Genomic DNA, 230,686 nt, shown 5'->3' with positions numbered 1-230,686 from the left:
GGCAGAGTCAGAGCCCCCTCGGGCCAGCCCTTCTAATACTCCGCAATTCTCTGCAAACCTCCTCATCCTTCCTCAATTCTCCTTGCTGCTCAACAGCTTGGGCGATTCCTGCCGTATCGTTGGCTGCGCAAGTGTGGGCACAGCTACCCATTCGAACTCACCTCTCCTCGGCGCAAATGAGGAACAGGTGAGGAACGGCGAGCGGCGCTGTGCACGTACCAGGGATTGCCCACGGACGGGCCAGCAAGGAGTACTCACGGATGAAATTCGCGTTCAACAAGTCTGCAATCGAGGCCCTGAAGCCCGAGGCGAAGCGTCGTTGGTATGGCGACACCAAGGTGCGCGGGCTGATGCTCGCCGTGCATCCGACTGGTCGCAAGCAGTTCTACCTGAACCGGCGGATCGGCCGGGGCATGGAGAAGATCGCGCTCGGCCCGTTTCCCGACCTCGCGGTCGACGCCGCTCGACGCAAGGCCGAACAGCTGAATTCGCAGATCGCCGAAGGGGAAAACCCGGCCGAGTCCGCCCGCAGCGAACGCAGCTGCGAGACCCTGGCCGGAGCGTTCGAGCTCTACTACGAGCGCCATGCGCGGAGAAAGAAGCGGTCCCACGAGGGCGACCGGTCGCTCTGGCGGCTCTATCTGTCGAAGCTCGGAAGCAAGCGTCTCAATGAGATTCGGCGCCGCGACATCGCCGACCTGCATGCGGAAATCGGACAGGACCACCCCGCCGTGGCCAACCGGGTACTGAACCTCGCCTCGTCAGTTTTTGGGCGTCTCTATGAATGGGATATCTGGACCGGTCCGAATCCCTGCAAGGGCGTCCGCCGCAACCGGGAGCGGCCGCGCGACCGGTACCTGCGCGGCGCCGAATTGCGTCGATTCCTAGCCGCCCTCGACGCGGAGCCATGCGACACGACGCGCGACCTGATGCTGATCGCGTTGCTCACGGGCGCCCGCCAGGGCAACGTGCTGTCGATGCGCTGGGAAGAGCTCGATCTCGATGAGGCGGAGTGGATCATCCCGGCGCACAAACACAAGGGCGGCGATGCGCAGATCCTGCCGCTGGCACCCGAAGCAGTCGTCATCCTGCGTCACCGCTTCGCAACGACGACATCCCCCTGGGTTTTCCCCGCCCTTCGCGCCGACAGCGACAGCGGTCATTACCGCGGCATACCGAATGCGTGGAAGCGCATCCTGCTGCGAACCGAAGCCATCGGCCTGGCCGAACTGATCGCCGAGCGCCGCAATGTCACGGTCGACTCGGTCAAGGAGGAGATCTGGCAACTCGTCGCCACGAGTCGCAGCAAGCATGCGATGAAGCGAAGTCATCAATCTGCGACCGATGCGGTCATGGTCGAACTGCGCGAGGAAGTGCGGCAACTCGGCCTTGACCCAGCCATGGTCGCTGTTCGGGACCTCCGCATGCACGATCTGCGCCGCACGCTGGCCAGCTGGCAAATGAAAACCGGCGCCACGCTATACGTCGCATCGCAGTCACTGGGCCACAAGGACCTGAAGACGACGACCGGATACGCACGCCTGGACTCAACGGCGATTCGGGAAGCGATGCATCGGGCTGGCGCGGCCATGCTGGCGCTTCGCGGGCCTGGCTGAAGTCCGTTCGAAGCCGTTTGGATGCCAGAATGGAATCGTTCGCGCTCCCGCCAGACAGTTGCTCCCACTGGTTCGCGGTTTCCGCAAGAGGGTTAGAGTCTTGACTGAAGAACAGACGATCAGGCTCATCGGACTCGAAGCAGCCTCTCAGCAAGCAGATTTCTGATGTCTGAACTCAACTCCCTCGACACCGCCGTTCCGCTACGCCTCAAGGTCCGTTATCCGCCATGAACCCCATCGTCACGCTCAGTCAGAAGCAGCTGCTCGACTTCCTGCTCAACGTCGCGCCCGTTCGGCCGGTATTTGTGTGGGGTGCGCCGGGCATCGGCAAGAGTGCGCTGGTGCAGAACTTCGCTGATTCGGTCGGACTTCCCTGCGTGTCCTTGCTGGGCAGCCAGCTCGCGCCGGAAGACCTGATCGGCGTGCCGCAGATTATCGATGGCGTGAGTCGCTTCTGTCCGCCCGCGCAGATTGCTCGCACGACGCCGTACTGCCTGTTCCTCGACGAGCTCAACGCCTGCTCGCAGGAAGTACAGAAGGCGTTCTACAGCCTGATCCACGAACGGCGCATCGGCGAGTACAGCCTGCCCGCTGGCTCGGTCGTCATCGGCGCCGGTAACCGCGCTCAAGACGCCGCGATCGTCCGGCCGATGTCCTCGGCCCTGCTCAACCGGATGGTGCACGTTCACCTGCGCGCGGCCTACGCCGACTGGGAAGAATGGGCGCATGGCGCCGGTCTGCACGCACTGGTCCTCGACTACCTGCACGCCCGGCCGGATCACCTCTGGAACCAGCCGCCCAAGCACGAGGAGCCGTTCTCCACACCGCGCTCCTGGCACATGCTCAGCGACGCTCTGTCCAGCTACGGCGAATCCATGACTGCCGCCATCGTCGAGACGCTTGCCTACGCCACGCTGTCACCGGCGCACGCCCAGTCCTTCAAGAGCTTCTACAAGCAGCGCAATTCGCAGTATCGGCTGGAGGCCATCCTCTCCGGCAGCGTGCAGTGGCCGCACGCGCCGGAGGATCGCGACCTGCTGTATTTCCTGGCGCAGGGTCTGCGCGGCCGGCTGCTGACCGAACTGCCGCAACTCAAGGAAGAGATCAACAGCGAAGCCCGCGACCTGGCCCACAATGCCAAGGCGCGATTGAAGTCGCTGGCGACCATCAGCCTGGAAATCGCCCAAGTGGTGGTTGCCCGCGAAGAAGGCCTCGCGCTGCCCGATTGGTTCATGGTCGAGGTAGTGCGCGACCTGCCGCGACTGATCGAACGCAAGGTGTAGGCACGTGAGTCCGAAAAAACAGGATCCGGCCCGAGAATCGGTCGAAGCCGGTTTCAAGGAACTGCAGAGGCACCCGTTGCTCGGCATGCTCGCGGCAAGACTCAACCTGCGTCGCCCCAAGGAGATGAATCCGGTGCCTGACGACGGCTGGGCGATGGTCTCCGCAGACGGCGTGATCTACGCGCACGCCCGCCGGCGTGCCGAGCCGGCGGAGTGGTTGTATGTGTTCGCGCACGCGGCCTTGCACCTTGCTTTCGATCACTTTCGTCGCTCCGCGCGATCGCGACTGTGGAATGCTGCCTGCGATTGCGTGGTCACCCGGTTCTTGCTTGATTTGAAGTTGGGAACGCCAATCAGCCACCCACCGCAGGACGAACTGCATGCATGGGATGAGGACCGTTGGTTTCGCGCCTTCGACGAGCAGGGCATCCCGGACTGGGCGCTGGAGCTCTCAATCGCCGGCGCCCACCATGACGACATGCTCAGTCGCGACGGCGAGGCATCGCATCGATGGATTCAACGCACTGAGTGGGCAAAACTGTTCAGTGCCGGCATGTTCGCAGCTGTCGATGATGCGTTGATGCGCGCCTCGGGCGTGGCCAGCACCGAAGTGGCGGCGAAGAAGACTGCTGCCCAGCGCGCGCGCGCCTGGTTCATCGATCACTATCCCCTGCTCGGTGCGCTCGCCGCAGGGTTCGATCTGATCGAAGACACCGCGCAGTGCCATCGGCTGGACATCGGCATTGCGGCGATCAGCGACTCCGAACGCCGCATCTACCTCAATCCCGGCGCCGGATTGAACGAACTCGAGACGCGGTTCGTCATTGCGCATGAGCTGCTGCACGCCGGGCTGCGACACACCGTGCGCTGCGGCGGCCGCGACTTTTTCCTGTGGAACGCCGCCTGCGACTTCGTGATCAATGGTTGGCTGATCGAGATGGCCGTCGGCATGGCCCCGGCTCGTGGCCTGTTGCACGACCCGGCGCTCAAGGGTCAGTCCGCCGAGACGATCTACGACGTGATCAGTCGGGATCTGCGCAGTCGCCGCAAGCTGGCTACGCTGCGAGGTGAGGGCGCGGCGGACATGCTGGATGCGCCGGGCCATGCCGCCAACAGCCATTCCACGGATCTCGACAGCTTCTGCCGTCGTGCCCTGCTCACCGGGCTTGAACTCCACGTCAGTGGACAGCGCGGACTGCTTCCGGCCGGATTGATCGAAGAGGTTCGGGCGTTGGCTCAGCCGCCGATACCGTGGGACGTCGCACTGGCACAGTGGTTCGACGCCTGGTTCGCGCCGCTCGAGCGCAGCCGAAGTTACGCACGCATCTCCCGCCGCCAAAGCGCCACGCCCGACATCCCGCGGCCACGCTACGCGCTCGATGAGGCGCTTCTCGCCGGCCGCACGTTCGGCGTCGTACTCGACAGCTCAGGCTCGATGGAGCGCGCTGATCTCGCCCGCGGGCTGGGCGCGATCGCCGCCTACGCACTCAGCCGCGAGGTACCGATGGTGCGCCTCGTCTGCTGCGACGCGGCCGCGCACGACGAAGGCTATCTGCCAGTGGAAGCCATCGCCGGCGTGATCAAGATTCGCGGGCGCGGCGGCACCGTGCTGCAGCCGGGCATCGATCTGCTGCAAGGCACACCGGACTTCCCGAAATCAGCACCGATACTGATCATCACGGATGGCTTCTGCGAGTCTCGGCTCACGATCGCGCGTGAGCATGCGTTCTTGCTGACGCGTGTCGGTCGACTGCCATTTCTGCCGCGCGGGCCGGTATTCCGGACGAGTTGATTGCGGATGGGGCGCAAGGGTGCGCGAGCCAAGACGATGATCAAACCGCCCCCCATCACAGACCCAATTCAGCGCCGCGCGCGCGCAACCACTCCTTGCGACTCCGGTACTCCGGCAGCACCTTGTCGACTTCATTCCAGAACGCGACGGAATGGTCACGATGACGCGAATGGCAAAGCTCGTGAACGACGATGTAGTCGATGATCGTCGGCGGCGCCATCAAGCACTTCCAATGAAAGTGCAGGTCGCCGTTTGGAAGGCAGGATGCCCAGCGATAGCCGAGGTCCTTGATTTTCAGACCACCTGGTTGCACGCCAACCTTCGGGGCAAAATAAGCAATGCGCGCCTTCAGGCGTGACATGCCCTTCTCCGTGTAAAACGCCTCGAACGCGCTCTGCGCCGCATCGAAACCCTCTTCTTCTGCAATATCTCGCCGCAAGCAGAATCGTCCGTCCTTGAGCTTGATCGGCTCACTCTGCCCGTCCACCAACAGCAGTCGGTAGCGGTTGCCCAGATAGAGGAAGGACTCGCCGCTCACCCATTCGCGGGTGACACGCGTTGCATTCAGATCGCGCCATTCCGCGAGATTGCGGTAGATCCACATCCGCTTGCTCAATACGGTTTCGTCCACCTGTTCGGGTGTCATCCGCAGGGGCGGGCGAACGCTGATCACGCCATCCCGCTCGATGACAATATCCGTGGTCAGTCGCTCGGCACCGGGCAACAGCTGGTAGGTGATGTCACGCACGTGTCGCAGTTGCATTCACGCACCTCCACTCTTGTCGGACACGATGGCTTTCGTCAACGCATCGTGCCGGTTCTTCGCAAGATTCATGATCTCGACCGCAACGCGCTCGCGGTTCTGTTTCAACACCTCGATTCCGGTCTTTGACATTTCAGTCTTGAGCAATCCACGCACCCGCTTCTGTTTGTCGGGGTCGCTCCAGAAATCGATGCTCACCACCGAGTCCTGGAGGATCTCGACGGTGCGTTCCATCAAGGCCTTGAATCCCGGCCTGTCTGCGTCCGCCAATTCGTTCGCCGGGATTCCAACCGCCAGAACGTGCTCAAAGAACGTCGTCGCTTCCTTGCTCATGCCCGCTTCGCCGGCCCTTCGCCCTGCGAGGGCTTCGGACCGAAGCCCGGACAGCCGTTCCGCCAGCAGATCCCAATCGTCGTGATGCTTCTCAATGAGCGCATCCACTTTCTCCGACAGCCGCTTGTAGAACGCCGGATCCTCGTCGTGATGCACTGTGCAGTGCTTGCGGATGGCATGTTCCATCTCGCTGGCCTTGGCTTCGTTGTTCTTTCCGGCATGTGCGGCCAACTTGTCCAGAAAATCGTCGGCCAGCAATTCCACAGGCGGCACCTTGGGATTGATCCCCAGGCTGATCAGATGGGCGTTGATCAGTGCCTTCACCTTTTCCCCGGCGCTGCCGAGGTTCATGCTCTCGTCCTTGTAGCGCTCCTTGCACACTTGCAGGATGTAGCCGAAACGTTTTGCCGGCACCCGATACGGCTGGGCCGAGCTGTGCGGCAGGATGATGTCGAGGCTCATCAGGAACTTCTTGAAGTACACCTCGAAGTCCGCACGCTTCTTGTCATCTTTCAGCGCCTTAACGGCCGCATGCACGACAGCAGCATCGGCATCCAGATTGGGCAGTTCGCCATTCACGAACGCCTTGATGTGCTTGACGCCCAGAGCATCGAAATGCTGCAACAGACGCACGTACCGCTCGTCCAGCACCGGCAGCTCGGAGGAGATGTTTTTCATGCCGTCATTCAGTTCCTGCAACTCGTCGCTGGCGGCGTAAAGCGTCAGCGCATCGGTCAGGTGATTGGCCAGACCGATGTAATCGATGACGTAGCCGCGCTGCTTGCCTTTCTTGACGCGGTTGGTACGGGCGATGGCCTGCAGCAACGTGTGCTCACGCAATTTCTTGTCGATGTACATCACCTGTTCGATGGGCGCATCGAAGCCCGTCAGCAGCATGTCGCACACGATCAGGAACGCGATCCCGGTGTAGGCCTTGTCCGGGTCGTCCAGATCAAAGCTGCGGCAGAAATTCGCCATCGCATTCGTGCGCTGCGCCTGTTTTCTGGCGTGAGTAATGAACGCGGCCTCGTTGGCTCCGTCGCTGGACACGACAACGCTGGTCTTCAGGAAGCTCAGTCGCCGGATCAGCGCCGCATCTGGCGCGGCCTGCGCTTCTTCCCTGGCGATGCGTTCGGTCAGCGCCGCTTCAATGCCAACTTGATAGCGAATACAGGCCAGCCTGGAGTGGCACACCACTTGTGCCTTGAAGCCATTGGGCAGAATGTTGTCGACGTAGTGCGTCACCAGATCGCGGGCAATGGCATTGATGCGGTTCTCGGCCTCCAGAATATCGCCTGTGGCGCCGTACTTCTTCTTGATCGCCAACAGTTCTTCGTCGCTGCGGTCCTTGAACAGATCCTCAAATGCCGTGTCGAAGGCGTGTTTCTCGCTGAGGGCGCTGTCCGCGGTCTTACCCTCGTAGAGGATTTGCAGCGTGGCGCCATCGTTCACCGCATCCAGCAGCTTGTAGGTGTCGATGTACTCGCCGAAGCGCTTGTGGGTTTTCTTCTCGCCGTGACGCTCGGTGATCAAGGGCGTGCCGGTGAAGGCGACGCGGGCCGCATTGGGAAAGGCCTCGAACAGGTTGTCGCCGAGGTCCGAGCTTTGCGTGCGGTGCGCCTCGTCGATCATCAGGATGATGCGCGGCGACGCATTCACCATCCCAAGGTCTTGCCCGAAGGCATGGCCTGGTAGGTGCCCAGCGCTTCGGCCACGGTGTTGGTCAGCGTCTGCCGGTGTTCCTGGAACTTGTGCACCATGACCATGCTGACATCCGAGCTGTCGGTGGCGAGATGCGCGCGCAGTCCCTGGCGGCTCTCAATCACATTCACGTGCCCACCGATCAGCGTGGCGGTTTCACCGAGCTGTTCCTCCAGATCCTGGCGGTCATTGACCAGCACGATCTTGTAGTCATTGAGCGCACGACTGGCGCGAATCATCCGAGCCAGAAACACCATGGTCAGCGACTTGCCCGAGCCCTGCGTGTGCCACACCACGCCGCTGCGCGCCATGGCCGCGCCCCCTTCGCGAAGCCGCTGCACGATCTTGCTGGCGGCGCGGAACTGCTGGTATCGGCATACGGCTTTCACACGCGGCCCGCCGTCGGTGTCCATGAACACGGCGCTGGTGCGCAGAATCTGCAGCAGGTTGGGCTTGGTCAGCATGCCGGCAATCAACTGCTGCTGGGCGTTCAATCCGTCACGCGCAGCATCGTCCTTCGGGTACAGCGTCTTCCATGCGTAGTAGTGCTCGTCGCCCGAGGTGATGGTGCCGTAGTCGGCCTCGAGCCCGCTGCTGCGAATCAGCAGTAGGTTGCTGTGGAAAAGCCGCGGCTCACCTTCCTTCAGGCCGGCGCTTTCGGTTTCCGGGCGCCGCCGCATATAACGCTGCAACTGCACAAAGGCTTCCTGCATCGGATTGGCACAGGTTTCCGAGCCCTTCTTGCATTCCACGACCGCGAGCGGAATGCCGTTCACGAACAACACGATGTCCGGAACGATGAACGCCCTGACACAGCCCGGCGTATCGATGCGGAACTGGTTGATGGCGTGGAATTGATTGTTCTCGGGCGCGTGGAAATCAATCAGCTGCACCACCGGGTCAGACTCGCCGGTCAACTCGTTGGTGTCCGTCTGCGCCTTGAACAGCAGAGCCTGCACTGCCTCGTTGGCTTCCAGCAGGGTGCGATTGGGCTGGCGCAACAACTGGTTGCGCAGGTCTTCGAGCTGCCGGTCCGTCAACCATTCGCGACCATCGTCGCTACGGTTGATCGTGCGCACGGCGCGATCAAACACTTCGGGCAGCAGCCACTGGCGAAAGTGGTGGCGCAGACTCGGGCGCGCGTCTTGTGGAATGCCGGTGCCCTGGTCGATCACTGTCCAGCCCAGGCCTGCGAGCTGGCTCAGAAACGGTTTCTCGACCTCGCTGTATTCGCTCATCCCGCGCCGCCCGTGAGCTCGGCGTGCAGCCACCGCTGGCCTTTGGTGGTGAGTCGGTAGCGCTGCTTGCTGCTGCGGGGCTTGTCCGGCAGCGTCATTTCGAGCACGCCCAGCGCGAGTGCAGGGCCAAGATAGGCCGCACGAAAGTGATCTTCATGTTTCAGCGTCAAGGCCTCCTGCATTTGCAGGCGCGACATCTCGCCTGTCATCACCCGCAGCAAACGGCCAACTTCCCCGGTGACTTCCCCGGTGACTTCCCCGGTGACTTCCCCGGTGACTTGGTCGGTGACTTCCCCGGTGACTTCCCCGGTGACTTGGTCGGTATCGTTTGTTGCAGGTCGTTTGACCAGCGGATGGACCGGCAGCCGGATGACGCAGGCCAGCCGGTCATCGTCGGTTTCAAACCTGGGCGCAGGCGAGCCATTGGCGGCCATGGCCTTGAGTATCTTGGGCACGCCCGTAGAGCGACCTTCCGTGAGGTCCAGCTCTTTCAGGAACTCGCCAATACGGCGATTGCGGTAACGGCGACTGACCGCTCGACCGGCCTCGAAATCCTCGGTCTTGATCGAGCGATCCGGCCCAGGAAAGCTGAGGATCACCAACTCGTCATGGCCGATACGCACCTCGATCGGTTCGCGCAGTTCATAGGCTCGGTGATACACCGCATTCACCAGGGCTTCTTCGATGGCGATGTAGGGAAAGTTCCAAACGCGCGTGGCTTCAGCGCGGTCCGGATGCTTGAGCACGGTTTCGATCAGATAATTGCGCTGGATGAAACTGAGCGCGTCGCGCGTCATGCGCGCCAGCGGTCCCTTGAAGATCTTTTCGTCGAAACGGTCGCCGCCCGCGCCTTCAGGAAACCACACCACATCGATCTGCGTATAGGGAAAGAATCGGTCCGGCGCGTCATTGAAAAACAGCAGGCCGACATTCTTCGGCCAAGGTGACTCGCTCGGCCCGCCCACCAGGTTCATCTGCCGCCCCAGTTCCTCGACGGACATCCCGGCGGCATCGTCCGCCAGGGCGCTGCCGACTTCGCGCAGGTACTCGATCATCAGCGGCTTGGACAAATCGCTGAGCTTCGCGTGCTGGTGGTAGCGGTCGTCCCACGGCACCTGCGCGGTCAAGCTCAGCAACTCCTGTTCGACGTCACCCGTGGCCTCCACCGTGCTGCTGTAGCGGCGGATGTAGTAATGCCAGCTCTTGTGCTTGGCCGTGATCGCGGCCGGCACCTTGTACGGCCGGTGCATGCCGCCAGGCGCCTGCAGCACAATGAGCGTGCGATCGGCCACGGTGTGAATGCTCAGCGCTGGAAAATACGGCGGCTGGAACAACTGGCAGGCGGCGAGCAATTCTCGCTGGATCTTGTCAAGCTGGTTGTCGGCGAGGCCGACCGGCGGGAACACGGGCTGGCCATCGGCATCGCAATCCTGCCCGATCACGACATAGCCACCGCCGAGGTTCTCGAAGTCGTTGGCGAAGGCGCAAAGCGTGCGCAAGATGGCGTCCGGATTCCAGCCCGCCTTGTACTCGATACGCTCGCCTTCGACGGTGCGCTGGCGCAACAGGTCGTCAAGCTTGATCGGCAACTTGTCAGACATCCGCCGCCTCCATCTCATCGACCCGCACCGGCACCTTCCCAGTAAGCAGATCTTGCATCAGTCCGAGCTTTTGATTCTTTAGCTTTCGCTGAGCGTTGAGCTGTTCGGCCAGAAGCTGAGGTATCCCCACCTTTTCGCGCGACGATGCCCTGCGAAATCAAAGCGATAGCTTGCGGAGCGACATGAGGTCGGTAATCGTTCGGGTGTCTAGACCAAGGATCACCGACGCTCATGCGCCCCAGCGCCATCTTGCCGCAATGCCTCCCCTCTGTCTTCTCCACCCTGCACGCAGCAACCGCCACCGTGCTGCTCAAGGCGCTCGATGCGCTGGCTAGCGGTAGCTGGTTGACCATGACCGAGATCGCGCGCCACTGGCCCGGTGCGATGCGCGTCGCCGCACCACTCAAGGCGATCGACCGCCTGCTGCGCAGTGCACCGCTCGAACGACAGCGTGCCGCCATCTATCAGGCGATGTTGCGTTGGCTGATTCGCGAACCCCACCCGTTGATCGTCGTCGACTGGTCCGACCTCAAGCCCGATGGCAGCTTCAAACTGTTGCGCGCCGGCCTGGCGGTGCGCGGGCGAACGCTGACGCTCTGGGAAGAAGTCCACCCCGAGAAAAGCGCCGGTTCGGCAGTCGTGGAGCGCGCCTTCCTGCGCAAGCTGGCGAGCTTGCTGCCGCAAGGTTGTCGACCGGTCATCCTGAGCGACGCCGGATTCCGTCGACCATGGTTCACGGCAGTCACCGCACTCGGCTGGGATTACGTTGGACGAGTGCGCGGCACGGTCCATGTGCAGCCCGTCCGGAAGGCTGCGATCAACGCCGCCGACTGGTTGCCGTGCAGCGCGCTCCACGAACTGGCCTTGCCGGAACGCAGCCGTGAACTCGGTGCCTTTCATCTCGGGCGCACCAAGACCGTAACAACGCGGATCGTTGTCCACCAGTCGCGGCCGAAGGGGCGTCGCGCCTTGACCCGGCGCGGTGCGCGTCGACGCGACAGCACCAGCCAGAGCGCTGCCCGCTCGGCACGCGAACCGTGGGTTCTCGCCACATCGCTTCCACCCGAGCGCGGCACACCGGTGCAACTGGCGTGCCTCTACCAGCGCCGCATGACCATCGAGCAAGGCTTCCGTGACCTCAAGAGCGGAACCTTTGGCGCCGGCTTCGAACACAGCCTGACCCGGAAAGACTCCCGCCTCTCCAACCTGCTCCTGCTGTTCGCACTCGTGCAACTCGCGACCTGGCTTGTCGGACTGCACGAAGAACACCAGGGCCGCGGCGGCAGGCTCGAAGGCAAAAACACCTGCGTGCGCAGCCACCACTCCACCATGCGCCTCGGCGTCGAAGTCCTGCGCCGACCCGCTTGGTGGCCGTCGCCGCATCAACTCCTCCGCTTCCTCTCGCACCTGGCGCATGGCGCTCCACCACCGCTTCAGACCTGCCCGCTATCATGAAAAACGTGGGGATACCTCAGGGCCAGAAGTCCATCAATCACCCGAATTCGCCGAGCCATTTCCATCTGCTCAGTCTTGCTGATTGGAAATGCGACACAGACCTTTCGAAACTCACTCTGCTTAATACCTAATGCTGTTGAGCCACTGGCTAACCGAGCTATTGCAACTTGCATCGTTTCAGACATCAAACTGTAGGCAAGAAAGTCTGCGTCGATGAACTCGGACGGCTGAAGAATGATTGCTCTCTGTGCAAAGGCAACACGTTCTTCGGAGGAAATTTGAGCAACGTTGCCAAGAGGGGCTTCAGTCGTAAAGAGGATATCGCCTTTGCTTGGGATTCCTCTGGTCATCCAGCCGGCATAGGATGACTCGGCAATGAACTCGCGGGGCTCTGGGTCGATGTATCCCATACGAACATTCTTGGCAGTGATCAGCGGAATGCCTTCGACAGTTTTTTCCGGGGTCTTGCCACGGTAGTCGATGATCCTATTCAGAATGCTTCCGACTGCGGCATAGCGCCACTCCCTCGGAATCCACCCGATCTCCGTTTCCTGATACAGCTCCGGCGCCTCGCTGCGCGGCGGGCGCAGTTGGCCGTTGGGCAACACGCCACGAGTAAACAGGTCGTGCATCAAGCCAGCCTTGATCTGCTGGTACTTGGCGATCAGCGCTTCGGTTTTTTCGATGGCGCTGTCGGCGGCGGTGAGGATGGCGGCGATTTTTCGCTGCTGCTGGGCCGCGGGCAATGAGATTTGGCACTTCGCGAGTTCGCCAAGGTAGAGCCCCGCTTGTGCAGTGACATTGCATCGGCGTTCCAACTGCCGAACGAATTCTGCGGACGAAATTGCTTGATACACGAAGGCGGGAAGCACATCGTCGTTGCATCGGATGAATGCCACGCTTCTTTGAAATGCAACCCTAGAGCCACTCACTCATACCCCAACTCCACCAGATACGCCTGCAAGGCCTGCGCGGCGGCATCGCGTTCGGCTTCGATCTGTTTGGCGGTGACCGCGTACTTGCGCCACAGGTTTTCAATCGCCGCGACGCAGGCGCGTTGATCGGCGCGCAGGTATTGGCGGTAGCTCGCGAGCAGCACCTTGCCCAGACGCTCGACGATGATCACGCGGGCTTCGTCCTTGCTGATTTTCAGGCGCGCCTGTTCGACCAGATCGTATTTCCTGGCTTCGGTCGACTTGATCGCCACCTTCAGCGCCTTGGCTTCGTCTTCCAGCGCCTTGTGGCGAGCGAGTTGCGCTTCGATGCGTTCGGCCGCGTCGCGGAAACTGTTCCAGTCGCCAAACGCACGGTCGCGCTTGGCCAGCTTCATCATGCCCCTGGCTTCCTTCAGGCTGGCCTTGAGCGCCTTCACTTCCTCGGCCGGCAGTACGCCCGTATCGTCGCTGTCTTCAAAATCTTCTTCGCTGGCCGCAGCAAACAGGGCTTGCAGCTCCGCCAACCGGGCGTGTTGGGCTTCGAGTTCAGCCAGCACCTGAGGGAACTGGCTTTGCAGGATGTCGTCATCCGGAATCAGCTCCGGACCCCAGCCACTGGCGGCAATCGATTTGAAGTCGGAGGCGAGTTGCTTGTAGTAGTTGGCAAAGGCGCCGCGCACTTGGTAACGATTGAGCAGACTCTGGCCCGCGAACGTGCGCTCGATGCTGTCGAGTAGCGTCGCGCGCATCTGGTAGACGTTGTTGGTCTTGGCCTGCTGGTTGCTCGCATCCGGTGCCAATGCTTCGACCAGGGCCAGGTGCTGATACCACCAGCCGTCCAGGTCGGCCATGAACTGCGCTTGCCGCTCGATGACACCAACGTGATGGTTGATGTGCTCGACAATGGCGCGCTTGTCGTGCAGCGCCGAAGTGAAATCGGCGTACGGCACACCGCTCGCGGGAGCAGCGCGCGGCACAAAGCAGCTGTCGCGCAAACCCGCGTAGTTCTGCCAGAAGTGGCCAAGCGCATCGACCTCGCTGATCGGCACACCGCCGTGCAGATGCGCGCGCACATCGTGCGGCTCGGGCGGCGGGGCGTTGTCCACGTAGCGGCGGATGTTGCAGTTGTAGTCCTCGGCCTTGATTTCACTCACCGGCACGCGGCGGGCGTAGGCAGAGATGTCCGCACCTGCGCGGTACGCATGCACGATCTTGTCGATGTCTTCCGGGCGCAGGTGGTTCTGCGCCTTGCCTTCGCGGTATTCGCGGTCGGCGTTGATGAACAGCACATGGTCGCGTTGCGCAGCGCGCGCCTTGTTCAGCACCAGGATGCAGGCGGGAATGCCGGTGCCATAGAACAGATTGCCGGGCAGACCGATGACGGCTTCGAGGTAGCCCCGGTCGATGAAGAACTGACGCGCTTCGCGCTCTTCACCGCCGCGGAACAGCACGCCGTGCGGCATCACGGTGGCCATGCGGCCATCGTCCTTGAGCACGGCCAGCATGTGTTGCACGAACATCAGGTCGGCCTTCTTGCCTTTCTCCGGCATCCACACATGGAAGCGGCCCGGAAAGACCATGTCCTTCTTGATGTAGTTCTGGCTGAACGGGGGATTCGCGAGCACGCGGTCAAAGCGGCGCAGCTCGTTCCGTTCCGTCTTGTGCTGCGGTTCGCGCAAGGTGTCCTCGTTGCGGATGTCGGCGTGCGATATGCCGTGCAGCAGCATGTTCATCTTGCAGATGGACCAGGTGGTGCCCATCTTTTCCTGGCCGTTGAGCGACAACTCGGCGGCGTCGGCGCCGCATTCACGCAGGTAGTCGCGCGCCTGGATCAGCATGCCGCCCGAGCCCACCGTCGGGTCGTAGATGCTCATGCCTTCCTGCGGGTCGCAAATCTCGACGCAAATGCGCACCACTTCGGCCGGCGTATAGAACTCACCAGCCTTCTTGCCGGCCGAGTCGGCGAAGTGTTTGATCAGCCATTCGTACGCAGCGCCGAGCAGATCGGGGAACTCGAAATCATCGTCGCGCAGCGGGATCCTTTCGAAGTTCTGGATGAAATCGACCAAGGTGTCGTCGTCCAGCGTGTTCTGGCCGATCTTGCGGTTGAAATTGATGGTGCCCTTGAGCACGTCCTGCAGGGCATCGGCGTTGTCATCTTCCAGCGCTTCCAGCGCCTTGTTGAGCATGGAGCCGACGTTTTCCTTGGTGTGCTTGAGCGCCGGTTGCGGCTTGCCGGCGTCATCCACCCACGGATCGTTCCAGCGCGCGCGCACCGGCACGAAGAAGTATTTTCCGGAGTACTGGTCGGCGTCCTCGAGATTGATCGCAATGTCGGCATCCGACAGGCCGGCGGCCTTGCCTTCCTTCCTGATCTCCTCACGGCGCTGATCAAACAGATCGCTGGCGCGTTTGAGGAACAGCATGCCGAAAATGTATTCCTTGTATTCGCTGGCATCCATGTTGCCGCGCAAGTCATCGCAGGCGGTCAACAATAGGCTTTCGAGCCGTGCAAGCGTCAGTTTGGTAGTCGACATGTCCTGCGTATTCCCGTGAGTTTGCCTGGCGCTTTCCACGTCCAGACCAGGCCATACGCTATCAGCCACGCCGGGATTGCCAAAACCGCATGAGGTGCGTCGGCGCCGTCCGACAATGATCGCTGAGCGGAGTCAAACCTGTCGCCGAAATCCCGACTCGATTCCCGGCATGCCCGAGGACATCACCCTCGATCAGCTACTGCGCACGATGGATGCACTGATGGATCGGGCGGAGGCCGTCGAAGCGCGCGTTGCGGCGCAGTTGCGGCCGATGCTCGACCAATAGCTGTCGGTGGTGTTCTACGACCTGACCACGATCCGCATTCACGGTGAGGACGAGGTCGCAAACGATCTGCGCGCGTTCGGCATGAACAAGGAAACTGGCGGCATCGAGCGCCAGTTCGTGCTCGGCGTGGTGCAGTCGGCCGAAGGTCTGCCGCTGATGCATACCGTGCACGCCGGCAACGTGTCGGAGACCAAGACGCTGAAGGCGATGCTGGACTCGGTGCTCAAGCGCTTCGATGTCGAGCGCGTGATCATCGTTGCCGACCGCGGCCTGCTGAGCGTGGACAACGTTGCCGAACTGGCCGCCGTTGCCAACACCACGCAGCGCAAGTTGCAGTTCATCCTGGCGGTGCCGGCGCGGCGCCATCGCGAACTCGGCGGGACTCTGGATGCCCTCGCGTTCGATCGCGACCACGCCAGTCTGGCCGAAGGCGAGTTCGCGGGTCATCGCCTGGTGGTCGCGCACGATCCGGCACGCGCGGCCGAGCAATCGGCGAAGCGCCGCGCGCGGATCGACGAGATCGAGGCGTTCGCCGAAAAACTGGTGAGCAAGCTCGATGCGCAGGATCAGGGCAAAACCGCGCGCGGCCGCAAAGCCAGTGATCGCGGCGCCTACACGCGCTTCCAGCAGGCGGTCGCGGACGCCGAACTGACGCGCTACATCAAGGCCGACTATCAGGCCGATTGCTTCAGCTACGGCGTCGACGAACACGCGATCAGCGACGCCGAGCGTTTCGACGGCAAGCTGGTGCTGCTGACCAACGTCATCGCGGCTATCTCGATCGGACACAGAGCAGCTTGCAGAAGCGCGCAGCAGTGATCGGCGAAGCGACGGCGCAAGTGATTGCTGCGCAAGTCACGCGCAAGACGCATGCGGAACAGACCTATCGCACCAGTCAGGGCATCTTGCGCCTCGCCAAGGATCACGGCGCGGAAGCGCTGGAAGCAGCATGTCGGCGCGCACTCGATCTAAACGCGCTCAGCTATCGCGCCATCAACGATCTGATCCGTCACCCGCTACCGACACCGACACCACCGGCGGTCGTGATCGAGCACGCCAACTTGCGCGGCGCGGCCTACTACGGGGATCAGCATGCTCACTGAGCCCTTGTATCAGGCACTGCAAACCCTTGGCCTGCGCGGAATCCCGATCGCAATCCTGCGATCATTCCAATCCCTACCAGCCTGTGGATAACCGTACCGGCTTCAACCAGAACGCCGTACCGACTTGAATCAGATTGCTGTACCGAATTCATCAGAATCCGCGCTGGTCAAAGCATGGGTCGCCGAACGCGCAGAGCAGATCGAACTGTTCTACCTGCCGAGCTACAGCCCGGAACTCCCAAGTTCCGCAGCTAATCGCGTAAGTCCTTGATTTGCCTGTGGTGAGACAGGCAAAAATGACACAACATGGGCGTCAGGAAGGTTTCTTGATGCCGAGGGCGGCGAACAGTTCGAGTTGCTGGGGTGTGGTCGTGCCGATGCCGGTGAGGCTCTGTTTGCCGATGCGCACGCGATGCGTTTGCAGACGGCGCAGGAGTTCGAGAGTGGTCTTCGGGCTGTTGGTGTTGCCGTTCGCCTTCAGGCGCATGCGCATGACGCGGTAGAGGACGAGCGCGAGGAAGCAGATCAACGCGTGCGCGCGGATGCGATCTGGCAGTCGGTGGAAGACCGGTGCGATGTCGAGGTCGCTCTTGAGCACGCGGAAGCCGCGCTCGATGTCGGCGAGACTCTTGTAGCGGCTGACGACTTGTTCGGCGCTGAAGTCGCTGACGTTGGTCAGCAGCACCAGCTTGCCGTCGAAACGCTCGGCGTCGCTGATCGCGTGTTCGTCGACGCCGTAGCTGAAGCAATCGGCCTGATAGTCGGCCTTGATGTAGCGCGTCAGTTCGGCGTCCGCGACCGCCTGCTGGAAGCGCGTGTAGGCGCCGCGATCGCTGGCTTTGCGGCCGCGCGCGGTCTTGCCCTGATCCTGCGCATCGAGCTTGCTCACCAGTTTCTCGGCGAACGCCTCGATCTCGGTGATCCGCGCGCGGCGCTTCGCCGATTGCTCGGCCGCGCGTGCCGGATCGTGCGCGACCACCAGGCGATGACCCGCGAACTCGCCTTCGGCCAGACTGGCACGGTCGCGATCGAACGCGAGGGCATCCAGAGTCCCGCCGAGTTCGCGATAGCGCCGCGCCGGCACCGCCAGGATGAACTGCAACTTGCGCTGCGTGGCGTTGGCAACGGCGGCCAGTTCGGCAACGTTGTCCAAGCTCAGCAGGCCGCGGTCGGCAACGATGATCACGCGCTCGACATCGAAGCGCTTGAGCACCGAGTCCAGCATCGCCTTCAGCGTCTTGGTCTCCGACACGTTGCCGGCGTGCACGGTATGCATCAGCGGCAGACCTTCGGCCGACTGCACCACGCCGAGCACGAACTGGCGCTCGATGCCGCCAGTTTCCTTGTTCATGCCGAACGCGCGGAGATCGTTTGCGACCTCGCCCTCACCGTGAATGCGGATCGTGGTCAGGTCGTAGAACACCACCGACAGCTGTTGGTCGAGCATCGGCCGCAACTGCGCCGCAACGCGCGCTTCGACGGCCTCCGCCCGATCCATCAGTGCATCCATCGTGCGCAGCAGTTGATCGTGGGTGATGTCCTCGGGCATGCCGGGAATCGAGACGGTCTCAAGCCATTCCAGGCAGCCTGGCTTCGAGTCCGGCGCGCACAAGCGGTTGAACACCATCGCACGCACCATCGCCTCGGCATCGAAGGCTCGGCGCGATGAGCGCAACGCGCGCGTGATCGCCTCGCCGAACCCAAGCTCCGACCACAGCGCGTTCAACGCATAGACATCACCGAACGCCAGCGCCGTGTCGTACTCCGGCACCGGCGCCGAACTCGGCACGGGCCCAGCGCGCTGCAAGCCGTGGATCAAGGGATCCAGCTTCTTGTCCGACAACTGATCGAGGCGACCCAGATTCGCGACCACGCGCTGCCGCACTCCAGCTTCCGAGCGGAAGCCTTCGACGATCTGCAGATAACTGCGGCCACCGGAGCGAGTGATGCGCGTGTACATGTGCCAACCCTAACACAGTCAGAACCGCTTCGTAAGCCACTATCGCGCTCCGACGTGACACAACACGACCCTTCCGAAAACCCTCCCAAAATCGCGCCAAGTCGTTGACTCTATTGACCCTCACCGCCGAGCAAGGGCGAAATTTTTGGGTCCAACTGCGGAACTTGGGGGAACTGAATCCCGAAGAACGACTCAACGCCGATCTCAAGCACCACATCGGCTCGAAAGTCCCGGCACGCACCAAGGCAAGGCCGAAAGCTGCCGCGACCGAGCACATGGAGCGCCTCGAAACATCACCCGAGCGCTTGCGCAGCTATTTCCAAGATCCTCGCGTAAAGTACGCCGCATGAAAAGTTCAAACTTCACTTGGCCGGATCAATAGTGGGTGTCGCTGGACGTATTTACTGCCGAATCTCAATATGGAATGCGGTTTCTGAAGCTTTCTTCGTTCCATCTGAACAATTCGTGCTCGCGGGAACGAATATTCGGTCGCTGGCCACGCGCTCGTCCGCCTGCGCCTCCCGCAGGAAGTCGCACCGCTTTTCCGGAGGAATCGACGAAGGTGCGATGTCGACGGCCTTCCAAGTCGTATTCTGTCCTGGCACGATCACGTGCATGACGCAGTCCCTGGTCGCCGGAAGCACGGCAGTGAGCCGATCAGCGAGCACGTCGACGGCCTGATCCGCCGTTGTCCAGCTGGTGTCCGCGAACAGCTCGTTGATCGCGACGTCGTGGATGGCACAGTAGTCGTCGAGGACTTGTTGCTTGCCGGGACAATCTCGCCCCGAGCAGCGAAGCTTGTCGACGACGATGATGTGCGCGTGGCTTCCGGGGCTTCGGTCCGAACTGGTGACGGTGACCTTCGACAACCCTGCTCGGTCGGCGATGCCACTAATGGTGTTTTTGACCTGCCCCGACAACTGTGACGCAGGCGCGCCCTCGATGTCAGCGCTTCTGCACACCGCGATCGCAGACATCAGCGTCAGTCCCGCAACGAATCTCTTCATGTGATTCCTCCTCTCGGTTGCCGGGCCTGCTCAACGGCAGGCGAGTTCAAATTGCTCCGCAAGCCGCTCCGCGCTGGCGACAAAGTCCGTGGTGCCCCGCTGTCGTCCGATGCGCATCCGCAAGCGATAGGGGCCGTGATCACTGCCGCCCGCAGCATTGGCGGCGGTGTTTCGGCCGAGCTCGGTGTGCACCACGACATCGCCATTCCAGCCCGTCTCGAGCGTCACCCGATGCGCCATTCGGATCAATCGATCCAATGACCGCAGCCTCGCGTCCTGAATAGATTCATAGCCGTGCCAGTCGAATCCCGCGAGCACCACCGCCACGCGATCCACGCCCGGCTGCTGCGCGATGGTATGCAGACGCCGAAGATGCGCCATGCCGTGCTGAAGAGGATCTCCGAGTTCCCTGCTATTCCAACCAAACGACGTCCATCCTGCGGTCGTATGCACATGCACCCCGGCGCGCCATACGGGTGCGCCACCAAGGGCACTCGCCAGGTTCATGCAAGCGTCGGCATGCGACGCTAAGCTCGCGGTCGCTTCCAATGCGATGCAGCCGGCACCGCGCTGCCAGCACTCCGCGAGGCTTGCCATCGAAGCGGCGAACGCAAATCCGGCGCCCATGTCGGCCCAACATTCAGTTCCCCCGGCGCTGGGGCGCAGCGGTGTGTTCCGGTGTCCGCCCACGCTCAGCACACGGAATGGATCCAAGCCGCCCAGAGCAACGATGTCGAAGCCTGGCTCCCAGGCCGGCGCAGCTTCGGCAGGAGGGATCATGCCGCCCGCCGCCATCGGAACGACCGCGGCGCCAGCGGACTGGATCATGAATCTGCGTCGATTGCTGTCCATGCGGCCTCCTCAAGCCCAGATGATCGGCAGTCCATCCACGCGCAGCAACGGAAGGTCGTTGATGCGCCACTCGATGCTGACTGCACGCCTGCGCGCAGGGTCTTTGCTGGCTTCGAGTGCGAACAACCTGCCTGCCCAGGTCTCATCAGTTTCGCTCCAGGTGCCGCGGCCCACCTGCCGCAGGCTGGCCGTAGCGCGTGTCTCGGGCACAACAGGATCGTTCGGCACCTGCACGCTGTCGTCCCAAGACTGTTGCTTGGGCCAGGTGAGGTCTTCGTAGTCGGACATGACCTCGTAGTGGAAGACGCGCACTTCCCGCTTCGTCGCGGCGATCATCTGCTTCAGTCCCGCGTACGCCTGCGTCTGCCCCGCCAGATCACTCCACGATGCGCCGGTGCTGCAGAACGGCACCATGCCGTCGCGCCAAGCGGCGTAGCTCGGGCCGTGGATGTCGTGACCCTCGTTCGTCGGCGGGAATTTCCCGACATCGCCGGCTACGACCGAGGGGGTCGGCTGGCTCACGGTCGGTGGCAAAGTCGCCGACAAGGCGCCTCTCCAACGGGCGTACACCTGGCCAGGCCGAATCCAGGCCGAGCTCGCATTCATCTCGAACGCGGGATTAATGTCCTCGTCGTTGTCGAAGTCGGTATCGCGCACATTCCGGCGTTGGCGCATCCGGACCTGATAGGACTCGAATACGCTCCCGAGCAACGCGATGCGTAACATGAATCGCGTGCGTTCTCCGTCCTTGGACACAACGCGTTCTCCGTCCTTGGACACAACCTTGTACAACCCGGCGCCGACAAGCACCGGATCGGGCAACTTGGGCCGGGATTCCGCCCGTGCGTGCAGTTGACCATCGCGACGTTCAAGGATGAATGTGGTGCAGCCGCTCTTGCATAACACGTCATCGGTCCCGCCGCTGTCCGAAGCGGTCGTGGCCACGCTCGCCAGAAGTGAAGTCCGGTTCTTTTCATCGCTTCGGGCGAGCAGCTTCGAGAGCTCGTCGATCAGCGTGTCGGGCACGATGGGTTCGGGCGAAGCCTGTGCACCCGGTTTGGCCTGCGTCGCGCGGAAGAACTGATACCAGCGGCCGAGTTGGAAGTGGTCCAATACTTGTTTCCGGCCTTCGGGCGCTGCATCGCTGGTGAGGCTGTCGCCGCCGGGACCCAAGGTACGCACTTCGACCTCAAGGCGATCGTTGCTGATACCGCCCTTCTCGTCGGATTCGAAGCCGAAATGCGCAAACCAGACGTAGGCATCCAGCCTCGGTCTCAGATCTGCGTCCACCGTGACCTCGGCCGTCACCCAGGCCTGTGTGAGCGCACCTTCCTCAACGTACTGGTGGAAGTCCGCGGGTGCGAGCTGATCGGGAAACAATGCACTCTTGCTCGGCCCTGGTTCGCCGAACGTCGGCAGCAGTCGGGGCGCCACGATGCTGCTCGATTTCGTCGTGGCTTCTTGCGTCGCGGCCACCCACACCGGCGCGTTGGGGCTGCGTCTGGACGGCAGCAGATAGTAGGCTCGTCGGATCCGCCACGCATCGCTTCCCGGTTCACGCGCCCAGCTTCGCCATTCCGGGTTGTGATGCACGGGCACCAGTTCAACGGCGCGCGGCTCCTGCGCTCGTGGCTGTTCCAGAGGATTGCGGCACTGGGGTACGAATCTGCATGCTTCTCCTTCGATCCTCTCGACGGAAATGGCGGTCATCAGGTCGTCGTACGACTGCGCGCGCGTACCGTAGGCGTGCACATGAAAATCGTTGTCGTACCCGTCGTCATCCAGACCTTCGACGATGGCGGGGAAGTTCTCGTCGTTCAGCGGAATGGGAAGCAGGTCGTTCCAAGAGAAAGCGTCGGTGTCCATCAAGGGTGCTTTCGCCGTGGCCTGAGTCAACGCATCGACTACATCAGTTAGCGCACGTGTCGTCATGGGACGAGCATGTGGGTCGTATTTCGATCGCTGCAGAACCACGACGGCATCACGTAGGTCGTCAGCTCCGGTCTTTTCCTCCGGACCGGTCATCGCGCCTAGACGTATTTCGGCTGCTGAAAGCGCTAAAACGGGGTCTTTGACCTTCACTTCCGACGAAAGAGATCGCAACTTGCGGATTTGCACGTTCGCCAGCCTTTTCGTGGCAGGTGCCATCGGGTCGAACAGATGCAGGGCCCAGGCCTTGTTCACCCAGTAGCCAGACAGATCCCGCAACAGCGTCTGTCGCACCCGCTCGCGCACGACACTTCGATTCGCAACGGTGGCGAGGACATCCGCGGTTCGTGGACCGAGGGCCGCCTCGCGCAAGCGGCGCACATGACCCAGCAGATCCCGCTCTTCGGCGGCGTTCTGCTCGCCATCCGCCGGTGCACCCGCATCCGCAGCGGCGCCGCACAGCGGCACACCGGCGCCAGGTTTCCGGCCCTGCCAGTTCCTCAGTTCGCGGCCATCCTCCTCGTCATCCTCGACGATGGCGAGGTAGTGGTCCGAGAGCGCGGACGCGATCTGTTCGCGCAGCTGGCGAGACCGGGTTATCGCCTTGGTGAGCGGAAGCAGGTCTTGCGCTTCCGGGGTGGTCTGACCATTCTTTCGCTCATTCATCAGCATCAATCGCGACAGCGTGGATCCGCCGCCGTCCGCGAGTTCATTGAGCACCCGCAGCAGGAATACGAAGAATTCCTGCGTACTGCGCTGGTCCTTGAACTGCGGGTGCGCCGGCAGCGGCAGAAAGGCCAAGGGCACCGTAAAGAACCAGGCTGAAGCGCCGCCGATGTCGCGCAGACAGGAGGGCAAGGCCGTCGCACCGGGCGGCGGACGCTTCCGAATGACGACACAGTTCGTCTCGGAACCGCCGACGATCTGCGCCGCGCGCTCGCGTTCCCAGGCGTCCGTCGCGGAGTCCTCCGTGCCGTCGACCGACAGTGCGCACGAGGTTTCGTGGCGTCGCGCGAGCCAACGAAACGATCGCCGGACCTCGGATTCACCGCCGTCCGATCCCAGATAGCGCCTCGCACGGTCCGCGGCGTTGGTAGCTGCTTGCTCGGTCATAGCGTCGCCCACCTTCTTGGGTCGCTTCGAGGGCAGATCGTCCGTCCGCTCGGTCATCCACTCGGGCAAACCACAACCCGACTCGCTGTTGTCGCGCAGCTGCCGAGGCAGCAGGCGCGTGTGCTCGGTGTCGATGATCAGGTCAGCACCGGTGGGGTGCAGGGTCCCGGGACTTCGTTCGACCGCCCAACCTACCCGCAGCACATCCGCGCCGATCTCCGTGCTTTCGCTGCATATCTGCCGGAAGCAGGGGATCCACGATCGCTGTGACGAACCGGCGCTCAACAGATGCACTGCGATCGGCTGGCAGTATGCGCGCAGGGCGCTGATGAACTCGCCCAGGCGATTGCCGCGGCAGGCGTTCACGAGGTCGCCCAACTTGTTCTTGAACTCGTCGGCGAGTTTGACGGCCACTGCATTGGATGGCGCGCGAACAAGCCGGGCGCTCATGGACCTGGACGCAGCGCCCTCCTGCCTGCCGTGGCTGTCCGATCTGTAGGACCACTTCTCCACATGCAGCGTTGCCTTCGCGCGCGCATCGCCGCCTTCAGCGATGAGCTCGTGGAACGCCTCGTAGAGGCGTCGCAGGTTAGGCATGTCCATAACGGCCCGGTCCTTCTCGTCGGAAACGACGTCCTTCAGCGAGGTGAATGCACTGAGCAGCGCCAGCTCATCCAGCTCCACGATCACCTCGAATCGGCGGTCGACCGGACGCCGCTCCAACCGCCAGGCCAGCAACGGGAAATCCGCGAATCGGTCCAGAGCCTTCAGGCGGTCGGTGCGGGCATCCGTTCCTTTGGCGCGCGTGGGCGCCCGCAATGTCGGCCCGGGCTTCCAGCGCACGTCCGCCGGATGCACGATGGTGCTGGTCAGAGGCAGGACCAGCTGCTCAGAAACCATCGAGTGGTTGCGGAAGCCGTACTGCTGATCGAGGCCAACGCTGAGCGCATGCGTCTTTCCGGCGTTGCACCACAGGGAGTAACGCCGGGACTCCGCCATCAGGCTGCCACGTTCGACCTCGCCGTCGGGCACGTTGCGTTCCAGGAACTCGAAGTTGAGCGCGACGGAGGGTTGAGTGTCCGGCTTGGTGGGTGCGGCCACCAGGGCTGGACACGTGCGCGCCGCTTCCGCATTCGGGTGCAGCGGTCGCATATGCGCGGTTTCGGTGAGCCGCAGCACGGTGTCGCCCTGATGCAGCCACAACCAGCCCTTCTGCGCCGACTGCGCCTGCCGCCAGTACACACGCGCCAGGCCATCCAGCGGCGACACCAGTTTCACCGTCATCGCGAAGTGCTGCGTGTCAACGGATCGGCCGAAGGCCAGATCGAGAAATCGTGTCGGCGCCAGTACCACACCGTCACCACGGCCGACCTTGCTTTCGTCGTTCACGATGAGCTGGTTGAACGCTTCCGCGGTGTCGGGAAGCTGCCAGAGCAAGGCCGCCGAAGAGTCCACCACCTCAACACCGGCACCTTGCGGATCCTGAGTCAGGAATGGCTTGATGACTTCCAATTTTCCCAACCACCAGATTGCATCGGTGTCCGTGACCGGGTCATGGACGCAGACCAGATCCTCGTGCTGGATCGGTTGCGCGGCACTGCCAGGCTGTTGTTTGTTGGTCAGGTAGACCTTGCGCGAAGAGTTGACGTCGAACGATCCGAACAGGGCTTTCTTCAGCTCCGTCATGTCCAGCTCGCAGTACGGCTGCCCTTCGCCATCCCGCGACGTCAGTTTGATCTCGCAGACACAACGACCGCCCATGTTCTCGAAGCAGCCGTTGTTGGGCAGCCTGTGCGTCGTCCCCGACTCCTTCATCAGCACACGAAGCGTCACGCCCACCAACATGCCGAATGTCAGCCCAGCCGGCGCGACGTCATTTCCAGGCAGTGAGATGTCGCCGCGCCGAAGCAGGAATCGCTGCGCCGTCAACTGGTCGAAGCGATCCTTGTCGCCCGACTCGGACGGCGTACAGAGCTGGCTTCGCGACTCGAGCAAATCGAGGAAGGCGGGCGGCACGGCATGACAGGTGAGTTTCTCTTTTTCGCCATTGACGTGGAAAGCCCACTTGTTCAGCGTCTGGAAGGCCGGCCGCCACAGCACCGTCCCCGCCTTACCCGGATCGGCCAACATCGCGCTCTGCATGCCGGATGGCCGCGAACGGCCGAGACGCAGCGATTCTTCCGCGTACTGGTACAACTGCTGATTGAGCTCATGGCGAGCGTTGCCGGTGTCCAACAGATTTGCGCTATCGCCGATGGTCAGCGAATCCAGCGTCGGGCGTTGCCAGCGCAGTTCCAACGGAATCACCGCCATCGACACTGCTTGCTGCCATGAACCTTCCGAAAACACGCGCTGGGTGAGGCCGAGCAGCGAGAACGACGAGGTCCAGCTCCAGCGGCTCGTATCGCAGCCGTCCTGTTGGGCATTCGTCAGACGGTCCTCTGGCCGGTTCTCGCAACCCAGCCGCAGCAGTCGATCGTTGTCAGTCTGCGTACCATCGTCGCTGCGGGCATCCGGCCAGAACAAACGTTCGCCCGCGGACATGAACCACGCAAGTTCATCGATGAGTTGCCAGATCTCGTCGCGGCGACCCTCGGCCGCCCCGATGCGTTCCCGCCAAGACCTCCAGACTTTCTCCAGATAGGTGTTGTGATCTTCCTTCGCGTCCAGACAAGCCCACTCGCACTGGCCTCTCGGAGACAGGTCGTACTTGAACAGGGGGGGCGGCGGCCATCCGGTAAGCAGGTCCTCGATCTGCCGCACTTTGGCCAAACAGTCTTCCCCAGGCTGGAGCAGCTCGGCGATGCACTTCCTGATCGGCGCGATCGGCGTCCGACGCAGGAAGAACAGATAGATCGCCTGCAGATCCTTCTGGCCTTTCCAGTTCTCCGCGAGACGCTCGCGCTCCTCGCCGTCAGGCTGGTCTGTGGCATCGCAGCGGAGTCCGAGCCGACGCATCAACTCGCACGCGACCGTTGTGCGGTCGCTGCCTTTCAACAGCAGCGAGGAGTCGCCGATGCCGGGCACGAGCAGATCCATCAACTGTTTGTCGACCGCATTGATCACGTTATCAACGGCAGGGAGCGGTGACGCGGAACCGCAAAGCTGGTTCTTGACATAGATCGAGCGTGATTCGCTGCGCACCTGATCGCGGCCGATCGCCATCCAGTCCGCCAATCGAACCATCCAATCAATGACGCGCACCCGCTCCTGAGCCGACAGATGGACGATCGCGTCGACACACTTTTCCCGATCATCAAGGCCCTTGTGCACGTCGAGGTTATTGACGAAGGAGAACTGTCGCCATCCGCTGCCGCCGCCATCCGCCTCGGGAGCATCGTCGCTGTCTGCGGTGAACCGCAGCCCGCTGCCGGAAGAAGTGCGCCATTCGATGGCGGTGAGGGGTGGCAGCGGAACCGGAACCACCTTCTTTCTTGGCGCATTGCAGAACTCGTCGATATCCGGGCGATGCTGTTCCGTCGCAACGACGTAGGACCAATCGCTCGGCTTCTCGTGCATGAAATATTGGAGCAAGACTTCGGTCTTGTCGTACTCGAGGAGCAGGTGCGGCTTGAGCACCGCCCATAGTCCCTGCTGCACACAGTCGCCATCCTTCAGCAGCGGCGGATCGACAAACTGGACGGAAACGTAGACAGTGTTCACGAGATCCTCCCTGACTCAGCCGATGGTCGCGGTGCCTTCGATACTCAACGGATACTCGCCCTGCACCTCATAGCAGACATCGGTGAGGCCTAGGTCCATGCAGGCGCGGGCGTAGTAGCCGGCATAGAGCGTGGCCCGATAGCGCGCGAGGATTGGCTCGCCAGCGTTGTAATTGACTTCGACGCCGATCGAGGCTTGCAGCTCCGCCCGGAAACGGGCGGAGATGATCCAGATGTTGATCGCTCCTTCCACGTAGGCGAGCAATCCGACTTCCCCGTTGAATCGGAACATCTTGATACTGCTGCCGAGCTGCAGCAGCGCCGCTATGCCTTCGTCGCCGCCGCCGGGCTCGTCCAACTTCAGCCACAGATCGCCCTCCACCACCACGAATACGCCGATGCCGGCCCGGATGTAAAGCCATCCTCCGCCATAGCTCGCGCCGTAGCCGAACTCGATCGCCAGACCACCGCCGATCACGAGCATTTCTCTGCCCGCTAGCGACTCGGAGCGTTTTTCGAGGTAGAAGCCGAACTTCGCCTGATAGATGCCGCAGTAGAACGAGAAGGCGTCTTCCCAGCGTCGCTTCGCACCGACACGATACGGGAAGCCCAGACCCACGAGCGCGTCGGTGTTGAAGCTCCAGCCCAGCATGACCAGGCCGGACACCATCTGGCCGGCCGGGCCAAAGTTGAACAGATTGAGCAACGGGATCGGCGCGGCAAAGTAGAACCGATCCTGACGTGCACTTTCTCCGGGCTTGTAGGCAATCACCAGGGTGTCGTCATTGCCTGGACTGCCACCACTGCCTCCCCCGCTATCGCCAATCTTGAACAGCGCCTTGATGATGGGCCCCTGCAGGCGAATGCCATAGAACACGCCGTCCTGCATGACCAAAGCGCAGTTCTTGACGAGATTGCCTTTGAGATTGAAGCGTGTGCCGAACAGCCAGGCGTTGTTGCCGGCGAGCATGGCCTTGAAGTTCTTGGCCTTGGGCGGCTTATCTCCATCTTGTTCCTCCAGCTTAAGAAGCGGGTAGGGTGGATCTTCACCCGACGGCGAGGTCCCGGGGTCGGTCAAGAACTTGAGGTACACCTCGGACGCCAACGCCAGGTTGCGACCGATCAACAGCCACTGCATCTCGATCAGGTCGCCAGAATTGGGTTCAGGCACGAAGACAGCGAAACCTCGCTCGCCCTTGTGATCTTGCATGTGCAAAACATTCGCCCCATTCTTTCCTTTCTTCTCTCCCTCGCTTTGATTCCCGATCAGGTTCCATCCGAGGATGTTCAGGCGGAAGTCCTCCACGTAGAACGCACTGTATTGCCTGCCGTCCAGCTCGCTCCGCTCATCGGGGAGCAGCAGTAGCCTTTCGATCTGAATACGGATCACGCGGAACAGGTTGATGTCGATCTTGCTGGCGTCCAGATCACCCGCCGCAACAACAATCTCATTTCGAGCGCTGCCACCCGTCTCCTTCGTCATGAGTCCAACCAGCAGGCCAATGCGCAGTTTGCTCGCGGCCTTACGGTCCAGCACGGGCAGGCCGCCAAAAGTGACCGAGAACACGACGTAGGGCATTTCGCCGATGGCATCGAAGTCGGATCCGCTGTAGATGCCATCGAAGCCGATCGGCTTGAAGCAGCGGTTCAGATGCTTGCGCTGTTCGTCCCGCTCCCGCCAATCGGCGGTCTCCGCGCCTTCCACCCTTTCGCCAGGATGGCTGCGCAGATAGCCGAAGCCGACGACCTCGAACTCGAAGTTGCCCAGCGTCAGCGCCCGCTTCGGATTGAGCAGACCGCGCAGGGAGCCAAGATCGAAACGCATTTCCCTGGGGCGACCGACGGCCGATGCGCCATCGAGCCGCGGGAAGACCATGCGGAAGTCGGACAACATGAGCTTGCCGTCGCCACTGGTCTGGAATGCACTGCCATCCGTACTCTTGAGAGCGATCGACGCGTTCACCGCGAGCGTCGCTCGCTGGTTGCGATACACGCCCTCGATGCGGCGGATTTCGATCGATTTGAAGAACAGCTTGTCGATGTCGATCTGAAGCGCGTCCTCGAGCGCGGCGGTGAACTCGAAGCGCGGCGCTGCGTCGGCTTTCTGAGGTTCGATCACGCGCCCGACGATGCGGATACGCCACTTGGATCGTTCCTCGGCCGCTGCCGCGTCCTCCGCCTTCTTTCCGAACAGGCGCCCCATGTCCAGTCGCATCTCGACGCGACTGGACGGTAAGAGCCGGGTGCCGCGGATATGCGCATCGAACTCGATCAAGGTCAACGCACCGTCGCTGTCCTTCGCTTCACGGGGATAGAGCCCATTCTCCTTTGCTTCTTTGGGAGCCTCGCTTCGGATACGCGCCCAGACCTGCATCGATTTCGACTTTTTTCCCGGGCGATCTCGCGTCCCTCCGGAGAATGCGACGTACTCCGCCGTCAGCTGCGAGAGGCCGCACATCTCGCTGGTCATCTTGTCGTCGGAAAAGTCGATGCTGGGCTTGAGGATGATCAGCCCTTGCCAGTCGGCGGCTGCCACCTCGGCGTCGACCATGTCCGACACCCAGGTGCGAATCTTTTCCTTTTCGGCCTCGGGTTTGGGGTCGGTATTCCTGACCTTGCCGACGAGCCGGAGGGGATCGGGCAGCTCGTCAGTGCGGACGCGCTCGTGCAGTTCGCCGAGGATGTCGTCCAGCGGCCGGCGCTTGCCCAGCTTGAGCAGGTAGACACTGTTCTCGCAGGCCAGATAGTCCCAGGAGAAACCGGAGCCCAGGTCGCATACCGCGAGCGGACGGCCCACGGACGAGGTGAGCTTTTCGATCGCCGAACGTACCGCCGCGTAGCCCTCGGTGGTGCCGTCGGACAGACCGAAGTTCACGCCGCGGCCGATGGCCACGTAGTCCAGAGGCTGGCTTCTCACCTCCCGCAGAAGGTCGGCTCCTGCCTCCCCGAGATTGGCTGCGGCCGCGAGCGCGGACCTCACGCCCGCCTCGAGGTCCCGAATGAGCTTGAGCGTCTCGTCGTTCAGAATCGGGTGGTCCTGCAGCAGCTTCCGAAGCTCATCGCGCTGCTGCTGCTCGTGATCCCGGAGCCACCGCTCGCCCTGCTTGCGATAGCCATCCCACACCTCTTGCAGGCGTTGGACGACCATGTCCTCGCCCACGCGCGCGAGATGATCCAGCGAAGGCACATTGACCGCAGTCGCGAACGATTCGATTCCCGCCATGAACTCGATGAGTTCTTTCAGGAATTCCTTGCCCTGCTGGCCCAATTCTGTCTCGGCTTGCCGGCAGGCCTTGAGGAACGCGGCCACGTCGGCGACGACCATGGGGTTGGTCATCACCACCGCCGACACTGCCTCCTCCACGTTCTCTGCCGCAGTCTGCTGGGCAGCAACCGACAGGAACGCCACTGTCGGCCAGAGCCCTTTGAGTTGGTCGATCGTGTTGTTCATGTCGTTGGCGACATCGCCGATCTTCGTCGCCAACTTCTTCAGCTGCGAGACGAAGCGTGCATACCGATCGTCGTCGAATGCCTTCGCTTGCCAGGCAAGGCGCTGCAACATCCTCGTGAGCAGATGCGCCGCTGCCGACCGCGTCTTGGGCGCTTCGCGCAGCACTTGCTGGACGACGGCGCGCAATGGCGCACCCTGCTGCCACCATGCGTCAAACGCTTTCGGATCAGCCAGATCTGACGCCTCGGCCGCGAGCGCGGCCAACTGCTCCCTCAGCGTGCTCTCGCCTTGAGCCAACAGTTGCTTGAGCACGCGCAGCAAGCGGATGTGCTCCGCCAACGGTGCCGCGCAGCCGTCCGTGGCGAAACGGGACTCGGTCCATTTCTCGCGCACCATCTGCCAAGCGTCGCCGGGCGCCTTGATGTCATCGACAAGCTTCGTGTACTTGGCGAGATCGCCAGTGCAGGGAACACTGTTCGCACGCGCGGTGCAAGCGAGCGACGCGGTCGGGCGACGCAGGACGAGCTGCTCGATCAACGCGATTCGACGGTTCAGCGCTTGCTCGAACTCCTCGATCTGCCCTGCGGGCAGCAGTCCGTCTCCGAATCCGAATGAGCTGTCAGTTTCCTGCTGGGTCTGGCCGAACACCATCGCCGACAACCAGCGCGCCAGTCCGAGTGCTCCGCCGCCGATCGGGATGTGGTTCCCGGGTGCAGGCGTTGGCGACACCTGCTTCGTGCCGAGTCGCGGGCGCATACGGACTGTGCCTGCAAGCGCGGGTCGGCCCTCATCCGATCTTGCGAGCTTCTTCCGATCTCCGAGCACGCTGAGCAGCGGTTGTGCGGCGCTGTCCTTGCGGGAGAAGCCGGCCCCGACCGAAGCCGTTTCGTTGAGCGGCGCTGGCGTCAGTTCCTTGAAGGCCATGGCCAGCGCCGTGCTCGACGCCTGCTGCCACTGCCCCCACCACTTGTCCGAGTTCGTGTCGCGGAACGCCGCGCGGGCGTCGCTGACGGGAAGAGCAAAGGTCCCCGGCTTCGAATGGCTGCTGAAGCGGTCGATCTGCACCACCCCGGCGGTCGCCGCATCGGAAAACAGGGCGCCTGCCTTGTCCTCCTCCGCGTACTGCATCTCAAGCCGCCAGTTGGCGCTCGTGTCGCCGAACAACAGTTCGACGGCAGAGAACGCGATCGATCCGGTGCCGCCGTGGACCTGGTTGAAGCAGAGCTTCGCTGGAATGCCCTGACGCGCACCGGCTCGCGCGCACGTCACTTGTGTGTCGAGAGCGAAGCCCTTGATGCTTCGAGGCGCCTGATCCTGCACGACAACTCGCCTTTCCTTGCCTGGAACATCGGCCACGCGCCAGCGCGTGTCGGTTACCGCCGCAAGCCATCGCAGCCGACGAATCCTCACGTCGAGGTCGCCGTAGCGCAGAGTCGACGCGGGGTCGAAGATCGCCTGGGTCAGCTCTTTCAGCGCTCCAGTGGCGACGTCCGATGTTCCCGTCGGCATCAGGCAGAGGCCAGGTTCCCCGGCGACACCACTTTCCCGGTTCTCTCGCATCGTCAGACGCCACGCCGTCTGCGGCAACGTCGCTTCGACCACTAACGGCAGCCCCTCCTCGTCGTGAAGTCCCAGCAACACGGCGCCCACCGGCCCTTCGTCCTTCCAAGGCTGCCAAGAGGCCGAGATCTTGTTGCCGGCAGCGTGTTCGACGCAGTACAGGCCGTTGATGAGCCGCATCGGGCTCATCAACGGGCCTGAAGCAAGCTTCGTTCCGTCCACGGGAAGGGAGCGATCGTTGGCGCGCGGCACGAGCCGCAGCGTCCAGGGTTCTTGCGGTGAACGTCCGACGATGTCGTGAACACGGGCACGCACCGTTGTGGTTCCGTCACCGACCGGAATGCCGACCGTGCAGTTCTCTGCGATCCCATTCGTGGGTGGAGCTATGCGCCACGTCTCATCCGAGTTCAACGTCAGCAGCCAATAGCCGGGCGACCCGTTCAACGGGAGCAGACGGCAGAAAGTCTTGGCATCGACGACCGCGCTCAAAGCGGTCGCATCTGCGGCGACGAAGAACACATCGATGACGATCTGCGCCACCGAGACTGCGCGAATCACGGCGCGATGCTTCAACCCTTCCAGGCCTGGCCCTAGCGTCAACCATAGATCGGCTTCGCTCCCAGCTTCCAGTCGAATCGCATCCGCTCGCATGACGCGGATGCGCTGCCCAGCTGCCACGCCCTGCGTCAGCAAGATCTCGTCGGTCGTCGTCCGCGTGATCGCCTTGCCGGTCACGGGGAACACCGTGCTCGTTCCCAGCCCGAAATCGCCGGGAACGTCCACCCCGAAGATACGGATCTTCATGGCGCGGCTTCGGCGAAACCACGCAACGGCGAGTGGGTCAGTCCCTCCACTGACAGCACGTGCCTAGGCGTCAACGACCACAACACTTGCTCCGACGCGGCCTGCGGGCAGCCATCGGCAGGCGCGGCGACTGGCACCACTTCAATCGCACCCCGCCAGGGATGACGACTGTGCGCCAGCGCCAACGTGGGCTTGCAGCCGCCCTCCGCATTTTCCTGCAGGATGGCGACCGGGCCGACCTCAGGGAGTTCGATCGCGGTGATGCGATGCGGTACGTCCGGCGACGGGATGCGGAACAGGTCCCAGCCGGACACGCTGGTCGCATGCTCGGCGACCGCAGTGGCGAACGTCGACAAGAGATCCCTCGTTTCGCAGGGCACGTCCTCGAGACCAAGCCCCGTCGCGGCATCCCAGCGAAGCGCGCCGCAACGCTTGTGATCGCCGCTCAATCGCCGTTGACCGCCGCCATCCCCGCCCTGGTAGCGGAAACGCTCGGGCACGAAGGCCCAGGGCACGCCACAGGTGCTCGCATCGGGTTGTACGAGGCAGCGCCGCACGGCGAGGTCGTTGCCTCCAGGGAGGTCGAGACGCCTCAGATCACGGTAGTCCAGGCGCAGACCGTCCTTCTTGCGCTGCATCTGGCGCAGCATCTCGATGGCGGCGCAGTGGTCCGATGACAGCGCCGGATCCCTGCCTCGCGGCACGAGAAACAACGCGGCATGGCCGGTCTGCTGGACGTCCAACCGGAGCTCGACGTTCGCGACGCGGGGATCACCCGGCCAAAGGAGCGCTGTGCTGAGGCGACGACGCTTGACCTTTCCCGTCGCCGACGCACAGCCAGCCTGCCAGTCGATCGACGACAGCTTGGGTTCGAACCGCCCGTAGATTCCGGACGCCTGCCATTCCGCCAGCGACCACGGCTCAACCATGTCCGACCAGCGCACGCCGCCTGGCACGGCGCGAACCTGGAGGTCGAACATGCCGCCACCGGAAGGATCCGCGATGTAGGTGAACGGACTGTCGCGCGTGGGCACGACGTTGTACGGGTAAGCCACAGGGTGCTTTCCGTTGGTGCCGAAATCCGCGTCACTGAGACCGAGCATTCGGCGCATCGATGTGGTGGTGGTAGCGGCGTTTCCGGGGACACCCAGCGCGCCACCGACCGTACGCCAACCGATGGGCCCTGTCGGGACATCGGCGCGGCGCATGTTGCCCCGAAAGTACGAGAGCGCATCGAGCAGACTGGCGTAGTGGCTTTCCTCGGATGAAGGCGTTGCGCCGTTTCCTTGATCTCGCCACGTCGCGGGAATGGTCGGCAGGAGTGCGGCAAACGCATTGACTTCCAGCTGCGTCACTGCAGGCGCACCGCTCGGCGACGTGGCGATTGCGAGCGAGAGATCACCGACGCGAGGATCGAGCAGGCCATTCCAGAAGCGGACCTGCGCATCCGATGCTTCGACCATGGAGGCCCATTGGTCGAGCTTGAGTTCAGGAAGCGGATTGCCACAGGTCGCATCTTCTTCGAGATCACGTCGGATCGCGCCTGGACTGCAGACCGGAAAGTGCCTCGTGCAGACCTTTTCGTCATCGCACAGCACGTCATGTTGTCCCATCGCTGCAGCCAGCCAACCCTGCGCCATCAGCTGCTGCGGCGTCTGTAGGTGTCGCGCGCCATCGGGCAGGTAGCGCAGCGGGACGCTCAGCCGGCTGATGCGAGGAGGAGAAGCCATGGGGCGGCAGGGGACGGTGGAGCGCTCGGCGTCGTCGACCAACGTGCAGTCCAGTTGGCCGGATTCCGCGTCCGGGGTTGTGCAGGTGAATTTCGTCTGCCGCGGCAGGCCCGCATCGCTGCAGCCTGCCTGTTCCAGATTCAGCCGCGTGCGGAGATTGTCCACCTGGGTGATCTCCAGCAGCGTGCCGGGCGCCAGCGACACGGTCCGACGCACCGCGACATCCGACGAACCCGGTTCGACATCCGTCAGCGACGCTGCGCCAAGCACGTAGCGCCAGTAGACCGTCCGCTCGAACTGGGCAGGCTCGGTGCCATCGACCGCACCTTCGCCGTTCCACTCTCGGGTCAACTGAATCAGCGTCGGACTGCGCGTCGTGCGGAGATAGGGCACCAGCATCGCTTCGATCGCGACACGGGCCGCCCGCTCGCGCCAGCGTGATGAGCATAGACGTCGCTGGACCTGCAGATCATTGAACAACGACCATTCCGGAACCCAGTTCCGCACCGCTCGCCGTACCTCCGGGCCGTGCACGGCATTCAGCTTGGGCCAGCCCGTCATCCGGCATTCCTCACCGGCCGTTTCGAGCGCCATCAAGCCTGCGATCTTCGAGGCACAACGCGCCGGATCGCCACGACCGCAGTCCGATGTGCATTCGGATCCGACAATTCCACAGAGCTTTCCGAGTCGTTCCGACGCATGTCCGGCGTCGAGGAAATCGGCGGCATCGAATGTGGTGCGCCCCTGCAGAGGATCGAACGGCGCATTTCTCTCGATCAACTGTCGCGGCGTGGGTGGCGTGCCGAGAAGCGCCGGTACGGGCGACGCCGACGGATGCTCGCCGGTCCAATTCGCCGGCGGATCGTCCAATCGCACACCAGGCGGCGGCGTGCATGCGGCAATGCTCAGCACAAGGACGATCGACCCTACGACGCGCAAACGCATACGTACCTCCCCAAAAATCCGGTCGGACAGAATGAATAGCGAAATCCCCATGCCGCACACACGACATGCCTTGCGATGAACTGCGTCAGCGCCCCCGCACTTCGGCAAGGCTGTCGGACCACGGGCCCGACAGCTCAATGGGCTTTTACGCCAACGGCTGCTGTTTTTCTAGATGCGACGCAGCAAATGTCGTCAGACATAGGCGACACGGGCGGCGTCGCGTATCAAATGCGCCGTCCCGCGCGCTCGGCAAGGAACGGTCTCGGAGCCGATGCCTGGGTCAACACGCGATGTGAGCCTCAAGCTTCCAATGCATGACGCCGCCGTAGTCGAGCACGCGCTTGCGTACGACACCAAGCGGCTTCAGAACATATTCGAAAGCGCAATGACCCTTCATTTTGAAGGCAAGGTGATTGGCAAAGCGCCTCTTGAGGATTTCTATTCGAACTGAACTATCGTCTCCGCCACGACGCTTCTTTGACGCTGCTTCCTCGCACAGTCCTCATCCCGCAAGACTGGGCGATGTAAGCCGGGCGGGCCGGCAGTGTCGTCGTTGGGTAAGTCAACCGGATTTGCCTCCACGAACGGGTGAATCGCCCACCTTTATGTGATTCTCAATGACCGCTTCGGGTATGCGCCGTGAAAGGCGGCGCTTTTCCAGTGGGTGCAAGTCCCGCCCGGCAACCGCTCCAGCCGGAAGCAACCGGAGCAGTCATGGAGGTAACGAAATGGCTGCAGCAGGTGGCCTCGAAGTTGATGACGAGGTAGCGGCGAGGCTGAGGGATGTCGTCGGCGGTCACGCGCGCAGGGTAGCTGTTCCAGTCCACCCGATTCACCACACGGCCGCGGTCGCGATCGGTGCCGCGAGCATCAGGGCGAGGACGAAGTACAGGATCACGAGTCTCATGGAGAAGCTCCGGCAGGCCGGCGTGATCCGGCGAGTCCAGCGTCGCGCCGGGCGACGCGGTCGTCCCGAGGGGGATTCGCAATCCCGCCTGGGAGAATTCGCAAGCCGGGCTAAGAGGATGACTTGAGAATCGCATTGCCCCACGCGCACAAGCCGCGTTCGCGCAGCGCACCGCGCAGGTCGGCGTCGATGCGGATCCCGGGCTTGGTCACGGCATCTTCGAGGCCGCCGCAGGGGATTGCGGCAGCGACCTCCTGCCGCTGCTTGCACTCGGCGCGGACTTCACCCGTGTCGTCGAGAACGAGGTAGCCGTCCTCGGTCGGTTCGATCGTGAAATTCACCGGGCGGTAGAACGCTATCGGCTCGACGTCCCGGCCGAACGGCTTGAGCATTCGCTTCGCCTCGCGCGGCAGGGTGCGGTCGTAGAGTTCGCGCAGCCCAGGCGCGCCGAGGCCGTCCCAGCGCCGCACCTGTTCTTCGCCGGTGGACCAGGCCAACGCGTCGAAGCCCTGCGCGACCGCGTGCAGCAGCATCAGCTTCAATGCCAGCGCCGGCCATTCGTCGCACCATGGTGGTGTTGGCGTGGCGAGCGTTCCCTGCCGTGCCTCGCGCCGCGCCTGCTGCGCCCAGTCGCTCTGGATCTCCTGCAGGAAAAGCACGCGCTCGCCGTCGGGGCTTTCGCGCGCGTCGCAACGCACGTGCAGCAGCACGTTGCGCTGCTCGAAGTGGGAGGAGAAATAACCGGGCGGATACCACGGCAGGGTGACCAGCCACTCCCGGTACCGGGCACCACCGGTCAATCGGTGATGCGACCAGCGTCCGCGCGTCGACAGCTTTGGATAGATCTTCGCGGCGTGGCGCTGCGCCGCCCGGATTGCCTCGGTGCGGTTCGGGTAGTCGCCGCGCGGGAAGGCGCGGGTACGGACCGGATCGCCGCGATGATCGAAGGCGCGCCAGATCTCCATCGGTCCGAACAGGTCGTCCCAGCAGCGGCGTTCGAGCGAGTAGCCGAGACTTCGGTCGCGCAGGAGTTCGACGACGTCCTTGATGCGTCGCTTGCGCGCCCGCGGCAGGCGCCGCCAGAGGTCGACGTGCACGGGGCGCAGGTCGAGCTGCGTGGTGCCGGTGACCGTGACGGGAATGACGCTCAGCCGCAGCGCACCGATGTCGACGAGCGCGCGCAAATCCGGTCCGCTGATGCCCGCATCGGCGGGGAGGCTTGCCAGCACGGCATCGATGTCGAGTGCGTCGCGCTCGTCCTGGCGCAGACCGGGCCAGTTGCGCAGACGCCCGACCCATGCCGATGCGGACTGGCGCACCTCGCCTTGGGCCTCGAGTGCGTCCAGCAGCGCGGACCGCAACCCGACGAGGCGGAATGGTGCCGCTGGATCGGTCGGCAGGAAGCGCTCCGGGCGATTGCGCAGGCCACGCCGCGACCGTCGTTCCTGCAGCCATTGCCCGAAGCCGCGCAACCAGGGCTGCAGACGCGGCATCTGCTGCGCGCGCTCGCGTAGGAAACGCCGGATCGGGCTCGGGTCGTCCTCACGCAGCAGTTGCGCCAGCGTGTAGCCGGCCAGATGTTCGTGATCATGGTCGAAGCGCACGATGTCGACCACGACGGCCGGATCATCGACGCCATCGTCCGCGGCCGGGAATGGCCAGGCCTGACGGTACTCGTGGTGCTCGTACGTCCGCCGCATGGACACCGCGTAGGCGGTGCCTTCGATGCGCAGGGTCAGCAGGGCTTCGTCGGAGGACATGGGGGCATCATGCACCCGGAGGTCTCAAAGCTTGAGCGGGTGTCGATCCCCGGGACTCCGTGCGATGGCTTGACCGGGCGTGGTCGGATCCGAAGTGGTGGCCTGGCGGATCAAGGGTCGTTACTGATCACCCTCCCGCGCTTCGGAGGAAGCGTTGCGAAACCACACTTCGCGTCCGGTCGTCCAGATCGTCTCGACGCCGTCGAGGCGCGCGAGCTTGCGGTACATCATCACGTCGCCCTTGCAGCCCAGCAGGTGCGTGACCAAGGCCGCAAGGCTGAGGGCGCCGGGCTGCCAGAAGAACCAGAGCAACAGCGGTGGCGTCAGCAGCCACAGCGGCCGCAGCACCACCCGCTGCAGCTGCCGCGGCGAGATCGGCCCGTTGTAGAGCACGAACACCGCCCACGGCAGCACGCCAACCAGCGAAGCATCCGAGCGGCCACGGTCGGGGAAAGCCAGCAGGTGCATGCCCTCGTGGACGAAGAGGTACGTCAGCGGCGCCAACACGATCAGGCTGATCGCGCCCACCTTCCCGAAGGCCTTGACCAGACCATTGAGATCCGCAAGCGCCTCCGGCCCGCCCCAATACAGCCCGGCGGCAAACAAGCCCAGCATCAGCAGGATGCCGGCATAGGTGGCCACCCGCACTTCGGTCTCGCTGAAGCCGAACTGCGCCGGCATCCAGGTGCCATCGTTCGGTGGCGGTTGCGGGCGGTCGGGGTGATAGAGGCGCATGGTCGGATCGTCCGCGGATCGAAGAAGCTGGAAGTGGCGATTTGATCACGGGAGGACGTTGCTAAGATCGGTCGCTCCCGAGTCAACCCGAGTGAGTACGCCAGGTGTCCACAGCTGAGAAACCCGATGCGTTCGCCTGGTTGCAGTCGCTGAGCAACAACCTCGTCCGCCTCGACGAATACCGCAGGCGGATCGAGCCCTGGCTGGCGTCGGAATTCAGCGTGCTGCGCTACCTGCCAGGCGGGTCTCAAGATCGGATTCGCTCGGGCCAAGCGAATTCAAGATGCGGTACTCGCCACACTCAGTTGAACGTCAATCTCACCAGGCACTAACCTCGGAGCCATCCATGACGCAACGCAGAATTCAGGCCCTCAAAGTTGACGCCGACAATGCGGACCGCGTCTTCGAGTCATTGAAACAGGGCGAAGGCCGGTTCGGCTGGAGCTATGTCGAAACTGCGGACCTGAGATCGCTACAACAGCGCATCGAGGCGCAGGGTTTCGCGTCGTTGTCGGCTGACGAAGCGGACTGCTTCCAGAATTTCCTGCTTCGCCTAAATCCCGGCGACCACGTTGTCTACATCAATGTCCCGAGTTGGGGGCGTTGCACGTTGGCGCGGGTGACGTCCCCTTATTGCTGGGAATGGCGGGACGATGATTTCAATCATCGCTTCAAGGTCGATCCGGCGAGCGTCAGGGAGTTCGGACGCAATGAGTCATTTGTGCGTCCTGCGCTGCAGGCGCGGCTGAAATTGCAGAAGCGGCAGTGGCAGATCTCGGCGGAAAGCGAGTTCGACGAGCTGCTTGCCGCACTGAACGGCGATTGCAGCGCGCTCCCATCGGCAGCCAGGACCGCCAACCTTGGTTTTCTGGCCAAGGACATTCGCCCCCACTTGGCGAAGATCACCGAGGACATCCAGCGCAACCATCCGAACTACTCGCTCGAAGGCCTGATGGCCAGCATCTTCGAAGCGATGCCGCGAGTCGTGGATGTTCGGCTCCAAGGCGGCGCCGGAGACCGAGGCGCCGACATCCTGGTGACCATCGAAAATGGACATCCGTTGACTGGCGAGGTCGGACAGACGTTATGCGTGGTCCAGGTCAAGTCGTTCGTCGACGAACACTGGGACACGCAGGCCGTCGACGACATCCGGCGGGCCTTCGAGGCCTATCCCGATGCCGAGGCTGGGTTGATCGTCTCCACCGCGGCCCGGCCCGGACCCACGCTGGAGGAAGCGCTGGCGAAGCTGCGAAGCGACACCGGAAAGCCTGTCAGCCTGCTGATTGGCGAGGAAGTGGCACTGTTTTTCCTTCAGTACGGCGCTCATCTGTTGAGCCCAGCCTTTCCGAAGCGCTGATCGCGCGACGGGTTGTTCGGTGCGACATGGTACGTATTTCGGTCCATCGTGACCGCCGATTTCGGTAAGGCGTGTCCGGTCGTTTCGGGAAGCCGTGACAGCCTGTTTCGGTCGATCGTGACCGATTTCGGCCGTGTTCCGAAATGGCCGGCAAGCCAAGCTTGCGGGCAACCGTTCGCGGGATGCGCGAGTGGTATCGGAACTGCTGTCCCAAGGCTGGCGCGTTGCCGTGATCTGGGAGTGTGCGTTGAAGAAGCGACCAGAGATCGCCTTGAAGGACTTGTGATGCATCGCATCGCTCTGGGAAGTATGCCAGATCCCGGCCTGATGACGGCAAGCCCGTGCGACACGTGATGTCGCATCACCACCCAACATGCCCGCGTGGTCTCGGCGGGAAGTGTCATGCGGGTGTGGAGAAGACTGGAGTCGACTTTCGAAGTCTTGCCGCCTCGGCGCTGTTCCGGCGGGCCGTTGCGGCCCGATCTGCAATGAAGATCAGCCAAGTGATGTGCGTTCGAAAGAGCGTTGTCGTCCGGCTGGCGACAGGCGAAGTGTCCGACTCGCCGGGCATTGGAACCCATGCGCTATTGAAGGTAGCGGGCTGTCCGACCACGAGATCGCGCTCGGACTTGCTGATCGCGGTTCCTGATCCTCGAGACCCAGAGTGGCCTGACGTAGCACACGAAGTGGTCGATGAAGCCGCTTGCAGCGTGGTGATCGGCGCCGATGTTGGATCCGCCCGTGCAACGGACTTCGCCTGCGGCGCCGCAGAGTTCTATGCATCCATGAGCCAATTCGACGCCTTGATCCCACTTGCATCCGACGTGGATGCTGTCGTCAGGCTATGGCTCGGCTTCCTGCTGCGAGAGACGCAGACGGATTTCATTCGCTTCGCCGGCGTCTGGCAGTTTCGGCACCATGTCGCCGAAGGAAGCAGAACGGCGGCGCGACTCGCTGAAGAATTTCGGATCAAGAGAGACCACGGCGGCCTCATCGATACCGCACTGATGAATGCCGTGCGGATTGACGCGACCCCATCATCTGCGCCGCCTTCCGTCGTCATGGCGAACGCTCCCTACACACCGCTCGACGTCGCCGGGACCGAAACCAAGCGAGTCAAACCCGGCTCGATTCGCTCGATTGCGCTGTATCCAAGTATAGAAAGGATGAACAGCGCCGAGATCGCCCTGCTCGTGCGATCCGGATCGACCAGGCCAGCATGCGACTGGGCGGAGCAATTGCACGACCTGCGGCGACTCACGTCCAAGTCGGGCTTCTGGTCGAGCCGATCGAAGGAGCTTCGCCTGATTTCCGCGCTGTGTGCCAGGGAGTCGCCGACTTGATCCGGCATCGATTCGCCTCGGGACGCAGTGGCCTTGCAAAGGCGATATCGATCTCGCCTACTGCTCCTTCATCCAGTTCCGCTAATCAACTTGAGGTTCCCCATGGAGCGTTCGACGCACCCCGCCTTGCATCGAGTACCCACATGAAGATCACGCAAGCAAGACTGCCCGAGGCCAATGCAGTCATCACTCTGGCGACCAGCGACAGCAGCGCCGCATCGGACTTCGACGCACACGAGTTCTTGAGCACGCGAGGCGTTGCTGACTCCGGCGAGCATGTCGATTTGCTGTTCGTCGTCGCGGAGGCCTCCGACCCCTTGTGGCCATCCCGCACGGCCGACCTGTGCCGCCGCGCAACACTGGCACTGGTTCAGCCGATGGTCTGCGCGGAGAAGGGCGCGAATCAGTTCCCCGCGGGGCCGACGATCTACCACGAGTGGATGCTGCGATTCTTCGATGCGCTGCTCGTGACGGATGCAGCGCCACTCGACGTCTTGCGCCATTGCGTCGACTTCCTCTCGCCAGGCGTCATCGGGACTGACTTCGCCGACCTGCATGCCTGTCTCGCGGACACACGCATCCTCTGTTTTCATCGAGTCGACGGGGCGCCCGATCACTGTGCAAGCGACATGATTGCCCGAGATGCCGGCTTGCGATCCCAGCTCCAGCGTGCGAGCCACATTCTCGCGGTGACGTACGGTGGCGACACAGACTCTGCGTTCGCCCCCATCAAGTACCTCGGCACCACGTCGCCGAACGCGATGGTGGTTGCACAATCCTGTCCGAGACCAGCAGACGCGTTGCCGAGCATGAGCCTGTTGCTTGCGGAAACTCGGAAGGAACACGCCTTGATCGGGCGCGAACGCCCAGATGACCAGAGCGTGTTGGAGATCGAGCGGGCCTCCATCACGCAACGAAGCTGACTTCACCAACCGGGCTCGACCACTTCGCACGGAAGGCGACGGCGGATCTGTTCCGTGAGCTGTTCCGCAAACACCGCCACGGCATGGTCGACGGGGCTGGTCGCATGGCCGGACACTTCGTCCATGATCACGCCGGTGGCTTCTCGGCGACCATCTGTGGTCATCGACACATCAATCGTCGCGCCATAACTGGCGACCGTGGAGCCACCGCGATCAGAGATCCGGTAGAGCACATAGTGCCCAGCCGAACAGCGGTCGACATAGCCGGCAATGCAGTTCGACATCCTCTGTCCCTCATGCTCGATGTCGGCACGCGTCGACAATGCTTCGGCGATGAAGTCCCCGGCGGCGTAGGTCGATAGGGGGATCCAGAAGGGGAATGCCCTTCGGATGCGGAAGCGATGGCCCCAGCGCACCCAGTCGGGCCAGCGGTGTCGACTCGGCACTTGCACCCGGCGCGGAAGCAAAATACGTCGACCGCGGTCGTGGCATACGACCACATAGGACAGCAGGCAGATCATCAGTTCTCGGAACTCGTTCTCGATTTCGGTCAGTCCATCGAACAGGGCCGAACGACGCGTTGCCTCGGCATCCAAGGCGCGTAACACCGGCTCCACGATGTCCATGCAGCCGGCGTACGCAGACACGATGGTGGCGATGGCCGCCTGCATGTCCGGGTGCAAGTTGTGCCAAGTCCGCCCAAGCCAGTGCCGCGCCTTTGCACCATCCACGATGCGGGTCAACTCCTGATCGAGCGTCTCCGTATTCGATCGCACCTCGTGCTTGGACTCATTGAGTGCGCCAAGTGGTTGTGGGCCCTCTGTCGCCAATCTGGCCCAGGCTGCATGACTGGCGCCAGCCGAATGCGCAAGGCGCTTCATCTGCGCCATCGCATCGAATTGCGTCGACAGGAGACCGGCGCGCATCCGGACGGTGACGAATGCCAGCCACTTGGGATGTTCAATCGATAGACGCTCCAGCACCATGCCCGCGCGGAGCAGGACGGACACGTCCCCAAAGCGTATGGCGGCGGAAGGGGATCCCTCGGCTTGGCGAACTCGCTGCGCCAGGGTGAGTGCATGACTCGGAATCGCCAGCGATGCGGCGACTCGGGCGCTGGCCTGCTTCGCGACCTCACTCTCGCTCAGTCGTGCTGCGATCCAGATCGCAGCCCGTTCAGGGGAATCCTGGAAGGCGATCAGCGCCGGTCCCGTTTTGCACGCGAACCGGGCAAGCCGATCGCGATATCGGGCTTCGACCCACGAGTAGAGCCACGCGCTGCGTTCGCAGAACAACCCGTGGATGGGACTGTCGAGGAAATGCCTGACGTCGGCTTCGCCAACCCCGCAGGTCACCAGGAACTGTCCCGACTCCAGGTCCCGCAGAATGGTCGTGCGACCGCCAATGCGGCAACCCGAGAAACCGGGGAGGTGCAACTCGGCAATCTCTGCCATCTCGGCAAGGATCGACGCGTCCACTTCCGCAAAGAATCCGAGTGTCTCGTCGACGCCTTTCCGACCGCTGCCCAAGTTCGACGCTCGCATGGTGAACGCCCCGTCGCTTCTGGCAGGACCATTCCCGCCGTGGACGAGTCAGCCTAAGTCTGATGCCGACAGCATGTGTCGTATCGACCATTCGACGAAGCTTCAGAAGCCACCGCAGGTGCGGACACGCCCCGGTTGGATCGGTCGCTATTCCGATGGACGCGAATTGATCATCGGCCGTGGTCGTCCGTCCGTCCCCGGCGCCGAGTCCAGATCGTCCATGCGGCAATGCCGGCGATGACTCTTGCAACGGACCTGCCCCTGATCTGCCTCGGACCACGCACCCGGCTCGCCGCAGACTTCACAGACTTGCGAAGCTTCGGTTTCGGCCAATCGCGCCATCGCGTTGCACCAGGGTGCCGATGCGGCGAAGTCGATCTGCAGCGCACCGCGGTGCTCGCGAATCGCGAGGATCACCGGCGGCTGGTCGCGGAGTTCGGAATCGACAACCAGCGTCCATGCGTAGCACCCGAGCAGGCGTTCCACGATGTTGAACCAACCCTCGCCGAAGTCGAACCGGGGGCGGGTCCGATGGTTGGCCTGACCGGGGCTTGGAAACAGCTCTGGATATCGCTCCAGCAGCAGGTTGTAGCGATCAGGATTCACTGCGCTCGTCAGGCTCATGGCGATCCGTCCGCGCCGCACTGGAGAGGGCGCAACGCGATCATGCGTCCGCCTCATCGGGATCGGCTCCCGGCTGGATGATCGACATGGGCAACTTCTGGTTGATCCGGGCAACGACCCAGGTCGCGAAGTGTCGGACCGCCTCGCTGACTTCCTCGTTGCCGGGTCCGCTGACCTCATCAAGGATGGCGTGCGTTGCCACGACACCATCTTCATCGGTGCGGCCAACAAGGTCGATTCCGATCGTCGCCAACGCGTGCCCGCCGTGCGTCCGGATGCGATAGGCGACGTAGGTGCCCGCTTCGCATCGACCGGTGTACCTCGCGATGCAGTGGCGCATGGTCTCCGACTCCTCGCTCAGGTCGAAGCGACTCGTCAGCGCGTCTGCGCAGAATGCCCCTTGCTCGAGGTGAGCGATGGGTACCCAGAATGGTCGCGCCAGGTATCGATCCATCGCCGAGCGCCAGCGCCGCCACCGATGCCAGCCGCGCTGGCGTGGCGGCTCCGGAATGCCCGGCGGCGTCACGATCTGGAAGTGCTCATCCTCGTCGAGCGCCAGATCGGTGGACACGTCCTCGTAGGTTTGCAGCGTGGCGGCGATCTGCACGAACTCGTTCTCCATTTCGGCTGCCGACTCGAACGCTTCAACGTGCGCCTCAAGTTCCTCACCGAGCGCCTGCAGCAGAAACTCGACCCAGTCGCAGCGCGGCGAGTACTGCGCCGTGAAGCGGACGATGCGATCGCCAAAGATCGGATGCAGAGAAGGCCAGTAGCCGCCGAGCCAGTGGCGAGACTTGCCGGCGGCGACCACGAATTCCCACTCGGCGGCCTCGTCCTTCATCCCGAAGTCCTCGACGGCAGCGGGCACTGACGCTGCCGCGACGGACGTCGTCGGGAACTGTGGCCCGTCCGCGACCAGCTGCGCCCAGGCTGCATGGCTCATGCCCTCCGCGCGCGCCAGCGACTTGAGCTGCTGCATGACGTCCCGATAGGGCGAAATGCAGCCGAAGCGCAACTGCTGCGCGGCCAGCGTGAGCCACGCCGGGTGCTCGCCAGCGACCCGGCGCAACAGCGCTCCCCGCTGGAGCACCTGTTGCACATGACCGAAGGTCGCGCTCCCTTCGGTCCCTGCGGACTGCCGCCGCAGGCGTCGCGCCAGGTCGAGATCCTCGGCATTCAGCAGCAGGGACTCTGCAATCCGACGGCTTGCCTCTCGTGCAACGGGCAGCTTCGCCAGCTTTGCGGCCATCGCCTCGGCGTCCGAATTCGACCACGACAGCGCCTCGGCCGCGTCCTTGCCCAGTCGATCGGAATGATCACGGCCACGGGCGCCCACCCAGGCTTCGAGCCAATCACTGGGGGCACAGAACAGCGTGTCGACGCCGGCGTCCAGGAAGGACATCGCGCTGTCTGCATCGACCCCGGCAAGCACCATGCATTGGCCAGAGGCCACGTCGCGCAGCACCGTGATGCGCGAACCGACGATGCAGCCAATCCACGCCGGCGTCTGCAACGGAATGCCCTCCTGCAGCTCCCGCACCAGCGACTGAAGAAGTTCCGCGGCGTGTTCCTTCCGGGCCGCCGCAACGGACGGTCGGGACCTGGTCTTGGGTGCTCCCATCATCTGCCTCCCTGGATGCGGGACGACGCCCGCGCGAGGCTTCAGGTTATTGATTCATGCGACGTGGTATGTCGCATGGATGCCCGTCAGGACGGGTCGGGCCTGCCGTGCCTTTGGCGCTGGCGCGAGGACCTGCGTGCACCATCGCGGTGGCTTCATCGACGACCCAACCCGCGATTTCGCGCGGCTCAGCGTGAATGGCGTCGGTGCCGAGACTGAGCATTGACGCGCGGCCCATTTCGTGACCCAATATTGGGTAACAATTAGGGTGGCTGCCATGCAAACCTTCACCATCCGCGAACTACGCGAACGCTCTGGCGACCTGAGCCGCGAGGCCGAGGAAGGACGTCTGGCATTGGTTACCCGCCATGGGCAGCCACTGTTCGTCAGTGTGCCCTTCACCGAAGATCTGCTGGAGGCAGGCGTGCACACCGCAATGGCCGTCAGCTTGTTCAAGAACGGCGAACTGACTTCTGCCCGTGCCGCCAAGTTGGCGCGGATGAGCCTGGCCCGGTTTCTGGCGCATCTCAGCGAACAGGGCATCGCTGTGGTCGATCACGATCCTGCGGAACTGACGCGAGAACTCGCCGCGTTCGATGCGGCGCAATGAGTCGGCCGGCGTCGAAGCGGCCCGTTGTCGTCTCCGATTCCGGACCGCTGATCGCCCTGGCTGGTTGCGGTCACCTGGAACTGCTCATCGCGGTGTTCGATGGGGTCCATGTGCCGCAGGTGGTGCTCCGCGAATCCACGGTGGATCGATCGCGTCTCGGCGCCGCCGACATCGCCGCCTTCGTGCAGGTCCACGGAAAGGTGCATCCCGACCGTGACGACGCCATCTACACCGCCGCGGCCAGTCATCTGGATGAAGGCGAAGCGCAGGCGCTGAGCCTGGCACACGCACTGGGGTGTGGCGTATTGATGGACGAACGCCGCGGCCGGCAGACCGCCATTCGTCAAGGCGTGCCGTTATTCGGCGTACTGGGCGTGCTGCTGCAAGCCAAGCGCATCGGCAGGATCGATCGCATCGCGCCCGCGCTGGCTCAGATACAGAGCAACGGCTACCGCATTTCACAGGCCCTCATCGACGCAGCATTGAAGCTCGCGGCTGAAGCAGACTGATCCTTACGCAGACCGCGTGACAAGATCGCGCCCGCAAGGCCGATGATGCGCAACTGATACGGCTTCGCATGTGGCACGGCCGCCCTCAGGACGAAGCCGGCCTTCCTTTTTTTCGGCGCAGGCGGGCACGAATCTCCGCAGCCATCGCGGTGGCTTGGTCAACCACCCAATCCGCGATCTCGCGTGGCTCCAGAACGATGACTTCGGTGCCAAGGCTCAGCAGGTAGGCGCGCAGCAGGTGCGAATCGGGAACGGTCGCGCTGATGCGCCACGGGTAGTCCTCATCGACCATCGGGGTGATGGCCTGATCGTCACCGAGTGGTGTGCCATCCCAAATCTTCGCGAACGCCGCTCTTGCCGCCACGACCAACCGCAGTGGCCGATCGCTCCAAGCCATATCTGCGGCGCCGCTGTGCAGGTACGCGTCGAAGTCGAAGTCGGACGTGTCCGCGGGCGACGCCAGCGCTTCGGCTTCGACCATGCGATGCAATGCGTACTGCGTCGGATCGCGCCTTCCTGTTCGCGCAATCAGGTACAGCACCGGAGGTCGGAACAGCAGGCCCAGCGGGTGACAGACGATCTCCCGCGCATTGCCGTCCGGTCCTCGGCGATAGCGCATCCGAAGTTGTCGCCCACGATCGATGGCGGTCTCGACCTCACGTTGAACCTTGGCATCGAGTCGCGGTGCCTTTAGGGGATGACCGGCAGGCACCACGCGGATCCGGTCGGTCCACACGACTTGCCGGGCGCGACGCAGCGGTTCGAACGACGATTCCGCCTGCCGCAAGCTCGCGGTGAGTTCTTCGCCGAGATCGAATGGCAGCACCGGGCGCAGATGGTCGAGGACAAGCTTGGCCTGGATGGCAACCTGCAGCCTCTTGGAGCGTTGTACTCCGGACGACCCCGACTGGGCGAACAACTTCCGATAGCGGATCGCTCGCGCATGATCGCTTTCCAATCGCTCGCGCACCCGCTCCACCCGCCCGACGTCCGACTCGCACAGCCGCTCCAGTTGGCGCTGGATCCGGCGTTCGACGGTGCGACTCTCAGCCAGGCCGAGCTTTTGCATCAACTCGCGCACGGTGGCGCCATGCCCGTCCACCGGCAATGCATCCAGCAACTTCACCGGCAGGTGTGCGTCGCGTTCGTGTCCCATGGTCGCCCTCAGTCTCCGACGCCGACTTGCAGATTGCCCGAGGCATCACGCTGGATCCAGTACGTGAGCTCAGGGTCGTGAACGGCGGTAAGCCCATACTCCGCAGCAGTCGAGTCGGCGCGCTGGTCGAAACTGGCCAGGCAGTCGATGAAGTATGGTGCCTCCTGTACCTCGCGGACGTTGCCAAGGTCGATGCGAGCCATGCGCCGCATCTGCGCCATGTCGAGGTTCACGCGATGCGTCACCTTGATCTGCATGATCAAGGCGCCGTGGATCTCATCGCGAACCAGGGCAAGCACGTCAGGCTTGGCGCAAAGGCTGGTGGCAGACTTGGCGTTCACCGGCGCCGGATCGCGATGTTCCTCCGGCTTTTCCTCCGTTGTCTGCACAACTGCAACCGGTGCAACCGTCTGCGTCCCCGCAACCGACTTGTTCGATCTCGACGGACTGCCCCAGCCAGCCACGGACATGCAACCCGCGAGCGCCAGGAACAAGAGCCCGAAGAACTGCGGCCCCACTGCCCAGAACACGCGCACCCGAATCGTGTCGAGAAAGCCCGTGCTGATGAATGCCACCGGCATCATCTCCCGCCGTAGCCAGTCCGCAACGCGCCACACCACACTCGACAACGCGACATAGCCGGTCAATGCCGCGATCCCGACCAACCAAACGTGCGCACCCTCCTGCCTCCCGACACTGCGGATCGCCATCACGATCAGTCCGGCACCGGCGGGCATGAACAACCAGTACCAAGCCGACAGGGGCTCCGCACCCCCTTGCTCCTGCACATCGCTCATCACTGCTCTCCGTTGAGGGGAGCGCAGTGTGCTCACCAATGCGACACCCTACGTCGCACCGGTCGCCGAACATTGCCGCGGAGCAGCATGAGCCGGGAAGTCGCATGCGGTAGGCTGCAGGCTCTCATCACAACGGAGGCAGGGGGCATGTCTAGGGCAATTCCGCTTTCCGCAATCAAGAAGGCCGTACTTGACGGCATCGTTGACGCTGCCGGTGCGGCGGGCGAACAATTCGGCATGTGGCTGAACGAGCTTCCCGAGTACTACGTCACTGCCAGAGTGGCGGATCGCTTGGCAAAGACGCTCGGTGATCAGGGATGGGTCCATCTTGAGCAGCAACGTTCGACGGTGCTTAAGTCGGCTAAGGCGGAACTTCGCGGACGACGCTCGCGAGCCGTACCCAAGAAGGCCAGATTTGACCTCACGGCGTACTACAGCAACGAAACTCCACGCGCGATCATCGAAATCAAGTCACCGGTGTATGTGTGGAATGACGCGATCCAACGCGATGTTGATCGCCTGTGCGATGCGCTGAATCGAACTGCGGGAAAATCTCCGCTCCAATGTGGCGTGCTGGGTTGGTATACCGATGCAACAATTCCGGATCGGAAAGACACCAGCGCGACAAGCCGAGTCCGACGCTATCTGGATGAGTGGGAGAAGCAGGTCAAGGCTTGCGTAAGTTCACACGAGATGCGCGTTGAGTTCGCCAGGAGCAAGGTCAGCAGGGTCAGGCACGGCAGTAGCGACCAGCACGAAGCCTGGGCCGCATGGGTTGCCATGATCCGTAAGTGACGAATCAGCGGTTCACATGCGGGCTTGGATCACGATGTCTGTGACTGGCTGACTGGTGGAAGTCACTGCGGCCTCGCCGCCACAAGCTCCAACGTCATCGCATAAGCGCTTGCATCGCCCGGTTCGTGCCAGGTGCCTTCGCAGGTTGCTTGCGTTTTGCTTTTCCGATGTAGCTTTGCGTTGATCGTGGCGGTCACGGCGGGCTGGCGGTCGGACCGAAACGTGCCTTGGCCTTTCAAGGTCTTGCCGGCGCAGTGCAGGCGCATCTCGCCGATGTAGCGACCGAGGTCGCTGTCGGTTCCGCTGAACTGGACGATCCAGTCGTCGCCTACGATCGACGCCCGCGTGACTTCGGCCGTGTATTCCTCATGGTGGTGCCCGTCGTCGTAGTCGAGGATCAGGTCACCGACATACTCGTTCGCTTTCGAAGTCATGCGCGATTCCTCGTGATACTGAGCAGGCCGGTTGCAGTCGATTCTGCCGCGCACGGGCCATTCCTCGCCAGTCCGGGCTTCGACCGTGGCATGCGGCTTTCGGCTTGGATCGCCGCATCGACGCAGTAGTCGCGTGAACCCAAGGCGCCAATCTGGTCGACGTCATGCGACATGTCCTGTCGCGCAAGGCGCGATGCTGGCCTCATGGAAACCGCGACCATCCCCCTGGATCGAGAAGCATGGAACCCCGGCGCGCAAGAGCCGCCGACCCTGACGATGCTCTGGGCAATGCGCATGCTCACGCGCGTCAAGGGCGGCAGCGAATTCCTGAGTCGCAGCGGATTCTCGGACGACGCGCTCGCCGAGAAGCTGGGCCTTGGTCCGTGGGTGGAAAGCGACTGCGACAAGGCCCGTCTTCAGGCAATGCGGGAACGCCTTCAGGTCCTGGAGCATTGGGCCTCACGAACCGAGGCAGGCGTACCCGTCGCTCTCGCTGCGCATGTGTCCAGGCTGGGCGAACTGGTCGGATTGACCGCGCGGGAGCGACGACTGATGGAGTTCGTCGCGATGCTGCATCTCGATCCGATTCTGGAGAATGCAGCCTTGTACTCGGGCAATGGCTCCCGCGACACGCTGCACGCGACATTGGCCCATGTGCTTCGGCTGGATATCACCGATGTCCGCCAGGCTCTGGCTCCGACCGGACCATTGCTGAAGAGCGGCCTGGTGACCGTCTCGCCCCGGGCGAGCCAGACGCTGGACGATCGCATCGCGCTGCTGTCACCGCGATTCGCGGATGCTCTCCTGCAGCCCTCCGAGGACGTCGTCGACTTGTTAGCACATGCCGTTTCGAGATGTGCAGTACCGACCTTGGTCCGACACGACTATGTGCATGTCGAGGACCTGCTGACGATCCTCGTTCCTCACCTTGCCGAATCGCTCGCCAGCGGTCGCATTGGCGTCAATCTGCTGGTCTACGGACGACCCGGCACGGGGAAGTCAGAACTCGCCCGCGTGCTTGCTGCCGAGGTCGGTGCGGCTGCCTTCGAGATCGCTTCGGAGAGTGAAGACGGTGAGTTGTTGCGCGGCGAGATGCGCCTGCAGGCGCATCGGCTGGCACAGTCGCTGCTGAATGCGCGCAATGCGCTGCTGGTCTTCGATGAGTCCGAGGATGTCTTCCGGGAATCGGTGATCGGCTTGCGTGGCAGTGCCGCACAGTCGCACAAGGCGTGGATGAACCGCATGCTCGAAGACAATCGGGTCCCGACCGTCTGGATCTCCAATTCGATCGATGACCTCGATCCGGCCTTCGTCCGTCGCTTCGACGGCATCATCGAACTGGGCGTCCCGCCGCGGCTGCAACGCAAGCAACTCGTCCAGCGCTATGCCGGCGCCATGGTGAACACTGCCGATGCCGGACGGATCGCCGAGTCCGCCAACGTGACGCCGGCCTTGCTGTCGCGCGCATGCGCGGTCGTCGCATCGGCGCAGCGTCGAGCAGACTCGATCGGCGCGTCCGGTGCCGTGGTCCGACTGATCGACAGCACGCTCAGAGCGCAAGGTGAGCCTGCGCTACTGAGTCGCGCGGACGCATTGCCCCCGTACTATGACCCGCGATACCTGACGACAGACGCCGACTTGGTGTCGATCGCGGAAGGCATTCGTCGGGAAGGGGCGGCACGAATCTGTCTCTACGGGCCGCCCGGCACGGGCAAGTCGGCGTTGGGAGCGTGGCTCGCGCGTCACCTGGAACGCCCACTCCTCCAGCGCAAGGCGTCGGAGCTGCTTGGCATGTACGTGGGCCAGACCGAAAAGGGCATCGCCACGGCGTTTCGCGAAGCCCATCGGGATGGCGCCATCCTGATGCTCGATGAAGTCGACACATTCCTGCGCGATCGGCGGAATGGCCAGCGCAACTGGGAGCTGTCGATGGTCAACGAACTGCTGGTGCAGATGGAACAGTTCAACGGCGTGTTCATCGCGTCGACCAACCTGATGGACGTGCTGGACCAGGCCGCACTGCGTCGCTTCGATCTGAAGCTCAAGCTTGGTTACCTGAAGCCCGATCAGGCCTCCGACCTCCTCCAGGTCGTCTGTGCCGACCTCGGTCTCGATGCCACCGAAAGTGGGATGGTCGGTCTCCTGCGTGGACTCGATGTGCTGACGCCAGGCGACTTCGCGGCGATGGCCCGACTCCACCGATTCGAGCCTTTCCGAAGCGCCGAAGCTCTCGCCGTGGCGCTACGCTCGGAATGCGCGCTGAAGGAGGATGGTCGGCGCCATCGGATGGGATTCACTTGGTCGCAATGACCGTGCGAGAACGACCGGCATGGCCATAATTCGAGGAGCAAGACATGAAGATTGAGTTATCCAGACAACAAGTGGACGAATTGCTGAGCAACGTCAGACGATGCACTCTGGCTGAAGTCGACGCGGACAGCGAGCCCAGCGGATACGTTCTGGAAATCCATGTCGGCAGCGCAATGGAACCCGAAGCAATCTTGAGGGTAGGGAGCGCCCAGTTCCCACTCGGTCCGGTAGAGTTGACGGTTGAAGCTTGACCGGCGCGGAGGTCTCAGGCGGCTTCACGTGCTTCTGCTGTATTGACGATGAGTTCGCCAAAATCTAACCAAGACAAGGACCTTCAATGTCAGGGGAATACGAAAAAGCCATTTCCATCGGAAAGGCCATCAACAATATTGTCTCGCGTCGTTATCTCTTGCCCGCGATACAGCGAAAGTTCACATGGAGCACATCCCAGATCGAAGTGTTGTTCGATTCGATCATGCGCGGCTACCCCATCAACACCTTCATGTTCTGGGAGGTAACTGACGCGGAGGTCAAGAGCAACTTCCGCTTCTACCAGTTCCTTGAAAAATACTGCGAACGTTTCGGCGAGAACAATCCTGACTTCGATACCAAGGGGCACGGGAACTTCCGGGCCGTCATCGATGGCCAGCAGCGACTGACCTCGCTGTACATCGGCCTGAAAGGGACCTACGCGTACAGGTTGCCACGCAAGTGGTGGCCCAAGACTCAAGATGATTCCATCCTGCCACCCAGACGGTTGTATCTAAATATCACTGAGCCTCTGGACGAAGAGCGAAACGAGGAGATGATGTCGTATGAGTTCTCTTTCCTGACAGAACAAGAGCGTGAGAAAGCGACCGATTGGAAATGCTGGTTTCTTGTCGGTGATGTGCTGGATTTCGACGAGGCGGAGACGGCCGATCAGGTGCTGGACGTAGTTATGGCCTATCTCGAAAAGGTTGGCATGTCGTCAAACGCGTATGCCAGAAAAACACTGACGCGGCTCTATTTCGCCGTTCGGCGCGACACCCTGATTCACTACTACAACGAGACCAGTCAGAAAATCGACCACGTCCTGGACATTTTCATCCGCACCAACCACGGAGGCACGCCACTGTCTTTCTCAGATTTGCTGATGTCGATTGCTATCGCGAATTGGAAGAATGACGCGCGTCAACAGATCGACGATCTGGTGGACAAGATCAGGTTTGGCTCAGACATGGAGTTCTCCATTGATCGCGACTGGATTCTGAAGGCAGCGCTGGCTTTGACGGATGCCGACATTCGTTTCAAGGTTGAGAATTTCGCCGGTGAGCAGGTTGCCCGAATCGAGAGCGAGTGGGACGAGATCGGCGCGTCCATCTTGGAGACCTTTCGATTGATCCGGTCGTTCGGCCTCAACGACGCATCTCTACGTGCAAAGAATGCAGCCATTCCCATTGCCTACTACCTATATCACAGGGGGCGCGACGCCTCCGCTGGCAAGAAGGGAGTGTTCTCAAGCATCAACAAGCAGGCATTTCACATACAAGATCGGAAACTGATCCGGCAGTGGTTGCACATGTCGCTGCTCAAGGGCGTTTTCGGCGGCCAAGGTGATGCTCTGCTGACAAACTTGCGCAAGATCATCAAAGCCAACATGGCGGCAGATTCATTCCCGCTGACGAAGATCATCGAAGACTACCGGGGGCACAGCAAGGATCTGCTTTTTGATGATGACTTCATCCGTCGGTTGCTCAAAACCCAGAAAGATGATGCGTCCTGCTTCTCGATCCTGGCCCTGCTGATGCCGGATCTTGACTACACGCGAGCGCTGCAGAAAGACCACATTCATCCAGCGGCATCTTTCAATCAGGACAGGCTGTCTCGGTGTGAATTTCTGAAAGGAAAGCCAGAGGCGCTTGAGTACTTCCAGAACCACGAGAACTGGAACAGCATCGTCAACCTCCACCTCTTAGAGGAGTCCAGAAACAAATCGAAGCAAGATCGACCCTTTGCTGATTGGCTTCAGGAACAAGAGGGGCTCAGCCTTGACGGACTGCTGATCCCTGCTGACGCGCCACTTGAATTTGCGTCGTTCCGAACCTTCGTTGAAAAACGATCCCGGCACTTGTCCGGCATCCTCAAGAGACTGGGCGGCGGCGAAAGCAATGAACTGAATGCTCGCGACTAGTGAGCTTGCTCGGGATCACGCTGTAGGTGAGCGATGGCTGACAACAACAAGCAGGACGTCGTCGCGCGCCAGTGGGAGATGCTGAAACTGCTCCCGTCGCGCGGGACGGGTGCATCGGCCGGACGACTCACCCAGTCCTTGATCGACTTGGGTTATGCGGTCGACAAGCGCACCGTTGAACGCGACCTGCGCAAGTTGACCACCCTGTTTCCGATCGTCGTGGACGAGCGATCCAAGCCCTATGGCTGGCGATGGGCCGACCACGCACGAGTCGACATGCCCGGGATGGACGTCGGCGAGGCGTTGTCGCTGGCACTGATCGAGCAGTACCTGAAGCCCGCCTTGCCCGCGACCATGATCCGCGTGCTGACGAGCCGTTTCCGGCAAGCCGTCGACAAGCTCGCCGCCCTGGGTCCGTCCAATCGGAGCTCGCGCTGGCTCCAGAAGATCAAGGTCGTGGCACCCGCATTGCACCTGCTGCCACCAACGATTCCGGAAGGCGTTCTGGAGTCGGTGCAGGAAGCGCTACTCGAGGGCGAACAGATCGAGGTCGCCTATTGCAGCGCCGACGACGAGACACACAAGCCCTTGCGGCTGCACCCGCTCGGCATCGTCCTGCGCGGACAGAGCACCTATCTGGTCGCCACGGCCTTCGACTACACCGATCCGCGCCTGCTGGCACTGCACCGGATGAAGTCGGTGGAGCGACTGGGCGTTCCCGCCAAACGTCCGCGCGGATTCGATCTCGACGCCTACGTCGACTCGGGTGCCATGGAGTTCGGCGACGGCACGCCTATCCAGCTGGTCGCGATAGTCTCGTCCTCGCTGGCCCGCCACCTTGCCGAGACACCCCTGTCGCGCGACATGACGCTCCAGGCGATCGGCGATGAATTCAAGGTCACGGCCACCGTCCGACACACCTGGCAGCTGCATTGGTGGATCCTGTCGCAGGCGGATGACATCGAGATCCTGAAACCCGCGTCCCTGCGCAAGGAGATCGCGGGGCGGCTGGCCGACGCAGCCGAAGCCTATGCCACGCCGATCGCGTCGAGTCGCAAGAGGAAGCGCCCGTGACGTCCACGCCGCCTTCGGCTCCACGGCAGCCCAACATGATTCGATTGTCGAAGTCGCGCATCCAGTCCGGGCGCCAATGTCACAAGCGGTTGTGGCTGGAGCTCCATGAGTCCGACCAATCGAACTGGTCGCCCGCGGCGCAGGCCCGGCTGGACGAGGGCACGCGCTTCGGTGAACTGGCGCGCGAACTACTCGGCGGCGGAATGCTGGTCGCGGCGGATCATCTGCATGTGAAGGAAGCGCTGTCCGAGACCGCCGAGCACTTGTCCAGGCCGCGATCCGAAGTCGGGATGCTGTTCGAGCCGGGGTTCTCCCATGACGATGTTCGCGTCAGGGTCGATGCGTTCCGAAGGGATGCGGACGGCGATACCTTGATCGAGGTGAAGTCGACCACCTCGGTCAAGGACGAACACCTGTGGGACTGCGCCATCCAGACTTGGGTCGCGCGCGAATCGGGCCGCCCGGTCGTTCGCGTCCTGCATGCGCATGTCGACAGCGAGTTCGTCTATCAACGGGAGAACGACTACCGCGGGCTACTCAAGGTCGAGGAGGTCACGGCGGAGGTGAATGCTCTCGTCCCCGAGATCCCGGGCATCGTCGAGTCGCTGAAGACCGTTGCGGCCGGCCCGCTACCGGCCATCCTGACTGGCGATCATTGCGGCAGTCCGTATGAGTGTCCCTTCCTCGATCACTGTCGCGCACAGGAGCCACCGGGTCCGGAATTCCCGATCAGCATCCTGCCGAGGGCAGGGAAGGCGCTGCTTGAGCAGTTGCGTGCGCGGGGCTGGATGGATGTCCGTGATGTGCCCCTGACCGAGCTTCGCAATGACAACCACCGACGCGTCGCCGCGGCGACCGCGAAGGGTGTTCCCGACATTGCCCCGAAACTGTTCAGAACACTGGCCAAGATCCCCTATCCGAGGCACTACCTCGACTTCGAGACGATCGGCTTCGTGGTGCCTCGGTGGATCGGGACGAGGCCGTTCCAGCAGGTGCCGTTTCAGTTCTCGTGCCACGTCGAACGAGCGCGGGGCGAGTTCACCCATCATGCCTTTCTCGATCTGAGCGGCCAGTCGCCGCTGCCATCCTTCGTCAAGGCGCTGCTGCAGGCGGCAGGCAAGAAAGGCGCCGTCCTGGTCTGGAACCAGTCGTTCGAAGCGACTCGCATTCGCGAGTTGGCCGAGATGTTTCCGCGACATGCCAGTGCACTGAACAACATCATCGACCGCATGGTCGACCTGTTGCCCATCTACCGCGAGCACTACTACCACCCGGCCATGATGGGCTCATGGTCGATCAAGGCCGTCCTTCCGACGATCGCGCCCGATCTCGATTATTCGAATCTCGACGTGGGCGACGGCGGTGCGGCGCAGGAGGCCTATCTGCGCGCGATCTCGTCGAGCGTCTCGGATGTCGAGCGCGAGGCGTTGCGGCAGGCACTGCTGACGTACTGCGAGCGCGACACCTGGGCGATGGTTCGGCTTGCGCATTGGAACGGCGCCGCTCATGAAACGTGAAGCATGCCGCTCTGCGACCAATCGCAGCTCATGCGACGACCGTGGCGCCGCAAATAGGAGAGGCGCAACCCGCCATACGCCTCCCTCGAGGTTACGAGGACCGCCATGCCAACAGCTCGAATACTTTCTGCCCCCATCCACTCCAGCCGCAATCGCTCCATACGTGGACTGGATTCCGGCGGCCACGACCGGCGAGTCGGGAATTCGAACCCGTCTGTCGCCACAAAGGTGCACGCCTGATGGATGCGGATCGGCAGCAGGAACTGTTCGAACGCTACCCACTGATCTTTCAGGAGCGCTCGTCGCCCGAAACGGAATCGGCAATGGACCGAGGCATCGAAACCGGCAACGGTTGGTTTCACCTGATCGACACGCTCTGCGCACGACTCCAGCGCGAGACCGATTTGGACGGTGCGCCGCAGGTCATCGCGACGCAGATCAAGGAGAAGATCGGCGGTCTTCGCTTCTACACGCGCAAGTCCAGTACAGAGCGCCAGCGGGCGATGATCGATCTGGCATGCGATCTGTCTCTCCGCATCTGCGACGCGTGCGGTGCGCCGGGGTCACTCTTATCGGTGGGCCAGCGGCGCACAAACTTTCAACCTGCAGGCCGCGTGACACGCTGTCCTTCTCACGCTGAAAGCTGACGACCTCTGCGAGGCCCTCGCGATCAAGGATTTTGCTGCGGAACGAAAGCGCGTTTCGCTTCTCTTGTCCCAGATCCGCCAGAACCGGCCTCTCGCAGTGGCCAGAGGCCGTCCTGCAGATTCGAGATCGGGTCTTTCTTTTCATCGAGAGCCTCGGGGATCCTGGCCTGGCGCCATTACGGCGATCTTGAAGTGGCGCCTTTATGCCGATCCCGGGATGGCGCCATTGAGGCGGTCGCTGACAGAGCGCCCGAGATCGCGGTGAGGCAGCCACGTCGCGCGCGACGCGCCGCGTGCGCGTCGATCAGCTGGCCGGTCGCATCGCTCAGCGGATCGAGGCAGAACGCCTTGAGCACTTCGAGCGACTCCAGATCGATCTCGTCATCGTTGTCGATCACCCGCAATGCCGGGATCGATCCACTCGGGGGATTGCTTGCAGTCATGCGAGACACGCTACCTGAGCTATTCACAACTCGCAAAGTCGGCGGGCAGCACCAGCGGATGCGCGGCGTAGCGCGGACAGCTCGCTCCACGAATCGATAAGCAGATCTGGCCGACCCTGATCGTCATTGCGCATGCGACCCTTCTTCCGGCGCGACGTTCAGTCGCGCATCAGCGGATGGGATCTGCGCGCGACGATGGATCGGGCAACTTCGGCAGCGCACGCTTCTCGGCAATGACACGCGCAGACTCGGCTTTCAGAGCAGCCGCTTCTTCCGGCGCAAATCCCAGGTCCGCGAACACATTTCCGTCCGCAGATGCGCATTTCGGTGATCGTGACCGGTCATTTCGGTCGATCGTGACCGGGTGGTGCTGAGTGTTGTGCGGTTGGTCAGATGGTAACCGGGTCGGTCACGATGGGTCGTCGTTTTTGGGTTTCTCGTGCTGTTTTTTGCGCATCGATTCGCCCTTGAGCGCGATGCGGTGTGAGCGGTGCACGAGTCGGTCGAGGATGGCGTCGGCGACGGTCGGGTCGTTCAGCCATGCGTGCCAGTGATCGATCGGTAGCTGGCTGGTGATGATGGTCGACTTGCTGGTGGCGCGATCGTCGATGACTTCGAGCAGGTCGTGGCGCGCTGCCTGATCAAGCGGCGTCATGCCCCAGTCGTCGAGGATCAGCACGTCGATGCGCGCGAGTTGTGCGAGCAGTTTGCCGAAGCTGCCCGATAGGTGTTCCGATGGATCGCGACAACCTTGCTCAGCGGCTGCTGGTAGCCGCCGGCGAGGTTCCAGGCCACGGGGATGCCGCGGTCATGGAGTCCCTGGAAGACGCGGCGATCGCGCTCGGAGAGTTCGGCGGTGGTGAGGAAGCCGCCAAGTGGATCGTCGATGTGGGGATCGGCGCCTGCCTGGTAGAGCACGATGCCGCAGTTCGCCATGCGCGCGACATGATCGGGAATGGCATTGAGGAAGGCGGTCGCCTGGTATTCCGCCATGAAGGTCCGACCGGCGCTGTAGTGGGAGATCCAGTGCAGGCCGAGGCGGTCGACAATGTCGTCGGTGCCATCGCCATAGTGGTAGTCGTAGTCGAGGATCCCGACGCGCAAGCCAGGGTGTTCAGCACGCAGTGCCAGTGCAGTCACGATGAGTCCATTGAAGGTGCAGTACGCCGCCGACTCGCTCCAGCGCGCGTGGTGGAAGCCCGACACCGGCGCGGCAACCGCGGTCTTCTGCGTCATGGCCACGCGCGCCGCCGTCAGCATCGCTCCGGTCGTGTAGGGCAGAGATCGGTTCACATCCGACGAGCGCGTGCCGAAGCCGTTCGGGATGCGCTGCGCAAACACACCTTCCACGAACTGGCGTTCGTGCGCGCGACAGAAATCGTCGATCGTCACCGGCACCGGCGGCACGATTCGGATGTCCGCATCCAGATCGATCCACGCGTCGACCACCGGCCGGGGCTTCGCCGCGCTCGGCGACGACCCCTGCGCCGGCGCCACCATCGCATCGCTGTAGATGACATGCATGCCTGATCTCCGTCGGGTGCGACAGCCTGCGCCAGGAGGATCTCAGAGCATGCGACTTCCGCGCTCGACTCGCGTCCTAACCCTGTGAAGCGCCGCCTGATCGCGGCCACGCACTGCTGGCGCTGACCATCGAATCCCCACGTCCATGGTGGACAACAGGCACGCTGCTCCCATCACCGCAAGGACTTGCGCGGTGCATTCGCCGGAGACCGAACACGCACGACTGCCGTGTTTTCACTTTCGCAGACTCGGGTGCATGGTGGTCTTGCGGCGATGTGCCGCTTGTGGAGCTTGTCCCATGCGAAATCTGTTCTCGCTTGTCCTGATGCTCGTCGCCTCGATTCCGGTGCTGTCTGCGGAGCCGGCGCGCGCGCTCGGCTTTGAAGTCGGCAAGGCCACCTCGGCCGAAGTGCGCACGGCCATGACCGAGCGCGCCGGTCACCCGAGGCAGCAAGGCACCAGCGCCGTCACCGGTGGCGAGCTGCTCCTGTTCGGCCCGGACCGGGCCATCGGCGGCATGAAGGAGGCCGTCTTCGTCTTCGATACCGAGGGACGACTGGTGGCTACGGTCGTGGTCCTGTCGAAGGATCGCTACGAGGAGGTGCTGAAGGCGCTGCGATCGAAGTACACGCTGCTCGACGAACAGCGCCCGTTCGTCGGCAACCGGTCGGCGCGTCTTCGCAGCGGCACGGTGCAAATCGTGGTCGATGCACCGCATCTGTCCTTCGAGATGTCGGTGCTGTACACGACGCCGGCATTCCAGAAGCAGTTGGATGCGCAGCAGCGCGCCGAGCGGGAATCCGCGCGACGCCGCGATGCGGCCTCGTTCTGAGGTGGCACCATGACCTTTCTTGCCTGCGTCCTCCTGGCGGTCATTCTCGCCCTGCTCGTCCATCTCAGCGATATCGGGCAAGCGGCACCCCGCTCGGAATCGGACTCCGCACCGAAACGTCGCCACAACCCGCCCGCACCTTCCGGGCCGGCATCCTCAGGGGCGTCATCGCCCGCGACCAACGACACGGACACGCTGTCACCCGAGGCCGAGATCATCTACGCGCGCCTGCGTAGCGAAGGCGCATCGGAGGTCTACGCGCGCGCCTACGCCAAGGCCTACGTTGCCCATCTGGCCAGAGGCTTCAGCGGCAGCGGCGCGGCGTCCGGTGATTTCGGTGAGCACGTCGATGACCGGTACGGCCCGATGACGATGAGGCAGAAAGTGACGAAGATGGCTTCGACTCGGCGTGGCGTAGCAACGACCCGATCGACTCCATGAGCGATGATGCCTTCGACGATGACATGGAGCACGATGCAGTCCTCGGGCACCTGCTGGATCACGAGCTCGACGACTATCCCCTCGCGTCCACGTCCTCGGACATCAACGCCTTCGACTCCGGCATCTTTGGAGATCACGGCTCCGGCTTCGACGATGGCCCGTCGCATGATGCAAGCGACCCCGGCTGCAGCTGGATCAATCCGGCCTCCGGCCTGCCGATGATCGGCGACGGACTTTGCGGAGTCGACGTGGCGGGCAATCCCTTCGGCTTCAGTCACTCGGACCCCTGAGCGCACGGGAACCAGGTCATCAGGATCTGCACTTCCGCGCCAGCGGTGACGCGGTAGCGACAGCTTCGGTGGCGAAGCGACTGTGTGGCGCGAAAGAGTGAACCCGAGCGGGGGCCTTCCACAGCTCGCCTCGGAGGGCATCATGAGCTTTCAAGTTGCGATGCGTTGAACCAGCCCGCCACCAAAGAAGCGTTCGCCTAGACGGCCTTCAGGCGTCCCCGTGGCGCCTGACGATCAAGGACCTGGTCCGCAAAGGCCCAGGTCTTGTCGTCGAAGGGGCGAAGGCAGATCTCGCGCACCATTGCGTCGAGGTCCGCATCAAGCTCGGTCGCCGCGCCATCAATCACCTGCAGTACAGGGCCGTGCGTGCTGCCGGGGTTCGTGTTCATGCGAATCACGCTACCCCACGATGTCCCAACGCGCAAATTCCAACCACGGCGGCCACCCCAACCCCCCCCATCTGCGGCCGGGTCGGCCTCCCCGGCTCGCTGTGCGGCGCTTTGGCTCCGTCGAACAACGGGCACTCACCCTTCGCGGGCTGACTCGATGCAGCGGCGGCGCGGCGTTCCCCACGAGTGAAAGTTGACGACATGCAGGGACGCGTCAAAGTGGAGCTGCGGCGACCTGTGGAGAAGGGGCGTTCCTTCAATCTGGCGGCCGGCTTGCCCATGTGCGGGTCCAGTGGCACTGACGTCACTGGATGTCCTCTTGATCTTGACTGGAGGTCGCATGATCGCTGACTTCATTGATCGATCGATTCTGATCCACCACACGTCTGGCCAGAGGAGATTCACGCATCCTCGGGAGCGTCGCTGCAAATGACGGACATGCCGCAACGGCCTCGATCCCACGACTTCCCTCGGCGATGGTCCAAGATCGATTTCCCCCGAAGAACGACGCCTTTCCCGCGGGCCGTGATCGCCCGCCCCATCGTCAGGAACATTCAATGGCCAAGAAGAGGAAATTCCAGCGTGCTGCCGACGACGAAGTCGTAGCCCACGCTGCAGAACTGGATTGGCTGCTGCGAGCAATCGAAGCCGAGTCGGAATTTCATGAAGGGTGGTACTCCGATGAATGCTGGATCGCCGATGTGTTCCCGTGACATTGCATGCAATGTCAGACCTAGCTTTGTGGCTACGTCTGACTTCGCATGCAATGTCAGACCGCGTCAACGCGTTCAGCGGCCCACTGGTATGACCGTGCTGCGTTTGTGATCGTGTTGCGCGCACCGAGCGTCCATCCGGCCTTGGCCGTGCCCATGTGCGTGCGCACCGCGGCATCGAGCTGCGCGAGCTCCTGCGTGTGCTGCGCCAGCATCTGCTCGCGCGCACTGGTCTGGCCCATGCTGCGAACGAAGCTCGCGCTCAGCCAGGCGATCGTCGTCCTTCACCTCCGGCGCTGACGGGTGCAGCGCCGTGAGGCTCTGACATGACGCGAGCCAACTGAAGGTGGGCCGCAGCGGAACTGGTCCTATTCCCTTCTCTTCAGGCTGCCAACCGGTCCTGGGTCTTCCTGGACACTTGCTCCAGAAACCGAAGGAGTTCGGCCCGCTCATATTTCACCCGCCCGCCATACAGGTAGCGATGCGGGCCATAGCCGTTCGCATGCCAGCGGTCGAGCGTCGAGAGCCCGAGGCCGAGAATCTTGGCTGCTTCCTTCTTCGATACATGGTCCATGATCTTCGCTTCCTCGACCGGAATTGGCGGGGCTGGCGAAAGCATGCCGAAGGCGCCGCCCGTTGGTTTGGCGCAAACCCCCGATGACGTGCGCCCTTTGCGACGAGGTCGATGTCGCGTTTGCGGAAAGTCGCTTCCCGCGAGAGTGCCGATCCACTCGATCTTGCGCGACCTGGCGGCCGTCGACGTGTCGATCTGGTCTTGGATGATCGAGACGGTTGCACCAACGGATCGCTTGCGCGACGATGTCTGGGAGCCGCATCGGAGAACTGAGGAACCAGTGAGGAACCGCCATAAAAACAAAGGGCCTGCATCGCTGCAAGCCCCTGATTTGAATGGCTGGGAGACTAGGATTCGAACCTAGATAGGCAGAGTCAGAGTCTGCAGTCCTACCATTGGACGATCTCCCAATAGCGCGATTAGCGCTTCGAGAACTGGGTGGCGCGGCGGGCTTTGTGCAGGCCGACCTTCTTGCGTTCTACTTCGCGGGCGTCGCGGGTCATGAAGCCGGCCTTGCGCAACGTCGGCTTGAGCGACTCGTCGTATTCGACGAGCGCGCGGGCGATGCCGAGGCGGATGGCGCCGGCCTGGCCGGTGACGCCGCCACCGGCGACGGTGACCAGCACGTCGAACTTGTCGGTCATCTTCAGGGTTTCGAGCGGCTGACGCACGATCATGCGCGCCGTTTCGCGACCGAAGAACTCGTCCAGCGGCTTTTCATTGACCGTGATCGAGCCCTTGCCCGGGCGCAGGAACACGCGCGCGGCGGAAGACTTGCGACGACCGGTACCGTAATTCTGCGAAATCGCCATGATGGAGTTCCTGTCAGCCGATGTTCAGCGCTTGCGGCTGCTGAGCGGTGTGCGGGTGCTCGGCACCCTTGTAGACCTTGAGCTTGCGCGCCATCGCGCGGCCCAGCGGATTCTTCGGCAGCATGCCCTTGACGGCGATTTCGATCGCGCGCTCCGGGTGCGTGGCCAGCAGGTCGCGCAGCGACATCGTCTTCAGGTTACCGATGTAGCCAGTAAAGCGGTGATACTGCTTGTCCTGCAGCTTGTTGCCGGTGACGGCAACCTTTTCCGCGTTGACCACGACGAGATAATCGCCGGTGTCGCAATGCGGGGTAAAGACAGGCTTGTGCTTGCCGCGCAGGCGATGCGCGAGCTCGCTGGCGAGACGGCCGAGCGTCTTGTCCGTGGCGTCGACGATGTACCAGTCGCGCTTCACGGTCTGCGCGTTTGCGCTGACGGTTTTCATCTGCGTGCTCCGAAGAGGGTCGGGGTCCAAAAAGGCCGGCGACTATAGCCGCCGCCGGCACGAATGGCAAGTCGGCGGGTAGCGCCGTGTTGGGGGTTAGTGATCTGTCCGGTTCTGTAGCACGCAATCTGTCCGGTTGTCATCGTGCCCTGAAGGGAGCGCGAGATGAGACGACTGGAGGTGCTACAGGAGGTTCGGAAGATGAGGTTTGAAGAGGCTTACGAGGGATGGCAGGCGGGTCGGCTGACGCAGTCGGATGCGGCCCGGATTCTCGGCATGTGCGATCGCAGTTTCCGGCGGTATTTGCCGCGATACGAAGCGGAAGGGCTGGACGGGCTGATGGATCGACGGCTTGACCGTGCGTCCAACCGGCTGGCGCCGGTGGACGAAGTGATCGCGTTGACGGAGTTGTATGCCCGGCAACACAGCGGCTGGAACGTGAAGCATTTCCACAGCTGGTACCAGCGCCAGGGCGGCGCGCGCAGTTACACCTGGGTCAAGCTGCGGCTACAGGGCGCGAAGCTGGTCGCGAAGGCGGCGAAGCGCGGCGTGCATCGCAAGCGACGGGAGCGTTCGGCGCTACCGGGGATGATGATCCATCAGGACGGCAGCACGCATGAATGGTGTGTTGGTCGAAAATGGGACTTGATCGTGACCATGGACGATGCCACCAACACGCACTATTCGATGTTCTTCGTCGACGAGGAAGGCACATTGAGCAGCCTGCAAGGGGTGCGCGACACGATCCTGGCCCAGGGGCTGTTCAGTTCGTTCTACAGCGATCGCGGCAGCCACTATTGGTATACGCCGCAGACCGGCGGGAAAGTCGACAAGGCCCGTCCCACCCAGTTCGGTCGGGCCCTGAAACAGCTGGGCATCGAGATGATCGCAGCCTACTCACCCGAGGCCCGCGGCCGTTCCGAGCGCGCTTTCGGAACGCATCAAGGGCGCCTTCCGAACGAACTTGCCCTGGCGGGGATCACCGACATGACCGCAGCCAATCGCTATCTGCGCGACGTCTACATGCCGGCCTTCAATGTCGAATTCGCCCAGCCCGCGATGGCCGAGGGCTCGGCATTTGTGCCGTGGATCGGCACCAATCTCGACGACATTCTGTGCGAACAGCACGAGCGCATCGTCGGCGCTGACAACTGCGTCCAGTTCGAGGGGCGGAGTTTGCAGATCCCACAGGACAGGAACCGCTGCCACTACGTCCGCGCGCGAGTCAGCGTACACCGCCACGCGAATGGCCAGCTCGCCTTGTTCCACGGCCCGCGTCGCCTCGCCACCTACAACGCCGACGGCCAGCCAGCCGAACAGATCGAAGTGGCAGCGTGATTCGCGCGCTGCGCGCGGAAACCGGCTACGGGCTACGCCCTCCGCCGATTCCCGCGCGCAGGCAAAAAAGCGGACAATTCATGTGCTACGGAACCGGACAAGTCTAAAAACCCGCGACAGTCGGCGGGTAGCGCCGGTGACTTCCGGTAGTCGTCGCCCCGCCCCGACGAAGGCAGGCTGCGCGTGGCCGACGCCGGGTCACCCGTCCCCACCCAGAGAGATCCACGATGCCCCGACTGCCTTGCTTTCCCTGCCCCGCCGCGGGCGCGCTGGAGCGCTGCGGCGCGAGATGCCCCCCCGCAGGTCCTGGAATGATGGCACCCGCTGCCCGACTGGAGTTCTGCAGGCGTCCTGCCGTTGCCGCCTACCTGCTGCGCGCGCTCTGGCCCTCTCCCGGCTTGCGCGCGGGGGCCGAATTCCCGCCGCTGTCGGCGCACTGGCGCGGCGCGCGCTTCGCCGCCGCCGACATCGGCGAACTGCAGGCGCTGACCGGACTCGGACCGGGGCCGACCCTGCAGCTATTGGCGCCGCAGGTGCTGGCGTTTCCGTTGCTGATGGCGATTCTGACCGCGCCACGCTTCCCACTGCCGATCTGGAACGCGTTGCAAGTCCGCAACGACCTTCGTTTGCTGCGGCCCTGGGGCGAGGATGAGTCGTTTGATCTCCGGACTCGGGTCGGCGCGACCCGCGTGCTCGCCAAGGGCGCGGAAGTCGACTTGCACACCTCGGTCGAGGCCGGATCGACCCGCTACTGGGAAGGCTGTACGACCTTCTATTTCCGCGGCCGCTTCGGCGACGCGGGCACAGCGGACGGGGACGCGCAGCCACCGGCGGTCCCCGAGCGTCAGCTCGCCCGCTGGCAGGCCCCGACCGGCGAGCGCTACGCCTTCTGCCGCCTGAGTGGGGACTTCAACGGCATCCACGGATTCGACCGCTACGCCCGCTGGTTCGGGTTTCGCGGCGCCTTCCTGCATCCACAGCGCGTGCTCGGCCAGTGCCTGGCCCGCATCGACGGCTCGCAGGCGCCGCAACAGCGGCTGCGCAGCTGGCTGCGCGGCCCGGTCTGCTACGGCGACGCGGTCACGTTGCTGGCGGAGACCAGGGACGACACCACGACCTTCGCGCTGCTCGCGCATGGCGACCCGCGCGCGGCCATGATCGGCCAGTGGCAAGCTGCGGCGAGCGCACCCGCGACGCTTGCCGAAGGCGACGCCGGCGGCGACCATGCGCCATGACCGACCTGCCCCCACCGATCCGCATCCAGGCCCCTTGGCTTGGCCTCCTGGCCTATCTGGCGCTCGCCGGCCTGATGCTGGCGAGCTTCCTCGCCGTTGACGCCACGCGCGCTGCCTGGCTGGGAGCCGATGCCGCCGCATTCCGGGCCTTGAACGGCAGCCTGGCGCAGCCCGGCGCATGGCAGGCGTTCTGGGCGATCACCAACTCGCGCCTGTTCGACGCGGTGCCGGCGGCACTGCTGCTCGGCCTCTACGCGCACTGGATGGCCGCGGACGGTCGCCGCCACTGGCGCGCGCGCGCCGGCCTCGGCTGCGCCCTGGCGGTGTTCACCGTGCTCTGGGTGCAGAAGGTGATCAAGCCGCTGCTCGATGACGGCCGCCTCAGCCCAACCCTGGTCCTGCCCGACGCGATTCGGCTCGAATCCGAGCCAGCGGTGGCCTGGGTGCCGATGCTCAAGGACCACGCCGAGAACAGCTTTCCGGGCGACCATGCCGGGGTGTTTCTGTTGGTCGCGCTGGTCATCGGCCACGTTTGCGGTTGGCGCCGCGGCGCCGTAGCCTTGTTGGCGCTGCCCCTGCTGGCGCTGCCGCGACTGTATGGCGGCGGTCACTGGCTCAGTGACCAAGTCGTCGGCGGCGGCTTCGTCGGCCTCGTCGGGGCGGCCGGGTTTCTCGGCTTGACCAAGGCGGCGTTGGCCTGGCGCGAGCGCCGCGCCGCTGCCGCCGCTTGAGCGCCGCTGATAGCATCCGGTTTTCGCAGCAACAGGTGCCGCCATGGCTGAACTCTATGACGACCGACGTCAGGAAACCCGCTTCGCCACCAGCGGCGAGGGCGAGGTCGAGATCCAGGGCAAGTCCGTGCGCGCCACGCTCGTGGACTTGTCGATCAACGGCTTGCGCATGGAGCGGCCGGACCAGTTCTCGCCGCCGGATGGCAGTCGCTTCGCACTCACGCTGCTGATTCCGGGGGCCGAGCCGTTCCGCGCCGAAGTGCAGTTGATCCGCCTCGACCAGCGCGCCTTCAGCGTCGAGTTCATGGACATGTCGCCCCGCGACTTCGCACTGCTCACCGCACTGATCGAGCGCTTCGCGCACCTGACCGCGCGCCAGCAGATGCAGCCACCGGAATGAAGCGCGCGCTCACGCTTGCGGCGCTGCTTCTGCTCGCGGGCTGCCCGCTCGCGCGTACGCCCGAGGTCGAACTCAAGGGCCGGCGTTTCGCGGTCGAGATCGCGGATGACGATGCCGAACGCGCGCGCGGCCTGATGTATCGCGAGTCGATGGCGGCTGACCGCGGCATGCTGTTTCTGTTCGACGCGGAGGAGCCACAGTCGTTCTGGATGCAGAACACGCTGATCCCGCTCGACATTCTGTTCTTCGACAGCGACCTGCGCTTCGTCAGCGCGCACTATCGGGTACCGACCTGCAAGCACGGCGGCGACCGCTGTCCGACCTACCCGAGCGAGGGCAATGCCCGCTACGTGCTGGAACTGAACGCTGGCGTCGGGGCCGCGCTGGGCCTGGTCGCGGGCGACCCGCTGACGCTGCCGGCAGAGCTGAACGGCGACCACTAGTTTTGCTTGACCTGCGCCCGGCGCGGCCCTATCAAGTCGGCATGAACACGCCCCTCACCCAACTCGATGCCGCTGCCAGCTGGCGGTACCTGCGCGAAGCCCGCGACGAGGACATCCCGTTGCTGTGGGCAGCGTTGCAGATCGCCCGCGACGAATACCCGGAGATCGACCCGGCCGGCTACGAAGACCTGGTGCGTACCCAGTCGGAGGCGGTGCGCGAACGCATCGGGTCCAGCGTCGACGCCCTGGACGCCTTGCGCGCGCTGCACGGCTTCCTGTTCGAGGAACAGGGCTACACCGGCAACGAACAGGACTACTACGACCCGCGCAACAGCTATCTCAACCAGGTGATCGAGCGCCGCACCGGCAACCCGATCGCACTCGCCGTGCTCGAACTCGACCTCGCCCGCCGCGTCGGCCTGCCGCTGCAGGGAGTGTCTTTCCCCGGCCATTTCCTGATCCGGCTGCCGGTGGACAGTGGCCTGCTGGTGCTCGATCCGTTCAACAAGGGGCGTTCGCTCGACGCCGGCGAGCTGCGCGTGCGCGCCAAGCCGCATCTTTCCGGCCGTCAGGTTGACGACGAGCAGCTCGGGCGCATGCTTGAGCCGGCGCCGACGCGCGTGATCCTGACGCGCATGCTGCGCAACCTGCGCCAGACCTATGTTGATCTCGAGCAATTCGAGCGCGCGCTGCGCTGCGCCGACCGCATCGTCTGGCTCGACCAGCGCGACCCCGACGAAGTGCGCGAGCGCGGCCTGCTATATGCGCGCGTCGGCCACGTGCGCGCCGCGCGCGAAGACTTGCGTCAGTACCTGGCGCTGGTGCCGCAGGGTGAAGACCACGAGCGCATCCGCCAGATCATGGTCGAACTCGGCAGCAGCAGCGGCCGCCTCAACTGATGTCGGTCAGTTCGAAGTCGGCCTTGCCGACGCCGCAGTCCGGACAGACCCAGTCTTCCGGAATGGCCTCCCAGCGCGTGCCGGGGGAAATGCCTTCTTCGGGCAAGCCGCGGGCTTCGTCGTAGACGAAACCGCAGACCACGCAAAGGTAGATTCGAAACGGCGTGTCGGCGTCAACACTCATCACTCGGACCCGGAAACGGCAGGGCGCGTATTGTGGCAGGCAGCAGCGAAACTCGACAAAGCATCCACGGAGTCTATCTGTTGACACGCGCAGGCGGCGACAGCGCGGCGCTGTGTGCCGGCGTCGCGGCGGCGCTGCGTGGCGGCGTGCGCATCGTGCAGTACCGCGACAAGAGCGGCGACCGCGGGCTGCGGCGCGAGCAGGCCGAGGCACTGCGTGCACTGACGCGTGCGCACAACGCGTTGCTGATCATCAACGACGACGTGGCGCTGGCCGCTGCGGTCGACGCCGACGGCGTGCATCTCGGCGAGCACGACGGTGACCTGGCGGCGGCCCGCACCGCGCTCGGCGCCGACGCGATCATCGGCGCGTCCTGCTACAACGATCTGGCCCGCGCCGAAGCCGCAGCCCGCGCCGGCGCCGACTACCTTGCCTTCGGCGCGTTCTTCGCCTCCACCACCAAGCCCGGCGCGCGCCGCGCCGACCCGGCGTTGCTCGGCGCGGCCGCGAAACTTCTGCTGCCACGGGTGGCGATCGGCGGCATCGACGCGCACAATGCGCGCCCGCTGATCGCTGCCGGAGCCGACGCCGTCGCCGTGCTCGGCGCGATCTGGGAGGCCGACGACCGCGAAGGTGCGGCGCGCGAACTCATCCAACTATTTTCCACCCGGAGTGCCCATGAGCCGTAATGCCGAGCTGTTTGCCGCTGCCCGCAATCTGATGCCCGGCGGCGTGAACTCGCCGGTGCGCGCGTTCAAGTCGGTCGGCGGCGAGCCGTTCTTCGCGGTGCGCGCCGAAGGCCCCCACCTGTTCGACGCCGACGGCAAGCGCTACATCGACTACGTCGGCTCCTGGGGGCCGATGATCCTCGGCCATGCGCATCCGCGTGTGCTCGATGCGGTCCTGCGCACCGCCGTCAACGGGCTTTCGTTCGGTGTTCCGAATCCGCTCGAAGTGACCATGGCCGAACGCCTCGTCGAGCGCGTGCCCGGCCTCGAAATGGTGCGCATGGTCAACTCGGGCACCGAGGCGACCATGGCCGCAGTGCGCCTCGCCCGCGGTTACACGCAGCGCTCGCGCATGGTGAAGTTCGAGGGTTGCTACCACGGCCATGGCGACAGCTTCCTGGTCAAGGCCGGATCGGGCGCACTCACCCTTGGCCTGCCGAACTCGCCCGGCGTTCCGGCCGCGCTCGCCGACCTGACCCTGACCCTGCCGTTCAACGACTTCGACGCCGCGACCCAGCTGTTCGAGCAAAAAGGCGCCGACATCGCCTGCATCATCGTCGAACCGATCATCGGCAATGCCAACCTGATCCTGCCGCGCCCCGGCTTCCTCGAACACTTGCGCGAGCTGTGCACGAAGCACGGCGCCCTGCTGATCTTCGACGAAGTGATGACCGGCTTCCGCGTCGCGGCAGGCGGCGCGCAGGAGCTGTACGGCATCCGCCCGGACCTCACGACCTTCGGCAAGATCATCGGCGGCGGCATGCCGGTCGGCGCCTACGGTGGCCGCCGCGAGATCATGCAGCTGATCGCGCCGAGCGGCCCGGTCTATCAGGCCGGCACCCTGTCCGGGAACCCGGTGGCGATGGCCGCAGGACTCGCGACCCTCGACCTGCTCGCCGAGCCCGGTTTCTACGCGCGCCTGGAAGCCAAGACAGAGCGGCTATGCGACGGCCTCGAAGCCGCCGCCGCAGCGGCTGGCGTCGCGTTCCGCTGCAATCGCGTCTGCGGCATGTTCGGGCTGTTCTTCACCTCGAATCCGGTCGAGAGCTACACCCAGGCGATGGCCAGCGACAGTACTCGCTTCAATCGCTTCTTCCACGCCATGCTGGAGCGTGGCGTGTACTTCGCGCCCTCGGCATTCGAGGCCGGGTTCGTGTCGATGGCACATGACGATGCGGTGATCGAGGCCACGCTCGACGCGGCGCGCGCGAGCTTCGCCACGCTCGGCTGAGGCTGGCGCGCGGTTCAGTCGCGCTTCGAATGGGCGCGCCACCAGGCGCCTAGTTCTTCGGCCGGCATCGGTCGCGCCAGATGGAAGCCCTGGGCATGGCGGCAGCCGATCACCGCCAGTTCATCCGACTGGCGCGCGTTCTCGACACCGTGACCGATGGTGGTCAGATCCATGGCGCGACCGAGCCCCACCAGCGCTTCAGCAAGCGCGCGCGACGCGCGCTCCTCGGGTTCTCCGAGGCGCGCGACGAAGTGCCGCGACAGCTTGAGCACGTCGAACGGCAGCCGCTCGATCATGCTCAATGCCGCCTCGCCGATACCGAAGTTGTCGATCGACAGGCGCACGCCGAGATTCTTCAGCTGCGTCAGCACCGGCAGCAACTGCTCGCTGCGGCGATTTCCGATGCGCTCGTCGAACTCCAGCACCAGCTGCGCTGCCGGCCAGCCGTTGGCGATGAGCATGGCCGCGAGATCGCGCACGAAGTCGGCGTCTTCGAGCTGCAGCACCGAGACGTTGACGGTCAACAGCAGCTGCGGCACGCCGAGATCCTGGCGCAATACCACGGCATCGCGCAGCGCATGCACCAGCACCAGACGACCGAGAGCGTCGATCAGCCCTGCCTCTTCGGCGGCAGCGACGATCTCGCCCGGCGGCAACGCTGCCTCGCCCGCGGCCGACCAGCGCAACAGCGCTTCGACTCCGATCAGGGCGCCATCCGCCAACGACAGGATCGGCTGGAAGTGCAGCCTGAGATCGTCTTGCGCCAGCGCCTTGCGCAGCGCCTGATGCAGGCGCAGGCGCGTGCCGACCGCCTGCTGCATTTCCGGCGCATACACGGCGACGCGTCCACGGCCGCCGCTCTTGGCGTTGTAGACCGCGAGATCGGCGTTGCGCATCACGTCTTCAGCACTGTCCTCCGGTTGCGCGAAGGCAACGCCGATACTGGCGCCAACCAGGGCGGTGCGCGCATCGACCACGAACGGTGTGGCCAGCGCGTGCAACACGCGCCCGGCGACACCGATCACCTCGTTCTGCGCTCCGGCGTCTTCCAGCAACACCGCGAACTCGTCGCCGGCCAGACGCGCGACGGTATCGACCGCGCGCACGCTCTCGCTCAACCGCTGCGCCGCAACCCGCAACAGGTGGTCGCCAGCGAGATGCCCGAGCGAATCGTTGACCAGCTTGAAGTGGTCGAGATCGACGAACAGCACCGCGACGCTTCCGCCTTGGCGCTGGCGTCGCACCAGCGCCTGCAGCAGGCGGTCGATGAACAGCGCGCGGTTGGCGACCGCGGTCAGCGGGTCATGCAGCGCCTGGCGGCGCAGGCGTTCTTCCAACGCCTGACGCTCGCCGATGTCGCGCGCGTTGACCACGATGCCCTGCACCGCCGGATCATGCAGCTGGTTGGAAATGGTGTTTTCACAGGCGACCCAGGCCTCGGGCGCACGCGCCAGTCGCCACTCGACCACCGCGACCGCACCCGGTGCATGCAGGACATCGTCGATGGTGGCGCGCGCACGGAACTGGTCGGCAGCATGCACCGCGTCGAGCAGCAAGGCGCCGGCGGCGGTCGCCCCGGCTCCGAACTGACGGCTGGCACCGGGACTGGCGTAGCGGATGCGCAAGTCCGTGCCGAGCACGAAGATCACCTCGGCGGAACGCTCGACCAGGGCCGCCAACCGGCGCTCGGCGCTGGCACGGGTGTCGGCCAGTGCGCGATCGTGGTGGCTGCGCGCAGCCAGCCACTGGCGCCAGAACACGGTCAGAGCCAGCACGCTGCCAAACAGCGCCAGCGGCACCAGGTCACGCGCCTCGCGCAGAATTCCGGCGAGCAGCACGCACATGCCCACCGCCATCGCCAGGTAGGGCATCAAACGCGCGTACTCCTGCGTGCGATAGCTGCTATGCACAAAGCCGGTGGCGCGCTTTTCGCGCCATGCCATCTCGGTCGCGGCAAGAAACATGCAGGCGCCGAGCAACCAGCCGAGATCGCTGATCGTGCCGGTGTCGTAGTCATCGAGCAGGGCCAGGATCGACCACGCGGAGTCGGCGCACAGGTACAGCGCGACCGCAGCGATGAGCAACATGTAGGGCCTGCGCTCGACACCCTCGGGCAGGCGCATCATCAAGCTGGCGACGCCGAATAGGGTCAGCGCGCCGAGCAGCGGGTAGGCGGCCAGCGTCAGGATCTGCAACAGGCTGCGCGACGTGCCGTGGTCGTCGAGGATCGGGTGCACCACGAACTCGGTCAGCAACATCGCGCCGGAGAGGCCGACCGCCAGCACGTCGAGCGCGTACAGCGGCCGCTCACCGCGCGTCTGCGAAGGCGGCGTCAGCAGCAGCAGGCCGAAGAACATCGTGATGAAGTAGACGTAGAACGGCAGGTTGACCCAGTTGTAGGTGGGGTCGAGCCCAAGCACCGCCTCGTACCAGCCGAATGCCAGGAAGCCGAACGCATCCGCGAGCAACGCGAACCCGATCAGCGCCCAGCCGAACCGCAGGCGTCGATCCAGATGGGGCAGCAGCGCCAACCTGCCGGCGAATGCACCGGCAAGGGCCGCTGGCAACACCGTCGTCCAGTTGCCAATGGCCAAACGCACCGGCTCGGGCAGGTCGAGCGCGAACATCAGCAACAGCCACAAGGGCGGCAGCGCCATGGCGCCCTGGGCGAACCGCCCAAGGCCGGCGCCTCCTTGCACGTGCTTCGACTCAGTCATCGCCCTCGCCCTCGCTGCGTACCGTCTGCGCCGGCGCGCCCAGTTCGAACCGTGCGCGCCCGCAGGGGCAGTCGTCATGATGCGTCACTTGGTCCGGCATCGACTCCTTCTCCACTTGCCTGGCACGGACTGCGCGGGTGCAGCCTCAGGATTGTCGCTCATGGATCCGGCCGTTGGATATGCATGCCCCGTCCGGGCCGACGCTCAACGTCCGCTCTCGGACAGGCGACCGCCGAGCCACGGCAGCAGGTGTTCCAGGGGCATCGGCTGCGCCAGCGCCGAACCGATGCCATACAGACAACCCAGTTCGATCAGGGCATCGCGGATAGGCTCGCTGTCGACGCCGGTGGCGATGGCACGCGCACCGAGCGCCTCGGCCATGGCGATGACGCCGCGCACCAGCGCGTGGCCGCGTCCGCCGACGTGCAGCGCCTGCGACAGACTGCGCGACAGGATGATGGCGTCGAACAGGGGTTCATGCAGCGCTGCCAGCGACGAGGCACGGCTGCCGAAGCGCGCCAGCGCCAGACGCACGCCAAGCCCACGCAACTGGCGCAGCGGGCGCAACGCCAGCTCGTGATCGCCACCGAGTGCATCCTCGCTGACCGCGACCATCAGGTTCACCGCCGGCATGCCGACTTGGTCGAGCAGTTCCGACACCCGCGGCACCAGCTGCGCGTGCTGGATGTGGCGATGGTCAAGCGGAATCAGCAAGGACAGCGCCCCCGCGGCGGGCTGGTAGCGCAGCAGGCTGGTGTATTCGCGTTGCGCGGTCGCCAGCACCCATTCGCTGAGCCGGAAGGCGACGTCGATGTCGCCGACCACATCGCGCACCCGCTCGATCGCGAACGGCGCACCCGCCGGAACGCGCCAACGCAGGCGCGGCCGCAACGCAATCGGATAGCCATCGGCCAAGCCCACCACCGGCTGCAACTGCACCAGGAAGCGGTCGTGATCGAGCGCCTCGGGAACCGCAGCCTGCATTGCCAGTCGCTCGACCACGCGCGCATGCAGCGCAGCCTCGAAGACGTGGTAACGATTCGGACCGGCCTGCTTGGCGGTGCTCACTGCGGTGTCGGCATCGCGCAGCAGGTCCTCGGCGCTGGCGCCTTCGCGCGCCACGGCGACGCCGATGCCGGCGCTGAGACGCAGGCTGTGGTGACCGATGCGGAACGGCCCGGCGAAGCTCGCCAGCACCCGGTCCAGGCGCGCCCCGAGCGCCGCCGGGTCACCGCTGTCGTCGAGCATCAGCGCGAACTCGTCGGCACCGAGCCGCGCCAGCGTGTCGCCGCCGCGCAGACTGCCGCGCAGCCGCTCGGCCACCAGCACGATGACCTGATCGCCGGTGGCGTGGCCCAAACTGTCGTTGATCAGCCGGAACTGGTCGAGATCGAGCACTGCTACCGCAACCTGCTGACCGCTGCGTCGGGCATTGGCGGCGGCACGGGAGACACGGTCGAGGAACAACTCTCGGTTCGGCAACTGCGTCAGTGCATCATGCAGCGCCTCGTGCTGCATCTGTTCTTCGAGGCGATGGTGCGCACTCACATCGCGCACGTTCAGCACCACGCCGCCCAATGCGGGATCGTGGCGCTGATCGGTTACCGTGGTCTCGGCCCAGACCGGGGCGCCGGCTTCGCCGGCAAAGCGCAGCACAAGCTTGCCGGAACGACGCCCGGTATCGTGGTCGAGCGACGCCATCAGCGTGCGCAGCGACTCGGCGTCATCGGCCGGCAGAAAGGCGCTGATCGGTTGCCCGCGCAGGCGTTCATCGTCGGTCGCGAGCAGGCGCAAGGCCGAGGGGCTGGCATAGCGCACCCGCAACTCGCGATCGAGCACGAAAATACCGTCGGCCGCATTCTCGATCAGCTTGGCCAGACGACTTTCGCTCGACAGGCGTGTGCGCTCACTCACCAGCACCGCCATCTCGCGGCTGGCCAGCGCCTGACGCACCAGTACGCAGGCGATCAGCAAGGCGCCCCAGCGCAGCAAGCTGGGCAGGGCATCGGCGTGATCGCCCGGATCCGCAGTGACCACGCCGGCGATCAGTGCGTAGCCGGCAACCAGCGCCAGATACGGCAGCACCGCGAAGCGACCGACGCGATCATCACGGCGCTCGTTGAAAGCACTGGCATGACGCCGCGCGCTGGAGACCATGAACACGAAGATCAGAGCCTGCAGGAACCACAGCGCCTCGGCCAGCACCTGGTGCGGCTCGCCGCTCAGGAGTTTCGTCAGCACCCAGGCGAGGTCACCGGCCAGGCTCGCCGCAAGCGCCGCTGCGAGCAGCACGTAGGCCAGGCGCGTCGGCCCGACCGGCAACCGCAGCAGCACCGTGGCGATGCCGAGCAAGGTCAGCAGGTCGCCCACGGGATATGCAATCGCGACCCAGGCCAGCTGCGGGTCGCTGCCGGCGTTGGCGACCAACGCCGGGCGGATCGCGAAGTGCCAGACGAACATGCCGCCACCGACTGCGACCGTCGCACAATCAAGCACGAACTTGGCCAGATCGCTGTAGCCGCTGAACACACGCGGGAGCTGCAGCAGACCGACCAGCAGCAGCGGGAAGTAGGCAAGGTAGAAAACATCGGGCGGGCCGAACACCGCATTGGCGACGCCCTGATGGCTTTGCCACGCGCGATAGGCCTCGCCCAGGAACACCGAGCCGATCGCCGCGCCGATCAGCACCCACGAGCGCCGCACGCGTCCGGGGCGCAGGTGCGCCAATCCGTGGTGGACGCAGAGCAGCGCGGCAAGTGCAAGCAGCGGGGCGCGCAAGCACGCGAACACCAGCTCGGAGGGCGGCCTTCCGTCAAGCACCGGCACCAGCACGAACGCCAGCCAAAGCAGCGACATCAGCAGCGCAAACAGTTGTGCGCGGCGCCCGCGCAAGGCGCCCATATCGATCACCGACCAGGTCCCGTCACCCCTGCTGTGCTGTGATGCCCCGGACATCCGGTGCCTCCCGCGAAACCTGGCCGATGGTGCCACCGGGCCGGGCCGCGGCCAATGCCGCGTTCGCATCGACGCTCCCGTCCCGGGTCAATCTTTGTGCTGCGCGGTCGCGCGATCCGCTGCGTCGCAGCGCAGCGCGCTCAGGTCGCGGCGCCGAGCAACTGGCGGATCAGCGCCGAAATCTCGTCCTTGCTGCCGACCGCGGTCATCCAGGTGTCGCGCGTGAGCGCGGTCCCGAAGGTCACCGCATAGTCGATGCGGTCGTTGCCGTCACCGTCCATGCCCGGATACGAATCGGGCTTGCTGACATAGACGACGCAATTGGCATCAACAATGTTGCCGTTCGGCAACTTGACCCAACGTGCGGACATGCGGAACTCCTCGCGAGCGGAATGTCTGGGTACGGCGAGCATAGCGCCCGAGCAGCGGTCGTAGCGATGCGTCGTCACCTTCGGCTGCGCGTTCGCGTCACTCGGCAGCGTCGTGCCGATGCGCTGGCCACGGCTGTCGTAGCGATGCGTCGTCACCTTGCCGAGCGGCGAGGTATCGCTCAGCAACTCGCCGTGGATGCCGACCGTGAACGTGCGCGTGCGACCGAGCGGCGCATGCGCAGCCGTGCGGTGCCCGAGCGCATTGACCTCGGCACGTCTTGGGGTCATTGCAGGGCAGTCAGTTCAAAATTTCGGCTCGGCGGCGAAGTGATTGTGGCTTGAAATGCTTGGCATAGGACAACCGCTGTGTGCCGGATGCGGAATCAGTCGCTCGCGGTGTTCGACAGCGACTGCAATCGCGCCGCAAGCGACAGCGCGATGGCCGCTGCGCCATGGCCGCCGAGTGGCATCCCGGCCGGGGTTTCGAGGACGGGAGCGAGACGCTCGCGCACCGCCACCGGCAGGGTGGCGAACAGATCGTCGGCGCGGGTGCGGGCGCCGAGCAGGCCGATGTAGGGCGGTAGCGCGGAACGCGCCGCGAGGTGCGCGAGTGCGGCGCGGTCGCGTTCGAAGTGGTGGGCCATCACCAGCGCCGCGCGATACGGCGTGGCGTCATCGACGGCGGGCAGTTCCGGCAACACGCGTTCGGCGAGCACGTGCGTTGTCGCCCAAGCCGGGCGGGGTTCGTGCAGGTCGATGCGCCAACCGAGTTGTGTCAGAAGCGGCAGCAGTACCGCACTCTCGGGTGAAGCGCCGAGCACCAGCACGCGCGGCAACGGCTGCCAGGCGATCTCCCAGCAGGCGTCCGCCGCGACATCGTCGGGGCGCGGTTCGATCGGCAACTGCGCCTGCGCGCGTTGCCCCGCACAGGCCAGACGCAACTCGCCCGAAGCCGCGCAATGCAGCGTCAGCGCGCAATCGCCATCACGATAGGCATGCAGCAGCGCACGCAGGCCGGGCACCGCTGCGAGCGGCAGCAGCCACAGGATCTGGCGACCGCGACAGCCGGCGCCATTACCGCCGAACACGTCGGACAGATCGCGATTGTCGATTTCGAACAGGCGCGCCTTCGCGCTTTCGATCGTAGTCTGCAACTCGCGCTGCAGTTCTCCTTCGAGGCAGCCGGCACTGATCCAGCCGCTGCGTCTGCCGTCGCGCGCGAGGTGTACCAGCGTGCCCGCCTTGGCCCAGGCGCGGCCGTCGATCGCGAGCACAACGGCGAGCGCGCCCGCCGCCGCCGTCGCGAGATCGGCGATGCAGGCATCGAGCGCGTCGCGGTTGGGCGCGCCGAGCGCAGCGCTCAGTCGAGCCATTCGCATTCGCAGCTGAAGTGACGCAGCCGCGTCGGCTGCTTGACGATGCGCACGCCGCGGATCGAAGACGCCATCGCGCGCACTTCGGCGATCGCTTCGGCGGCGTAGTCGAAATGCGACTGCGTGTACATGCGCCGCGGAAACGCCAACCGCACCAGTTCCATCGAGTGGTAGGTCTCGGAGCCATCGGCAAGACGCTTGCCGAACATCACCGAACCGACCTCGACACCGCGGATGCCGCCCTCGACATAGAGCGCGTTGCACAATGCCCACGCCGGATAGTGCGCGACCGGCATCGCGGGCAGCACCGTGCGCGCGTCGATGTACACGGCGTGGCCGCCGGTCGGCTTGACGAAGCCGATACCGAGCGCGTCGAGCTTCTCGCCCAGGTATTCGGCGGTGCGCAGGCGATAGCGCAGGTAGTCCTCGTTCAAGCCTTCTCGCAATCCAACGGCGAGCGCTTCGAGGTCGCGCCCGGCCAGACCGCCGTAGGTCGGAAAACCCTCGCGCAGGATCAGCATCTGCTGCACCGCTTCGAGCCAGCGCTCGTCGCGCAGCACGATGAAGCCGCCGATGTTGACCATGCCGTCCTTTTTCGCGCTCATGGTAGCGGCGTCGGCGTAACCGAACATCTCCTGCGCGATCTGCAGCGGCGTGTGTTCGGCGTAGCCGGGTTCGCGCAGCTTGATGAACATCGCGTTCTCGGCGAAGCGGCAGACGTCCATCACCAGCGGCTTGCCGTAGCGGTGCAGCAGCTCGCTGGTGGCGCGGATGTTGGCCATCGCCACCGGCTGGCCGCCACCGGTGTTGTTGGTCACGGTGAGCATGCCGAAGGGGATGCGCTCGCCTTCGCGCTGCAACAGGTCTTCGAGACGCGCGAGGTCGATGTTGCCCTTGAACGGATGGATCAGCGCCGGTTGCAGGCCTTCGGCGATGACCAGGTCCTGCGCTTCGACACCGAGATATTCGAGGTTGGCGCGGGTGGTGTCGAAATGACTGTTGTTCGGCACGATCTGCCCGGACTTGCAGGCGGCGCCGAACAGCACGTGCTCGGCGGCGCGGCCCTGATGGGTCGGAATCAGGTGCGGCATGCCGGTGATCTCGCGCACCACTGCCTGCAGCCGGTAGAAGCTCGGCGCGCCGGCGTAGGACTCGTCGCCGCGCAGGATCGCCGCCCACTGCTCGGCGCTCATGGCGCCGGTGCCGGAGTCGGTCAGCCAGTCGAGCAGCACGTCTTCGGCGCGCAGCTTGAACACGTTGAGCTTGGCTTCTTCGAGCAAGCGCAGGCGCTCCTCGCGCGTGGTCACGCGGATCGGCTCGACCGACTTGATGCGGAAGGGTTCGATGATGGTTTTCGGCATGGCGGCACTCGCAAACGGGCGGCCATCATGCCCGAAGCCGCCGGCGCCGACGATAGCGCCGCGCCCTAACGAGATCGCGTCACCGGCCGCGCTTCCTCGGCGCAGCCACCTTCTTCGGCTTGGGCGGTGGCATCAGCACTGCGGTCTGGAGCAACAGCTGGCGCAGGCGATCCGGGGCGTCGAGGAGTTCGTCCGCGATCGCGTGGCTTTTCGCACCGGGATAGGGTGGTCCTTGCGGCAGGTCCGGAGCGAGTGTCGCGGCAGCCGCGGAAGGCTTGATGAAAAGACTGTTGTCGCAGGCGAGAGCGACCACCTTGGCGTCCACGTACAACGCGTACTCGCCGAACATCTTCTTGAACGTCAGTCGATCGCCGAGCGCAATCTGCTCTACGAGGTAGTCGACGAATTCGCGATCGGTGGCCATGGTGCGGCAATCCGGGGGAATGGGTTGGCGCCGAGCGGCGTCGCCGTGCAGGAATGATCGCATCCGGCGCACGACTCCGTCATGGTGTCTCGGCAGCATCGAACCGACTGCGTCGCATCGACGCAGCCAACTCCGTGCACCCGCGCACCTCCAGCGCGGCGACGGTGCTGTCGAAGTCGCGCTCGTCCCGGTTCTGGCTCAGCTTGCACTTGCCCTCGATGCGGGTGATGGCCACCTCGATGCCGACGATCTGCGCCAGTTCCTGGTCGAGATAGTCCGCGGGCGCATCGCTCATCTTCCAGGGACAGGCCTCACGCGCCTCGTGCTCGCGCGTCAGACGCGCCACCACGCCGCGCACGAACTGCGCATCGTCGCGAACGGCAACGATGCCGTGGGCATGCACGACCTCGTAGTTCCAGGTCTGCACATGGCGGTGCGTCTCCTGCTTGCTCGGATACCAGCTTGGCGAGATATACCCATCGGCGCCGCGGAACACCACCAGCACCGGATCACCGTGCTTCAGTTCGGTCCAGAGCGGATTCGCGCGCGCAACGTGCGCGAGCAGGCGACCGTGCGGACCGGGTTCGCTGTCGAGCAGGAACGGCAGGTGGTTGGCATCAGGCCGCTGGCCGTGTGCGTGACCAGCATCCCCAACGGGTGGGTGCGCAGGATCTGATGCAGCACCTCGGGTCGGGCTTCGGAGAACAACTTCGGCAGGTACATGGCGTCTCCCTTCGTGCGGCGCCGCGAACCGCCCGCCGACTTGGGCGGGGCGGATTCGCGGTCTGCGTGGTCGCCAGCATATCGCCGGGGGCGTGCGCGCCGCCCCGCGGGCATGGCAGAGTGCGCGTCTTGCAACGGCTGAGGACACACATGGTGCAGCACGACACGGCCACGCTGATCGCGACCTTTTCGGTCTATCTCGGCATTTGCCTGCTGCTTGGCTTCGTCGCGTGGCGGCGCACCACCAACCTGAAGGACTTCATCCTCGGCGGGCGTTCGCTCGGGCCGTGGGTGACGGCGTTGTCGGCGCAGGCCACCGACATGTCCGGGTGGCTGCTGCTCGGCCTGCCGGGCTTCGCCTATCTGGCGGGCGTCGAGTCGGCGTGGCTGGTCGGCGGGCTGCTGCTCGGCACCTGGCTGAACTGGCGCTTCGTTGCGCAACCGCTGCGCGAACGCACCGAGGCGCTCGGTGATGCGTTGACGCTGCCGACCTACTTCGAGCGTGCCTTCGCCGACACGCGCGGGCTGATTCGCCCGCTCACCGCATTTTTCATCCTGGTGTTCTTCGTGCTCTATGCGAGTTCGCAGTTCGTCGCCGCTGGCCGCCTGTTCGAGTCGCTGTTCGGTTTGCCGTACGCCTGGGCGGTGTTCTGGGGCTCGATCGTGATGCTCGCCTACACCTTCCTCGGCGGCTTCCTCGCGGTGTCCTGGTCCGACGTATTGCAGGGCACGCTGATGTTCTTCGCGCTGGTCGCGGTCGCGCTGATGGGCCTGCACGTGGTCGGCGGTCTCGATGGCCTGCACGCGACCCTGAATGCGTTCAATGCCGAACTGCTGAATCCATTCACGACGGCCAGTGGCGAAGCGCTCGGCTGGATCGGCATCGTCTCCTCGCTCGCCTGGGGACTCGGCTACTGCGGCCAGCCGCACATCCTCGCGCGCTTCATGGCGATCCGCGATCCGGCTCAGATGAAGATCGCGCGCCGCGTCGCGATGGGCTGGCAGGTCACCGTGCTGGTCGCGGCGATGGTCATCGGCTTCACCGCGCTCGGCGCGTTGCCGGTGCGACTCGAAGGCGCCGAAGCCGAGAAGGCGTTCCTGCACATGAGTGCAGCTTTCTTCCCGCCGTGGATCGCCGGCATCTGCCTCGCCGGTGTGCTCGCCGCGATCATGAGCACGGCCTCGGCGCAGTTGCTGTTGTCCTCGGCCGCGTTCGCCGAGGACTTTTATCGCGGCCTGCTGCACAGGCAGGCCGGCCCGCGCGAACTGCTCTGGGTCGGCCGACTCGGCGTGCTCGGCGTCGCTGCGATCGCGTTCCTGATCGCGCTCGATCCGAGCAGCACCGTGCTGTCCCGCGTCGGCGACGCCTGGGCCGGCTTCGGCGCCACCTTCGGTCCGGCGATCGTGCTGTCGCTGTACTGGAAGCGCATGACCCGCGCCGGCGCCTACGCCGGCATCCTGGTCGGCGGCATCACCGTGGTCGCGTGGATGATGCTCGCCGACCGCGGCGGAATCTTCGCGCTGTACGCGATGGTGCCGGGCTTCTTCGCCTCGCTGGCGGCGATCGTGGCGGTGAGCTGGATGGGTGCGCGCCGGCGGTGAGGCAAGTTGCGACCAAGTGCGCCGATCGGCGGGCCGGCCGGACGCTCGCGCAGGAGCGGCTGCATCTGCGCGGGGCTTTCACCGCAGCGCCCCGCTACTCCCGGTCCTTGCGTGTTGTCCTGGCGCACGCGGACCTGCGCCGCCACGAGATCCAGAGCCACAGCAGACACGCCAGAGCCGTTCCCAGGCTGATCCAGGCGAACCAGTCGCCAAGGCGCGCGTAGAGCGTCGGCTCGGCGCGCAGCTCGAGGTCGAGCACGCGCGAGGTCACTCGCGCTTCCGCACTGGCGACGTCGGCAAGCATGCGCCCGCGCGAGTCGCTCAACGTGATCCGGCCATTGCGCGCGCTGCGCGCGACCGCATAACCGTTCTCGATGCCGCGCATCACCGCCATGCGCGAATGCAGCCAGCCGTCACGCTTGAAATCCCAGGCCGGCACCAGCAGCAGCCCGGCACCCTGGCGCGCGTACTCGCGCGGCAACCCCAGGAAATCCATGTCCTTGCAAATGGCAACGCCCCAGCGCAGATCGCCCAGGTCTTGCAGGAGCAGCTCGCGTCCGGGGCGATAGCGGCGCTCGAATCCCGGCAACAGGTGATGCTTCGCGTAGCTCGACGCCGGCGCGCCGTTGCTCGGGAACACCCATGCCGCGTTCAATTCGGAATCGCCATCGCGATCATCGATGCCGACCACGAGGGTTACCTTCTCGCGAGTAGCGACCCGCTGTAGCCGCTCGCGCAGTTCGCTGGAGCGCGACTCGTCAACTGCAAGAATGGTCTCCGGCAACAGCAGCAGCTGCGGTCGCTGACGCGAGGCCTCGGCGATGGCCTGTTCGACTGCGGCGAGCATGTCTTGCACCGCCGGGTCCTGGACCGGCAGCGGCTGCGCTGGCGCATCGGTCGCAAGCAGCGCCAGACGCAGCGGTGCCCACGCGGTCGAAGAGGGCAGGCGCCAATGCCCGAAGCTCAACCCCGCCGCGGCCAGGGCCGTCATGGCGACAACCAGGCCGATTCGCCAGCGCCTCGTTGCTGCGTGGCAAAGCAGGATCGCCAGCGCCGACGGGAACAGCATCAGCACAAAGTCCACACCCCACAGACCGGTGACAGACGCGATTTGCAGCACCGGCAGGTTGTCCATCTGCGTGTAGGCGAGGTTGCCGAACGTGCCGTGCGGCGAAAGGCTGGCATCGAGAAAGTCCGCGCCCACCCAGGCAGCGGGCAAGGCGAACACGGCGGCCCAAGGCTGTCCGTGCCGTGCCAGAGCGCGCGACAGCAGTGTTGCCACAGCGAAGTGCCAGGCCGGCGTCACGATGGCTAGCAGTGCAATCGCGACCGGGAGACCGAGGGTGCCGTGCAGGTACGGCCACAGGTTGCTGCCGCCGATCATCCATGCGCCCAGGCAGAGCAGCAGCGCCATGCGCCAGGACGAGCGCTGCGCGGCAAGCAGTACCGGCAACGGCGCCAACCAGGTTGCCCACCACAGTGGCTCGACGCCGGTACCGAAGAAGAGCATCGCTGCACTTGCGGTCATGGCGGCAAGTGCCGGCCACCGTGCCAGTGCGGAACTAGATGCGCATGCCATCAAGCAGCCTCCTGAGCGAGCGCCGATAGAGCGCCCTGAAGTCTTTCGCCGACAGGCTGAAGCGCCCGCCGCGATGCAGGCAGATCAACCCATGCGCATGCGCCCACAGCGACAACATCGCCTCCAGAACGTCGTCGCGCTTGAACTGCCCCTGGGCCATGCCATCGCGACAGGCCTGCACCAGCAGATCGGCGGTCGGCGACTGCGCGGACCGGAAGTCTTCAGGAAACCTGCGCGCACCTGGCCGGAGTTCGGAAAACACGTAGTCGAAGATGCGCGGATGGCGCAGCGCGTAGTCGAGATAGTGGTCGAGCAGCGCAAGGATGCGCCGCTCGGGCGTCTGCCGTGTACGCCCGGGCTTCCAGTGATCCGCAAGTTCCTGGAATCCCTGATCTGCGATTCGGTGCAGCAGCGCTTCGCGGTTCGGGAAATGCCGGTAGATCGCCATCGGCGTGATGCCGACCGCGCTGGCAACGCGCCGCATGCTGACGCCATGGGCGCCTTCGTCTTCGAAGATCGCGCGCGCGGATTGAACGATTGCTTCGGCGGTGGGCAGGAGAGTCATGTGTACAGTGTATACTTGCCTCGTCGCCGCGAGCAAGGGCTGTCGCCTGGCCGACCACGATCCGCTTGCAACGCATCGGCAGCAGCGCGCACATCCCGGCGCCCGCATGCCCGCTGATGGGATTGCACATCCGGCGCCGGGTGTCACGAATGGCCAGCGGAAGTCGGTCTCGTCCCAGGCCTGCAAACCGCGCTATCGTCGGCGCACGGCTGCTTCAGGAAATCGCGATGGACGCAGACAAGCCAGCGCTTTCGGAGCCGGCACGCGCGGCACTGGCGGCGGGCAATCTGCTGGAGGCGATCCGCATCGTGCGCGAAGACAGCGGGCTTGGCCTGCGCGAGGCGAAGGAGCTGGTCGAGGCGCATGCCGCGCGTCGCGCGGACACCGAGGCGGCTCGCGAAGCCGCGGACGCGGAGCTGCCGTTGGCGGCGATCGCATTCCTGGAACGGGGCCAGATGATCGCAGCGGTGCGTGCCACGCGCGAACACGGCGGGCTTGGCCTCAAGGAAGCGAAGGACCGCGTTGATCGCTACCTGGCCGAACATGCGGGCACGCGGCAGCGCTTCCAGAACCTGGTCGCGACCGAGCGCACGCGCTGGCGCTCGTTCGCCCTGCTGCTGGTCGCGGCGGCGCTGGCCTGGCTCGCGCTGCGCGGGTGAGCCGACCGTTGCGCCTCATGATCCACCGTCGCATTGCCGGGCTGCACGCCTTGCGCGTCGATCCCGGCGCCTGATCCGCAACGCTGCCTTCCTGCGTGAAGGCGGGTACGGGGGACAACGGTGTCCCCGAGGAGCCCGCCATGAACACCAAGACTCTGATCACGCTCGCCATCACGCTCGGCCTGTGCTCGAGCGCCGATGCCGATGACATCGTCTGGACCGGTGCCGTCAACAGCAACTGGAGCCAGACCGCGAACTGGACCCCGAACATCATGCCCACCGCGACCGACCGCGCCGAGTTCTCGCCGGGCGCGACCTGGCGCACCGTCGCAACGCCGGGCTCGGGCTACGCCATCGATGATCTGTACTTTCCGCCCGGCGCCGATGCCTACAGCCTGGACACCTCCGGTGGCGCGCTGAACCTCGGCCTCGGCGTACTGTCCGAATCGGGAGGCGCCACCCGCAACACGGAAGTGCCCTCGCTGGCGCTGCAGCCCGGCGCCGTGTTCCGCTTCGAGGTGAACGCCGATGGCACGCACAACGCCCTGAGTACCGGCACCACGCCCAACCAGTTGGACGGCGCCCAGCTTGAGGTCTTGAACGACGACGTCGGCAGCGGCCACAGCTAGCTACTGCGTGCTGCGCGGCGCGGTGCCGGTGAACGGCACCTTCGCCGGGCTGCCCGAAGGCGCCGTGTTCGCGGATGCGCAGGGACGCAAGTACTCGATCACCTACCAGGGCGGCGCCAGCGGCATGGATGTGGTGATCACCGAAGTCGGCCTGTTCAAGGACGGCTTCGAATAAGGGCTGCACTGCGGCCGGCCGCGCGCCCGCGCATCCGCCGTCAGAAGGGCGGGCAGCCACGGGGGCCTCCCCTACGCGGTCGCCGCGATGCGGTCGGGACCGGTGCTACGGGTCCACGGGCCCCGAACGATCTACACGTCCCCACGCACCGGTAGGGGCAGCCCCCGTGGCTGCCCAAGCCACACGTCCACCGCACCACCCCCCGTAGCTGCCCAGACACTTGTCGCCCGCTTTCGTGACAGTGAGACTCGACCCGCGCCAGCGGGCGCGCGGAGGAGCATGCGCATGAACACGACGGCACGATGGGCCGCGGCGGCCCTGGTCTGCAGCTGCGCGGCGGCGGCCACGGAGCGCGCGTATCCGCCGGCCAAGGTCGACTTCGACGCGTTCCAGCAACTGGTCGCCGAGGTCGAGCCACACCGGCGCGAACGGCTGGTCGATCTGGACACGTTCCTGAGAATGAGCCGTGAGCCGGGCGTCGTGGTCCTCGACACGCGCTCGACCTATCGCTACGACCGCATCCACCTGCAGGGCGCGCGCCACCTCGGCTTTTCCGACTTCACCCAGGATCGCCTGGGCGAAGTGATCCCCCGCTCGACAGCACGGTGCTGATCTACTGCAACAACAACTTGACGGCAACCCGGTGGACTTCCCGACCAAGGTCGCGCTGCCCGTGCGCACGGTGACGCCCGGCGTGCAGATGCGCGTGCAGGAAAAGCCGCTGATGCTGGCGCTCAACGTCCCGACCTACATCACGCTGTATGGCTACGGCTATCGCAACGTGTACGAACTCGACGAGCTGGTGCAGGTGACCGACCCGCGCATCCGCTTCGAGGGCAGCATCGTCGAACCACGCGTGACGCCCCCCGCAGCGCCGCCCGATTCGGCCCAGCAGCCCCCGCAGGGACAGTAGCACTCACACCAGCACCGAGGCTCGCATGAACTCCGCAACCGTCACCGCACTGACCGCGCTCACCGACCCGCTCGCGTACCTGCTGCTCGCCGCGCGCATCACGCAATCGACCATCCATCTCGCCTCAACCAGCGCCGCCGCCGTGACGCTGCGCTTCTGCGCCTTCGCGGTGCAGCTGGGCGTCGCGACCTGGTGGTCGTACTTGCTGCTGCGCCCTTGAGTCTTGCCGCGACTGCCACCGGGCGCGGCGTCGGCGTCGCTCGGCAACCCCTTGCGCTAAGCTCCGCGCCGCCTGCGTCGAGCCTGGCTCGAAGCGGCGCAAACCTCTGGCCACTTGGGACCAACACATGAATCTTTCGATGGGCGTTCTTGTTCTGCCGATGCTCGCCGTGATCGCACTCGGATTCGTGTTCTGGGTGTGGACGCTGATGGATTGCATCCGCCGCGAACCGGACACCGGCAACGACCGCGTCGTCTGGGTGCTGGTGATCCTCCTGCTGCACTTCCTCGGCGCCCTGGTCTACGTGCTGGCTCGACGCCCGCAACGCATCCGCCAACTCGGGGCCTGAGACCGCTAGCGTCGCCTACTCGACCGTCACCGACTTCGCCAGATTTCGCGGTTTGTCGATGTCGGCGTCCCCGAGAACAGCGACCTGATGAGGCCGAGCGGATATCGCGCTCACATCTTCATGCTGAAGTGCGAGAGCGCGCCGAGCAGCAAGCCGTCGAGCAGCAATTGCGCGGTGAGTGCGAACAGGCTCAGGACGAGCGCATTCTCGAAGCGGCGAATCGTCGCGCAGAGCAGCGCATTGATCGTCACGTAGACACACCAGGCGCCAAGCCAAGCGGGCGTATCGCCAGCGGCCAGCGCGAGGGCCGGCAATGTCAGCAGCAAGATCGGCAACAGGGCGCCGACGCCAACGCTGCGGGACTGCACGCGCCATTGTCGCACCGCCATCAACGCCATCCCCGTCAGGACCCAACCGCTGGTCACGAGCAGCCGGGCTACGCGCAGTGCCGGCAAGTCATCGCGGTGGACCCAGTGGTCCGATCCGAACACATACAGCGCGTAGACCACCAGCAGGCCGAACGCGCACAACAGCAGCGTCGGCAGCGGCACCGCGCTTCCGCCGTCGTCTGGCGGCGACGGCAACTCCTCGGCCGGCGCGGACCTGCGCGCGACGATGACCAAGTGTGCGAACGGGATCAGTGCCAGCGACGCCCAGCGCAAGCTGGCCAGGGGGTGGTACCAACGCCAGAACTCATTGTGCTGGACGTGCGGCCGCAGCAGGGGCATGGTCCAGGCAGCGACCAACATCAGTACGCCGAGCACTGCGCCACTCCATGCGAGGCGGTTGTCCGCCCACTCGACTGTGACGGGATCTGCCAGAGCGCGGTGGCTCAGACGCAACCCGGCGACGAGCGCCATCCAGCCGAGCAGCGCCAGCAACGGCTCCGGAATCCGGTAGTAGATCGCCATCATCGGCAAGCCCTGCAGGTCCAGCGCCGGCCCGGACGTCGCCAGGTGGAGCGTGCTGATGATGAACAGCGGCGCGCCAATCAACAACAGTTCCGCGACGAACAAGGTGCGGGCCCATCCCTGCATCGTGTCTCGCCTATTCGACCGTCACGGATTTCGCCAGGTTGCGCGGCTGATCCACGTCGGTGCCCTTGAGCACGGCGACGTGGTAGCTGAGCAGTTGCAGGGGCACGGTGAACACGATCGGGGCGATGAGGTCGCCGCAGGGTTCGAGTTCGACCAGGATTTCCTGGGCGTGGGTGATGCCGCGCGAGACCGAGCGATCGGCGAACACGATCAGGCGGCCGCCGCGCGCGCGCACTTCTTCGATGTTCGATTTCAACTTTTCCAGAAGATGATCGTTGGGCGCGACCGCGATCACCGGCATCTCGTCGTCGACGAGCGCAAGCGGGCCGTGCTTGAGTTCGCCGGCCGGGTAGGCCTCGGCGTGGATGTAGGAGATTTCCTTGAGCTTGAGCGCGCCTTCCATCGCGATCGGGAACTGGGTGCCGCGACCGAGGAACAGGGCGTCCTTCTTGTCGCCGAAGAATTCGGCGAGCTGGCGGATCTCGGGATCGAGCGCGAGCGCAGCGCTGACCGAACCCGGTAGCTGCTGCAATTGCGCCACGCCATCGGCGTAACGCGCCGGCGCCAAGCCGTGGTGACGCCCGAGTTCGAGCGCGAACAGCAACAGCGCGGTGAGCTGGGTGACGAAGGCCTTGGTCGAGGCGACGCCGATTTCGGGGCCTGCGCGGGTCATCAGCGACAGTGCCGATTCTCGCACCAGCGACGACTCCGGCACATTGCAGATTGCCAGCGTGCCGAGGTAACCCATGGTCTTGGCGAGCTTGAGCGCCGCCAGCGTGTCGGCGGTTTCGCCCGACTGCGAGACGGTGACCAGCAGCGTGTTCGGCAGCACCACGAAATCCCGATAGCGGTATTCGCTGGCGATCTCGACCTGGGCCGGCACCCGCGCCAGCGACTCGATCCAGTATTTCGCGACCAGCGCAGCGTGATAGCTGGAACCGCAAGCGACGATCTGCACCGCCTGCGTGCGCGTCAGCAGGTCGACCGCGGCCGGCCCGAAGATCTGCGTCAGCACATGGCCTTCGCTGAGCCGGCCTTCGAGGGTGTCCGCGATCGCGGTCGGCTGCTCGTGGATTTCCTTGAGCATGTAGTGGCGATATTCGCCGCGCTGCACCGCGTCGGCGCTGAAATGCGCTTCCTTGACCGGACGCACGACTTCGCGGCCGTCGGCGTCGAACACGCGCGTCGAATCGATGCGGATCTCGGCGATGTCGCCCTCGGCCAGGTACACGAAGCGGCGCGTGACCGGCAGCAGCGCGTGGATGTCGGACGCGAGGTACTGCTCGCCCTCGCCCAGGCCCATCACCATCGGCGAGCCCTTGCGCGCGCCGACGACGACGCCCGGTTCGCGCGTCGACAGCACCGCGATCGCATAGGCGCCATGCAGGCGCGGCAGCACCTGCTTCACCGCGTCGAGCAGGGAGGTGCCGTCGCGGTGGATGGCATGGATCAGGTGCGCCATCACCTCGGTGTCGGTGTCGCTGGTGAACGCATAACCCTTGCCGCGCAGTTCCTCGCGCAGCTCGGTATGGTTCTCGATGATGCCGTTGTGCACGACCGCGACGGTGTCGTTCGACAGCATCGGATGCGCATTGCGCTCGGCCGGCACGCCATGCGTGGCCCAGCGCGTGTGCGCGATGCCGGTATGGCCGCCGATCGGCGCGGACGCGTGCAGACTCTCGAGTTCGCTGACCTTGCCCTTGGCGCGCAGGCGCTGCATGCCGGCGTCGGTCAGCAGCGCAATGCCGGCGGAGTCGTAACCGCGGTATTCGAGCGCCTTCAAACCATGAATCAGCGTTGGGACCACATCCCGTCGCGCCGCAATACCGACAATTCCGCACATGCTTCAGCCTCCGAAATCGATGCGCCATTCTAGCGATCACGTCGACCGCTTCGGGGCGGGATGCGGCCAGAGCGCGGGCGGGGTGCCAGCGGCAATGCAGATTCAGGCGCGGTCAGTGGTGATCAGGACCAGGCCGGCGAGCACCAGCAGCGTACCCACACCAGCGCGCCAGCCGGCGCGCTCGTGGAGCACCAGCGCCGCAAGTCCGAGCACCATCACGAAGCTGAGCACGGTGAACGGGTAGACCACGCGCAACGGAAGTTTTGACAGGCTGTACAGCCACAGCAGCGTGCTGACTCCGTAGCAGGAGAGCCCGAAGAATACCGGCCAGTTGACGAACTCCATCCAGTGGCTGCGGCCGCTCGCGCCCAGCTTGAGCAGCACCTGACCTGCCGCGGCGACGATGCAGGCAAGCACGAGTACGAGATGCACGGGTTTCAAGTGCGCGGGTTCCCGGGATTCGAGGCCGGCCAGCATAGCCGACGCGGCGCCGGCAGCGCCGCATCGCGGCGCTCGCACTTGCCAGATTGTGGTGTTGACGGCCATGCTTCGCGTTTACAGAAGTTTCCAGCACCCCAATGTCTTACTCGAAGATCGTTAGAAGCGCGCTGCCCTGGGTTTGGCTGCTGGCGGCACTGGCCTTGGCGATGCTGATCGCACAACGCAGCCTGCTCTACGAACTCTCGATGCGCGGGCTGCGCGATCTCGGCTACGCACTGCTGCTGGTCTGCGTCGCCGCCGGATTTCTGCACTGGCGCTGGCGCATCGGCTGGGCTCGTGGCATCGCGCTGTGTTTCCTGCTGCTGATCGGCTTCCACATCGGTCTCGGCGCGGTCGTCGCCACGATGCTGTTGGCAGCCGCTGCATTCGCCGTCGGCGACCGCCTGCTCGGCAGCGACGACGCGGACATCGCCGTGCGCATTCTCGTTGGACTGGCGCTGATGCTCGGCGTGGTCGGCTGGTTGCTGCCGTTGCCGCTGCATCTGCGCGGCGTCTACGTCGCGGCCCTGCTGATGCTGATCGGCATGCGCTGGACGCAGTTGCGCGCGGCGCTGCACGCGATGTTGCAGCCGCTGCTGCGCCCGCAACTCGCGCTCGGCGGCTCTGCTGTGCTGGCGCTGCTCACGATCGGCTGCATCGCGCTGCCCGCCGCATTGCCGACTGCGATGTTCGACGACCTTGCCTACCACCTGGCCCTGCCGAGCGACCTCGCCAGCCTCGGCTATTACCGCATGGACGCGCAGTCGCAGGTGTGGGCGCTTTCACCCTGGGGCAGCGACGTCGTCCACGGCATCGTGCAGGTGCTGGCCGCCGGCGAAGCGCGCGGCGCGGTGCATCTGCTGTGGCTGCTGCTGGCCCTGCGTCTGTTGTGGCGCATCCTCGCTGACGAGGGGCTGGACGCGCGCTGGTGCTGGCTCGGCCTGGCGCTGTTTGCCAGCCAGCCGCTGCAGTACATGCTGGCGCATTCGATGCAGACCGAGATGCCGACGCAGACACTGCTGCTGGGCCTGATGCTGCTGATCGCGCGCGTCGATGCCGATGCGTCGCAGCGCCGCCTGCTCGCCATCGCCGCCGTGGTCGGCGCATTGCTGGCGATGAAGGTGCTCACCGTCGTCTACATGGCGCCGCTGGCACTGTGGTTCCTGTGGCGCTGGCGCAGCCCGCGTCTGCATCGCCTGCTGCCGGCGGCGCTGCTGATGCTCGCGGTCGGCGGTTCAAGTTATGTCTATGCCTATGTGATCGCCGGCAATCCACTGTTGCCGCTGTTCAACGATGTGTTCCAGTCGCCGCTGTACGCACAGTGGCGGTTCCGCGATCCGCACTACGGCCCCGGCAACCCGTTGCTGCTGCCGTGGCGGTTGCTGTTCGAGACCTCCAAGATGCACGAGGGCTGGAAGGGCATCGGCGGCTTCCAGTGGTGGTTTGCCGCGGCTGCACTGCCCTGGCTGCTGGCGACGGCACGGGTGCGCGTATTCGCCTGGATCGGGCTGGGCGCAACCGTGCTGCTATGCACGCAGATCGTGCATCTGCGCTACCTGATGCCGGCGCTGCTCGGGCTCGGCATCGCCTTCATCCTGCTGCTGGCCCGCACCTGGCCGCGCGCCGGCGCCGGCTTCGTGGCTGGGTTGGTCGTGCTGAACCTGACGTTCGCACAGGGCACCAGCTGGATGCTGCGCGATGGCATCGTGCTGCGCTATCTGTTGGTCACCGATGGCGCGCACCAGCATCTGGTCGACTTTGCCCCGGAGCGCCTGCTGCTGGCTCCGCTGAAGCAGTCGGGCCAGCCATTCATGGTGTTCGGCGACCACGACCAGTCGCGGCACGCGGAACTGTCCGGTCGTGGCGTCATCGGCAATGGCTATGATCCACAGACTGCCGCACGGTTCGCTGCCGCGCTCGCCGAGAACACGCGCGCCGGATGGGAACGCCTGTTCGCCGACTACGGCGCCACCCATGCACTGGCCCATCGCGCCCGCAGTGATTCGCGCTACCTCGCCGCACTCGACGAACTTGGCGAGATTGCCGCCGAGATCAACCATACGCGTCTGTATCGGCTGCCGCCGACGCCGGTCCCGGCGGTCGCGCTGGCCGATGCGCCGGCGGTCGAACGCGAGATCCAAGTGCGCGGCGACGAGATGTTTGAAATTTCGTTCCGCGCCGATGCGCGTTGCGCCGTCACCGACAGTGGCGCGGCATTGGCCACGCGCCTGTTCTTCGACGACTTCGGCTGGCAGGGCGCGCGCCTGCTCGACTGGCAGGCCTGCAGCCACAACGGCCGCATGGTGATCGGCGGGCGCCAGCGCATCAAGGCCAGCTACGATCGCGTTCGTTTCGAGATCTCCGGGCTGGTGCGCGACGGCAAGCCGCAGTTCGCCATCGAGAACCTCGACATCCACCTGCGCCGCGACCTGACCACCGAGCGCGATGCCGCGCGCCGCCTGCTGGGGCGCTACCGATGAACCCCGAAGCCACCGTGGCCGTCGTCATCCCCTGCTTCCGCGTCGGCCAGCGCGCGCTCGATGTGATCGCCCGCATCGGCCCGGAAGTCGGCTGGATCTTCGCCATCGACGACGCCTGCCCCGAACACAGCGGCGACCTGATCGAACGCGATTGCCACGATCCGCGCGTTCGCGTGCTGCGCCACACCGAGAACGGTGGCGTCGGCGCGGCCACACTGACCGGGCTGCGCGCGGCCGTGGCGACGCCAGCGCGGGTGATCGTCAAGCTCGACGGCGACGGCCAGATGGACCCGGCGCTGATTCCGCGCCTGGCCGCGCCGATCCTGCGCGGCCAGGCCGACTACGCCAAGGGCAACCGCTTCCACCGTTTCCGCGATGTCGCCGCGATGCCCACACTGCGTCTCGCCGGCAACGCGGCGCTGTCGTTCCTGACCAAGCTCTCGACCGGTTACTGGCAGCTGTTCGACCCGACCAACGGCTTCGTCGCGATCGAGCGCCGCGTCGCCGCAGCGCTGCCGCACGAACGCATCGCACGCCGCTACTTCTTCGAATCCGACCTGCTCTACGAACTCGGGCAACTTCGCGCCAAGATCGTCGAGATGCCGATGCAGGCGGTGTACGGCGACGAACCTTCGAGCCTGCGCCCGCTGGCGATGATCGGCCCGTTCCTGCGCGGCCACTTGCGCAACCTGGCGCGGCGTCTGGTGTACAGCTACTTCGTGCGCGGCTTCTCGCCGGCATCGGTGGAATTGCTGCTCGGGCCGCTGCTGCTGCTGTTCGGGCTCGGCTTCGGCAGCCACGCCTGGTGGGCCTCGATCACCACCGGCGCACCCGCGACCGCGGGCACGGTCATGCTCGCCGCGCTGCCGATCCTGCTCGGGCTGCAATTGCTGCTGTCCTGGCTCAACTTCGACGTCGCCGCCGAACCGCGCGAACCGGTGGCCGAACGCCTCGGCGACGAGGCCGGCTGAGCGCGCCTTCAGCGGTCCGGCTGTGCGCAATCCGCAACCTCCGCCAGCGCCACAAACGCGGTCGCGGCGGCATCGACGCCATACAGCCGCAAACCGCTGCAATCGGCATCGGCGCGGAAATAGGCGTCGAAGCCTTCGGCGACGCGATCGATCCGTCGCCACGGCGTGACGCGTTCGGCGAAACTGAACTCGCCGATACCGACGATGCGACCGGAGCGCTCGGCGACCACCAGTCCGTCGATGCGCGCACGCAACCCCGGGTCGAGCAGACGGCCTTCGATGTGCCAGCCGGCGAGCGCGCCGGTGCCATCTTCTTCCACTCGCCGCGGCACGGAGATCGAGGCCAGCGCCGCGGCCGTGGGCGGGAGCACCGGGCTTGCACCGATCAGGCGCTGGCGCGGATGACGGAACATGCCGGCCTGGTGTCGTCGCAACACCTCCAGCACCGGCAAGGTGAACTGACGCGAACCTGTGGCGGTGTGTTCGGCCATGCCCTGGCCATGGACGCCCGCTGCAATCTGGGCTGCGCGCTGCTCGACCAGGCGCTCGACCGCCTGCGCCCAGCCGGAGCCGATCTGGTGCGTGGGATACAGCAGCACCGCAAGCGCGATCGCGACGGCGCCAGCTGTAGCCGCAGCGAGCGGTCCGCGGCCCACACGTGCGCCGATAGCCAGCGCCAGCCCGAGCCAGAACACATTGGTCCAGATCACATAGCGGTCGGCCAGCAGTTGCCCGGGCGCGGCGATGAACAACCAGTTGCGACCAAGTGCCACCAGCAGCGCCACGACCACGGCGAAACCGGCGAGCCCGATGCCGAGCACTTCGACTCGCGACACTGCTGCGGGATCCCGCCACGCACGCCAGGCGCAGCCGAACAGGAGCAGCACGCCGAGGGCACCGATCACGCAGGCCAGATCGAGCAGGCCCGGCCCGCCGACGAGCGCGAACAGCGCCTGTGCCGATGCCACCAGCCAGGCGCCCAACGGCGGCGTGACCGTAGTCATGCCCGCAGCGTCGATACCGACCACGCCTTCGCCGGCGTAGGCCAGCCAGCCGGTGGTCCAGAACGAGGCCAGCCAGGTGGTCGCGTGCTGCAGCAGCTGCAGCGGCGCAAACGTGAGCGATGCACGCACCGCCCCACCCCCAGGCATCAGGAACACGTATGCGGACAGCGCCAGCGCGGTATAGACGACACTGGCCACGATCCAGCGCGGGGCGACGCGACGCACCACCACCAATGCCACAAACACCGCAAACACGGCGACGCCGCTCGCGAAGCTGAAGGTCGCGGCGGTGGCGGCCAGCAGCGCCCCCGCGAGCGGCTGCCAGCGCGGGCGCGAGCGCATCGATTCCACGCAGTGCACGGCGATGATCGCGCACAGGATCACCAGGTACACCTGCAGGCCTTCGTTGCCGTGGAACTGGGTGCGCGCCGAGCCGCGCCACATCAACGCCAGCGTCGCCAGCAGCAGCAGCGCGGCGCGCGTGGCCAAAGGCAGCGCACGTTCGCGCCCGGTCCATGCCGCGAGCGTCAGCCAGAGCAGCCACAGCATGCCGAGATTCACCGCGATGCTGATCGCCTGTCCGCCGCCGCCCCAGTGCAGTTCAGCGAGACGGCCGAGATGCGAAACCACGTGTCGATGCTGATTGTCCGGCGTCAACACGCTCTCGGGAAATGGCAGCTCGAGCAGCTTGGCGTAAAGCTGGAACTGGTCGGCGAACATCTCGGTCCAACCGTGGTGCCACACCGACCAGGTCGTGGAGGCAAGGTAATACCCGGCACTCAGCAGGCACAACACGACCACCAGCCACTGTACGGCGCGCGCACGCAATGGCCGCTCTCCGAAGAGGATGGGACTCATCACCGCCGCCGCACTCGCACTGCGCGCGGTGCGGCGTCGAAGTCGACCAGCCGCAGGCGGCGGTCCTGGCCGATGCGGTAGGTGCCGAAGTCGCGCAGGTCCAGCGTCGCCACTTCATCGAGCCCGCGTCGTTCCGCAACGGCAAGCAACGAGGCATCGGCAAGGTCTGGGCGTTGGTCGGCGAAGCGCCCGATCACCCGCTCCATCAACGCCAGTTCCTCGCTCCCGAGCGCCACCATCTCGACAGCGCCGCGCGCGACCCATGCCAGCACGCGTTGCTTGGTTTCGGCGCGCAGAAAAAAACAGACTTCGGTCAGCACCGGCCAAGTGCTGACCAGATGGATGGCCGAGCCTTCGCGCCTGAGCCATTCGACCATGCGCGCATGCTGGCGGTCGGCGCCATGGAACAGCGCCAGCCAGGGGCCGGCATCAAGCAGAACGCTTTTCACGAACCCGCCGGCGCAGGCGCTCGGACAGCGAGCGCGACAGGTTCGGGTCGGCCACCGTGGCGACTCCACCGAACAAGTCTGCACCCAGTTGGTACGGACCCTCGGCAACGCCCAGATGCTGCGCCGCCAGCATCTGCAAGCCGCGCCGCAGCACCTCGCTCTGGCTGACGCCGAGCCGGCTGCTCAGTTCAACCAGGTACCGGGCCTCGGGCTCGGCAACGCGGAACGAAATCGCCATGGTCCACCTCCGATGTCATACCGTATGACACACAACGATCGTTCGCAAGTGACCGCCGCTTATCCCTTGCGCGGCCGCTTCCAGCCTTCGATCGAGCGCTGCTTCGCGCGCGCCACGGTCAGCTCGCCAACCGGGGCGTCGTGGCTGATGACGCTGCCGGCGCCGATGGTGGCGTCGGCGCCGATGGTGAGCGGCGCGACCAGTGACGCATTCGAGCCAATGAAGGCGCCGTCCTCGATGCGGGTGACGTGTTTGTGCGCGCCGTCGTAATTGCAGGTGATGGTGCCGGCGCCGATGTTGACGCCGGCGCCGATCACGGCGTCGCCGAGATAACTCAGGTGGTTGGCCTTGGAGCCGGTGCCGAGACTGGCCTGCTTGGTCTCGACGAAGTTGCCGACATGCACGCCGGCGGCCAGTTCGGTACCCGGGCGCAGGCGCGCGAACGGGCCGATCGTGCATGGCCCATGGGTGACCACGCCGTCGAGATCGCAATGCGCCTGCACCACGGTGCCGCTGGCGAGTCGGCAGTTGCGCAAGCGCACGAAGGGGCCGATCTGCACCTCGTCGCCGAGCGCGACGAAGCCTTCCAGCACCAGGTTCAGATCGAACTCGACATCGCGACCATGACTGACATCGGCACGCAACTGCACGCTGGCCGGGTCGGCCATGCGCACGCCGCCGAGCAGCAGCTCGCGCACGCGGCGCGCATTGAGCCGGCGCGTGAGGTCGGCCAGTTGCACGGCATCGTTGGCACCGAGCGCCTCGGCTTCGTCGGCGCACAACACGACATGCGCCGCGCGATCGTCCGCCGCGGCCTTCGCGAACACGTCGGTCAGGTAGTACTCGCCCTGGGCATTCGCGGTGCCGAGCGTGGCCAGCCAGCGTCGCAGCGGTGCGGCGTGGGCGGCGATCATGCCGGTGTTGATCTCGCGCACCGCGCGTTGTGCCGGGCTCGCGTCCTTTTCTTCGACGATCGCGGCGACATGGCCATGGGCATCGCGCAGCACGCGACCGTAGCCGGTCGGTTCCGCGAACTCGGCGGCGAGCACGGCGAGCGCGCCGTGCGCCTGCACCAGCACGCGCAAGGTCGAAGCCCGCGTCAGCGGCACGTCGCCGTACAGCACCAGCACGCGCGCGTCGTCCGGGATGCCCGGCATCGCCTGCATCACCGCATGCCCGGTGCCGAGCTGCTGCGCCTGCTCGGCCCAATGCAGCTGGCCATCGTGCGCAAACGCGGCGCGCACCTGCTCACCACCATGGCCGTAGACGACATGGATCGCCGCCGCACCCAACTCGCGCGCGGTCGCGATCACCCGCGCCAGCATCGGCACCCCGCACACCGGCTGCAGCACCTTCGGCCGCGCCGACTTCATACGCTTGCCCTCGCCCGCGGCGAGGATCACGACGTGCAGGGGCAATGCGGACATGCAGGCCTCGCGACCGGGAACCAGAGAGTTCGGATTCTAGGTGTCACGCAGGCGAACACCAATTCACCCGGTCCGCCCCCCGATCGCGGCCCGTGCCGTCACCAGCAAGAAACCGATCAGCAGCAGCGGCATGGCACGATTGGCGAACAGGTCAACGGGCACCACCGGGCCCGATCCGAGCAGGGCAGCACCGCTGGAGTCAAGGCCGCCCCAGTCCCAGTACGTGCGCACGATTGCGCCGGTATCGGTATTCAGCAGCACCCGATTGGAGGGCGAGTAGCCGCAACCGACCATGCACCACTCGCTGGTCGGGAAACTGAACACGGCCCAGCGGCCATGGAAGTCGGCCTCAAACTCCATGTCGTACTCAATCCGCTCGACCACGATCGACCACTGCGCGCTGGCACGATCGAAGCGGTGGATGGCATTGCGCCCTGTCGCCGGCGCATAACCCAGGCCATACAAGCTCCCGCGATGCGCGCCAAGCAGCGTCAGGTACGGGACCTGCGGCGGCAACGGCAGGGACTGCGGTGCACCGTTTCCCTGAATCGGGTGCAGCTCGATGTGATCACCGCGATCCACGGCGACCGCGGAATCATCTTCGAGGATCGGCCCGGCGCGCGCTGGCAACACGCGCAAGTGCGCGCGCGGCTCCGCCGGATCGACCAGCACCGTGCGCAGCAGCCCGCCAGTTGCATCCATCTCGTCGAGCAGCAGATAGCGACCACTGGCCGACAGGCCATCGGTGTTCGCTCCCTGTGGACAACGGATGCCGAGCGATTCCGGCGTCTCGATCAGGGCCCCGCTGCGGGTATCGATCCACCAGCAGCGCGAGATCATCAGCACGTCCGGATCGGTGGGCAGTTCCGCCATCAACTCGCCCACGAACCAAGCGAACGGCGGCTGCAGGATGACGCTGCGCAATACGCGGAAGTCTGCGGCATCCAGTACTTCGAGGCGCCGGCTCTGGTCGGGTCGCGACGAAACCACGAAGACGCGACGGCGGTCTCGCGACACCACGACATTGCCCCGGCCTTCCAGTGCTCTTTGCAGCAGCGGCTGCGGTTCGCCCGCGCGCAGCTTTGCGACCACGAAGGTCGGCGGCCAGACCCAACCGCCATCCACCAGCACGCCCACGCTGAAGGGCGCCTCGGCACGACTGGCCATGGCCACGAACAACGCGATTCCCGCCAAGTACCACCGCCCCATCGGCATGAACGCATCCCTCGATTGACCGCCTGCCAGTACCGACGTCGCACAGTGCGGACTCCCCCAACCACGCCGATGACGGTTTCGCGCGCGCTTCTGCGTACCCGTCGAGCAACTCCGCGCGCAAGGAATGCCCAGATGACCCGTCCTGCTCCCCGATGCCTGTTCTCCCTCCTGTTGCTGGCCAGCGCCGCAGCTCACGCCCAGATGCAATGGCGCGAAGGACCGATCGTGTACACGCCGGCGTATGACTTCACGCTCGGCTACACGCCCAACGGCACCGGCTACTATGTGCGCCAGGCATGGATCGCGAGCCCGCCGCAGCCGACGGTGAACCAGGCGTTCTATGTCAGCCTGCGCATGGAAGGCATCGCCTCGCCGTCGGTGGGCCGGCTGATGGTGACCGGCTTCGTGCCGCCAGCGGGCACTTCGGTGCTGGTCGATGCGGCCACGCCGGTGCGCTGCTTCTATCGCGCGATGGATGGCGGTGGGGCATTCGTCGAGTTCACCAACCAAGTCATCACCGACACCTCGTTCGGCGCCAGCCTGCGCGTGTTCGGTTGTCCGCAGCCGGCGCCAGGAGGCGATCCGTATTCGATCGTCACGGTTCCGGGCGGCAACGCCTATCTGCTCGACCGCCGCGATCCGAACAGCCCCGGCGCGACTTCGTGGCCGCTGGGCAGCCAGGCCGGCTACGAGTTCTTCATCCCGCTGGTCGCGACCCGCACGTTCAGCGGCAGCAACGCGATCGAGGCCGATCGCTTCTACGGCACCGTGCGCTCGATCCAGGGCGACGGCCTCGATCCGTGGGCCTTCCCCTACCTCGGCCTGCTGGTCTCGGCCAGCAGCCCGACCCCGACCACCGACCTGCAGGTGAGCCAGCAATTGCCGCCACCGCCGCCGCCACCGGGCAAGGTCAGCTATTCGATCCGCTGCGCGAACAGTGGTCCGAACGCCGCCAGCAACGTCAGCTGCGGCTTCACCGGCGTGCCCGCGGGCCTGAACGCCGCCGTGTATTGCTCGCCCAGCAGTCCGCAGGCGACGCTTGCCGCCGGCGCGGCCATGGTCTGCTCGGTGGTGCTCGACAAGTACCTCGGCTTCCGCAGCATGAGCGGCTTCGTCTCCTCCAGCGCAACGCCGGACAGCAATCTCGCCAACAACAGTCACCCGTTCACGCTCTACGGCGGGCTCGCCGAAGTCATCCTCGCCAACGGCTTCGAGACCGGCTTCTGACAGACCATCGGGCCACAAGCCACAAGCATCGGGCCACAAATGAGGCGGCGCTCCTTCATGTAGGAGGGCCACTTGTGGCCCGATGCTCTTGCTCTTCTCCACGCCACCGCACCTGGGGGGATCAGAGCCAGAGCTTCGGGCCACAAGTGGCCCTCCTACATGAAGAATGCGATTCCGTCCCCCACGCCCCAAACGGATATGCCCCGTCCGCAGCGCACAACCCCGCGCACCGGATTCATGCGGATGTATTCGCGCGCCGCCTCCAGTTCGCGTTCGTTGCGCAGGGCGTGGTCATGGAAACCCGCAGCCCACACCGCCCCGCGACGCCCGAGCGCGGCATTGGCGCACAGCGCCGTGCGCGTCTTGAAGCGGTTGATCGCCTGCGACAGCGTGGTCGTCGGCCCCAGCTGGACGATGCCATGCCAGTGATCGGGCATCAGCACCCACGACAGCAACCGCGCCTCCGCGATCAATCCGGGGTCGGCGTGCAACGCCGCAACCGCCCCCGCCACGTCGTCCGCCGCGAACCACGGCAGACGCTCGGCAGTCGCCGTCGTCACCAGATAGCACCAGCCCGGCACCGAGCAGCGCCCCTTGCGCAATGCGGGATGTCCAGGTCGGTCGCGGTCGATTGGCATGTCCGCAGCATCCGCAACCCGCACCCGCCCCGCCTCCGCCCAACGCGGAATTTCCCCTGCGACATTTCCCATGTAGGAGGGCCAGCCACACCGGGTACTCGCTGGGGCCGGCAGCAGCCGACCGCGTCCTAATGTTTCTTATCGTTGACAAAATGGGCATTTAGGCTATTTTACGAAACGTTTTCCGATAGAGCTGGTTCCATGACGCCTCGCTCGAACAACGCGCTTGAGTCTTCTGCCGCCACAGCCGCGCGACTCGGAAGAACGTTGCGTGCGCGACGCAAGGCTTTGCGCATCACCATGGTCGCTGCCGCCGAAGCGGCCGGCATCTCGCGGGTCACCTGGCACCGACTGGAGAAGGGTGAAGCGAGCGTGGCCTGGGCTTCGGTATTGGCCGCGGCCGCCGTGTTGGGACTGAGTGTGCAGGTCATCGAGGATTCTGGCCAGGCGAACGCTTCTCCGCCGCTGCGGGCAATGGCTGGATGGGTCCCGCTGCGCATTCCGTTGGCGGAATTCCCGGGCCTGCGCCGACTGGCCTGGCAGGTGGACGAACACATCGAGACACTTTCGCCACGCGAGGCTTACGGAGTGTACGAACGCAACGCACGGCATCTGGATGAGGCGTCGCTCTCCGGCCCGGAACGCACGCTGTTGCGCGCGCTGCGGACGCTGTTCGCCGAGGCCACGTCGCGTGTTTGAGCGGCCGCACCACCAACGCATCGCCCGCGTGCTGATGGCGCTGGATGCGTCCTTGCTGCGCGCGCATCAGTGCTGGTTCGGTGGCGGCACGGCGATCGCATTGCGCCATGGCGAATACCGCGAATCCCGCGATATCGACCTGCTGGTGTCGGATACCGCCGGGTATCGCGAATTGCGCCAGCACCTGCGCGGCGCGCACGACCTGGGGCCGTTGACTCGACCCGGCGCGGAGACGTTCGCCTTCGAGCGCGAGATTCGTATCGACCAGTACGGCATCCGCGGCTTCGTGCTGGTCGACCGCGTGGCAATCAAGTTCGGGATCGTCCACGAAGGGCGTATCGGTTTCGAGGTGCCGCCGAGGGCGAGCCAGACCTGTGGCGTCGCCACGTTGACGCTGATCGACCTGGCCGCCAGCAAGCTCCTGGCAAACGCCGACCGCTGGCGCGACGACAGTGTTTTCTCCCGCGACGCGTTCGATCTGGCGATGCTGGAGATCCCGCCGCGACGCTTGCGCCCGGCATTGGCCAAGGCAATGCAGGCCTACGGTCCCGGCGTGGTCGAAGACCTGCACCGCGCACTGCGTGCATTGCGCGAACGCCCAGGCCGGCTCGCGCACTGCATGCAGTCACTGGCAATCGGCCTCGCCCCGGCCGCAATGCACCAACGCTTGCGCCGGCTGGAGCTTCGGGCCACAAGTGGCCCTCCTACATGAAGATGGGGGATTCCCGCACCCCAAGCGTCGGTGCGGGGACGGGAGAGACAACCATGAACCTGAAACGCTGCCGCCATCTGATCGCTGTTGTGCTCGCTCTGTGGGCGCAAGTCGCCGTCTGCCAACCCACGATCGTCACGTTGATAGCACTGCCCGCTGGCCCCGAAACCTACGAGTATCAACTTGTGAAGCTCGACCCACGCGACCAGAGCGAACTGCACAACTTGCCAGCGCAGCCAAGCTACACCGCCTTGTCGCGCGACGCTCGCAGGCTCTATGCGCTGACCGAGCAGGACTCGGCGCCGAATCCGCTCCTGCAGACCTACGACGCGACCACGCTCACTCTGCTGCAGTCGGTGGAAGTCCCTCCAGTTCAGCGCTCCTATCAAATTGCGGTCTCTTTCGTCGAGCACCCGTTGCGCCCCGGCGTAGTGGTTCTCGATCGGTGCTGGTGGTTGGACGCCACGTCGGGCGCGCTGCTGGAGTCGCCGGCGACCCTGCTGCCGCTGTCGCAATGTCGCGGCAGTTCACGCGGGGACGGCTTCTCCTCGTCTGGCAGGTACCTGTTGATCGATGACCTGATGAACAGTCGGACACTGCTGGTCGATGCACTCGCCCCCAGAACCGTGATTCGGGAACTGCCGTATGGCGCTGGACCTGTGATGTCCGACGATCAGACCATCGCACTCGGCCCAGACCGGGTCATCTCGATCACCGATGGCAGCATCACGCAACGCTTCGAGCTATCCGAGCCCTGGCGATCATCGCGCGTCGTTGGCACCGATGGCGACCATCTCTACGTGATCTACTTCGATGCGGCGCATTCCACCAACGCGCTGGGACGCATCGCGCTCGCCGACGGCAGCACGCAGCCCCTAATCGATCGCGTGGTGTCACGGGATGGCTGGTTGCAGGTGAATGGGGAGTGGGTGCTGTTCGCGGTCAGCAGCGACCTAATTTGCGATATCGGTGGGGATTGCCGGCACATGCCGTCTCAGTACGCACTCATCGATCGGCGCCAACTCACGATCTACCAAGGCTCCTGGGAATCGGGTGGCATCGTCTCCACGGGTGCGATCCTGAGCAACGTCGGACCCGCGGCGACCGTTTCGGTGCCGGCGCTCTCCCGTTGGGCGCTCGCGGTGCTGGTAGGCAGCATGTTGCTGATCACACTGGCGTTGCTCGCGCGCAGCGCGCGATAGCCGCGGCGCCGTGCCGCAGACCACTTGTGGCCCGACGCTCTGGCTCTGATCCCCCAGCCGCGGCGGCGTGTAGAAGAGCCAAGGCTTCGGGCCACAAGTGGCCCTGCTACATGATGCGGGGGGCGCATCGGCCTATACTCGGCGTCACACCCTGTGACGGCCTGTGGGCCGTGAGGAGATGCGCCATGTCCCGCCGAGCCACCCTTGCCTCTTCGATCATCCTGCTCGCGACCTCGTCGCTGGCGAGCCACGCGGAGGAGCCGCGAGCAAGATCGGGGAGCGCCGAGACCCAGAAGGCGCCCGAATCGGCCAAGACTGATTCAGCCAACGCAGCGGGCACCGGACTCAAGGCCTACATCGATCCGAAGACCGGCAAACCCGGTCCGGTGCCGGCACCAACGAGGCGCACCGAGGTGGTGGCCCCCAAGTCACCTTTCGGGCTACGCAACGATGCGCTCATGTGGACCGAAACCCTCGAGGACGGAACCATCATGCTGCACACCGAAGGCCAGGTGCAGATGGCGACCTTTGCCAAGTTCGGCAATGACGGCAAGCCGGAGCTGTATTGCGAGCCGGTTGCGCTCAAGCCCGAACAGGCCGAGCAGCGACCCGAGAACAACGGTGAGGAGAAGCCGAAATGAGCCGCGTCCTCCTGATCGCAGCCACACTTCTGGCGCTGGCGCATGGGTCGCGCGCGGCCACGATCACCATCGTGAATCTGGATGGAGCCGGCGAAGGCTTCAACGACCCGACGGTCGTTGCAGCGGAGGGCGGGAATGCCGGAGCAACCCGGGGCCAGCAGCGTCTGAACGTGTTCCAGGCCGCCGCGAGCATCTGGGGCGCACAACTGCAGAGCAACATCGCGATCAAGGTCGGCGCGAACTTCGATTCGATATCGCCCTGCTCGACCTCCGGCGGCGTGCTCGGGTACGCAGGCCCAGGCACGTTCTCGACACTGAGCCCGACACCGGTGGGCTACTTCGCCAGCACTTGGTACGCAATCGCCGAAGCGGAGGCGGTGCGGGACGTCAACCTCAATGGCGCGAACAACGAGATCAGCGCGACCTTCAACAGCGACGTCGACACCGGCTGCTTGGGTGCGGGCACGCGATTCTGGTACGGCATCGACAGTACACCGGTGCCGGGCAATCGCATTGCATTGCTGCCCACGCTGTTGCACGAATTGGGACACGGCCTCGGCTTCCTGACCGTGGTCGACACCAGCACCGGAGCGTTGGGCGGCGGCCTGCCCGACGTCTGGACCTACTTCCTGAAGAACGCGCAGACCGGCGAGCTGTGGAAGGACATGACCAACGCCGAGCGCGCTGCCAGCGCCATCGACGATCCCGACCTGATCTGGGATGGCCCGGCCGTGACCGCGAGCATCCCGACCTATCAGCCGACCAATGCCGGCGTGAACGGCGCCACCGGCCGAATGCGCATGTACGCACCGAGCCCGCTCGAACCCGGGTCTTCGGTGTCGCACTGGACCGATGACGCCGCCAGTCCGAATCTGCTGATGGAACCGGCCATCAACTCCAACCTGTTCTCGCAGACGGACATGACGGTTCCGTTGTTCGAGGACATCGGCTGGCCACTCGCCGCCGGCGGCTCCACCATCTCCATCGCCGACCGCACCTCGGGCGAGGCGACGACGCCAATGCAGTTCACCTTGACGCGATCGAGCAGCACCGGGACCGCGACCGTGGTCGCGACTACGGCACCAGACACCGCGACCGGGGGCGGGACCGACTACAGCAACGTCAGCAGCCAGACCGTCACCTTCAGCGCCGGTTCGACCACCGCGACGCTGAACGTGACCATCAACAACGACACCATCGACGAGCTCGACGAGACCTTTTCGTGAATCTGAGTTCGCCTTCGGCCGGCTACTCGATCAGCGACGCGCAGGCCATCGGCACCATCACCGACAACGACACCTCCTCGCTCAGCGTCAACGACCCGGCGGCGGTCACCGAGGGCAGCCCGATCAATTTCACGGTGTCGATGTCGAATGCCAACAGCCGCACCGTCACCGTCACCCGCGCCACCGCGAACGGCACCGCCAACTCCAGCGACTACACCTCGCTGTCGGCGGCGACGCTCACGTTCAACGCCGGCGAGACCTCGAAGACGGTCATCGTCAACACCACCGACGACGCGCTCGACGAGCCTTCGCCCGAGACCTTCACGCTGAACCTGAGCGGGGTCAATTCGGCGGCCGTGATCGGCGACGCCAGCGGCACCGGCTCGATCAACGACAACGAACCGACGCCGACGATCTCGGTCGCGGACGCCGCGCCGCAGGCCGAGGACAACGGCAACTCGCTGCGCTACGCGATCAGCCTGTCGGGACCGAGCCAGTCGACGATCACGGTACGCGCCGACACCGCCAACGGCACTGCAACCGCGCCCTCGGATTACCAGGCGCGCGCCAATGTCACCGTGACATTCACTTCCGGAGTCACCTCGCAGAACTTCGACGTGACCAAAGTCGTGGACGCGGTGATCGAACCCGACGAGACCGTGCTGGTGAACCTGTCGAACGCCTCGGCCGGGGCGAGCATCCTCGACGGCAGCGCCAGCGGCACCATCGTCAACGACGACGGCAGCGAGGCACCGATCTTCAGCGACGGGTTCGAGTAGATCGCAGGCAATCGGAAGAGGCTGTAACCGGCAATTGGACGGCGGCTAAACCGTCAATTGGACGCAGCGATAACCGGCAATTGGACGGTTGTTTTTCGTGCAATTGGACGCAGGCAGCACCCTACCCCACCAGCAGCCGACAGCGCTGCTCGCGCAGCGCGGCGCCGACCTCGGGGCCGCGCAGGCCACGATCGAGGAAGGGCTGCGCGTCCACGCGCAAGGTGGCCGCGAGTGCGCGCGCGATCAGTTCGCGCGGCGGATAGTCGAACCCGACGAACGACTGGCCGGCGCGACCGAGCTTGTCGGCGGCGCAGGCCAGCGTGATCGCCGCCACGCGCTGCGGCTGGCGATACGCGTCCAGCCGTTCGAGCAGATCGACCATCGAGCCCGGGCGCAATTCGGCGGCGCGATGCACGTTCAGATGTTCGCGACAGACCACCCGCGCCAGCGCCGCCAGATCGTTCGGAACGCGCAGGCGCATGCACAGCGCGTCCAGCGGCACGACCCCGGCCGCCTCGTGTTCGAGATGGCGCGGCAGCAACTCGCGCGCGGTCAGCGCCTTGCCGAGATCATGCAGCAGCACCGCGAACGCGACCGCGCCATCGCCCGGTGCGAGCAGGGCGGCGGCATCCAGCGCCAGCTCCAGATGCACGCCGGCGTCGTATTCGGGATGGAACTCGATGCGCTGCGGCACGCCGTAGAGCGCGTCGATCTCGGGCAGCACCACGCGCAGCGCGCCGCAGGCACGTAGCACGCGCAGGAACACGCCCGGCCGCGGTTCGGCGAGCGCGCCGCGCAATTCCTGCAGCACCCGCTCCGGCACCAGGTGCGCGGCCTCGCCGGCGAGCACCATCTGCCGCATCAGCTGCATCGTCGGCGCCGCCACGCGGAAGCCAAGCGGTGCGTAGCGCGCGGCGAAACGAGCGACGCGCAGGATGCGCACCGGGTCTTCGCTGAAGGCCGGCGACACATGCCGCAGCAGGCGCGCTTCCAGATCGCGCACGCCGCCGAAGGGGTCGATCAACTGTCCGTCGGCATCCTCGGCGATGGCATTGATGCTGAGGTCGCGGCGGCCGAGATCTTCTTCCAGCGTCACCGATGCATCGGCACTGACGACGAAGCCGCGGTAGCCAGGCCCGGACTTGCGCTCGGTGCGCGCGAGTGCGTATTCCTCGCGGGTCTTGGGATGCAGGAACACCGGGAAGTCGCGGCCAACCGCGAGGAAACCGGCGGCGAGCAGGTCCGCAGGCGTGGCCCCGACCACCACCCAATCGCGATCCTTGAGCGCACGACCGAGCAGCCGATCGCGCACCGCACCACCGACCAGATAGGTCTTCATCGCACCGTGCTTCCGCCGTTGCACATCGCGTTCACCCGCCTGCGTTCAATCTGTCTGCCCATCCCTGCATTCTCGACGCCCCCACGATGCTGCGCCAGTCCGTTGTCTGCCTCGCCGCGCTGATCGCCCTCGTCGGCCCGGCGCGTGCCGAGGACGAAGGCCGACTCGCAGCCACCGGTGGACTGGTCGGCATCGAAGCCGCGGCCGGTGGCGGGCTGGTGCCATGGGCGGTGCTCGCGGGCCTGTCCACCAAGCCGGGCTTCGACCTCGTCGCCGGCAGCTCGCTCACCGTGCTCGACGACTTCCGTCTCGAGAGCATCGGCCTCAGCGCCTCGTGGAACGACCGCTTCGAGCTCTCGCTCGGGCGCCAGCAGTTCGACATCGACGAAGGCTTGCTGCCGCCAGGCTTCGACCGCCACCTGCGCCAGACCGTGCTCGGCGCCAAGCTGCGCATTGCCGGCGACTTGATCTACGGTTCGACGCCGCAACTGGCGCTCGGCCTGCAATACAAGCGCAACGACGACGATGTACTCGCACGCGCCCTCGGTGCGCAGCGCGACCACGACGTCGAGGCCTACCTCAGCGCGACGCGGCTGTTCCTCGACGGCCCCTTCGATCGCAACTGGCTGCTCAACGCGACGCTGCGCGCGACGCGTGCGAACGAGACCGGACTGCTCGGCTTCGGCAGCGCCGACCGCAGCGGCTACGAGCTCGTCGGCGAGGTCTCGGCGGCGATGTTCTTCCGGCCGGAACTCGCGCTCGGGTTCGAGTACCGGCAGAAGCCCGATGGCCTGCCCGGGCTCGGCGAATCCGACTGGCGTGACCTTTTCCTCGCCTGGTTTCCGTCGCGCCGCATCAGCCTGGCGCTGGCCTTCGTCGATCTCGGCCACATCGCCGCGCGGCCTGGGCAGAACGGCGTGTTCGTTTCGATCAACGGGAACTGGTGATGCGCACGCTGCCGCTGTTGCTCCTGCTGCTCGCCGCCTGCGCGACCTCGCGCCCGACGCGCCTGTACGACGCACTCGGCGGCGCGCCCGGCATCGAACGCCTGGTCGACGCACTCAGCAACGAATACCACGCCGACCCCGTGCTCGGTCCCCTGTTCGCCGACGCCGACCGCGACTACTTCAAGGCACGCCTTGGCGAACAGATCTGCGCAATCAGCGACGGCGGCTGCGAATACACCGGGCTGTCGATGGCAGAAGCCCACTCCGGCATGGACCTCTCCGAAGCCGACTTCAACACCTTCGTCGATGCCTCCCGCCGCGCCATGACCCGCGCCGGCTTCGCCATCGGCGTCCAGAACCGCCTCCTCGCCCGCCTCGCACCGATGCGCGAAAACGTGATTCACCAGTAGCGCGGGCGCAGCTGGGCACGGGGGATTCGGTGCCAGGGCAGGAGCAATTTCGGTCCATCCCTGTCAGCGGGATGCCGGGTGCTTCATCTGCCGCGATCGGTGTGTCCTTCCGCGGCGATCCGCTCCAGGGTTTCGGCGAGTTGCCGGTAGTCGGATTCGCGCTTGGCGGCGCTGCGCTGCGCCATGTTCTGAAGCTTGCGGCGAACGCCAGGAAGGTCGGCCGCCTGGGGCAGGCCGATGAGCGTGAAATCGGGAACCTCCCGTTCGATCGACAACAGGAAGTCAGATGCGGCGGCGTCCATCAGGCCGGGGATGCGCGCGAGCATCCGCGAGCGCGACTCGAGCAGCGCATCGGCGGTCACGGGCGCAGCGCTCATGCCGCGAAACTGCCGATCGAACACTTCGACGAAGTCTCTGGGCGCGACGGGTGCGAGCATCTCTGCCGCAGGCTTCGGGCTGACCACGAGGTACACGAGGAAAGTGCGCCAGAGCACGTCGTCAAGACGGCCGGAATCGAGCAGCAGGCCAACGTCGAACCAGTCGCGCGGATGCTGGCGGGACAGCGCGGCGGCAAGCTTGCCCGCATAGAGATCTGCGAAGTGCAGGACCTGCACTTGCCCGGAGCCAAACCTGCGCTCCACGTCCGGCCGCAGATCCATGCGCCGCACCGGATGCACCGTTCCGCGCATGACCGGCGTGGTTTCGATCTTGACCTGAGCACGCCCCGGCTCGCGATCAGGCGAGTGATCGTGTCCGCTCCTTCCGCGGCGGAGCGCTGCACCTGCAAGCCCAGTGGCGGCGAGGCCAGGCGAGTCGCGAGCGCCGCCATGGCATCGTCGATCTGCACCGCGTCCACGCGGTAGTCCTGAACCGGTAGCCAGGTCAGGTCGATATCGACCGACAGTCTCGGCATGTCGTGTTCGAACAGGTTGATCGCAGTGCCACCCTTCAGAGCGAAGCGCGGCTCGGTGTCGAGCAGCGGCAACATTTGCACCAGCAGGCGGACGCGATCCAGGTAGCGTCTATCCCAGGTGCTCATTGAGCGCCTCCGGGAGCGTGATCAGGTACTTCGGATGCAGGCGCCCACCCGGCGCGAGCACGCGCTTGCCGGTTCCGAGGTCCACACCGTCGAGCGGGACGCGCGCAAGCCAGGCGTGCTGGTGGCGTTCCGCCAACGCCAGAAAGAGGCGCTTGGCCTTCACACTGCGGCAGCGCTGCAGCAAGCGGCCGACCGGGTCGGGCCGCAGTCCGGCCAGCCCCTGCATGGCTGCGTCGGCGTCGAGGATCTGTGCCGTGCCGGGCGGCTCATCACAGAGCTCCAGCATCGCGCGCTCGTTGCTGGCCATGACGATCCCGGCGCCCAGCGTGTTTGCGTCGATATCGCGTTCAAAGCCATCGTCGAACAATCGCTGGTCGTCGGCCTCGCCAGCGAAACGCATCGACGTCGGCGGGAATGGCCCTCGGCCGCAGTGCTGGAATCGTTCGGGAATCGGCAGCTTCGCGACCCAACCGGGCAGTCGATCGGCCCCGTAGAGCGTCACCACGTCGGCCGAGCCGAGTCGGAGGTAGTGCCCGTGCCCGCGCCAGGCCAGCGCGAAGCGTCCTCCCACGTGCAGGTTCAACGCTTCACGCTGTTGCAGCGATTGCACGACGCCAGACCAGTGCAGGCGGGCTCTCGGATTCGCGTAGACCCCGCGCGCAGGTGCGACCAGCCAGCCACTGCGCAGGTATCGGACGAGCAAGCTGCTCGAATAGCCTTGCGCACGCAGCCAGCGCGCCGAGGCCAGGTCGGTGTCTCCGAGCGCACGCAGTAGATAGTTTAGCTTTGAGCCTTTTCGCTCACTCATGGTGTGTAACTTATTCTCCTGGCAAACCGAGCACAAGTCGTTGAGTTTGCGCTTCGCCAGAAAATCTCATTTGGAGCGAGGCAAAACGCCATTCGATAAACCACTGCGGACCCCGGCCGATGGAAGCCGACAGCCCGTGCAGGAGCACGACTGGCACACTGGCAACATGAGTAGACGCCCACCCAACATCGATGGACTCGCTGCCAGCACACTGCAGTTGCCGGCGGGGACGTGGGTGTCGGTGCTGGATTGCCTGTGCGAGCGGTTCCCGGCGGTGGCGCGCGGGCAATGGCTGGAACGAATGGCACGAGGGCGGGTCGTGGATGGCGATGGGCGGTGGGTGACGCCGGAAACGCCGCATCGGGTGGGGCTCGAAGTGCATTACTACCGGGAAGTTTCCGACGAGATGCTGATCCCGTTCGCTGAAGTCGTGCTGCATGCCGACGCCGACTTGCTGGTGGCGGACAAGCCGCATTTCTTGCCGGTCACGCCAACGGGTGCCCATGTCCACGAGACCCTGTTGGGCCGCTTGATCCGCCGCACCGGGAACCAGTCGCTGGTGCCACTGCACCGGATCGATCGCGACACTGCCGGCCTGGTGTTGTTCTCCGCCAACCCGCAAAGCCGCGCGCGCTACCAGGCGCTGTTTCGCGAGCGGCACATCGAGAAATGCTACGAGGCGATTGCACCGGCGCTGCCCAGGGTCGAATTTCCTTGCGTCCGTTGCAGCCGCATGGTCGCCGGCGAACCCTTCTTCCGCATGCAGGAAGTCGACGGCCCGGCGAACAGCGAAACCCGCATCGACGTGCTCTCACGCGCTGGCGCCAACTGGCGCTATGCGCTGACGCCGATCACCGGCCGCAAGCACCAGTTGCGCGTGCACATGGCCGCGTTGGGTGCAGCGATTGCCAACGACGCGATGTATCCGACCCTGCTCCAGCGTGCGGCCGGCGACTACTCGGCTCCGCTGCAATTGCTGGCCACGCGCCTGTCGTTCACCGATCCGCTGCGTGGCATCGAGCGCAGCTTCTCCAGCGATCTCCGACTGCAAGCCTGATCGTGCAGGCGCTGCGGGTACCGCGCGAGACACTTCCAGGTTTCCCCGGCGGGTATGATGGGCGAGAAATCCTCTGGGCAGTGCTGCGCCATGGCGAAGGTCAATCCGCTTCAGGAACAACTGCTCAAGGCCGGTCTGGTCAAGAAGGCCAAGGTGATCGAGGTGGCGCACCAGCAGAACAAAGCGCGCTATGCCAAAGGCTCATCCACGCCGGGCGAGATGCAGCTGGAAGTCGAGCGGGTGCGCGCCGAAAAGGTCGAGCGCGACCGCGCACTTGCTGCAGAGCGCAAGGCCAAGGCGCGAATCATCGAGCTGCGCGCCCAGGCACGGCAGATCATCGAGGACAAGAAGGTCCCGCGCTCGGGTGACAGCGAGTATCGGTTCACCGCAGATGACAGCATCCGCACCGTGCTGGTCAACGAGGACCTGCGCAAGAAGTTGTCCTGTGGCGCATTGGTGATCGTACGCATCGACGAACGCTTCGAGCTGCTGCCGCGCGCGGCCGTCGAAAAAGTGCGCGAACGCGACGCCAGCATGATCGTGCTCGATCATGGCCAGACTGCGGGTGTGGACCCCACCGCAGCTGCCAGCGACGACGATGCGTATTACGCGCAGTTCAAGGTGCCTGACGACCTGGTTTGGTGAGCTCGCAACGAGTGGAACCCTGAGCGGCGTCTCAGGCTCGCGGCCGCAGTACCTCGGGCATGACGCGCGACATCGGGGTCTTGGCGATGCCGAGGCGTTGCAGCCCGTCTTCGCCGCTGAGCACCGAATCGCGCGCGAGCGAGCGGAAGTTGTCGAGCGAGAGCGGCTTGTTGGCGAACGGCCACAGTCCGAGAAGCGCGGCCTGCAGCCAACCGAGCGGCGCCGGCAGCGGCAGCACCAGGCGGCGCAGCCCGCTCCAGGTTGCGGTGCGACGGACGATCTCGGCGAGGGTGACGACCTCGGGGCCGCCGAGTTCAAAGGTTTCGCCGATGCACTCGGGCCGTGACAGCGCGATGGCGAAGGCCTCGGCGACGTCCGCGACAGCGACCGGCTGGAAGCGTGCGCGCGCTGCGGCCAGCGGCAGCACCGGCGTCAGTGACAGCAGTTGCGCGAAGCGGCAGAACAGACCATCGCCCGGCCCGAAGATCACCGAAGGCCGGAACAGCGTCCACCGCAACGCGCTAGAGCGCAGCAAGGCCTCGGCCGCGCCGCGCGTGCGCAGGTAGTGGCTGCAGTCGGCGCCGGCGTTCAGCGCGCTCATCTGCAGCAGGCGCGGCACCGTGGCGAGTACGCAGGCGGCGATCACGGCCGCGGTCAGCTGCACGTGCGCGCGCTCGAACTCGCGGCCGCCGGCACCGCCGACACCGGATTCGTTGAGGATGCCGACCAGGTTGATCACCGCATCGGCACCGGCAAACTGGCGCGCCAGCCAGTCGCGGTCGTAGACATCGCCCTCGGCCACTTGCACGCGTGCGCCGAGCGCCAGTTCGCGATGGCGGCTGCGGTTGCGCGTCAGCACCAGCAGTTCGTGGCCGTCGCGTGCCAGCCGACGCAGCAGGGCGGTGCCGACGAAACCGCTGCCGCCCAGAATCACGATGCGCATGGATGGCTCCTTGGTCGAGTGCGTAGAGATTGCGGCAAGCGCCGTCAGGGCTTCGTCGTTGCCGCCGCGGCGGCGCCGGCGTCCGGCAGCGGACAGGCTACTGCACGCCGTTGTGGCGGAGGTGTCTCGGCACGCGACAGCGCGTAGTCGAGCGAGAACGCGCGGCCATGCAGCCGCCAGTCGTAGATCAACGCGAACGCGAGCACCCGCGCCACGTACTCGCGCGTCTCCTTGAACGGAATGGTCTCGATGAACAGATCGGGTTCGAGGTGGCCGCGTTGCGTCAACCACTGGTCGACGCGCGCCGGACCGGCGTTGTAGGACGCCGCCGCCAGCCAGTGCGCACCGCGATAACGCGCGAGCACGCTGGACAGATAGCGGGTACCGAGCGCCACGTTCAGCGCCGGATCGAACAGCGCCAGCGGATTCGCGAAGTGGCGCTTTTCGGCCTTGGCCATGCGCCGCGCGGTCTCCGGGATCAGCTGCATCAACCCGTAGGCGTTGGCATGCGACTTCGCGTCCTCGATCCAGGCGCTCTCGGAGCGGATCAGCCCGAACACGAAGCCCGGTGAAAGCGATTGCTTCGTCGCCGCGGCGACGACCAGATCGCGATGCGCCAGCGGGAAGCGCAACTGGTACTGGCGCAAGTCGTCGCCGGCGGTGAGGGCAAACGGTGCGCGGTCGTGCCAGCCGCGCGCGTCGGCGAGCGTGCTGGCTGCGATCCGCGTCGACGCATCCGCGCCGGCGAGCGCGGCGTCCCATTCGCGGCGCGCTTCGCGCGTCCAGCCGATCGCATGCAACTCGAAGGCACGCGCGAATCCGGGCACGGCCAGCACCTTCGAGGCGTCGCCGGCATCAGGCGGCAGCAACGGACACAGCGCGTAGGGCAGGCCGGCACGCTCGGCGGCGAGGAAGCCGAAGAAGGTCGGCGAGTTCGCGAGTTCGCGATAGCGCGCTTCCGCCGTCGCGTGTTCACGGCGCAACTCGGCGACGCGCGCGCGCCAGTATTGCCAGCGCGGATCCGCGAGCTGGGTCGCATCGAAGCGTTCGAGCGCGGCCGCGGCGGCGCCGAGATCGCGTCGCGACAAGGCTTCGCGCAGACGCCACTCACGCGTCGCGGCGCTGTCTTGTCCGGGCGGCAACAGCCGGAGCCACTCGGCGGCATCGGACTCGTAGCTGTTGGCGCGATACAGCGCGATGGCGTCAAGCACGCGGAGCTTCTGAGTCTCGTCGAAATGCAGGCGCGCCGAGAACTCGCGCCACAGCGATGCCGCGAGCGCATCGTCGCGCGCCGCGATGCGCGCCAGGCCCAGCGCCATCGCGCGTCGATGCGCTGCATCGTCCGGCCAGGACTTCGCGACACGGCGCGCACGCCCGGCGTCGGCGAGCAGGTCAGCCAGATGCAGCAGCGCCACGCGATCACGACCGCTGACTTCGGCGGCGAGCGTGCGCAGCAAGCCGTTCTGGCCCGCACCCACCGCGAGCTCGGCGCGTTGCCAGATACGTTCGGCGTCGAGCGCACCCTGCGTCCGCAGCCAGCGCTCGAGCGCGTGGCAGGAACTCGGCAGCGCGCGTGGACTGAGCCAGAGCGCCTGCACCGCGTCGCGCACCGCTTCGCCATCACCGAGTTCGATCGCCGCGCGATGCACCTGACAACGCTCGCCCAGTGCCAGCGTCGGCACGTCCAGCGCGCGCACCCCGACCCAGTCGGCGGCTTGCGCCCGCCGTGCGATCAGCATCGCGCGCAGCGGTCGCGTCAGCGGCTGGTCGCCATGGCGCTCGATGAAGGCCGCGAGCGCTTCGCTCGGCGGCCGCGGCGCGCGCATCAACTGCGCATGTTCGAGGTAGGGCAGCAGCGGATACGATGCCAGCCCGGGCGCGACCTTGCGCCAGTCGAGCCCCGACTTCGCGAGCTTGTGCGCGACCAGGAACTGGGCGCGTTCTGGAACTTCCTGGGCGGAAGCAAAGGCACTGGCGAAGCACAACGCGATGCACGCGGAAACGATGCGGAGATTCATGGTCACAAGTCTAGTTCCAGCGCCGAGGCCAAAAGCGTGACAACACCGCTGCTCGCCGCATTGATCGTGGCCGCGCTCGCGGTCGGTGGCGTCGCCGGATTCCTGGCCGGGCTGTTTGGCATCGGCGGCGGCATGATCATGGTTGCGGCGCTCGCCTTCGCACTGCCGCTGCTCGGCGTTCCCGCGGCACACGCGATGCACATGGCCCTCGCCACTTCGCTCGCCTGCATCGTGCTGACCGCGATCGCCTCGACCCGCGCCCACGCGCGCCGCGGCTCGGTGCTGTGGCCGGCGGTGGCGTGGCTTACGCCCGGACTGGTGCTCGGCGGATTCGCCGGCGCCGCGCTCGGCGGCGCGTTGCCCGATGCCTGGCTGCGCATCGGCTTCGCGGCATATTGCTTCGTCACCGCCGCCACCTTGCTGCTGGCGCGCAAACAGGCGCCGGCCGCGCACGCCGCGCTGCCGATCGGGCCCACATTGACCGCGGCGGCGCTGCCGATCGGCGCGCTCTCGGCCCTGGTCGGCATCGGCGGCGGCTCGATGCTGGTGCCCTTGCTGGTCTGGCGCGGCCAGCCGGCAGTGCGCGCCGTCGGCACTTCGGCTGCCTGCGGCCTGCCGGTCGCGCTGGCGGCGGCGATCGGTTACGTGCTTGCCGCCGGTTCGAGCGACCTGACCCTGCCCGCGGGCTCGATCGGCTACGTGCACCTGCCCGCCGCGGCGCTGCTCGCGCTCGCCAGCACCCACGCCACCCGCCGCGGCGCCGCGCTCGCGCACCGCCTCGCGCACCACCAGTTGAACCGCGCGTTCGCGTTGCTGCTGTTGTCGATGGGTGGCGCGATGGTTGCGGCGTTGGCGCGTTGATGTGGTGGCGCGGGGCGGCGATGGGTTGCGTCGCGAAAAGCGCGCGTGGCCGCGTCTTCGGTCGCGACCGGGGTCGCTCCTACGTCGCTTCGACGTGGCTCAATCGTGCGGTGTAGGAACGGCCCCGGCCGCGACCGGCGACGCGATGCACCCGGCGTTCGCGAAGAAACGTGTTCGCGACCACCGCGTGTGGCCGCGACCGGTGACGCGATGCACCCGATGTTCGCGACGGGCGTTGTTCGCAACGCGAGGCGATGCATCCGGCGTTCGCGATGAAACGTGTTCGCGACCACCGCATGTGGCCGCGTCTTCGGTCGCGACCGGGGTCGCTCCTACATCGCTTCGACCAAGCTGCATTGTGCGACGTAGGAGCGACCCCGGTCGCGACCGTTGACGCGATCCCATCGGTATTCGCGTTTCGATGTGTTCGCGCCCTACCGCTCGATCACGTAATTCAGGCTGGCGCGCGATTGTTCGCCGGTGGTGGCCTCGACCTCGACGTCGTCGCGGATCAGATAACGCACGATCAGCACGCTGCCGCGGCGGGCGAGGCCGATGCCGTAGCCGACGAAGATCTTCGGCGTGAGGTACTTGCCGATGGTGAAGGCTTCGGTGCCGCGCGCGGCGTCGCCGGTGATGCCGATTTCGGCACCGAGATTGCCGGCGAGCAGGTCGCCGCCGATGGTGCCGAGTGCGAGTGCCGCGCTGGACAGGCGCTGGCGATCGGCGCCGCTGACGTTGCGCAGCGCGCGCCCGGTCACCAGCAGCGCCAGCGCCTCGGACTCGGGCAGCGCCGGACGCGCGTAGATTTCGGTCTGCGGATCGCGCGCGGTTCCGGTCACGCGCACGCCGGCGACGGCGCTGCCGGCCTTGCGCTCGGCTTCGATGTCGAGGGTCGGTTCGTCGAGCGGACTGTTCGCGAACAGGATGCGTCCACGACGGATGTTGAGGCGTTGGCCATAGGCGGCGTAGCGGCCGCTGACCTGCAGCTGGCCCTGGCCGTAGGCGTTGTCGCCACTGCGTTGGCGCAGGCGCAGTTCGCCGCGCACGCGACCGTCGAAGCCATAGCCGCTGAGCTGCGCGGCATCCCCAAACGCGAGCACGACATCGGCGCGCCAGCGCTCGGCGGCGAAGGCGTCGTCGGGCTCGACGGCATCGACGATCACCACGTCGCTGCTGGTCGCCGCCGCCGGCGCCAGCACTTCGGCATCGATGCGCGCCGAGGGAATCTGCACGCGCCCGCCGAGGCGCCACTCGCGCCCGTCCTGCGTGAGCGTCAGCGCCGGGCTCAGCACCAGGCGCAATGCCGGCGTGTCCGACAGCACGGCGTTTTCGCCATTCAGCGCGAAGTGCCAGGGCTGGCCCTTGCCGGCAGTGCGGCCGCCATCGAGGATCAGCTGGCCACCGCCGGAAGTGATGGCGCCGCGCACGATCACGCCGCTTGGCACCGCTGCGATCGCCAGCGCCCCCTGGCTCAGTTGCAGACCAAGTTCGGGCAGCTCGGCGGCGAAGTCGGTGACCGCGAAGGCGCCACTCCACTGCGGCCGCTCGCTGCCGCGACCGCGAAACTGCATCTCGCCGCTCAGATCCCCTCGCGGCGACGCGAACTGCGAAGTGAAGGCCTCGATCGCGTCGAAGCGATGCACGTTCATTCCAAGCCGACCTTGGTACTGCCAGAGGCCATCCACCTGTTGCAGCGTGCCGCTGCTGTCGACGCGGCCTTCCGGACGCAGCGTCGCCGCCGCCTGCCACTGACCCACGCCCGCGGCGATGCCGAGATCGAGCGTGAGGTCGCGATAGCCGAGATCGAGGTCGGGCCGTTCCTCGACCGCGAACGCTCCCTCGGCGCTGTGCAAACGCGCGTCGAGCGACTGCACGTCGCCACCGTCCAGCACCAGGTCGATGCTCCCGGACAGGCGCGCCGTGGTGGTGAATGGCGCGGTGGGCGCCAGCAGCCGCAGCAATGGACCCAAGTCGAACGCAACCACTTCGCCCGCGGCCTCGGTGCGCGCGGCATCGTGATCCAGCACCAGGCACATGCGCCCGCCGCCCTCGCCGCGCAGGCAACTGCGCGCCAGCGTCAAGCGCCCGTCATGCCAGCGCAGGTTGGCCGGCTCGATGAGCGACGCGCGCCATTCCGGGGCCAGCAGGTCGAGGTCCTGCAGATGCCCGCGCCAGGCCTGCTGCGGACTGAGCGCGCCTTCGGCGGCCAACTGCAACTGGCGGGCGCCGGCCTGCAGGTCCAGGTCGATGCGATGCTCCGCGCGCGTGCCCGCGACCGTGAGCTGCGCGCGCTGCACGCGCTGACCGCCAACATCGATGCCGCGCAGCGTCGCCTGGATCGACACGGCGGCTGCGGCCGCACGACCCGCCGTCGCGCGCCACCGCAGACCGGCAAGCGCCAGCCCGGGACCGTGCAAATCCGCGACCTCGCCTTCGCCACTGGAGCTCTCGCCGAGGCTGGCGGTCGCCTGCACGCGGCCACGCCAGTCAGGCAACAGGTCGGCTAGGTCGGGCGCATCGAATGCGAGCTGCAGCGGCGCATCCGCCGCGTCGCGACGCAAGCGCAACGACGCCGCACCGGCGGTCAGCTGCAGATCGGCGCGTGCGAGTTGCTGCGCCTGCAGCTGCACCAGGCCGCGCCCACGCACGCTGCGGCCACGCAGCGTGCCGTCGAGCGCAAGCACGCTCAATTCGCCATCCAGCCCGTGTTCGCCGAAGCGGCCCAGCCAGCTCAGTTCGGCATCGATCGCGCCGGGCCAGGCGGGCGCCAGCAAGGCCGGATCGAACTTCGCCAGGCGCATTTCGAGCGTGGCTGCAGGCGCGGTTCCAGTGGCCAGGCTGCCATCGAGATGCAGGCTGCTGCGCGCCGAGATCAGCTGCAAATCTTCCGCCAACCAGACCGCGTCCTGGCGACGGATGCGGCCGGCCAGCGTCGCGCGCGGCCAGCCTTCGCGTTCCAGCTCGAGTGTCGGCGTCAGCACCGGCGCTGCGCGCGTGCCACTGAGCGCGACGCTGCCGCGCACATCGAGCGGCGGCGCGTCCGCGGCGGCGAAACGCAGCAGCTCGCTGCGCAGCTGCAGCGCGATTGGCGCGGCGGCATCGAACGGAACGCGTCCGCTGAACTCGATGCGCCCCTGCGGCGCTTCGATCTGCAGGCTCGATGGCGCGATCACCAGCGCGTCGTCGTCGATGCGCGCCGAGGCGTCGATCGCCGTCAGCCGGAACTCTGCGAAGCGTGCATCGCCCAGCACCCTCAGCTCGCGATCGCGCGCGCGCAGCTGCACCGAGGCCGCGACCGGCGCTTCCTGCAACGCCTGCGCCGGCATCTGCACGAAGGCATCCCAATCGGCGACGCCGCGCAGTTCGCCGATCGCGAACGCGGCCTGCAGCGGCTGGCGCAGCGCCAGGGTCAAGCCGGTCGCGCCCTGTCGGGTCTGGGCGTCGAGCGCGCCCTGCCAGGACTGGTCGGCGTACTGCGCGGTGAACAGCAGTCGCGCCGAATGCACCGGCAAGGGTCGCGACAAGTCGAGCGACAAGGCGCCTTCGACCGCACCCAGCGGCGCCATCAACTTGAGCGCATCGAAGACCAGACTGCGGCCGTGCATGGCGACGCGCGCATCGATGCGCGTGATCGCCCAGCGTGCGTCGGCGCGCGTTACACCCACGTCGTGCAGCTGCAATTGCTCGATGCGCAGGTCCGGCAACTGCGCGGCCGCGGACGATGCCGCGCCGGCCGGCGCCGGAAGCAGATCGATCTGCACGCCGCGTACCTCGACCCGCGTGAGCCGCACCGCACCGCGCCACAGCGGCGCCAGCGCGAGCCCGGCGCGCAGCTCGCGCACCTGCACGCGCACGCCGGGCAGGGCCAGGTCGATGTCCTGCGCGTGCACGCCCGACCACAGCGAACCTTCGACGCTCGCGATACGTGCGCTGCCATCGTCCGGCAGCGCGCGCGCGATCAGGAAACGCAGGCCGCTGCCGGTGGCGACCAGCCAAACCAGCGCGATCGCGAACAAGGCCAGCAACAACAGCAGCAGTCGTCGCGTGCGCCTCACAGGTCGGGCCCGGCGGAAATGTGCAGCTGCCAGCCGCCGACCTCGGCATCGAAGCCGTGCGCGAGATCGACGCGGATCGGCCCCACCGGCGAGCGCCAGCGCAGGCCGAAGCCAGCGGCGAGCGCGAGATGCGGCCGCCCCTGCGACCAGACATCGCCGCCATCGACGAAGCCGGCTCCGCTCCAGCCCGGCCATAGCTCGCGTTCGTACTCGATCGACGTGGTCAGCAGGTGACGGCCACCGATGGCAACGCCCTCGCTGTCGGTGTCGCCGAGTGCTTGGTAGCCGTAGCCGCGCACACTGCGATCACCGCCGGCGAAGAAGCGCAGCTCCGGTGGCAAGCGCGCGAAGTCATCGGTCGCCGTGCCGCCGCGCGTGATCTGGCCGAGGATGCGTGCGCCGCTGCCCGCCGGCAGGATGCCCTTGACCGTCGCACGTCCCTGCAGCAACGAGACATCGCTGATCAGCGCATCGCTGGCGCCGAGCAGGCGCAGCTCCAGCGAGGCGCCACGCTCGGGTCGCACGCGGTCTTGCGCCAGCACGCGCTCATAGCGCAGCTCGGGATAGAGCACGCGCGCGTCCTGGCGGGTGTCGCCGGGCGCGCGCGCACCGACCAGGAAACTGCCATCGAGCAGGTTCAGCGAAGCCTGTCCGTACCAGTGATGACCGCGCGCGACCGCGTTGGCCCCGAGCAGGAACGAGCGTGCGTCGACGCTGTCGGTCTGCTCGTCGAGCCAGCGCGTGGCAACGGCGTAGCGCGAGATGCGCTCGGCAAAACGCGGGAACGCATACTCCGCGAACAGCGCCGAGCGTCGTTGCGCGAGTTCGGCCTCGCCGAAGAACTGGTGGCCGCGCGCATTCACCCAGCGCCGCTCGATGCCGCCGCGCACGCCGGCGCCTTCGTCGGTGCCATAGGAGACGCCGGCGACGTAGCGCGTGCGCAGGTTCGGGCTCAGGTTCACCTGCAGCGGCACGCGCAGGGTCGCCGCGTCGATCTCGCCCTGGCTGATCTCGATGTGGTCGAAGTAGTTGCTGGCCGCGAGCGACTGCTGCAGCGCCTCGACGCGCGCCTGGTCGAAGCGGTAGCCATCCGGCCATGGCACGAATCGCTGCAGCAGGGCGTCGTCGAACTGCGCACCGCTGAATTGCACGGCACCGAGAAAATGGCGCGTACCCGACTGGTAGTGCAGCACCACGCGCGCGCTGTGCTCGCCGCGGCGGATCTCGACGCGACGCTCGACCAGCCGTTGCGCCAGGTAGCCACGGCGCAGCAACGCGCGTGCGATCGCGGCCTTGCTCGCCTCGTAGGCACGATGGTCGAAGGCCTCGCCCAGCGCCGGCCGGAATCCGCTGACCAGCCCGCCGATGCGTTCGTTGCGCGCGGCGGCGCCGTCGATGCGCACATCAAGCGCCGTCACCCGCGCCGGCTCGCCGGGATCGATCTCCAGCAGCACCCGGTAGCGTGCATTCTCCAGCGCTTCGACTTGCACCTGCGTCTTCGAGTCGTAGTAGCCAAACACCTGCAGCGCGCCATCGACCTCGGCCCCGACCTGGCCGAGCAGGCGTCGCAGGCGACGCTCGCCGATGCTCTGCCGCTGGCGATAGGTCGCCACTTCCAGTGCCGGCAGCACCGCCTCGGTCTGTTCGTCGTCGAGACCCTCGATCTTCAGTTCGATCACGCCCGCCCGCACGGCGCCGCCCGGGCGCGCCGATGCCGTCGTCGCCAGCAGCAGCGAGAGGCACAACGCGACGAGGCTCACCCGCCGCCAGAACCCGGTCGCGGAGTCGATGCCGTGCCTGTGGAGTCCACGCACCATCGGTCACGCGTGCACGTGTTCGACTTGCGGCAGGATGCAGTCCGGCGGCAGATGCACGTCCACCGCTACCGGCAGATGGTCGGAGACGCGCAACGGCAGCACCTCGTAGCGGCGCAGGTCGAGCGCCGCGGTGGTCAGCACCTGGTCGATCGAACGGGCCGGCTGCCAGCTCGGGAAGCTCGGTGCGTGCGTTGCCGGACGCAGCCGCGTATGCGCGAACAGCGGCGCGATCGAGTGGCTGTCGGGTTCGCAATTGAAGTCGCCAAGCACGATCGCATGCGCACAATCACCGACCAGGCCGGCGATGAACTCGGACTGGCGCAGGCGCGCGCCCGGCGTGAGCGCCAGGTGCACGATGAACACGCGCAGCGCGGCCGCCTCTTCGCCAAAACGCACCTCGAGCGTGCCGCGCCCGGGAATGGCACCGGGCAGGCGATGGTCGATGACGCTGCTCGGTGCGAAGCGCGTGAGCAGGCCGTTGCCGGGTTCGGCGATCGCCAGCGCGCGGTTGCGCTGGTGGCTCCAGTAGGGGAAGTCGGCGTGCTCGGCCAGCACCTGCACCTGGTGGCGGAAACCGCTGCGCACGCTGTGGCTGTCGGCTTCCTGCAGCGCGACCACGTCGAAGGCGCGCGCCAGAGTCGCGACCTGGGCCAGGTTCTCGCCCTTGCCACGATGCGGCAGCACGGTCTGCCAGCCGCGGGTGAAGTACTCGCGGTAGGCATTGGTGTGCGCACCGGCCTGGATGTTGAAACTGAGCAGGCGCAGGTGGCGTTCGGATTCGCGCGTGGATCGCATGCTGCCCATCATGCAGCCGCGCAGCGATTTCGCAAGCCCGGAAACGAATGCGGGGCGCCAGAGCGCCCCGCAGTCTGGTGCCGGTTCAGGCGCTTCAGCCCTTGGCAGCCGCCGCAGCCGGGGTCGCGGCCTTCTTCGCAGCCGATTCCTTGGCGATCAGGAAATCGACCACCTCGAACACCTTGTCCTGGCCACCGGCCGACGTGCCGGTGACGCGGTACTTGCCGGCCACGATGATGCTCGGCGTGCCATCGATCTGGTAACGCGGCACCATCTGCTTGGCGCGATTGAGCTTCATCTCCACCGCAAAGCTCTTGGTCGCGTCGAGGAACTGCTGCTCGGTCTTGCCGTGCTTGGCGTACACCTTGGAGATGTCTTCCAGGTTGCGCACGTCGCGGCGCACGTGGATGCCGTCGAACAGATCCTGATGCGCCTTCTCGGCGATGCCGAGCACTTCACCGGCGTAATAGGCGCGCGCGAAGGCCTCCCACTGCGGGTTGAACACCGCCGGCAGGTAGCTGAATGCGGCATTGGCCGGCATCTTCTTTTTCCACTTCGCCACTTCCGGCTCGAAGTGCGCGCAGTGAATGCAGGCATAACTGAACACTTCGACCACTTCGACCTTGTCGCCGGAAGCGGTGGGCTGTGCTGGCTCGACCGGGAAATAGTGGGTGCCGGCCTGGAAGCGTTCGATCGCACCCTGGGCACAGGCGGTGATGGAAACGAGTGAGAAGGCAGCAGCAGCCAGCAGGCGGGTCAACATCGGGGCAACTCCATCATCGGGTCAAGGCGGTCGCAAGCGGACCATGCGGGCGACAGGGACTGCCGCCGCGAGCGAAAAGTTCCCGGCGCTCAGCGCGCCGTGACCTCGGCAGCGGTGTGCAGGCCCTGCAGGTAAGAAGCCAGCGCCGTGATTTCCTCGTCGCTCAGACGCGCGGCGATCTGCGCCATGACGGCGTAGTTGGCGTTCTGCAGCGCCGGCGCGCCGGCCGGCGTCGTCTTGAACGCCTGCAGGCGCAGGCTGGCGTAGCCGGCATGCTGACCGGCAACCGCGGGATAGCTCGGACCGGGCACGCCACGGCCGCTCGGACCATGGCAGGACATGCAGGCCGGCACGCCGCGCGCTGCATCGCCACCGCGGAACAGCTTCTGGCCGACATCGACGATGCGCTGGCCCTTGTACGGACTGGCCGGGTCGGTGATCACGCTGTCATCGGCAACACCCGGCTGCACTTTCTGCCTGGCAAAATGGGCACCGAGGTCACGCATATCCTGTTCGCTCAGCGCGGCCGAAAAGCCGAGCATGATCGGGTTCATGCGCTGCATCGACTTGAACTGCGCCAACTGCCCGGCGATGTAGGCCTCGCTCTGGCCCGCCAGCTTCGGGTACTGCGGATCGACCGAGTTGCCGTCCATGCCGTGGCAAGCGCCGCACACGGCGCCCTTGGCGGCTCCTGCTTCGGCGCTGCCCGGTCCAACAGCAGCCGCCACCGGCGCCGCCACCACTTCTGCAGCCGGCGCCGCCGCATCCGTCGCGACCGCAGCCGCCGCGGGTTCGGTCGTGGTCGCAGCATCCTGCGCGATCAACACCGAGGACAGGGAAAGGGCGAGCACAGCAAGGGAAACACGCAGCGTCATGGCAATCACTCCAAGGAAATTCCGCACCGCGCCCGTCCCGCGGGCGCACGAAGGCCGGCGAGTTTACATGAAGGGCGCAGCCGGATTCAGCTGCGCGGCGTGCCCGCTGGCGCCCTGCCCGCAGCCAAACCGAGCTGCTCGCGCAGGCTGGCGATGATCGCCGGATCCAGCGGCGGCGACTGCCGGCGACCGTCCTGCTCGAACTGCCGCAGCAGCGCTTCCACCTGCTCGCGGCCATCCGGGGTGGATACGGCATCACGCGGCGTGCGCCCATCGAGCGCCGGAAGTTCCATGTCCACCCAGCGCCGGTAGTGGTCGGCCAACTGGGCGTGGATCAGCGCATCGATCTCGGGGCTGGAAAGCGGATCGGTCGTCGGCCCGGCCTCCTGCTGATATTCGGCCATGGCCTGCGCCAGATCGCGGATCTCGGACATGCGGTAACGCCCGCATTCCCCCAAGGCGTCGACGGCGAGTTCGCGAAAGCGCTCGGCGCGTTCGCGCGACTGCAGCTGCACGGTCATGCGCGTGCCGGCGATCTCGATCCAGCCGAGCGAAGTGTTCGACCACTCGGCGTGCATCGCGTTGCCCGACTTGGTCCAGGCAAATTGCACCTTCTCCAGCCGACCGTCCTGCCACTCGGCCTGCGCCAGCAACTCGGCTTCCTCGCTGGTGCTGGACAGGTGCTTGAGCGCATCGAAGGCGATCTGGGCCGAGTCGATGTCGTACACCAGCTTGTGGAATTCAATGTCCTCGCCATCGGTGGTCTGCATCTGCGGCAGCGCCCGCGACCGCCCCTGTTCGAACAGGTCCAGGCAGATTTCGCGCAGCTCGTCGCTCCAGTCGTGCAGCGCCTGATCGTCGAGCACCGGGGTGAGGTGCTGCATGCGCTGGCGCTGCGCCACCACCGCGTTGCGGGCGATCGGCGGCAGCACGAATGGCCACACCGCCTCCACCAACACCAGGCCGCGCACCGGCGCCAGTCGCGCGTAGATCAGGCTGCCGGCCCCGAGGCTTTGCGACGCCGACTTGTCCAGGACCTCGTGGCGCCTGCCGGTGAGCACATCCTCCAGCACCAGGCCGCGACCGGCACGGACCTCGAGCACGTCGTAGAAACTGAACGGTTGGGCCAGACAGCCTTCCACATATTCGCGCAGCAACGGCGCCGCGCTCCGCCCCTTGCGCTGCAGCCATGCGCGTGCCGGCACCACATCTGCAAGCGCGGGATCGAGGACTTCGCACTCCTCGTCGCCATCCGGCTGCCATTCGTAGGCCATCCAGGTCACGAAGGGCTCGATCAACGGCGAGTCCGCATCGAAGAAGTCTTCTTCCTCCTTCCAGAGATGGAACGCCCACCAGGCATCGTCGAGCGCATCCGGCCCGTAGTGCTCGTTGATGAAGCGATGCAGCCGCACCTGAAAACCGTCCAGCTCGCGCCGCAGTTGTCGCCACAACAACTCTTCCGGCGCCTGCAGTTCCGCTTGTTCGGCCGCGAGGCAGCACTGTTTGTACTTCTTGCCACTGCCGCACGGGCAGGGGTCGTTGCGTCCAGGTTTCATCCGGCTTCCTCGATGGTCATGGCTGCATTGTGGCTCGCCGCCCGGTCGCCTGCGACCCCAAGCCGCTTCCAATGACACACGTGCCTGGAGGCACTGGCGTGATTCCAACGGCACATGAGCCTGAGCGACTTCGTGGTGATTTCTCTCCGGGCGAAGCGCGCCTAGCGCAGCGGTTGTCCAAGCTGCTGCAGGTGCAGGTCGCTCAGAGAGTTGTCGGAATCACCCGATCAGGGTAGTTTCGCCCCATGGAGAAGCGCACGCCGCATTTCAGGCTTGAGGCCATCCAGGCGACAGTTGCGAGCAAGGGGCGCCTGTGCTTCACGGCCAGTGCGCGCATGGGCGCTGACGCGATGGGTCTGGCGCCGCCGGATTCGCTGGCGGCGATCGCCGGGCTGACCGCCCGCTGCTTCCGCAAGTCAATGACGACGTATGCCGATCATCGGGTCTGGCAGGACGTCTACATCGCGCAAACACCGGCTGGCGACGCCTACGTGAAGTTCACGATGCGCAGCGACGGGTCCGTGGTGATTTCTTTCAAGAGGGTCGAACCATGAGCAGGAAACCACCCAGGCACGCGTGCCTCAACTGCGAGCAGGCCGACATGCACAAGGAAAACCGGGACGTGATCGCACGCGTCGGCGGCCTGCAACGGACCGTGCCCGACGTGTTCGGCTGGCACTGTGCGAACTGCGGCGAAGTGGAGTTCCTGGACGAAGCCGGTTCGGCACGCTACGACGCCGCGCTGCAGGGGCTGGCCGCCGAGGCGGCTGCGATCGAGCGCGAGGCGCTGCGTGCCGCGCGCAAGCGACTGAAGCTTACGCAGCGCGCGGCCGCCGCACTCACCGGTGGCGGGCACAACGCCTTCAGCCGCTATGAGCGCGGCGAAGCGAAGCCGAGTGCCGCCGTGGTGAACCTGTTCCGCCTGCTCGATCGGCATCCCGAGCTGCTGGACGAAGTGCGGGCGCGCTGAACAGCGCCTGCCCCAGCCGCGCCCGCTCGACCCCGTACACGCGGACCCGCAAGCCGCGCTTTGCTCGCGCTCATCCAAGCCGCCCCCATCGCCTCACTGCGCCCCGGTGGCGATGCTCGCCGGCAGGGTCGGGACGATGGCGCGGGCGTAGGCGTCGGGGACGCGGGTGAGCTCGTATTCGTCGCCCCAGTACGCCTGGCCTGCGGCTTTCGCCAGGAACCAGCTGCGGATCACGATGCGCTCCTCGCCGCGTTCGTTCGGGCCGGCGTCGATCACGTCCGCCATCTCGGTCACCGTCGCCTGCGTCCGGCTCGCCCCGTAGGGACAGGCCGGCGTCACGCCGCCATTGGTCGGCGCGCAACGCGCGATCATGCGGATGCGGTCCGTGGCCGGGTCGATCACCACGGTGTAGGCGTCGCGGAGCGGCTGCTCGGCCCAGTCGTTGATGTTCGGGAAGCCCTGGCCGTACAGGTCGATCAGGGCCTGGGTGGGCAGGTTGATCCACTCCACCGCCTTCACAAACTCGTACTGGTCCGGGCTGTTGCGGTCGGCCAGGCGCAGGAAGGCCGGCTCGGCATTGCCGTAGGCGTTGTCCAGAAAATGCACCTTCTCCGTGGTCGGGCGCTTGCGCAGGTAGACCCAGCCGGCCGGGTCGCCGCCGCCGTCGCCCGAACTGGTGCGACCCCAGCGCCGCTTCACCGCCCAGACCGCGCCCTTCTCGAGCAGGCGTTGGCTGGGGCTGCCGCTGGCGGGCAGGGCCTTGGCCAGGCGCATGTCGCGGTTGGCGGCGTTGCCGCTGGCCGGCAGGCGCAGGTGGCGGCCGCCGATCAGTTCCAGGGTGCGCGGGCCGTAGGGCGGCGTGGTCACGCTGTTCACGGTGTAGGCACAGTCGAAGCACTGGCCGCCGCTGGCGCGTACCCATTCGCTCTGCACCCACGCGGCCAGCCCGCCGTTGGCGCTGTACTCGGCCATCGTCGCCTGGTGTACCGCTGCGGCCAGGTTCATCCAGGTGGGGGCGCCGGCGGCGTCGTAGTGGTAGTAGGTCGCGAACACGAAGGTGTCGGCGCCCACCGCCACCCGGTCCACGGTGAGCCCGGTGCCACTCTGCGTGGGGTCGTAGTACACGCCCGGGTGCGGCAGCACCGGATACACGAACTGCTCCAGCGGTTCGAGGATATTGATCTGGGCCTGCGCCAGGGGAGCGGCGAGGCTGAGCAGGACGAGCAGGATGCGGGCACGGCTTGGCAGCATGGGGACTCCAGGAGGCTTCAGGGGGAAGTGGCGCAGCACAGCGCGTCGCGATAGGGCTGGTTGTAGACGTTGCCCCAGGGGCCGAACAGGCCGTGGCTGGCGCCGGGCGGGCCGGCCCAGTAGTAGGTGCTGCCACCGCAGGCGTAGTTCGCGGCCTCGATGTTGTTCATGGTCACGATGCCGGTGTAGGTGATGTTCTTGTCGGTCGCAGCGGCGGTCGCGGCGGCGTTGCAAGCGTCGGCGCCGGCGTAGTCCTCGCAAGCGGTCCGGTCACTGCCGCTGATTTCCACTGCGGAGATGGTGCTGACGCGGCCGCTGGTCAGGGCGATGCCGTAGGTTGGCAGCGTTACGATCGTGCCCGCCTCCTCGCAGTGGGTCATCTGGCGCACGCGGGTGAAGCCGGCGCCGAAGTCGGCGCAGGTGCCGTCCTCCCACAGGTAGCTGAACGGGTTGGTGCGGGCCGGGCTCACCTTGCAAGTGTAGCCGGGGCCCAAAGGTCCGCCACCCGTGGTCGTGGTCGCTGGCTCCAGATCCGGAAATCCGATCAGCACCACCGCGATCGCCTCGGTCGGGGCGGTCAGCAACCACGGCGTCAGGTCCTTGGTGAAGGAGGCCATCGAGCCGGTCGCGATCAGACTGCCGCCGGGCACGAAGGCCGCGATCAGCTGGTGCTTCTCGAGGGCTTTGACCGACATTGCCGATGTTTCCTGAACAGGTATATTCTGCCGCCATGACCGAATAGGAAAAGCCGCTCGAATGGATCGCGAGTAGTTGCAAGGACCTGATGGCCTTGCCACCCGGAGTGCGGCGGCGTTTCGGCTACGCGCTGTCGCTGGCACAACTGGGCGACCAGGACGACTCAGCGAAGGTGCTCAAGGCTTTCGATGGGGCCGGTGTCGTGGAGGTGGTCGAAGACGATGTGGGCGGCACGTACCGCGCGGTCTACACGGTCCGGTTCGCGGAAGCGGTGTTTGTCCTGCACTGTTTCCACAAGAAGAGCAAGCGCGGGATCGCCACGCCCAAGACGGACACAGACATCATCCGTGCCCGACTGAAAGTGGCCGAGGCCATGGCAAAGGAGCTACGCAATGCGAAAGCGCATCATTGAAGGCATCGAGGTCCGACGCAGCTCAGGCAATGTCTTCGCCGACCTTGGTCTGCCCGACGCCGAGAAGTTGAGGATCAAGACCGGCCTCGTGGTCGAAATCAGGAAGGCGATGCGCACGCTGGGCCTGACTCAGCTGGCAGCGGCCAAACGCATGGGCATCCCGCAACCGAAGGTATCGGGCATGATGCGCGGCGACTTCAGCAACCTGTCCGAACGCAAGCTGATGGACTGCCTGAATCGCCTCGGCTACGACATCGAGATCAACGTGCGGCCAGCGGCGAAGCCGGTCGGGCATCTGACGCTCGCAACGAACTGAGACTCGCGCGGATCGGATCGGTGCGGCGCCGTTGCCGAAGCGGAAGTGATGAAGCTGCACGCCGAGACCCTGCTTTGGCGGTTCAGGCCGCGACTTCTCGCAGAATCTCCGGGTGCGCCACAGCCACGCGCAGCAACGTCCTGGCGGCGCCGGTCGGCTCGCGCCGCCCCTGCTCCCATTCCTGCAGCGTGCGCGCCGACACACCGAGCAGCGCCGCGAACCGGCTTTGCGAAAGCCCCACGTTGGCGCGCGCCTGCGCGGCTGGCGTCAATTCCACCTGTGTTTCGCGCGCGGCCCGACCCGACTTCATCTGTTTCACGGCGGCAAGGATTTCCTCGCCCAGATCGCGGCCCGTCATGACCTTTTCTTTCGTGCTCATAGCGCCTCCTTGATCGCTTTCAACAGGTGCGCCGGTATGTTCCCGCGCACCGCCTTGGCGTACATCGTCAACAACCACACCTTTCCTTCGTCCGGCCGATTGAAGTAGATCACCCGCGCGCCGCCGCGCTTGCCGCGCCCGCTGGCCTGCCAGCGCACCTTGCGGCACCCGCCGGACCCAGGGATCACCTCACCCGCATCCGGGTTTGCGGCAATCCACGCGCAGAACTCGATGCGCTCATCGTCTGCCAAGATCGCCGCGGCGCGCGCCTTGAAGATGTCGGTTTCGGCAACGGTGAGCACGCGCCGACTATACGTCTGCGACGTATGCTTGTCGATGAACTCCTGCGTCCGCCGGTGGATGCTCGGCGTCTTGCCAACCACCGTACGGCCATGGCCGAAGCGACGGCCAGCCTCAGTACGCGAACTCGCTGTAGACCGGATCGACCGAGCCCTGCCAGGGGCCGTGGAAGAGTTCGAGTTTGCGTTCGGCCGGGCACTGGTTGGCCTGAGCGAACTCGATCAGGGGTTCGAGAAACAGGGATTCGTCACCGCCGCGGGTGTTCAGCCGGGCACGGCGTTGCAGGCCGTGGGCGGAGATCTTCAGCGCTTCGAGTGCGAGCTCGCGGGCGGTGCCGTTGCGGAACGGGGTCTTGAGCGCGAGCTTCGGTACGCCGCTGCGCAGCGCTTCGCGTTCTTCCAGGCGGAAGTCGCGCACCAGGTCCCAGGCGGCGGCGAGCGCGGTGTCGTCGTAGAGCAGGCCGACGAAGAAGGCCGGCAGCGCGCACAGTCGATTCCACGGGCCGCCATCGGCACCGCGCATTTCCAGGTACTTCTTCAACCGCACTTCCGGGAAGGCGGTGGTCAAGTGGTCGTTGAAGTCCTTCAGCGTCGGCTTCTCGCCGGGCAGGGCCGGCAGCTTGCCGGCGAGGAAATCGCGGAAGCTCTGGCCGCTGGCATCGATGTACTTGCCGTCGCGATAGACGAAGTACATCGGCACATCGAGCAGGTAATCGACGTAGCGCTCGTAGCCGAAACCGTCCTCGAACACGAAGCCGAGCATGCCGGTGCGATCCGGGTCGGTGTCACTCCAGACGTTGGAGCGGAAGCTGAGGAAACCGTTGGGCTTGCCTTCGGTGAACGGCGAATCGGCGAACAGCGCGGTCGCGATCGGCTGCAGCGCCAGCGAGACGCGAAACTTGCGCACCATGTCGGCTTCGGAGCCGTAATCGAGGTTGGTCTGCACGGTGCAGGTGCGCTGCATCATGTCCAGCCCAAGATTGCCGCGCTTGGGCATGTACTCGCGCATGATCCGGTAGCGCCCTTTCGGCATCCACGGCAACTCGTCACGACGCCACTTCGGATTGAACCCCATGCCGAGAAAACCAAGCCCGAGCTGGTCGCCGATCTGCTTGCATTCGCGCAGATGCTGGGCAACCTCGCAGCAGGTCTGGTGGATCGTTTCGAGCGGCGCGCCGGAAAGCTCGAACTGCCCCGCCGGTTCCAGCGACACCGAGGCCAGGTCCTTGAGCAGCGCGATCGGGTGGCCGTCTTCGAGCAGCGGCGTCCAGCCGAACTCGCGCGCCATGCCATCGAGCAACGCGCGAATGCCGCGCGGCCCTTCATACGGCGGCGCGCGCAGGTCTTCGAGCTGGAACACGAACTTCTCGTGCTCGGTGCCGACGCGCCAGTCCGCGGCTGGCTTCTCGCCGCTGGCGAGGAAGTCGATCAGATCCTGCTTCGATTCGATCGGCGCTGCGGCGCCCTGGCTTGGATTCGACACGAACTGCTCCGATGGGACGGACACGGACCGGTGCGACACCGGAATGCTCACAGGTGGGGCGGCTTCGGCCGATTGCAATGTCGCCCGCGACCGCCCTGCCCTGCCCGCCGCTTCCGCAGTACATTGCCGCCATGTCGGTACCCGCCCGCCTACCTGCCCGCTACGAAGAGTTGCTCGCGCTACCGCGCGAGCGCGTCGGCGAGATCGTCAACGGTGTGCTGTACAGCCACCCGCGGCCGGCACCGAAGCACATCGTCTCCGCATCGCTGCTGGGCGGACGGCTCATTGCCCCCTACCACTCCGGCCATGGCGGTCCCGGCGGCTGGTGGGTCCTCGACGAGCCCGAATGCCACCTCGGTCCGCACGTGCTGGTGCCCGACCTCGCCGGCTGGCGTCGCGAGCGCATGCCGACCCTGCCCGAAACCGCATGGTTCGAGCTGGCGCCGGATTGGGTCTGCGAAATCCTCTCGCCCGGCACCGCGCGTCTGGACCGGGTCGAGAAGATGCCGATCTACGCAGCGCACGGCGTCGAGCACCTGTGGCTGCTCGATCCGATCCTGCGCACCCTCGAAGCCTATCGCCGCGAAGACGGCCGCTGGCTGCTGCTCGGTAGCCACGCTGACCAGGACGTGGTGCGCCTGCCGCCGTTCGACGCCATCGATCTCGAACTCGGCTCCTTGTGGGCGTAGGCGGCGCGGCTCAGCGCGCGAACCAGGGTTGCGGATCGAGCGGGCGGCCCTGGTGGCGCAGTTCGAGATAGAGCCCGGCCTGCGCGGCGCCGCCACTGGCGCCGGCGGTGCTGAGCACATCGCCCACCGCGACCCAGTCGCCGACATCGCGCAGCAGCGATTCGTTCTGCGCGTACAGGCTCATGTAGCCATCGCCATGATCGAGGATCAGCAACAAGCCGAAGCCCTTCAGCCAGTCGGCGAAGGCGACGCGACCCGGCGCCACCGCATGGACTTCGTCGCCGACGCGCGCGCCGATCAGCCAGCCTTCGCTGGCGCGGCCCGGGCCGATGCCCTGGCCGAAACCGACCTGTACCGAACCTGCAAGCGGCCGCTTCAGGCGTCCCTTGAGCGCGGCGAACGGCTGCGCCGCCTCGATCTGCTTGGGGATGTCGGCGAAGATGTCACGCAGATCTTCGAGCAGCTGCAACAAGTCGCGCTCGTCGCGCCCGAGTGCCGCGAGGCGGGTCTCGCCTGCCTTGAGCTGCGCATCGAACTGCGCCAGCACCGCTTCGCGCTCGACGCGCTCCGCGCTCAGGCGCTCCGAGTCCACCAGCACCTTGGCCTGTTCGACCGCGAGCGCAGCACGCGCCTCGGCGATCACCTTCTCGACCGCAAGCAGTTCGGCCAGGCTGTCCATCAGCTCCTGCACACGCCGCAAACGATCGCGCTGCAGGTAGCGGTAGTAGGCGAGCGCGCGACTGCTGTCGGCGATGCGGTCGCGCGCCAGCAGCGCCTTGAGCGATTCGCCGCGGCCGATCATGTACACCGAGCGCAACAGGTTCTCTAGCGTCTCGCGGCTGCCACCGAGCTGGCCCTGCAGCACGACGCGCTCGGCCTCGCGCTCACCGAGCAGACGGTTCTGCCTTGCGATGCCGGCCTCGATGCCGCGCAGGCGCCGCGTGGTCGCGCTGACGCGCGTATCGATCTCGCGCAGCGCTGCAACTCCGGCGTCGCGCTGCGCGGCCACTTCGTTGCGCTCGGCTGCGAGTGTCGCGATCTCCGCACGCAAGGCCTCCAGCTTCGCCTTCGCCTCGGCTTCGCGTTCGGCGTTCTGCGGCAGCACCGTCGCTGCGAGCGGTAGCGCGACCAGCAACGTCAACGCCGCCAGCGCCCGCATTCAGCCGGCTCCGACAAGCAGCGAGTGCCCGCTCATCTCGGCCGGCTGCGGCAGTCCGAGCAGAGTCAGGATCGTCGGCGCCAGATCGCACAAGGCGCCGGGCTTGAGCTTCGCCTCGCGACCCACCAGCAGCAACGGCACCGGGCCGACGGTGTGCTGGGTATGCGGCTCGCCGGTGACCGGGTCGCGCATCATCTCCAGATTGCCGTGATCGGCGGTGACCAGCATCACCCCGCCGACCTCGTCGATCGCCTCAGCAATGGCACCGAGCGCGTGATCGACCGCTTCCGCCGCCTTCAGCGCCGCCGCAAAGATTCCGGTGTGCCCGACCATGTCCGGATTGGCGATGTTGCAGACGATCAGATCGAACGCGCGCGAACGGATCGCCGCGGTCAGTTTCGCGGTCAGTTCCGGACAACTCATCTCCGGCTGCAGGTCGTAGGTGGCCACCTTGGGCGAGGGAATCAGCCTGCGCTCCTCGCGCGGGAATGCTTCCTCGCGTCCGCCGTTGAGGAAGAAGGTGACGTGCGCGTACTTCTCGGTCTCGGCGATGCGCAGCTGCTTCAGACCGTGCGCGGCGATCACCTCGGGCAAGGTGTTGGCCATGCTCTGCGGCGGGTACGCGACTGCGGAGACCGGCAGGTCGGCGGCGTATTCGGTCAGCGTCACGAACGCCGACAGCCGGATCGGACGCGGCCTGGCGAACCCGGCGAAATCGGCTTGCACGAAGGCACGGGAGAGTTCGCGCGCACGATCGGCACGGAAGTTCAGGAACACCACCGCGTCGCCATCGACGAAGCGGGCGCCATCGCCGATCACGGTCGGCTGCACGAACTCGTCGCTCTCGCCGCGCGCGTAGGCGGCTTCGAGCGCGGCCAGCGCGTCCGCGGCATTGAACGCCGCGTTCGCCTCGGTGATCGCGCGATACGCGGGTGCGACCCGCTCCCAGCGGTTGTCGCGGTCCATCGCGTAGTAGCGACCGGTCACGCTGGCGATGCGCGCGCCGGGCAGTGCCGCGCATTTCGCGTGCAGTGCGTTCAACGATGCCGCCGCGCTTTTCGGCGGCGTATCGCGGCCATCGGTGAAGGCATGCACGGCGATGAACTTCAGGCCCGCGGCCGCTGCGGCGTCGAGAAAGGCGAGCACATGCGCCTCGTGCGAATGCACGCCGCCCGGCGACAGCAACGCGAACACGTGCAGGGTGCCGCCACTGGATCGCACGCCATCGAACGCGCACGTAAACGCCGGATTTGCGCCGAAGCTGCCATCGCGGATGGCCTGGTCGATGCGCGTCAGTTCCTGGTAGACGACGCGCCCGGCACCGATGTTCATGTGCCCGACCTCGGAATTGCCCATCTGCCCATCGGGCAGGCCGACGTGCTCGCCGTGGGTGTCGATCAACGTGTGCGGGCATGCGGCCAGCAGCCGGCGCCAGTTCGGCACCTCGGCCTGGGCGATCGCGTTCCATTCGCGGTCTTCGCGATGGCCCCAGCCATCGAGGATCAGCAGCAATACGGGTTTCGGCGTGGGCACGGTTCGCTTCCGCGACAGACAGGGCGGGCATTCTAGCGGCCGCCCGCACATGACCGATGGCAGGGGGATAAACCCTGGGCCCTCGGTCGTGCATCAGATCGCGGGCAACCCCCACAGGAGAACCCTCATGCGTCACCTTTCATCCGCCGTGCTGATCTCCGTCGTCTTCGCCAATGCTGCCTTCGCGCAGGGCCCGGAGCGCGACGATCACGACTACGCCGACATCAGCAAGGTCAACCGCAGCATCCGCGTCGAGAACGGCGGCCGCGCCGGCGATCTGGACACCGTGAACGGTTCGGTGCAGATTGGCGACGACGCCATCGTCGGCCACGCCGAGACCGTGAATGGCTCGGTGCGCATGGGCGGCAACGGCCAGGCCGAGTCGCTGGAAACGGTGAATGGCAGCATCCATGTCGGCAACCGCAGCGTGGTCAGCAAGGGCATCGAGACGGTCAACGGCAGCATCGTGCTTTCCGACGACGCCGCCAGCCTGGACCCGATCGAGACGGTGAATGGCCGCATCGAACTCGGCGCGCGCGCCAAGGCCGGCGCCGGCATCGAACTGGTGAATGGCGACGTCGAACTGCGCCAGGCGGCGCAGGTGACCGGCGACATCGTGGTGCGCAAGCCGACCGGCTTCGGCTGGTTCAACAGCAACAGCAAGCCGCCGCGCATCATCCTCGGCGCCGACAGCGTGGTCGACGGCAACCTGCGCTTCGAACGCGAAGTCGAGCTGTACATGCACACCAGCGCCAAGCTCACCGGCCGCCAGGAAGGCCCGCTGGTCGGTGGCAAGGTCAATCGCTTCGACGGCGCAGCGCCGAAGTTCTGAGAGCTGCGGATGCCTGCACCACGCCCCGATCCTGACGTTGGTGCGGGCGGAACGACGGCGACGGCGATGGCTGCAACGCCCGCACTGCTCAGCGCTGTCGCTTCGCTGCTACCCAGTTTCAGTCTTGCATCGTTCGCAGTGGCAGCAGCCGCATGCGGGTGCGCTCGAGGTCCAACGTCAACAGCGCCCCGGCTTCCAGCTCCGATCGCAGGCTCCTCAGACCCGACACGACCTGTCGGCCAACTGCGGTCATGCGCACATCATCCGTGCGCAGCTGCACCACGCTCGGCTTGCGTCCCTGCGTGACCGCCAGGATCGCGCTGAAGTCGAGATCATGAGTCAGGACGATGCAGCCATTGCTGGCCGCGAAGCGCATGATCTCCACGTCCGCGGCGCCTGCTCTCCCGACCTGCGACCAGTGCACGGCCTCGATTCCTTCGCTCACCAGGAAGTCGACCCAGCGCGGCGAGAGGTTCATGTCGATCAACAGCTTCACGCCACCGCCAACGGAAGCTCGCGCTCCTCCGCACGCCAGGCTGCATAGCGCAGCGCCTGCAGAATGTCTTCGCGCTCCAGATAGGGGTAGTCGGCCAGAAGGCCGGGCACGTCGACGCCCGCAGCGATCTGACCGACGATCATGCCCACCGTCACCCGGGTGCCGCGGATGCATGCCTTTCCGCCCATCGTGCCGGGGTCTTGGGTAATGCGATCCAGCAATTCCATACCGGGCTCCTCGACGGGGTGGGATGGTTGCATTACCGCGTCTTGAGTCGCGACAACCGCTTCATCGTGATGGACGCGCCGCCCGAGCGCGAGAACATCGCGCCCTGGCTCGACATCCTCGCGCGCCTGCGCAAGGCCAACGTCAACGCCCCGGAACTGGTCGCGGTCGAGCGCGGCCAAGGCTTCATCCTGATGGCCGACCTCGGCGACCAGAGCTACCTGTCGCAACTCAACGAGGGCAGCGCCGACACCCTCTACCGCGACGCGCTGAACACGCTGTACGCGATGCAGACCCGGGTCGACTGCAGCGGGCTCGAGACCTACCACTACGGCAAGCTGGTGGCCGAGATGGAGCTGTTCCCGGAGTGGTTCCTCAAGCGTCACCTCGGCCTGCAGCAGGACTGCGCCGGCTGGGACACCATCGAGCATGCGTTCTCGGTGCTCACCGCCTCGGCGCTGGAGCAGCCGCAGGTATTCGTGCATCGCGATTTCCACAGCCGGAACTTGATGCGCACGCCGATGAACAACCCCGGCGTGATCGACTTCCAGGACGCGGTCAAGGGACCGATCACCTACGACCTGGTGTCGCTGCTGCGCGACTGCTACATCGAATGGCCGAAGGAACGCGTGCTCGCCTGGATGCAGCAGTACCGCGAGCGCGCGGTGCAGGGCAACCTGATCGCGCACAACGAACTGCGCTTCAAGCGCTGGTTCGACCTGATGGGCGTGCAGCGCCACCTGAAAGTGCTCGGCATCTTCTGCCGGCTCTGGTACCGCGACGGCAAGGCGCAATACCTCAACGACCTGCCGCTGGTGCTGAAGTACACGCTCGACGTGGCCACCGTGAACAAGGACCTCAAGCCCTTCGGCGAATGGCTGGCGAAGATCACCGCAACCGTGGACCTGACGCGGCCGCGGGACTGATCAACGCGCCTGCACCGCAGCCATCAGCGCGCGCGTTTCCTGCCGCTCGTATTCCGGCGCCGGCAGCGCCAGCGCTTCCTGCGCTGAAGACCGTGCTTCCTCGCGCGCTCCCGCGGCGAGGGCATGACGCGCTTGGTCGGTGAGCGCGCGCGGCAAGTGCATTGCCACCGGCGCGCCGGCGTCGCGCAGCAACGTGATCGCCGCGGCCAGGTCGGCTCGCCCGCCATCGAGTTCGCCGCGCGCGATGCGCAGCAGACTGCGCAGGTAGGCGATGCGGGCCAACTCCGGATGCGTCGCACCGTGACGCTCGACCAGCGCCTGCGCGGCGCGGTCGATGCGCTCGGCCGCAGCCTCTCCCTCGCCCCAGACGATCAGCCAGCGCGCGTGGCTGAGCCAGATCGCCGGTGCCATGGTCTTGGTCTGCGCCTGCTCGGCGATGCGTTCGGCCTCCGCATAGTGGCGCCGCGCCGCCGCGGCGTCGCCGAGCAAGGCGTGCAGGTTGGCGATGTTGGCGTGCGGCGCGGCCTGGAATACGTCGTCGTGGCCGCGCGCGGCGCGCAATTCGAGTTCGCGCGTCGCCGCCACGAGTGCTTCCGGCAGGTGCGATCGCAGGCGCTGCACGCGCGCGAGTTCGCCATAGGCCGAGGCGGTCGCGGTGTCTTCGGCCAGTCCGGCGCGTTCGCGAAACTCCAGCAATTGCGCCAGCGCCGCGGCGGCGGCGTCGACGCGACCAAGGTCGATCAGCAGGCCGGCGCGCCGGCGTTGCGTGTTCCAGGCGTTGGTCGAATCGGCCCCCTCGCGTTCGCGATAGCCAGCGGCGGCGCGATCGAGGCTGGCCAAGGCGCGCTCCCGCTCACCGCGAGCGGCGTAGTAGGTCGCGGCCCGATCAAAGCACTCGGCCAGCGCCGCTTCGGAAACCCGATGCGGGTTGCGTTCGGCCGCCGCCACCAGCGCTTGCGCCGCCGCAGGCTCCTCCAGCGCAACGTGCACGCCAATGGTTCGGCATTCGATGTTCACGTAGCGCTCGAATGCCGTCGGCGGCGTCAGCGCCAACGCGCGCCGGTACGAGGCCAACGCGGCTGCGGGCCGGTCACGCGAGAACTGGAAACCGGCCCAGCGCACCCACAGTTCCGCGGCGACGGCCGGGTCGAGCCCGCGCAGGCGCGTGAGGATGACTTCACCGCGATCGAGCAGGCGGCTCGATTCGGCAGCGGTGCCGGTCGCGAGCGCGTCGCCGAACAGGCGCGTCAGAAAATCCGAATACGCCGTCGCCCGCGCCGCCTCGGCCCGGGCGCGCTCGGCTTCGGCACGGGCCACTTGCGCCTGCCAGGCGACGCCGATCACGCTGCCGATGACCGCGAGCAGCGCGACCATGCCGGTGGCGACGCCGCCGCGATGGCGACGCACGAACTTGCGCGCACGGTAGGTCAGGCTCGGCGGACGAGCGCGGATCGGGCGATTTTCGCGCCAGGCGGCCAGGTCCTCGGCGAACTCGCGCGCGCTGGCGTAGCGCTCGCGCGGCTCGGCACGCATTGCCTTGGCGATGATCGTGGCCAGGTCGGCGTCGGCACGACGCGCGCGTGGCGGCGGATCGCGCGGCGTGTCGGTGGCGGTGAAGGCGCGCCGGCCCTCGACCAACTCGTAAGCGATCAGACCGAGCGCGTAGACGTCCATCGCTACGCTGGGCGGTGCGCCCTGCAGCTGTTCGGGCGCGGCGTAGGCCGGCGTCATCGCGCCGCCATGCAGGCGCGTCACGCTGCCTGCGCCCGCGCCTTCGTCCTCGATCAGGCGCGCGATGCCGAAGTCGAGCACGACCGCGCGCCCGCTGCCATCGACCAGCACGTTTGCCGGCTTGAGGTCGCGATGCACGACCAGCTGCGCATGCGCGGCCTGCACCGCATCGGCCACCGCTTCGACCAGGCGCATGCGCTCGGCCAGGTTGGCGGTGTGCCGCTGGCACCACTGGTCGAGCGCGACGCCATCCACGTACTCGAGGATCAGGAACGGCTCGCCGTCGCCGGCCAGACCGGCGTCGAGCAGGCGGGCGATGCCGGGATGATCCAGACGCGCGAGCAGGTCGCGTTCGCGTGCGAAGCGGGCCAGCACCGCATCGCGGCTGGCGCGGATCTCGGGGAACTTGATCGCTGCGCATTGCGACGCATCAGCGAGCGCAGCCGCCTTCCAGACGCTACCCATGCCGCCGCGACCGATCTCGGCAAGGAGGCGATACCCGGCGACTTCGCGGCCACTGCGATCACGGGCGCGCTGCGCACCGCTGAGCCAGGCCGGAGGCTCGAGTTGCGGCGCCTGCGCGGCGGCCTCGGCGCGTTGCAGGAGGTCGCGTACCGCGGCGCCATCCGCGGGCACTCCCGCGTCGAGCCGCTGCAGCCAATCCGCGCGCGCCGCGCCCTCGAGTTCGAGCGCCTGGTCGATCAGCGCTTGCAGGTGCTGCCACTGGGCGGGGTCGCGGGTCATGTCGCCAACTCCGTGCGCGGGCGCCGGCTCAGGACAGCTCGCCGAGCAACTCGGCGAGCAGGGTACGCGCCTTGACCCAGTCGCGCCGCACGGTGCGCTCGGTGACATTCAGCGCTGCGGCGATCTCGGCCTCGTCGAGCCCGGCGAAATAGCGCCACACCACCACCTGCGCCAGTCGCGGGTCCAGCGCCTCCAGCCGCTGCACGGCGGCGTCGACCGCGAGCACCTGCGCGGCATCGTCCGGCATCGCCAGCCGCAACGCATCGGGCGCGTCCAGAGGCAGATGGCCGACCCCGGCGCCGCGCTTGTCGGCGCGACGCGCACGCGCATGGTCAACCACGATCTCGCGCATCGCCTGCGCCGAGATCGCGAGGAAATGCTCGCGGTCGGCGATGCGATTGGGCGGCGCGCGATTCAGTTTCATCCACAACTCGTTGACCAGCGCGGTGGTGCACAGTGTCTCGCCGGGGTCGAGGCGCGCGCGCTGGCGCCTGGCCACCTGCTTCAACTCGGCGCGCAGCTCGGCGAACAGACGGTCGAGCGCGACGCGGTCGCCGCTGCGGCTGCGCGCCAGCCACGCCGGCACTGATGCGGCTACGTTTTGCCGCTGCGGCAAGTCATCATCCGGTTCCATGAGCCCGATTCTGCCGCAACTACCGACCGCAGCCCCAGCATGCGCGCCCTGATCTTCGCCGCCGGCCGCGGCGAGCGCATGCGCCCGCTGACCGACACCACGCCCAAGCCGCTGCTCGAAGTCGGCGGCAAGCCACTGGTCGTCTGGCACATCGAGCGGCTGCGTGCGATCGGCGTGCACGACATCGTGATCAACACCTCGTGGCTGGCGCCGTGCTTTCCGCAACGGCTTGGCGATGGCAGCGGTTTCGGCGTGCACCTGCACTTCAGCCACGAAGGCGAAACCGCGCTCGAAACCGGTGGCGGCATGCGCCATGCCCTGTCCCTGCTCGGCGACGCGCCATTCATCGCCCTCAACGGCGACATCTGGAGCACGCACCCGCTCGCCACGCTGCCGCGCGAGCCGCAAGGTCTCGCCCATTGCGTGCTGGTGCCGCTGCCCGCGTTTCGCACGCCGGCGGCGTTCGAGCAGACGGTGACGCCGCTGCTCGGAGCCGATGCGCCCGCACATACCCTGGCCGGCATCGGCGTGTATCGGCCGGAGCTGGTGCGCACCCACACGCCCGGCAAGTTCTCGATCACGCCGTTGCTCACCGCCGTCGCGAACACCGGCCAGCTCTCGGTCGAGGCGCATTGCGGCGAATGGGAGGACGTCGGCACGCAGGAACGCCTGCGCGCGCTCGATACCCGCCTCACTACCGCGCTGCAGCAAGACTTGTCTGCAACAAACCGCTAAAAAGCGCCCGCGCATGAACCGCGTCACAGAATAGAGCCGGGCACCGGCCTAAGGGACGCGACACAGTACGGAAACACTTCGCGGATAGCGTGCGCACGCCATTCACCCGGGGGATTCCATGCTTCGTTCCACGCGTTTGCGCGCGACCACGCTCGCGCTGAGTCTTGCTGCTGCCGTTTCCGTGCAGGCTGCCCGCCCGGCCAGCCCCGACCATCATGAGTTCGAAGCGGCGCTGCATGCACCGTTCGCGATGGCGAAGTCCACGGCGCGCGATTTCACGCTGTACTTCAGCTACATCGACGCGCGCGATCCCTCGACCGTGGCCTGGAAACTGGAGCTGCTGGATGGTGAAGGTGCGACCACCCTGCGCACCTGGCATGGCGAGGAACGCCTGTTCCAGAAGCAGATCGAGACCGTGGTGCCGTGGGACGGCCGCGATGGCGGGCAACGGCCGCTGGCGGACGGCTTCTACAAGGTGCGCCTGACCGCCACCGCGGGCGACCCGGTCGCGTTCCGCTCGCGCGCCGGCAATCTGTCCAAGCGGGTCGAGCAGGCGCTGATCGAAGACGCTGGCGATACGCATGTGCAGGAATGGGACATCCGCGTCGGCGCGTTGCCGAAAGTGGCGATGCCCGAATTCCGTGCGCTGCCAACCGCGGGTTCGGCGAAGTCGCAGGCGGCGACGGCGTCGCTGCCCTACACCGTGTACTTCGGCAATCTGCACGGCCAGAGCAACGACTCCGACGGTGGCGGCGCGATCGGCTCCTGCACCTCGTCGCAGGCGGCGCAGACCGGCGCCTATGGTCCCGCCGACGCCTTCAACTATGCCCGCGGCCGCGGTCTCGATTTCCTGATGGAATCCGAGCACAACCATTACTTCGACGGCTCCTCCAGCACCAACACCTCGGCCAGCCCGAGCACGGCGATCAATCGCTATGCCGCCGGTCGCACCGCGATGGCCAGCTCGAATAGCGCCAACCCCGCGTTCCTGGCGCTGTACGGCATGGAGTGGGGCGTGATCAGCAACGGCGGCCATCTCAACATCATCAACGGCGACAAGCTGTTGTCCTGGGAATACAACAGCTCCAGCCAGCTGCTCGGCGATCTCTTCGTCGCCAAGAGCGACTACGCGAGCCTGTACACGACGATGAAGGCGCGCGGCTGGATCGGACAGTTCAACCATCCGAGCACCAGCGACCAGTTCAAGATCGGCAGCACGGTGATGGGTTATCACGCCGACGGCGATGAGGTCATGGTCGGCGCCGAGATGATGAACACCTCGGCGTTCTCCTCCAACACCACTGAAAGCGAGACCAGCCGCAGTACCTACACCAGCGCGTTCAACAAGCTGCTGGAGAGCGGCTTCCATGTCGCGCCGACGACCAACCAGGACAACCACTGCGCCAACTGGGGCGCGAGCTACACCAACCGCACCGGCGTGCTGCTGCCGACCGGCACCGCGCTGAACGAGGCCAACTTCGTCGCCGCACTGAAGGCGCGCCGCGTCTACGCGACGATGGACAAGAACTCGCAACTGATCACCACCGCGAACGGCAACCTCATGGGCAGCCGCATCAGCAACTCAGGCGTGCTGAACCTGGTCGCGAACTTCGCCAACAGCGCCGGTCGCACGGTCTCGCAAGTGCAGTGGTACAACGGCGTGCCCAAGCGCAACGGCACCGTCACCCTGCTCGCCTCGACCGCAACCCACAGCTTCACGCCGGCCAACGGCGAGCACTTCTTCTACGCCAAGCTGACGCAGGACGACGGCAAGATCCTGTGGTCGGCACCGATCTGGGTCACGCAGGGCGCAGGCGGCGGCGACACCACGCCGCCGACGGTCAGCGCATCGGTCAGCGGCAGCTCGGGCACGATCACGCTGAACGCGACCGCGTCCGACAACGTCGGCGTCACCGGCGTCGAGTTCCTCATCGACGGCGTCTCGCGCGGCAGCGACAGCACGTCGCCGTATAGCCTGGCCTTCAACTCGACCGCGCTCGCCAACGGTTCGCACACACTGACCGCGCGTGCCGCCGATGCCGCCAGCAACAGCACGACCTCGAACCCGGTCAGCTTCTCGGTGAACAACACCACCGGCGGCACCGTGCTCAGCAACGGCGTCGCGGTCGGCAATCTCTCGGCCGCCGTGGGTGCTTCGCTCAACTACACGATGGTCGTGCCTGCGGGCGCGAGCAATCTCAGCTTCACCACGTCCAGCGGCACTGGCGACGCCGATCTCTACGTGAAATTCGGTTCAGCGCCGACCGACAGCAGCTACGACTGCCGCCCGTACCAGGGTGGCAATGCCGAGACCTGCACGTTCGCGACGCCCTCGGCAGGCACCTGGTACGTGCGCGTGCTTGCCTACGAGGCGTTCTCCGGCCTCAGCCTGGTCGGCAGCTACAGCGCCGGCGGCGGCAGCGCGCAGACCTACACCAACTCGGGCAACTACACGATCAACGACAACGCCACCGTCGACTCGCCGATCACCGTCAGCGGCCGCAGCGGCACCGCACCGAGCAGCAGCTCGGTCAGCGTCGCCATCGTGCACACCTACCAGGGCGATCTGAAGGTCGACCTGGTCGCACCCGATGGCACGCTGTACAACCTGCACAACCGCACCGGATCGGGCACCGACAACATCAACAAGACGGTGACCCTGAACCTGTCGTCCGAAACGCTGAACGGCACCTGGAAAATGCGCGTCAACGACAACGGCGCCGGCGACACCGGCTACATCGACAGCTGGTCGATCACCTTCTGATCCACTCGCCGCCCCCACCAACGGCCCGGCATTGCCCGGGCCGTTTGCTTTTCGGCGGGCACGCTGCGTATATGCCGCGCATGCCGAGCCCGCCTTCACCACGCCCCGATTGCCATGTGACCGTGCTGGGCCGATGCCGGGCGGTCACGATGATGGCGGCAGTGCTGCTCGCGCTGTCGAGCAGCGCGCAGGCCGATGCCGTGCTCGATCGTGGCAACGGGCCGGAGCCGACGACGCTGGATGTGCATCGTGGTTCCGAAGTCGGTTCGCAGAACATCCTGACCGATTTGTACGAGGGGCTGGCCGCGTTCGCGGCCGATGGCGGGATCGTGCCCGGGATGGCCGAGCGTTGGGAGGTTGCGGCGGATGGCCGCACCTGGACCTTCCACCTGCGCGCCGGGCTGCGCTGGTCGAACGGCGAGCCGCTGGATGCGCCGCAGTTCGTGGCCTCGATGCAGCGCGCGCTTGATCCGGACACGGCGGCGCCACTGGCTTCGCTGTTCGCCTCGATTCGCAACGCGCCGGCGGTGATGCGCGGCGCGATGGCGCCCACCGCGCTCGGCATTCGCGCGCCCGATGCACGCACCGTGGTGATCGAACTGACGCAGCCGACCGCGTTGCTCGAACGCCTGGCGCTGCCGGTCGCGGCACCGCTGCACCTGCCTTCGCTGCGCCGGCACGGCATGCTGCACACTCGCCCCGGCAACCTGATCGGCAACGGGCCCTACCGGCTGATCGAATGGACACCGCAGGCGAGCCTGTTGCTCGAACGCAATCCGCATTTCCACGCGGTCGCGCAGGTGGCGATCGAGCGCGTGCGCTTTCACGTCACCGAAGATGCGAACACCGAACAGAAGCGCTTCGTCGCCGGAGATCTCGATTTCACCGAGGTGGTTCCGCCGGCTCGACTGGAACGCCTGCGCGAGCGCTTCGGCACGCAGCTGCGCATCAGCCCCTACCTCGGCAGCTTCTATCTCGGCTACAACCTGCGACGCAGGCCGTTTGCGCGACAGCCGCAACTGCGCCGCGCGCTGTCGCTGGCGATCGACCGCGGGATTCTGACGAGATACATCACCGGCTTGGGCGAAAGCCCGGCGTTCTCGCTGTTGCCGCCGGTCCTGCTCGGCGAGGCGGCGTGGGCACCGACGGAGTCGAGCCTGACGCAGGCGCAGCGCGTGCGCGAGGCGCAGCAGCTGTACGCCGCTGCCGGTTACTCGCCGGCGCGTCCGCTGGAAGTCGAGCTGCGCTACAACACCTCGACGCCGCACCGCCGCCTGGCGCTTGCGGTCGCGGCGATGTGGCGCGAAACGCTCGGCGTGCGCACGCACCTGGTCAACGAGGAGTGGAAGGTGTTCGTGCAGAACCGTCGCAGCGGCCGCCTTACCGAAGCGTTCCGCGGCGGCTGGATCGCCGATGTCGCCGACCCGCTCGCCTTTCTCGAAGCCTTCGACGGCCCCGGCCCGAACAACTGGACCGGCTACGCCGACGCCGACTATTCGCGCCTGCTCGGCGAGGCCCGCGCCAGCGCCGACCCGACCGTGCGCAGGCACCGCTTCGCCGTCGCCGAGCGGCAGCTGCTGCAGTCGCAACCGATCCTGCCGATCTACTTCTACGTCTCCAAGCATCTGGTGCGCGACGAGGTCGAGGGATTCGTCGCGAACCCGCTGGATCGCCATCCGTCGCGCTGGATGCGGCTGCGCGAGTCGGCGCCATGAAGCGCTGGCTGGTTCGCCTGGGCGAGGCGACACTGACGCTGTGGCTGCTGGTGACCTTGTGCTTTGTGCTGATGCGCGCCGCGCCGGGCGGGCCGTTCGATGTCGAGCGCGCCGTCACGCCCGAGATCCAGGCGCGCCTGGAGGCGCGCTACCACCTCGACGAGCCGCTGCCGAAACAGTACCTGCGCTATCTCGGGCAACTGGCGCAGGGCGATCTCGGGCCTTCGTTCCAGTATCCGGACTACAACGTCGGCGAACTGATCGCGGGCGGGCTCAAGGTTTCGCTGCCGCTCGGTCTCGCCGCGCTGCTGCTCGCACTGGCGGGCGGCGTGCCGCTCGGCCTGCTCGCCGGATGGCGCGCCGGTCGCATCAGCGACCACATCGCCAGCGGCGTCGGCCTGGTCGGACTGGCGCTGCCGAAGTTCGTGCTGGCGCCGCTGCTGGTGCTTTGCTTCGCGGTCTGGCTGGGCTGGTTGCCGGCGGGCGGCTGGGACGCCAGCGATCCGCGCTACGCGGTGCTGCCGGTGCTCGCGCTGGCGGCACCGAATCTCGCCTACGTGGTGCGACTGACACGCGCCAGCCTGATCGAGGTGCTGGGCACGGACTACATCCTCGCCGCACGCGCACGCGGCATCGAGGGTCGCGACCTGCTGCTGCATCACGCGCTGCGTCCGACGCTGGCACCGATCGTCGCCTGGATCGCGCCGGCGACGATTGCGCTGGTCACCGGCTCGGTCGTGGTCGAGCAGGTCTTCGCCATCCCCGGCATCGGTCGCTACTTCGTGCAGGGCGCGCTCAATCGCGACTACACCCTGGTCATGGGCGTGGCGCTCACCGCCGGCATCGCCATCCTGCTGGTCAACCTCGTGGTTGACGCACTGCGCGGGTGGGTCGATCCGAGGATCTCCGGGCCAGCGGGATGATGCCCGTTGAGGCCCGTAACCGATTGGGTTACGCTGTGGCGCATGATCCTCGGCTTCAAGCACAAGGGACTGACCCGGTTCTTCAGCAGTGGCTCGTTGGCGGGCGTCCAGGCTCGGCATGCTCCCAGGCTCCGCCTCATTCTCGCTCAATTGAACGCCGCCACTTCGCCCAAAGACATGGCCTTGCCCGGCTTGCACCTGCACGAGTTGAAAGGTGATCGCAAGGGAACCTGGGCAGTGACCGTCAGCGGCAACTGGCGTGTCACGTTCAAGTTCAAGGGAATGGATGCGGAAGTTGTGGACTACGAGGACTACCACTGAGGCCGATGAACATGCGTATGCACAATCCTCCGCATCCAGGCGAAATCCTGAAATCGCTCTGCCTCGAGCCGCTGGGCCTCACGATCACGGAAGCGGCCGATGCCCTTGGCGTCAGCCGCAAGACCTTGTCGGCCATCCTCAATGGCCGCGCCGGCATCAGCCCCGAGATGGCCGTTCGCCTCTCGATCGCGTTCGGTACTTCACCGGAAAGCTGGCTGAGTCAACAGGCACAGTTCGATCTCTGGCACGTCGAACAGCGACGCCGGACGCTCAAGGTCACCAAGCTCGCTGCCTGAAGCCGACGGACGAAGCGTCACCCCCGCGCCGCGCCGCCCTGGCGGCGGGCGACGACCATGGCCTTGAGGGCGTTGAGCGCGGCGCTCAGGGCGTAGTCGGAATCGAGTTCGGCGTCGCGTGGCGCGGCGGTGGTCGCGGCGGGTTCGACGGCTTCGAGATGGCCGCTCAGCGTAGCCTCGGATTCGATGATCTGCGGGCCGCTGTCTTCGCGCACCAGTTGCACGTCGGACAGGACGATGTCGGGGACGATGCCCTGGGCCTGGATCGAGTGGCCGCTCGGCGTGTAGTAACGCGCGGTGGTGAGCTTGATCGCGCCGCCGGATTCGAGCGGCAGGATGTTCTGCACCGAGCCCTTGCCGAAGCTGCGCTTGCCGACCACGAGCGCGCGCTGGTGATCCTGCAACGCGCCGGCAACGATCTCGGCGGCGGAAGCACTGCCGCCATCGATCAGCACCACCAGCGGCGCGCCCTCGAGCAGGTCGCCGGGTCCGGCGCTGTAGCTGCCGTCGGCCGAGGCCAGGCGACCGTCGGTCTTGACCACGACGCCGCCTTCGAGCAGCGCGTCGCAGACCTCGACCGCGGCCTGCAGCACGCCGCCAGGGTTGTCGCGCAGGTCGAGCACGGCACCGCGCAGCGTGCCGCCGTCGGCCTTGAGCTTGCGCAGGCGATCGCGGAACTCGACCCCGGTGTTTTCCTGGAACACGCTCAGGCGCACATAGGCGTAGCCGGGTTCGAGCCAACGCGTGCGCACCGACTGCGCCATGATCACTTCGCGGGTGAGCTTGAAGCTCAGCAGTTCCTGCGCCGCGCCGCGCTGGATCGAGAGCTCGACGCGACTGCCCGGTGCACCGCGCAGCTGGTCCAGCGCCTCGTCTTCGCGCTCGGCGACGGCGACGCCGTCGATCGCGATGATGGCGTCGCCAGCACGGATACCAGCGCGCGCCGCCGGCGAATCGTCGATCGGCGCGATCACGCGCAGTTCGCCGTCGACGCCGATCACTTCGATGCCGAGACCGCCGTACAGGCCCTGCACGTCCTCGTCCCATTGCTTCAGCTCTTGCGCCGTCAGGTACGCGCTGTGCGGATCGAGATCGGCGAGCACGCCGGCGATCGCGCCTTGCAGCAGCCGCGTGTCGTCGACCGGATCAACGTAGCCGTCCTTCACCGCGCGTAGCACCGCGACGAAGCTGCGCAGGTCCTCGGAACGGATCTCGATCGGTTGTGGCGTGGTCACCGGCGCCGGCGCCACTGCGGGTTCAACGGCCGCGGCTGCGACTAGTTGGGGGATCAGGATCAGGGCGGCAAATCGGCGCATGCTCGCGCTCCACAAGGGTTTGGACGGCACCATAGCCCGCGCGAGCGCCGCAGTCACCCCGCCGTTTGTTTTTCGTTCGGCCCGGGGATACAATTCGCGCCCTTTTTTCCGGGGTCACCCGGGTCTGCATCTCAACGGAGAGATCATGCCAAGCGTCAAAGTCCGCGAGAACGAACCTTTCGAGTTCGCCCTGCGTCGTTTCAAGCGCACCTGCGAGAAGGCCGGCATCCTGGCCGAAACGCGCAAGCGCGAGTTCTACGAAAAGCCGACCCAGGAGCGCAAGCGCAAGGCCGCCGCGGCGGTGAAGCGTACGCTGCGTCGCGTGATGCGCGACGTCACCAAGCGTCAGCGCATGTATTGATCGGCCGCGGGAGCGCAAGTTCCCGATCCGATGGCAAGCTGCACTCTCCGTAGCCGGCGCTGCTCTCGCACCGCCGGCTTTTTGCGTTTCCGGAAATCCCCTTTCCGCATCAGGAATCCGCCATGAGCCTCAAGCTGAAACTGACCGAAGACATGAAGGCCGCGATGAAGAGCGGCGCAAAGGACCGGCTGCAGGTGATCCGCCTGATCAACGCCGGCATCAAGCAGCGCGAGGTCGACGAGCGCATCCAGCTCGATGACACCCAGGTGCTGTCGGTGCTGGAGAAGATGGTCAAGCAGCGCAAGGACTCGATCACCCAGTACGAGGCCGCTGCGCGCGAGGACCTGGCCCAGGTCGAGCGCTACGAGCTCGGCGTGATCCAGACCTACCTGCCGGCGCAAATGGCGGCTGAGGAAGTCGAGGCCATCGTCGTCGCGGCGATCGCCGAAGCCGGCGCCGCCAGCGCCAAGGACATGGGCAAGGTGATTGCGCTGGTGAAACCGAAAGTCGCCGGCCGCACCGACATGGGCAAGCTCTCGGAACTGGTCAAGCAGAAGCTCGCGGCGCTGGGTTGAGAGCACCCCACCCCAACCCTCCCCTCCGCACTTCGTGCGCAGGGGAGGGAGCAACAGCGCCGCACCTCTCCTCCCCTTGGCGCAGCCAGGGGGAGGCCGGGAGGGGGTCGCTCTTCGCTTCCTGATCCCCTTTGCGCCGTCGAGCCTGACTGCTGGGAGGGGGTCGCTCTTTGCGGATAACCTGCACCCATGGCGCGCATCCCCGACCGCTTCATCGATGACCTGCTCGCGCGCGTCGACATCGTCGAGGTGATCGAGTCGCGCGTGCCGCTGAAGCGCGCCGGGCGCGATCACATGGCGCGCTGCCCGTTCCACGACGAGCGCTCGGCCTCGTTCTCGGTCAGCCCGACCAAGCAGTTCTACCACTGCTTCGGCTGCGGCGCGCACGGCTCGGCGATCAAGTTCCTGATGGAGTACGACCGCCTCGAGTTCGTCGACGCGGTCGAGGATCTGGCCGCGCGCGTCGGCATGACCGTGCCCTACGAAGGCGGTGCCGTGCGCGGCCCGCAAGACCAGTTCGCGGAGCTGTACGAAGTGCTCGACGCCTCGGCGAGGTTCTTCCAGAAGCAACTGCCGGGCAGCGAGAAGTGCGGCAAGTACCTGGAGAAACGCGGCCTCGACGCGGCGATGATCCAGCGTTTCGGCATCGGCTACGCGCCGGATTCCTGGGATGCGATCAAGCACGCCGTCGGCAGCAGCGAAGGGCGCCTGAAAGCACTCGATGCCGCCGGGATGCTGTCGACCGGCGACCGCGGTGGCGCCTACGACAAGTTCCGCGACCGACTGATGTTCCCGATCCATGATCGCCGCGGTCGCGTGATCGCGTTCGGCGGTCGCGTGATGGGCGATGCCGATGGTCCGAAGTATCTGAACTCGCCGGAGACACCGCTGTTCCACAAGGGACGCGAACTCTACGCGCTGCACCAGGTGCGGCAGTCGCACAGCAAGATCCCGCGACTGATCGTGGTCGAGGGCTACCTGGACGTGATCGCGCTGTTCCAGTTCGGCATCACCCAGGCGGTGGCGACACTCGGCACCGCGACCACCAAGGACCACGCCGAACTGTTGTTCCGCAACTCGGCCGATGTCTACTTCTGTTTCGATGGCGACAAGGCCGGGCGCAGTGCCGCGTGGCGCGCGGTCGAATCGGTGTTGCCGCGCATGAAGGACGGGCGCCAGGCGCTGTTCCTGTTCCTGCCCGAAGGCGAGGACCCGGACAGTCTGATTCGCAAGGAAGGCGCCACCGGCTTCGAAGCGCGCCTCAAGGACGCCATGCCGCTGTCCGAGTTCTTCTTCGCCGATCTCGGCAAGGACATCGATCTGCGCGGTCTCGAAGGCAAGGCGCGGCTGGCCGAGCGCGCCAAGCCCTTGCTCGCGCAGATTCCCGACGGCGCCTTTCGCGACCTGATGCAGCAGAGCCTGGCCACGCGTACCGGCATGCAGCGCGTCGCTCCGGTCGCCCCTACGACGCAGACCTATGCGCCCGCCACGGTCGGCAAGCCGCCGCAGCGCAGCCTGGTGCGCGCCGCGGTGGCGCTGCTGATGCAGAAGCCCGAGATCGCGAACGCGCTCGAACCGCCGTACCTGTTCGGCACCTTGCGCCAGCCCGGCATTCCGCTGCTGATGGAACTGATCGCGATGTGCCGCACGCGACCGGACATGAACACGGCGACCTTGCTGCAGCAATTCGAGGGCCGCGACGACTATGAGGCGCTGGCGAAACTGGCGCAGGTCGACTTCCCCTCGGCACCCGAACATTGGCGCACCGAGTTCGTCGATGCCTGCGAGCAACTGAACCGACAGACCCTGCAGCAACGCATCGATGAACTGCTCGGCAAGCAGGACTCCGGCTTCCCGCTCTCGGCCGCGGAGAAGACCGAGCTGCGCGAGGCGCTCGCGGCCAAGGGTCGGCGTTGACCATCGCTGGCGGCGGGGCGCTCATCTGGGACAATGGCGGATTGCCCTGCCTCGGATCCGCGCCATGAGCACCCCCACGCCCCACGTCGTCCCCTTCTGGCAGCGCCTCGGCCCGATCTCGCGCTATCCGCTGCAGTCGGGTGCGTTGCTACACGTGCTGCTGTTCACCGCGCTGCGCCTGGCGGATCTGGCCCTGGGCGGAATTGCCGGCTTGATCGTGTCGGCCTTCCTGTGGATGGGGATCCTGAAATATGCAGTCGAGGTGCTGGTGCAGACCGCGCACGGGCGACTCGACGCGCCCGAGTTCAACCCGAGCGTCAGCGACTCGCAGGCCTGGGACCAGGTCAAGCTGCAAATCTTGCTGTGGATCATGCTGGTCGCGGGCAGCTTCGGCTTCGGCGTCCTGCTCGGTGGCGCCGCCGCCTTGGCCTGGGCGGCGCTGGTGGTGCTCGCGTTCCCGGGCGCGACGATCACGCTGGCGATGACCAACAATCTGTGGGCGGCGCTGAACCCGAAGAGTTGGATCGAGCTGATGGCGGCATTCGGCTGGCCCTATTTCGCGGTCGCGCTGCTCGCCGGCCTGTACCAGCTCAGCGCCGCCAACGCGCAATCGATCGCGCTGCCCTACCTGCCCACCATCATCGGCTTCCTGCTGTCGTGGTTCCTGACCCACTACGTGCTGGTTTCGACCTTCCACCTGATGGGTTACCTGGTGCTGCAGTATGCAGACCGCGTCGGCCACGAAGTGAAGCGCAACGACGTGCCCGCCAAGCTCGCGAGCCGCCACGCCGACCCCGACCAGCCGCTGATCGATGCCACCGAGGCCATGGTGCAGGATGGCCGGGCCGACGAGGCCGCCCAGGCCATGCGCACGCACATCGCCACGCGCGGCGGCACCGTGCCGCTGCACGAGCACTATCGCAAGCTGCTCAAGGCGAAGCAGGACTCCGCGGAACTGCTCCGCCACGCCCAAGGCTACGTGCAGGTGCTGCTGGCGCAGGACAACGTGAAGCGCGCGTTCGAGATCCTGCAGGAAGCGTTCGCGCTCGATGCCGAGTTCCGCGCCGACATCGCCGACGACATCCATCGCCTGGCGCAGCGCGCTTCGCAGCTCGGCTTGCATCCGCTGGCGCTGAAGCTGATCGCGGGCTTTCACCAGCGCTGGCCGAAGCACCCGGACATTGCGCGCAACTATCTGTTCGCGGCCAAACTGCTCACCGACAAGCTGCACCGTGAAGACCAGGCCCGGGCCCTGCTCACGCAGCTCAAGGCACTGCGTCCGGACGACGCGCTGATGCCCGAGATCGACGCACAACTGGCGCTGCTGGCGACACTCGCAGCGACCACGAAACGCGTTCCCGCAAGCAGCTGAATCAACCGAGCAGCAGCCGCGCCTTGCCCGCTTCGGGCGAGTTCGGATGGCGGGCACGCAGGTGCGCGAGCAGGCGTTGCGTGGCAGCGTCGTCGCGGCGTTCCTGGTGCGCAAGCGCGAGACGAAACCACGCGCCGGCGAGCAGCGGGTGCTGCGGCAGGGCGGCCTCGACCACGGCCAGCACTTGCTGCGCCTCGGCCAGCAGGCCGGGGCCCTGCCAACGCGCGGCCAGCGCGATCAACGCCTCGGCCGGCAGCGGTGGCTGCGGCGCGTAGCTGCGCGCGGCTTCGCCGAACCAGCGGTGCTGGCGTTCGGCATCGGCACGGCTGCGTGCATGCCAGCCGAGCGCATGCGCCACCGCGGCCGCGGCTTCCGGGCGATCCTTGGCGAACAGCCAGCTGCGCAGCCACGGCTCGATCACGTCCGGGTCGCGCGGGTGCGCCTGCATCAGCGCGTCGAAGCGGGTTCGCGCCGCGGCCAGCTGCAGCTTGCCGAGTTCAACCAGGCCCGCGGCCAGTTCCTCGGCGCGACGATCACGGGTTTCGTCCTCGTCCAGGTAAGCGTGATTGACGCGCCCGAGCCGAGTCGCGACGAACGCGAGCGCGGCGCCAGCGAGGATGCCGCCGGCATGCGCGTCGAAGCCGATGCCGGCATCCGGCGTCAGCAGCAATTGCAGGAACTCCCAGCCGAACCACAACGGCAGCAGCCACAGCGCGCGCACGCGGGTGTAGTCGAAGAACACGAAGAACCAGTAGAACAGCCGCACCCGTCGTTGCCCCCAAAGCACCGCGTAGGCGCCCATCAAGCCGGCGATGGCCCCGGAGGCACCGAGCATTCCGCCGCTCTCGCCCCAGCGCCAACCGAGCGAAAACAGCCCACCGCCGATGCCGGCGAGCAGGTACAGCAACAGGAAACCGCCGGCACCGAGCACCGGCTCGACGACCAGGCCCAGGATCGCCAGGAACACCATGTTGCCGAGCAGATGACCGCCGTCGCCATGCAGGAACATCGAGCTGAACAGACGTGCCGGATCGAGCTCCGACTGACGCAGCAGATGGCGCTCGGTGAACGAGGCCCGCCACTGCGCATCCAGACGCTGGCGCAACGGACTCCACTCGTCGTAGTCGGCATCGCCCGGGGCAATCACCCGCCCGGCGCGCAATTCGGCGAGAAAATCCTCGTCCTGCTGGATCTGCAGCGCCAGCACCTGCGCCTGCACTTCCACCGGCAACTGCCGCCAGCGTTCGCGCCAGGGAATCGACGGCGTGTGCTCGACGTAGTCGCGATAGTGCGGCAGCTCGATCGCCGCGAGCCGGCTGTTGGCGTAGGCCTCGAGCGCGCGATCCTGACGAGCCTGGTCCGGCTGCTGCAGACCGAAGTAGACGAACACGTTGGTCAGCAACAACAGCAAGGTGACCCAGGGAAAGGTCGCCAGCGTCGGCTTCTTGTGCAGCGGAAGGATCAACATGCGGCGAGGCTACGCAAAGCGCCGCCGCAAGTGAAGCCGGGGGCATTCACATGATTCCGCACTGCCGGAAAATCCGGAATCAAACGGCGAACGGTTCAACGCGGAGTTGCGCGACTGCAGTGAAGTGCTTCAGATTGCCGGTCAACAGCGGCAGCCGATGCTCAAGCGCCGTTGCCGCGACCAGCGCATCGCCGGCTTGCAGGCCATGGCTCAGCGTCAGCGACTCCATCAAATCGCCAGCGCGACGCGAGATCGCTTCGCTGATCGGCAGGATCGCCGCATTTCTGAGCAGCAACATGTCCTTGAGCGCAGATATCTCAGCCTTGTTGCGCATCCCCTGCAGGAGTTCGAAATAGCTCATGGCAGAAATTGCAGGTGCATCCAATTGATCCAAGCGTTGCTTCGCTTGCGGATATCCACGCAAGTGCCAGATCAGCACATCGGTGTCGACGAGCATCATCAAGGGGTGTTTCGATGACCATCGCGACGGTAGCGCGGCCCGCGCAGTTCACGCATGTGGGCCGCCACGTCGGCCATGTCGTCGCGATCACGCCACATGCCGAAAGCTGGATCAGCCGCCACGGTGCCTTGGGTCGCTGCAACTGGTTGCATCTCGGCTTCAATGCGCACCGTCACATGAGCCGATTTCGCCTCCATCAATTTCTCGCGCCACGCGGCGGGCAACTCCGCTACTGGAACGTGTTCGATCACGATGGCATTCATTTGTTGCTCCACAATCTGGCGCGTGGAGATTCTACTCCACCCGTCCGCAGGTCATCGCTGCCGCCCAAGGCGACTGCGCCGGTACGGACAACTGCACAGGCTCACAAACCCGGTGACCAAAGTCAGCAATACGCTGAACCGAGGAAAGGTCGCCAGCGTCGGCTTCTTGTGCAGCGGAAGGATCAACATGCGGCGAGGCTACGCAAAGCGCCGCCGCAAGTGAAGCGCGCTCAGTCGAACCCGTCGGCAAACAGCGCGTCGCTGCGGGCGAGACAGCGGTTCGCCTGGGCGCCTTCGACGATGACGTTGAAGGCGTTGTGTGCGCTGAAGCCGATCGCGTCCTCGGCGACGATGAACCAGCGGCCGATGTCGTTGGCGTTGAGCGGCTCGCGGTATTCGAGCGCGTACGGAGCCGGGTTCAGCGTGAGCGCGCCGTCGCCGAGTTCGACCCGGCGCGAAGCGATCGGCGCAGCACACGGGTTGTCGTCGAGCAGCGGGTGCGCGAGCGGAATCTCGAAACCGCCATAGGCGCCGATCTCGGCCATGAAGGCATTGGGCGAAAACAGCGGCGCGACGGCAACGTTGAATGCGGCGCCGATCGCGCCGTTCATCGACGCGCCATTGTCGTTGCGGATGCGCCAGCGGGTGCCACGGTAGACCAGCGTGATCGGGTGGTCGTGATAGATGCCGCCCGGAGCGCTTGGCGGATTCCAGTTCGCGGTAACCACGGCGATCGCGGCGGCCTGGCCATTGAGGGCGGGGTCGTTGATCTCGGTTTCGGCGGTGGCGCTGCCCGGGATGTTTCCGGCACTCACGGTGTGCACGAGATTCGCATGCGCCACCACCGGCACCAGCACCGAATAGCGGCGGCCGAGCGCGATGTCGGTCTGGTCCTGCTGGAAGATCGCCCATTGTCCCGGCAGCGAGTTGTCCTGATAGACCCCGAGGTTGAACATCCCCGCGCTCACACCCGCGGCCGCGCGCAGCGGCGTCACGATCAGACGATCGGCCGCGAGTAGCGTGGTGCTGAAATCTGCATGCGCCAATTTCGTGGCGTTGAACATCGTGTTCAGCGCAGTCGCCGTGTGCACGGCTCCCCGATCCGGCGAGATCTCCAGCGCGCCGATGTCCACGATCCCGAACTGGACGCGCTTCTCGCCATCGGCATCAAACGCCGCGAACGCCGGCAGCGCGGAGTTGTCGCCAGCGCCAAGTGCCGGCGACATTCCGCTCGGTCGGGGGTAGGCGGCATTCTGGATCAGAGGGGCGCCGGTCAGCGTGCCGGCCCCGAGCACGCCACCGGGTCCGAGTTCATTTGAAGCGACGTCGTGCAGCAGGTTGTGGTCGTTGGGCAGTGCCACGCTGTAGAAGCGCAGGCCGCTCACCGACTGGCGCGTGATCAGGTTGTTGGCGACACGGCCGGTGACCGGCCCGACGCCGAGTTGCTCGACATGGATGCCGACGCCGCCATCGGTGATGCTGTTGTTGATCACGCTGAGCTGGGCGTTGTGTTCCTTGATCGTAATCGCCGCGTTTTCCGAGATCGGCTCGCCACCCGCACCGGCGATCACGTTGTTGACCACCTCGATCGTGACTGGTGCTGCCGGGTTATTGTGCTGGAGCGAGATGCCGCGATCGGCGCTGTCGCCGCCGAGCCAGATGCGGTTGCGCTGCAGGCGCAGGTTGATGGCGCCAGCGGCGATACCGCCGGCCATCTCGATGGCCGCGACCGATGCCGAGCGGCGCGTGTCGATCAGATTGCCATAAACCTCGGCCTGGTAGGTCTGCGCATGGGAATACACGCAGATGCCGCTGCGTCCGCTGCCACCGGACTCGGTCATCTGGACCCAGCTGTTGCCGACGATGAAGCGGGGCGTCACCGTCGTCGCCACGGTGGTGCGGAAGTCGATCGCGCACTGTCCCGCGGGCGGTTCGTACTGGCGCAACTGGTCGAGCGTGATGATCGCGCTGCTCGATCCTCGCTCCTCGACCTGAATGCGGCCACCACGCAGCACCAGACCGCGCAGCGTCACGTCGCCACTCACTCCGGCCGGTGTGAACACAACGATGCTGCCGCCCTCGAACACGGCGTCAATGCCGGGCATCGGTGCCAGCAGCCGCGACTTGGTGATCGCGAGATCGCCGCTGATGCCGGTGTAGCGGTCCGGCGTCAGGAAGCTGTCGTTGCCGATCAGGATCGTGTCGCCATTCGCCGCGTTGTTGACGCAGGCCTGCAGCGTGCCGGCGCAGGGCCCAGGCAGGATGATGTTGAGATCGGGCCACACCCAGTTGGCCGCCTGCGCCGCCGGCACCAGCCCGCAGCACAGGCCAAGCATCGACAGCAGGAAGGTTTGGGGATGACGCATGACAGGGCTCCGCTCACTGGATGCCCCCTCCTCCGTAGCCGGGCAACGGCAGCGGACATCGATTCAGCGCATCGGCTCGACGCGCAGGACCGGGGCCGACGCTGCCATCGGCAGCGGCTCGGCGAGGTAGTGGTCGGCGAGCAGGAAGGCGAACAGGACCATCAGGTAGATGATCGAGTAGCGGAAGGTTTCCATCGCGAACTGTTCGTTCGGAGGGTTCATCAGGCGGACGGCGTAGTAGAGGAAACCGGTGCCGAGCACGAGCGCGCCGCCGAGGTAGATCAGGCCGGCCATGCCGGTGAGCCAGGGCAGCAGCGTCACCAGCACCAGCAGGATGGTGTAGGCGAGCACGTTCCAGCGCGTGTATTCGACGCCGTGGGTGATCGGCAGCATCGGCACCGCGGCGCGCGCGTAGTCCTCGCGGCGGTAGATCGCGAGCGCCCAGAAATGCGGTGGCGTCCAGATGAAGATGATCAGGAACAGCAGCAGCGCATAGGCATGCACCTCGCCGGTGACCGCGGCCCAGCCGAGCACCGGCGGCGCCGCACCGGCGGCGCCACCGAGCACGATGTTCTGCGGCGTCGCACGCTTCAGGTAGCGGGTGTAGATCACCGCGTAGCCGATCAATGCGCAAAAGGTAAGCACCGCGGTCAGCACGTTGACGAACGCGACCAGCAGCCCCATCGACAACGCGCCGATGGCGAGTGCGAACCACAGCACCTGACGCGGCTGCAGCTGTCCGCTCGGCAGCGGCCGGTGCGCGGTGCGCGCCATCACCGCGTCGATGCGCGCGTCGAGCAGGTGGTTGATCGCCGCCGCGGAAGCCGCGGCCAGCCAGATGCCCACGGCACCGACGATCGCCTCGCGCGCCGGCGGCAGGGCCGGCACCGCCAAGAACATGCCGACCACCGCGGTGAACACGATCAGCGCGACCACGTTCGGCTTGGTCAGCGCCCAGAACTGCGCGAACTGGCGGTGCAGCGTCATGCCGGAATCAGCGTGGCGCTGGCGTGGTGCGCGCGAGCAGCGCCACCAGCGCGAACAGCAGCAGCGCGGCCACGCCGTTGTGCGTGGTGGCGACGTGCAGCGGCAGCGCCAACTTGACGTTGAGGATGCCGAGCGTGATCTGCAACAGCAGCAGTGCGGCGATCGCCCAGCCGTGCACGGCCAGGCGCGGCAGGCGGATGGCGCGCACGGCGAGCATCAGCACATGCCCGGCCACGAGCACCGCAAACCAACGATGTGCGAGGTGGATCGCGGCGCGCGAGGGGCCGTCGAGCACGCCGCCCTCGTAGTCGACACCGATGCCACGCCAGCGCACGAAACCCTCGGCGAAGTCGGTGCGCGGCCACCACGCGCCGAGACACTGCGGATAGTCGATGCCGCAGGCGAGCGCGGCGTAGTTGGCGCTGGTCCAGCCGCCGAGCGCGATCTGGAACGAGACCAGCGCGATCGCCACCACCAGGGTCGCGCGCTTGAGCGTCGCCTCGCCGTGCACGCCGCTCGCGCGCAATGCCGTCCACGACAGCAGCGCCATGGTTGCGAGCCCGCCGAGCAGATGCCCCATGACCACGATCGGCTTCAGCTTCCAGGTCACCGTCCACATGCCGAGCGCGGCCTGAAACAGGATGAACGCGGCCGCGAACACCACCGCACGCCGCGGTTGCGGCAGGTGCGCGCGATTGCGCCAGGCGAGCGCCGCGAGCACGAACGTGGTCAGCATCAGCAGCCCGGCGAAATAGCGGTGCACCATCTCCTTCCAGGCCTTGTGCACCTCGACCGGTCGATCCGGGTGCGCGGCATTCGCGGCCGCGACCTCCGCCTCGTGCTGCGGCCAGGTGACCTCGCCATAGCAACCGGGCCAGTCGGGGCAACCGAGACCGGCATGGGACAGGCGCGTATAGGCGCCGAGCAGGATCACGCCGAACACGAGCACAACGGCAAACCACGCCAGACGGCGGAACAGGGGGGAAATCATCGGGGTTCTCTCTGGAATCAACGGATCAGCTTGCCGAGGTCCTTGCGCACTTGCTTGAGGTCGGCGTGTTCGGGGTAGCGCAGCATCAGGTAACCGCCCGGGTCGACCAGGGCCAGGGTGAAGTCGGCCTGGGCGGGGAGCAAGCGGTCACGCAATGGCTGCGGCAACTGCGCGAGATGATAAACGCCCGCGGCACTGCTGAGCACCCCCGGCGCGGGCAGCGCGCGATCCGTCGCGATGCGCAACTTGCCGGCATGCCGCCCGAGCGAGATGCGCAGGTTGCCGACCTGGTCGAGCCGGGCGCTGCAAGGCTCGTCACAACGCTCGGGAACGGCCACGACCAGGGTCCAGTGCCACTGCGGCGTGGCCCACTCGAAGGCGTTGCCCGCGGCCGTGGTCGCGGCGGACTGCAGACGCTGCGGCGGATCGACCAGTTCGCCGTAGTTGCGCCGGCCGGCCGGCATCCAACCGGAAAAAGCGAGCAGGCTCGCAATCAGGATCGGCGCGGCAAAGACCAGCGCGATCAGCACCAGCATGCGGCGACCCTTGCGGACATCGGTCATCGGCGAACTTCCTCGCGGCGAATGGACAGGATCAGGAACAGCAGCAGGGCAACGACCGCGAAGCTTGCCCACTGCAGCGCATAACCGCGGTGACGGTCGCCGTCGATGCCGCCCGGGCGCCAGTCGCGACGGAACGGAGAACCTGCCTCCGGGGCTGGCCAGAATACGTGATCGAGCATCGGCTGCAGTCGCGACTCCGCGGCAATCGCCGCCGGGTCGATCGACAGGCGCAAGTCGGGCCGACCCGATTCGGTGGCACCACCGCGACCACCCAGCAAACCGATCGCCGGCGCCGGCGCGACCAGTCCGGCAGCCTCGAAGTCGACGTCGATCGGCGGCAACACCGGCGGCGAGCGCCGCGAACGATCGGCCGCGAGCCAGCCCAGATCCACCAGCACGTAGCCACCCTCGATCGCGAGCGGCGCGTAGACCTCCACGCCGTACTGACCGTCGCGCATGCGATTGTCGTGCAGCACGAGCCGGTCGAGCCGAAGGCGGCCGCGCAGGCGCGCCGCACTGAAGTCCTCGCCCAGGTTTCGCAGTCCCGCGAACTCGTGGTGCGGCGCATGTTCGCCCTCCGCGAGCGCTGCGGCGAACTCGCGATCGCGCCGGTCCTTCAGCTGCGCACGCTGCCATTGCCAGGTCGCCGCACCCAGGAACAGACACTCGGCGGCGAGCAACAACGACCAGCGCAGCCATGTTTGACGAAACACAGACATCAGCCCGCAAGCCGCGCCGTATACTGCGCGCCCGCAGCGGCGGTTGCTGCCGCCTGGTCCGGAGTCATGGGACAGAACCTGTTCATCGTGCTGGTGTTCCTGGCGATCGTCTACAACCTCGGCGCCGGCCTCTACTACATGCTGACCGACAAGGGTGCGAGCGACCGTACTGTCGACGCGCTGACGCGCCGCATTCTGATCTCGGCGGCGTTGTTCGCGCTGATCGGCATCGGCATCTGGATGGGCTGGATCGCCCCGCACGGCATCGCCGTGCGCTGAGCGATCGGCTACAGAATGTAGACGAACAGGAACAGGCCGAGCCAGACCACGTCGACGAAATGCCAGTACCAAGCCACGGCCTCGAAGCCGAAGTGCTGGTCGCGGCTGAAGTGGCCCTTGGCGCAGCGCACCCAGATCACCATCAGCATCACCGTTCCGAGCGTCACGTGCAGGCCGTGGAAGCCGGTGAGCATGAAGAAGGTGCTGCCGTAGATGCCGGAACCAAGGGTCAGTCCGAGCGTGTGGTAGGCGTGGTAGTACTCGGTCGCCTGGAAGTACAGGAACGCGGCGCCCAGCAGCACGGTGGCGCCGAGGAAGACGAGAAGACGCCCGCGTGCGCCCGCGCGCAGCGCGTGGTGCGCAACGGTGACGGTGAGTCCCGAACTCAGCAGCAGCAGCGTATTCAGGAACGGCAGGCCCCAGGCGCCGATGGTCTCGAACGCGCCCCCGACCTTGAGCGGTCCATTGGTCGGCCACGCCGCACTGTAGCCCTGCCACAGGTATTCGTGCGTGAGCGCGCCGTCGCCGTCGCCGCCGAGCCACGGCACCGAGAACATGCGCGCGTAGAACAGCGCGCCAAAGAAGGCGGCGAAGAACATCACCTCGGAGAAGATGAACCAGATCATGCCCATGCGGAAGCTGATGTCGACCTGGCGGTTGTAGAAGCCCTGGATCGACTCGCGGATCACGTCGCCAAACCAGCCGAACAGCATGCCGACCAGGGCCAGCACGCCGGCGATGAGCAGCGCCTTGCCGCCAGCGCTGTGATTCAGCGACATCGCTGCCCCGAGCATGGTCGTGAACAGGGCCAGCGACGCCACGATCGGCCAACGGCTGCCGTGCGGGACGTAATAGAGGTTCGGATCGTGCGATTCGCTCTGGCCCATGGCGGTCCCCATTCGGTTAGCTGTGCGTTGGCGCGACGCTGTCCGTCTCCTCGACGGGCGCCTCCACCGGGTTGAATACATAGCGGAAGGTCAGGCGACTGACGTCAGCGGGCAGCTGATCGTCGATCACGAAGCGCACCGGCATCTCGCGCGACTCACCCGCTTCCAGGCGCTGTTCAGTGAAGCAGAAGCACTCGGTCTTGCTCAGGTGAATGGCGGCCTCGCTGGGCGCGACGGTGAAGATGGCGCGCCCGGTCATTGCGATGCGGCCGTCATTGGTCGCGGTGAACACCACCGTGCTCGGTGCGCAGGGATGCACCTGGACCGACTTCTTCGCGGCATCCAGGCGCCAGGGCAATTCCGGGCTGATGCTGGTATCGAACTCGACCAGCAGTTCGCGCCCGGCGACCACGCCGCCCGCGCAAGCGGTGACTTCCCCGGCCACTTGGCTCGGACGGATGCCGAACACCTTTTCGCACAACACGTCGTAGAACGGCGCCAGCGCGAAGCCGAAACCGAACGCGAGCGCGGTCGCGAGCAGTGCCCGGCGCAGCACGCGCTGGTGGCGTTGGCGCAAGGAGTCGTGACTCATCGCCGACTCAGTGCGCCACGTCGGCGTGGGCGAGCATGCGATCCTCGATCACCGGTGGCGTCGCGAAGCTGTGGTAGGGCGCTGGCGACGGCAACGACCATTCCAGACCGCGCGCGCCTTCCCACACCTGGTTCGTAGCCTTGGCCAGGGACTTGTTGCGAGCGCAATCCCAGACGATGTAGGCGAAGATCAGCTGCGACAGGCCGAAGCCGAAGCCGCCGATCGAAGACACCAGGTTCCAGTCGGCGAACGCGACGTTGTAGTCGGGGATGCGCCGCGGCATGCCGGCCAGGCCGAGGAAGTGTTGCGGGAAGAACAGCAGGTTCACGAACACAGTCGACAACCAGAAGTGCCACTTCCCGAGCGTCTCGTTGTACATGCGCCCGGTCCACTTCGGCAGCCAGAAATAGGTCGCGGCCATGATCGAGAACACCGCGCCGGTGACCAGCACGTAGTGGAAATGCGCAACCACGAAATAGGTGTCGTGGTACTGGAAGTCGGCCGGCACGATCGCCAGCATCAGGCCGGAGAAACCGCCGATGGTGAACATGATGACGAAGCCGAGCGCGAACAGCATCGGCGTCTCGAAGGTCATCGAGCCGCGCCACATCGTGAACACCCAGTTGAACACCTTGATCCCGGTCGGCACCGCGATCAGCATGGTCGCGTACATGAAGAACAGTTCGCCGCCGAGCGGGATGCCGACGGTGAACATGTGGTGCGCCCAGACGATGAAGCTCAGGAACGCGATCGACGCGATCGCATAGACCATGGCCTTGTAGCCGAACAGCGGCTTGCGCGCGAAGGTCGGGATGATCTCCGAGACCACGCCGAACGCCGGCAGGATCATGATGTAGACCTCGGGGTGGCCGAAGAACCAGAAGATGTGCTGGAACATCACCGGATCGCCGCCGCCGCTGGCCGAGAAGAAGGTGGTGCCGAAGAACTTGTCGGTGAGCAGCATGGTCACCGCGCCGGCCAGCACCGGCATCACCGCGATCAGCAGGAAGGCGGTGATCAGCCAGGTCCAGACGAACACCGGCATCTTCAGCAGGTCCATGCCCGGCGCGCGCATGTTGAGGATGGTGGCGATGATGTTGATCGCGCCCATGATCGAGCTGATGCCCATCATGTGCACCGCGAAGATGGTGAACGCGACCGAATCGCCGCCTTGCAGCGACAGTGGCGGATACAGCGTCCAGCCGCCGGCCGGGCCGCCGGCACCGATGCCGAAGAACACCTTCAGCGCCAGCGGCAGCAGCAGCACGGTGAACGCGAACGGCATGATCCAGAACGACCAGTTGTTCATCCGCGGCAGCGCCATGTCGGGCGCGCCGATCATCATCGGGATCATCCAGTTGGCCAGCCCGACGAAGGCCGGCATGACCGCGCCGAAGATCATCACCAGCGCGTGCATGGTGGTCATCTGGTTGAAGAATTCGGGCTCGACCAGTTGCAGCCCGGGATACATCAGCTCGCCGCGGATGACCATCGCCATCAGCCCGCCGACGAAAAACATCACCAGCGCCATCGTCAGATACATCGTGCCGATGTCTTTGTGATTGGTCGCGTAGAGCCAGCGGTTCACGAAACCCTGCGGCTTGTGGTCGTGCCCGTGCTCGTCGTGGTGCGCGCTCGCGTCATGTGCCATGACTGATCTCCAAATGGTCCGTGTTCAGCCCTGGCCCGGCGCAGCAACAACTGCGACCGGTTCGGCGGTGGTGGCGATGGCGGCGGCTGCCGCGGCGGCGTCCGGGTTCTGCTGGGCGGCCAACCACTGCGCGAATTCGGCCTTCGGCTTCACCTCGACCACGATCGGCATGAAGCCATGGTCCTTGCCGCACAGTTCGGCGCACTGGCCGCGATAGAAGCCGGGCTGTTTCACCAGCGTCCACTGGTCGTTGATGATTCCGGGGATTGCATCCTGCTTCCAGCCGAGCGCCGGCACCCACCAGGAATGGATCACGTCGCCGGAGGTGATCACGAAGCGCACCTTGGTGTCGGCGGGAATCACCAGCGGACGGTCGACGTCGAGCAGGTAGGACTTGACCTGGTCCGGGCTGAGGCCGGAGCCGAGCTGGCGCGTGTCGTCGCTCTTGCGCTCGAGCGAGCTGATGAAGCTCACGCCGGAATCGACGTAGCGATAACCCCACTTCCACTGATAGCCGGTGACCGCAATGGTCATCTCGGCATCGCGAGTGTCGGCCATGTTGATCAGCACCTTGGTCGCCGGCCACGCCATCGCCACCAGGATCAAAACCGGCACGATGGTCAGCACCACCTCGGCCCTATCGTTGTGCGACCAGGTTGCGGCGACCGCGCCGCGGGACTTGCGGAAACGGAACATGGCCACCGCCATCACGCCAAACACCAGCACGCCGATGACGATGCAGATCCACAAGATGGTCATATGGATGTCGTAGACCTGCTGCGACACTTCGGTCGCACCCGCGGTCATGTTCAGCTTCCAGCGCTCGACCGCAGCCAGGCTTGGGGCGCTGAACACAAGCGCCAAGGCAGCGGCGGCCAGTCGCCGAAATATCGTGCTGATTCGCTTCATCATTCCACCCATCCGGATTCGCCGGCGTCAGTTCAGATCCATCGATCACGGGATCGGACCACGCACGCGGCTGGCCTCCATCCCTCCCCCGATTTCCACCCGAGCCGGGCACCCGCCGGCGCGCCGCCGCCGCCCCGGGCCATCAGGCCAAAAGAGCGCGGGCAGCGCTGCGGAAAGAGCTGCGCGGCAAGCGCGGCATCATAGGGGCGCACTATCGGGGTCAGCAATGAAGAGGGTGTGAAGGTTGCCCGAATTCGTCCGCATCCGCCGCCGGACAGCTCGCTACACTACGCGCCCTCGCGCGCCCCCGCGGCGCCGTCACGCTGCCGATATCGCCCATGACCGAGCCCCTCGCCATCCTCGCCGCCGAACTGCCGCTGCCCGGCACCGCCAGCTGGCAAGCGGTCACCGCGGCCTACGCGAACGACGAGGCGAAGACGCTTGCGCCCCTGCTCGAAGCCGCGACCTTGCCCGCAAACGAGCGTGACGCGGTGCTCGCGCGTGCCGGTGAGCTGGTGTTGCGGGTGCGCGCCAAAGCCGCGCAGCAGAGCGTGGTCGAGAGCTTCATGCGCGAATACGACCTGTCCTCGGAAGAAGGCGTGCTGTTGATGTGCGTGGCCGAAGCGCTGCTGCGCATTCCCGATGCCGAAACCGCCGACAAGCTGATCCGCGACAAGCTCGGTGATGCCGCCTGGGATTCGCATCTGGGCAAGAGTTCCTCGCTGTTCGTGAATGCCGGCACCTGGGGCTTGATGCTCACCGGCAAGCTGGTCTCGCTGGCCGAGGAAACCCAACGCAACTTCCTCGGAGCGATCAAGCGCCTGGTCGCGCGCAGCGGCGAACCGGTGGTGCGCCTCGCGGTGCGCCAGGCAATGCGCATCATGGGCCACCAGTTCGTGCTCGGACGCAGCATCGAGGAAGCGCTCGACCGCTCGCGTGACAAGGACGGGCGCAACTATCGCCATTCCTTCGACATGCTCGGCGAAGCTGCACTCACGCGACCGGACGCAGCTCGCTACTTCCAGGCCTACCGTGCCGCGATCCTGGCGATTGGCGCACGCGGCCCATTCCGCAGCGTGATCGACGCGCCCTCGATCTCGGTCAAGCTGTCCGCGCTGCATCCGCGCTACGAAGTGGCCAAGCGCGCGCGCGTGAAAGCCGAGCTGACACCGATGCTGCTCGAACTGGCGCAGCTGGCGATGGCGCAGAAGATCGGCATGACCGTGGACGCCGAGGAAGCGGAGCGCCTTGAGCTCTCGCTCGAAGTGATCACGGAGGTGTTCCGTCACCCCGCGCTCGAAGGCTGGAACGGCTTCGGGCTGGCGATCCAGGCCTACCAGAAGCGCTGCCCGCAGGTGATCGACTGGCTCGCCGAGCAGGCGCGCGCCTGCGGCCGCCGCTGGTGCGTGCGTCTGGTCAAGGGCGCGTACTGGGACTCGGAGGTCAAGCGCGCCCAGGTCGAGGGCCACCGCGACTTCCCGGTGTGGACGCGCAAGCCCAATACCGACGTCGCCTATCTCGCCTGCGCGCGCAAACTGTTCGGGCATGGCGACCTGTTTTATCCGCAGTTCGCCACGCACAACGCGCACACCATCGCCGCCGTGCACCATTTCGCGAACGGCCGCCCCTTCGAGTTCCAGCGCCTGCACGGCATGGGCGCCGACCTCTATGCCGAAGTGATCGGCGAGGCCAATCTCGGCATCCCCTGCCGCGTCTACGCGCCGGTCGGTTCGCACGAAGACCTGCTGCCCTACCTGGTGCGGCGCCTGCTCGAGAACGGCGCCAACACCAGTTTCGTCAACCGCATCGTCGACGAGTCGCAGGCGATCACCGACATCATCAAGGACCCGGCCGAAGTCGTGTCTGCATTCCACAGCATCCAGCACCCCCGCATCGATACGCCGGCGAATCTGTTCGGCGACCAACGGAAGAACTCCATGGGCATCAATCTCGCGAATGACAACGACCTGCGCCAACTCGCCGAACAGATGAACGCCGCGGCCGGGCCGTGGTCGGCGGCACCGCTGGTGCCCGGTTACCGCTCGCCGCTGGCGCCGCTGGCGGTGACCAATCCGGCCGATCGCCGCCAGCAGATCGGCACCTGGACGCCGGCCGATGCCCAGGGCGTGGCACAGGCGCTGGATCAGGCCGCGGCGGCGCAAGCCAGCTGGGACGCCACGCCCGCGGCCGCTCGCGCCAAGATCATGGAACACGCTGCCGACCTGCTCGAATCGCGCCGCGCCGAGTTCATGGCGCTCGCCGTGCGCGAAGCCGGCAAGACCCTGCCCGACGCGGTCGCTGAGGTGCGCGAGGCCGCCGATTTTTGCCGCTACTACGCGGCGCTGGCACGACGCATGATGGGCACGCCGGAAACGCTCAAGGGTCCGACCGGGGAACTCAACCAGCTGTCGCTACATGGCCGCGGCATCTTCGTCTGCATCAGCCCGTGGAACTTCCCGCTGGCGATCTTCATGGGCCAGGTCGTCGCGGCACTGGTCACCGGCAATGCGGTGATCGCCAAACCGGCCGAGCAGACCAACCTGATCGCGCATGCCACAGTGAAGCTGCTGCACGAAGCCGGCGTGCCGGAGGCGATCCTGCAGCTGCTGCCGGGCGATGGTGCCACCGTGGGCGCTGCACTCACGCGCGACCCGCGCGTGGTTGGCGTCGCCTTCACCGGGTCCACCGAAACCGCGCGCCTGATCAACCGCAGCCTGGCTGCGCGCGATGCCGCGATCGCCGTGCTGATCGCCGAGACCGGTGGCCAGAACGCGTTGATTGCGGACTCCTCCGCGCTGCCGGAACAACTGGTCAAGGACGCGATCCACTCGGCGTTCGGATCTGCCGGGCAGCGGTGCTCGGCCGCGCGCGTGCTGTTCGTGCAGGCCGACATCGCCGACAAGGTCGTGCAGATGCTGGCCGGCGCCATGGACGAAATCGTGGTCGGCAATCCGGCACTGCTGTCGACCGACGTCGGTCCCGTCATCGACGATGACGCCCGCGCCATCCTCGAAGCCCATGCCGCGCGCATGGACCGCGAGGCGAAGCTGATCAAGCAGCTCGCGCTCGACCCGGCCAAGACCGGGCACGGCAGCTTCTTCGCACCGCGCGCCTACGAACTGTCGAGCCTCAAGCAACTGCAGCGAGAGGTGTTCGGCCCGGTCCTGCACGTGATCCGCTACGCCGCGGCCGAACTCGACGCCGTGCTCGCGGCGATCAACGCCAGTGGCTACGGGCTGACGCTCGGCATCCATTCGCGCATCGACTCGACCATCGACAAGGTGTCGCGCAACGTCCGCGTCGGCAACTGCTACGTGAACCGCAACCAGATCGGCGCGGTCGTCGGCGTGCAACCTTTCGGCGGCGAAGGTCTCTCGGGCACGGGTCCGAAGGCAGGCGGCCCGCACTACCTGGCGCGTTTCGTCACCGAACGCAGCTTGAGCATCAACACCACGGCCGCCGGCGGCAACGCCTCGCTGCTCACACTCGGCGAATGAGGCGGCCACCGATGCACCGGTTTTCGCTGCGGCTGTCCTGCATCGCGCTTGGTCTGGCGGCGTGTTCGGAAGACGCGCCGCCGCCGCAACCAGCGCCGCCCGCCGACCGCAACTTCACGGCAACGGTCGATGATCGCCCGGTCGTCGGCGGCACCCAGAACTTCGCCTGTCTGATCAACACCTCCACCAACAAGCGCGTGCGTCAGTTCCTGCTCACCTTCACCGATGACATGGGCCACACCATCCAGGTCGGCATCGAGGCCGGAGACGAGCAGCGCGGCCCGCGTGCGATCGTGTCCGGCATGGCGACCGCCGAAGGTCGCGCCTACGGTCGCCCGCACGATGCCAGCGCGGAGCTTGGCTGGATCGAAGCAACCGCCACCGGCGCCATCGTCTCGGGACGCTTCAGCGCCATCTTCGACCAGGTCAACGCCGCGCCCGGAATCACCGACCACGCGCCGCTCAAAGTCACCGATGCCGCCTTCGAACAGGTCGAATGCCTGGATCCGAAACTCGCCGACGCCTCCACTTCGGCCAGCTGAAGCTCAGTTGCGCAGACGTCGGGCGATCGCGCCGCGCGCGAGCAATGCGTACACCACGCCTGAGGCGAACCCGGCCAGATGTACCGGCCAGGCGATGCTCGCGCCTGCCGGGGTGAGCACATACATCAGCGCCTGCACCAGCACCCACAAGCCAATCAGTCCGTAGGCGGGCATGCGCACGAACTCGAAGAACGCCCCGAGCGGCAGCACCAGTCCCAGCCGCGAGCGCGGGAACAGGGTCGCATAGGCTCCAACCAAGGCAGAAACCGCTCCGCTGGAACCGATGATCGGCCCACCCTGCTGCGCGAACACCAGCGCGCCGGCGAGGTTGGCGGCCATGCCGCAAAGCAGGAACAAGACCAGCAAACGCCACGGCCCAAGTGGACGCTCGGCGGATACGCCGAACACCGCCAGGAACACCAGATTGCCGATCAGATGCAGCGCGTCGGCGTGCACGAACAATGCGCTCGCCAGCCGCGATACCACCACGAAGGCCGCGCCGCCGCCGAGTTCACGAAAGCCGACCCACTCGCCCGGAAGCACGCCAAAGCGCTGCAGCCAGTGCGTGCGCGCGGTCGGTTCCTGCAGCCACCACGCTGCGAACATTGCGATCGAGAGCAGCAGCAGCGCGTAGGTCGCGATCGCGGGTCGCGGCTTGCGGCGTGACGGTACCTGGACAAACATCAGCGACCGAGTCGCGGCAGCAGGAAGCGGGTACCGCGGAAATCAAGCACCATGCCGTCGCGCTGGATCTCGATCAGGTTGAGGTCGTTGCCCATGACGCCATTTTCGTTGACGCGCTTGCCGTCGATGATCGCGAAGCGCCGCGACCGGTCTTCGCTGTAGACGAACATGGTCACCTTCAATGCGGGCAGCGCCTTGCGCGTGCCCAAGGGCAACTCGAACATCATCGGCAGTGCGGGAGTTTCAGTGACGGTCGCCACTGGTTGCGCCGCGCTCTCCTTTTCGTCTGCACTATCCACCGCAACTACGGGCTCGGCGGCCGCGACGATCGGCGGCGGTGGCTGCACCGGAGTCGCCTTCGCTGGCGCAGTCCTGGGCGCCATCTGCTCCCGCTGTGACGGTTCCGGCGCTTCGACGAGCGCTTCCGGATCCGCCAGGCCCGGCATGGCGCTCACACCGGGCAGCCCGAGCTTCGCGGCGATGGCATCCGACTGAATGGCGCTGGACACATCCACGGCCGGCGCCCGCGCTGGTGCGCTACGCGCCGGTTCCAGGCGCTTCGCTGCGGCAGGCGCGGTCTGCACGCGCGACGCCCGGGCCGGTGCTGGCTCCGCTTCGGTGGTCGGGGCCAACGCGGTTGCATCGTCGCCCGGCCGGATCAGATCCCGATTGACATAAGCGGCGGCGGCCAACACGGCAGCAGCCACAACCGCGGGCAACAGAATCCCGCCGCGTCGTTGCGGGCGTTGCCTGGTGGCTGTGATCGACAACAGCGCGGGCAGCTCACCGGCACGACGCTCCGCCTCGGCTTTTTGTAGGGCTTCATGAATCAGCGACATGGTTGCAGTTTCACGGTTGCGCGGCAGAAACGGAAGCACCGTCTCCACCGTCTTTGGAAAGGAATGGGCCGCCGGGCTGCAGCGCCATGAGCAGCGCCATCGTCTCGGCTCCGATCAAACCGTCGGCATGCAAGCCGTAGCGTTCCTGCAAGGCGCGCACGCGCACGGCAGCGCGCTCGTCGTAGCGGGCGGATTCGACCGACTGGCCGTCGAATGCCGCGAGTCCCGCGTGCACCACGCCCAAGCCGGAAACATCCGCCCCGGGGGCGATAACACCTCCGTCATATCCGGTCGGCCGCGCCACCACCAGCACCGCGTCCCCCACCCAACGCTCCGCCAAAGCCGCCCAGTGCAGCCGCTGCAAGCGCTGCGATCCGGCCAGGTCGGCGCTGCCGTTCTCGATGCGACGCAAAGCAAACCAGGAACGGCCGCGACCGTCGAGCAAAGCAATCGCCAGCGGCCGATTCAACGCGCGCAGCAAGCGCTCATTGAGCCGCAGATGCGCGCACAGGGCGCCCTCGCGAGCGATACTGCAGCGGTCCACCCGCCCCGGTGCGGCGCTATCCCACCAACCGGCGACCACATCGACCGCCGCTGACTCGGTCACGAAAGGCTGCAGATCATCGAGTCGCTTTAGCGCATCCTGCGCCAGCGGGATTTGTGCCGGCGCAGCCACCGCGGGCATTGCTGGCCGATCAGGCGCGGGCAGCAAGAGCGCGCCGCCCCAGACCGCCAGCGCCAGACCGAGCGCAGGCGCCGCATAGCCCACCGCCTTTCGTGCGGCCGCGCCCGTGTTCCCCGTCTCGCCACGCACTTCAACCGCTGCGGCACGCACCATCGCCGCGTCGACCAGTTCCTGGCCGCGTGCGTAAGCACCCAGCAAGGCACGGTCGGCGACCACATTCAACGCCCGCGGATAGCCCTGAGTGCGCCGAAACAGCTCGCGCAGCGCATCGTCGCGAAACAGCGGCCGACGCCGCCCCGCCACCGCCAGTCGATGTTCGACATAAGCTGCGGTTTCCTCTGCCGTGAGCGGCGCCAAGTGGAAGCGCGCGGTGATGCGCTGCGCCAACTGGCGCAACTGTGGACGCGCCAGCACCTCTCGCAACTCCGGCTGGCCGAGCAGAATGATCTGCAGCAGTTTTTGCGTCGGCGTCTCGAGATTGGTCAGCAGGCGCACCTGTTCCAGCGCCTCGAACGAGAGGTTTTGCGCCTCGTCGAGCACGACGACCACGCGCAGTCCGGCCGCGTAGGAGGCCAGCAGATAGTTGGTGAGCGCATCCGTAAGCACCTTGATGCTATTGATTCGGCGCGGCAGCAGAATGCGCAGTTCCGCACAAATCGTGCGCAGCAACTCGATTGGCGCCTGCATCGGATTGAGCACGAGCGCGATGCGCACGTTGTTCGGCACCTGGGCCATCAGCAAGCGGCACAGCGTGGTCTTGCCGGTGCCGACTTCTCCGGTCAATTGCACGAAGCCGCCGCCACCGCCCTGGTTGATCCCGAACAGCAGATGCGCCATCGCGTCCCGATGCTGCGCCGTCAAATAGACAAAGCGCGGATCAGGAGTGATCGAAAATGGAGCTTCCTTGAGTTCGAAGTGCTCGAGGTACATGCGGTGGTCGGCGAGGGTAGTAGTGAGCTGAGACTGTGGGCGGCGCAACAAGTTCGTGCATTGATTTTCGCAGGGAAAACGCCCCGCCGATTGCTCGGCGGGGCGTTTCAGATAAAGCCCTTGGCGGTGACCTACTCTTGCATCGCTTAAGCGACACTACCATCGGCGCTGCAGCGTTTCACTTCTGTGTTCGGGATGGGAACAGGTGGGACCACTGCGCTATGGCCGCCAAGGAGACGGCTGGAGACGCGCATTGCGCGTACTCGCATGGGGGGATGGGACGTAACAAGGTTAGAGGCTTGCTTCGATGTGTCATCGAGGCTAAAGCGTCTTGAGGTTATAGGGACAAGCCACACGGATCATTAGTACTGGTTAGCTGAACCTCACGGTCTTACACACCCAGCCTATCAACGACGTAGTCTTCATCGTTCCTTTAGGGGACTTGTGTCCCGGGAGATCTCATCTTGAGGCGAGTTTCCCGCTTAGATGCTTTCAGCGGTTATCTCTTCCGTACGTAGCTACCCGGCAATGCCACTGGCGTGACAACCGGAACACCAGGGGTACGTCCACTCCGGTCCTCTCGTACTAGGAGCAGCCCCTCTCAAATCTCCAACGCCCACGACAGATAGGGACCGAACTGTCTCACGACGTTCTGAACCCAGCTCGCGTACCACTTTAAATGGCGAACAGCCATACCCTTGGGACCGACTACAGCCCCAGGATGTGATGAGCCGACATCGAGGTGCCAAACACCGCCGTCGATATGAACTCTTGGGCGGTATCAGCCTGTTATCCCCGGAGTACCTTTTATCCGTTGAGCGATGGCCCTTCCATACAGAACCACCGGATCACTATGACCTACTTTCGTACCTGCTTGATCCGTCGATCTTGCAGTCAAGCGAGCTTATGCCATTGCACACACTGCGCGATGTCCGACCGCGCTGAGCTCACCTTCGTGCTCCTCCGTTACTCTTTAGGAGGAGACCGCCCCAGTCAAACTACCCACCATACACGGTCCCTGACCCGGATTACGGGCCTAGGTTAGAACGTCAAGCACATCAGGGTGGTATTTCAACGTCGCCTCCATGCCAGCTAGCGCCAGCACTTCAAAGGCTCCCACCTATGCTACACAGACGAACTCAACGTTCAGTGTAAAGCTGTAGTAAAGGTTCACGGGGTCTTTCCGTCTTGCCGCGGGAACGCTGCATCTTCACAGCGATTTCAATTTCACTGAGTCTCGGGTGGAGACAGCGCCGCTGTCGTTACGCCATTCGTGCAGGTCGGAACTTACCCGACAAAGGATTTCGCTACCTTAGGACCGTTATAGTTACGGCCGCCGTTTACCGGGGCTTCGATCAAGAGCTTCGCTTGCGCTGACCCCATCAATTAACCTTCCGGCACCGGGCAGGCGTCACACCCTATACGTCCACTTGCGTGTTTGCAGAGTGCTGTGTTTTTGATAAACAGTCGCAGCGGCCTGGTCACTGCGGCCCAATATCGCTCAATGATGCATATCACCACGATACTGGGCGCACCTTCTCCCGAAGTTACGGTGCTATGTTGCCTAGTTCCTTCACCCGAGTTCTCTCAAGCGCCTTGGGATTCTCACCCTGCCTACCTGTGTCGGTTTACGGTACGGTCCTCGTGATCTGAAGCTTAGAGACTTTTCCTGGAAGCGTGGCCTCGGTGACTTCGTTCTAATGAACTCGTCTCGGTGCTCGGTGTAGAGGGTCCCGGATTTGCCTAAGACCCACACCTACCGCCTTTCCCCGGGACAACCAACGCCCGGTACACCTAGCCTTCTCCGTCATCCCATCGCAACCACGAGCGGTGCTGGAATATTAACCAGCTTTCCATCGACTACGCATTTCTGCCTCGCCTTAGGGGCCGACTCACCCTGCGCCGATGAACGTTGCGCAAGGAAACCTGGGGCTTTCGGCGTGGGGGCTTTTCACCCCCATTATCGTTACTCATGTCAGCATTCGCACTTCTGATACCTCCAGCAGCCTTTACAAGCCACCTTCACAGGCGTACAGAACGCTCCTCTACCACGCACACAAAGTGTGCATCCCTAGCTTCGGTATACCGCTTAGCCCCGTTAAATCTTCCGCGCAGGCCGACTCGACCAGTGAGCTATTACGCTTTCTTTAAAGGGTGGCTGCTTCTAAGCCAACCTCCTGGCTGTTTTAGCCTTCCCACATCGTTTTCCACTGAGCGGTAATTTTGGGACCTTAGCTGAGGGTCTGGGTTGTTTCCCCTTTTCACGACGGACGTTCGCACCCGCCGTGTGTCTCCCATACAGTCCGTCTTGGTATTCGGAGTTTTGCAATGGTTTGCTAAGTCGCGATGACCCGCTAGCCATAACAGTGCTCTACCCCCAAGAGGATTCATATGAGGCGCTACCTAAATAGCTTTCGAGGAGAACCAGCTATCTCCAGGTTCGATTAGCTTTCACTCCTAGCCACACCTCATCCCCTACCTTTGCAACGGAGTGGGTTCGGGCCTCCAGTGCCTGTTACGGCACCTTCACCCTGGGCATGGCTAGATCACCTGGTTTCGGGTCTACTGCCCGCGACTATGCGCCCTTATCAGACTCGGTTTCCCTTCGCCTCCCTATACGGTTAAGCTTGCCACGAACAGTAAGTCGCTGACCCATTATACAAAAGGTACGCAGTCACCCTTGCGGGCTTCCACTGCTTGTACGCATACGGTTTCAGGTCTATTTCACTCCCCTCACCGGGGTTCTTTTAACCTTTCCCTCACGGTACTTGTTCACTATCGGTCGGTCAGACGTATTTAGCCTTGGAGGATGGTCCCCCATATTCAGACAGGGTTTCTCGTGCCCCGCCTTACTCATCTTCATGCACAGTGCCCTTTAGCGTACCGGGCTATCACCTTCTATGGCTGGCCTTTCCAGACCATTCCGCTAGAACACCATGCACTTAAGGGCTGGTCCCCGTTCGCTCGTCACTACTGGGGGAATCTCGGTTGATTTCTTTTCCTCGAGGTAATGAGATATTTCAGTTCCCTCGGTTCGCTTCCACACCCTATGTATTCAGGTGCGGATACTCCTTGCGGAGTGGGTTTCCCCATTCGGACATCCCCGGATCAAAGTCTGTTGCCGACTCCCCGAGGCTTTTCGCAGGCTGCCACGTCCTTCATCGCCGCTGACCGCCAAGGCATCCACCGTATGCGCTTGTTCGCTTGACCCTATAACCCCAAAACGCCTTCGCGTCCTGGAAGCCAAACAAACCTCAATCATTTCGCTTACTTGCCTCAACGACACATTCGGAAGCTTCGCTTTCACACCATCGCTTGCGCGATCGCATGAGGGCGAGCCCCAAACGCTTGTTACGTCCCATCTTGTCAAAGAACGAGGCCTGGACTTCAACGTCCGGCCTCTAAACCACTTGGGTCGAGCGAGCTTTCGCTCCACCCAAGTGTTCTGTCTTTTGTAGCGTGCGTTCCAGAGATCGCTTCCGGCAAACTGGTGGAGCCAGCCGGGTTCGAACCGACGACCCCCTGCTTGCAAAGCAGGTGCTCTACCAGCTGAGCTATGGCCCCGTGATATCTCGCTCGCGAGATGGTGGGTCTAGGAGGACTCGAACCTCCGGCCTCACCCTTATCAGGGGTGCGCTCTAACCACCTGAGCTACAGACCCAACTGCTGTTGGCTCAAGCCGTGAAGCTGCACTTCACGCGTAGCCGCGTTCTCTGGTTTCTACAGGTGTCTTGAATGGACGCCCGACAGGTCTCTGCCAGACTCTAAAGGAGGTGATCCAGCCGCACCTTCCGATACGGCTACCTTGTTACGACTTCACCCCAGTCATCGGCCACACCGTGGCAAGCGCCTCCTTGCGGTTAAGCTACCTGCTTCTGGTGCAACAAACTCCCATGGTGTGACGGGCGGTGTGTACAAGGCCCGGGAACGTATTCACCGCGGCACTGCTGATCCGCGATTACTAGCGATTCCGACTTCATGGAGTCGAGTTGCAGACTCCAATCCGGACTGGGATCGGTTTTCTGGGATTGGCTCCACCTCGCGGTATTGCAACCCTCTGTACCGACCATTGTAGTACGTGTAGCCCCGGTCGTAAGGGCCATGATGACTTGACGTCATCCCCACCTTCCTCCGGTTTGTCACCGGCAGTCTCCTTAGAGTTCCCACCTTTACGTGCTGGCAACTAAGGACAAGGGTTGCGCTCGTTGCGGGACTTAACCCAACATCTCACGACACGAGCTGACGACAGCCATGCAGCACCTGTGTTCGAGTTCCCGAAGGCACTCCCTCATCTCTGAAGGATTCTCGACATGTCAAGACCAGGTAAGGTTCTGCGCGTTGCTTCGAATTAAACCACATACTCCACCGCTTGTGCGGGCCCCGTCAATTCCTTTGAGTTTCACGCTTGCGCGCGTACTCCCCAGGCGGTCGACTTAACGCGTTAGCTTCGATACTGAGTGCCAAGTTGCACCCAACATCCAGTCGACATCGTTTAGGGCGTGGACTACCAGGGTATCTAATCCTGTTTGCTCCCCACGCTTTCGTGCCTCAACGTCAGTGCTGGTCCAGATGGCCGCCTTCGCCACGGATGTTCCTCCCGATCTCTACGCATTTCACCGCTACACCGGGAATCCCGCCATCCTCTACCGCACTCTAGTCCACCAGTATCGGATGCAGTTCCCAGGTTGAGCCCGGGGCTTTCACATCCGACTGAGTGAACCATCTACGCACGCTTTACGCCCAGTAATTCCGATTAACGCTTGCACCCTTCGTATTACCGCGGCTGCTGGCACGAAGTTAGCCGGTGCTTATTCCTCAGGTACCGTCAGCACGCAAGGTTATTAACCCTACGCTTTTCGTTCCTGATAAAAGTGCTTTACAACCCGAAGGCCTTCTTCACACACGCGGCATTGCTGGATCAGGCTTGCGCCCATTGTCCAATATTCCCCACTGCTGCCTCCCGTAGGAGTCTGGACCGTGTCTCAGTTCCAGTGTGGCTGATCATCCTCTCAGACCAGCTACGGATCGTCGCCTTGGTGGGCCTTTACCCCTCCAACAAGCTAATCCGACGTCGGCTCATCCAATCGCGCGAGGCCTTGCGGTCCCCCGCTTTCACCTCTCGGTCGTATGCGGTATTAGCTAACCTTTCGGCTAGTTATCCCCACGACTGGGCAGATTCCGACGTATTCCTCACCCGTCCGCCACTCGCCACCCACAGTATTGCTACTGCCGTGCTGCCGTTCGACTTGCATGTGTTAGGCATGCCGCCAGCGTTCAATCTGAGCCAGGATCAAACTCTTCAGTTAAATCAAAGCTGAAAAGCGAACCAAGTCAGTTCACTAGCGTTAAAACTACTGTTCTTTCTTGGACGCCATATTTCTTCGGCAGGTCAATAACCCGCCAGGCGCCCACTCAAAACACCTGCGCACGCTGTCAAAGATCGCTCATCATCGCCAGACTTCCGTCCGCCGCGCCGGAACATTTCGTCCCGAGTGAGCCGCGCATTATAGAGCGCGTTTGGTGGCTGTCAACACCCTTGCGCAAGCCCGTTCGAAAGTCCGGGTTGCGCGAGGGGGAGGAGATGCTACCCGTGTATCCGATGCTCAGCAAGCGTTTTCTGTTCGGACGCTGGCCACCCAACAAGTGCTCTAAGGTAGTGGGCCCGGATCCACCCCTGATCAAGCATCGCGCGCACAATGTCACCGCAGTTCACCATGCCTGCCGAGCGCGAGATTCGCGCCATCACCGAACAATGCGTGATGTGCGGCTTGTGTCTTCCACACTGCCCGAGCTACCGGGTCGCGCAGCAGGAAGCCGAGTCGCCGCGCGGAAGAATCGCACTGATGGCGCGTATCGCCGCCGGTGAACTCGGCGGCGCCAGTCAGCCGACACTGGACACCTGCCTCGCTTGCGGCAGCTGCGAACACGCCTGCCCGGCAGGCGTGCCCTTCGTACGCGCGCTGATGCTGACGCGGGCCACGCACGCACGCGCCGCCGAAAGCACTCTGGGTGGAGTGGGGCGTCAGCTGGCGCGGCGGAGGCGCCTCTCGCGTTGGTTGCTGCGGCCACTCGTTGCAGCGCGATTACTGCTCCCGCGCCCGTGGCGTCGGCGCATGAATCTGGACGGCTTGGCACAAATGGAGTGCCCAGGCTGCAGCGCGCCCGCTCCAACCGCGTCGGGCTCGGGAAACGAATGCCTCATTCTCGCGGGGTGCGCCGGAGACAGCATGGAGTCGCGAGCGCTTGCCGCACTCGGGCAGATCGCGGATCGGCTGCAATTGCCGCTGCGCATCGAGCAGCAGAGTTGCTGTGGAGCACTCGACTCACACCTTGGCAGGCCGCGCCCGGCCTGCCTTCCAGACCTGTCCGTCGGTCAGCCCGTAGTCGCGATCAACTCGGGCTGCACCGCACAATGGCGAAACCAACTGGCGCCGCACCACGTGACCCCGATTGCACAGTGGCTGCAACATCGTCTTGCGGCAGCCGCGCCGTCGCTTCGCAGTCGGACCGCGCGCGTGGCGGTGCATGTGCCTTGCAGTCAGCGCGGCATCCAGGGAGAGGCCTTGGCCCTGCGCCAACTCCTCGACATGCTGCCGGGCATCGAATGCGTGGCGCTTCCCGGGCAGCCCACCTGCTGCGGTGCTGCTGGCACCTACTTCCTGAACCAGCCCGAGATCTCGCAGCGGCTGGCGGACGAGATGGCGTGCGCAATCGTCGGACTCGGCGTCGATATTGTCGTCAGCAGCAATGGCGGCTGCCGCGCCCAGATCGGCCAGGCGCTGCACGAGATTGGAAGCCAGGTGCGAGTCCTGCATCCGGCGGAACTGGTTGCCCTGCACCTCGAGCCACGCGATTGATCGTGGCCCTGCCCCGCGGTCAGACCAGATTGCGACCGTGGAACAATTCCTCGATCTCTCGCTTCAACTGCGCTTCGACGCGCAGGCGGTCCTTGAACGAGAGATCCTTGGCCTGAGCCTCGAACAGGTAGTTGTCGAGATCGAACTCCTTCACGTGCATCTTGGTGTGGAAAATGTTCTCCTGATACACGTTCACATCGAACATCTCGTACTTCTGCTTGATGTGCTTGGCCAGATAGTCCTGGATCGAATTGATGCGGTGGTCGATGTAGTGCTTCTTGCCCTTGATGTCGCGGGTGAAGCCGCGCACCCGATAGTCCATGGTGACGATGTCGGACTCGAAACTGTCGATCAGGTAATTCAGCGCCTTGAGCGGCGAGATGACGCCGCAAGTGGCCACATCGATGTCGGCACGGAAGGTCGCGATGCCGTTGTGCGGATGCGTCTCCGGGTAGGTATGCACGGTGATGTGGCTCTTGTCGAGATGTGCCACCACCGCCTCGGAGATCATGTCTTTGCCGAGTCGCTCGACCACCGGATGTTCGGAGATCAGGATCGTCACCGATGCGCCTTGCGGATCATAGTCCTGGCGGGCAACGTTCAGGATGTTGGCGCCGATGATCTCCGCGACCTCGGTCAGGATCTGGGTCAAGCGGTCGGCATCGTACTGCTCGTCGATGTATTCAATGTAGCGGTCGCGCTGTTCGGGAGTCACCGCGTAGCAGATGTCGTAGATGTTGAACGACAGCGCCTTGGTCAGGTTGTTGAAACCCTGCAACTGCAATCGCGGAAGCGGCTTGACCATCGTGATTTCCTCAGTCGCCACGGGTGTAAGGGGCGCGGATTATGGGGCAAATCTCCCTACAGGGGTATGCGCGCCACCACTGCCGCGCGCGCGCCGTTTGAAATCGGCCACGCACCGTCCTATAAACACCGGTACTCCGGGGAAAGGACGAAATCGCGATGCCTACAACCAATGCCAACCATCTGGTCGGCCTGACCGACGCGATGCCGAAGACCGTGACACCTGCGTCGCTTGCTCTCGAAGGATCGGCACTGGACCGGTTCCTGGGCGCCTGCCATCGGCGGCGCTATCCGAACCGCACGGCGATCTTCATGCCCGGCGACCGCGCCGACGTCCTCTACTACGTGGTCGACGGCTCGCTCAGCGTCGTCGCCGAAGATGACGATGGCCGTGAGCTGATCCTGGCCTATCTGAACAAGGGCGAGTTCATCGGCGAACTCGGTCTGTTCGTCGAGACCAGCAAGCGCGAAGTGCTGGTGCGCACGCGCAGTGCTTGCGAACTCGCGGAAGTCAGCTATGAACGTCTGCTGGCGCTGTTCGAAACGACCTTGCGCGACGAGTGTCCGAAGCTGATGTTCGCAATCGGATCGCAACTGACACGACGCCTGCTGCACACCAGCCGCAAGGTGAGCCGCCTGGCATTCATGGATGTGACCGGCCGCATCTCGCGCACCCTGCTCGACCTGTGCACCGAGCCCGATGCACTGACCCATCCGAATGGCATGCAAATCCGCGTGTCGCGCCAGGAGCTGTCGCGCATTGTCGGCTGTTCGCGCGAGATGGCCGGGCGCGTGCTCAAGCAGCTGGAAGGGCAGGGCAAGATCGGCGTGACCGGAAAAACCATTGTCGTCTACGGTACGCGCTGAGTGAGCGCAACGATCGCTCCGGACGGAGGCGATCAACCGGGAGCGCTGCGCCTGCGCGATGCCAAGCTGACCGACGCCACGACGGTGTCGAGACTGATCGAGGCGCTCGGCTACCCGTGCGATGTCGGCGAGGCCGAGCGGCGCATTCGCCGCGTCAATGCCAGCCCGCGCCAGGCGCTGGTGATCGCCGACTGGCGGGACGCCGGTTGCGGACTGCTCAGCCTGGACTTCATGTTCTACCTGCCGCTCGGGCGCGAGACCTGCCGCATCACCGCGCTGGTCGTCGATGAGCGCTTCCGCAAGCACGGCGTCGGCCGCGAGCTGCTGCGCTACGCGGAACACGCGGCACGACGCGAAGGCGCGGCGCGCGTCGAGCTGACCACCGCCGAGTCGCGCATCGAAGCGCACGAGTTCTACCGCCGGTGCGGTTTCGAGCAAGCGTCACTGCGTTTCGTCAAGCGCCTCGGCGACGCCTGAAGCTCAGGCCGCGGCGTGGGGATCGCGCCAGATCATGTACACGTCCGAGCGCTGGTAATGCGAATCCGGGCGGCGGCCGCGGTGCTCGAAGCCAGCGCGTTCATACAGCGTAATCGCAGCGTGCAACGAGGAATGCGATTCCAGGAACAGCGTGATGCCGCCCAGGGCCCGGAACTCGTCGATGGCGGCCGCCAGCAGTTGCCGACCGATTCCGGCGCCCTGATGGGCAGCGGTCACTGCCATCTTGGTCAGTTCGTACACGCCCGGCGACTCCTGCAGCAACGCGCACGTTCCCACGACTTCGTCGCCGCGCAGCGCGAACAGGATGCGGCCACCGCCGGCAAGGATGCGCGCCTCCGGGTGCTCAAGCACCTCGGCATCGATCGGCTCGACCTTGAAGTAGCGCTCGAGCCACTCGCGGTTCAGCCGCCCGAAATGGGCGCGCAGCGCAGGATCGAACGGGACGATGCGCAGGCTCATGCAAACAGCCGCTGCAACTCCGCGCCTGGTTCCGCAGCGCGCATGAATGCCTCGCCGACCAGGAACGCGTGCACGCGACCGGCGCGCAAGCGCGCGACGTCCTCGCGCGTGTGGATGCCGCTCTCGGTGATCAGGATGCGCCCGCCGTCGACGCGCTCGCGCAGCGCCAAGGTGGCGTCGAGCGAAACCGTGAAGTCGCGCAGGTTGCGGTTGTTGACGCCGATCAGCGGCGATGAGGTGCGCAATGCGCGCGTCATTTCCTCATCGTCATGGGTTTCGACCAGTACGTCGAGACCGATTTCCATGGCCACACCGGCGTAGTCCTGCAACTGGTCGGCACCAAGCGCTGCCACGATCAGCAGCACGCAATCGGCGCCGAGCATTCGCGACTCGTGGATCTGGTAGGCATCGACGATGAAGTCCTTGCGCAACGCCGGCAGCGAACACGCGGCGCGCGCCTGTTGCAGGTAGGCATCGGCGCCCTGGAAGAAGTCGATGTCGGTAAGCACCGACAGACAGCTGGCGCCGCCGCGTTCGTAGCTGGCGGCGATCTCGGCCGGCCGGAAGTCGGGTCGGATCACGCCCTTGCTCGGCGAAGCCTTCTTGATCTCGGCGATCACCGCTGCTTCGTCGCGCGCCAGACGCAGGCGCAGCGCGCTGGCAAAGCCACGCGCAGGACCGAGATCGGCGGCTCTCGCCCTGATCTCGGCGAGAGGCCGATAGATGCGGCGATCGGCGACTTCGACCTGCTTGCGTTCGAGAATGCGGGTGAGGATATCGGCCATCTCAAGCCCCGCCGGCAATCTGTTGCGTGGCGGCGATGAAGGCCTCGAGTTTGCCACGCGCGGCACCGCTCGCCATTGCCTCGCGTGCGCGACGCAAGCCGTCGCCGATGTCCGCTGCCACGCCGGCGGCATACAGCGCGGCACCGGCATTCAGCGCGACGATTTCGCGCGGCAGGCCTTCGACGCCGTCGATCGCTTCGAGCACGCGCTGGCGCGACTCGTCGGCATTGTCGACACGCAGGTTGCGGCTCGCGGCCATGCGCAGGCCGAAGTCCTCGGGATGGATTTCGTACTCGCGCACCACGCCATCGCGCAGCTCACCCACCAGTGTCGACGCGCCCAGGGTGATCTCGTCCATCTGGTCGCGACCATAGACCACCAGCGCATTGCGCGCGCCGAGGCGCTGCAGCACGCGCACCTGGATGCCGACCAGATCCGCGTGGAAGACGCCCATCAGAATATTCGGCGCACCGGCGGGATTGGTCAGCGGCCCGAGGATGTTGAAGATGGTGCGCACGCCCATTTCCTTGCGCACCGCGGCGACGTTCTTCATCGCCGGATGATGGATTGGCGCGAACATGAAGCCGATGCCGGTGCGGCGGATGCACTCGGCGACCTGTGCAGGCTGCAGGTCGATGCGCGCGCCCAGCGCTTCCAGCACGTCGGCGGCGCCGGACTTGCTCGACACGCTGCGGTTGCCGTGTTTCGCGACCTTTGCGCCGGCAGCGGCGGCGACGAACATCGCCGCCGTGGAGATGTTGAAGGTATGCGCGCCATCGCCGCCGGTGCCGACGATATCGACGAAGTGCGGGTCCGGCCCGATTTCGACCTTGGCCGAGAACTCGCGCATCGCCAGTGCGGCGCCGGCAATCTCTCCGACCGTCTCCTTCTTCACGCGCAAGCCGGTGAGGATGGCCGCAGTCATCGCGGGCGACACTTCGCCGCGCATGATCTGGCGGAACAGGTCCACCATTTCGTCGTGGAAGATTTCGCGGTGCTCGATGGTGCGTGCCAGCGCGGCTTGCGGTGTGATCGACATGGATTATTGCGCCAGGAAGTTTTTCAGCATCGCATGGCCATGCTGGGTCAGGATCGATTCCGGATGGAACTGCACGCCCTGGGTCGGGAACTCGCGATGACGCAGCCCCATGATCTCCTCGATCGAACCGTCCTCGTGCTCAGTCCAGGCGGTCATTTCCAGGCAGTCCGGCAAGCTGGCGCGCTCGACCACCAGCGAGTGATAGCGCGTCGCCTCGAACGCCGCGGGGATGCCGGCGAACAAACCCTGGCCGGCGTGATGGATGCGCGAGGTCTTGCCATGCATGATGCGCCCGGCTCGCACCACCTTGCCACCGAAAGCCTGGCCAATGCTCTGGTGGCCAAGACAGACACCGAGCATGGGCAGCTTGCCCGCGAACGCCTGCAACACCTCGACCGAAACCCCGGCCTCGCTCGGCGTGCACGGCCCCGGTGAAATCACGATGCGCGCCGGCGCCAGCGCCGCGATCTGGGCCACTGTGAGCTCGTCGTTGCGGATCACCCTCACCTCTTCGCCAAGCTCGGCGAAGTACTGCACGAGGTTGAAGGTGAAGCTGTCGTAGTTGTCGATCATCAGCAGCATGGGCGTGCACACCAGCGGAGGAGCCGCGCGGCCCCGCAGTAGAACCGATCGGCCGGGGACGCTCAAGGGCGCAGCCGGGGCGAACGGGCTTGTCGCGTGACGGTGGGGCGCGCCTATACTCGGCCCCAGCCACCGGGAGAGCCACGACGATGAAGCGCCTTTGTGCCGTCTTGCTATGCACCGCCGCGGGCCTGGCCCAGGCCGAGAGTACCCTGCCGTTCGGTCGCTCCTGGGCCGGGGACCGCGATCTGCCGAAGCCGTATGGCGTCGGCTTCGATCTGTTTTCGATGGACCAGGGCTACGCGATCCGCTCGCTGGACTTCGAGTTGCCGGGAGCGACGATTGCCGACACCTCGGCGATCCGCGTCGACAACGCGCTGACCCACGTCGATCTCAAGGCCGATGCCTGGCTGTTTCCGTTCATGAACGTGTTCGCGATGGTCGGCAAGGTGCACGCCAACACCAAGGTCGATCTGGGCGCGGTGAGCATCCCGAACGTGCCGGCCGGGCTGCTCGACGAACTGCTCATCCGCTACAGCGGCGAGGTGTACGGCGGCGGGCTCACGCTCGCCTACGGCGGCAAGCACTGGTTCACATCGATCACCGGCACCTACGCCAACACCTCGCTCTCCGGCGACTTCGACAGCAGCGTGCGCACGCGTGCCTGGCAGCCGCGCATTGGCCTGATCGCGGGCGACTGGGTGTTTTGGACCGGCACCATGTTCATCGACATCGAAGAGAGCCACGCCGGCAGAATCGGCCTGCCCTTCCTCGGCGAAGTGCCGTTTGCGGTGGAGCTCGAGAACCAGAACCGCGACAGCGCCGTGTTTGGTCTGCAGCGGCGGCTCGCCGACACCATCGACCTGAACTTCGAGTTCAGCAACTCGGCGCGCAAGAGCACGCTGCTGAACCTCACCTGGCGCTTCGGCGAATAGCGCGGGGCGGCGGCACGCGGCCATGGCCACCGGGCATCGCAGCAGGCTGGTTGCCCGGGCGTTGCTCGGGAGCCTGCTGTGCGCTCCGGTGCTGGCCTACGAGACCGACCCGTTCCAGCACCGTGCCGTCGCCACCGCCGACGCCGGCGCGGTGCTGAACCGCGAAGTCAACCACGCCCTGCGCGATCTGGTCGAACACTGGCACGGGCCGCCGAGCCAGACACGCATGGTCGATGCGATCTACCGGCGCATCGGCGGCTTGCACTGGGTGGACCGGCTCGAACGCTGGGCGATGCGTTCCCCCGAGGTCGAAAAGCTGCCGACGCCACCGCACGACTCGGTGTATGCGCACCAACCGCTGTATGCGGTGCGCGTTGCCGGGCTGTTTGGCATCGGCCCGAGTTTTCGCGTGGCCGGGGTGCTGATCGGCTCCGACAAGCTCGGCCATTTCCTCTCGCAGGGTCGCAAGTTCTGGCGCCGCTGGCAGCGCAGCCACGACGAGGCGGCTGCGGCACGCCAATCCGCATTCACCGAGCGCGCGATCTTTGGTGCCGCGACCACCGGCGTCTACTCGAATGCCGACCTGGTCGCGAACTACGAGGGTCACCGCTTCTACCGCTCGTTGTTCGAGGACGACATCGTTCCCGGCAAGCCGGCGATCCTGGTGCGCAGCGGCGCCGGCTGGCGTATCCAGCGCGAGTTCGATTTCGCCGATCACGTGAATCCATGGTGGGACGAGGCGCTCAACCCGAATGCCTACGATCGCCTGCTGGCACCGTCGATGCGCCGCCGGCTGCACACGTTCTGCCCGCAAGTGGCCGATGCCCCGGCCATCTGGGAGGTGCTGCCGGAGACTGACCAGGCCTTGGCGGCGCGCTACGCCATGCTGGGCCTGCGCGATCGCCGCGACTGGCGCATGGTTTCGCTGTGTGCGGCGGCTCCGGCCGCGTCCCAAGGTTGAGACCGGCGCGCCGCTTCAGCGCTGCAGGAATTGGCGCTCGACCTTGCGCAGGATCGGTTCGGCCACGGTTTGCCCGGCGAGCCCGATCAGGACGCGCGTAGCCTGGTCGGTGGCGATGTCGATACCGAGTTCGGCGCCGATCGGCCAGTCGGCATCGAGATGGAGGTAGCGATCGCGCAGGCGGTCTTCCATCATCGCCTGCACGTGTTGCTGCTGCACCGAGATCAAGGTCAGGATCAAACGGCCGTCGGAGAGCCAGTCGACGGCGCCATCGGATTCATCGGCGGCGTCTGCCGGCCGATAGTTCGCCGTGCCGGTGCCGAGCGAGAGCATGCGGATGCGCGACTCGTCCACGCCCATGAAGTGCGTCGCCTCATGCAGGGCCACCTGGTCGGGTGCCACGGCAAACAAGCCGCCATCCGCGTACAGCGCGTCGCCGATGCGCACCGAAGGAAAGTAGGCCGGCGCCGCCGAAGTCGCCATCGCGACATGCGCCGCGCGCACCTCCTCGTCGCCGCGCGATGCGTCCACGTGCGGCGTCTTGAAGATCTTGGTGCGGCTGCGCGTGACATCGACTGCGGGCACCACGATGGGATGCAACGCATCGGCCAGCGTGCGCTTGCCCAGATGCACGGCCAAGGCCTTGGCCAGTGCCACGCCGTTGTATTTCGGGCCGAGCACGGCGCGGCTCAGGTCACGCAGCTTGGCCACCGCATTGCTCGGCAGCCCGCGCGCCGAGAAGATCTTCTGGCCGTGCTCCAGGAACAGGTCCTTGAGCCTGGTCATCGGAATCTCGTAAGCGAGTGCCAGCGCGAGGATGCCGCCGACCGAGGTGCCGGCGATCAGGTCGAAGCGGCGCCCCAGCGGTTCCCCCGCGCACTCCTCGAGTTCGGCCAGCACGCAGGCGGTGTACAGGCCGAGGTAGCCGCCACCGGCCAGCGCCAGGATGCGAAACGGCGGTTGCGCAGCGTCGGCCATGCATGGGTCCTCGGAAAGCCCGGGGCCGAGACTAGCTCAGCCCCGGCGGCGCGGACACGGCTTACACTCGAACGGACTGCGGAGCTCCGGCATGACCGACCACCCGACCGCTTCCACTGCGCCCTCGTCGCGTTATCCGCTGACCTTGCTGGGCGTGTTCCTGGCCTGGTGGACGCTGCTCGCCATCGCGCCCTGGTACCGGCAGGACTGGCTGCTGGAGAACCTGCTGGTCTTCATCGCCGTGCCGCTGCTTGTCTGGAGTTACCGCCGCATGCGCTTCTCGAACCTGGCCTACACGCTCTTGTTCGTGTTCTTCTGCCTGCACGAGATAGGCGCCCACTACACCTATGCCGAAGTGCCCTGGAGCAGTTGGCTGAAGTCGCTCACCGGCTGGGACGCGATGGATGCGCTCGGCATGAGCCGCAACCACTACGACCGCGTCATCCACTTCAGCTACGGCCTGCTGGTCGTGCCCGCCGTCGCCGAACTGCTCGAAGCCCGCGGCCCGCTGCGCAGCTGGTGGCGCAACCTGGTCCCGATCCTATTCATCATGTCCAACTCGGAACTGTTCGAGATGATCGAATGGCAGGCCGCCGAAATCTTCGGCGGCGAACTCGGCCAAGCCTACCTCGGCACCCAGGGCGACATCTGGGACGCGCAGAAGGACTCGGCGATGGCGATGATCGGGGCGGTGGTGGGGCTGTGGGCGTATCGTTGGCGACCACTTCGGCAGAAGACTTGAGCCCATCGATGGCTGGAATCGATGGCTGGAAATTGCGTCAGCTCCACGTCGCCTCTAGACTGCGCCCCAACATACCCGCCACGCTTAGCCCTGCCTCGGCAGGTGATGCGCATAATTGGCGGGTTTTTCATTTCTGGACGATGAGATACGACAAGCCGGCACTGACGTTCGACGAACAGCTCGCGCTGCTTCAACAGCGCGGCCTGCATGTGCCCGATACTGCGCGGGCTCGTCACTGGCTTCAGCGGGTCAGCTACTACCGGCTGAGCGCCTATTTCCTTCCGTTCAAGCACGGCGAACTGTTCCGCGCCGGAACCGATTTCGATGATGTCGCCGGGCTGTACGTCTTCGACCGCAAACTCCGGCTGCTTGTACTCGACGCGATCGAACGCATCGAAGTCGCCATGCGCACTGCCGTGACCTACGAGGTTGGGCATCGATTCGGTGCATTCGGCCACACCGATCCGGCGAATTTCTCACCGCACTTCGAGCACACGAAGTTCATGATCGAACTCGATACGGAAGAGCGTCGCGCCCGTGAAACTTTCGCCGCCCACTTCCGAAGCAAGTACCGATCCGAGACGCACCTCCCGGTCTGGATGGCCACCGAATTGCTTTCCTTCGGCACGATCTCGCAACTCTACGCATCACTCTCACCGGACATCAAGCGGGCAATAGCCGGCGAGTACGGCGTGCCCGATCTGCACTTCGCGAGTTGGCTGCATACGCTCAGTTACACGCGCAATCTGTGCGCACACCACAAGCGCCTGTGGAGCCGCCAGTTCGCGATTCGACCGAAGCTACCCTCACGTTCGCGGCTTTGGCCGCACGAAATTCCCGATAGCGGAAAGGTCTACGCGGTACTGCTGATCGTTCGCCACATGCTCAGGACCGTCGCGCCCAGATGCCATTGGCGCGATCGGCTCCTCGCCTTGATCGATGACCACGCAGCCGTGCCGATCGCTGCGATGGGCATGCCGAAGGATTGGCGCGGCACGGCGATCTGGCGGTGAGTCGACTCGGCGCGGGTCGATCGGCCGACGATGTGCACAGGCCGTTGCTCGCACGCGATGCAAGGCGCGACGATCTGGGTGTCATGCATGCGCCAGCCGGGGCGGCGCGCGAAATGGGCGCCCGGCCCCAGACGTCGTCTGCAGCGCTGCAGGAGGCGTCGAAACCGTCGCGCTAGTCAGTCAGCGGCGAAGCAAAGGCCAGCACCGCTTCGGCGGCTGCACGCGGTTGCACTTGCAGCAGGAAATGCGGTGCGTCCAGGTCCTGGATCTGCGGCTGCGGCAGCGCCGCCGCAATGCCGAGCGACGCGGCGCGCCGAATCAGGCGATCGTCGGTCGCCCGCAAGTACAGCGTGGGCACTTGGATGGACGCCAACAGCGGGCGAGCGTCGATCGCAAGCGACTCGGCGAGACGCCGCCTCAACACGGCTGGCGGAGCTTGATCGAGCACCGCTGCGACATCTCTGCGCAGCTCCGACGTCACATGGCGCCCGAGCAGCATCCACTCGACCAGTGTTTCCGGCACACGCCAAGCGGGCGCTGCGCGCGCCAAGTGTCGCATCCAGCGCGCGTAGGGAAATGGCAAGCGCGCAAAAGTGCAGCACAACACCAGCCCCGCGAGCCCGAGCGGTTTCGAGGCAGCAATCGATATTCCGATGGGGCCCGAGAACGATTCGGCCAGCAGCACGTAACGACGATCAACTGGCAGAGCCGCGCGCGCGACCGCTTCCAGTTCGCCATATCCGAGCGACGCATCGCTTGGATAGCTCACCACGGTGATCTGATGGTCGGCGCCAAGCGCGGCGACGAAGGCGTCGAACAACTTGCCGGTTCCGTCCATTCCCGGAAGCAGGACGAACGCTGTCACCGCGGCCGTCTCCTCACAGTCCTGATGCCGCCTGCGCCACCGCGCGGAACAGGGCGCGGCCTTTGTTCATGGTTTCGTCCCATTCCTTCTCGGGGTCGGAGTCGTGGACGATGCCGGCGCCGGCCTGGACGTGGAGTTGACCGTCCTGGATCACCGCGGTGCGGATGGCGATGGCGGTGTCGGCGTCGCCCCACCAGCCGACGTAACCGACTGCGCCCGAGTAGATGCCGCGCTTGATCGGCTCCAGGTCCTGGATGATTTCGAGTGCGCGGATCTTGGGCGCACCGCTGACGGTGCCAGCCGGGAACGTGGCCTTGAGTACGTCGGCGAACTGGAGGCCGGCGGCGAGCTTGCCCTGCACTTCCGAGACGATGTGCATCACGTGCGAATAACGCTCGATCACGAAGCGCTCGGGCACGCGCACGCTGCCAGCCTCGGCGACGCGGCCGACATCGTTGCGGCCGAGGTCGATCAGCATCAGGTGCTCGGCACGTTCCTTGGGATCGGCCAGCAGTTCCGCTTCCAGCGCGTGGTCCTGTTCCGGCGTGCGCCCGCGCGGGCGCGTGCCCGCGATCGGACGCACCGTGACCTGGCCATCCTGCAGGCGCACCAGAATCTCCGGCGAGGAGCCGACGATCTGGCGTTCGCCGAGGTCGAGGAAATACATGTACGGCGATGGATTCAGCGCACGCAATGCGCGATAGACATCGACCGGGCGCGCGCGGAACGGCACCGTCAGCCGCTGCGACAACACCACCTGGAAGATGTCGCCGGCGCGAATGAATTCCTTGGACTGCTCGACCGCGGCGATGAAGCCTTCGCGGGTGAAGCCGGAGATGAAATCGGCTTCGCTCAAGCTGGTCGGGTCCAGCACTTCCGGATAGCTCGGCCCGGAACGGCGCAGCCGGAACACCAGCTCATCCAGGCGTCGCTGCGCGCGCGCATAGGCTCGCGCCTCGTTCGGGTCGGCGTGCACGATCAGGTACAGCCGCCCCTTGAGGTTGTCGAACACCGCGACTTCCTCGCTCAACATCAGCAGCACGTCGGGTGCACCGATCGGATCGGGCTTGTCGTCGCGCGCGAGCTTGGCCTCGACATAGCGGATGGTGTCGAAACCCCAGTAGCCGACCAGGCCGCCGGTGAAGGCGGGCAGGTCCGGCAGCTTCGGCACCTGGAACGATTCGCGGATCGCATCGAGCGTCGCGAGCGGATCGGCGAGTTCGCGCTCTTCGACCACCTCGCCGAACTGCGCGATCGACAAGCGATGGCCGCGCAACGTGTACGTGGTCTTCGCCGGCAGACCGATGATCGAATAGCGACCCCAGTTCTCGCCGCCCTCGACCGACTCGAACAGGTAGGTGTGCGGCCCGTCGGCGAGCTTCAGGTACACCGACAGCGGCGTGTCGAGGTCGGAGAACACCTCGCGCACGATCGGGATGCGGTTGAAGCCTTGCGCGGCGAGCGCATTGAATTCGTCCTGCGTGAGCATCGGCAAGGTCCAGTGGAGCGCTCGATTATTGCGGTGCGACAAGGCTGCCGCCAAGTGATCCCGCGGCATGACAGAATCCGGCCGCAACAGGAGCCTGCATGAGCGACGTCTGGTACGTGGCCGAACCCGATGGCACGACTTCCGGCCCGATGACCCGGGACGAGGTGGTGCGCGCCGCCGGCCGTGGCGATTTCGGGAGCGATGCGCTGGCCTGGCACGTCGACTTGGGCGAGTGGTTGCCACTGTCACGCATCCTGCTGCGCTTCGGCCGTGCTACCCAGGAAGCACCGAGTGCGACCCAGATGGCCAAGGCGCAGCGGCGCGAAGACCGCAGCAAGCAACGCGAATTGCCGCCATCGCAGCGGACCGACGCCTTGCCGAAGACCACGGCCGACGAGCGCAAGCGCCGCGTCGCGACGCCACCTCGGCCGCAGCCACCGGCCCTGCCCGGCGCGCGTGGCAACGCGCGCAACGAACGCCCGCGCGCCGCCGCCGCTGCCGAGGAGTCCGGTCGAAAACTGCTGCAACTCGGTAAGCGGCTGCTCGCACGCTATGTCGATGTGATGTCGCTCGGCCTCGGTGCTGCTGCGGCCTGGTGGGCGAGCACCGAGGGTGCCAAGGGTCCCGAGACATTGGCCACACCGCAATTCTGGGTCCTGCTGTGGTTGGCCTGCGTTGCCTACTTCGTGATCGAGTCGGTGCTGGTCGGCGTGTTCGGCACCACGCCCGGCAAGTACCTGCTCGGGCTACGCCTGCGCGACGAACGCGGTCAGGCTCCCGGCATTCCGCGCGCGCTGCGGCGCAGCTTCAGCGTGCTCGGGCGCGGACTCGGCTTCGGCCTGCCCTTCATCGCGCCATTCGCGATCCTGATCGCCGGCGCACAGACCCTGAACAAGGGCAGCGCACCCTGGGACGAAGGCCTGGTGATCGAAGACGAATCGGTGGCCTCGCGCTGGCAGCTGATCGCGTTCATCGTGATCGCGCTGTGGATCGCCGCCGCCAACGGCTGGTGGCTGCAATTGCTGCAGTCGCTACCCGACTGAGTTTTTCATCGCGGCATGCCTTTCAGCCGCAGGCGGAATTCGACGCCGGCTTCGGCCGGCAGGTTGTAGGCGAGTGCGCTGCCGTCGTGGGCTTCGGCGATCAGGCGCACGATGTACAGGCCGAGGCCAAGGTGCGGTACTTCGCCGGCGGCGCGCAGCGAACCGGCGTCGCGCATCGAGACCAGCGAGTCGAACAGACGCTCCTGCATTTTCGCCGGCAGCGGCGGACCGGAATTGGCGACACCGATCTCGGCGCCCTCGGCATCGAGCACGAGCTTGATGCGAATCCAGCCGCCCTCGGGCGTGAAGCCCTTGGCGTTGTCGAACAACTTGTCCAACGCCTGCGCGATCAGGTCGGGCGCGCCATGCAGGCGGATTGGCGACTCCGGCAGCATCACGTGCAACTGGCGGTTGCCGGCGATGCCACGATAGGACTCGGCGCAACCGCGCACGACGCCGGTGAGATCGAAGTCCTCGGCTTCGGCGGCCTGGATCGCCTTCTCCATGCGGCTGGCTTCGGCCATCGTGCGCAGAATGCCCCACAGGCGATCGGCGCCGGCGCGGGCACGATCGGCATAGACGCGCGCCTCCGGCGGCAGCGGTTCGTGATCGAGGTTGTCGAGCGAGGAACGCACGATCGCCAGCGGCGTGTTCAACTCGTGCGAGAGCTTGCTCGCCAGCGTGCGCAGGTATTCGTTGTAGCCGCCGATCTCGTCGAGCAGGCGCGCGAAACTGCGCGACAGGTCGCCGACTTCGTCCACTGCCTTCAGGTGCGGCAACTTGGGATCGAGCCGACCGTCCGGTCGCAGCGCGCGTTCGGTGGCATTGCGCAGACGGCGGATGCGGAACGAGAGCACGCCGGCGAAACCAAACAGCACGAAGCTCGCAACCAGCACTGCGATCAGGCTTGCCGCCATCAGCTTGGCGACGGCGTCGTTGGCGATCACCAGCAACGCGTCGCTCGATTGCTCCAGCACCAGCGCGCCACGCGTGGCGCCGCCCCAACGCAGGGGCACCACGGCGGCGACGATGACGGTGCGTTCGTTGTTCGATGGCCGCCAGACACTCGCCTCGATCCCGGAAAGGGCCTGCCAGACTTCATCGACGTTGAGTTCTTCGAGATCCCAGGCGTAGTCGCTGGCATCAACCAGCGGCGGTGCCAGCAGCGCGCGATAGATCCACGAGTTCGGCCACGGCGTGCGCGCCTGGATGTCGCCGACCTCAAGCTTGCCCGCCTTGCCGAGCACATGCGCATCGGCGGCGAGCACACGCAGGCGCGCTCCGGGCGGCACCAGCGGCTGCAGCGCGCGGGTGAAGCCGGAATCGCTGAGCCAGAGCACGAGCGAGGCTTCGCCGCGTCCGGGATCGCCAAGCACCGGCAGAGTGCGAGTGGTATGCGACTGGTCGGTATCCACGACGTCCGCTGCCAGCGTCATGCCGTCGCGTGGCAGGAACAGCGAAAACTCGATGCGATAGCCGTCCGTGGTTTCGGCCCATTCGCCTTGCAGCGCCGGCGCATCGGCGGCGTCGGCCTGCACTTGCAAGGGTCCCGGAGCAGCATTGCCGAGCTGGTAGCGAAAGCGGCGTGCGCCCCCGCCCAAGTGCAATTCAATGTGGTCGTAGGCGCCGGCGACCAGAGCGTCGGGATCGGCGCGCATCCGACTGCGGTCCTGCACCTCGATCAGTCCGTAGAGCACGCTCGCGCGCGCCGCGAGGTGCACCCGAGAGACCGGGCCCACACTCGGCCACGGCTGCAACGCCGCGCTTTGCCAGTCGTCCGCGCTGCCGTCGAGCAGCAACACCGGCGGCGCTTCTGGCAGCACCGCGACGCGCCCTGCCGCCGGCAATTCCGGCGCGGTCGCGACGAAGGCCTGCGCCAGCGCGCGCGCCGAGGAAAGCTGCGCGCGTTCCTGGCCTTCGCGCAGCAGCAACTCCATCTGCTTGATGAACTGGAAGCCCGCCCACGGCAGCAGCAAGGCCACCAGGGCGATCAGTATCAGTTTGAGGCGCAGCGTCATGGCCGGGTCAGTCTAGTGGGAGAAAGCATCGCGGCTTGGAAGCCGCTCCCACTATTTCTCCGAACAACGCTTGAGGGGCGACAGTGGGAGCGGCTTCCAAGCCGCGATGCCGAAACCTCAAGCCCGCCAGCGATAACCGGCTCCATGCATGGTCTCGATCTCGTCGAAGTTCGCATCGATGGCGATGAACTTCTTGCGGATGCGCTTGATGTGCGAGGTGATGGTGGCGTCGTCGACCACCACCTGGGCGTCACGCATCAGTGCATCGCGCGACTTCACGTGGCCGGGATGGCGCACCATGGTGTGCACCATCCAGAACTCGGTCACCGTCAGCGGCACCTCGACGTCCTTCCAGGTCACGCGCATGCGCTCGGGCTGCAGCGACAGGTCGCCATTCTTCAGCGTCGCCTCGGCGCCCTGCGGCCGGCGCAGTGCATCGACGCGGCGGAACAGGGTGTTGATGCGCGCGGTCAGGTGCGGCAGCGACACGTCCTTGGTCAGGTAATCGTCGGCGCCGAGACGCAGGCCGGAGATGATGTCGAAATCGGAATCGCGCGCAGTCAGGAAAATGATCGGCAACGTCGCCGATTTCTGCCGCAGTTCGCGGCAGAGTTCGAAGCCGCCCTCGGGCTCGTCGCCGAGGCCGATGTCGATCAGCACCAGATCCGGCAGGCGGATGTCGAAGCCGCTGCTCGCATCCGGACGTGAGGAATAGGTCTGCACCTCGAAGCCGAGTCGGCGCAATGCGTCCGAGTAGTTTGCGCGGATGGCGGGTTCGTCTTCGACGATGGCGATCTGTCGGGCCATGGGGATGTCCTGCTTGGGTGAGCCCAGCTTACGCGGCACGCGACCCGACACAACGCCCGCCACCACCCTGCCCCGGATTTGCCCGAAGGCGGTCGCAACGGCGCCGCCGCGCGACCCGCACTGGTACGCTGCCGCCCTGGTTGCCAGCCACGACCTTCCGATGGACGAGCCGAAACCTCCCTCCGGCCAGACCACCGCGCTGCTGCTTGCACGCCTGCGTGCCGGCGAGCGCGATGCTGCGGAACTGCTGCTGCGCCGTGTCGAGCCGCTGCTGCGGCGCTGGGCACACGGACGCCTGCCGCCGCAGTTGCGCGATGCCAACGACACCGCCGACCTGGTGCAGGTGGCGCTGATGCGCGTGCTGGCGCGCATCGATCGCTTCGACCCGGCGCATGCCGGCGCGTTCTACGCCTATCTGCGCCAGACCCTGCTGAACGCGCTGCGCGACGCCCTGCGCGAACGCCGCCTGCAGCCCGAGCGCGACGACGAAGCCGTGCTGGAGTTGCTGCCTGCGGCTTCGGGTTCGGCGCTGGAGACCGCGCTCGGTCGCGAGGGCGCGATCGCCTACGAGCAGGCGCTGCAGCGACTGCCGCCGCACCACCAGGCACTGGTGGTGATGCGCTTCGAGTTCGGCATGAGCTTTCCCGAGATTGGTGCCGAGCTCGACGAGTCCGCGGACGGCGTGCGCATCAAGCTGCAGCGCGTGCTGAAAAAGATGTCCGACCTGCTGCACGATGCCGATGCCGACTGAGCCGAAACCGGACGCGGCGGCGGATGCGCTGTTCGCACGCATCGCCGACCGCGAAGCCATCGATCGCGACGCGCTCGCGGCAGGCGCCGATCCGGCGCTGGCCAGCGCCCTGGAGCTGGCGCGACTGCTCGACGGCGTCGCCCGCACTGCCGCAGACCCGGCACCACCACCGCGTCGCGCCAGCTCGGGCAAGGACACGCGCGTCGGTCCATATCGACTGCTGCGCCTGCTCGGCGAGGGCGGCATGGGCGAGGTCTGGCTCGGCGAGCGCTGCGATGGCCAGATCGAGCAGCGCGTGGCGATCAAACGCGTGCGCGGCGTGGCGCGGCTGTCGATGCTGCGCCACCTGCTGCGCGAGCGCCGCATCCTGGCGCGGCTCAGCCATCCGAACATCGCTCACTTTCTCGGTGCCGACATCGATGCCGAGGGCGAGCCCTATCTGGTGCTCGAATACGTCGAAGGCGTGGCACTTGACTGCTATTGCCGAGAACGCCAGCTGTCGCTGACCGAACGTCTGCGGCTGATGCTCGCGGTCTGCGATGCGGTGGCGCACGCGCATCGGCATCTGGTCGTGCATCGAGATCTCAAGCCGGCCAACGTGCTGGTGACCGCGGAAGGCATCCCGAAGTTGCTCGACTTCGGCATCGCGCGCCTGCTCGAAGACAGCGGTGCTGCGACCCACACCGGGCTCGCCGCGATGACGCCGCGCTACGCCGCGCCCGAGCAGTTCGCCGGCGACGAGGTAACGCCCGCGATCGACCAGTACGCGCTCGGCCTGATGCTGTACGAACTTCTCAGCGGCGCGCTGCCCGCGGAGCGCCAGGACGGCAACCTGGTGCGCATCGCCGCCGCGCTCGAATCCGGCGACCCGCCGCCGGCGAGCAGCGCGATGAAGACCGATGCGGTGCAGGCGAACGAGGTGCGTGGGGATTTGGACGCGATCATTGCCCGCTGCCTGCGCCGTGATCCGCTGACGCGCTACGCCAGCGTCGCCGAACTGTCCGCGGACCTGCGCCGTCACCTCGCCGGCGAGGCGGTGCTCGCACGCGGCGACGCGCTCGTCTATCGCCTGCGCCGCTTCGTCTCGCGCCATCGCCTGGCGTTTCTCGGCGTCGGCCTGGCGCTGACCGCGATCGTCGCGGCGCTGCTCGGTGCCCTGGACCAGGCGCGTCGTGCACAACGCGAAGCCGCGGCTGCGGTGGCGGCGCGCGACGGTGCCGAGGCGGTCAACCGGTTTCTGACCGACCTGCTCGCGGCTCCGGCCGATGCCCATCGTGGTGCCGACACCCGCGTCGCCGACGTGCTCGGCGCCGCGTCCGCGCGTCTCGCCCGCGACGACTCGCTGAACCTGGCGCAACGCATCGCGATCCACGGCGTGCTCGCGCGCGGCTTCGACTCGCTCGGACAGGTCGACCGCGCCATCGCCGAGGCCGAGGCCGGACTGGCGCTGGCCGTGGACAAGCGCGAGTTCCGTGGCCAGCGGCTGGGGTTGTGGGAGCTGATCAGCAGGATTGAGTCGCTGCGCTGTCGCGCCGAGCCCGCAGCCGCCGCGATCGCCGCACTGCAGCGCGAAGCCGCCGCCGCGACCACCATCGAGCCCGCGGCCGATGCGCTGGTCGCGCGCGCACTCCTGGCCCATTGCAGCGGCGACCACCCGGCCCAGCTTGCGGCTGCGAACCAGGCACTGGCGCTGCTAGGCGCCGCACGCGAACCGTTCGACACCTACGCGGCCGCAACCGAGCAGGCCGCCCGCGCCGAGTTTTCCGGCGGCGAAACCGTGGCCGCCGAGCGACGCCTGCGGGACGTACTCGCACAGTGGCCGGATCAGCCACGACTGCTGCTGTTCCAGGTGTCGCTGCGGCACCTGCTGCTGCAGGTGGTGGCGGCACGCGGAGAACTGGGCGAGGCCGAGGCAATGGCACGCCAGAACCTGGCACTGCTCGCTCCACGCCACGGCGTGCTCCCGCATCCGACCCTGATCGCCACGCGCAGTGCGCTCGCAGCCATCCTCTACGACCGTGGCGACTACGCTGCGGCCTTGACCGAGGGCGACGCCGCCCTCGCTGACGCACGTGCGCTGCACGGCCAGAATTCCGAGGAGGCGCTGACCATTCTCGCCAACCGCGCCAACGTGCTGAAGGCGCTCGGACGCTTCGATGAAGCCGAGGCCGACTATCGCGGCGTGATCGCCGCACTGGCGCAAATCGAGTCCAGACCGGGCGGCGTCGAGACGCGGCTGATCAACGCCTTCAACCTGCTGGAGCTGCTCAACGAGCGCGGACGTTTCGACGCGGCGAAGGGGCATGGCGAGGCCCTGCTCGCCGAAGCCGAACGGGTGCTCGGTAGCGAGCACATCATCACGCTCGAAACCCGCGACGCGCTCGGGGTCACCGCGTATGGCCGCGGCGATGTCGAAAGCGCAGAGGCGCTGCACCGCGCCGCGCTCGCCGGCAAGCGCAGGGCGCTGGGCGAGGAATCCCCGTACACCGCCAGCACCCACCTGCGCCTAGGCCTCGCCCTCGCCGCGCGCGGTCGCCACGTCGAAGCGCGCAGCGAAGTCGAAGCCGCACTCGCCACCCGCCGCAAGGTGCTCGGCCCCGACCACCCGGACACGCTTGCTGCTGCAGCCGCGCTGGCGCAACTGCAGCGGTAGCGGCGCGTTTACTCGAAGCTGTCGCTGAACAGGTCATCAATTCCGGCTTCGACGGCGAGACAGGACGAGAATTCGGAGCTGTCGCCGATGTTGGTCGGCCCGGTGCGCGTCGCGGTCGCGGTGATGAACTGACCCGGCAGGATCTCGTCATCGGCAAAACTCTGCTGGAAGCTGGCCTGGCCATTGGCCGCGGTGCTGACGTCGATGCGGCCGAGGTAACGGTAGCCCTGGCCATGTCCGGAAGCGTCGCAGGAACTGTTGGCGTAGACGTCGATGTAGTAGTTGGCGTTGGCGCCGGAATCGAGCGAACCCGACACCGTCAGATTGCCGCCGAGCACGCTGGCCGCGCCCAGCACCGGGAAGTTTTGCAGGTCGTTGGCACCGGTATCGCCATCGCCGGCGTCGTTGGCAGTCACGCCGGCCGTGCCGAGATCGATGCCCAGCTGCATGTTGTTCCACAGCACGTTGCCGCGTACGCGCACGGCGTCGCCATCGGCGACCCGCACGCCCGCCCCGCTGTTGTAGGAGATCCAGTTGCCGCCGGCATCGACGCCCTCGCTGCTGCCGCCGACGATGACGCTGAAGCTGCCGCCGCCGACATACACCCCGTGCCCGGCATTGCCCTGCAGGGCGCGGCCGATTTCGTTGTCGCGGATCACCACGCCCAGGCTGCCGCCGGTGATCGACACGCCGCCACCGTCATTGCCGTTGATGACATTGCCGAGGATCTCGACGCCACCGCTGGTGCTGACGCTGACACCGGCGCCGCCGTTGCCGGCGGTGGCCGTGCGGGCGGCATTGGTGCCGATCAGGTTGTTCTGGACCACGATTCCGGCGCCGAGCCCGGCACCGGACACGGCCACGCCCTGGAACTCCGCGTTCGAGATCAGGTTGCGCTGGCCGATCGTGGAGCCGCCGATGAGGGTGTCGTTGCCGCCGGAAAGCAGCACGTTGACGCGGTTCTGGCCGACGCTGGTGCCGTTCGGCAGGGCGCCCGAAAACTGGTTGCCCTCGATCACGTGCTCGCTGCCGCCCGCGATGCGGATGGCCGCGGCGCCCGAGCCGGTGAAGTTGCCGAACCACAGGCCGCGCACCACCAGGCTGCCGCCGTCCACCGCGCGCAGGCCGATCGGCGAGCCGCCGATCTGGGTCAGGCCGACGCAGACCTGGGCGTTGAAGGCGCTCGGGCTGGTGTTCGGCTGCGCGCCGGATTGGGTGTAGCCGTCGATGGTCACCGCCGTGCTGATGTCCGGCAAGGCACTCGACAGCAGGATGCCCTGGCTGCCGCAGACGCCCGGCATCGAGAAGCGCACCAGCGTGTGGTTGGGGTTGGCATTCGCATCGAGCAGGGCCTGGCGCAGGCTGCCGGCGCCGCTGTCGGCGCTGTTCGTCACCAGCACCTGGGTGAGGTCGTTGAGGTTGCTCTCGTAGGCGCCGAGATCGGTGCGCGAGCCGACTTGGCGACCATTGCCGGCGAGATCCTGCGTCAAGTCGGTCAGCGTCGCGCCCTGGTTGATGGCCGGCGATGCCAGTTGCAGCCGGTAATCGCCCGCGCCGGGGTTCACGAACAGCGGATCGGCGCTGAAGTTCCCGACGTTCTGGCCGCCGATGCCGTCACTGGGCATCTGGTCGTAGAGATTGCCGATCACGTTCATGGCATTGCCCGCAACCAGATCCAGGTCGCGCGGCGTGTTGCTGCGGAACAGGTTGTGTGCGACCGTGCCGGTCTTGCACACTGCAAGTGCTCCGGCGTTGTTGCCGCTGCCGGCCACGATCCCGACGAAGGTGTTCTGGTCGACGTACTCGCCTTGTCGCGGGCTATCGAAAATGCCACTGCAGAGCGCCACGCCGGAGAAAGTGCTGCTGGCCCCGGCAGGGGCGGTGATCGAATGCACCAGGTTGTTGCGGAAATCCAGTCGGCACGCTGGCTCACCCCAGACGTAGACACCGGCATGCTCGCCGTCGAGGTCGCTGAAGATGTTGTGGCGCAGGGTGACGAAGCGGATGTTGCTGTCGGTGGCATCGCAATTGATATTGAGGCCGCCAGCCTGCCCCTGCAGGTAGCCGCCGAGATGGCGCACCGTGAGGCCTTCCAGCGTCAAGTCGCGGTTGTGGATGATGCGCATCATATGCACGCTCTGTCCGGCCAGGGTGGTATTGGTCGGGTCGAGCGTGCGCGTGGCGCAGCCGGGGTTGTAGCCCCCGCGCAGGCTGAGGAAGGCATCCGGGTGCAAATCGGCCAGGAGCGAGCCGCTCATCACGTAGGTGCCTTGCACGATGCGCACATCGTGCTCTCCGGCGTTGGCTCCGGCCGCACTGATGGCGGCGACGATCTCGGCCCAGCTATCGGCGCAGGTGGTGATGGTTTGTGCAAACGCACGGCCCGGCGAGGCGAGGCCGAGCACGAACAACAACAAGCAACAACGCAACATGAGCGTCCCCGTTCCACGCAGCGAAGGCTGCGTCCACCGGGGTCAACGTGCTTCAGCGGCGAAACCGAACGCGGTCGTCGAAATATCGTTGCTCAGCCGATCGCCGCCCGCATCTTCGCGATGGTCGCGGCGTAGTCGGGGGCGTTGAAGATGGCGGAACCGGCGACGAAGGTGTCGGCGCCGGCGCGGGCGATGTCGGCGATGTTGTCGGCCTTGACGCCGCCATCGACTTCGAGGCGGATGGCGCGGCCGCTGCGGTCGATGCGCTCGCGCACGGCGCTGAGCTTGTCGAGCGCACCGGGAATGAAACTCTGGCCGCCGAAGCCGGGGTTCACCGACATGATCAGCACCAGATCGAGTTGCTCCAGGGTGTGGTCGAGGTAATGCAGCGGCGTCGCCGGGTTGAACACCAGACCCACCTGGCAGCCGTGCGACTTGATCAGCTGGATCGTGCGATCAACGTGTTCGCTGGCCTCGGGGTGGAAGGTGATCAGGGTCGCGCCGGCTTCGGCGAAGTCGGGCACGATGCGATCGACCGGCTTGACCATCAGATGCACGTCGATCGGCGCGCTCACGCCGTGCTTGCGCAGCGCCGCGCACACCAGCGGGCCGATGGTCAGGTTGGGCACGTAGTGATTGTCCATCACGTCGAAGTGCACCCAGTCGGCACCGGCAGCAAGCACGGCATCAACTTCGGCGCCGAGGCGGGCGAAGTTCGCGGACAGGATGGAGGGGGCAATGACGGCGGGCTGGCGCATGGGGCTCCTCATTCAGTTCAGGCCGCGCGCACGCTGGATGCGCGCGTAGGCGGCGTTGAGTTTGCTGGTCTTCTCGCCCGCCGCACGCCGCGCGGCGGCGCTGGCATCGGGCGGCAGACGGTCGGGGTGGTGGCGTGCCACGAGGCTGCGGTAGGCCGCCTTGATCTCGTCGTCACTGGCTTCGGCGGTGACTTGCAACTCGGCGTAGTCTGCGGCGAGCTTGGCGTCACGGCTACCGGCACGGAAGCTGTCCCAGGTCGGCTTGGCCACGTTCAGACGCGCGGCAATGGCGTCGAGCAGCGCCTGCCCGGACGCATGCGAATCGATGGCGGCGACATCGCCGAGCAGCTTCAGCACCATCAGCCGCAGTTCGTGTTGTTCGTGGGTGAAACTGCGCAGGCTGTCGCAGGCCGGCTCGAAACGCCAGGTCGGCGCACGGCCGCGATCGAAGGCGGCGATCGCGCGTCGGCGCTGTGCTTCGTCGAGTTGCAGGCGCTGCATCCAGTCGCCAGCGGCGGCGACCTCGGCCTCCGAAACCCTGCCATCGGCCTTGGCGATGCCGCCGGCCAGCTCGAACAGCGGCTCGGTGAATCCGGCCTTGGGTGCTTCGCGCAATTGCGGGAACAATCGTTCCAGCAAGAACGCGCCCAGCAGTCCGCCCAGCAACGGCCCCCAGGGCGTGCGCGCACGCGTCAGGATGGTGCCGACGATTGCGCCGACCAGGCCCGCGGTCCAGTTCACGACGCGCGATGAACCGGAGCGGAGGCGCGCGGTGATGCGTGCACGGATGGCAGCGAAAGGGCAAAGCGCTTCATGCGCCGATGATAGCTTGCGGGTCGCCGTAGAATGCGCGCCTCACCGAGGAGCCGAAGCGTGTCCTACCGTTCGATGTCGCTGACCCAGATCCCCGGACTGACCCTGATCCACCGCGGCAAGGTGCGCGATGTCTATGCGCTGCCCGGCAACGAGTTGCTGATCGTCGCCAGTGATCGCTTGTCGGCGTTCGACGTGATCTTGCCCGACGCGATTCCCGGCAAGGGCGAGATCCTGACCCAGCTGTCGAACTTCTGGTTCGCCAAGACCTCGGCGTGGATGCCGAACCACCTGTCCGCGCGCAGCCTCACCGAGGTGCTGCCGCGCGGCACGCCGGTGGTCGAATACGAGCGTCGCAGCGTCGTCGCCAAGCGTCTGAAGCCGGTGCCGGTGGAAGCGATCGCACGCGGCTACATCATCGGTTCCGGCTGGAAGGACTATCAGGCCGGCGGCAGCATCAGTGGCGTCGTGTTGCCGCCAGGCCTGCGCCAGGCCGAGCAACTGCGCGAGCCCATCTTCACGCCCTCGACCAAGGCGGCAATCGGCGACCACGACGAGAACATCAGCTTCGACGAACTCGTTGTCCGCATCGGCGGCGCGCTCGCCGAACAGGTGCGCGCCTTGACCTTGAAGCTGTACCAGTTCGCCGCCGATTTCGCCCGCGAGCGAGGCATCCTCATCGCCGATACCAAGTTCGAGTTCGGCATCGACGATCAAGGCACGCTGCGGGTGATGGACGAGATCCTGACCCCGGATTCCTCGCGCTTCTGGGACGCCTCCGAGTACCGCGTCGGCATCAGTCCGCCGAGTTTCGACAAGCAGTTCGTACGCGACTACCTGGAGACGCTGGACTGGAACAAGAAGGCGCCTGGGCCGATGCTGCCCAAGCGCGTGATCGAGGGTACCCGCGAACGCTACGCGGAAGCACTGCACCGACTCGCCGGCATCCGCCTTTGAGCCAGGCGCCCGCGCTGCGACTGCGCGACTTCGCCCTGATCGCGCTGATCTGCCTGGCCTGGGGCTGCAACTTCCTGACCTCGGCCGCGGCCCTGCGCGAACTGCCGCCGCTGATGTTCACCGCGATGCGCATGGCGGTGCTCGCACTCGCCCTGTTGCCGTTCCTGCGCTGGCCACCGCGCGGTCAGTGGCGGCTGCTGATCGCGGTCGCGATCTGCAATGTCGTGCTGCATTTCGGAACCAGCTTCTGGTCGCTGAAGATGGCCGGTGACCTGGCCTCGCCGGCGATCGTGATGCAGAGCTACGTGCCGATGGCGGCGCTGCTCGCCTGGTGGCTGCGCGGCGAACGCTTCGCCTGGCGCACCGGGCTCGCGATCGTGGTCAGCTTCGGCGGCATCCTCGTGCTCGGCTTCGACCCGATCGTGCTCGACAACCCGCAGTCGCTGGCGCTGATGCTGATCTCCGGTTTTTTTCTCGCGCTCGGCACCGTGCTGATGCGCGGCCTGTCCGGCATCGACCTGTTCTCGCAGCAGGGCTGGTCGGCGTGGATCGGGCTCGGTCCACTGCTCCTGTGGAGCACGCTGGCCGAGCCCGGCGCATGGAGTGCGCTGGCACAGAGCAGCTGGGTCGGATGGGGCGGCGCGATCTATGCCGCGCTCATCGCCTCGCTGCTCGGACACGGCCTGTTCTACCACCTGGTGCAGACCCATCCGGTCGCGCGGATCACGCCCTACCTGCTGTTCGCGCCACTGGTCGCGATCGGGCTCGGGCTGTGGTTCTGGGGCGACCGCCCGGGGCCGCGGCTGTGGATCGGCGGCGCGATGGTGCTCGGCGGCGTGCTCGCGATTGCGCTGCGCAACTTCGCCCGACAGCGCGTGCTGGTGCCGGACCCGGGCGAGATCTGAGCGAGCGGCTACTCGATGCGGAAGTCGATGCCGAGCAACGATGCCCCGGCCGCGCTTTCACCGCAGCGGCGGCTGGCGATATCGCGCGACACACTCAGCGTCCGCCCTTCTGCGTTCACGACCACCTCGGAAGCCGACTCCGCCAGCATCGCCATGGCGCGGCGGGCCTGCTCCGCGGCGGCCGGATCGGCGCGCCGCCGCGTCGGCGCAGCGCCCTCGCGCGGGGGCCAGCGCGGACATTTGGCTTCGACCGCTGGCTGCAATCCGGCCTCGGACCAGCGCAACGTCGCGCCGGGACGCAGGTAGGACATGCGCCACCGCACGGTCGAATCCGCATGCGGCTCGAACGCCCACACGCCACCGGCGCCCAGCACGTCCACCTGCCAGCCAGCCGCATCCGCGATCAGACGCAGCGCGGTGTTTTCATCGGCGCCGAAGGCGATCTTCGCGTTGCCAGCGGACAGAAAGCGGCTCAGGCGGCCTGGGCGGCCGCGTTCGGAAAAGTGGGTATCGAAGATCGCGCCCGGCATCAGTCCAAACCCACCTGCGGGCCAAAAGGTCAGCGCCGACTCGTCGACGCCGCCGGCGCAACGTCGGGCACGGCGGCAACCGTATTCGGGCGGTGGCGCCGCAACCGGCCCGGCGGACCAGGCCGCGGCTGCATCGCCACTGGTTGGCATCGGACGATCCGATTGCACCGCCATGCCCGCCGAGGTGCCGCCGACCACCAGTTCGCCGCGCGCGAAAGCCGCACGCAGGGCGCTGAGCGCGGGTCTCGGCGCGTCGCCATCGAAGAACGCGCGGCGCAGACGCCACTGATCGCCGCCGCCGAAAAACACGCCATGCACCTGCGCGGGAAGCGCGTCGAGACCGGCGCGGCAGGCACTCTCCTGCGCAAGGGCGAGGTCGGGATAGGCACGAGCGCGGTTCGGCAGTCGCAACGCTCGGCGGCGCGCGTCCTCGAGCGCACTGCAGTCGCGAGCGTCCGCGCCGAGCGACGCGGTGGCGGCGTCGAGCGGCCACCATTGCGCGTCGGCGCCTGCGGCATCGAACGCACCGAGATAGAAGTCGACCGCAGCAAAGGGGTCGATGCTGGCGGCGGTGACCACCGCGATGCGCGGCCTGGCGTCGCCGCTGCGCTCGCGCGCCGCCGCCACGAACGCCCGTAGGATTTCGGGACCAGCGGGTCCGCGCGTCGCGTCGAGCGCGACCTGCTCGCGGCGGCGGTGGCCTTGGGCGTCCAGATCCGGCTGTTCCAGCGCCGCGAGCACCGCGAACTGCTCGTCATCGAGCAGGCGCGACCACGGCGCCAACTCGTCGCTGCCGCAGCGATGCCAACGGTTGACGCTGTCGGGTCCGATGCAGCGCGTGCCGAGCCAGTCGTTCAGCACCGTCTCGCGCAACGGCTTCGTTCCGAACTTCGCGCGCGCAGCGTCGAGCAGGCGCCGCACCAGTTCGCGCAACGCCGCCGGCGCCTCGCCCCACAAGGCCGGATCGGTGGCGGCGGCGATGCCTTCACGATCGAGCCGGTAGCTCGCGGGTGCCTGCCGCGCCGAAGCCGGAAACCGCGCGTCGGTGCAGGTGTCGGTGGCCATCGAGCCACAGACGCGCAGGCCGCCACCGACCAGCAGTAGTTCGGGTCGCGGCGCCTCGGCACGCAACACGGTGGAGGCGAGCAGCAGCAAGCCGACAACAGCAGGGAATGATCGCTTCATGCCGCGACGGTAGCGAGGCAGCCGCCGCTGCGGCAAACCCCGATGCTTGTTGCGCCGCACCATGTCGCGCGCTTGACAGCCGAGATCGCGCCGGCCGAGACTGCGCGCCGGCTCCACCAAACCGGTCGTCATGATCTCTCGCCTCTACACCGCCAACGAGTACAGGTACGAGCCTTTCTACCTGTCCGAATGGTTCGACGAATAGTCCGTCGCAACCGCTGGGTGTAACGCAGCCCTTGCTGCGGGCCGCGCACGTGCGTGCGCGGCGAGAGCCTGTCCAATGAGCCCCACCGGGGCCCGATCCCTTTGGAGTCGATCATGATTGCGAAGAAGCCACTTGCCGTGGCCTGCGCGTGCGCGCTGGCCTGTATGTCCCTGTCTGCCCAGGAAAGCCCCACGCCGAAGGAACCCGAGTCGGCGGAACTCGAACAGATCGTCGTCACCGGAAGCAACCTCAAGGGCGTCGACCTGGCCGAAGCCCAGCCGATCAAGGTGCTGGACGCCGAGGACATCGCTCGAACCGGCGCCCAGACGCTCGGCGAGCTGCTGCAGGAAGTCAGCGAACTGGGTGGCGGCACCGGGAATTTCTCCACCGCCAACTCCGGCAGCAAGCAGGAAGACAGCCCCGCCGGTTCCGCCGGCGTGTCGCTGCGTGGGCTGGGTACCGCCTCGACGCTGACGTTGGTCAACGGTCGCCGCATTGCGGTCGCCTCGTTCGCCAACGGCTCGGAGAACTTCGTCGACATCAACGCCATTCCGCTGGCGGCCGTCGACCGCGTCGAAGTGCTGACGACCGGCGCCTCGGCGATCTACGGCGCCGATGCCGTCGCCGGCGTCGTCAACTTCATCCTGCGCAAGGACTTCGACGGCATTCGCCTCTCCGGCAGCAGCGGCGACAGTACCCGCGGCACCGATGAAGGTCGCCACAACGTCAATCTCGTGATTGGCCACAACGGTGATCGCGGCCATGGCCTGTTGGTCTTCGACGCCTATCGCCGCAACGCGCTCTATGACCGCGACCGCGCGATCAGCGCGGTCGAACCACGACCCTCGCAGCAGGGCGTGTTCCCAAGCATCAACGATCTCTATGCGCAGGAGATCGACCTGGTCGAGGCAGGCTGTCCGGATACGCAGCGCTATGACGGCCGGCCCGGGTATCCACTCGGCGGCTTCGGCGAGTACTGCGCGCTGAACCGCAACGCTTACACCGCCACCGACCCCAGCAGCGAGCGTTACGGTCTGACCGGCAGCGCTGACTTCGACTTCGGCAGCGGCCTGTCCTGGTTCGGCGAGATCGCCCTGCAGCGCAATGACGGCACCGCCAACAGCGAGCCGGCACCTTGGAGCGAAGAGGAAATCTACCTCGACCACCCGAACCTGCCGGCCGAACTGCGCGAACGCCTGCTCGCTGCCGGAGTCGATCCCGACTATCCGGTATTCGGTTGGGGCCGTTTTCCGGATGCCCGCACAATCGAAGTCGAGTCGCGCAGCTGGCGCGTGCTCAGCGGCGTCGAGGGCAGCCTCGGCGGCTGGAGCTGGGAAGCGGCGCTGAACCTGTCGCGCAGCGAATCCGAGCAACGGGCCATCGCCGGCATCTACAACGTCGAGCGCTTCCGCGCCGCATTGCGCGGTGAGTTGTGCTCAAGCGGTGCCACCGACTGCACGCCGGGCACCGGCGGGCTGTACTACAACCCGTTCGGCGGCCAAGCCGGCAACAGCGCGCAGGTGCTCGATCTGCTGCACGAACAGGTGCCGCGCAATGGCATCTCCAAGCTGCTCGGATTCGACGCCAAAATCTCGGGGAACTGGCTCTCGACCGCGGTCGGCGAAGTCAGCTGGGCCTTCGGCGCCGAGGCTCGGCGCGAAGACATCGAGGACGCGCCGAGCCTGCTCGCCACGGCCGACCCGATCACCGGCGATGTTCCGGTGTACGGGTTCGGCTCGACCGCGGTGCGCGCGGATCGCGACCAGGCCGCGTTGTTCGGCGAAGCGCTGGTTCCACTCGCGGATGCGCTCGACCTGAGGCTGGCGGCACGCTACGACCACTTCAGCGACTTCGGCGGCGACATCAACCCCGCAGCCAGCCTGCGCTGGCAACCGCACGACGCGGTGGTGCTGCGCGCCGGCTGGAACAGCTCGTTCCGAGCACCGTCGCTGGCCCAAGTTGGCGCCGGCACCACGCTCAGCTCCGGTGCCTTGCCCTGCGCCGAGGGCAGCGAGTTCTTCGACTCGTTCTGCGATCAGTACCCGGCCGATGATGGCTATCTGAGCGAGATTTACGGCAATCCCGGACTCGAGGCGGAGACCTCGAAGGCGTGGTTCCTGGGCGCAGTGTTCCAGCTTGCCGATGCCACCACGCTGTCGGTCGACTACTGGAACTTCGCGCATCGCAATCTCGTCGACATCGACGCGTTGGAACTGTTCCGCGCGGCGCTGCTGGACCCGGCGCTGGTGGTGCGCAGCGGCGAACTCGGTCCCGGCGAGATCGGCATCGAGACGCGCAATGGCACGATCGGCTCGCCGATCGAGGAAGTTCACCTGGGGCTGATCAACGTCGGCCAGCAGAACACCGATGGCCTGGATGTCTCGCTGTCGCACGTGTTCGACACCGACGCCGGGCGCTTCGAACTGTACGGCGATGCCACCTGGACGCGCGCCTTCGAGCGTTCCGAGTCCTGCGGCGGCGATGACAACGACGGCCGCCGTGGCCTCGGACCCTGCGTCGATGGCCAGCGGCTGGTGCAGCGCGTCGACGAGTTCCGGTACCCCGAGTGGCTGGTCAATGCCGGCCTCGACTGGGAACAGGGCGCGTACGATGCGCGTCTATGGGCGAACTACACCGACGGCTACTACGACGACGACCAGCGCAACGGCGTGCCGGTCGGCCGCCGCGTCGCCTCGTGGACCACGCTCAACCTGAGCTTCGGTTACGACTTCAGCGAGAACCACTGGGCGACGCTGACCGTGCGCAATCTGGGCGACCGCGACCCGCCCGTCGCGCTTGGTTCCGGCTCCGGCTTCGACCAGTACAACCACGACTCGCTCGGTCGCTACTGGACGCTGAGCTACACGCAGCGCTTCTGAGCGCTTCCTGTCTCACGCGGCGCCCGAGCCCCGGGGCGCCGCGGCTTGGCCCGCGCCCTTGCATCGGCGCGGGCCCTTCTTGCCCCTGGGAATTCCCGCGATGACCGCAACCTCCACGCCTACCCGGCGCATGCCCGACACCCTGCTGATCCTGTTCGCGATCGCCGCGCTGATTGCACTGCTCACGCCCTGGCTCACGCCGGGCGCATTTCTTCCAGGGCAACCGATCGCGCTCGCCAGCTACCGGCCCGCGGCCGAGCACCTGCCGTTGCAGCTGTTTGGCAGCGGCGATCAAGTTGGCTTCCTCAATTTCGTGTTCGACGGCTTCACCTCCGGCGGGCGTAGTTCTTCCGCGGTCGGTGTGATCGCGTTCGTGCTGCTGGTCGGCGGCGCGTTCGGCGTCGTCAACGCGAGCGGCGTGATGGAGCGCAGTCTGCACCGACTGGTCGCGGCCACCGCGCCACGTCCGGCGCTGCTGCTTGGCGCGCTGGTGCTCGCGTTCTCGACCGGCGGCGCGGTGTTTGGCATGGGCGAGGAGACCATCGCCTTCATCGCGCTGCTTGCACCCTTGCTGCGCTCGCTCGGCTATCCGCCGCAAGTGGTGGTGATGGTGACCTACCTGCCGAGCCAGATCGGTTTCGGCACCTCGTGGATGAACCCGTTCAGCGTCGCCGTCGCGCAGGGAGTGGCCGGCCTGCCGCTGCTTTCGGGCGCACCGTTTCGGATGGCGATGTGGGCCTGCTTCACCGGCCTGACCTTGGCCTTCGTTCTGCACCACGCCGCGCGCCAGCGACAGCCCGCGGCATCCGCGGTCTCGCTCTCCGGCGTCGGTCGCATCGACTGGAGTGATCGGCTGATGCTGCTCGCGATTCTCGCGACCGTGGTCTGGATCGTCTGGGGCGTCACCGTCGCCGGCTACTACATTCCCGAGATCGCCACCCAGTTCGTGACCCTGGGGCTTGTGGTCGGGGCGATCGCCGTCGCGCGCGGCCGGCTCGCGCCCAACGACGCTGCCGCCGCGTTCACCGAGGGCGTGCGCCAACTGGTGCCGTGCGCGCTGGTGATCGCGCTGGCCAAGGGTCTGCTCGGCCTGCTCGGCGGCTCCGACCCGCACCAGCCCTCGCTGCTCAACTCGGCGTTGTTCACGCTCGGCAGCGGCCTGCAGCACGCGCCGCCGCTGCTCGCCGCCGAAGGCATGTTGTTGGCGCAGTCGGTGTTCAACTTCTTCGTCACGTCGGGTTCGGCACAAGCCGCGATCACCATGCCGCTGATGGCCGGCCTTGGCGATCTGATCGGCGTCAGCCGCCAGATCGCGGTGCTGGCGTTTCAGCTCGGCGACGGCCTCACCAACCTGATCATCCCAACCTCGGGCGCAATGATGGGCGCGATCGGTATGGCCGGTCTCGACTGGCTGCGCTGGCTGCGGCTGATCTGGCGCTTCGAACTGTTGCTGCTCGCGGCCGCCGCAGGCTCGGTGGCTCTGGCAGTGCTGGTGGGTTACGCATGAACTCGCACCTGTGGTTGATCCGCGATGCCGACGTGTTCGCACCGCAACCCCTCGGTCGCTGCGATGTCGTCGTCGGCGCCGGGCGCGTCCTTGCGATCGGCCGTGATCTGCAGGTCGGCAGCCTGGCGCATGAAGCCATCGACGCCGCCGGACGCTGGTTGTGGCCGGGATATGTCGACAGCCTCGTGCATGTCAGCGGCGGCGGTGGCGAGGGCGGTTTCGCGACGCGCACGCTGCCGCTGGCGGCCGACGCTGCGCTGCGCGCGGGCGTGACCACGGTGATCGGCGCGCTGGGCACCGACGATGTCACCCGCAGCCACACCGACCTGCTCGCCTGCGCGCGCGCGCTGCAGACGCATGGCATCAGTGCGTACACCTTGACCGGCTCCTACCACGTGCCGGTGACCACGCTCACCGGCAGCATCCGTTCCGACCTGGTGCTGATCCCGGAAATGATCGGCGTCGGCGAAATCGCGATCGCCGATCGTCGCGGCGCGCAGCCTTCGGTCGATGAACTCGCGCGCATCGCCGCCGATGCCAATGTTGGCGGCCTGCTCGCAGGCAAGGCCGGAGTGGTACTGGCGCACCTCGGCGACGAGGACGCCGCGCTGTCGCCGCTGATCGAAGCCTCGGCGCGACACGCGGTCGCGCGCTCGCGCTGGTTGCCGACGCACATCAATCGCTCGCGCCGCTTGCTCGATCTGGGCTGCGCCTGGTCGCGCGAAGGCGGTTGGATCGACCTGACGACGAGCACGACCGAGGCGCTGGTCGCCGCCGGCGACCTGTATGCCGGCGAGTCCCTCGCCGTCGCGCTGCGCCAGGGCGCGGTGGCTGACCGCATCACCATGAGTAGCGACGGCCAGGCCAGTCTGCCGTTGTTCGATGCTGCCGGTCGCTTCGTCGAATTCGGTATCGCCCCGATCGGGAGTCTGCACGAGGAAGTGGTCAAGTCGATCGATCTGCACGGCGTCCCGCTCGCCACCGCCCTGGCCGCGGCCACGCTCAACCCGGCGACGATCTGGCAGCTGCCGCGCAAGGGCCGCATCGCGGTCGGCGCCGACGCCGACCTGCTGCTGATCGACCCGACGAGCAAAGCAATCACCCTGACCGTTGCCGCCGGCCGCCCGCACGCGATGCGTTGACGCTGCCGCTTGGCGAAGCCAAAACGATACGGCCAGCTTGCGCTGGCCGTATCGCTGACATCGGTCGAACGTGTGGGTCTCAGCCCACTTCGCGCGGACGCAGCAGCCAGCGGCACAGCGCCGGCAGGAAGATCATCGCAGCGACCATGTTGACCACGAACATGAAGGTCAGCATCACGCCCATGTCGGCCTGGAACTTGAGGTCCGACCAGATCCACGTCGCCACGCCCGCGGCCAGCGTCAGCGCGGTGTAGAAGATCGCGATGCCGGTGGTCTTGAGCGCTCCAAAGTAGGCTTCGGTCAAGGTACGTCCGGCCTGCATCGACTCGGCCATGCGCGCGTAGATGTAGATCGCATAGTCGACACCGATACCAACGCCGAGCGCGACCACGGTCAACGTGTTCACCTTCAAGCCAATGCCGAGCTCGACCATCAGCGTGTGCCCGAGTTCGGTCACCAGCACCAGCGGCAGGGTGATGCACAGCGCCGCCAGCGGCGAACGGAAGCTGAGCAGACACATCACGAACACCGCGGCGTAGAGCAGGTAAAGCATCATGTGCTCGACTTCGCGCACCTTGTCGTTGATCGCCGCAGCGACGCCGACATTGCCGGTGGCCAGACGCAAGTTGGCTTGGTCGGTGCGGTACTCGCCGCCGTTGGCTGCGGCATCGGCCACGGCCTTGTCGCGGTTGACGCGGAAGTTCACGTCATAGCTCTTGTTCTCGTCGCGGAACTTCTCGACCGCCGACACCACCCGGTCGATGGTGGTGGCGCGGTGATCGGTGGTGAAAATCTGCACCGGCATCGCCTTGCACTCGGGGCCGTCGATCAGACCGGAGTCGGTCTCGATGCCCTGCAGGCTCTGGCGCAGCAGGTTGGAATCGCGCGGGATCACGCGCCAGCGCACGTTGCCCTCGTTGTAGCCGGCGTAGATGACCTTGGCGATATTCGGCAGCGTGATCACCTGCTGGACGCCCTCGACATTGCTCATGTGCCAAGCGAAGCGGTCGATCAGCGCCATCGCCGTCGGGCTCTCGGTACAGGCGAACGGCCCGCCTTCAGCGATCACGTTGATGATGTCGACGCCGAGCGCGAACTTCTGCGTGATCAGTTTGGCGTCCTGGTTGTAGCGCGCCTCCGGACGCAACTCGGCCACGCCTTCCTGGGCATCGCCGATCATCACCTTGTCGCCCTGGGCCTCGGCGAAGAACCAGACGGTCAAGCCGATGGCGATCACGATCAGCGCCGGAATTGGCTTGCTGAAGCGCGTCAGCACGCGCCAGATGGCATCGAACTTGGTCAGCTGACGCAAGCGGTATTCGCGCTTCTTGTGCAGGTTGCTGACATTGGTGTAGCTGAGCAGCACCGGCAGCAAGATCAAGTCGGTGAGGATGGTCAGCGCCACGCCGATGGTCGCAGTGATGGCAAGTTCGCGAACCATGCGAATGTCGATCAGCATGATCGTCGCGAAACCGATGCAGCCGGCGAGCAAGGCCACCGCACCCGGCACCAGCAGCATGCGGAACGAGCGTCGCGCCGCTTCCAGTGCCGGCACTGCTTGCGATTCGCGCTGACGCAGCTCCTCGATCGTGCCCTCCTCCAGGCCACCGTAGAAGATCTCGCCGCGGAAGCGGTTGATCATCTGTTCGCCATGGCTGACCGCGATCGCGAAGATCAGGAATGGCGTCAGCATGTTCATCGGGTCGATGCCGTAACCGAGCAGGCGCAGCGCGCCGAGCATCCACACCACCGAGATCAGCGCCGCAAGTACGGTCAGCGACGCCAGCTTGCCGGACATCGAGTATAGGAACAGCAGCAGCCAGGTGAAGGCGATAGTAACCAGGAAGAAGTTGATCACCGAGCGCGCGCCGTCGGCGATGTCGCCGACCATCTTGGCGAAACCGATCACGTGCAGGCTGATGCCGTCCTTCTCGTACTTCTGACGGATCGACTCGAACTGGTCGGCAATCTGCTGGTAATCAAGCTTGTTGCCGGCGGCACCGCCTTCGGGGACCAGGTCGGCCCAGACCATGGCACCCGAAAAGTCCTTGGCCACCAAGCGTCCGACCACACCGGCCTTGACGATGTTCGACTTGATCGTCTCGAAGTCCTCCGGCAATGGCTCGAAGCCTTCGGCATTGGGCGTGAAGGCAGAGGGAATCACGTTGCCGCCGGCAAATCCGTCCTCGACCACTTCGACGAAGCGGACATTCGGCGTGAAGATCGAACGCACCCGCGCATCATCGACCGCGTCCAGTGCGATCACCTCATTGGTGACATTCTCCATGGTCTGCATGAAGGACTTGTTGAACATGTTGCCGTTCTTGTCCATCACCGCCACCAGCACGCGGTTGGCGCCGCCGAATTCCTGCTCGTAGTCGAGGAAGGTCTTCATGAACTCGTGGTCGAGCGGGATCTGCTTCTTGAAACCGGCATCGACGCGCAACTGCGACGCGAAGTACAGCATCACCGCGGTGACCAGGGCGAACAGCACCAGCACCAGCATGCGCTTGCCGAAGACGAATTTTTCGAGTGCCTGTCCGAAGGCGCCTTGATTGCTGCTACCGATCATTGCGTGTCTCCGTAACAGCTCAGGGTTGATAGAAGCTGACGCCGGTCTCGCCGACGACGGTGTATTCGCCAGCGCCGAGCACCAACACCGACGACAGCACAGTGCCAGCCGGATGGGTAGTGGCCGCGAACGGCTCGCTGTCGCTGCCGCGTGCAAGCACGACGCCATTGCCACCGACCAGTACGGTCGCTCCAGCGGATCCCGCAGCACCGCCCATCAGGCTCAGCTCGGTGCCGGTCTCGCGCTTGTCCCAGGTGCTGCCGAGATCATTGGATTCGTATACGTTGCCGCGCAAACCAAAGCACAGCACGTGATCGCCCGTACCGGCGATGACACCGAACATCGAGCCTTCATACGGCAGCTGAATGCGCTGCCAGGTAACGCCTTGGTCGGTCGAGCGAAATGCAGCGCCGCGTTCCGCGACGATGAACAGGCTGCCGTTGCCGGTGCGCGCAATCGCATTGAGGTGCGGGTCGGTTTCCTCGTCCAGGTCAAGGTCGGCGGAGTCGAAGTTCCAGCTTTCGTCATCCAGCGCCGGGGCATTGTCGTCATCGCTCGGCTCCGGAGCCGGCGAGGTGTCGCCGCGACCGAGCACATCGACGTACTGCCAGTTCTCGCCGCCATCGTCGCTGCGCAGCAGGGTCGCGTAGGCGCCGACCGCGAGCGCATGGTCCTTGTCGAGGAACAACACGTCGAGCAGCGGCGCACCGTTGCGCGGATCGAAATTTTCCTTGCTGAACAGCACCACGCGCTTGCGCGTCCAGGTCAAACCGCCGTCGTCGGATCGCAGCACGATGCCATCGTGACCGACTGCCAGCACCCGGCCCTCGAACGCCGCGACCGCAGTCAGTGTCGATCGCGTCGGCACCCCGGCGATCTGGCGCCAGCCGTCGCGCCGGGTTTCGCTGACCAGGATATGCCCGCGCTCGCCCACGGCAACCGCGCGATCGCCGGCATCGACCAGATCAAGCAACAACGAGGTGGCTGCGCGCGGCAGAACCTCGGCATCCTGGACCGATGGGTCGCCCGCTGCCGGCATGCCCGGCGTCGCTGCGGCCTCTTCCTGTGCCTGGCTGCCGATGGCGCCCGCGATCGCGAGCATCGCCGCGGCGGCCACGCCGATTCGCATCTTCGTCTGTTTCATCGCTCGACCCTTGACTGCTTTTCCATGCCCCAAAAGCAAAAAGGCCGACCGTCCCGATCCTGGGAACGGCCGGCCCGAAAGAGCGCCGTGCGGCTCCGTCAGCGAATGCCGCGCTGGCGCAGCGACTGCGGCGAGAAGTTCTCCGGTGCGGTGCGGAAGCCGAAGTCGATCGTGGTCCGCTCCTCGTTGTCGAGCAGGCCCGAAATGTAGCGGCCCGACTGCAGATCGTGATGCGTCTCGACCGTGGCCCAGTAAGTCGGCACTTCGTAGTAGTTGATCGACGGCGCCTCCGAGTAACGCCACAGCGCGCCACGGCCGTCGTAATGGTCGATCGCGGCGATCTGGTAGCTGTCCTCGTCGAGGTAGAAGGTGCGCCGGCTATTGATGTGGCGACGGCCCTTCTTGAGCGTGGCATCGACCACCCAGACGCGATGCAACTCGTAGCGCAGCACGTCGGGATTCAGATGACCCGGTCGCACCAGGTCCTTCACCTTGACCGTGTTGCTGTGCGCCTTGTACGAGTTGTACGGGACGAACATCTCCTTCTTGCCGACCAGTTTCCAGTCGAAGCGATCGAGCGCGCCGTTGAACATGTCGGTCATGTCATTGGTGCGCAGGCCGTCGGTGGCGGTACCCGGATTGTCGTAGGCGACGTTCGGGGCACGACGCACACGGCGCTGTCCGGGGTTGTAGATCCAGGCCTGGCGCGGCTGGGCGCTGGCATTCAGGGTCTCATGCACCAGCAGCACATTGCCGGCCAGACGAGCTGGCGAGGTCACTTCCTGGAAGAAATAGAGCAGGATGTTGTTGATGTTCTCGGTCGTCGCACCCTTGCGATAGTACAGACCCAGGAACTCTTCCTCGATGCGGATCGGCGTGTAGGCGCCGGTGGCGGTGGGCGCCACCTGGTTCGCGTAGCGCTTGCCGCCCGTGCTCTTGTACTTCAGCTTGTGGTTCCACATCGGTTCGAAGCCGTTCTGCGGAATCGGGAACGGGAAGCCGAGCGATGCGCCCTGCACGCCTTCGCCATTGCCGACCAGCTTCGCGGTGGTGGCATTGGCCTTGGTCGCCGCGTAGACCTCCTGCGGGAACGAAGCCGAGCGCCGGGTCGGATAGACGTTCATCTTGAACGTCTTGTACTTGGTGAACATCGCGATTTGGCCGGGCGTCAGCTTGGCCGCGTAGTCCTTGTAGTTCTGCGGAGTGATCGCGAACAGCGGCTTGTCGGCCGCGAACGGATCGGGATGGAACATGCCGGCACGATATCCGGCCGGAGGACGGGTGATGCCGCCGGTCCAGGCTGGAATCGTGTTGTCCTTGTTGGCCGCCACTTCGGCGCCGACCGGAGTCAGGTCCTTGCCCAGTCGGGCCGCCTGCTCGGCAGTCACGCCGGCATGCACCACGCTGGCCATGGCCAGCGCCGAAGCCGCCGCCAGAACGCCATTTCGAATCTGTCGCATGGAAATCCCTCCGTCAGAACGAGTACTTGACCGTGAACGACACGAAGTCGCGGTCGTGGATCAGGTTCAGATGACCGGCGCCGCGGAACTCGGTAAAGCTGAGATCTGCGGCCCACTGGTTGAGATAGTTGGCCTCGACGCCGACGGTGACCGACTTGCGCCCTTCCAGGAAGTTGCCGCCAGGACCGGGCGTGATGCCGTTGACGTCATGGTTGAACGCGATGCGCGGCGAGAGATTGAACGGCGAACCGAACACGTTGTTGTAGTCGGCGCGCGCGGCCAGGCGATAGCCCCAGGAGAAGCGCGTCGGGAAACCATCGCACTGCGACACCGGGTTGACCAGCGCACCGCCGGTCAGCAGGTCGCCGCCGCAACCGGTATCGGTACCGTCACCCTGGTAACGCAGGACTTCCGGCTCCGGCAGGTCGAAGACATTGGTGGCGCCGAATTCGGCGACGGTCGCGATTTGCTGCGCACCGAGCCAGTTGCCAGGACCGAAGGCCTTGGTCATGGTGAACTGCAACTGCCCGACCTCGTGTCGCTCCCAACCACGCACGTACTCGCCGGCCTCGAATTGGCCAAGCTGGCTGATGAAACGATTGCCCGGCGCCGGGATGAAGGCGTTGAGCGGGCTGAGCGCGCCGAACAGCAACTCGACGTCGTCGAACTGCAGCGGCATGTTGTCGCGATAGGACATTTCGCCCTGCAGCGCGATGCCGGTGTCGCCGAGCGTGGTGTTGAAGCTCATGCCGTACATGCGGATGTCTTCGGGATACTCGACCAGGTAACGACCCGAACTCGGCGCGAGCGAATAGCTGACGCCATTGCGGACAAACGTCTGCGTGGTGGTCACGGCGTATCCGGACAGCAGCGGCAAGCGGCTGTGATAGTTCAGGAAGAAGAAGCCGAACTCGGTGTCGTTCAAGGCCGGCGAGAAGTAGCGCAATGCCAACCCATACTGGCCGTCGTCACTGGCGTACTGGTCGGGCAGGCGTCCCACCGCGGCCGAGCACGAACTGAGCTCAAGCGGATTGGTCGAGTACTGGAACACATCCGGGCAATTCGCGAAGTGCGAAGGCTCGTTGGCACGACCAAAGCCGAGCATCAGGAACTCGCCACCGAGGGTGCCGAAGTCATTGGTGCTGAAGTAGGTCCCGGCCGGGTCCGGTTCGGTCTGCTCGAATTCGAGCAGATACAGCGCCTCGATCGAGAGGTTCTCGTTCACCGCGAACGAGCCCTGGATCATGTCGACCGGCAGGAAGGCTTCCTTCAACTCGGCACCGGCCACGCGCAGCTTGGACACGTCGATCGGATTGATGACATTGATGCCGTTCTGGATGAAGGTGCTTTCGCCCCAGCTCACCGCCTGGCGGCCGAGACGGATCGAAGCCTCGTGGCCACTGAGATCCATGTTGTGGAATACGAAAGCATCCAGCAGGGTCAGGCGTGAGCCGACCTTGTCCTTGGCCAGTTCGCTCAGGTTCGCGCGATCGACGTTTTCCCAATCGTAGAAATAGCTGGCACGCGCGAACGCGCCCCAGTTGTCCTTGTAATTGAGGCTGAAGTCGGTGGTGATCTTGAACGCGTTCGAGAACAGGTCGCCCTCGGCGTAGTTGAGATTGCCGTCGTCCGAGTTCACCGAGAAACGGCCTGGGGCATTGACCTGGTCAGTGAGCGGGGTCGTCCCGACGAGCGGGTTGATGTTGGCGAGGCCGATCAGCTCCGGGTCCTGCTCCTGCACGCGCAGCGAAGCGCCGTAGGAGAGTGTGGTGTCGATGGTTCCGGTCCAGTCGCCGCTGCCGAATTCGACAGCGTGGGCCGGCGCTGCGAAGGCACTGGCCAAAGCCAGCGAGATCGCGGTTCCCAGCGTGCGACGGCGCGCTTGCTTGGCATTGAGGTTGGTCATGGAAGTTCTCTCCGCTTCTGCGTCGTCTTACTGGGTACGGATCACGGACGTGTTCGTGACCTGCACGGCTTGGCCGTTGCTCACGATCATGCTCGCCATCTGTGTCTGCATTTCGACCGTCGCCGCACCGGAAGCCGTGGGGCTGAGCAGCGAGCCGTGGTCACCGGCGGTGAAGCGCACCGCACCGCGAATGGCCGCAGCCTGCGAGGTCGCGGTGATCGTGCTCAGACCGAGCGCGCGGATCAGCGGTTCGGTGCCGGACAAGGGAGCGCCGGTGACCGAGTTCGGGATGACTTGGTCGGGCAGCACGGAACCGCCGCCGACGACTTCGTGCAACAGGATCTTGTCGCCGGACGCGACCGAAGCCGCGGCAAAGTTCAGCGGATCCGCCGAGTCGATGGACTGCTGCGCGGCACCCATGAACGAGTCAAAGGTCGGAGTGCCGGAGTTGATGCCGGACGCCGCCAGACCGGCGCGGATGCGCGGACCAAAGGTGGGCGAGCCATTCAGCATTTGCACGATGCCACCACCCGGCACCGAGAGCACCGCGGTCGAGACCGTCGGCTCCAGGGTGACGAAGTTCAGTCCGACAATCGAACCGAGTGATTGGCCGACGAAGTAGATGCGCGAACCGTCGAAGTCCGTCGTCGCATCACCGTCATACGACATGGTCGGAATGGTCTTGGCCAGCGTGAACAGATCCGCCACCGCCTGGCGCAGGTTGTCGCGCGAGGTCAACAGGCTGCTCAGGTTGATGGTGTAAGTGCCCGATGCATCGACCACGCCATCCGGGCCCGCGGCACCGGTGGTGTTATTGCTGAAGTCGAGATCGAAGGTGCGCTCGCTCGCAATTGCGCCGAACGGCGTGTTCTCGATGTAGAAGCCGCTGATGCCCGGGTCGATCGAACGGATGCCGTGCAGCGGCTGGTCGATCGCGACCACAGCAAAGCCCTGCATCGCCATCGTCGCCGAGATCGCCAGCGCATCGGCGCGATTGCGCGTGATGCCGTGCTGGAAGATCACCACCGGCCAACCTGCAGCGGGCTTGGTCTGACCGGAAGCAGCGTTCGGCACCGTCGCCAGCACCGGGATCACCTGCGTCGACTTCGCCACCGGGACCGGATTCGCATAGGTCAGGTGGGTCGAGGTCGGGTCCAGCCCGAGCGCGTTGAATGGCGCCGTGTAGCCACCGGCGGCAGCCTGCCAGTTGCCGGTCAGCGGACCGGTCGGGTTGGTCGCGGTCGGGGCATCGAGGTAGTACTTCACCGGCAGCACGCCAACGATGATGTCGGCCACCGGCGGCAGACCGGCCGCCGCGGTGGTCAGCCCGCTCGGTGCCAGCGTCGCGGCACTGGCGGCGGTGATCGAGCGGGTTGCGCTCAGCACCGGCGTGATGCTCTGCGTGGTCGCGGTCCAGGTCAGCACGATCTCGCTGCGCGGGATGCCCTGCGACACTGCCGCGGCTTCATGCGAGTTGGTGATCAGGCGCAGCGGTTCCAGCGAGCACGCACTGGCGACGGCCAGCAGCGGATCGGTGGACTGCGCCACCGTCGGACATGTCGTCGGATTGGCGAAGGCAGTCGCCGGCGAGATCAGCGGGCTGCTGCGCTGGGTCAGGAAGTAGGTCTGGTCCGGCGTGGCGTCGTTGCCGGCGGCGTCCTTGACGTCGTCGGTGATCACGACCATGTAGGAACTGAGTTGCTCCAAGGCCTTGGTCGGCACGATGGCCACGGTCTTGCCGGTGGTATCGGAAGGCGCCTGCACCACGGCAAATTCGCTCGCGGCGAGTTCGCGTTGCACCGACAACACCTGGCGTGTGCTCGGATTGATCGAGACCTTGAACATGCGCACCGACTGGCCAGCAACCAGCGTGTTCGCGCGCGGCGCGGCGGACAGGTTGAAGCGCCACGGCGCCACCGTCGACCAGCCGTCGAGCGAGTTGATCGACTTGACCGGGCCGTTGGCCGCGTTGTTCGGGTCCGAAGGCACCGGCAGCGACGCATTCAGCGTCAAGTCGCGCGTACCCGAGAACGCCAGGTCGGTCGGAAACGGCACCGCGCCCGTGGTCGGATTGAATACCGCGGTGATCACGCCAGTGACCAGGGAACCATCGTCGTTGCGCGCCACGGGGGCATCGACCGCGCGCGGGCTGTTGCTGCTGCTGCTGCACGCGGCGAGCAGTGCGGACGACAAGGCAGTCGCCAAGAGGAGTCGGGCCTGCATGCTTGCTTCCTTCGTCTGTGGGAATTCGGAGCGCTTCAAACGCGCGTTGGTATCATAGGTAGAGGCCTTGGCCGATTGCAACGCAATTCTCACAATCTTCTTCTGCTGCAGCGCAACACGCGAGGACCCGCCCTTGAACAATGCTTCCACGCCGACCCCAGGCACGGCGCGCCGACTCTGTGTGATCGTCCCCGTGTACAACGAAGCTGCGGTCTTGCCGCTGCTGATGCCACGTCTGGACAGCGCGCTGGCCTCGCTGCCGGCAACGATCGAGGTGCTTTTCGTCGACGACGGCAGCCGTGATGCGACGCCGCAGGAATTGGCGCGTATCGCAAACAATGATGCGCGTGTGCGTGTGCTGCGCCTGGCGCGCAACTTCGGCAAGGAGGCGGCGATGACTGCCGGTCTCGACCATGCCGACGCCGACGCGGTGGTGATCCTCGACGCCGACCTGCAAGACCCGCCAGAAGTGATCCGCGAGTTCTGGGCGCAGTTCGAGCAGGGTGCCGACGCCGTCTACGGCGTGCGCGCCTCACGTGCCGGCGAGTCGTGGCTGAAGCGCTTCACCGCCGCCACCTTCTATCGCCTGATCGATCGCATGAGCGACACCCCGATCCCGCGCGACACCGGCGACTTCCGCCTGCTGTCGCGACGCGCGGTCGAAGCGCTACGGCTACTGCGCGAACGCCACCGCTTCATGAAGGGACTGTTCGGCTGGGTCGGCTTCACCCAGGTGCCGGTGCGCTACCACCGCGAACCGCGTGCCGCCGGTTCGAGCAAGTTCAACTTCTGGAAGCTGTGGAATTTCGCGCTCGAGGGCTTCACTTCGTTCTCGACGGTTCCATTGCGCATCGCCACCTACGTCGGTCTGCTGACCGCGACGATCGCCTTCGGCTACGGCACCGTGATCATCGCCAAGACCCTGCTCTACGGCGAAGCGGTACGCGGCTACCCGAGCCTGATGACGGTGGTGCTGTTCCTCGGTGGCGTGCAACTGGTGGCACTCGGCATCATCGGCGAGTACCTCGGACGCATGTACGAGGAGAGCAAGCGGCGACCACTGTACCTGCTCGACATCATCACGCCGCAGCGCCCGCCGGCGGCCTGAAGTCCGCCGCCACCGGCGCAAAGCCGCGCGCCGTGAGGCCGAATTCGCGCCAGGTGGCTTCGCTGTCGGCGCATTGATCGGTGAGCGCGCGTACCGCCACCGCGCCCGACTCGAAGCCGAGGCGCGAGGCCGCCGCGCCGGCGGCAGCGAGCAGCGCGCGCGGCATGGGCACGCGCAACGCGCGGGCATCGACCGAGTGCACGCAGCGCGCCAACAATTCCGCCAGGGGTAAGCGTTCGCCGCCACCAAGCTCCAGCGGCGCAGGCGTGGCCGGCGTTCGCGCAAGCAGGGCGATGCAGATCGCGGCGAGGTCGTCCGCGTGCACGGGCTGGCGCAGACCGCTTGCCGCTGCGGGAATGAACGCGAAGCCGCGGCGCGCGGCACGCTGTGCGTAGGGCGTCAGGCTGCGATCGAGGCCAGCGCCCCAGATCAGGGTCGGGCGCAGCAGGGTGCAGGCGATGCTGTGTCGTTCGGCAAACGCGAACAGTCGCAGCTCGTGCTCAAGCAGTCGCGCCGCCAGCGCGCGCTCGCAGGCATCGGGTGAGTCCTGCTTGTGCACGGCGCTCATCGAGCTCAGCGCGACGACGCGTTGCAGCGCGCCCGCGCCGACGCGCTCCAGCCAGGCGACGCAGCCATCGAGTGGCCCGGCGCTGATCAGTTGCGTCGACGCCGGCGGCTCGGTCGCGGTCCAGAGATCCAGACACTGCCACTTGGCACGCTCACCGGAGGACCAACTCGGAATATTGCGCGCAACGGCGATCATGTCGCGCCCGAGCCGCCGCAGCAGGAAGTACCCGACCTGTCCGCTGGCGCCGAGAACCAGCGGCCGTGAAGCCGCCGGCATCAGCTGTTGAAGCGCACGAGCTGGACGATGCGCGAAGGCAGGTTGCGGATGCGCGCCATCAGGCTGTCCTGCACCATCGGCCCGGTTTGCGGTACCGCGGCCGCGGCACTCAGCGCGAAACGCTGGATCGCCCGCGGATTGCGCTTGAGTTTCCAGTAGCGGCTGATCGCGGCATCGACGCTGAGCCGGCACGAACCCATGCGCACCGGCTTGACCAGCATGCGATAGACCTGACCCTCGTTGATCAGCTCCATCGCCAACTGCGCATTGGCGCGCTCGGTGACAACCACGGTGGCGATGTGCGGGTGGTGCTGCTTCAAGGCCTTGAGCAGTCCGGTCAGGTCACCCGCGCTGGTCTCGGTTTCCGAGATGACGACGCCGGTCTCGTGTTGTTCAAGGATCTGCAGCGCGCGCTCGGCGTTGTTGGCGAAGCGCACCTGGTAGTGCGACTGCAGGATCTCGCGCAGACGCTGCTGGGTCACCGGATCATCTTCCAGCACCAGCACGCCGACCTGGCCGCGCGCTTCGGCCGCTTCCTGTTCGCTGATCGGATCGACGGTGATGACCGGCGCCTCGCGCGCGATGCGTGCGGCCTCGAACACCAGGATGCGCAGGTCGGCGTTGTCCCAGGGCTTGTTGACGTAGCGGTAGACCTCGCCCTCGTTGACCGAGCCAAGCACGGCCTTGAGGTCGGCGTAGCCGGTGAGCAGGATGCGCATGCTGCGCGCCGATGCGGTTTTCAACTCACGCAGCACGTCCACGCCCTGCATCTGCGGCATGCGCTGGTCGCAGATGACCACGTCCGGATCGAAGTGCTGCGCCATCGCCACCGCCTGGCGCGGGTCGTTGCACAGCTGCACGTCGCAGTCGCGGAACAAGGCCTTGAGCGCGCGGGTGATGCGCGCCTCGTCGTCGATGCACAGCAGACGCAGGGGTTTCTCGACGAAGATGTCATCCATGGCGCGCGCCTCAGGCAGCCTTCGCGACAGCGGGGACTGCGCCAACGGCAGCTCGACGAAGAAGGTGGTGCCCTTGCCAACCTGCGACTTCACGCGGATTGCGCCACCATGCCCCTGGATGATCTTGTGCACGATCGAGAGGCCGAGGCCGGTGCCTTCGCCGACCGGCTTGGTGGTGAAGAATGGATCGAAGATCTTCGGCAACACGTCGTCGGGGATGCCGCTGCCGGTGTCCTCGAAGCTGACCTCGACGAAGCTCGGCTTGGCCACCGAGCGGATCGTCAGCGTGCCCTCATCGCCCATCGCCTGCGAGGCATTGGTGATCATGTTCAGGAATACCTGGTTGATCTGCGACGGCATGCACTTCACCTTCGGCAGGTTGCCGAGCTGCTCGACCACGGTGATGCGGTCGCGCAGCTGGTGGCCGGCGATGGTCAGCGCCGAACGCACGCTGTCGTTCAGGTCGATCGAGTCCATGCCGTCGCGATCGACGCGGGCGAAGCCCTTGAGGTTCTGCACCAGGCTGCTCATCTGCTTCAGGCCTTCGGCCGAGTCGGCGAGCAACTCGCGCGCCTCATGCAGCGAAGTCGCCTTGGCCAGCTCGATGCGCGCCTTCTGGATCGCCGCCTTGGCGCGATCGACCATCGAGGCATCCAGCGTCAGCAACAGATCGACGCCGGTCATGACCTTGGTCACCGCGGCTTCGTATTCGCTGAGCAGGTCGCTGACCACTTCGACATTGCTCTTGACGAAGCCGAGCGGCGTGTTGATCTCGTGCGCGACGCCGGCGACCATCTGTCCGAGCGAGGCGAGCTTGGTGGTGTGGATGACTTGCGCCTGCGAGGCCTCGCGCTTCTTCGAGTCTTCCTCGCTCTGCGTCAGGTTCGAGCGCGACTTGCGTTCGCGCAGGAAAAAGTAGACCGCCGCCGCAACAGCGACCAGGGTGGTGGATGCGAGAATGGCTGTGGTCGTCATGTCGCGCTGATGTCCTCACCGTCCGCATGCGGCGTGCGGCAGTATAGCGATCGTGTCCCTTGTCGCCAGCGAGCTTGGCGGCCCTGTCCCGCACAAACCATGACCCAGTTGGCCGAATCCATGAACGAAGAAACCGCGCCGATCTCCGAACGCGTTCGCCGCGCGGTGCTGCCCCTCGGGCCCGCAGCCGGGCTGTCGCTGGCGCTGTGGCTGCATGCGCAAGGCGAGCCGGCGGCGCTCGCCATCACCCTTGGCTGTCTGGTGTGGATCGCACTATGGTGGCTGTTCGAGCCGGTGCCGGCCGCGTTCACGGCAATGATTCCCTTGAGCGTGCTGCCAATGGCCGGGGTCATCACCCCCAAGCAGGTCGCCGAGGCCTTTGGCAATGAGCTGATCCTGTTGCTGATGGGCGGCTTCATGATGGCTGCGGCGCTCGAACGCAACCACGCGCACCGGCGCCTGGCACTCGGCATGGTGCGCCTGTTCGGTGGTCGCAGCGGCCGCCACCTGCTCTGGGGCTTCGTGTTCGCGACCGCGCTGGCAAGCATGTGGATCAGCAACACCGCCGCCACGCTGATGATGCTGCCGGTGGCGATGGCGGTGCTCGAGGATTACCAGGACCAGCGCCTGCGCGTGCCACTGGTGCTCGGCATCGCCTATGCCGCCAGTATCGGCGGCTGGGGCACGCCGATCGGCACGCCGCCGAACCTGGTGTTCATGCAGGCGTACGAACAGGCCACCGGCACGCGCATGGGGTTCCTGGAGTGGATGCGCTTCGGCGTGCCGATCATGCTGATCTTCCTGCCGCTGCTGGCCTTGTGGCTGGGCCGCCAGCTGCGCGATGCGCCCGCAGCCGCAGTGCCGCAGCTCGGCCCGTGGCAGACCGGGGAGCAGCGCGTGCTGGTGGTGTTTGCATTGATCGTCGCCGCCTGGGTTTTCCGCTCGGAGCCCTACGGCGGTTGGAGCGCCCTGGCCGGGCTGCCGGCAGTCAGCGACGCCAGCATCGCGCTGGTGGGCGTGCTGCTGATGGCGATCGTCCCGGACGGCCGCGGCAGTGCCCTGATCGACTGGCCGACGGCCGAGCGCGTGCCCTGGGCGGCGTTGGTGTTGTTCGCGGGCGGCATCGCGCTGGCCACGGCGTTCCAGAGCAGCGGGCTCGGCGAACGCATCGCGCTCGCGCTCGGCGGGCTGCGCGAATGGCCACCCCGGCTGCTGATCGTCGGCGTCTGTCTGGTCGTCACGCTGTTGTCCGAGATCGCCAGCAACACCGCCACCGCCGTGCTGCTGATGCCGATCCTGGCCGCGACCGCCAGCGCCAGCGGCATCGACCCCGCCCTGCTGATGGTGCCTGCGGTGCTGGCCGCAAGCTGCGGCTTCATGCTGCCGGTGGCGACCGCACCGAATCTGGTCGCCTACGGCACCGGCATGGTGCCCTTGCGCCGCATGCTGCGCGAAGGCGCAGTGCTGGATCTGATCGGCGTCGCCGTGCTCTCCGGCGTTTGCATCGTCTACTTCTCGGATTGAACGTTACAGGCGCGGCCACAACAGCCACAGGATCCAGCCGGCAAACGCCAGCACCAGCAACAGACCACGGCGCCGCGAGAGTACGACCTCACCGCGCAGCAGCGGATAGAAGCTGAGCGCGAACACGAGCAAGACCGGCAGCTCCATGCGCAGCATCGGCGCCGGCAGCGCGAGCGGCCGCCACAGTGCCAGCAGACCGAACACAAACAGCAGATTGACGACACTCGATGCCAGCGCCGAGCCGACCACGACATTGCCGTGACCGCGCGCCGCGGCAACCACTGCCGAGGCCAGTTCCGGCAGCGCCGCGCCGATCGCGAGCACGCTCAGCCCGATCCACATTTCGTCCATGCGGAAATGCGCCGCGATTTCCAGCGCCGACCCCACGCTGCGCCAGGCGCCGTAGCCGAGCACCGCCAGCCCGATGGCAATGCGCAACAAGTTGCGCAAGCGGTCGCTCTGGGTGTTCGCGGCATAGGCGAGCTCCTTGCGCACCGACTCCGATTCCTGCGGCGCGGCGCGGCGCACCAACCAGCCAAAAGCAACCGCGGCGAGCAACAGCAAGCTGCCGTCGAAGCGGCCGACCGCGCCGTCGGCGCCCATGATCCACAGTGCCAGCACCGCGACGACCAGCATCGGCAGTGCCACGGCGAGCAGACGAAACCCGGTGGCGAGCGGCTTGACCAGTGCCGATACACCGATGATCAACCCCAGGTTCGCGATGCAGCCGCCGAGCACGGTGCCGATGGCGAGCGCGTCGTGGCCGCGGAAGATGGCCGCTGCAGCAATGGCTACCTGCGCCGTCGATGCACCCACCGCGACCATCGCCAGCCCGGCAGAGAAGCCGCCGACACCACGCCCCTGAGCCAATCCGGAGGCGCCCTTGACGAAAGAGTCGGCACCGAGCGTGACCAACACCAGACCGAGCACCAGGAATCCGTACGTTTCGAGCATGATCAGGACCAGCGGCGGCAAGGCAGCGCAGGATAGCCGCGGCGGTCCACTTGCGGCAAAAGAAACGGGGCCGATGTCCCGGCCCCGCGCTTCACCTCCCTGTGCCCACGCCGATCAATCGAGCGTGCCGTCCATCGTCCAACCACGTGCCCAATCGGTCATCACGCCAGAGAAGGCGCCCTTGAAATTCACCGTATCGAAGAAGCTGTCACCGGGAACGCCGACGCCGCTGCCGAGCAGGATCGACGAGGCCGCCGGGAAGCGCCCGCTCAGACCCAGCGCGGACGCGGCACCGTCGCTGTTCGACGACTGGCCGCGATACCAGGCGCTGACCAGGAACGGGTCGGAGCCCGAGTCTTCGAAGTTGCTGGCGCAACCGAGCGCCGAGCCCGACATCGTCAGCAGGCCGCTGGAAGCGGGCGTCGCCGCCGAGCCACTGGCCGTGAAGGTGGCGCCGTCGTTGAAGTTCAGACACTCCTGACCGAAGCCGGTGGCGACCATGTTGTAGTAGTTGCCGCCGGAACCGCGGCGGATGCGAATGGCCTCATTGCCGGTGCCGACGCCGACCAAGGTCACGTTGGCGACCTTGGGCTGGGTGCGCGGCAGCAGGTCGAAGGCGTTGGGCTTGTTGTCGGACTCGACGCCGTTGGAATCACCGGAGGCGGTGGCGGTCTGCTTGCAGTAGGCGAACTGGATCTTGCCGGTGTAGCCCTCGGCGAAGTCGAGGCAATCGTCCTCGATCGCGGTACCGACCAGATGCTTCGCGTTGACGCTGCCGCCGAACATCTCGAAGCCGTCGTCCTTGCCGCCGTGCACGTGCACATGGTCGATCACCGTGCCGCGACCGACGGCGAGCAGCGTGAGCGCGTTGAGCTCCTCGTTCTCGCGGATGACCTGGCCGGCGTAGCGGATCTGCACGAAACGCAGCGACCCGGAACTGTCGTTGTCATCGCTGCCGCCGAAGGTGATGTTGGAGTCGGCCTCGAATGCACAGGGCGTGGCGCCGGTGCAGCTGTTGTTCACGGCGTTGCCAGCGAGCACGAGACCCGCCCAGGAACCTGGGGAATCGGTCGGGCCGGTGAAGAGGATCGGCGCAGTCGACGTGCCTTCGGCGTAGAGCTTCGAGCCCGGCTGCACCACCAGATAATCGATCTGCTGACCAAGGCCCTGGATCAACGTACCCGGCTCGATCGTCAAGGTGCCCGGCTGGGTGTTGCGGCCGCCGCCCACCGAGGTCTTGCCATTGATCAGATACGTCGCGTTGTTCGGCAGGTGCAGATTGCCGGTGATGGTCGCCGGCAACTGGCAGGTGCGCGGCAGCGCTTCGATGCGCGAGGTGCCGGCCGGGCAGGCGCTGAAC

The 230,686-nt window shown here is 65.9% G+C and carries 191 protein-coding genes, 3 tRNA genes, 3 rRNA genes and 6 pseudogenes (1 of these 203 cut by a window edge); 90 read left to right on the top strand and 113 right to left on the bottom strand.

Going from position 1 to position 230,686, the window contains the following annotated elements:
- Nucleotides 1-260 precede the first annotated feature (260 nt).
- The 3 genes from IPG63_07700 (at nt 261) to IPG63_07690 (ending at nt 4,691) form a co-directional block, all read left to right on the top strand.
- Nucleotides 261-1,616, top strand: coding sequence for a tyrosine-type recombinase/integrase (locus tag IPG63_07700; protein MBK6727129.1), 1,356 nt, complete (start codon nt 261-263; stop codon nt 1,614-1,616).
- 227 nt (nt 1,617-1,843) lie between these two features.
- The gene (locus IPG63_07695; protein ID MBK6727128.1) at nt 1,844-2,899 is read left to right on the top strand and encodes an AAA family ATPase; all 1,056 of its coding nucleotides are present in this window, start codon (nt 1,844-1,846) and stop codon (nt 2,897-2,899) included.
- An 85-nt stretch (nt 2,900-2,984) separates the two neighbouring features.
- Nucleotides 2,985-4,691 carry a peptidase gene (locus IPG63_07690; GenBank protein MBK6727127.1) on the top strand — a complete coding sequence of 569 codons (1,707 nt, stop codon included), beginning with the start codon at nt 2,985-2,987 and terminating at the stop codon, nt 4,689-4,691.
- A gap of 55 nt (nt 4,692-4,746) precedes the next feature.
- Here IPG63_07690 and IPG63_07685 read toward each other — a convergent pair whose 3' ends face one another.
- The 3 genes and pseudogenes from IPG63_07685 to IPG63_07675 all read right to left on the bottom strand — a co-directional run bounded on the left by IPG63_07685 (nt 4,747) and on the right by IPG63_07675 (nt 10,327).
- The gene (locus IPG63_07685; GenBank protein ID MBK6727126.1) at nt 4,747-5,454 is read right to left on the bottom strand and encodes a M48 family metallopeptidase; all 708 of its coding nucleotides are present in this window, start codon (nt 5,452-5,454) and stop codon (nt 4,747-4,749) included.
- Nucleotides 5,455-8,726: pseudogene (locus tag IPG63_07680) on the bottom strand (type I restriction endonuclease subunit R).
- Complete coding sequence (locus IPG63_07675) at nt 8,723-10,327, bottom strand: putative DNA binding domain-containing protein (protein ID MBK6727125.1); 1,605 nt, start codon at nt 10,325-10,327, stop codon at nt 8,723-8,725. The pseudogene IPG63_07680 and the gene IPG63_07675 overlap by 4 nt, the downstream one beginning before the upstream one ends.
- A 231-nt stretch (nt 10,328-10,558) precedes the next feature.
- On the opposite strand from IPG63_07675, the gene IPG63_07670 reads away from it, so the two are divergent.
- Nucleotides 10,559-11,782 (top strand): IS4 family transposase, encoded by a 1,224-nt coding sequence (locus IPG63_07670; GenBank protein MBK6727124.1) that lies wholly within the window; start codon nt 10,559-10,561, stop codon nt 11,780-11,782.
- Here IPG63_07670 and IPG63_07665 read toward each other — a convergent pair.
- Nucleotides 11,761-12,681 (bottom strand): restriction endonuclease subunit S, encoded by a 921-nt coding sequence (locus IPG63_07665; protein ID MBK6727123.1) that lies wholly within the window; start codon nt 12,679-12,681, stop codon nt 11,761-11,763. The two genes, IPG63_07670 and IPG63_07665, sit on opposite strands and share 22 nt — an antisense overlap.
- Nucleotides 12,682-12,710: 29 nt before the next feature.
- Complete coding sequence (locus tag IPG63_07660; GenBank protein ID MBK6727122.1) at nt 12,711-15,254, bottom strand: SAM-dependent DNA methyltransferase; 2,544 nt, start codon at nt 15,252-15,254, stop codon at nt 12,711-12,713.
- Between the two features lie 157 nt (nt 15,255-15,411).
- Here IPG63_07660 and IPG63_07655 point away from each other — a divergent pair.
- Nucleotides 15,412-16,308, top strand: a pseudogene (locus IPG63_07655) (IS1634 family transposase).
- Between the two features lie 47 nt (nt 16,309-16,355).
- Complete coding sequence (locus tag IPG63_07650) at nt 16,356-16,643, top strand: hypothetical protein (protein MBK6727121.1); 288 nt, start codon at nt 16,356-16,358, stop codon at nt 16,641-16,643.
- A 313-nt stretch (nt 16,644-16,956) separates the two neighbouring features.
- Here IPG63_07650 and IPG63_07645 read toward each other — a convergent pair whose 3' ends face one another.
- Complete coding sequence (locus tag IPG63_07645) at nt 16,957-18,603, bottom strand: IS1634 family transposase (GenBank protein MBK6727120.1); 1,647 nt, start codon at nt 18,601-18,603, stop codon at nt 16,957-16,959.
- A 170-nt stretch (nt 18,604-18,773) separates the two neighbouring features.
- Between IPG63_07645 and IPG63_07640 the strand changes: the two are divergent.
- Nucleotides 18,774-18,953: pseudogene (locus IPG63_07640) on the top strand (IS630 family transposase).
- Between the two features lie 51 nt (nt 18,954-19,004).
- Here IPG63_07640 and IPG63_07635 read toward each other — a convergent pair.
- The 7 genes from IPG63_07635 to IPG63_07605 all read right to left on the bottom strand — a co-directional run bounded on the left by IPG63_07635 (nt 19,005) and on the right by IPG63_07605 (nt 39,004).
- Nucleotides 19,005-19,610 carry a hypothetical protein gene (locus IPG63_07635; protein ID MBK6727119.1) on the bottom strand — a complete coding sequence of 202 codons (606 nt, stop codon included), beginning with the start codon at nt 19,608-19,610 and terminating at the stop codon, nt 19,005-19,007.
- Nucleotides 19,611-19,640: 30 nt separating this feature from the next.
- The gene (locus IPG63_07630; protein MBK6727118.1) at nt 19,641-20,462 is read right to left on the bottom strand and encodes a hypothetical protein; all 822 of its coding nucleotides are present in this window, start codon (nt 20,460-20,462) and stop codon (nt 19,641-19,643) included.
- Nucleotides 20,463-20,471: 9 nt separating this feature from the next.
- Nucleotides 20,472-27,167: a hypothetical protein gene (locus tag IPG63_07625; GenBank protein ID MBK6727117.1), complete on the bottom strand. Its 6,696-nt coding sequence runs from the start codon at nt 27,165-27,167 to the stop codon at nt 20,472-20,474.
- A gap of 15 nt (nt 27,168-27,182) precedes the next feature.
- Nucleotides 27,183-32,981 (bottom strand): hypothetical protein, encoded by a 5,799-nt coding sequence (locus IPG63_07620; GenBank protein ID MBK6727116.1) that lies wholly within the window; start codon nt 32,979-32,981, stop codon nt 27,183-27,185.
- Entirely contained in the window at nt 32,978-35,716 is a 2,739-nt protein-coding gene (locus IPG63_07615; protein MBK6727115.1) for a hypothetical protein, read from the bottom strand. The genes IPG63_07620 and IPG63_07615 overlap by 4 nt, the downstream gene beginning before the upstream one ends.
- Before the next feature lie 957 nt (nt 35,717-36,673).
- The gene (locus tag IPG63_07610; GenBank protein MBK6727114.1) at nt 36,674-38,323 is read right to left on the bottom strand and encodes a hypothetical protein; all 1,650 of its coding nucleotides are present in this window, start codon (nt 38,321-38,323) and stop codon (nt 36,674-36,676) included.
- A gap of 120 nt (nt 38,324-38,443) precedes the next feature.
- Nucleotides 38,444-39,004, bottom strand: a complete 561-nt coding sequence (locus tag IPG63_07605; protein MBK6727113.1) for a DUF3267 domain-containing protein — start codon at nt 39,002-39,004, stop codon at nt 38,444-38,446.
- Nucleotides 39,005-39,404: 400 nt separating this feature from the next.
- On the opposite strand from IPG63_07605, the gene IPG63_07600 reads away from it, so the two are divergent.
- The 3 genes from IPG63_07600 (at nt 39,405) to IPG63_07590 (ending at nt 42,681) form a co-directional block, all read left to right on the top strand.
- Nucleotides 39,405-40,415 (top strand): restriction endonuclease, encoded by a 1,011-nt coding sequence (locus IPG63_07600; GenBank protein ID MBK6727112.1) that lies wholly within the window; start codon nt 39,405-39,407, stop codon nt 40,413-40,415.
- Nucleotides 40,416-40,903: 488 nt separating this feature from the next.
- A complete protein-coding gene (locus IPG63_07595; GenBank protein ID MBK6727111.1) occupies nt 40,904-41,758 on the top strand; it encodes a hypothetical protein in 855 nt (284 codons plus the stop codon).
- A gap of 143 nt (nt 41,759-41,901) precedes the next feature.
- A complete protein-coding gene (locus IPG63_07590; GenBank protein ID MBK6727110.1) occupies nt 41,902-42,681 on the top strand; it encodes a hypothetical protein in 780 nt (259 codons plus the stop codon).
- Nucleotides 42,682-42,683: 2 nt separating this feature from the next.
- Here the strand turns inward: IPG63_07590 and IPG63_07585 are convergent, their stop codons facing one another.
- The 3 genes from IPG63_07585 to IPG63_07575 form a co-directional block, all read right to left on the bottom strand.
- The gene (locus tag IPG63_07585; protein ID MBK6727109.1) at nt 42,684-44,225 is read right to left on the bottom strand and encodes a hypothetical protein; all 1,542 of its coding nucleotides are present in this window, start codon (nt 44,223-44,225) and stop codon (nt 42,684-42,686) included.
- 147 nt (nt 44,226-44,372) lie between these two features.
- The gene (locus tag IPG63_07580) at nt 44,373-44,849 is read right to left on the bottom strand and encodes a hypothetical protein (GenBank protein ID MBK6727108.1); all 477 of its coding nucleotides are present in this window, start codon (nt 44,847-44,849) and stop codon (nt 44,373-44,375) included.
- Nucleotides 44,850-44,889: 40 nt separating this feature from the next.
- Nucleotides 44,890-46,389, bottom strand: coding sequence for a hypothetical protein (locus IPG63_07575; protein MBK6727107.1), 1,500 nt, complete (start codon nt 46,387-46,389; stop codon nt 44,890-44,892).
- 358 nt (nt 46,390-46,747) lie between these two features.
- On the opposite strand from IPG63_07575, the gene IPG63_07570 reads away from it, so the two are divergent.
- Nucleotides 46,748-47,080, top strand: a complete 333-nt coding sequence (locus IPG63_07570) for a UPF0175 family protein (protein ID MBK6727106.1) — start codon at nt 46,748-46,750, stop codon at nt 47,078-47,080.
- Nucleotides 47,077-47,589, top strand: a complete 513-nt coding sequence (locus IPG63_07565; protein ID MBK6727105.1) for a DUF3368 domain-containing protein — start codon at nt 47,077-47,079, stop codon at nt 47,587-47,589. Before IPG63_07570 ends, IPG63_07565 begins: the two co-directional genes overlap by 4 nt.
- 85 nt (nt 47,590-47,674) lie before the next feature.
- Here the strand turns inward: IPG63_07565 and IPG63_07560 are convergent, their stop codons facing one another.
- The gene (locus tag IPG63_07560; protein ID MBK6727104.1) at nt 47,675-48,568 is read right to left on the bottom strand and encodes a WYL domain-containing protein; all 894 of its coding nucleotides are present in this window, start codon (nt 48,566-48,568) and stop codon (nt 47,675-47,677) included.
- Nucleotides 48,569-48,753: 185 nt separating this feature from the next.
- A complete protein-coding gene (locus IPG63_07555; protein MBK6727103.1) occupies nt 48,754-49,458 on the bottom strand; it encodes a hypothetical protein in 705 nt (234 codons plus the stop codon).
- Between the two features lie 231 nt (nt 49,459-49,689).
- Between IPG63_07555 and IPG63_07550 the strand changes: the two genes are divergently transcribed.
- On the top strand, nt 49,690-50,337 hold the full coding sequence (locus tag IPG63_07550; protein ID MBK6727102.1) for a hypothetical protein: 648 nt from the start codon (nt 49,690-49,692) through the stop codon (nt 50,335-50,337).
- 62 nt (nt 50,338-50,399) lie between these two features.
- Here IPG63_07550 and IPG63_07545 read toward each other — a convergent pair whose 3' ends face one another.
- The gene (locus tag IPG63_07545; protein ID MBK6727101.1) at nt 50,400-50,825 is read right to left on the bottom strand and encodes a hypothetical protein; all 426 of its coding nucleotides are present in this window, start codon (nt 50,823-50,825) and stop codon (nt 50,400-50,402) included.
- 150 nt (nt 50,826-50,975) lie between these two features.
- Between IPG63_07545 and IPG63_07540 the strand changes: the two genes are divergently transcribed.
- The 6 genes from IPG63_07540 to IPG63_07515 all read left to right on the top strand — a co-directional run bounded on the left by IPG63_07540 (nt 50,976) and on the right by IPG63_07515 (nt 58,492).
- Nucleotides 50,976-53,081 carry an ATP-binding protein gene (locus IPG63_07540; GenBank protein MBK6727100.1) on the top strand — a complete coding sequence of 702 codons (2,106 nt, stop codon included), beginning with the start codon at nt 50,976-50,978 and terminating at the stop codon, nt 53,079-53,081.
- Nucleotides 53,082-53,125: 44 nt separating this feature from the next.
- Nucleotides 53,126-53,332, top strand: coding sequence for a hypothetical protein (locus IPG63_07535; GenBank protein MBK6727099.1), 207 nt, complete (start codon nt 53,126-53,128; stop codon nt 53,330-53,332).
- An 86-nt stretch (nt 53,333-53,418) separates the two neighbouring features.
- A complete protein-coding gene (locus IPG63_07530; GenBank protein MBK6727098.1) occupies nt 53,419-55,254 on the top strand; it encodes a DUF262 domain-containing protein in 1,836 nt (611 codons plus the stop codon).
- Nucleotides 55,255-55,287: 33 nt separating this feature from the next.
- Nucleotides 55,288-56,328 (top strand): WYL domain-containing protein, encoded by a 1,041-nt coding sequence (locus IPG63_07525; protein MBK6727097.1) that lies wholly within the window; start codon nt 55,288-55,290, stop codon nt 56,326-56,328.
- A gap of 35 nt (nt 56,329-56,363) precedes the next feature.
- Nucleotides 56,364-57,845 carry a DUF2779 domain-containing protein gene (locus IPG63_07520; protein MBK6727096.1) on the top strand — a complete coding sequence of 494 codons (1,482 nt, stop codon included), beginning with the start codon at nt 56,364-56,366 and terminating at the stop codon, nt 57,843-57,845.
- A gap of 239 nt (nt 57,846-58,084) precedes the next feature.
- Nucleotides 58,085-58,492 (top strand): hypothetical protein, encoded by a 408-nt coding sequence (locus IPG63_07515; GenBank protein ID MBK6727095.1) that lies wholly within the window; start codon nt 58,085-58,087, stop codon nt 58,490-58,492.
- Between the two features lie 176 nt (nt 58,493-58,668).
- On the opposite strand, the gene IPG63_07510 is transcribed toward IPG63_07515, so the two are convergent.
- From IPG63_07510 to IPG63_07500, 3 genes are all read right to left on the bottom strand, one after another.
- A complete protein-coding gene (locus IPG63_07510) occupies nt 58,669-58,935 on the bottom strand; it encodes a hypothetical protein (GenBank protein ID MBK6727094.1) in 267 nt (88 codons plus the stop codon).
- Between the two features lie 409 nt (nt 58,936-59,344).
- Entirely contained in the window at nt 59,345-59,725 is a 381-nt protein-coding gene (locus IPG63_07505; GenBank protein MBK6727093.1) for an ATP-binding protein, read from the bottom strand.
- Nucleotides 59,608-60,459 carry a hypothetical protein gene (locus tag IPG63_07500; GenBank protein MBK6727092.1) on the bottom strand — a complete coding sequence of 284 codons (852 nt, stop codon included), beginning with the start codon at nt 60,457-60,459 and terminating at the stop codon, nt 59,608-59,610. Before IPG63_07500 ends, IPG63_07505 begins: the two co-directional genes overlap by 118 nt.
- Before the next feature lie 298 nt (nt 60,460-60,757).
- On the opposite strand from IPG63_07500, the gene IPG63_07495 reads away from it, so the two are divergent.
- The 3 genes from IPG63_07495 to IPG63_07485 are packed head-to-tail and all read left to right on the top strand — an operon-like array spanning nt 60,758 to nt 62,022.
- A complete protein-coding gene (locus IPG63_07495; GenBank protein ID MBK6727091.1) occupies nt 60,758-61,291 on the top strand; it encodes a hypothetical protein in 534 nt (177 codons plus the stop codon).
- Nucleotides 61,292-61,300: 9 nt separating this feature from the next.
- Entirely contained in the window at nt 61,301-61,732 is a 432-nt protein-coding gene (locus IPG63_07490; protein MBK6727090.1) for a hypothetical protein, read from the top strand.
- A complete protein-coding gene (locus IPG63_07485) occupies nt 61,729-62,022 on the top strand; it encodes a hypothetical protein (protein MBK6727089.1) in 294 nt (97 codons plus the stop codon). Before IPG63_07490 ends, IPG63_07485 begins: the two co-directional genes overlap by 4 nt.
- Nucleotides 62,023-62,219: 197 nt before the next feature.
- On the opposite strand, the gene IPG63_07480 is transcribed toward IPG63_07485, so the two are convergent.
- Nucleotides 62,220-62,411 carry a hypothetical protein gene (locus tag IPG63_07480; protein ID MBK6727088.1) on the bottom strand — a complete coding sequence of 64 codons (192 nt, stop codon included), beginning with the start codon at nt 62,409-62,411 and terminating at the stop codon, nt 62,220-62,222.
- 557 nt (nt 62,412-62,968) lie between these two features.
- On the opposite strand from IPG63_07480, the gene IPG63_07475 reads away from it, so the two are divergent.
- Nucleotides 62,969-63,124, top strand: coding sequence for a hypothetical protein (locus IPG63_07475; GenBank protein MBK6727087.1), 156 nt, complete (start codon nt 62,969-62,971; stop codon nt 63,122-63,124).
- Nucleotides 63,125-63,180: 56 nt separating this feature from the next.
- Here IPG63_07475 and IPG63_07470 read toward each other — a convergent pair whose 3' ends face one another.
- The 5 genes from IPG63_07470 to rplM form a co-directional block, all read right to left on the bottom strand.
- Nucleotides 63,181-63,366, bottom strand: coding sequence for a hypothetical protein (locus IPG63_07470; protein ID MBK6727086.1), 186 nt, complete (start codon nt 63,364-63,366; stop codon nt 63,181-63,183).
- Between the two features lie 140 nt (nt 63,367-63,506).
- On the bottom strand, nt 63,507-63,743 hold the full coding sequence (locus tag IPG63_07465) for a helix-turn-helix domain-containing protein (protein MBK6727085.1): 237 nt from the start codon (nt 63,741-63,743) through the stop codon (nt 63,507-63,509).
- Nucleotides 63,744-64,034: 291 nt separating this feature from the next.
- Nucleotides 64,035-64,108: transfer RNA gene (locus IPG63_07460), tRNA-Gln, on the bottom strand.
- Nucleotides 64,109-64,117: 9 nt separating this feature from the next.
- A complete protein-coding gene (gene rpsI / locus IPG63_07455) occupies nt 64,118-64,510 on the bottom strand; it encodes a 30S ribosomal protein S9 (GenBank protein MBK6727084.1) in 393 nt (130 codons plus the stop codon).
- 13 nt (nt 64,511-64,523) lie between these two features.
- A complete protein-coding gene (rplM, locus tag IPG63_07450; GenBank protein MBK6727083.1) occupies nt 64,524-64,955 on the bottom strand; it encodes a 50S ribosomal protein L13 in 432 nt (143 codons plus the stop codon).
- Between the two features lie 165 nt (nt 64,956-65,120).
- Between rplM and IPG63_07445 the strand changes: the two genes are divergently transcribed.
- From IPG63_07445 to IPG63_07420, 6 genes are all read left to right on the top strand, one after another.
- On the top strand, nt 65,121-66,293 hold the full coding sequence (locus IPG63_07445) for an ISNCY family transposase (protein MBK6727082.1): 1,173 nt from the start codon (nt 65,121-65,123) through the stop codon (nt 66,291-66,293).
- A gap of 311 nt (nt 66,294-66,604) precedes the next feature.
- Complete coding sequence (locus IPG63_07440; GenBank protein MBK6727081.1) at nt 66,605-67,528, top strand: acyl dehydratase; 924 nt, start codon at nt 66,605-66,607, stop codon at nt 67,526-67,528.
- Nucleotides 67,525-68,259, top strand: coding sequence for a phosphatase PAP2 family protein (locus IPG63_07435; GenBank protein MBK6727080.1), 735 nt, complete (start codon nt 67,525-67,527; stop codon nt 68,257-68,259). The genes IPG63_07440 and IPG63_07435 overlap by 4 nt, the downstream gene beginning before the upstream one ends.
- 43 nt (nt 68,260-68,302) lie before the next feature.
- Entirely contained in the window at nt 68,303-68,659 is a 357-nt protein-coding gene (locus tag IPG63_07430; protein ID MBK6727079.1) for a PilZ domain-containing protein, read from the top strand.
- Entirely contained in the window at nt 68,656-69,102 is a 447-nt protein-coding gene (locus IPG63_07425; protein MBK6727078.1) for a DUF192 domain-containing protein, read from the top strand. The genes IPG63_07430 and IPG63_07425 overlap by 4 nt, the downstream gene beginning before the upstream one ends.
- A 41-nt stretch (nt 69,103-69,143) precedes the next feature.
- The gene (locus tag IPG63_07420; GenBank protein ID MBK6727077.1) at nt 69,144-70,001 is read left to right on the top strand and encodes a tetratricopeptide repeat protein; all 858 of its coding nucleotides are present in this window, start codon (nt 69,144-69,146) and stop codon (nt 69,999-70,001) included.
- Here the strand turns inward: IPG63_07420 and IPG63_07415 are convergent.
- Nucleotides 69,994-70,185 (bottom strand): rubredoxin, encoded by a 192-nt coding sequence (locus tag IPG63_07415; protein MBK6727076.1) that lies wholly within the window; start codon nt 70,183-70,185, stop codon nt 69,994-69,996. The genes IPG63_07420 and IPG63_07415 overlap by 8 nt on opposite strands.
- A gap of 62 nt (nt 70,186-70,247) precedes the next feature.
- Between IPG63_07415 and IPG63_07410 the strand changes: the two genes are divergently transcribed.
- Nucleotides 70,248-70,874, top strand: coding sequence for a thiamine phosphate synthase (locus IPG63_07410; protein MBK6727075.1), 627 nt, complete (start codon nt 70,248-70,250; stop codon nt 70,872-70,874).
- A complete protein-coding gene (gene hemL, locus IPG63_07405) occupies nt 70,858-72,144 on the top strand; it encodes a glutamate-1-semialdehyde 2,1-aminomutase (GenBank protein MBK6727074.1) in 1,287 nt (428 codons plus the stop codon). The genes IPG63_07410 and hemL overlap by 17 nt, the downstream gene beginning before the upstream one ends.
- A gap of 14 nt (nt 72,145-72,158) precedes the next feature.
- On the opposite strand, the gene IPG63_07400 is transcribed toward hemL, so the two are convergent.
- From IPG63_07400 to IPG63_07370, 7 genes and pseudogenes are all read right to left on the bottom strand, one after another.
- Complete coding sequence (locus IPG63_07400) at nt 72,159-74,861, bottom strand: EAL domain-containing protein (protein ID MBK6727073.1); 2,703 nt, start codon at nt 74,859-74,861, stop codon at nt 72,159-72,161.
- A gap of 204 nt (nt 74,862-75,065) precedes the next feature.
- The gene (locus IPG63_07395; GenBank protein ID MBK6727072.1) at nt 75,066-77,816 is read right to left on the bottom strand and encodes a diguanylate cyclase; all 2,751 of its coding nucleotides are present in this window, start codon (nt 77,814-77,816) and stop codon (nt 75,066-75,068) included.
- Between the two features lie 140 nt (nt 77,817-77,956).
- On the bottom strand, nt 77,957-78,475 hold the full coding sequence (locus IPG63_07390) for an RHS repeat protein (protein MBK6727071.1): 519 nt from the start codon (nt 78,473-78,475) through the stop codon (nt 77,957-77,959).
- Between the two features lie 95 nt (nt 78,476-78,570).
- Nucleotides 78,571-79,560, bottom strand: a complete 990-nt coding sequence (locus tag IPG63_07385) for an XdhC family protein (protein MBK6727070.1) — start codon at nt 79,558-79,560, stop codon at nt 78,571-78,573.
- Nucleotides 79,548-80,921, bottom strand: coding sequence for a tryptophanase (locus IPG63_07380; protein ID MBK6727069.1), 1,374 nt, complete (start codon nt 80,919-80,921; stop codon nt 79,548-79,550). The genes IPG63_07385 and IPG63_07380 overlap by 13 nt, the downstream gene beginning before the upstream one ends.
- A gap of 79 nt (nt 80,922-81,000) precedes the next feature.
- Nucleotides 81,001-81,345, bottom strand: a complete 345-nt coding sequence (locus IPG63_07375; protein MBK6727068.1) for a TfoX/Sxy family protein — start codon at nt 81,343-81,345, stop codon at nt 81,001-81,003.
- A gap of 79 nt (nt 81,346-81,424) precedes the next feature.
- A pseudogene (locus IPG63_07370) lies at nt 81,425-82,068 on the bottom strand (FMN-binding negative transcriptional regulator).
- A 150-nt stretch (nt 82,069-82,218) separates the two neighbouring features.
- On the opposite strand from IPG63_07370, the gene putP reads away from it, so the two are divergent.
- Nucleotides 82,219-83,670 carry a sodium/proline symporter PutP gene (gene putP / locus IPG63_07365; GenBank protein MBK6727067.1) on the top strand — a complete coding sequence of 484 codons (1,452 nt, stop codon included), beginning with the start codon at nt 82,219-82,221 and terminating at the stop codon, nt 83,668-83,670.
- A 94-nt stretch (nt 83,671-83,764) separates the two neighbouring features.
- Here the strand turns inward: putP and IPG63_07360 are convergent, their stop codons facing one another.
- Complete coding sequence (locus tag IPG63_07360; protein ID MBK6727066.1) at nt 83,765-85,198, bottom strand: hypothetical protein; 1,434 nt, start codon at nt 85,196-85,198, stop codon at nt 83,765-83,767.
- Between the two features lie 34 nt (nt 85,199-85,232).
- Entirely contained in the window at nt 85,233-85,814 is a 582-nt protein-coding gene (locus tag IPG63_07355) for a TetR/AcrR family transcriptional regulator (protein ID MBK6727065.1), read from the bottom strand.
- A gap of 227 nt (nt 85,815-86,041) precedes the next feature.
- Between IPG63_07355 and IPG63_07350 the strand changes: the two genes are divergently transcribed.
- The 7 genes from IPG63_07350 to IPG63_07320 all read left to right on the top strand — a co-directional run bounded on the left by IPG63_07350 (nt 86,042) and on the right by IPG63_07320 (nt 88,759).
- On the top strand, nt 86,042-86,473 hold the full coding sequence (locus IPG63_07350) for a hypothetical protein (protein ID MBK6727064.1): 432 nt from the start codon (nt 86,042-86,044) through the stop codon (nt 86,471-86,473).
- A gap of 140 nt (nt 86,474-86,613) precedes the next feature.
- Nucleotides 86,614-87,102 (top strand): hypothetical protein, encoded by a 489-nt coding sequence (locus tag IPG63_07345; protein MBK6727063.1) that lies wholly within the window; start codon nt 86,614-86,616, stop codon nt 87,100-87,102.
- 7 nt (nt 87,103-87,109) lie between these two features.
- Entirely contained in the window at nt 87,110-87,277 is a 168-nt protein-coding gene (locus IPG63_07340; protein ID MBK6727062.1) for a hypothetical protein, read from the top strand.
- A 285-nt stretch (nt 87,278-87,562) separates the two neighbouring features.
- On the top strand, nt 87,563-87,889 hold the full coding sequence (locus tag IPG63_07335) for a hypothetical protein (protein MBK6727061.1): 327 nt from the start codon (nt 87,563-87,565) through the stop codon (nt 87,887-87,889).
- Nucleotides 87,890-87,920: 31 nt separating this feature from the next.
- Nucleotides 87,921-88,190: a hypothetical protein gene (locus tag IPG63_07330; protein MBK6727060.1), complete on the top strand. Its 270-nt coding sequence runs from the start codon at nt 87,921-87,923 to the stop codon at nt 88,188-88,190.
- 25 nt (nt 88,191-88,215) lie between these two features.
- On the top strand, nt 88,216-88,410 hold the full coding sequence (locus tag IPG63_07325) for a hypothetical protein (protein ID MBK6727059.1): 195 nt from the start codon (nt 88,216-88,218) through the stop codon (nt 88,408-88,410).
- A gap of 127 nt (nt 88,411-88,537) precedes the next feature.
- Nucleotides 88,538-88,759 carry a PLDc N-terminal domain-containing protein gene (locus IPG63_07320; GenBank protein ID MBK6727058.1) on the top strand — a complete coding sequence of 74 codons (222 nt, stop codon included), beginning with the start codon at nt 88,538-88,540 and terminating at the stop codon, nt 88,757-88,759.
- 110 nt (nt 88,760-88,869) lie between these two features.
- On the opposite strand, the gene IPG63_07315 is transcribed toward IPG63_07320, so the two are convergent.
- The 3 genes from IPG63_07315 to IPG63_07305 form a co-directional block, all read right to left on the bottom strand.
- Nucleotides 88,870-89,796 carry a hypothetical protein gene (locus IPG63_07315; protein ID MBK6727057.1) on the bottom strand — a complete coding sequence of 309 codons (927 nt, stop codon included), beginning with the start codon at nt 89,794-89,796 and terminating at the stop codon, nt 88,870-88,872.
- Between the two features lie 10 nt (nt 89,797-89,806).
- Nucleotides 89,807-91,639 (bottom strand): glutamine--fructose-6-phosphate transaminase (isomerizing), encoded by a 1,833-nt coding sequence (gene glmS / locus IPG63_07310; GenBank protein MBK6727056.1) that lies wholly within the window; start codon nt 91,637-91,639, stop codon nt 89,807-89,809.
- Nucleotides 91,640-91,741: 102 nt separating this feature from the next.
- Complete coding sequence (locus IPG63_07305) at nt 91,742-92,080, bottom strand: EamA family transporter (GenBank protein ID MBK6727055.1); 339 nt, start codon at nt 92,078-92,080, stop codon at nt 91,742-91,744.
- 137 nt (nt 92,081-92,217) lie between these two features.
- Between IPG63_07305 and IPG63_07300 the strand changes: the two genes are divergently transcribed.
- Both IPG63_07300 and IPG63_07295 read left to right on the top strand, forming a co-directional pair.
- On the top strand, nt 92,218-94,599 hold the full coding sequence (locus tag IPG63_07300) for a hypothetical protein (protein MBK6727054.1): 2,382 nt from the start codon (nt 92,218-92,220) through the stop codon (nt 94,597-94,599).
- Nucleotides 94,596-95,570, top strand: coding sequence for a glycosyltransferase family 2 protein (locus IPG63_07295; protein ID MBK6727053.1), 975 nt, complete (start codon nt 94,596-94,598; stop codon nt 95,568-95,570). Before IPG63_07300 ends, IPG63_07295 begins: the two co-directional genes overlap by 4 nt.
- Before the next feature lie 8 nt (nt 95,571-95,578).
- Here the strand turns inward: IPG63_07295 and IPG63_07290 are convergent, their stop codons facing one another.
- From IPG63_07290 to IPG63_07270, 5 genes are all read right to left on the bottom strand, one after another.
- Nucleotides 95,579-97,432: a hypothetical protein gene (locus IPG63_07290; GenBank protein ID MBK6727052.1), complete on the bottom strand. Its 1,854-nt coding sequence runs from the start codon at nt 97,430-97,432 to the stop codon at nt 95,579-95,581.
- Nucleotides 97,432-97,881 (bottom strand): PIN domain-containing protein, encoded by a 450-nt coding sequence (locus IPG63_07285; protein MBK6727051.1) that lies wholly within the window; start codon nt 97,879-97,881, stop codon nt 97,432-97,434. Before IPG63_07285 ends, IPG63_07290 begins: the two co-directional genes overlap by 1 nt.
- Nucleotides 97,862-98,119, bottom strand: coding sequence for a hypothetical protein (locus IPG63_07280; GenBank protein MBK6727050.1), 258 nt, complete (start codon nt 98,117-98,119; stop codon nt 97,862-97,864). The genes IPG63_07285 and IPG63_07280 overlap by 20 nt, the downstream gene beginning before the upstream one ends.
- Before the next feature lie 59 nt (nt 98,120-98,178).
- The gene (gene glmU, locus IPG63_07275; protein ID MBK6727049.1) at nt 98,179-99,546 is read right to left on the bottom strand and encodes a bifunctional UDP-N-acetylglucosamine diphosphorylase/glucosamine-1-phosphate N-acetyltransferase GlmU; all 1,368 of its coding nucleotides are present in this window, start codon (nt 99,544-99,546) and stop codon (nt 98,179-98,181) included.
- A 63-nt stretch (nt 99,547-99,609) separates the two neighbouring features.
- A complete protein-coding gene (locus IPG63_07270; protein MBK6727048.1) occupies nt 99,610-100,761 on the bottom strand; it encodes a hypothetical protein in 1,152 nt (383 codons plus the stop codon).
- Between the two features lie 132 nt (nt 100,762-100,893).
- Here IPG63_07270 and IPG63_07265 point away from each other — a divergent pair, with 132 nt between their 5' ends.
- Nucleotides 100,894-101,988: a hypothetical protein gene (locus IPG63_07265; GenBank protein ID MBK6727047.1), complete on the top strand. Its 1,095-nt coding sequence runs from the start codon at nt 100,894-100,896 to the stop codon at nt 101,986-101,988.
- A gap of 155 nt (nt 101,989-102,143) precedes the next feature.
- Here IPG63_07265 and IPG63_07260 read toward each other — a convergent pair whose 3' ends face one another.
- On the bottom strand, nt 102,144-102,626 hold the full coding sequence (locus IPG63_07260) for a transposase (GenBank protein ID MBK6727046.1): 483 nt from the start codon (nt 102,624-102,626) through the stop codon (nt 102,144-102,146).
- Between the two features lie 288 nt (nt 102,627-102,914).
- On the opposite strand from IPG63_07260, the gene IPG63_07255 reads away from it, so the two are divergent.
- The 6 genes from IPG63_07255 to IPG63_07230 all read left to right on the top strand — a co-directional run bounded on the left by IPG63_07255 (nt 102,915) and on the right by IPG63_07230 (nt 107,885).
- A complete protein-coding gene (locus IPG63_07255; protein MBK6727045.1) occupies nt 102,915-103,325 on the top strand; it encodes a helix-turn-helix domain-containing protein in 411 nt (136 codons plus the stop codon).
- Nucleotides 103,318-104,037 carry a nucleotidyl transferase AbiEii/AbiGii toxin family protein gene (locus tag IPG63_07250; GenBank protein ID MBK6727044.1) on the top strand — a complete coding sequence of 240 codons (720 nt, stop codon included), beginning with the start codon at nt 103,318-103,320 and terminating at the stop codon, nt 104,035-104,037. Before IPG63_07255 ends, IPG63_07250 begins: the two co-directional genes overlap by 8 nt.
- A 53-nt stretch (nt 104,038-104,090) precedes the next feature.
- Entirely contained in the window at nt 104,091-105,239 is a 1,149-nt protein-coding gene (locus IPG63_07245; GenBank protein MBK6727043.1) for a hypothetical protein, read from the top strand.
- Between the two features lie 185 nt (nt 105,240-105,424).
- A complete protein-coding gene (locus IPG63_07240; GenBank protein MBK6727042.1) occupies nt 105,425-105,880 on the top strand; it encodes a hypothetical protein in 456 nt (151 codons plus the stop codon).
- Nucleotides 105,877-107,106: a hypothetical protein gene (locus IPG63_07235; GenBank protein MBK6727041.1), complete on the top strand. Its 1,230-nt coding sequence runs from the start codon at nt 105,877-105,879 to the stop codon at nt 107,104-107,106. The genes IPG63_07240 and IPG63_07235 overlap by 4 nt, the downstream gene beginning before the upstream one ends.
- On the top strand, nt 107,103-107,885 hold the full coding sequence (locus IPG63_07230) for a hypothetical protein (GenBank protein MBK6727040.1): 783 nt from the start codon (nt 107,103-107,105) through the stop codon (nt 107,883-107,885). Before IPG63_07235 ends, IPG63_07230 begins: the two co-directional genes overlap by 4 nt.
- A gap of 121 nt (nt 107,886-108,006) precedes the next feature.
- Here IPG63_07230 and IPG63_07225 read toward each other — a convergent pair whose 3' ends face one another.
- The gene (locus IPG63_07225; protein MBK6727039.1) at nt 108,007-109,224 is read right to left on the bottom strand and encodes a multifunctional CCA addition/repair protein; all 1,218 of its coding nucleotides are present in this window, start codon (nt 109,222-109,224) and stop codon (nt 108,007-108,009) included.
- 86 nt (nt 109,225-109,310) lie between these two features.
- On the opposite strand from IPG63_07225, the gene IPG63_07220 reads away from it, so the two are divergent.
- Together IPG63_07220 and IPG63_07215 are read left to right on the top strand one after the other, a co-directional pair.
- On the top strand, nt 109,311-110,171 hold the full coding sequence (locus IPG63_07220; GenBank protein ID MBK6727038.1) for a DUF3034 family protein: 861 nt from the start codon (nt 109,311-109,313) through the stop codon (nt 110,169-110,171).
- The gene (locus IPG63_07215; GenBank protein ID MBK6727037.1) at nt 110,171-110,581 is read left to right on the top strand and encodes a group 1 truncated hemoglobin; all 411 of its coding nucleotides are present in this window, start codon (nt 110,171-110,173) and stop codon (nt 110,579-110,581) included. The genes IPG63_07220 and IPG63_07215 overlap by 1 nt, the downstream gene beginning before the upstream one ends.
- An 83-nt stretch (nt 110,582-110,664) precedes the next feature.
- Here the strand turns inward: IPG63_07215 and IPG63_07210 are convergent.
- A pseudogene (locus IPG63_07210) lies at nt 110,665-111,620 on the bottom strand (nucleotidyl transferase AbiEii/AbiGii toxin family protein).
- Nucleotides 111,604-112,428, bottom strand: a complete 825-nt coding sequence (locus IPG63_07205) for a type IV toxin-antitoxin system AbiEi family antitoxin domain-containing protein (protein ID MBK6727036.1) — start codon at nt 112,426-112,428, stop codon at nt 111,604-111,606. The pseudogene IPG63_07210 and the gene IPG63_07205 overlap by 17 nt, the downstream one beginning before the upstream one ends.
- A 166-nt stretch (nt 112,429-112,594) precedes the next feature.
- Here IPG63_07205 and IPG63_07200 point away from each other — a divergent pair, with 166 nt between their 5' ends.
- Nucleotides 112,595-113,485: a pseudouridine synthase gene (locus tag IPG63_07200; protein ID MBK6727035.1), complete on the top strand. Its 891-nt coding sequence runs from the start codon at nt 112,595-112,597 to the stop codon at nt 113,483-113,485.
- A 90-nt stretch (nt 113,486-113,575) separates the two neighbouring features.
- Entirely contained in the window at nt 113,576-114,130 is a 555-nt protein-coding gene (locus tag IPG63_07195) for a DUF2058 domain-containing protein (protein MBK6727034.1), read from the top strand.
- Between the two features lie 31 nt (nt 114,131-114,161).
- Here IPG63_07195 and IPG63_07190 read toward each other — a convergent pair whose 3' ends face one another.
- Nucleotides 114,162-115,073 carry a complex I NDUFA9 subunit family protein gene (locus IPG63_07190; GenBank protein MBK6727033.1) on the bottom strand — a complete coding sequence of 304 codons (912 nt, stop codon included), beginning with the start codon at nt 115,071-115,073 and terminating at the stop codon, nt 114,162-114,164.
- A gap of 44 nt (nt 115,074-115,117) precedes the next feature.
- Entirely contained in the window at nt 115,118-116,899 is a 1,782-nt protein-coding gene (locus IPG63_07185) for a lytic transglycosylase domain-containing protein (protein ID MBK6727032.1), read from the bottom strand.
- A gap of 9 nt (nt 116,900-116,908) precedes the next feature.
- On the opposite strand from IPG63_07185, the gene IPG63_07180 reads away from it, so the two are divergent.
- Nucleotides 116,909-117,952: a sulfite exporter TauE/SafE family protein gene (locus IPG63_07180; GenBank protein MBK6727031.1), complete on the top strand. Its 1,044-nt coding sequence runs from the start codon at nt 116,909-116,911 to the stop codon at nt 117,950-117,952.
- A gap of 434 nt (nt 117,953-118,386) precedes the next feature.
- Here the strand turns inward: IPG63_07180 and IPG63_07175 are convergent, their stop codons facing one another.
- From IPG63_07175 to IPG63_07150, 6 genes and pseudogenes are all read right to left on the bottom strand, one after another.
- The gene (locus tag IPG63_07175; protein ID MBK6727030.1) at nt 118,387-122,010 is read right to left on the bottom strand and encodes a translocation/assembly module TamB domain-containing protein; all 3,624 of its coding nucleotides are present in this window, start codon (nt 122,008-122,010) and stop codon (nt 118,387-118,389) included.
- Nucleotides 122,007-123,827, bottom strand: a complete 1,821-nt coding sequence (locus tag IPG63_07170) for an outer membrane protein assembly factor (protein MBK6727029.1) — start codon at nt 123,825-123,827, stop codon at nt 122,007-122,009. Before IPG63_07170 ends, IPG63_07175 begins: the two co-directional genes overlap by 4 nt.
- 3 nt (nt 123,828-123,830) lie before the next feature.
- On the bottom strand, nt 123,831-124,634 hold the full coding sequence (locus IPG63_07165; protein MBK6727028.1) for an endonuclease/exonuclease/phosphatase family protein: 804 nt from the start codon (nt 124,632-124,634) through the stop codon (nt 123,831-123,833).
- Between the two features lie 82 nt (nt 124,635-124,716).
- Entirely contained in the window at nt 124,717-125,385 is a 669-nt protein-coding gene (locus IPG63_07160) for a thiol:disulfide interchange protein DsbA/DsbL (GenBank protein MBK6727027.1), read from the bottom strand.
- Nucleotides 125,386-125,474: 89 nt separating this feature from the next.
- Complete coding sequence (locus IPG63_07155; protein ID MBK6727026.1) at nt 125,475-126,260, bottom strand: cytochrome c4; 786 nt, start codon at nt 126,258-126,260, stop codon at nt 125,475-125,477.
- Nucleotides 126,261-127,750: 1,490 nt separating this feature from the next.
- Nucleotides 127,751-127,813: pseudogene (locus IPG63_07150) on the bottom strand (SEC-C domain-containing protein).
- 248 nt (nt 127,814-128,061) lie between these two features.
- On the opposite strand from IPG63_07150, the gene IPG63_07145 reads away from it, so the two are divergent.
- Complete coding sequence (locus IPG63_07145; GenBank protein ID MBK6727025.1) at nt 128,062-128,370, top strand: type II toxin-antitoxin system MqsR family toxin; 309 nt, start codon at nt 128,062-128,064, stop codon at nt 128,368-128,370.
- Complete coding sequence (locus tag IPG63_07140) at nt 128,367-128,786, top strand: type II toxin-antitoxin system MqsA family antitoxin (protein ID MBK6727024.1); 420 nt, start codon at nt 128,367-128,369, stop codon at nt 128,784-128,786. Before IPG63_07145 ends, IPG63_07140 begins: the two co-directional genes overlap by 4 nt.
- 93 nt (nt 128,787-128,879) lie before the next feature.
- Here the strand turns inward: IPG63_07140 and IPG63_07135 are convergent, their stop codons facing one another.
- Entirely contained in the window at nt 128,880-130,037 is a 1,158-nt protein-coding gene (locus IPG63_07135; protein MBK6727023.1) for a hypothetical protein, read from the bottom strand.
- Nucleotides 130,038-130,054: 17 nt separating this feature from the next.
- Nucleotides 130,055-130,732, bottom strand: a complete 678-nt coding sequence (locus IPG63_07130; protein MBK6727022.1) for a hypothetical protein — start codon at nt 130,730-130,732, stop codon at nt 130,055-130,057.
- Between the two features lie 89 nt (nt 130,733-130,821).
- Here IPG63_07130 and IPG63_07125 point away from each other — a divergent pair, with 89 nt between their 5' ends.
- Both IPG63_07125 and IPG63_07120 read left to right on the top strand, forming a co-directional pair.
- Nucleotides 130,822-131,145 (top strand): type II toxin-antitoxin system RelE/ParE family toxin, encoded by a 324-nt coding sequence (locus tag IPG63_07125; protein MBK6727021.1) that lies wholly within the window; start codon nt 130,822-130,824, stop codon nt 131,143-131,145.
- The gene (locus tag IPG63_07120; GenBank protein MBK6727020.1) at nt 131,126-131,461 is read left to right on the top strand and encodes an XRE family transcriptional regulator; all 336 of its coding nucleotides are present in this window, start codon (nt 131,126-131,128) and stop codon (nt 131,459-131,461) included. The genes IPG63_07125 and IPG63_07120 overlap by 20 nt, the downstream gene beginning before the upstream one ends.
- An 82-nt stretch (nt 131,462-131,543) precedes the next feature.
- Here IPG63_07120 and IPG63_07115 read toward each other — a convergent pair whose 3' ends face one another.
- From IPG63_07115 to IPG63_07105, 3 genes are all read right to left on the bottom strand, one after another.
- Nucleotides 131,544-131,819, bottom strand: a complete 276-nt coding sequence (locus IPG63_07115) for a helix-turn-helix domain-containing protein (GenBank protein ID MBK6727019.1) — start codon at nt 131,817-131,819, stop codon at nt 131,544-131,546.
- Nucleotides 131,820-131,836: 17 nt separating this feature from the next.
- On the bottom strand, nt 131,837-132,142 hold the full coding sequence (locus IPG63_07110; GenBank protein ID MBK6727018.1) for a transcriptional regulator: 306 nt from the start codon (nt 132,140-132,142) through the stop codon (nt 131,837-131,839).
- A 112-nt stretch (nt 132,143-132,254) separates the two neighbouring features.
- Nucleotides 132,255-133,622, bottom strand: coding sequence for a glutamate--cysteine ligase (locus tag IPG63_07105; GenBank protein ID MBK6727017.1), 1,368 nt, complete (start codon nt 133,620-133,622; stop codon nt 132,255-132,257).
- Nucleotides 133,623-133,753: 131 nt separating this feature from the next.
- Here IPG63_07105 and IPG63_07100 point away from each other — a divergent pair, with 131 nt between their 5' ends.
- Entirely contained in the window at nt 133,754-134,311 is a 558-nt protein-coding gene (locus IPG63_07100) for a Uma2 family endonuclease (GenBank protein ID MBK6727016.1), read from the top strand.
- A 10-nt stretch (nt 134,312-134,321) separates the two neighbouring features.
- Here the strand turns inward: IPG63_07100 and IPG63_07095 are convergent, their stop codons facing one another.
- Both IPG63_07095 and IPG63_07090 read right to left on the bottom strand, forming a co-directional pair.
- Nucleotides 134,322-135,470 (bottom strand): peptidoglycan DD-metalloendopeptidase family protein, encoded by a 1,149-nt coding sequence (locus IPG63_07095; GenBank protein ID MBK6727015.1) that lies wholly within the window; start codon nt 135,468-135,470, stop codon nt 134,322-134,324.
- A complete protein-coding gene (locus IPG63_07090; protein ID MBK6727014.1) occupies nt 135,471-137,054 on the bottom strand; it encodes a 2,3-bisphosphoglycerate-independent phosphoglycerate mutase in 1,584 nt (527 codons plus the stop codon).
- 76 nt (nt 137,055-137,130) lie between these two features.
- On the opposite strand from IPG63_07090, the gene IPG63_07085 reads away from it, so the two are divergent.
- Complete coding sequence (locus tag IPG63_07085) at nt 137,131-137,835, top strand: hypothetical protein (protein MBK6727013.1); 705 nt, start codon at nt 137,131-137,133, stop codon at nt 137,833-137,835.
- Between the two features lie 118 nt (nt 137,836-137,953).
- Here the strand turns inward: IPG63_07085 and IPG63_07080 are convergent, their stop codons facing one another.
- Nucleotides 137,954-138,331 (bottom strand): DUF5615 family PIN-like protein, encoded by a 378-nt coding sequence (locus IPG63_07080; GenBank protein ID MBK6727012.1) that lies wholly within the window; start codon nt 138,329-138,331, stop codon nt 137,954-137,956.
- The gene (locus IPG63_07075) at nt 138,328-138,558 is read right to left on the bottom strand and encodes a DUF433 domain-containing protein (protein MBK6727011.1); all 231 of its coding nucleotides are present in this window, start codon (nt 138,556-138,558) and stop codon (nt 138,328-138,330) included. The genes IPG63_07080 and IPG63_07075 overlap by 4 nt, the downstream gene beginning before the upstream one ends.
- A gap of 42 nt (nt 138,559-138,600) precedes the next feature.
- Between IPG63_07075 and IPG63_07070 the strand changes: the two genes are divergently transcribed.
- Nucleotides 138,601-139,482 carry a phosphotransferase gene (locus IPG63_07070; GenBank protein MBK6727010.1) on the top strand — a complete coding sequence of 294 codons (882 nt, stop codon included), beginning with the start codon at nt 138,601-138,603 and terminating at the stop codon, nt 139,480-139,482.
- Here IPG63_07070 and IPG63_07065 read toward each other — a convergent pair whose 3' ends face one another.
- Both IPG63_07065 and IPG63_07060 read right to left on the bottom strand, forming a co-directional pair.
- On the bottom strand, nt 139,483-141,957 hold the full coding sequence (locus tag IPG63_07065; GenBank protein MBK6727009.1) for a serine/threonine protein kinase: 2,475 nt from the start codon (nt 141,955-141,957) through the stop codon (nt 139,483-139,485). It abuts the gene before it with no gap.
- 28 nt (nt 141,958-141,985) lie between these two features.
- Complete coding sequence (locus IPG63_07060; GenBank protein MBK6727008.1) at nt 141,986-142,591, bottom strand: sigma-70 family RNA polymerase sigma factor; 606 nt, start codon at nt 142,589-142,591, stop codon at nt 141,986-141,988.
- A gap of 39 nt (nt 142,592-142,630) precedes the next feature.
- Between IPG63_07060 and IPG63_07055 the strand changes: the two genes are divergently transcribed.
- The 6 genes from IPG63_07055 to IPG63_07030 all read left to right on the top strand — a co-directional run bounded on the left by IPG63_07055 (nt 142,631) and on the right by IPG63_07030 (nt 149,345).
- Nucleotides 142,631-143,326, top strand: coding sequence for a nucleotidyltransferase family protein (locus IPG63_07055; GenBank protein ID MBK6727007.1), 696 nt, complete (start codon nt 142,631-142,633; stop codon nt 143,324-143,326).
- Between the two features lie 118 nt (nt 143,327-143,444).
- Complete coding sequence (locus IPG63_07050) at nt 143,445-146,090, top strand: proprotein convertase P-domain-containing protein (protein MBK6727006.1); 2,646 nt, start codon at nt 143,445-143,447, stop codon at nt 146,088-146,090.
- Nucleotides 146,091-146,239: 149 nt separating this feature from the next.
- Nucleotides 146,240-147,805 (top strand): peptide ABC transporter substrate-binding protein, encoded by a 1,566-nt coding sequence (locus tag IPG63_07045; GenBank protein MBK6727005.1) that lies wholly within the window; start codon nt 146,240-146,242, stop codon nt 147,803-147,805.
- Nucleotides 147,802-148,728 carry an ABC transporter permease subunit gene (locus IPG63_07040; protein MBK6727004.1) on the top strand — a complete coding sequence of 309 codons (927 nt, stop codon included), beginning with the start codon at nt 147,802-147,804 and terminating at the stop codon, nt 148,726-148,728. Before IPG63_07045 ends, IPG63_07040 begins: the two co-directional genes overlap by 4 nt.
- Before the next feature lie 42 nt (nt 148,729-148,770).
- Nucleotides 148,771-149,049 carry a type II toxin-antitoxin system RelE/ParE family toxin gene (locus IPG63_07035; GenBank protein ID MBK6727003.1) on the top strand — a complete coding sequence of 93 codons (279 nt, stop codon included), beginning with the start codon at nt 148,771-148,773 and terminating at the stop codon, nt 149,047-149,049.
- Nucleotides 149,050-149,060: 11 nt separating this feature from the next.
- On the top strand, nt 149,061-149,345 hold the full coding sequence (locus IPG63_07030; protein MBK6727002.1) for a HigA family addiction module antidote protein: 285 nt from the start codon (nt 149,061-149,063) through the stop codon (nt 149,343-149,345).
- 17 nt (nt 149,346-149,362) lie between these two features.
- On the opposite strand, the gene IPG63_07025 is transcribed toward IPG63_07030, so the two are convergent.
- Nucleotides 149,363-150,661 (bottom strand): S41 family peptidase, encoded by a 1,299-nt coding sequence (locus tag IPG63_07025; GenBank protein MBK6727001.1) that lies wholly within the window; start codon nt 150,659-150,661, stop codon nt 149,363-149,365.
- Between the two features lie 145 nt (nt 150,662-150,806).
- On the opposite strand from IPG63_07025, the gene rpsU reads away from it, so the two are divergent.
- The 4 genes from rpsU to IPG63_07005 all read left to right on the top strand — a co-directional run bounded on the left by rpsU (nt 150,807) and on the right by IPG63_07005 (nt 154,886).
- Entirely contained in the window at nt 150,807-151,022 is a 216-nt protein-coding gene (gene rpsU, locus IPG63_07020; GenBank protein ID MBK6727000.1) for a 30S ribosomal protein S21, read from the top strand.
- A gap of 122 nt (nt 151,023-151,144) precedes the next feature.
- Nucleotides 151,145-151,597, top strand: a complete 453-nt coding sequence (locus IPG63_07015) for a GatB/YqeY domain-containing protein (protein MBK6726999.1) — start codon at nt 151,145-151,147, stop codon at nt 151,595-151,597.
- A gap of 189 nt (nt 151,598-151,786) precedes the next feature.
- Nucleotides 151,787-153,514: a DNA primase gene (locus tag IPG63_07010; protein ID MBK6726998.1), complete on the top strand. Its 1,728-nt coding sequence runs from the start codon at nt 151,787-151,789 to the stop codon at nt 153,512-153,514.
- Nucleotides 153,515-153,578: 64 nt separating this feature from the next.
- A complete protein-coding gene (locus tag IPG63_07005; protein MBK6726997.1) occupies nt 153,579-154,886 on the top strand; it encodes a hypothetical protein in 1,308 nt (435 codons plus the stop codon).
- A gap of 1 nt (nt 154,887) precedes the next feature.
- On the opposite strand, the gene IPG63_07000 is transcribed toward IPG63_07005, so the two are convergent.
- The 8 genes from IPG63_07000 to IPG63_06965 all read right to left on the bottom strand — a co-directional run bounded on the left by IPG63_07000 (nt 154,888) and on the right by IPG63_06965 (nt 162,703).
- A complete protein-coding gene (locus IPG63_07000; GenBank protein ID MBK6726996.1) occupies nt 154,888-156,354 on the bottom strand; it encodes a rhomboid family intramembrane serine protease in 1,467 nt (488 codons plus the stop codon).
- A gap of 79 nt (nt 156,355-156,433) precedes the next feature.
- The gene (locus IPG63_06995; GenBank protein MBK6726995.1) at nt 156,434-156,811 is read right to left on the bottom strand and encodes a type II toxin-antitoxin system VapC family toxin; all 378 of its coding nucleotides are present in this window, start codon (nt 156,809-156,811) and stop codon (nt 156,434-156,436) included.
- Between the two features lie 2 nt (nt 156,812-156,813).
- Entirely contained in the window at nt 156,814-157,077 is a 264-nt protein-coding gene (locus IPG63_06990; protein MBK6726994.1) for a hypothetical protein, read from the bottom strand.
- A 230-nt stretch (nt 157,078-157,307) separates the two neighbouring features.
- Nucleotides 157,308-159,443, bottom strand: coding sequence for a hypothetical protein (locus IPG63_06985; GenBank protein MBK6726993.1), 2,136 nt, complete (start codon nt 159,441-159,443; stop codon nt 157,308-157,310).
- A gap of 63 nt (nt 159,444-159,506) precedes the next feature.
- The gene (locus tag IPG63_06980; GenBank protein MBK6726992.1) at nt 159,507-160,430 is read right to left on the bottom strand and encodes a protoheme IX farnesyltransferase; all 924 of its coding nucleotides are present in this window, start codon (nt 160,428-160,430) and stop codon (nt 159,507-159,509) included.
- Nucleotides 160,431-160,437: 7 nt separating this feature from the next.
- Complete coding sequence (locus IPG63_06975) at nt 160,438-161,421, bottom strand: COX15/CtaA family protein (GenBank protein ID MBK6726991.1); 984 nt, start codon at nt 161,419-161,421, stop codon at nt 160,438-160,440.
- 17 nt (nt 161,422-161,438) lie between these two features.
- On the bottom strand, nt 161,439-161,984 hold the full coding sequence (locus IPG63_06970; GenBank protein ID MBK6726990.1) for a hypothetical protein: 546 nt from the start codon (nt 161,982-161,984) through the stop codon (nt 161,439-161,441).
- Nucleotides 161,981-162,703, bottom strand: a complete 723-nt coding sequence (locus tag IPG63_06965) for an SURF1 family protein (protein ID MBK6726989.1) — start codon at nt 162,701-162,703, stop codon at nt 161,981-161,983. The genes IPG63_06970 and IPG63_06965 overlap by 4 nt, the downstream gene beginning before the upstream one ends.
- A gap of 66 nt (nt 162,704-162,769) precedes the next feature.
- Here IPG63_06965 and IPG63_06960 point away from each other — a divergent pair, with 66 nt between their 5' ends.
- On the top strand, nt 162,770-162,982 hold the full coding sequence (locus IPG63_06960) for a twin transmembrane helix small protein (protein ID MBK6726988.1): 213 nt from the start codon (nt 162,770-162,772) through the stop codon (nt 162,980-162,982).
- Between the two features lie 8 nt (nt 162,983-162,990).
- Here the strand turns inward: IPG63_06960 and IPG63_06955 are convergent, their stop codons facing one another.
- The 4 genes from IPG63_06955 to coxB are packed head-to-tail and all read right to left on the bottom strand — an operon-like array spanning nt 162,991 to nt 167,024.
- Entirely contained in the window at nt 162,991-163,869 is an 879-nt protein-coding gene (locus IPG63_06955; GenBank protein MBK6726987.1) for a cytochrome c oxidase subunit 3, read from the bottom strand.
- 16 nt (nt 163,870-163,885) lie between these two features.
- Nucleotides 163,886-164,461, bottom strand: coding sequence for a cytochrome c oxidase assembly protein (locus IPG63_06950; protein ID MBK6726986.1), 576 nt, complete (start codon nt 164,459-164,461; stop codon nt 163,886-163,888).
- Between the two features lie 7 nt (nt 164,462-164,468).
- Complete coding sequence (ctaD, locus tag IPG63_06945) at nt 164,469-166,112, bottom strand: cytochrome c oxidase subunit I (GenBank protein MBK6726985.1); 1,644 nt, start codon at nt 166,110-166,112, stop codon at nt 164,469-164,471.
- A 24-nt stretch (nt 166,113-166,136) separates the two neighbouring features.
- On the bottom strand, nt 166,137-167,024 hold the full coding sequence (gene coxB, locus IPG63_06940; GenBank protein ID MBK6726984.1) for a cytochrome c oxidase subunit II: 888 nt from the start codon (nt 167,022-167,024) through the stop codon (nt 166,137-166,139).
- A gap of 335 nt (nt 167,025-167,359) precedes the next feature.
- Here coxB and putA point away from each other — a divergent pair, with 335 nt between their 5' ends.
- Together putA and IPG63_06930 are read left to right on the top strand one after the other, a co-directional pair.
- Nucleotides 167,360-170,518: a bifunctional proline dehydrogenase/L-glutamate gamma-semialdehyde dehydrogenase PutA gene (putA, locus tag IPG63_06935; GenBank protein ID MBK6726983.1), complete on the top strand. Its 3,159-nt coding sequence runs from the start codon at nt 167,360-167,362 to the stop codon at nt 170,516-170,518.
- Between the two features lie 11 nt (nt 170,519-170,529).
- Nucleotides 170,530-171,060 (top strand): hypothetical protein, encoded by a 531-nt coding sequence (locus tag IPG63_06930; protein ID MBK6726982.1) that lies wholly within the window; start codon nt 170,530-170,532, stop codon nt 171,058-171,060.
- Between the two features lie 3 nt (nt 171,061-171,063).
- Here the strand turns inward: IPG63_06930 and IPG63_06925 are convergent, their stop codons facing one another.
- From IPG63_06925 to IPG63_06890, 8 genes are all read right to left on the bottom strand, one after another.
- On the bottom strand, nt 171,064-171,744 hold the full coding sequence (locus tag IPG63_06925) for a rhomboid family intramembrane serine protease (GenBank protein ID MBK6726981.1): 681 nt from the start codon (nt 171,742-171,744) through the stop codon (nt 171,064-171,066).
- Nucleotides 171,744-172,583, bottom strand: a complete 840-nt coding sequence (locus IPG63_06920; protein ID MBK6726980.1) for a general secretion pathway protein GspB — start codon at nt 172,581-172,583, stop codon at nt 171,744-171,746. Before IPG63_06920 ends, IPG63_06925 begins: the two co-directional genes overlap by 1 nt.
- Nucleotides 172,584-172,593: 10 nt before the next feature.
- The gene (locus tag IPG63_06915; protein MBK6726979.1) at nt 172,594-174,198 is read right to left on the bottom strand and encodes an AAA family ATPase; all 1,605 of its coding nucleotides are present in this window, start codon (nt 174,196-174,198) and stop codon (nt 172,594-172,596) included.
- A gap of 118 nt (nt 174,199-174,316) precedes the next feature.
- A 5S ribosomal RNA gene (gene rrf, locus IPG63_06910) occupies nt 174,317-174,431 on the bottom strand.
- 108 nt (nt 174,432-174,539) lie between these two features.
- Nucleotides 174,540-177,408, bottom strand: a 23S ribosomal RNA gene (locus tag IPG63_06905).
- 278 nt (nt 177,409-177,686) lie between these two features.
- Nucleotides 177,687-177,762, bottom strand: a tRNA-Ala gene (locus IPG63_06900).
- Between the two features lie 20 nt (nt 177,763-177,782).
- Nucleotides 177,783-177,859: transfer RNA gene (locus IPG63_06895), tRNA-Ile, on the bottom strand.
- A gap of 105 nt (nt 177,860-177,964) precedes the next feature.
- Nucleotides 177,965-179,504: ribosomal RNA gene (locus IPG63_06890) — 16S ribosomal RNA — on the bottom strand.
- The 16S, 23S and 5S rRNA genes sit together here with 2 tRNA genes alongside, the layout of an rRNA operon.
- Nucleotides 179,505-179,912: 408 nt before the next feature.
- Between IPG63_06890 and IPG63_06885 the strand changes: the two genes are divergently transcribed.
- Nucleotides 179,913-181,055 (top strand): (Fe-S)-binding protein, encoded by a 1,143-nt coding sequence (locus tag IPG63_06885; protein ID MBK6726978.1) that lies wholly within the window; start codon nt 179,913-179,915, stop codon nt 181,053-181,055.
- A gap of 19 nt (nt 181,056-181,074) precedes the next feature.
- Here IPG63_06885 and speD read toward each other — a convergent pair whose 3' ends face one another.
- The gene (gene speD, locus IPG63_06880; GenBank protein MBK6726977.1) at nt 181,075-181,860 is read right to left on the bottom strand and encodes an adenosylmethionine decarboxylase; all 786 of its coding nucleotides are present in this window, start codon (nt 181,858-181,860) and stop codon (nt 181,075-181,077) included.
- A 203-nt stretch (nt 181,861-182,063) separates the two neighbouring features.
- Here speD and crp point away from each other — a divergent pair, with 203 nt between their 5' ends.
- Nucleotides 182,064-182,726 (top strand): cAMP-activated global transcriptional regulator CRP, encoded by a 663-nt coding sequence (gene crp, locus IPG63_06875; protein MBK6726976.1) that lies wholly within the window; start codon nt 182,064-182,066, stop codon nt 182,724-182,726.
- Nucleotides 182,727-183,203, top strand: coding sequence for a GNAT family N-acetyltransferase (locus IPG63_06870; protein MBK6726975.1), 477 nt, complete (start codon nt 182,727-182,729; stop codon nt 183,201-183,203). It begins immediately after the preceding gene.
- Nucleotides 183,204-183,206: 3 nt separating this feature from the next.
- Here the strand turns inward: IPG63_06870 and IPG63_06865 are convergent, their stop codons facing one another.
- Genes IPG63_06865 through IPG63_06850 form a run of 4 tightly spaced genes read right to left on the bottom strand, consistent with a single transcriptional unit; the run spans nt 183,207 to nt 186,089 of the window.
- Nucleotides 183,207-183,683, bottom strand: coding sequence for a GNAT family N-acetyltransferase (locus IPG63_06865; GenBank protein MBK6726974.1), 477 nt, complete (start codon nt 183,681-183,683; stop codon nt 183,207-183,209).
- Complete coding sequence (trpC, locus tag IPG63_06860) at nt 183,680-184,468, bottom strand: indole-3-glycerol phosphate synthase TrpC (GenBank protein MBK6726973.1); 789 nt, start codon at nt 184,466-184,468, stop codon at nt 183,680-183,682. Before trpC ends, IPG63_06865 begins: the two co-directional genes overlap by 4 nt.
- A gap of 1 nt (nt 184,469) precedes the next feature.
- Nucleotides 184,470-185,507, bottom strand: coding sequence for an anthranilate phosphoribosyltransferase (gene trpD, locus IPG63_06855; protein ID MBK6726972.1), 1,038 nt, complete (start codon nt 185,505-185,507; stop codon nt 184,470-184,472).
- 3 nt (nt 185,508-185,510) lie between these two features.
- The gene (locus IPG63_06850) at nt 185,511-186,089 is read right to left on the bottom strand and encodes an aminodeoxychorismate/anthranilate synthase component II (protein ID MBK6726971.1); all 579 of its coding nucleotides are present in this window, start codon (nt 186,087-186,089) and stop codon (nt 185,511-185,513) included.
- Between the two features lie 149 nt (nt 186,090-186,238).
- Here IPG63_06850 and IPG63_06845 point away from each other — a divergent pair, with 149 nt between their 5' ends.
- A complete protein-coding gene (locus IPG63_06845; GenBank protein ID MBK6726970.1) occupies nt 186,239-187,024 on the top strand; it encodes a hypothetical protein in 786 nt (261 codons plus the stop codon).
- Nucleotides 187,025-187,046: 22 nt separating this feature from the next.
- Nucleotides 187,047-187,985 (top strand): hypothetical protein, encoded by a 939-nt coding sequence (locus IPG63_06840; protein ID MBK6726969.1) that lies wholly within the window; start codon nt 187,047-187,049, stop codon nt 187,983-187,985.
- 15 nt (nt 187,986-188,000) lie between these two features.
- On the opposite strand, the gene IPG63_06835 is transcribed toward IPG63_06840, so the two are convergent.
- A complete protein-coding gene (locus IPG63_06835) occupies nt 188,001-188,963 on the bottom strand; it encodes a patatin-like phospholipase family protein (protein ID MBK6726968.1) in 963 nt (320 codons plus the stop codon).
- 91 nt (nt 188,964-189,054) lie between these two features.
- Between IPG63_06835 and IPG63_06830 the strand changes: the two genes are divergently transcribed.
- Together IPG63_06830 and IPG63_06825 are read left to right on the top strand one after the other, a co-directional pair.
- A complete protein-coding gene (locus IPG63_06830; protein MBK6726967.1) occupies nt 189,055-189,705 on the top strand; it encodes a DUF2238 domain-containing protein in 651 nt (216 codons plus the stop codon).
- A gap of 8 nt (nt 189,706-189,713) precedes the next feature.
- Nucleotides 189,714-190,718, top strand: a complete 1,005-nt coding sequence (locus IPG63_06825; GenBank protein ID MBK6726966.1) for an Abi family protein — start codon at nt 189,714-189,716, stop codon at nt 190,716-190,718.
- A gap of 172 nt (nt 190,719-190,890) precedes the next feature.
- On the opposite strand, the gene IPG63_06820 is transcribed toward IPG63_06825, so the two are convergent.
- Together IPG63_06820 and IPG63_06815 are read right to left on the bottom strand one after the other, a co-directional pair.
- A complete protein-coding gene (locus IPG63_06820; protein ID MBK6726965.1) occupies nt 190,891-191,583 on the bottom strand; it encodes an alpha/beta hydrolase in 693 nt (230 codons plus the stop codon).
- 13 nt (nt 191,584-191,596) lie between these two features.
- Nucleotides 191,597-193,072 (bottom strand): anthranilate synthase component I, encoded by a 1,476-nt coding sequence (locus IPG63_06815; GenBank protein MBK6726964.1) that lies wholly within the window; start codon nt 193,070-193,072, stop codon nt 191,597-191,599.
- A 98-nt stretch (nt 193,073-193,170) separates the two neighbouring features.
- Here IPG63_06815 and IPG63_06810 point away from each other — a divergent pair, with 98 nt between their 5' ends.
- Complete coding sequence (locus IPG63_06810; protein ID MBK6726963.1) at nt 193,171-194,115, top strand: RDD family protein; 945 nt, start codon at nt 193,171-193,173, stop codon at nt 194,113-194,115.
- Between the two features lie 5 nt (nt 194,116-194,120).
- Here IPG63_06810 and IPG63_06805 read toward each other — a convergent pair whose 3' ends face one another.
- Together IPG63_06805 and pdsR are read right to left on the bottom strand one after the other, a co-directional pair.
- A complete protein-coding gene (locus tag IPG63_06805; GenBank protein MBK6726962.1) occupies nt 194,121-196,133 on the bottom strand; it encodes a histidine kinase in 2,013 nt (670 codons plus the stop codon).
- Nucleotides 196,134-196,250: 117 nt separating this feature from the next.
- Nucleotides 196,251-196,940 (bottom strand): proteobacterial dedicated sortase system response regulator, encoded by a 690-nt coding sequence (gene pdsR / locus IPG63_06800; protein MBK6726961.1) that lies wholly within the window; start codon nt 196,938-196,940, stop codon nt 196,251-196,253.
- Between the two features lie 160 nt (nt 196,941-197,100).
- Here pdsR and IPG63_06795 point away from each other — a divergent pair, with 160 nt between their 5' ends.
- Nucleotides 197,101-197,691 (top strand): sigma-70 family RNA polymerase sigma factor, encoded by a 591-nt coding sequence (locus tag IPG63_06795; protein ID MBK6726960.1) that lies wholly within the window; start codon nt 197,101-197,103, stop codon nt 197,689-197,691.
- Nucleotides 197,681-200,344 carry a serine/threonine protein kinase gene (locus IPG63_06790; protein ID MBK6726959.1) on the top strand — a complete coding sequence of 888 codons (2,664 nt, stop codon included), beginning with the start codon at nt 197,681-197,683 and terminating at the stop codon, nt 200,342-200,344. The genes IPG63_06795 and IPG63_06790 overlap by 11 nt, the downstream gene beginning before the upstream one ends.
- Before the next feature lie 8 nt (nt 200,345-200,352).
- Here the strand turns inward: IPG63_06790 and IPG63_06785 are convergent, their stop codons facing one another.
- The 3 genes from IPG63_06785 to IPG63_06775 all read right to left on the bottom strand — a co-directional run bounded on the left by IPG63_06785 (nt 200,353) and on the right by IPG63_06775 (nt 204,275).
- The gene (locus tag IPG63_06785) at nt 200,353-202,776 is read right to left on the bottom strand and encodes a right-handed parallel beta-helix repeat-containing protein (GenBank protein ID MBK6726958.1); all 2,424 of its coding nucleotides are present in this window, start codon (nt 202,774-202,776) and stop codon (nt 200,353-200,355) included.
- Nucleotides 202,777-202,868: 92 nt separating this feature from the next.
- Nucleotides 202,869-203,546 (bottom strand): ribulose-phosphate 3-epimerase, encoded by a 678-nt coding sequence (locus IPG63_06780; GenBank protein MBK6726957.1) that lies wholly within the window; start codon nt 203,544-203,546, stop codon nt 202,869-202,871.
- Entirely contained in the window at nt 203,547-204,275 is a 729-nt protein-coding gene (locus IPG63_06775; protein ID MBK6726956.1) for a DnaJ domain-containing protein, read from the bottom strand.
- A gap of 105 nt (nt 204,276-204,380) precedes the next feature.
- Between IPG63_06775 and IPG63_06770 the strand changes: the two genes are divergently transcribed.
- On the top strand, nt 204,381-205,304 hold the full coding sequence (locus IPG63_06770) for a phosphoribosylaminoimidazolesuccinocarboxamide synthase (protein ID MBK6726955.1): 924 nt from the start codon (nt 204,381-204,383) through the stop codon (nt 205,302-205,304).
- The gene (locus tag IPG63_06765) at nt 205,301-206,209 is read left to right on the top strand and encodes a DMT family transporter (protein ID MBK6726954.1); all 909 of its coding nucleotides are present in this window, start codon (nt 205,301-205,303) and stop codon (nt 206,207-206,209) included. The genes IPG63_06770 and IPG63_06765 overlap by 4 nt, the downstream gene beginning before the upstream one ends.
- A gap of 8 nt (nt 206,210-206,217) precedes the next feature.
- On the opposite strand, the gene IPG63_06760 is transcribed toward IPG63_06765, so the two are convergent.
- Nucleotides 206,218-208,056: a cyanophycinase gene (locus IPG63_06760; protein ID MBK6726953.1), complete on the bottom strand. Its 1,839-nt coding sequence runs from the start codon at nt 208,054-208,056 to the stop codon at nt 206,218-206,220.
- Between the two features lie 186 nt (nt 208,057-208,242).
- Between IPG63_06760 and IPG63_06755 the strand changes: the two genes are divergently transcribed.
- From IPG63_06755 to IPG63_06745, 3 genes are all read left to right on the top strand, one after another.
- On the top strand, nt 208,243-211,008 hold the full coding sequence (locus tag IPG63_06755) for a TonB-dependent receptor (protein MBK6726952.1): 2,766 nt from the start codon (nt 208,243-208,245) through the stop codon (nt 211,006-211,008).
- Between the two features lie 100 nt (nt 211,009-211,108).
- On the top strand, nt 211,109-212,515 hold the full coding sequence (gene yfcC / locus IPG63_06750; GenBank protein MBK6726951.1) for a putative basic amino acid antiporter YfcC: 1,407 nt from the start codon (nt 211,109-211,111) through the stop codon (nt 212,513-212,515).
- A complete protein-coding gene (locus IPG63_06745) occupies nt 212,512-213,657 on the top strand; it encodes a beta-aspartyl-peptidase (GenBank protein MBK6726950.1) in 1,146 nt (381 codons plus the stop codon). Before yfcC ends, IPG63_06745 begins: the two co-directional genes overlap by 4 nt.
- A 79-nt stretch (nt 213,658-213,736) precedes the next feature.
- Here IPG63_06745 and IPG63_06740 read toward each other — a convergent pair whose 3' ends face one another.
- The 5 genes from IPG63_06740 to IPG63_06720 form a co-directional block, all read right to left on the bottom strand.
- Nucleotides 213,737-216,229 (bottom strand): MMPL family transporter, encoded by a 2,493-nt coding sequence (locus IPG63_06740; protein ID MBK6726949.1) that lies wholly within the window; start codon nt 216,227-216,229, stop codon nt 213,737-213,739.
- A 19-nt stretch (nt 216,230-216,248) separates the two neighbouring features.
- Nucleotides 216,249-217,373, bottom strand: a complete 1,125-nt coding sequence (locus IPG63_06735) for a hypothetical protein (protein ID MBK6726948.1) — start codon at nt 217,371-217,373, stop codon at nt 216,249-216,251.
- A 98-nt stretch (nt 217,374-217,471) separates the two neighbouring features.
- Entirely contained in the window at nt 217,472-218,833 is a 1,362-nt protein-coding gene (locus IPG63_06730) for a DUF1329 domain-containing protein (GenBank protein ID MBK6726947.1), read from the bottom strand.
- Between the two features lie 13 nt (nt 218,834-218,846).
- Nucleotides 218,847-220,739, bottom strand: coding sequence for a DUF1302 domain-containing protein (locus IPG63_06725; GenBank protein ID MBK6726946.1), 1,893 nt, complete (start codon nt 220,737-220,739; stop codon nt 218,847-218,849).
- A 27-nt stretch (nt 220,740-220,766) separates the two neighbouring features.
- Nucleotides 220,767-222,962 (bottom strand): Ig-like domain-containing protein, encoded by a 2,196-nt coding sequence (locus IPG63_06720; GenBank protein ID MBK6726945.1) that lies wholly within the window; start codon nt 222,960-222,962, stop codon nt 220,767-220,769.
- Between the two features lie 133 nt (nt 222,963-223,095).
- Here IPG63_06720 and IPG63_06715 point away from each other — a divergent pair, with 133 nt between their 5' ends.
- Nucleotides 223,096-224,070, top strand: a complete 975-nt coding sequence (locus IPG63_06715; protein ID MBK6726944.1) for a glycosyltransferase family 2 protein — start codon at nt 223,096-223,098, stop codon at nt 224,068-224,070.
- Here IPG63_06715 and IPG63_06710 read toward each other — a convergent pair.
- A complete protein-coding gene (locus IPG63_06710) occupies nt 224,042-224,914 on the bottom strand; it encodes a hypothetical protein (GenBank protein MBK6726943.1) in 873 nt (290 codons plus the stop codon). The genes IPG63_06715 and IPG63_06710 overlap by 29 nt on opposite strands.
- Nucleotides 224,914-226,848, bottom strand: coding sequence for a response regulator (locus IPG63_06705; GenBank protein ID MBK6726942.1), 1,935 nt, complete (start codon nt 226,846-226,848; stop codon nt 224,914-224,916). Before IPG63_06705 ends, IPG63_06710 begins: the two co-directional genes overlap by 1 nt.
- 120 nt (nt 226,849-226,968) lie before the next feature.
- Between IPG63_06705 and IPG63_06700 the strand changes: the two genes are divergently transcribed.
- Nucleotides 226,969-228,372, top strand: coding sequence for an SLC13/DASS family transporter (locus tag IPG63_06700; GenBank protein MBK6726941.1), 1,404 nt, complete (start codon nt 226,969-226,971; stop codon nt 228,370-228,372).
- A 3-nt stretch (nt 228,373-228,375) separates the two neighbouring features.
- On the opposite strand, the gene IPG63_06695 is transcribed toward IPG63_06700, so the two are convergent.
- Both IPG63_06695 and IPG63_06690 read right to left on the bottom strand, forming a co-directional pair.
- Entirely contained in the window at nt 228,376-229,326 is a 951-nt protein-coding gene (locus tag IPG63_06695) for a sodium:calcium antiporter (protein MBK6726940.1), read from the bottom strand.
- 114 nt (nt 229,327-229,440) lie between these two features.
- On the bottom strand, nt 229,441-230,686 hold the 3' portion of the coding sequence (locus IPG63_06690) for a hypothetical protein (GenBank protein MBK6726939.1). The gene runs 485 nt beyond the window's last position; the window shows 1,246 of its 1,731 coding nt (coding positions 486-1,731); the start codon falls outside the window, past its right edge — the gene reads right to left on this strand; it ends in the stop codon at nt 229,441-229,443.

The sequence above is a fragment of the Lysobacterales bacterium genome, from assembly GCA_016703225.1.
Classification (GTDB): domain Bacteria; phylum Pseudomonadota; class Gammaproteobacteria; order Xanthomonadales; family Ahniellaceae; genus JADKHK01.
Note: the sequence above shows the minus strand (reverse complement) of the source record. Positions and strands in the feature narration are given on the sequence as shown.

Bases quoted from the DNA above. Each gene is read 5' to 3' on its own strand.
- IPG63_07010 (MBK6726998.1), top strand. From the start codon at position 151,787: ATGGCGCGCATCCCCGACCGCTTCATCGATGACCTGCTCGCGCGCGTC.
- IPG63_06825 (MBK6726966.1), top strand. From the start codon at position 189,714: ATGGCTGGAATCGATGGCTGGAAATTGCGTCAGCTCCACGTCGCCTCT.
- IPG63_06865 (MBK6726974.1), bottom strand. From the start codon at position 183,683: ATGAGCCTGCGCATCGTCCCGTTCGATCCTGCGCTGCGCGCCCATTTC.
- IPG63_07320 (MBK6727058.1), top strand. From the start codon at position 88,538: ATGAATCTTTCGATGGGCGTTCTTGTTCTGCCGATGCTCGCCGTGATC.
- IPG63_06885 (MBK6726978.1), top strand. From the start codon at position 179,913: ATGCCTGCCGAGCGCGAGATTCGCGCCATCACCGAACAATGCGTGATG.
- IPG63_07215 (MBK6727037.1), top strand. From the start codon at position 110,171: ATGCGCACGCTGCCGCTGTTGCTCCTGCTGCTCGCCGCCTGCGCGACC.
- IPG63_06810 (MBK6726963.1), top strand. From the start codon at position 193,171: ATGAGCGACGTCTGGTACGTGGCCGAACCCGATGGCACGACTTCCGGC.
- IPG63_06990 (MBK6726994.1), bottom strand. From the start codon at position 157,077: ATGAATGCCATCGTGATCGAACACGTTCCAGTAGCGGAGTTGCCCGCC.
- glmS (MBK6727056.1), bottom strand. From the start codon at position 91,639: ATGTGCGGAATTGTCGGTATTGCGGCGCGACGGGATGTGGTCCCAACG.
- IPG63_07355 (MBK6727065.1), bottom strand. From the start codon at position 85,814: ATGACTCTCCTGCCCACCGCCGAAGCAATCGTTCAATCCGCGCGCGCG.
- IPG63_07620 (MBK6727116.1), bottom strand. From the start codon at position 32,981: ATGAAGATCCGTATCTTCGGGGTGGACGTTCCCGGCGATTTCGGGCTG.
- IPG63_07585 (MBK6727109.1), bottom strand. From the start codon at position 44,225: ATGCGAGCGTCGAACTTGGGCAGCGGTCGGAAAGGCGTCGACGAGACA.
- IPG63_07425 (MBK6727078.1), top strand. From the start codon at position 68,656: ATGAAGCGCGCGCTCACGCTTGCGGCGCTGCTTCTGCTCGCGGGCTGC.
- IPG63_06995 (MBK6726995.1), bottom strand. From the start codon at position 156,811: ATGCTCGTCGACACCGATGTGCTGATCTGGCACTTGCGTGGATATCCG.
- IPG63_07100 (MBK6727016.1), top strand. From the start codon at position 133,754: ATGTCGGTACCCGCCCGCCTACCTGCCCGCTACGAAGAGTTGCTCGCG.
- IPG63_07165 (MBK6727028.1), bottom strand. From the start codon at position 124,634: ATGATGGGCAGCATGCGATCCACGCGCGAATCCGAACGCCACCTGCGC.
- IPG63_07430 (MBK6727079.1), top strand. From the start codon at position 68,303: ATGGCTGAACTCTATGACGACCGACGTCAGGAAACCCGCTTCGCCACC.
- IPG63_07500 (MBK6727092.1), bottom strand. From the start codon at position 60,459: ATGCATGTCATCTACAGCGATGCGATGGTGGCGCCGGCGCAGGGGTCG.
- putA (MBK6726983.1), top strand. From the start codon at position 167,360: ATGACCGAGCCCCTCGCCATCCTCGCCGCCGAACTGCCGCTGCCCGGC.
- IPG63_07140 (MBK6727024.1), top strand. From the start codon at position 128,367: ATGAGCAGGAAACCACCCAGGCACGCGTGCCTCAACTGCGAGCAGGCC.
- IPG63_07200 (MBK6727035.1), top strand. From the start codon at position 112,595: ATGAGTAGACGCCCACCCAACATCGATGGACTCGCTGCCAGCACACTG.
- IPG63_07295 (MBK6727053.1), top strand. From the start codon at position 94,596: ATGAACCCCGAAGCCACCGTGGCCGTCGTCATCCCCTGCTTCCGCGTC.
- IPG63_07435 (MBK6727080.1), top strand. From the start codon at position 67,525: ATGACCGACCTGCCCCCACCGATCCGCATCCAGGCCCCTTGGCTTGGC.
- IPG63_07195 (MBK6727034.1), top strand. From the start codon at position 113,576: ATGGCGAAGGTCAATCCGCTTCAGGAACAACTGCTCAAGGCCGGTCTG.
- IPG63_07535 (MBK6727099.1), top strand. From the start codon at position 53,126: ATGAAGATTGAGTTATCCAGACAACAAGTGGACGAATTGCTGAGCAAC.
- IPG63_07205 (MBK6727036.1), bottom strand. From the start codon at position 112,428: ATGAGTGAGCGAAAAGGCTCAAAGCTAAACTATCTACTGCGTGCGCTC.
- IPG63_07380 (MBK6727069.1), bottom strand. From the start codon at position 80,921: ATGCCGAAAACCATCATCGAACCCTTCCGCATCAAGTCGGTCGAGCCG.
- IPG63_06710 (MBK6726943.1), bottom strand. From the start codon at position 224,914: ATGCCGGCGGCTTCACGGCCGCTGGTTCTCGGCGCCAGCGGACAGGTC.
- pdsR (MBK6726961.1), bottom strand. From the start codon at position 196,940: ATGGCCCGACAGATCGCCATCGTCGAAGACGAACCCGCCATCCGCGCA.
- IPG63_07015 (MBK6726999.1), top strand. From the start codon at position 151,145: ATGAGCCTCAAGCTGAAACTGACCGAAGACATGAAGGCCGCGATGAAG.
- IPG63_06815 (MBK6726964.1), bottom strand. From the start codon at position 193,072: ATGCTCACGCAGGACGAATTCAATGCGCTCGCCGCGCAAGGCTTCAAC.
- IPG63_07570 (MBK6727106.1), top strand. From the start codon at position 46,748: ATGCAAACCTTCACCATCCGCGAACTACGCGAACGCTCTGGCGACCTG.
- IPG63_07325 (MBK6727059.1), top strand. From the start codon at position 88,216: ATGAACTCCGCAACCGTCACCGCACTGACCGCGCTCACCGACCCGCTC.
- IPG63_06845 (MBK6726970.1), top strand. From the start codon at position 186,239: ATGAAGCGCCTTTGTGCCGTCTTGCTATGCACCGCCGCGGGCCTGGCC.
- IPG63_06730 (MBK6726947.1), bottom strand. From the start codon at position 218,833: ATGCGACAGATTCGAAATGGCGTTCTGGCGGCGGCTTCGGCGCTGGCC.
- rpsU (MBK6727000.1), top strand. From the start codon at position 150,807: ATGCCAAGCGTCAAAGTCCGCGAGAACGAACCTTTCGAGTTCGCCCTG.
- IPG63_07060 (MBK6727008.1), bottom strand. From the start codon at position 142,591: ATGGAACCGGATGATGACTTGCCGCAGCGGCAAAACGTAGCCGCATCA.
- IPG63_07490 (MBK6727090.1), top strand. From the start codon at position 61,301: ATGACCTTTCTTGCCTGCGTCCTCCTGGCGGTCATTCTCGCCCTGCTC.
- IPG63_07530 (MBK6727098.1), top strand. From the start codon at position 53,419: ATGTCAGGGGAATACGAAAAAGCCATTTCCATCGGAAAGGCCATCAAC.
- IPG63_07350 (MBK6727064.1), top strand. From the start codon at position 86,042: ATGGACGCAGACAAGCCAGCGCTTTCGGAGCCGGCACGCGCGGCACTG.
- IPG63_07690 (MBK6727127.1), top strand. From the start codon at position 2,985: ATGCTCGCGGCAAGACTCAACCTGCGTCGCCCCAAGGAGATGAATCCG.
- IPG63_06930 (MBK6726982.1), top strand. From the start codon at position 170,530: ATGCACCGGTTTTCGCTGCGGCTGTCCTGCATCGCGCTTGGTCTGGCG.
- IPG63_06755 (MBK6726952.1), top strand. From the start codon at position 208,243: ATGATTGCGAAGAAGCCACTTGCCGTGGCCTGCGCGTGCGCGCTGGCC.
- IPG63_06960 (MBK6726988.1), top strand. From the start codon at position 162,770: ATGGGACAGAACCTGTTCATCGTGCTGGTGTTCCTGGCGATCGTCTAC.
- glmU (MBK6727049.1), bottom strand. From the start codon at position 99,546: ATGTCCGCATTGCCCCTGCACGTCGTGATCCTCGCCGCGGGCGAGGGC.
- IPG63_06835 (MBK6726968.1), bottom strand. From the start codon at position 188,963: ATGGCCGACGCTGCGCAACCGCCGTTTCGCATCCTGGCGCTGGCCGGT.
- IPG63_07145 (MBK6727025.1), top strand. From the start codon at position 128,062: ATGGAGAAGCGCACGCCGCATTTCAGGCTTGAGGCCATCCAGGCGACA.
- IPG63_07635 (MBK6727119.1), bottom strand. From the start codon at position 19,610: ATGAAGAGATTCGTTGCGGGACTGACGCTGATGTCTGCGATCGCGGTG.
- IPG63_06980 (MBK6726992.1), bottom strand. From the start codon at position 160,430: ATGACGCTGCACCGCCAGTTCGCGCAGTTCTGGGCGCTGACCAAGCCG.
- IPG63_07155 (MBK6727026.1), bottom strand. From the start codon at position 126,260: ATGACGCTGCGTGTTTCCCTTGCTGTGCTCGCCCTTTCCCTGTCCTCG.
- trpC (MBK6726973.1), bottom strand. From the start codon at position 184,468: ATGGCCGATATCCTCACCCGCATTCTCGAACGCAAGCAGGTCGAAGTC.
- IPG63_07660 (MBK6727122.1), bottom strand. From the start codon at position 15,254: ATGTCGACTACCAAACTGACGCTTGCACGGCTCGAAAGCCTATTGTTG.
- IPG63_06700 (MBK6726941.1), top strand. From the start codon at position 226,969: ATGAACGAAGAAACCGCGCCGATCTCCGAACGCGTTCGCCGCGCGGTG.
- IPG63_07520 (MBK6727096.1), top strand. From the start codon at position 56,364: ATGATTCGATTGTCGAAGTCGCGCATCCAGTCCGGGCGCCAATGTCAC.
- IPG63_06760 (MBK6726953.1), bottom strand. From the start codon at position 208,056: ATGACGACCGGTTTGGTGGAGCCGGCGCGCAGTCTCGGCCGGCGCGAT.
- IPG63_07085 (MBK6727013.1), top strand. From the start codon at position 137,131: ATGCGTCACCTTTCATCCGCCGTGCTGATCTCCGTCGTCTTCGCCAAT.
- IPG63_07550 (MBK6727102.1), top strand. From the start codon at position 49,690: ATGTCTAGGGCAATTCCGCTTTCCGCAATCAAGAAGGCCGTACTTGAC.
- IPG63_07695 (MBK6727128.1), top strand. From the start codon at position 1,844: ATGAACCCCATCGTCACGCTCAGTCAGAAGCAGCTGCTCGACTTCCTG.
- IPG63_07135 (MBK6727023.1), bottom strand. From the start codon at position 130,037: ATGCTGCCAAGCCGTGCCCGCATCCTGCTCGTCCTGCTCAGCCTCGCC.
- IPG63_07475 (MBK6727087.1), top strand. From the start codon at position 62,969: ATGGCCAAGAAGAGGAAATTCCAGCGTGCTGCCGACGACGAAGTCGTA.
- IPG63_07540 (MBK6727100.1), top strand. From the start codon at position 50,976: ATGGAAACCGCGACCATCCCCCTGGATCGAGAAGCATGGAACCCCGGC.
- IPG63_07035 (MBK6727003.1), top strand. From the start codon at position 148,771: ATGATCCTCGGCTTCAAGCACAAGGGACTGACCCGGTTCTTCAGCAGT.
- IPG63_07630 (MBK6727118.1), bottom strand. From the start codon at position 20,462: ATGGACAGCAATCGACGCAGATTCATGATCCAGTCCGCTGGCGCCGCG.
- IPG63_07400 (MBK6727073.1), bottom strand. From the start codon at position 74,861: ATGACTGAGTCGAAGCACGTGCAAGGAGGCGCCGGCCTTGGGCGGTTC.
- trpD (MBK6726972.1), bottom strand. From the start codon at position 185,507: ATGTCGATCACACCGCAAGCCGCGCTGGCACGCACCATCGAGCACCGC.
- IPG63_07335 (MBK6727061.1), top strand. From the start codon at position 87,563: ATGAACACGACGGCACGATGGGCCGCGGCGGCCCTGGTCTGCAGCTGC.
- IPG63_06975 (MBK6726991.1), bottom strand. From the start codon at position 161,421: ATGATTTCCCCCCTGTTCCGCCGTCTGGCGTGGTTTGCCGTTGTGCTC.
- IPG63_07040 (MBK6727004.1), top strand. From the start codon at position 147,802: ATGAAGCGCTGGCTGGTTCGCCTGGGCGAGGCGACACTGACGCTGTGG.
- IPG63_07645 (MBK6727120.1), bottom strand. From the start codon at position 18,603: ATGTACACGCGCATCACTCGCTCCGGTGGCCGCAGTTATCTGCAGATC.
- IPG63_06745 (MBK6726950.1), top strand. From the start codon at position 212,512: ATGAACTCGCACCTGTGGTTGATCCGCGATGCCGACGTGTTCGCACCG.
- IPG63_07300 (MBK6727054.1), top strand. From the start codon at position 92,218: ATGTCTTACTCGAAGATCGTTAGAAGCGCGCTGCCCTGGGTTTGGCTG.
- ctaD (MBK6726985.1), bottom strand. From the start codon at position 166,112: ATGGCACATGACGCGAGCGCGCACCACGACGAGCACGGGCACGACCAC.
- IPG63_07125 (MBK6727021.1), top strand. From the start codon at position 130,822: ATGGCCTTGCCACCCGGAGTGCGGCGGCGTTTCGGCTACGCGCTGTCG.
- IPG63_06790 (MBK6726959.1), top strand. From the start codon at position 197,681: ATGCCGACTGAGCCGAAACCGGACGCGGCGGCGGATGCGCTGTTCGCA.
- IPG63_06735 (MBK6726948.1), bottom strand. From the start codon at position 217,373: ATGAAACAGACGAAGATGCGAATCGGCGTGGCCGCCGCGGCGATGCTC.
- IPG63_07600 (MBK6727112.1), top strand. From the start codon at position 39,405: ATGACGCAACGCAGAATTCAGGCCCTCAAAGTTGACGCCGACAATGCG.
- IPG63_06985 (MBK6726993.1), bottom strand. From the start codon at position 159,443: ATGCGTCATCCCCAAACCTTCCTGCTGTCGATGCTTGGCCTGTGCTGC.
- IPG63_06785 (MBK6726958.1), bottom strand. From the start codon at position 202,776: ATGTTGCGTTGTTGCTTGTTGTTGTTCGTGCTCGGCCTCGCCTCGCCG.
- IPG63_07045 (MBK6727005.1), top strand. From the start codon at position 146,240: ATGATGGCGGCAGTGCTGCTCGCGCTGTCGAGCAGCGCGCAGGCCGAT.
- rplM (MBK6727083.1), bottom strand. From the start codon at position 64,955: ATGAAAACCGTCAGCGCAAACGCGCAGACCGTGAAGCGCGACTGGTAC.
- IPG63_06695 (MBK6726940.1), bottom strand. From the start codon at position 229,326: ATGCTCGAAACGTACGGATTCCTGGTGCTCGGTCTGGTGTTGGTCACG.
- yfcC (MBK6726951.1), top strand. From the start codon at position 211,109: ATGACCGCAACCTCCACGCCTACCCGGCGCATGCCCGACACCCTGCTG.
- IPG63_06965 (MBK6726989.1), bottom strand. From the start codon at position 162,703: ATGTCTGTGTTTCGTCAAACATGGCTGCGCTGGTCGTTGTTGCTCGCC.
- IPG63_07360 (MBK6727066.1), bottom strand. From the start codon at position 85,198: ATGACCGCAAGTGCAGCGATGCTCTTCTTCGGTACCGGCGTCGAGCCA.
- IPG63_07440 (MBK6727081.1), top strand. From the start codon at position 66,605: ATGATGGCACCCGCTGCCCGACTGGAGTTCTGCAGGCGTCCTGCCGTT.
- IPG63_07095 (MBK6727015.1), bottom strand. From the start codon at position 135,470: ATGCGGGCGCTGGCGGCGTTGACGTTGCTGGTCGCGCTACCGCTCGCA.
- IPG63_07005 (MBK6726997.1), top strand. From the start codon at position 153,579: ATGAGCACCCCCACGCCCCACGTCGTCCCCTTCTGGCAGCGCCTCGGC.
- IPG63_07000 (MBK6726996.1), bottom strand. From the start codon at position 156,354: ATGTTGATCCTTCCGCTGCACAAGAAGCCGACGCTGGCGACCTTTCCC.
- IPG63_07525 (MBK6727097.1), top strand. From the start codon at position 55,288: ATGGCTGACAACAACAAGCAGGACGTCGTCGCGCGCCAGTGGGAGATG.
- IPG63_07270 (MBK6727048.1), bottom strand. From the start codon at position 100,761: ATGCCGATGGGGCGGTGGTACTTGGCGGGAATCGCGTTGTTCGTGGCC.
- IPG63_07315 (MBK6727057.1), bottom strand. From the start codon at position 89,796: ATGCAGGGATGGGCCCGCACCTTGTTCGTCGCGGAACTGTTGTTGATT.
- rpsI (MBK6727084.1), bottom strand. From the start codon at position 64,510: ATGGCGATTTCGCAGAATTACGGTACCGGTCGTCGCAAGTCTTCCGCC.
- IPG63_07395 (MBK6727072.1), bottom strand. From the start codon at position 77,816: ATGTCCGGGGCATCACAGCACAGCAGGGGTGACGGGACCTGGTCGGTG.
- IPG63_07170 (MBK6727029.1), bottom strand. From the start codon at position 123,827: ATGGTGCGTGGACTCCACAGGCACGGCATCGACTCCGCGACCGGGTTC.
- IPG63_07090 (MBK6727014.1), bottom strand. From the start codon at position 137,054: ATGTGCGGGCGGCCGCTAGAATGCCCGCCCTGTCTGTCGCGGAAGCGA.
- IPG63_07495 (MBK6727091.1), top strand. From the start codon at position 60,758: ATGCGAAATCTGTTCTCGCTTGTCCTGATGCTCGTCGCCTCGATTCCG.
- IPG63_07050 (MBK6727006.1), top strand. From the start codon at position 143,445: ATGCTTCGTTCCACGCGTTTGCGCGCGACCACGCTCGCGCTGAGTCTT.
- IPG63_07280 (MBK6727050.1), bottom strand. From the start codon at position 98,119: ATGGCGATTTCGTTCCGCGTTGCCGAGCCCGAGGCCCGGTACCTGGTT.
- IPG63_07515 (MBK6727095.1), top strand. From the start codon at position 58,085: ATGGATGCGGATCGGCAGCAGGAACTGTTCGAACGCTACCCACTGATC.
- IPG63_07260 (MBK6727046.1), bottom strand. From the start codon at position 102,626: ATGCCAATCGACCGCGACCGACCTGGACATCCCGCATTGCGCAAGGGG.
- IPG63_06805 (MBK6726962.1), bottom strand. From the start codon at position 196,133: ATGACGCTGCGCCTCAAACTGATACTGATCGCCCTGGTGGCCTTGCTG.
- IPG63_07480 (MBK6727088.1), bottom strand. From the start codon at position 62,411: ATGAACACGAACCCCGGCAGCACGCACGGCCCTGTACTGCAGGTGATT.
- IPG63_06850 (MBK6726971.1), bottom strand. From the start codon at position 186,089: ATGCTGCTGATGATCGACAACTACGACAGCTTCACCTTCAACCTCGTG.
- IPG63_06705 (MBK6726942.1), bottom strand. From the start codon at position 226,848: ATGACGACCACAGCCATTCTCGCATCCACCACCCTGGTCGCTGTTGCG.
- IPG63_06780 (MBK6726957.1), bottom strand. From the start codon at position 203,546: ATGAGGAGCCCCATGCGCCAGCCCGCCGTCATTGCCCCCTCCATCCTG.
- IPG63_07685 (MBK6727126.1), bottom strand. From the start codon at position 5,454: ATGCAACTGCGACACGTGCGTGACATCACCTACCAGCTGTTGCCCGGT.
- IPG63_06970 (MBK6726990.1), bottom strand. From the start codon at position 161,984: ATGACCGATGTCCGCAAGGGTCGCCGCATGCTGGTGCTGATCGCGCTG.
- IPG63_07485 (MBK6727089.1), top strand. From the start codon at position 61,729: ATGAGCGATGATGCCTTCGACGATGACATGGAGCACGATGCAGTCCTC.
- IPG63_06950 (MBK6726986.1), bottom strand. From the start codon at position 164,461: ATGAGTCACGACTCCTTGCGCCAACGCCACCAGCGCGTGCTGCGCCGG.
- IPG63_07675 (MBK6727125.1), bottom strand. From the start codon at position 10,327: ATGTCTGACAAGTTGCCGATCAAGCTTGACGACCTGTTGCGCCAGCGC.
- IPG63_07065 (MBK6727009.1), bottom strand. From the start codon at position 141,957: ATGACCCGCGACCCCGCCCAGTGGCAGCACCTGCAAGCGCTGATCGAC.
- IPG63_07420 (MBK6727077.1), top strand. From the start codon at position 69,144: ATGAACACGCCCCTCACCCAACTCGATGCCGCTGCCAGCTGGCGGTAC.
- IPG63_07345 (MBK6727063.1), top strand. From the start codon at position 86,614: ATGAACACCAAGACTCTGATCACGCTCGCCATCACGCTCGGCCTGTGC.
- IPG63_06920 (MBK6726980.1), bottom strand. From the start codon at position 172,583: ATGTCGCTGATTCATGAAGCCCTACAAAAAGCCGAGGCGGAGCGTCGT.
- IPG63_07025 (MBK6727001.1), bottom strand. From the start codon at position 150,661: ATGCGCCGATTTGCCGCCCTGATCCTGATCCCCCAACTAGTCGCAGCC.
- IPG63_07030 (MBK6727002.1), top strand. From the start codon at position 149,061: ATGCGTATGCACAATCCTCCGCATCCAGGCGAAATCCTGAAATCGCTC.
- IPG63_07510 (MBK6727094.1), bottom strand. From the start codon at position 58,935: ATGACTGCAAGCAATCCCCCGAGTGGATCGATCCCGGCATTGCGGGTG.
- IPG63_07595 (MBK6727111.1), top strand. From the start codon at position 40,904: ATGAAGATCAGCCAAGTGATGTGCGTTCGAAAGAGCGTTGTCGTCCGG.
- IPG63_06740 (MBK6726949.1), bottom strand. From the start codon at position 216,229: ATGATCGGTAGCAGCAATCAAGGCGCCTTCGGACAGGCACTCGAAAAA.
- IPG63_06915 (MBK6726979.1), bottom strand. From the start codon at position 174,198: ATGTACCTCGAGCACTTCGAACTCAAGGAAGCTCCATTTTCGATCACT.
- IPG63_06840 (MBK6726969.1), top strand. From the start codon at position 187,047: ATGGCCACCGGGCATCGCAGCAGGCTGGTTGCCCGGGCGTTGCTCGGG.
- IPG63_06955 (MBK6726987.1), bottom strand. From the start codon at position 163,869: ATGGGCCAGAGCGAATCGCACGATCCGAACCTCTATTACGTCCCGCAC.
- IPG63_07055 (MBK6727007.1), top strand. From the start codon at position 142,631: ATGCGCGCCCTGATCTTCGCCGCCGGCCGCGGCGAGCGCATGCGCCCG.
- IPG63_07590 (MBK6727110.1), top strand. From the start codon at position 41,902: ATGAAGATCACGCAAGCAAGACTGCCCGAGGCCAATGCAGTCATCACT.
- IPG63_07120 (MBK6727020.1), top strand. From the start codon at position 131,126: ATGCGAAAGCGCATCATTGAAGGCATCGAGGTCCGACGCAGCTCAGGC.
- IPG63_07605 (MBK6727113.1), bottom strand. From the start codon at position 39,004: ATGCCGGCGCAGTTCGGCTTCAGCGAGACCGAAGTGCGGGTGGCCACC.
- speD (MBK6726977.1), bottom strand. From the start codon at position 181,860: ATGGTCAAGCCGCTTCCGCGATTGCAGTTGCAGGGTTTCAACAACCTG.
- IPG63_07160 (MBK6727027.1), bottom strand. From the start codon at position 125,385: ATGTTGACCCGCCTGCTGGCTGCTGCTGCCTTCTCACTCGTTTCCATC.
- putP (MBK6727067.1), top strand. From the start codon at position 82,219: ATGGTGCAGCACGACACGGCCACGCTGATCGCGACCTTTTCGGTCTAT.
- IPG63_07390 (MBK6727071.1), bottom strand. From the start codon at position 78,475: ATGACCCCAAGACGTGCCGAGGTCAATGCGCTCGGGCACCGCACGGCT.
- IPG63_07375 (MBK6727068.1), bottom strand. From the start codon at position 81,345: ATGGCCACCGATCGCGAATTCGTCGACTACCTCGTAGAGCAGATTGCG.
- IPG63_07075 (MBK6727011.1), bottom strand. From the start codon at position 138,558: ATGGAATTGCTGGATCGCATTACCCAAGACCCCGGCACGATGGGCGGA.
- IPG63_07180 (MBK6727031.1), top strand. From the start codon at position 116,909: ATGTTCGAGGTAGGGCAGCAGCGGATACGATGCCAGCCCGGGCGCGAC.
- IPG63_06795 (MBK6726960.1), top strand. From the start codon at position 197,101: ATGGACGAGCCGAAACCTCCCTCCGGCCAGACCACCGCGCTGCTGCTT.
- IPG63_07445 (MBK6727082.1), top strand. From the start codon at position 65,121: ATGAGACGACTGGAGGTGCTACAGGAGGTTCGGAAGATGAGGTTTGAA.
- IPG63_07225 (MBK6727039.1), bottom strand. From the start codon at position 109,224: ATGAAGACCTATCTGGTCGGTGGTGCGGTGCGCGATCGGCTGCTCGGT.
- IPG63_07235 (MBK6727041.1), top strand. From the start codon at position 105,877: ATGAGCCGCGTCCTCCTGATCGCAGCCACACTTCTGGCGCTGGCGCAT.
- IPG63_06725 (MBK6726946.1), bottom strand. From the start codon at position 220,739: ATGACCAACCTCAATGCCAAGCAAGCGCGCCGTCGCACGCTGGGAACC.
- IPG63_06720 (MBK6726945.1), bottom strand. From the start codon at position 222,962: ATGCAGGCCCGACTCCTCTTGGCGACTGCCTTGTCGTCCGCACTGCTC.
- IPG63_07290 (MBK6727052.1), bottom strand. From the start codon at position 97,432: ATGAGTCCCATCCTCTTCGGAGAGCGGCCATTGCGTGCGCGCGCCGTA.
- IPG63_07610 (MBK6727114.1), bottom strand. From the start codon at position 38,323: ATGTCCTCCGACGAAGCCCTGCTGACCCTGCGCATCGAAGGCACCGCC.
- IPG63_07385 (MBK6727070.1), bottom strand. From the start codon at position 79,560: ATGGCTCGACTGAGCGCTGCGCTCGGCGCGCCCAACCGCGACGCGCTC.
- IPG63_07470 (MBK6727086.1), bottom strand. From the start codon at position 63,366: ATGGGCCAGACCAGTGCGCGCGAGCAGATGCTGGCGCAGCACACGCAG.
- IPG63_07565 (MBK6727105.1), top strand. From the start codon at position 47,077: ATGAGTCGGCCGGCGTCGAAGCGGCCCGTTGTCGTCTCCGATTCCGGA.
- coxB (MBK6726984.1), bottom strand. From the start codon at position 167,024: ATGATGAAGCGAATCAGCACGATATTTCGGCGACTGGCCGCCGCTGCC.
- IPG63_06925 (MBK6726981.1), bottom strand. From the start codon at position 171,744: ATGTTTGTCCAGGTACCGTCACGCCGCAAGCCGCGACCCGCGATCGCG.
- IPG63_07220 (MBK6727038.1), top strand. From the start codon at position 109,311: ATGCTGCGCCAGTCCGTTGTCTGCCTCGCCGCGCTGATCGCCCTCGTC.
- IPG63_07580 (MBK6727108.1), bottom strand. From the start codon at position 44,849: ATGAGCCTGACGAGCGCAGTGAATCCTGATCGCTACAACCTGCTGCTG.
- IPG63_07130 (MBK6727022.1), bottom strand. From the start codon at position 130,732: ATGTCGGTCAAAGCCCTCGAGAAGCACCAGCTGATCGCGGCCTTCGTG.
- IPG63_07185 (MBK6727032.1), bottom strand. From the start codon at position 116,899: ATGCGCGCGCCGCGGCCGCCGAGCGAAGCGCTCGCGGCCTTCATCGAG.
- IPG63_07190 (MBK6727033.1), bottom strand. From the start codon at position 115,073: ATGCGCATCGTGATTCTGGGCGGCAGCGGTTTCGTCGGCACCGCCCTG.
- IPG63_07245 (MBK6727043.1), top strand. From the start codon at position 104,091: ATGAACCTGAAACGCTGCCGCCATCTGATCGCTGTTGTGCTCGCTCTG.
- IPG63_07265 (MBK6727047.1), top strand. From the start codon at position 100,894: ATGACCCGTCCTGCTCCCCGATGCCTGTTCTCCCTCCTGTTGCTGGCC.
- IPG63_07115 (MBK6727019.1), bottom strand. From the start codon at position 131,819: ATGACGGGCCGCGATCTGGGCGAGGAAATCCTTGCCGCCGTGAAACAG.
- IPG63_07240 (MBK6727042.1), top strand. From the start codon at position 105,425: ATGTCCCGCCGAGCCACCCTTGCCTCTTCGATCATCCTGCTCGCGACC.
- IPG63_07700 (MBK6727129.1), top strand. From the start codon at position 261: ATGAAATTCGCGTTCAACAAGTCTGCAATCGAGGCCCTGAAGCCCGAG.
- IPG63_06830 (MBK6726967.1), top strand. From the start codon at position 189,055: ATGACCGACCACCCGACCGCTTCCACTGCGCCCTCGTCGCGTTATCCG.
- IPG63_06770 (MBK6726955.1), top strand. From the start codon at position 204,381: ATGCGCGCCTCACCGAGGAGCCGAAGCGTGTCCTACCGTTCGATGTCG.
- IPG63_07415 (MBK6727076.1), bottom strand. From the start codon at position 70,185: ATGAGTGTTGACGCCGACACGCCGTTTCGAATCTACCTTTGCGTGGTC.
- crp (MBK6726976.1), top strand. From the start codon at position 182,064: ATGCCGAAGACCGTGACACCTGCGTCGCTTGCTCTCGAAGGATCGGCA.
- IPG63_07670 (MBK6727124.1), top strand. From the start codon at position 10,559: ATGCGCCCCAGCGCCATCTTGCCGCAATGCCTCCCCTCTGTCTTCTCC.
- IPG63_07465 (MBK6727085.1), bottom strand. From the start codon at position 63,743: ATGCTTTCGCCAGCCCCGCCAATTCCGGTCGAGGAAGCGAAGATCATG.